The sequence below is a fragment of the Comamonas sp. Z3 genome (assembly GCF_008121565.1).
Classification (GTDB): domain Bacteria; phylum Pseudomonadota; class Gammaproteobacteria; order Burkholderiales; family Burkholderiaceae_C; genus Comamonas; species Comamonas brasiliensis.
Map to the genome: position 1 here is coordinate 169,064 of NZ_VOQU01000003.1, position 228,224 is coordinate 397,287.

General features: G+C 63.3%; 196 protein-coding genes, 1 tRNA gene, 1 pseudogene and 1 riboswitch (2 of these 199 running past the window's edge). Of the genes and pseudogenes, 89 read left to right on the forward strand and 109 right to left on the reverse strand.

All coding sequences use genetic code 11. From position 1 onward, the window contains the following. A protein-coding gene (locus FSY59_RS09355; RefSeq protein ID WP_003060181.1) for an adenine phosphoribosyltransferase crosses the window boundary here: on the forward strand, positions 1-207 show its end. It extends 351 nt beyond the left edge of the window; 207 of the gene's 558 nt are visible here — the last part of the coding sequence; its start codon lies beyond the left edge, outside the window; the stop codon is at positions 205-207. 21 nt (positions 208-228) lie between these two features. On the opposite strand, the gene FSY59_RS09360 is transcribed toward FSY59_RS09355, so the two are convergent. The 8 genes from FSY59_RS09360 to def all read right to left on the reverse strand — a co-directional run bounded on the left by FSY59_RS09360 (position 229) and on the right by def (position 6,362). Next, positions 229-903, reverse strand: a complete 675-nt coding sequence (locus tag FSY59_RS09360) for a hypothetical protein (protein ID WP_003060179.1) — start codon at positions 901-903, stop codon at positions 229-231. A 143-nt stretch (positions 904-1,046) separates the two neighbouring features. Then, positions 1,047-1,526, reverse strand: a complete 480-nt coding sequence (locus tag FSY59_RS09365) for a Crp/Fnr family transcriptional regulator (RefSeq protein WP_003060177.1) — start codon at positions 1,524-1,526, stop codon at positions 1,047-1,049. A 294-nt stretch (positions 1,527-1,820) separates the two neighbouring features. Then, positions 1,821-3,014, reverse strand: a complete 1,194-nt coding sequence (locus FSY59_RS09370) for a phosphoglycerate kinase (protein ID WP_003060174.1) — start codon at positions 3,012-3,014, stop codon at positions 1,821-1,823. 222 nt (positions 3,015-3,236) lie between these two features. After that, positions 3,237-3,569, reverse strand: a complete 333-nt coding sequence (locus tag FSY59_RS09375; protein ID WP_003060173.1) for an AzlD domain-containing protein — start codon at positions 3,567-3,569, stop codon at positions 3,237-3,239. Then, a complete protein-coding gene (locus FSY59_RS09380; protein WP_019042407.1) occupies positions 3,566-4,336 on the reverse strand; it encodes an AzlC family ABC transporter permease in 771 nt (256 codons plus the stop codon). Before FSY59_RS09380 ends, FSY59_RS09375 begins: the two co-directional genes overlap by 4 nt. Further along, positions 4,333-5,298 carry a methionyl-tRNA formyltransferase gene (fmt, locus tag FSY59_RS09385; protein ID WP_148728859.1) on the reverse strand — a complete coding sequence of 322 codons (966 nt, stop codon included), beginning with the start codon at positions 5,296-5,298 and terminating at the stop codon, positions 4,333-4,335. The genes FSY59_RS09380 and fmt overlap by 4 nt, the downstream gene beginning before the upstream one ends. A 42-nt stretch (positions 5,299-5,340) precedes the next feature. Next, a complete protein-coding gene (locus FSY59_RS09390; RefSeq protein ID WP_050873177.1) occupies positions 5,341-5,838 on the reverse strand; it encodes a hypothetical protein in 498 nt (165 codons plus the stop codon). 11 nt (positions 5,839-5,849) lie between these two features. Beyond that, positions 5,850-6,362: a peptide deformylase gene (def, locus tag FSY59_RS09395; RefSeq protein WP_003060164.1), complete on the reverse strand. Its 513-nt coding sequence runs from the start codon at positions 6,360-6,362 to the stop codon at positions 5,850-5,852. Positions 6,363-6,565: 203 nt separating this feature from the next. Between def and FSY59_RS09400 the strand changes: the two genes are divergently transcribed. Both FSY59_RS09400 and dprA read left to right on the forward strand, forming a co-directional pair. After that, positions 6,566-7,753, forward strand: coding sequence for a LysM peptidoglycan-binding domain-containing protein (locus FSY59_RS09400; RefSeq protein WP_148728860.1), 1,188 nt, complete (start codon positions 6,566-6,568; stop codon positions 7,751-7,753). A 14-nt stretch (positions 7,754-7,767) separates the two neighbouring features. After that, complete coding sequence (gene dprA / locus FSY59_RS09405) at positions 7,768-8,961, forward strand: DNA-processing protein DprA (RefSeq protein ID WP_148728861.1); 1,194 nt, start codon at positions 7,768-7,770, stop codon at positions 8,959-8,961. Positions 8,962-9,023: 62 nt separating this feature from the next. Here dprA and FSY59_RS09410 read toward each other — a convergent pair whose 3' ends face one another. From FSY59_RS09410 to yajC, 4 genes are all read right to left on the reverse strand, one after another. After that, positions 9,024-11,414, reverse strand: coding sequence for a DUF1631 domain-containing protein (locus FSY59_RS09410; protein WP_148728862.1), 2,391 nt, complete (start codon positions 11,412-11,414; stop codon positions 9,024-9,026). Between the two features lie 55 nt (positions 11,415-11,469). Beyond that, positions 11,470-12,426 carry a protein translocase subunit SecF gene (gene secF, locus FSY59_RS09415; RefSeq protein ID WP_003060159.1) on the reverse strand — a complete coding sequence of 319 codons (957 nt, stop codon included), beginning with the start codon at positions 12,424-12,426 and terminating at the stop codon, positions 11,470-11,472. 11 nt (positions 12,427-12,437) lie between these two features. Continuing rightward, complete coding sequence (secD, locus tag FSY59_RS09420; RefSeq protein WP_148728863.1) at positions 12,438-14,336, reverse strand: protein translocase subunit SecD; 1,899 nt, start codon at positions 14,334-14,336, stop codon at positions 12,438-12,440. 88 nt (positions 14,337-14,424) lie between these two features. Next, a complete protein-coding gene (yajC, locus tag FSY59_RS09425) occupies positions 14,425-14,757 on the reverse strand; it encodes a preprotein translocase subunit YajC (RefSeq protein WP_003066810.1) in 333 nt (110 codons plus the stop codon). A 115-nt stretch (positions 14,758-14,872) separates the two neighbouring features. Between yajC and FSY59_RS27525 the strand changes: the two genes are divergently transcribed. Further along, entirely contained in the window at positions 14,873-15,040 is a 168-nt protein-coding gene (locus tag FSY59_RS27525) for a hypothetical protein (RefSeq protein ID WP_155496344.1), read from the forward strand. An 83-nt stretch (positions 15,041-15,123) separates the two neighbouring features. Here the strand turns inward: FSY59_RS27525 and FSY59_RS09430 are convergent, their stop codons facing one another. Beyond that, positions 15,124-18,702 carry an indolepyruvate ferredoxin oxidoreductase family protein gene (locus tag FSY59_RS09430; RefSeq protein WP_148728864.1) on the reverse strand — a complete coding sequence of 1,193 codons (3,579 nt, stop codon included), beginning with the start codon at positions 18,700-18,702 and terminating at the stop codon, positions 15,124-15,126. Between the two features lie 198 nt (positions 18,703-18,900). On the opposite strand from FSY59_RS09430, the gene FSY59_RS09435 reads away from it, so the two are divergent. Further along, positions 18,901-19,383, forward strand: coding sequence for an Lrp/AsnC family transcriptional regulator (locus FSY59_RS09435; protein ID WP_003060152.1), 483 nt, complete (start codon positions 18,901-18,903; stop codon positions 19,381-19,383). Positions 19,384-19,594: 211 nt separating this feature from the next. Beyond that, positions 19,595-21,304 carry an MFS transporter gene (locus FSY59_RS09440; RefSeq protein ID WP_043375850.1) on the forward strand — a complete coding sequence of 570 codons (1,710 nt, stop codon included), beginning with the start codon at positions 19,595-19,597 and terminating at the stop codon, positions 21,302-21,304. Positions 21,305-21,398: 94 nt separating this feature from the next. Here FSY59_RS09440 and FSY59_RS09445 read toward each other — a convergent pair whose 3' ends face one another. Continuing rightward, the gene (locus tag FSY59_RS09445) at positions 21,399-22,574 is read right to left on the reverse strand and encodes a murein transglycosylase A (protein WP_003060148.1); all 1,176 of its coding nucleotides are present in this window, start codon (positions 22,572-22,574) and stop codon (positions 21,399-21,401) included. A 353-nt stretch (positions 22,575-22,927) separates the two neighbouring features. Between FSY59_RS09445 and FSY59_RS09450 the strand changes: the two genes are divergently transcribed. Further along, complete coding sequence (locus FSY59_RS09450; RefSeq protein ID WP_003060146.1) at positions 22,928-23,587, forward strand: OmpA family protein; 660 nt, start codon at positions 22,928-22,930, stop codon at positions 23,585-23,587. 76 nt (positions 23,588-23,663) lie between these two features. On the opposite strand, the gene FSY59_RS09455 is transcribed toward FSY59_RS09450, so the two are convergent. From FSY59_RS09455 to FSY59_RS09470, 4 genes are read right to left on the reverse strand one after another with little or no spacing between them, the layout of a single operon-like run. Then, on the reverse strand, positions 23,664-24,293 hold the full coding sequence (locus tag FSY59_RS09455) for a response regulator transcription factor (RefSeq protein ID WP_003060144.1): 630 nt from the start codon (positions 24,291-24,293) through the stop codon (positions 23,664-23,666). Between the two features lie 5 nt (positions 24,294-24,298). Next, the gene (locus FSY59_RS09460; protein WP_148728865.1) at positions 24,299-26,371 is read right to left on the reverse strand and encodes a nitrogen regulation protein NR(II); all 2,073 of its coding nucleotides are present in this window, start codon (positions 26,369-26,371) and stop codon (positions 24,299-24,301) included. Continuing rightward, positions 26,368-27,183, reverse strand: coding sequence for a carbon-nitrogen hydrolase family protein (locus FSY59_RS09465; protein WP_148728866.1), 816 nt, complete (start codon positions 27,181-27,183; stop codon positions 26,368-26,370). The genes FSY59_RS09460 and FSY59_RS09465 overlap by 4 nt, the downstream gene beginning before the upstream one ends. Further along, positions 27,180-31,241: a YhdP family protein gene (locus FSY59_RS09470; protein ID WP_148728867.1), complete on the reverse strand. Its 4,062-nt coding sequence runs from the start codon at positions 31,239-31,241 to the stop codon at positions 27,180-27,182. The genes FSY59_RS09465 and FSY59_RS09470 overlap by 4 nt, the downstream gene beginning before the upstream one ends. A 183-nt stretch (positions 31,242-31,424) precedes the next feature. On the opposite strand from FSY59_RS09470, the gene glnE reads away from it, so the two are divergent. Next, complete coding sequence (gene glnE, locus FSY59_RS09475) at positions 31,425-34,208, forward strand: bifunctional [glutamate--ammonia ligase]-adenylyl-L-tyrosine phosphorylase/[glutamate--ammonia-ligase] adenylyltransferase (protein ID WP_148728868.1); 2,784 nt, start codon at positions 31,425-31,427, stop codon at positions 34,206-34,208. Positions 34,209-34,601: 393 nt separating this feature from the next. Continuing rightward, positions 34,602-35,826 (forward strand): annotated as a pseudogene (locus FSY59_RS09480) (IS3 family transposase). Positions 35,827-35,855: 29 nt separating this feature from the next. Here the strand turns inward: FSY59_RS09480 and FSY59_RS09485 are convergent. Then, positions 35,856-36,473, reverse strand: a complete 618-nt coding sequence (locus tag FSY59_RS09485) for a glutathione S-transferase C-terminal domain-containing protein (protein WP_003060124.1) — start codon at positions 36,471-36,473, stop codon at positions 35,856-35,858. A gap of 170 nt (positions 36,474-36,643) precedes the next feature. Here FSY59_RS09485 and purB point away from each other — a divergent pair, with 170 nt between their 5' ends. Further along, the gene (gene purB / locus FSY59_RS09490) at positions 36,644-38,023 is read left to right on the forward strand and encodes an adenylosuccinate lyase (protein WP_148728869.1); all 1,380 of its coding nucleotides are present in this window, start codon (positions 36,644-36,646) and stop codon (positions 38,021-38,023) included. 150 nt (positions 38,024-38,173) lie between these two features. Then, positions 38,174-38,734, forward strand: a complete 561-nt coding sequence (locus FSY59_RS09495) for a YaeQ family protein (RefSeq protein ID WP_003060119.1) — start codon at positions 38,174-38,176, stop codon at positions 38,732-38,734. A 3-nt stretch (positions 38,735-38,737) separates the two neighbouring features. On the opposite strand, the gene FSY59_RS09500 is transcribed toward FSY59_RS09495, so the two are convergent. Continuing rightward, positions 38,738-39,187 carry a DUF3717 domain-containing protein gene (locus FSY59_RS09500; RefSeq protein WP_003060116.1) on the reverse strand — a complete coding sequence of 150 codons (450 nt, stop codon included), beginning with the start codon at positions 39,185-39,187 and terminating at the stop codon, positions 38,738-38,740. Between the two features lie 424 nt (positions 39,188-39,611). Here FSY59_RS09500 and FSY59_RS09505 point away from each other — a divergent pair, with 424 nt between their 5' ends. From FSY59_RS09505 to FSY59_RS09515, 3 genes are all read left to right on the forward strand, one after another. Next, positions 39,612-40,367 carry a TerC family protein gene (locus tag FSY59_RS09505; RefSeq protein WP_003060114.1) on the forward strand — a complete coding sequence of 252 codons (756 nt, stop codon included), beginning with the start codon at positions 39,612-39,614 and terminating at the stop codon, positions 40,365-40,367. Between the two features lie 133 nt (positions 40,368-40,500). Then, the gene (locus FSY59_RS09510; RefSeq protein ID WP_003060111.1) at positions 40,501-40,968 is read left to right on the forward strand and encodes a hypothetical protein; all 468 of its coding nucleotides are present in this window, start codon (positions 40,501-40,503) and stop codon (positions 40,966-40,968) included. A 111-nt stretch (positions 40,969-41,079) separates the two neighbouring features. After that, on the forward strand, positions 41,080-41,430 hold the full coding sequence (locus FSY59_RS09515) for a phage holin family protein (RefSeq protein ID WP_029158475.1): 351 nt from the start codon (positions 41,080-41,082) through the stop codon (positions 41,428-41,430). On the opposite strand, the gene FSY59_RS09520 is transcribed toward FSY59_RS09515, so the two are convergent. Continuing rightward, entirely contained in the window at positions 41,389-43,035 is a 1,647-nt protein-coding gene (locus FSY59_RS09520; protein WP_148728870.1) for a M48 family metalloprotease, read from the reverse strand. The two genes, FSY59_RS09515 and FSY59_RS09520, sit on opposite strands and share 42 nt — an antisense overlap. A 200-nt stretch (positions 43,036-43,235) precedes the next feature. On the opposite strand from FSY59_RS09520, the gene moaC reads away from it, so the two are divergent. Further along, positions 43,236-43,697 (forward strand): cyclic pyranopterin monophosphate synthase MoaC, encoded by a 462-nt coding sequence (gene moaC / locus FSY59_RS09525; RefSeq protein ID WP_148728871.1) that lies wholly within the window; start codon positions 43,236-43,238, stop codon positions 43,695-43,697. 37 nt (positions 43,698-43,734) lie between these two features. Here moaC and FSY59_RS09530 read toward each other — a convergent pair whose 3' ends face one another. From FSY59_RS09530 to FSY59_RS09550, 5 genes are all read right to left on the reverse strand, one after another. Beyond that, positions 43,735-45,450, reverse strand: a complete 1,716-nt coding sequence (locus FSY59_RS09530) for a PglL family O-oligosaccharyltransferase (RefSeq protein WP_148728872.1) — start codon at positions 45,448-45,450, stop codon at positions 43,735-43,737. A gap of 10 nt (positions 45,451-45,460) precedes the next feature. Continuing rightward, positions 45,461-45,895 (reverse strand): pilin, encoded by a 435-nt coding sequence (locus tag FSY59_RS09535; RefSeq protein ID WP_148728873.1) that lies wholly within the window; start codon positions 45,893-45,895, stop codon positions 45,461-45,463. Positions 45,896-46,083: 188 nt separating this feature from the next. Further along, positions 46,084-46,803 (reverse strand): FHA domain-containing protein, encoded by a 720-nt coding sequence (locus FSY59_RS09540; RefSeq protein ID WP_148728874.1) that lies wholly within the window; start codon positions 46,801-46,803, stop codon positions 46,084-46,086. A 312-nt stretch (positions 46,804-47,115) separates the two neighbouring features. After that, positions 47,116-47,664 (reverse strand): single-stranded DNA-binding protein, encoded by a 549-nt coding sequence (ssb, locus tag FSY59_RS09545; RefSeq protein WP_003060089.1) that lies wholly within the window; start codon positions 47,662-47,664, stop codon positions 47,116-47,118. A gap of 190 nt (positions 47,665-47,854) precedes the next feature. Next, positions 47,855-49,027, reverse strand: coding sequence for an MFS transporter (locus FSY59_RS09550; RefSeq protein WP_043377121.1), 1,173 nt, complete (start codon positions 49,025-49,027; stop codon positions 47,855-47,857). Positions 49,028-49,518: 491 nt separating this feature from the next. On the opposite strand from FSY59_RS09550, the gene uvrA reads away from it, so the two are divergent. Continuing rightward, on the forward strand, positions 49,519-52,587 hold the full coding sequence (uvrA, locus tag FSY59_RS09555; protein ID WP_003060085.1) for an excinuclease ABC subunit UvrA: 3,069 nt from the start codon (positions 49,519-49,521) through the stop codon (positions 52,585-52,587). 53 nt (positions 52,588-52,640) lie between these two features. Continuing rightward, entirely contained in the window at positions 52,641-53,813 is a 1,173-nt protein-coding gene (locus FSY59_RS09560; protein ID WP_148728875.1) for an FAD-binding oxidoreductase, read from the forward strand. 558 nt (positions 53,814-54,371) lie between these two features. Here the strand turns inward: FSY59_RS09560 and FSY59_RS09565 are convergent. The 3 genes from FSY59_RS09565 to pyrF form a co-directional block, all read right to left on the reverse strand. After that, a complete protein-coding gene (locus FSY59_RS09565) occupies positions 54,372-55,355 on the reverse strand; it encodes a tripartite tricarboxylate transporter substrate binding protein (protein ID WP_003060082.1) in 984 nt (327 codons plus the stop codon). Positions 55,356-55,559: 204 nt separating this feature from the next. Next, the gene (locus tag FSY59_RS09570; RefSeq protein ID WP_003060079.1) at positions 55,560-56,468 is read right to left on the reverse strand and encodes a LysR family transcriptional regulator; all 909 of its coding nucleotides are present in this window, start codon (positions 56,466-56,468) and stop codon (positions 55,560-55,562) included. Positions 56,469-56,485: 17 nt separating this feature from the next. Next, a complete protein-coding gene (gene pyrF / locus FSY59_RS09575; RefSeq protein ID WP_003060077.1) occupies positions 56,486-57,313 on the reverse strand; it encodes an orotidine-5'-phosphate decarboxylase in 828 nt (275 codons plus the stop codon). Between the two features lie 218 nt (positions 57,314-57,531). On the opposite strand from pyrF, the gene FSY59_RS09580 reads away from it, so the two are divergent. Continuing rightward, positions 57,532-58,416 carry a DMT family transporter gene (locus FSY59_RS09580; protein ID WP_003060075.1) on the forward strand — a complete coding sequence of 295 codons (885 nt, stop codon included), beginning with the start codon at positions 57,532-57,534 and terminating at the stop codon, positions 58,414-58,416. Here the strand turns inward: FSY59_RS09580 and FSY59_RS09585 are convergent. From FSY59_RS09585 to sucC, 6 genes are all read right to left on the reverse strand, one after another. Continuing rightward, positions 58,413-58,982 carry a dihydrofolate reductase family protein gene (locus FSY59_RS09585; RefSeq protein WP_003060073.1) on the reverse strand — a complete coding sequence of 190 codons (570 nt, stop codon included), beginning with the start codon at positions 58,980-58,982 and terminating at the stop codon, positions 58,413-58,415. The genes FSY59_RS09580 and FSY59_RS09585 overlap by 4 nt on opposite strands. Positions 58,983-59,071: 89 nt before the next feature. Next, positions 59,072-59,512, reverse strand: a complete 441-nt coding sequence (locus FSY59_RS09590) for a PaaI family thioesterase (protein WP_003060072.1) — start codon at positions 59,510-59,512, stop codon at positions 59,072-59,074. Next, complete coding sequence (locus FSY59_RS09595; RefSeq protein WP_003060070.1) at positions 59,512-59,946, reverse strand: MerR family transcriptional regulator; 435 nt, start codon at positions 59,944-59,946, stop codon at positions 59,512-59,514. The genes FSY59_RS09590 and FSY59_RS09595 overlap by 1 nt, the downstream gene beginning before the upstream one ends. 137 nt (positions 59,947-60,083) lie before the next feature. Continuing rightward, complete coding sequence (locus FSY59_RS09600) at positions 60,084-60,776, reverse strand: TerC family protein (RefSeq protein ID WP_148728876.1); 693 nt, start codon at positions 60,774-60,776, stop codon at positions 60,084-60,086. A 146-nt stretch (positions 60,777-60,922) separates the two neighbouring features. Next, positions 60,923-61,822 (reverse strand): succinate--CoA ligase subunit alpha, encoded by a 900-nt coding sequence (sucD, locus tag FSY59_RS09605; RefSeq protein ID WP_003060065.1) that lies wholly within the window; start codon positions 61,820-61,822, stop codon positions 60,923-60,925. A gap of 20 nt (positions 61,823-61,842) precedes the next feature. Next, positions 61,843-63,003: an ADP-forming succinate--CoA ligase subunit beta gene (gene sucC / locus FSY59_RS09610; RefSeq protein WP_003060063.1), complete on the reverse strand. Its 1,161-nt coding sequence runs from the start codon at positions 63,001-63,003 to the stop codon at positions 61,843-61,845. 472 nt (positions 63,004-63,475) lie between these two features. Between sucC and argC the strand changes: the two genes are divergently transcribed. The 3 genes from argC (at position 63,476) to yddG (ending at position 67,598) form a co-directional block, all read left to right on the forward strand. After that, a complete protein-coding gene (argC, locus tag FSY59_RS09615) occupies positions 63,476-64,408 on the forward strand; it encodes an N-acetyl-gamma-glutamyl-phosphate reductase (protein ID WP_003060061.1) in 933 nt (310 codons plus the stop codon). A 719-nt stretch (positions 64,409-65,127) separates the two neighbouring features. After that, positions 65,128-66,540 (forward strand): D-serine/D-alanine/glycine transporter, encoded by a 1,413-nt coding sequence (gene cycA / locus FSY59_RS09620; protein WP_003060059.1) that lies wholly within the window; start codon positions 65,128-65,130, stop codon positions 66,538-66,540. 137 nt (positions 66,541-66,677) lie between these two features. Then, on the forward strand, positions 66,678-67,598 hold the full coding sequence (gene yddG / locus FSY59_RS09625; RefSeq protein ID WP_148728877.1) for an aromatic amino acid DMT transporter YddG: 921 nt from the start codon (positions 66,678-66,680) through the stop codon (positions 67,596-67,598). 25 nt (positions 67,599-67,623) lie between these two features. On the opposite strand, the gene FSY59_RS09630 is transcribed toward yddG, so the two are convergent. The 3 genes from FSY59_RS09630 to recA all read right to left on the reverse strand — a co-directional run bounded on the left by FSY59_RS09630 (position 67,624) and on the right by recA (position 70,188). Further along, positions 67,624-68,358: a hypothetical protein gene (locus FSY59_RS09630; RefSeq protein ID WP_043375942.1), complete on the reverse strand. Its 735-nt coding sequence runs from the start codon at positions 68,356-68,358 to the stop codon at positions 67,624-67,626. Positions 68,359-68,417: 59 nt separating this feature from the next. Beyond that, entirely contained in the window at positions 68,418-68,888 is a 471-nt protein-coding gene (gene recX / locus FSY59_RS09635) for a recombination regulator RecX (RefSeq protein WP_148728878.1), read from the reverse strand. Between the two features lie 190 nt (positions 68,889-69,078). Then, positions 69,079-70,188, reverse strand: a complete 1,110-nt coding sequence (gene recA / locus FSY59_RS09640) for a recombinase RecA (protein WP_003060050.1) — start codon at positions 70,186-70,188, stop codon at positions 69,079-69,081. A gap of 138 nt (positions 70,189-70,326) precedes the next feature. On the opposite strand from recA, the gene FSY59_RS09645 reads away from it, so the two are divergent. The 4 genes from FSY59_RS09645 to FSY59_RS09660 all read left to right on the forward strand — a co-directional run bounded on the left by FSY59_RS09645 (position 70,327) and on the right by FSY59_RS09660 (position 74,351). After that, on the forward strand, positions 70,327-70,818 hold the full coding sequence (locus FSY59_RS09645; RefSeq protein ID WP_003060049.1) for a MarR family winged helix-turn-helix transcriptional regulator: 492 nt from the start codon (positions 70,327-70,329) through the stop codon (positions 70,816-70,818). Between the two features lie 109 nt (positions 70,819-70,927). Continuing rightward, entirely contained in the window at positions 70,928-71,605 is a 678-nt protein-coding gene (locus FSY59_RS09650; RefSeq protein WP_003060046.1) for a response regulator transcription factor, read from the forward strand. 105 nt (positions 71,606-71,710) lie between these two features. Continuing rightward, positions 71,711-73,153, forward strand: a complete 1,443-nt coding sequence (locus FSY59_RS09655) for a sensor histidine kinase (protein WP_043375945.1) — start codon at positions 71,711-71,713, stop codon at positions 73,151-73,153. Positions 73,154-73,373: 220 nt separating this feature from the next. Continuing rightward, positions 73,374-74,351 carry a tripartite tricarboxylate transporter substrate-binding protein gene (locus FSY59_RS09660; RefSeq protein WP_003060043.1) on the forward strand — a complete coding sequence of 326 codons (978 nt, stop codon included), beginning with the start codon at positions 73,374-73,376 and terminating at the stop codon, positions 74,349-74,351. Positions 74,352-74,441: 90 nt separating this feature from the next. On the opposite strand, the gene FSY59_RS09665 is transcribed toward FSY59_RS09660, so the two are convergent. The 3 genes from FSY59_RS09665 to FSY59_RS09675 form a co-directional block, all read right to left on the reverse strand. Continuing rightward, positions 74,442-75,221: an SPOR domain-containing protein gene (locus tag FSY59_RS09665; RefSeq protein WP_148728879.1), complete on the reverse strand. Its 780-nt coding sequence runs from the start codon at positions 75,219-75,221 to the stop codon at positions 74,442-74,444. A gap of 183 nt (positions 75,222-75,404) precedes the next feature. Continuing rightward, positions 75,405-76,238, reverse strand: coding sequence for a biotin--[acetyl-CoA-carboxylase] ligase (locus FSY59_RS09670; protein ID WP_050873138.1), 834 nt, complete (start codon positions 76,236-76,238; stop codon positions 75,405-75,407). A 151-nt stretch (positions 76,239-76,389) separates the two neighbouring features. Continuing rightward, positions 76,390-76,896 carry an SET domain-containing protein gene (locus FSY59_RS09675; protein WP_003060037.1) on the reverse strand — a complete coding sequence of 169 codons (507 nt, stop codon included), beginning with the start codon at positions 76,894-76,896 and terminating at the stop codon, positions 76,390-76,392. A gap of 117 nt (positions 76,897-77,013) precedes the next feature. Between FSY59_RS09675 and FSY59_RS09680 the strand changes: the two genes are divergently transcribed. Beyond that, entirely contained in the window at positions 77,014-79,950 is a 2,937-nt protein-coding gene (locus FSY59_RS09680) for a DNA topoisomerase III (protein ID WP_148728880.1), read from the forward strand. Between the two features lie 65 nt (positions 79,951-80,015). Here the strand turns inward: FSY59_RS09680 and FSY59_RS09685 are convergent, their stop codons facing one another. Then, entirely contained in the window at positions 80,016-80,666 is a 651-nt protein-coding gene (locus FSY59_RS09685; protein ID WP_255439309.1) for a TetR/AcrR family transcriptional regulator, read from the reverse strand. 110 nt (positions 80,667-80,776) lie between these two features. On the opposite strand from FSY59_RS09685, the gene FSY59_RS09690 reads away from it, so the two are divergent. The 5 genes from FSY59_RS09690 (at position 80,777) to FSY59_RS27350 (ending at position 86,540) form a co-directional block, all read left to right on the forward strand. Next, complete coding sequence (locus FSY59_RS09690; protein WP_148728882.1) at positions 80,777-82,021, forward strand: branched-chain amino acid ABC transporter substrate-binding protein; 1,245 nt, start codon at positions 80,777-80,779, stop codon at positions 82,019-82,021. A gap of 103 nt (positions 82,022-82,124) precedes the next feature. After that, a complete protein-coding gene (locus FSY59_RS09695) occupies positions 82,125-83,774 on the forward strand; it encodes an acyl-CoA dehydrogenase family protein (protein ID WP_003060029.1) in 1,650 nt (549 codons plus the stop codon). Positions 83,775-83,788: 14 nt separating this feature from the next. Beyond that, a complete protein-coding gene (locus tag FSY59_RS09700) occupies positions 83,789-85,330 on the forward strand; it encodes a class I adenylate-forming enzyme family protein (RefSeq protein ID WP_148728883.1) in 1,542 nt (513 codons plus the stop codon). Between the two features lie 155 nt (positions 85,331-85,485). Continuing rightward, entirely contained in the window at positions 85,486-86,253 is a 768-nt protein-coding gene (locus tag FSY59_RS09705) for a tyrosine-protein phosphatase (protein ID WP_019042633.1), read from the forward strand. Positions 86,254-86,366: 113 nt separating this feature from the next. Further along, positions 86,367-86,540: a hypothetical protein gene (locus FSY59_RS27350; protein WP_003060024.1), complete on the forward strand. Its 174-nt coding sequence runs from the start codon at positions 86,367-86,369 to the stop codon at positions 86,538-86,540. 69 nt (positions 86,541-86,609) lie between these two features. Here the strand turns inward: FSY59_RS27350 and FSY59_RS09710 are convergent, their stop codons facing one another. Next, positions 86,610-88,919 carry an NADP-dependent malic enzyme gene (locus tag FSY59_RS09710; RefSeq protein ID WP_003060022.1) on the reverse strand — a complete coding sequence of 770 codons (2,310 nt, stop codon included), beginning with the start codon at positions 88,917-88,919 and terminating at the stop codon, positions 86,610-86,612. Between the two features lie 281 nt (positions 88,920-89,200). On the opposite strand from FSY59_RS09710, the gene mnmE reads away from it, so the two are divergent. After that, on the forward strand, positions 89,201-90,628 hold the full coding sequence (mnmE, locus tag FSY59_RS09715) for a tRNA uridine-5-carboxymethylaminomethyl(34) synthesis GTPase MnmE (protein WP_019042632.1): 1,428 nt from the start codon (positions 89,201-89,203) through the stop codon (positions 90,626-90,628). 88 nt (positions 90,629-90,716) lie between these two features. On the opposite strand, the gene yidC is transcribed toward mnmE, so the two are convergent. From yidC to rpmH, 4 genes are all read right to left on the reverse strand, one after another. After that, positions 90,717-92,429: a membrane protein insertase YidC gene (yidC, locus tag FSY59_RS09720; protein WP_148728884.1), complete on the reverse strand. Its 1,713-nt coding sequence runs from the start codon at positions 92,427-92,429 to the stop codon at positions 90,717-90,719. Further along, positions 92,426-92,725, reverse strand: a complete 300-nt coding sequence (yidD, locus tag FSY59_RS09725; protein ID WP_003060017.1) for a membrane protein insertion efficiency factor YidD — start codon at positions 92,723-92,725, stop codon at positions 92,426-92,428. Before yidD ends, yidC begins: the two co-directional genes overlap by 4 nt. Continuing rightward, complete coding sequence (locus tag FSY59_RS09730) at positions 92,722-93,279, reverse strand: ribonuclease P protein component (protein ID WP_019042630.1); 558 nt, start codon at positions 93,277-93,279, stop codon at positions 92,722-92,724. The genes yidD and FSY59_RS09730 overlap by 4 nt, the downstream gene beginning before the upstream one ends. Before the next feature lie 64 nt (positions 93,280-93,343). Further along, positions 93,344-93,478: a 50S ribosomal protein L34 gene (rpmH, locus tag FSY59_RS09735; RefSeq protein WP_003060014.1), complete on the reverse strand. Its 135-nt coding sequence runs from the start codon at positions 93,476-93,478 to the stop codon at positions 93,344-93,346. A gap of 516 nt (positions 93,479-93,994) precedes the next feature. On the opposite strand from rpmH, the gene dnaA reads away from it, so the two are divergent. From dnaA to gyrB, 3 genes are all read left to right on the forward strand, one after another. Then, a complete protein-coding gene (dnaA, locus tag FSY59_RS09740; protein WP_003060009.1) occupies positions 93,995-95,401 on the forward strand; it encodes a chromosomal replication initiator protein DnaA in 1,407 nt (468 codons plus the stop codon). A 182-nt stretch (positions 95,402-95,583) separates the two neighbouring features. Continuing rightward, a complete protein-coding gene (gene dnaN / locus FSY59_RS09745; RefSeq protein ID WP_003060007.1) occupies positions 95,584-96,705 on the forward strand; it encodes a DNA polymerase III subunit beta in 1,122 nt (373 codons plus the stop codon). A 148-nt stretch (positions 96,706-96,853) separates the two neighbouring features. Continuing rightward, positions 96,854-99,421 (forward strand): DNA topoisomerase (ATP-hydrolyzing) subunit B, encoded by a 2,568-nt coding sequence (gyrB, locus tag FSY59_RS09750; protein WP_003060005.1) that lies wholly within the window; start codon positions 96,854-96,856, stop codon positions 99,419-99,421. A 57-nt stretch (positions 99,422-99,478) separates the two neighbouring features. On the opposite strand, the gene FSY59_RS09755 is transcribed toward gyrB, so the two are convergent. After that, the gene (locus FSY59_RS09755; protein ID WP_148728885.1) at positions 99,479-100,096 is read right to left on the reverse strand and encodes a glutathione S-transferase family protein; all 618 of its coding nucleotides are present in this window, start codon (positions 100,094-100,096) and stop codon (positions 99,479-99,481) included. A 156-nt stretch (positions 100,097-100,252) separates the two neighbouring features. Between FSY59_RS09755 and FSY59_RS09760 the strand changes: the two genes are divergently transcribed. Continuing rightward, the gene (locus tag FSY59_RS09760) at positions 100,253-100,654 is read left to right on the forward strand and encodes a YkgJ family cysteine cluster protein (RefSeq protein WP_003072116.1); all 402 of its coding nucleotides are present in this window, start codon (positions 100,253-100,255) and stop codon (positions 100,652-100,654) included. A 38-nt stretch (positions 100,655-100,692) separates the two neighbouring features. After that, complete coding sequence (locus FSY59_RS09765) at positions 100,693-101,550, forward strand: DUF3883 domain-containing protein (protein WP_253279278.1); 858 nt, start codon at positions 100,693-100,695, stop codon at positions 101,548-101,550. 22 nt (positions 101,551-101,572) lie between these two features. Here the strand turns inward: FSY59_RS09765 and FSY59_RS09770 are convergent, their stop codons facing one another. The 6 genes from FSY59_RS09770 to FSY59_RS09795 form a co-directional block, all read right to left on the reverse strand. Continuing rightward, complete coding sequence (locus FSY59_RS09770; RefSeq protein ID WP_148728886.1) at positions 101,573-102,964, reverse strand: HAMP domain-containing sensor histidine kinase; 1,392 nt, start codon at positions 102,962-102,964, stop codon at positions 101,573-101,575. Beyond that, positions 102,964-103,668, reverse strand: a complete 705-nt coding sequence (locus FSY59_RS09775) for a response regulator transcription factor (RefSeq protein WP_019042907.1) — start codon at positions 103,666-103,668, stop codon at positions 102,964-102,966. Before FSY59_RS09775 ends, FSY59_RS09770 begins: the two co-directional genes overlap by 1 nt. 122 nt (positions 103,669-103,790) lie before the next feature. Then, complete coding sequence (locus tag FSY59_RS09780) at positions 103,791-105,086, reverse strand: TolC family protein (RefSeq protein WP_148728887.1); 1,296 nt, start codon at positions 105,084-105,086, stop codon at positions 103,791-103,793. Next, positions 105,064-108,177 carry an efflux RND transporter permease subunit gene (locus tag FSY59_RS09785; protein ID WP_003059994.1) on the reverse strand — a complete coding sequence of 1,038 codons (3,114 nt, stop codon included), beginning with the start codon at positions 108,175-108,177 and terminating at the stop codon, positions 105,064-105,066. Before FSY59_RS09785 ends, FSY59_RS09780 begins: the two co-directional genes overlap by 23 nt. Before the next feature lie 19 nt (positions 108,178-108,196). Continuing rightward, positions 108,197-109,360, reverse strand: a complete 1,164-nt coding sequence (locus tag FSY59_RS09790; protein WP_255439311.1) for an efflux RND transporter periplasmic adaptor subunit — start codon at positions 109,358-109,360, stop codon at positions 108,197-108,199. 406 nt (positions 109,361-109,766) lie between these two features. After that, the gene (locus FSY59_RS09795) at positions 109,767-110,108 is read right to left on the reverse strand and encodes a hypothetical protein (protein ID WP_148728888.1); all 342 of its coding nucleotides are present in this window, start codon (positions 110,106-110,108) and stop codon (positions 109,767-109,769) included. A gap of 283 nt (positions 110,109-110,391) precedes the next feature. Between FSY59_RS09795 and dinG the strand changes: the two genes are divergently transcribed. Both dinG and FSY59_RS09805 read left to right on the forward strand, forming a co-directional pair. Next, positions 110,392-112,563, forward strand: a complete 2,172-nt coding sequence (gene dinG, locus FSY59_RS09800; protein WP_148728889.1) for an ATP-dependent DNA helicase DinG — start codon at positions 110,392-110,394, stop codon at positions 112,561-112,563. Next, positions 112,560-113,006, forward strand: a complete 447-nt coding sequence (locus FSY59_RS09805) for a hypothetical protein (protein WP_148728890.1) — start codon at positions 112,560-112,562, stop codon at positions 113,004-113,006. Before dinG ends, FSY59_RS09805 begins: the two co-directional genes overlap by 4 nt. Positions 113,007-114,031: 1,025 nt before the next feature. Here FSY59_RS09805 and FSY59_RS09810 read toward each other — a convergent pair. Then, positions 114,032-114,595 (reverse strand): acyloxyacyl hydrolase, encoded by a 564-nt coding sequence (locus FSY59_RS09810; protein WP_003059988.1) that lies wholly within the window; start codon positions 114,593-114,595, stop codon positions 114,032-114,034. 216 nt (positions 114,596-114,811) lie between these two features. Further along, entirely contained in the window at positions 114,812-115,363 is a 552-nt protein-coding gene (locus tag FSY59_RS09815; protein ID WP_043375967.1) for a Spy/CpxP family protein refolding chaperone, read from the reverse strand. Between the two features lie 262 nt (positions 115,364-115,625). Between FSY59_RS09815 and FSY59_RS09820 the strand changes: the two genes are divergently transcribed. Beyond that, the gene (locus tag FSY59_RS09820) at positions 115,626-116,663 is read left to right on the forward strand and encodes a recombination-associated protein RdgC (RefSeq protein WP_043370372.1); all 1,038 of its coding nucleotides are present in this window, start codon (positions 115,626-115,628) and stop codon (positions 116,661-116,663) included. Positions 116,664-116,826: 163 nt separating this feature from the next. Here the strand turns inward: FSY59_RS09820 and FSY59_RS09825 are convergent, their stop codons facing one another. The 3 genes from FSY59_RS09825 to FSY59_RS09835 all read right to left on the reverse strand — a co-directional run bounded on the left by FSY59_RS09825 (position 116,827) and on the right by FSY59_RS09835 (position 118,957). Further along, complete coding sequence (locus FSY59_RS09825; RefSeq protein WP_003059983.1) at positions 116,827-118,014, reverse strand: acetyl-CoA C-acyltransferase family protein; 1,188 nt, start codon at positions 118,012-118,014, stop codon at positions 116,827-116,829. A 178-nt stretch (positions 118,015-118,192) separates the two neighbouring features. Further along, positions 118,193-118,687, reverse strand: coding sequence for a Cu(I)-responsive transcriptional regulator (gene cueR, locus FSY59_RS09830; protein ID WP_043370373.1), 495 nt, complete (start codon positions 118,685-118,687; stop codon positions 118,193-118,195). Positions 118,688-118,762: 75 nt separating this feature from the next. Further along, positions 118,763-118,957 (reverse strand): heavy-metal-associated domain-containing protein, encoded by a 195-nt coding sequence (locus FSY59_RS09835; protein WP_003059978.1) that lies wholly within the window; start codon positions 118,955-118,957, stop codon positions 118,763-118,765. A 272-nt stretch (positions 118,958-119,229) separates the two neighbouring features. Here FSY59_RS09835 and FSY59_RS09840 point away from each other — a divergent pair, with 272 nt between their 5' ends. Beyond that, positions 119,230-120,918, forward strand: coding sequence for a methyl-accepting chemotaxis protein (locus FSY59_RS09840; RefSeq protein WP_050873117.1), 1,689 nt, complete (start codon positions 119,230-119,232; stop codon positions 120,916-120,918). 136 nt (positions 120,919-121,054) lie between these two features. Here FSY59_RS09840 and FSY59_RS09845 read toward each other — a convergent pair whose 3' ends face one another. The 3 genes from FSY59_RS09845 to FSY59_RS09855 form a co-directional block, all read right to left on the reverse strand. After that, positions 121,055-122,173, reverse strand: coding sequence for an alkene reductase (locus tag FSY59_RS09845; protein WP_043370376.1), 1,119 nt, complete (start codon positions 122,171-122,173; stop codon positions 121,055-121,057). Between the two features lie 334 nt (positions 122,174-122,507). Next, positions 122,508-123,116 (reverse strand): glutathione transferase GstA, encoded by a 609-nt coding sequence (gene gstA / locus FSY59_RS09850; RefSeq protein ID WP_148728891.1) that lies wholly within the window; start codon positions 123,114-123,116, stop codon positions 122,508-122,510. Positions 123,117-123,224: 108 nt separating this feature from the next. Then, positions 123,225-123,800, reverse strand: coding sequence for an NADPH-dependent FMN reductase (locus FSY59_RS09855; protein ID WP_034400823.1), 576 nt, complete (start codon positions 123,798-123,800; stop codon positions 123,225-123,227). A 256-nt stretch (positions 123,801-124,056) separates the two neighbouring features. Between FSY59_RS09855 and mnmG the strand changes: the two genes are divergently transcribed. From mnmG to FSY59_RS09885, 6 genes are all read left to right on the forward strand, one after another. Then, positions 124,057-126,021, forward strand: a complete 1,965-nt coding sequence (gene mnmG, locus FSY59_RS09860) for a tRNA uridine-5-carboxymethylaminomethyl(34) synthesis enzyme MnmG (RefSeq protein ID WP_043370378.1) — start codon at positions 124,057-124,059, stop codon at positions 126,019-126,021. Then, entirely contained in the window at positions 126,018-126,677 is a 660-nt protein-coding gene (gene rsmG, locus FSY59_RS09865) for a 16S rRNA (guanine(527)-N(7))-methyltransferase RsmG (RefSeq protein ID WP_043370379.1), read from the forward strand. Before mnmG ends, rsmG begins: the two co-directional genes overlap by 4 nt. A gap of 240 nt (positions 126,678-126,917) precedes the next feature. Next, complete coding sequence (locus tag FSY59_RS09870; RefSeq protein WP_148728892.1) at positions 126,918-127,529, forward strand: LysE family translocator; 612 nt, start codon at positions 126,918-126,920, stop codon at positions 127,527-127,529. Positions 127,530-127,541: 12 nt separating this feature from the next. Continuing rightward, positions 127,542-128,312: a ParA family protein gene (locus FSY59_RS09875; RefSeq protein ID WP_003059963.1), complete on the forward strand. Its 771-nt coding sequence runs from the start codon at positions 127,542-127,544 to the stop codon at positions 128,310-128,312. 52 nt (positions 128,313-128,364) lie between these two features. Then, complete coding sequence (locus tag FSY59_RS09880; protein ID WP_003059961.1) at positions 128,365-128,913, forward strand: alpha/beta hydrolase; 549 nt, start codon at positions 128,365-128,367, stop codon at positions 128,911-128,913. A gap of 15 nt (positions 128,914-128,928) precedes the next feature. Next, on the forward strand, positions 128,929-129,858 hold the full coding sequence (locus tag FSY59_RS09885) for a ParB/RepB/Spo0J family partition protein (RefSeq protein ID WP_003059960.1): 930 nt from the start codon (positions 128,929-128,931) through the stop codon (positions 129,856-129,858). A gap of 66 nt (positions 129,859-129,924) precedes the next feature. Here FSY59_RS09885 and FSY59_RS09890 read toward each other — a convergent pair whose 3' ends face one another. From FSY59_RS09890 to FSY59_RS09900, 3 genes are all read right to left on the reverse strand, one after another. Further along, positions 129,925-130,698, reverse strand: a complete 774-nt coding sequence (locus tag FSY59_RS09890; protein ID WP_003059958.1) for a class II aldolase/adducin family protein — start codon at positions 130,696-130,698, stop codon at positions 129,925-129,927. A 242-nt stretch (positions 130,699-130,940) separates the two neighbouring features. Next, the gene (locus FSY59_RS09895) at positions 130,941-132,227 is read right to left on the reverse strand and encodes a M20/M25/M40 family metallo-hydrolase (RefSeq protein ID WP_003059957.1); all 1,287 of its coding nucleotides are present in this window, start codon (positions 132,225-132,227) and stop codon (positions 130,941-130,943) included. Positions 132,228-132,442: 215 nt separating this feature from the next. Further along, positions 132,443-133,720 (reverse strand): MFS transporter, encoded by a 1,278-nt coding sequence (locus FSY59_RS09900; RefSeq protein WP_148728893.1) that lies wholly within the window; start codon positions 133,718-133,720, stop codon positions 132,443-132,445. A 78-nt stretch (positions 133,721-133,798) separates the two neighbouring features. Here FSY59_RS09900 and FSY59_RS09905 point away from each other — a divergent pair, with 78 nt between their 5' ends. From FSY59_RS09905 to FSY59_RS09925, 5 genes are all read left to right on the forward strand, one after another. After that, complete coding sequence (locus FSY59_RS09905; protein ID WP_043370383.1) at positions 133,799-134,692, forward strand: helix-turn-helix domain-containing protein; 894 nt, start codon at positions 133,799-133,801, stop codon at positions 134,690-134,692. 101 nt (positions 134,693-134,793) lie between these two features. Next, positions 134,794-135,354, forward strand: a complete 561-nt coding sequence (locus FSY59_RS09910) for an RNA polymerase sigma factor (protein WP_003059952.1) — start codon at positions 134,794-134,796, stop codon at positions 135,352-135,354. Then, the gene (locus FSY59_RS09915) at positions 135,351-135,938 is read left to right on the forward strand and encodes a hypothetical protein (protein ID WP_148728894.1); all 588 of its coding nucleotides are present in this window, start codon (positions 135,351-135,353) and stop codon (positions 135,936-135,938) included. The genes FSY59_RS09910 and FSY59_RS09915 overlap by 4 nt, the downstream gene beginning before the upstream one ends. A 48-nt stretch (positions 135,939-135,986) precedes the next feature. Continuing rightward, positions 135,987-137,198, forward strand: a complete 1,212-nt coding sequence (locus FSY59_RS09920) for a sulfite oxidase (RefSeq protein WP_003059949.1) — start codon at positions 135,987-135,989, stop codon at positions 137,196-137,198. Between the two features lie 91 nt (positions 137,199-137,289). Further along, entirely contained in the window at positions 137,290-137,625 is a 336-nt protein-coding gene (locus tag FSY59_RS09925) for a cytochrome c (protein WP_019042914.1), read from the forward strand. 6 nt (positions 137,626-137,631) lie between these two features. Here the strand turns inward: FSY59_RS09925 and FSY59_RS09930 are convergent, their stop codons facing one another. Further along, positions 137,632-138,384 (reverse strand): hypothetical protein, encoded by a 753-nt coding sequence (locus tag FSY59_RS09930; protein ID WP_003059945.1) that lies wholly within the window; start codon positions 138,382-138,384, stop codon positions 137,632-137,634. Positions 138,385-138,589: 205 nt separating this feature from the next. Here FSY59_RS09930 and FSY59_RS09935 point away from each other — a divergent pair, with 205 nt between their 5' ends. Both FSY59_RS09935 and FSY59_RS09940 read left to right on the forward strand, forming a co-directional pair. Next, positions 138,590-139,213 (forward strand): tetratricopeptide repeat protein, encoded by a 624-nt coding sequence (locus tag FSY59_RS09935; RefSeq protein ID WP_003059943.1) that lies wholly within the window; start codon positions 138,590-138,592, stop codon positions 139,211-139,213. A gap of 46 nt (positions 139,214-139,259) precedes the next feature. After that, entirely contained in the window at positions 139,260-140,087 is an 828-nt protein-coding gene (locus tag FSY59_RS09940) for a hypothetical protein (protein WP_003059942.1), read from the forward strand. Positions 140,088-140,171: 84 nt separating this feature from the next. Here the strand turns inward: FSY59_RS09940 and FSY59_RS09945 are convergent, their stop codons facing one another. Then, positions 140,172-141,599 (reverse strand): FAD-binding oxidoreductase, encoded by a 1,428-nt coding sequence (locus FSY59_RS09945; protein WP_003059940.1) that lies wholly within the window; start codon positions 141,597-141,599, stop codon positions 140,172-140,174. A gap of 291 nt (positions 141,600-141,890) precedes the next feature. Between FSY59_RS09945 and FSY59_RS09950 the strand changes: the two genes are divergently transcribed. Together FSY59_RS09950 and FSY59_RS09955 are read left to right on the forward strand one after the other, a co-directional pair. Further along, on the forward strand, positions 141,891-142,889 hold the full coding sequence (locus FSY59_RS09950; protein ID WP_050873103.1) for a tripartite tricarboxylate transporter substrate binding protein: 999 nt from the start codon (positions 141,891-141,893) through the stop codon (positions 142,887-142,889). 15 nt (positions 142,890-142,904) lie between these two features. Continuing rightward, positions 142,905-143,876 carry a BMP family protein gene (locus FSY59_RS09955; protein ID WP_148728895.1) on the forward strand — a complete coding sequence of 324 codons (972 nt, stop codon included), beginning with the start codon at positions 142,905-142,907 and terminating at the stop codon, positions 143,874-143,876. A gap of 24 nt (positions 143,877-143,900) precedes the next feature. On the opposite strand, the gene FSY59_RS09960 is transcribed toward FSY59_RS09955, so the two are convergent. After that, complete coding sequence (locus tag FSY59_RS09960) at positions 143,901-144,269, reverse strand: EF-hand domain-containing protein (RefSeq protein WP_148728896.1); 369 nt, start codon at positions 144,267-144,269, stop codon at positions 143,901-143,903. Positions 144,270-144,453: 184 nt separating this feature from the next. Between FSY59_RS09960 and FSY59_RS09965 the strand changes: the two genes are divergently transcribed. Continuing rightward, entirely contained in the window at positions 144,454-145,020 is a 567-nt protein-coding gene (locus FSY59_RS09965) for a cob(I)yrinic acid a,c-diamide adenosyltransferase (RefSeq protein ID WP_050873099.1), read from the forward strand. A gap of 21 nt (positions 145,021-145,041) precedes the next feature. Continuing rightward, entirely contained in the window at positions 145,042-145,950 is a 909-nt protein-coding gene (locus tag FSY59_RS09970; protein ID WP_043370397.1) for a LysR substrate-binding domain-containing protein, read from the forward strand. Positions 145,951-145,962: 12 nt separating this feature from the next. Here the strand turns inward: FSY59_RS09970 and FSY59_RS09975 are convergent, their stop codons facing one another. Continuing rightward, entirely contained in the window at positions 145,963-147,201 is a 1,239-nt protein-coding gene (locus FSY59_RS09975) for a D-amino acid dehydrogenase (protein WP_367379838.1), read from the reverse strand. 255 nt (positions 147,202-147,456) lie between these two features. On the opposite strand from FSY59_RS09975, the gene FSY59_RS09980 reads away from it, so the two are divergent. Next, positions 147,457-148,338: an amino acid ABC transporter substrate-binding protein gene (locus FSY59_RS09980; protein ID WP_003059928.1), complete on the forward strand. Its 882-nt coding sequence runs from the start codon at positions 147,457-147,459 to the stop codon at positions 148,336-148,338. Between the two features lies 1 nt (position 148,339). Beyond that, entirely contained in the window at positions 148,340-149,068 is a 729-nt protein-coding gene (locus FSY59_RS09985; protein WP_003059925.1) for an aspartate/glutamate racemase family protein, read from the forward strand. A gap of 166 nt (positions 149,069-149,234) precedes the next feature. Here the strand turns inward: FSY59_RS09985 and FSY59_RS09990 are convergent, their stop codons facing one another. The 4 genes from FSY59_RS09990 to boxC form a co-directional block, all read right to left on the reverse strand. Further along, complete coding sequence (locus tag FSY59_RS09990) at positions 149,235-149,837, reverse strand: HD domain-containing protein (protein ID WP_019042917.1); 603 nt, start codon at positions 149,835-149,837, stop codon at positions 149,235-149,237. A 136-nt stretch (positions 149,838-149,973) separates the two neighbouring features. Next, positions 149,974-151,275, reverse strand: coding sequence for a benzoyl-CoA 2,3-epoxidase subunit BoxA (gene boxA / locus FSY59_RS09995; RefSeq protein WP_003059922.1), 1,302 nt, complete (start codon positions 151,273-151,275; stop codon positions 149,974-149,976). A 120-nt stretch (positions 151,276-151,395) separates the two neighbouring features. Further along, positions 151,396-152,823, reverse strand: coding sequence for a benzoyl-CoA 2,3-epoxidase subunit BoxB (gene boxB, locus FSY59_RS10000; RefSeq protein WP_003059920.1), 1,428 nt, complete (start codon positions 152,821-152,823; stop codon positions 151,396-151,398). A gap of 174 nt (positions 152,824-152,997) precedes the next feature. Continuing rightward, on the reverse strand, positions 152,998-154,656 hold the full coding sequence (gene boxC, locus FSY59_RS10005; RefSeq protein WP_043370404.1) for a 2,3-epoxybenzoyl-CoA dihydrolase: 1,659 nt from the start codon (positions 154,654-154,656) through the stop codon (positions 152,998-153,000). 304 nt (positions 154,657-154,960) lie between these two features. On the opposite strand from boxC, the gene FSY59_RS10010 reads away from it, so the two are divergent. Continuing rightward, positions 154,961-156,160, forward strand: a complete 1,200-nt coding sequence (locus tag FSY59_RS10010) for a threonine ammonia-lyase (protein WP_029158482.1) — start codon at positions 154,961-154,963, stop codon at positions 156,158-156,160. 19 nt (positions 156,161-156,179) lie between these two features. Here FSY59_RS10010 and FSY59_RS10015 read toward each other — a convergent pair whose 3' ends face one another. Further along, positions 156,180-156,950, reverse strand: coding sequence for a slipin family protein (locus FSY59_RS10015; RefSeq protein WP_003059914.1), 771 nt, complete (start codon positions 156,948-156,950; stop codon positions 156,180-156,182). Positions 156,951-157,254: 304 nt separating this feature from the next. Here FSY59_RS10015 and FSY59_RS27355 point away from each other — a divergent pair, with 304 nt between their 5' ends. Together FSY59_RS27355 and FSY59_RS10020 are read left to right on the forward strand one after the other, a co-directional pair. Then, complete coding sequence (locus FSY59_RS27355) at positions 157,255-157,392, forward strand: hypothetical protein (protein WP_003059912.1); 138 nt, start codon at positions 157,255-157,257, stop codon at positions 157,390-157,392. Between the two features lie 320 nt (positions 157,393-157,712). Beyond that, complete coding sequence (locus FSY59_RS10020; RefSeq protein WP_003059910.1) at positions 157,713-159,569, forward strand: phosphoenolpyruvate carboxykinase (GTP); 1,857 nt, start codon at positions 157,713-157,715, stop codon at positions 159,567-159,569. Positions 159,570-159,878: 309 nt separating this feature from the next. On the opposite strand, the gene FSY59_RS10025 is transcribed toward FSY59_RS10020, so the two are convergent. Beyond that, entirely contained in the window at positions 159,879-160,307 is a 429-nt protein-coding gene (locus FSY59_RS10025) for a hypothetical protein (protein WP_003059907.1), read from the reverse strand. A 135-nt stretch (positions 160,308-160,442) separates the two neighbouring features. Between FSY59_RS10025 and FSY59_RS10030 the strand changes: the two genes are divergently transcribed. The 3 genes from FSY59_RS10030 to FSY59_RS10040 are packed head-to-tail and all read left to right on the forward strand — an operon-like array spanning position 160,443 to position 162,767. Beyond that, positions 160,443-161,423 (forward strand): LysR family transcriptional regulator, encoded by a 981-nt coding sequence (locus tag FSY59_RS10030; RefSeq protein ID WP_003059905.1) that lies wholly within the window; start codon positions 160,443-160,445, stop codon positions 161,421-161,423. A 13-nt stretch (positions 161,424-161,436) separates the two neighbouring features. Then, positions 161,437-162,315: a metallophosphoesterase gene (locus FSY59_RS10035; RefSeq protein WP_043370408.1), complete on the forward strand. Its 879-nt coding sequence runs from the start codon at positions 161,437-161,439 to the stop codon at positions 162,313-162,315. Between the two features lie 29 nt (positions 162,316-162,344). Next, the gene (locus FSY59_RS10040) at positions 162,345-162,767 is read left to right on the forward strand and encodes a universal stress protein (RefSeq protein ID WP_003059902.1); all 423 of its coding nucleotides are present in this window, start codon (positions 162,345-162,347) and stop codon (positions 162,765-162,767) included. 164 nt (positions 162,768-162,931) lie between these two features. Here FSY59_RS10040 and FSY59_RS10045 read toward each other — a convergent pair whose 3' ends face one another. Further along, positions 162,932-163,843, reverse strand: coding sequence for a LysR family transcriptional regulator ArgP (locus FSY59_RS10045; RefSeq protein WP_003059900.1), 912 nt, complete (start codon positions 163,841-163,843; stop codon positions 162,932-162,934). A 42-nt stretch (positions 163,844-163,885) separates the two neighbouring features. Between FSY59_RS10045 and FSY59_RS10050 the strand changes: the two genes are divergently transcribed. The 6 genes from FSY59_RS10050 to gorA all read left to right on the forward strand — a co-directional run bounded on the left by FSY59_RS10050 (position 163,886) and on the right by gorA (position 169,794). Further along, positions 163,886-165,262 carry a D-amino acid dehydrogenase gene (locus FSY59_RS10050; RefSeq protein WP_148728897.1) on the forward strand — a complete coding sequence of 459 codons (1,377 nt, stop codon included), beginning with the start codon at positions 163,886-163,888 and terminating at the stop codon, positions 165,260-165,262. Positions 165,263-165,375: 113 nt separating this feature from the next. Continuing rightward, the gene (gene hpaR, locus FSY59_RS10055) at positions 165,376-165,867 is read left to right on the forward strand and encodes a homoprotocatechuate degradation operon regulator HpaR (protein ID WP_034401205.1); all 492 of its coding nucleotides are present in this window, start codon (positions 165,376-165,378) and stop codon (positions 165,865-165,867) included. 26 nt (positions 165,868-165,893) lie between these two features. Beyond that, on the forward strand, positions 165,894-166,535 hold the full coding sequence (locus FSY59_RS10060; RefSeq protein WP_148728898.1) for a PolC-type DNA polymerase III: 642 nt from the start codon (positions 165,894-165,896) through the stop codon (positions 166,533-166,535). 198 nt (positions 166,536-166,733) lie between these two features. Beyond that, the gene (locus FSY59_RS10065) at positions 166,734-167,258 is read left to right on the forward strand and encodes a flavin reductase family protein (protein WP_148728899.1); all 525 of its coding nucleotides are present in this window, start codon (positions 166,734-166,736) and stop codon (positions 167,256-167,258) included. A 130-nt stretch (positions 167,259-167,388) separates the two neighbouring features. Continuing rightward, complete coding sequence (locus tag FSY59_RS10070) at positions 167,389-168,300, forward strand: TauD/TfdA family dioxygenase (protein WP_050873090.1); 912 nt, start codon at positions 167,389-167,391, stop codon at positions 168,298-168,300. A gap of 129 nt (positions 168,301-168,429) precedes the next feature. Further along, entirely contained in the window at positions 168,430-169,794 is a 1,365-nt protein-coding gene (gene gorA, locus FSY59_RS10075) for a glutathione-disulfide reductase (RefSeq protein ID WP_003059889.1), read from the forward strand. Between the two features lie 98 nt (positions 169,795-169,892). On the opposite strand, the gene minE is transcribed toward gorA, so the two are convergent. Genes minE through minC form a run of 3 tightly spaced genes read right to left on the reverse strand, consistent with a single transcriptional unit; the run spans position 169,893 to position 171,768 of the window. Next, the gene (minE, locus tag FSY59_RS10080) at positions 169,893-170,159 is read right to left on the reverse strand and encodes a cell division topological specificity factor MinE (protein ID WP_003059887.1); all 267 of its coding nucleotides are present in this window, start codon (positions 170,157-170,159) and stop codon (positions 169,893-169,895) included. A gap of 5 nt (positions 170,160-170,164) precedes the next feature. Beyond that, complete coding sequence (gene minD / locus FSY59_RS10085; RefSeq protein WP_003059885.1) at positions 170,165-170,977, reverse strand: septum site-determining protein MinD; 813 nt, start codon at positions 170,975-170,977, stop codon at positions 170,165-170,167. A 56-nt stretch (positions 170,978-171,033) separates the two neighbouring features. Continuing rightward, entirely contained in the window at positions 171,034-171,768 is a 735-nt protein-coding gene (gene minC / locus FSY59_RS10090) for a septum site-determining protein MinC (protein WP_003059884.1), read from the reverse strand. Positions 171,769-171,916: 148 nt separating this feature from the next. On the opposite strand from minC, the gene FSY59_RS10095 reads away from it, so the two are divergent. Beyond that, complete coding sequence (locus FSY59_RS10095) at positions 171,917-172,666, forward strand: enoyl-CoA hydratase/isomerase family protein (RefSeq protein ID WP_003059882.1); 750 nt, start codon at positions 171,917-171,919, stop codon at positions 172,664-172,666. On the opposite strand, the gene FSY59_RS10100 is transcribed toward FSY59_RS10095, so the two are convergent. After that, positions 172,663-174,885, reverse strand: coding sequence for an acetoacetate--CoA ligase (locus tag FSY59_RS10100; protein WP_148728900.1), 2,223 nt, complete (start codon positions 174,883-174,885; stop codon positions 172,663-172,665). The genes FSY59_RS10095 and FSY59_RS10100 overlap by 4 nt on opposite strands. A 229-nt stretch (positions 174,886-175,114) precedes the next feature. Between FSY59_RS10100 and FSY59_RS10105 the strand changes: the two genes are divergently transcribed. The 4 genes from FSY59_RS10105 to FSY59_RS10120 all read left to right on the forward strand — a co-directional run bounded on the left by FSY59_RS10105 (position 175,115) and on the right by FSY59_RS10120 (position 180,940). Further along, on the forward strand, positions 175,115-177,025 hold the full coding sequence (locus FSY59_RS10105) for a radical SAM protein (RefSeq protein WP_148728901.1): 1,911 nt from the start codon (positions 175,115-175,117) through the stop codon (positions 177,023-177,025). A 232-nt stretch (positions 177,026-177,257) separates the two neighbouring features. After that, a complete protein-coding gene (locus FSY59_RS10110; protein ID WP_003059874.1) occupies positions 177,258-178,580 on the forward strand; it encodes a solute carrier family 23 protein in 1,323 nt (440 codons plus the stop codon). 147 nt (positions 178,581-178,727) lie between these two features. Next, entirely contained in the window at positions 178,728-180,254 is a 1,527-nt protein-coding gene (locus tag FSY59_RS10115) for an acetyl-CoA hydrolase/transferase family protein (RefSeq protein WP_003059872.1), read from the forward strand. A 212-nt stretch (positions 180,255-180,466) separates the two neighbouring features. Further along, positions 180,467-180,940: a PaaI family thioesterase gene (locus FSY59_RS10120; RefSeq protein WP_043370419.1), complete on the forward strand. Its 474-nt coding sequence runs from the start codon at positions 180,467-180,469 to the stop codon at positions 180,938-180,940. A 598-nt stretch (positions 180,941-181,538) separates the two neighbouring features. Here FSY59_RS10120 and FSY59_RS10125 read toward each other — a convergent pair. The 7 genes from FSY59_RS10125 to FSY59_RS10155 all read right to left on the reverse strand — a co-directional run bounded on the left by FSY59_RS10125 (position 181,539) and on the right by FSY59_RS10155 (position 189,895). Then, the gene (locus FSY59_RS10125; RefSeq protein ID WP_019044021.1) at positions 181,539-182,240 is read right to left on the reverse strand and encodes an ABC transporter ATP-binding protein; all 702 of its coding nucleotides are present in this window, start codon (positions 182,238-182,240) and stop codon (positions 181,539-181,541) included. Positions 182,241-182,382: 142 nt separating this feature from the next. After that, entirely contained in the window at positions 182,383-183,153 is a 771-nt protein-coding gene (locus FSY59_RS10130; protein ID WP_003059864.1) for an ABC transporter ATP-binding protein, read from the reverse strand. Further along, positions 183,146-184,240, reverse strand: coding sequence for a branched-chain amino acid ABC transporter permease (locus tag FSY59_RS10135; RefSeq protein WP_003059860.1), 1,095 nt, complete (start codon positions 184,238-184,240; stop codon positions 183,146-183,148). Before FSY59_RS10135 ends, FSY59_RS10130 begins: the two co-directional genes overlap by 8 nt. Positions 184,241-184,384: 144 nt before the next feature. Then, a complete protein-coding gene (locus tag FSY59_RS10140; protein ID WP_148728902.1) occupies positions 184,385-185,254 on the reverse strand; it encodes a branched-chain amino acid ABC transporter permease in 870 nt (289 codons plus the stop codon). Between the two features lie 158 nt (positions 185,255-185,412). Beyond that, on the reverse strand, positions 185,413-186,576 hold the full coding sequence (locus FSY59_RS10145; protein ID WP_003059855.1) for an ABC transporter substrate-binding protein: 1,164 nt from the start codon (positions 186,574-186,576) through the stop codon (positions 185,413-185,415). 190 nt (positions 186,577-186,766) lie between these two features. Next, entirely contained in the window at positions 186,767-188,329 is a 1,563-nt protein-coding gene (locus FSY59_RS10150; protein ID WP_148728903.1) for a benzoate-CoA ligase family protein, read from the reverse strand. A gap of 3 nt (positions 188,330-188,332) precedes the next feature. Next, the gene (locus tag FSY59_RS10155) at positions 188,333-189,895 is read right to left on the reverse strand and encodes a 3,4-dehydroadipyl-CoA semialdehyde dehydrogenase (RefSeq protein ID WP_148728904.1); all 1,563 of its coding nucleotides are present in this window, start codon (positions 189,893-189,895) and stop codon (positions 188,333-188,335) included. A gap of 167 nt (positions 189,896-190,062) precedes the next feature. Here FSY59_RS10155 and FSY59_RS10160 point away from each other — a divergent pair, with 167 nt between their 5' ends. Next, a complete protein-coding gene (locus FSY59_RS10160; RefSeq protein ID WP_003059848.1) occupies positions 190,063-190,965 on the forward strand; it encodes a helix-turn-helix transcriptional regulator in 903 nt (300 codons plus the stop codon). 6 nt (positions 190,966-190,971) lie between these two features. On the opposite strand, the gene FSY59_RS10165 is transcribed toward FSY59_RS10160, so the two are convergent. The 4 genes from FSY59_RS10165 to FSY59_RS10180 all read right to left on the reverse strand — a co-directional run bounded on the left by FSY59_RS10165 (position 190,972) and on the right by FSY59_RS10180 (position 195,285). Then, on the reverse strand, positions 190,972-192,648 hold the full coding sequence (locus tag FSY59_RS10165) for an acyl-CoA dehydrogenase family protein (protein ID WP_003059845.1): 1,677 nt from the start codon (positions 192,646-192,648) through the stop codon (positions 190,972-190,974). A gap of 94 nt (positions 192,649-192,742) precedes the next feature. Continuing rightward, positions 192,743-193,570 (reverse strand): M48 family metallopeptidase, encoded by an 828-nt coding sequence (locus tag FSY59_RS10170; protein ID WP_003059843.1) that lies wholly within the window; start codon positions 193,568-193,570, stop codon positions 192,743-192,745. A gap of 37 nt (positions 193,571-193,607) precedes the next feature. After that, positions 193,608-194,480, reverse strand: coding sequence for a DMT family transporter (locus tag FSY59_RS10175; protein ID WP_019043212.1), 873 nt, complete (start codon positions 194,478-194,480; stop codon positions 193,608-193,610). Positions 194,481-194,589: 109 nt separating this feature from the next. Beyond that, complete coding sequence (locus FSY59_RS10180; RefSeq protein ID WP_003059836.1) at positions 194,590-195,285, reverse strand: AraC family transcriptional regulator; 696 nt, start codon at positions 195,283-195,285, stop codon at positions 194,590-194,592. Between the two features lie 103 nt (positions 195,286-195,388). Between FSY59_RS10180 and FSY59_RS10185 the strand changes: the two genes are divergently transcribed. From FSY59_RS10185 to FSY59_RS10195, 3 genes are all read left to right on the forward strand, one after another. Next, positions 195,389-196,747 carry an MFS transporter gene (locus tag FSY59_RS10185; RefSeq protein WP_182312189.1) on the forward strand — a complete coding sequence of 453 codons (1,359 nt, stop codon included), beginning with the start codon at positions 195,389-195,391 and terminating at the stop codon, positions 196,745-196,747. 125 nt (positions 196,748-196,872) lie between these two features. Continuing rightward, the gene (locus FSY59_RS10190; RefSeq protein ID WP_003059830.1) at positions 196,873-197,622 is read left to right on the forward strand and encodes a response regulator; all 750 of its coding nucleotides are present in this window, start codon (positions 196,873-196,875) and stop codon (positions 197,620-197,622) included. Beyond that, positions 197,622-198,842: an ATP-binding protein gene (locus FSY59_RS10195; RefSeq protein ID WP_148728905.1), complete on the forward strand. Its 1,221-nt coding sequence runs from the start codon at positions 197,622-197,624 to the stop codon at positions 198,840-198,842. The genes FSY59_RS10190 and FSY59_RS10195 overlap by 1 nt, the downstream gene beginning before the upstream one ends. Positions 198,843-198,896: 54 nt before the next feature. Here the strand turns inward: FSY59_RS10195 and FSY59_RS10200 are convergent, their stop codons facing one another. The 3 genes from FSY59_RS10200 to FSY59_RS10210 are packed head-to-tail and all read right to left on the reverse strand — an operon-like array spanning position 198,897 to position 202,617. Continuing rightward, the gene (locus FSY59_RS10200) at positions 198,897-200,234 is read right to left on the reverse strand and encodes a UDP-glucose/GDP-mannose dehydrogenase family protein (protein WP_148728906.1); all 1,338 of its coding nucleotides are present in this window, start codon (positions 200,232-200,234) and stop codon (positions 198,897-198,899) included. Further along, the gene (locus tag FSY59_RS10205) at positions 200,231-201,241 is read right to left on the reverse strand and encodes an NAD-dependent epimerase (RefSeq protein WP_003059821.1); all 1,011 of its coding nucleotides are present in this window, start codon (positions 201,239-201,241) and stop codon (positions 200,231-200,233) included. The genes FSY59_RS10200 and FSY59_RS10205 overlap by 4 nt, the downstream gene beginning before the upstream one ends. Next, entirely contained in the window at positions 201,238-202,617 is a 1,380-nt protein-coding gene (locus FSY59_RS10210; protein ID WP_148728907.1) for a glycosyltransferase family 39 protein, read from the reverse strand. The genes FSY59_RS10205 and FSY59_RS10210 overlap by 4 nt, the downstream gene beginning before the upstream one ends. Before the next feature lie 265 nt (positions 202,618-202,882). Here FSY59_RS10210 and FSY59_RS10215 point away from each other — a divergent pair, with 265 nt between their 5' ends. Together FSY59_RS10215 and FSY59_RS10220 are read left to right on the forward strand one after the other, a co-directional pair. Beyond that, positions 202,883-203,899 carry a glycosyltransferase family 2 protein gene (locus FSY59_RS10215; RefSeq protein WP_050873070.1) on the forward strand — a complete coding sequence of 339 codons (1,017 nt, stop codon included), beginning with the start codon at positions 202,883-202,885 and terminating at the stop codon, positions 203,897-203,899. A gap of 32 nt (positions 203,900-203,931) precedes the next feature. Beyond that, positions 203,932-204,831, forward strand: a complete 900-nt coding sequence (locus FSY59_RS10220; RefSeq protein ID WP_172671674.1) for a lysylphosphatidylglycerol synthase transmembrane domain-containing protein — start codon at positions 203,932-203,934, stop codon at positions 204,829-204,831. Here FSY59_RS10220 and FSY59_RS10225 read toward each other — a convergent pair. Continuing rightward, positions 204,822-206,126, reverse strand: coding sequence for an O-antigen ligase (locus FSY59_RS10225; protein WP_003059808.1), 1,305 nt, complete (start codon positions 206,124-206,126; stop codon positions 204,822-204,824). The genes FSY59_RS10220 and FSY59_RS10225 overlap by 10 nt on opposite strands. Positions 206,127-206,201: 75 nt before the next feature. On the opposite strand from FSY59_RS10225, the gene FSY59_RS10230 reads away from it, so the two are divergent. Continuing rightward, the gene (locus FSY59_RS10230) at positions 206,202-206,966 is read left to right on the forward strand and encodes a glycosyltransferase family 25 protein (protein WP_050873068.1); all 765 of its coding nucleotides are present in this window, start codon (positions 206,202-206,204) and stop codon (positions 206,964-206,966) included. On the opposite strand, the gene FSY59_RS10235 is transcribed toward FSY59_RS10230, so the two are convergent. The 5 genes from FSY59_RS10235 to radA all read right to left on the reverse strand — a co-directional run bounded on the left by FSY59_RS10235 (position 206,956) and on the right by radA (position 211,512). After that, entirely contained in the window at positions 206,956-208,041 is a 1,086-nt protein-coding gene (locus FSY59_RS10235) for a glycosyltransferase (RefSeq protein ID WP_148728908.1), read from the reverse strand. The two genes, FSY59_RS10230 and FSY59_RS10235, sit on opposite strands and share 11 nt — an antisense overlap. An 80-nt stretch (positions 208,042-208,121) precedes the next feature. After that, positions 208,122-208,331 carry a zinc-finger domain-containing protein gene (locus FSY59_RS10240; RefSeq protein ID WP_003059801.1) on the reverse strand — a complete coding sequence of 70 codons (210 nt, stop codon included), beginning with the start codon at positions 208,329-208,331 and terminating at the stop codon, positions 208,122-208,124. A gap of 139 nt (positions 208,332-208,470) precedes the next feature. Continuing rightward, positions 208,471-209,409: a branched-chain amino acid transaminase gene (locus tag FSY59_RS10245; RefSeq protein ID WP_003059799.1), complete on the reverse strand. Its 939-nt coding sequence runs from the start codon at positions 209,407-209,409 to the stop codon at positions 208,471-208,473. Positions 209,410-209,490: 81 nt separating this feature from the next. After that, positions 209,491-209,946, reverse strand: a complete 456-nt coding sequence (locus tag FSY59_RS10250; RefSeq protein ID WP_148728909.1) for a glycerate kinase — start codon at positions 209,944-209,946, stop codon at positions 209,491-209,493. A gap of 180 nt (positions 209,947-210,126) precedes the next feature. Then, a complete protein-coding gene (gene radA, locus FSY59_RS10255; RefSeq protein ID WP_003059793.1) occupies positions 210,127-211,512 on the reverse strand; it encodes a DNA repair protein RadA in 1,386 nt (461 codons plus the stop codon). A gap of 181 nt (positions 211,513-211,693) precedes the next feature. Between radA and FSY59_RS10260 the strand changes: the two genes are divergently transcribed. Next, a tRNA-Met gene (locus tag FSY59_RS10260) sits at positions 211,694-211,770 on the forward strand. 214 nt (positions 211,771-211,984) lie between these two features. On the opposite strand, the gene FSY59_RS10265 is transcribed toward FSY59_RS10260, so the two are convergent. Then, complete coding sequence (locus FSY59_RS10265; protein ID WP_003059791.1) at positions 211,985-213,292, reverse strand: Glu/Leu/Phe/Val dehydrogenase; 1,308 nt, start codon at positions 213,290-213,292, stop codon at positions 211,985-211,987. A gap of 209 nt (positions 213,293-213,501) precedes the next feature. Between FSY59_RS10265 and FSY59_RS10270 the strand changes: the two genes are divergently transcribed. Then, complete coding sequence (locus tag FSY59_RS10270; protein ID WP_029158564.1) at positions 213,502-214,425, forward strand: fumarylacetoacetate hydrolase family protein; 924 nt, start codon at positions 213,502-213,504, stop codon at positions 214,423-214,425. Positions 214,426-214,590: 165 nt separating this feature from the next. Here FSY59_RS10270 and FSY59_RS10275 read toward each other — a convergent pair whose 3' ends face one another. From FSY59_RS10275 to FSY59_RS10285, 3 genes are all read right to left on the reverse strand, one after another. Further along, positions 214,591-215,454 carry a PPK2 family polyphosphate kinase gene (locus FSY59_RS10275; RefSeq protein WP_003059787.1) on the reverse strand — a complete coding sequence of 288 codons (864 nt, stop codon included), beginning with the start codon at positions 215,452-215,454 and terminating at the stop codon, positions 214,591-214,593. 93 nt (positions 215,455-215,547) lie between these two features. Continuing rightward, positions 215,548-216,543: a tripartite tricarboxylate transporter substrate binding protein gene (locus FSY59_RS10280; protein ID WP_148728910.1), complete on the reverse strand. Its 996-nt coding sequence runs from the start codon at positions 216,541-216,543 to the stop codon at positions 215,548-215,550. Positions 216,544-216,585: 42 nt separating this feature from the next. Further along, entirely contained in the window at positions 216,586-217,800 is a 1,215-nt protein-coding gene (locus FSY59_RS10285; protein ID WP_148728911.1) for a muconate cycloisomerase family protein, read from the reverse strand. A gap of 150 nt (positions 217,801-217,950) precedes the next feature. Here FSY59_RS10285 and cynR point away from each other — a divergent pair, with 150 nt between their 5' ends. Next, positions 217,951-218,847 carry a transcriptional regulator CynR gene (gene cynR, locus FSY59_RS10290; RefSeq protein ID WP_003059779.1) on the forward strand — a complete coding sequence of 299 codons (897 nt, stop codon included), beginning with the start codon at positions 217,951-217,953 and terminating at the stop codon, positions 218,845-218,847. A 15-nt stretch (positions 218,848-218,862) separates the two neighbouring features. Here the strand turns inward: cynR and FSY59_RS10295 are convergent, their stop codons facing one another. Beyond that, positions 218,863-219,786, reverse strand: a complete 924-nt coding sequence (locus tag FSY59_RS10295; protein ID WP_003059776.1) for a LysR family transcriptional regulator — start codon at positions 219,784-219,786, stop codon at positions 218,863-218,865. Positions 219,787-219,879: 93 nt separating this feature from the next. Between FSY59_RS10295 and FSY59_RS10300 the strand changes: the two genes are divergently transcribed. Further along, positions 219,880-220,383 carry a PACE efflux transporter gene (locus tag FSY59_RS10300; RefSeq protein ID WP_003059773.1) on the forward strand — a complete coding sequence of 168 codons (504 nt, stop codon included), beginning with the start codon at positions 219,880-219,882 and terminating at the stop codon, positions 220,381-220,383. Positions 220,384-220,490: 107 nt separating this feature from the next. Here the strand turns inward: FSY59_RS10300 and gltS are convergent, their stop codons facing one another. Beyond that, positions 220,491-221,729, reverse strand: coding sequence for a sodium/glutamate symporter (gene gltS, locus FSY59_RS10305; RefSeq protein WP_003059770.1), 1,239 nt, complete (start codon positions 221,727-221,729; stop codon positions 220,491-220,493). Positions 221,730-222,146: 417 nt separating this feature from the next. Next, a riboswitch (S-adenosyl-L-homocysteine riboswitch) is annotated at positions 222,147-222,256 on the forward strand. Between the two features lie 36 nt (positions 222,257-222,292). Between gltS and metH the strand changes: the two genes are divergently transcribed. Continuing rightward, a complete protein-coding gene (gene metH / locus FSY59_RS10310) occupies positions 222,293-225,052 on the forward strand; it encodes a methionine synthase (RefSeq protein WP_003059767.1) in 2,760 nt (919 codons plus the stop codon). Positions 225,053-225,127: 75 nt separating this feature from the next. Here the strand turns inward: metH and FSY59_RS10315 are convergent, their stop codons facing one another. From FSY59_RS10315 to cls, 3 genes are all read right to left on the reverse strand, one after another. Next, positions 225,128-225,820: a GntR family transcriptional regulator gene (locus FSY59_RS10315; RefSeq protein ID WP_148728912.1), complete on the reverse strand. Its 693-nt coding sequence runs from the start codon at positions 225,818-225,820 to the stop codon at positions 225,128-225,130. Between the two features lie 8 nt (positions 225,821-225,828). Further along, entirely contained in the window at positions 225,829-227,169 is a 1,341-nt protein-coding gene (locus tag FSY59_RS10320) for a C4-dicarboxylate transporter DctA (RefSeq protein ID WP_003059761.1), read from the reverse strand. Positions 227,170-227,414: 245 nt separating this feature from the next. Next, positions 227,415-228,224 carry the 3' portion of a cardiolipin synthase gene (gene cls / locus FSY59_RS10325; RefSeq protein ID WP_148728913.1) on the reverse strand. Its footprint extends 636 nt past the window's final position, so only the last 810 of its 1,446 coding nucleotides appear in the window; the start codon falls outside the window, past its right edge; its stop codon occupies positions 227,415-227,417.

A 228,224-nucleotide genomic window follows, 5' to 3' on the forward strand; every position in this document is an offset into this window, starting at 1 on the left:
GTCAAATCGGGAGACCGTGTGCTGCTGATTGACGATCTGATCGCCACCGGCGGCACCATGATGGCCGGCAAGAAGCTGCTGGAAAAGCTGGGGGCGACGGTGGTGGAAGGCGCGGCGATCGTGGACCTGCCGGAACTGGGCGGCTCCAAGCATCTCAAGGACAGCGGCCTGCCGCTGTTCACCCTGGTGGACTTCGCCGGACACTGACCGAGCGGTTGACCGCCCTGATCAGCGCAGCTCCCCATACTGCGTCGCCCCCAGAGAGCCCAGGCCGGAGACGGCAAATTCACCACCTTCCTCGTGGCCTGAGCCAGGACCCAGCAAGGGTGCCTGGCGGGAGTGGCGCGAGCCTGCCGCAGAGGAGGCAGCGGCCATGGCCACTGCCTGCTTGAAAGCATCCATCTCCTGCGCGTCGATGGGCTCGAAGGAGCGGCCCGGTTGTACCGCAGCGGCAAGCGGCGCCTGGCGCGGCGCGGTCATTGCTGGAGCAAAGCCGTCAAACTGCGTCTGCGCAAAGTCCGGGGTGGCGGCAGCCTGCAGCTGCCCATTCACGCGCCAGTACACGGCGTGAACCCCGGCATCCATGCGGGTTCTGGCGAGCTCTGCAATCAAGGCCTCGATACGTCTTTGCTGAGAGGCATCGGCCGCATACGCGGGTGCCAGATCCACCATCACGACAAAGCGCTGGCCGACGTTGTCCAGCGAGAGCACCTTGAACTTGTAGCCGGCAGAGAGAATGCCGACCCTGACCATGGCTTCGCGCACGATGACGTACAGCTGCTCGCGTCTGGCCGAGCGCTCCCGGCGCTGCGACTGACGCGCCCCCGGATCATCCTCGTGGCGCGATGCTGGCGTGCCATCGTCTTGGCGAGGCGCGCGAGAAAACCATCGAAACAGGGACATGAGCACACTCGATCAGGCTGTATTTACAATAGGACACATTCTGCCTCCTGGTCTGAAGCAGCTCGTGACATTGGCTGAAATATTAGCCTTTGTCCGACGTGGATCAAGCGCCCAGCCCGTGCCAGATACAAAAAAATCTTCGCTCAGGTGCTCGCCACCCGGCGGCGACTGTCTCCTGCACGGCGCGCCAGTACCTGACCTGCCATGGTCAGCAGCGCCAGGGCCAGCGCAGGCTGGCGATTTGCAATTTCCGAATAACGCAGCGCAGTCAGACACCATAGACGGCTGGGCGCTGCGGCCTGGACCGTGGCCTTGCGTGGCCTATGGGCGAAGAAGGCGCCCTCCCCCACAATCGCCCCCGGCCCCACCAAGGCCAGGCGGATTCTTTCCTTCGAATCCTGGTAATGCACGCTCAGCGAGCCGTACTCCACCATGTACAGATTGCGGTCCAGTGCCCCTTCGGCAAACAACACTTCGCTGGCCGCCAGGTTGATCGGCTGCAGATACGGCGCCAACAACTCCCATTGCGCGGCACTGAGCATGTTTTGGGCGGTATCGGTGGCAACCGAGGTTGTCATTGCCTGGACCAGCGCCGACAAATCCTGAGGTGTGGAAGCGAACATAAGCAGTGAGTAGTACGCGAACGCCGCATGCCATCCGGGTGGACAACTCCGGATTCACATCCCGGCCGCTCAGGGCAAAAGAAATTCATAGCGCGCCATGGTTCACCATCAACGCAGGCTGAATGCTAAGCGACTCCGACAGTCCCGCCAATCACTTGCGCCGCTGAGTTACTTTTGCACACTCCAGATGTCTGCATTCCGATCTGCTCCAACAAAAAAGGATCGACTAGTCGATCCTTTTTTGATAGCTAATATGCCTCTAGCCATATAGGTTAGCGACCTATTTCAATCAAATCAGCCGTTGGCGCGCTTTTCCAGGATTTCGAAGGCGGGCAGCTTCTTGCCTTCCAGCACTTCCAGGAAGGCACCGCCGCCGGTGGATATGTAGCCCACGTCCTTTTCGATGCCGTACTTGGCAATGGCGGCCAGGGTGTCGCCACCGCCGGCAATGCTGAAGGCAGGGGACTCGGCAATCGCCTGGGCGATGACCTTGGTGCCATTGGCAAACTGATCGAACTCGAACACGCCCACGGGGCCGTTCCAGACAATGGTGCCGGCCTTTTTGAGCTGCTCGGCCAGCAGGGCTGCGGTTTCCGGACCGATGTCCAGAATCATGTCGTCGTCCGCCACTTCGGAGGCTTTCTTGACGGTGGCCACGGCGTCGGCAGCAAAGGTCTTGGCAGTCACCACGTCAGTGGGCACGGGCACATTGGCGCCACGGGCAGCCATGGCGTCGATCACGGCCTTGGCATCGGCCACCAGATCGGGCTCGGCCAGCGACTTGCCGATCTTCAGGCCGGCAGCCAGCATGAAGGTGTTGGCAATGCCGCCGCCCACGATGAGCTGGTCCACCTTGTCGGCCAGGCTCTTGAGAATGGTCAGCTTGGTGGACACCTTGGAGCCGGCGACGATGGCGGCCAGGGGGCGTGCAGGCGCGGCCAGGGCCTTGTTCAGCGCGTCGATCTCGGCCGACAGCAGCGGGCCGGCGCAGGCGATGGGGGCGTATTCGGCGATGCCGTAGGTCGTGCCTTCGGCGCGGTGCGCGGTGCCGAAGGCATCGTTCACAAAGATGTCGCAGAGCTTGGCCAGCTTCTGGGCCAGCTCGGGCTTGTTCTTCTTCTCGCCCACGTTGACACGGCAGTTCTCCAGCAGCACGACCTGGCCGGGGGCAATCTGCACGCCGTCCACCCAGTCGGCCACCAGGGGCACATCGCGGCCCAGCAGCTCGGACAGACGCTTGGCCACGGGAGCCAGCGAATCCTGGGGTTTGAATTCACCTTCGGTGGGGCGGCCCAGGTGGCTGGTGACCATCACCGCAGCGCCAGCCTTCAGCGCCATCTCGATGGCCGGAACGGAAGCGCGCACACGCGTGTCTTCGGTGATTTCACCAGCGTCGTTCAGGGGCACGTTCAGGTCGGCACGGATGAAAACACGTTGACCCTGGGCCTTGCCCTGAGCGCACAGATCGGAGAAGCGGATGATGTTCATGCAGCAAAAAAGCGACTCCGAAAGTCGCCCATACAAAGGTTGGAAAACAAAAAATCTGTCTGCATTTTAGGTCGTTCACCCTTTGCAGCCATCGTTTTAAACTGCTTACTCGACTCAAAAACAGGAGCATCTTGCGTACGCTGTAACTGGATTTCAGGCCTTTTCAGCGGCAGATCATATGAAAACAGGAGCACGCAGCTCCTGTCTTATCTGGCCCTGGGGCTACCAGCCCATGCCGATATGCAGCGGCAGGTAGATCGCCATGCCCAGTGCGATGGTTCCAAGAATGCTGCGCTTGTAAAAAAAATACACCACAGAAGCGGCCAGCGCAGGCAGTCGTGCATCGGCCAAGCTGCCTATCAGCTGACCATTGCTCATCACGATCTCGGGCGCAATCACTGCAGCCAAGGCCGCCAGCGGCGCGTATTTGAGCCCGCGCTTGAGCCAGTTGGGCAGCGGCAGCTCACGCTCGGGAATCATGAAGAAGGCACGCGTGATCAGCGTGATGAGGGCCAGGCCGATACAGGCGACGATGACCCAGAAACTGCTCATCATGACCGCTGCTCCTCATCCCTGGCCGCCGGCAGCTGGCTGGCCTGCTTTTGCAGCTGCTCGGCCATCAGGCCTGCAGCCACGGCGGCGGCGATCGCCACCAGGATGTTGAGCTTGAGCGGCAGTGCAAAAGCCGCCACGGCAGCCGTGCAGGCCACGATGGACGCCACCCAGGTCGCGCGATCCTTGAGCATGGACAGCAGCACGCCCAGCAGTGCCAGCACGCCGGCAAAGCCCAGACCCCAGGACAGGGGAATCTGGTCGGCCAGAAAAATGCCCAGCGTGGACGGGATCTGCCAGGCCAGCCAGTTGGTCAGTGCTGCGCCCCAGAAATAGGGCAGTTGCTCGGGCTGCGGCCTGGCCTCGGGATAGCGGCGCATGAAGTTCACGAAAATCACATCGCCGCTGAAATAGGCGACCGCCAGGCGGTGACGCAGACTCAGATGGGCGAAATAGCTGCGCCACATGCTGGACAGGATCACGAAACGCAGGTTCACGCAGATGGCGGTGAACCAGACCACCCACAGCGGAGCTCCCACGGCCATCAGCGGCAGCACGGCCAGCTGGGCGCTGCCCGCATAGACGCTCAGGCCCATGAACAGCGCCAGGGGCACGGAAAGACCGCTCTTGACCATGGCCACGCCGGTCACCAGTCCCCAGGCGGCGATGCCCAGGGCCGTGCCCCCCATCTCTCTGGAGCCGACCCAGAAAAACGGATCCCTGACTATCGATTTCGCACGCTGACCCAGCGTGATCGCCATATCCGTCATACCTCGCCAGCGCCCTCTCCCAGCAGCGCCCCAGCCGGGAGCTCGAAACCGCGCAGAAAATCGCCGGCGGCCAGGCGCTTGCCACCCGCGCGCTGCAACAGCGTCATATTGAGCACGCCGCTGCCACAGGCCACACGCACCCCCTGAGCATCGGCCGACAGCACCATGCCGGGCGCACCGGAGCCTTCCTCGGCCCTGGCCTCCCAGACCTTGATGGCTTCGCCGCCCAGGCTGGTGGCGCCACCAGGGAAAGGGTTGAAAGCACGCAGGCGGCGCGCAATGACATCGGCGCTTTCGCTCCAGTCGATCAGGCTCTCCGCCTTCTCGATCTTGTGGGCATAGGTCACGCCAGCGGCAGGCTGGGGCGTGCGCGGCAGGCCGCCGCAGGCCGCCAGTTCCAGTGCTTCCACGATCAGGCGGCCACCCAGCGTGGCGAGCTTGTCGTGCAGGCTGGCCGTGGTGTCGTGCGCAGCAATCGGCAGACGCTCGATCACGCACATATCGCCGGTATCCAGACCGGCATCCATCTGCATGATGGTGACACCGGTCTCCGCGTCGCCGGCCTCGATGGCGCGATGAATCGGCGCTGCACCGCGCCAGCGCGGCAGCAGGCTGGCATGAATGTTCAGGCAACCCAGGCGCGGCGTGTCGAGCACCCATTGCGGCAGGATCAGGCCATAGGCAGCCACCACCATCACATCGGCCTGAGCGGCCTCGACCGCGGCCTTGGCGGCAGCGGCGTCTTCAGGATACTTGCCGTCCAGACGCAGGCTCAGCGGCTGGGCCACGGCAATGCCCTGTTCGAGCGCGCACTGCTTGACCGCAGAGGCTTGCAGCTTCATGCCGCGCCCGGCGGGACGATCAGGCTGGGTCAGCACCAGCGGAACTTCAAAACCTGCGGCCAGCAGACTCTCCAGGGCCACGCGCGCAAATTCGGGCGTACCCGCAAAAATGACTTTCATGGAACTCACAAATTAAAAAGGCAGCCGTCGGCTGCCAGGTCTTCAACGGTGCGGCTCTCTGAGGTACATGCTCTCATCGGTGAACATGACCTTCTGCACCACACCTTGCGGGTCTATATGCACATGGGCACGCCGACCAAAGGTATTGTCCAGAAAACGGTAGGTCCAGATGTCACCTTTGAAGCTGTAGACCCCCTCGACCATGGCGGGCGGGCCGAACATGCGATAGACATCGTCGCGGGTATCCACGCCATTGCGCAGCGCAAAAAAGTGCGCCGTATCCAGCACCTGCTCCACGCGCACCAGCTTGCGCTGGGTATCGAAATCCATGTGGTAGACCTGCTGACCGGCCGGCTGCTGGCTGTAGACCAGGCGCTGGCCGCCCTCGGGCAAGGCCACGACCAGAGTGGGCTTGCCCATGCCTTTTTCCACCTCGGCTTGCGGCATGCCGGGCTTTTGCCACTGGGGCACCATGCAGCCCGCCAGCCCCACTGCCAGCAGACTTGCAGTCAACAGTGTTTGCAGGCGAGGCAGGGACATGGAAGCTCCGATCAGGCCCGCAGGGCCTGCTTCTGGGCCTTGACCAGCTTGGTCTTGATGCGGTTGCGTTTCAGCGGCGAGAGGTATTCGACAAACACCTTGCCCAGCAGGTGATCCATCTCGTGCTGGATGCAGATGGCCAGCATGCCTTCTGCGTCGATCTCGCGGCTGTTGCCATTCTCGTCGAGGGCCTTGACCTTGACGGCAATGGAGCGCTCCACCCCGTCGTAGATGCCGGGCACGGACAGGCAGCCTTCTTCACCCAGCTGCGTTTCGTCGCTGGCCCAGAGGATCTCGGGATTGATCAGCGCCATGGGCTCGTTGCGCTCCTCGGACACGTCGATCACGATGACCCGCTCATGCACATCGATCTGCGTCGCGGCCAGGCCGATGCCCTGGGCGTCGTACATGGTCTCGAGCATGTCTTTCACCAGGGTCTGGATGCGCTCATCCACCTGCGCCACGGGCTTGGCAACCTTGTGAAGACGGGGATCGGGATAGCAGAGGATGGGAAGAATGGCCATGGTGTGTCGGTAAATCTGTCGTTATTGTCCCAACATTTGACGCCAAACGCTTGTCACGCCCTCAATAAACATTGATCTATCGAGGCCTTGCATCGAGAATTTCGACACATTTGTAAGACTTGTAGGCTGGCTATGCCAAGATCGGCCACAGTGCGGCGACGCGAGGGACGCTGCAGCAATCGAATCCCGCCAGAAGGAATTTCATGACCGCATTTGCCACTGCACGCGCCCTGAGCATCGGTGCCACATTGCTTGCAGCCCTGACTTCGGTCCACGCCCAGAGCTATCCTGTGACCGCCACCCAGCGCTCCACCGCACAGCAAGTCGCTCAGCAAGGCATCCCCGAACACGAACTGGCGCCCAACGCTCCCGCGCAATACACCGTCAAGCGCGGCGACACTCTGTGGGGCATTTCGGGCCTGTATCTGCGCCAGCCCTGGCGCTGGCCCGACCTCTGGGGTATGAACCTCTCCAGCATCGCCAACCCGCATCTGATCTACCCCGGCCAGGTGCTGTATCTGGTGCGCAGCAACGGCTATGCCCGTCTGTCGACCACGGCCCCCAACGGCGATCCCGAAGTGGTGCGCGTGTCACCGCAGACACGTGAATCCTCACTGAACGATCTGGCCCTGCCCACGCTGCCGCCGCACCTGATCGAGCCCTTCCTGACCGAGCCACTGGTCGTGGACAGCCAGGCACTGGCACAGGCGCCGCGCATCATCGCCACCCAGGACAAGCGCGTGCTCATGGCCAATGGCGATCGCGCCTATGTGCGCAACTCCGGTGGTGCGCTGATCACCACCGGCAAGGGACAGCCCCCGAGCTACCGCATCTTCCGCGATGCCACGCCTCTCAAGGACCCCGTCACCGGGGAAATCCTGGGCTACGAAGCCAAGTACCTGGGCAGTGCCACCGTCGCGCGTGGCGAGACCTTGCTGGCATCCGAGCCAGGCCAGCCCGCACAGACGGCGCCCGGCACGGTGGACATCATCCGCTCCAAGAACGAAATCCGCGCCGGCGACCGTCTGCTGCCCTCGCCCGAGCAGCAATACCTGAGCTATGTGCCCCATGCACCGCGCCAGGCGGTGGACGCCGCCGTGGTCTCCATCTACGGCGACTCGGTAGGCTATAACGCGGCCCAGAATCAGGTCATTGCCATCAACAAGGGGGCCCGGGACGGCATGGACATCGGCGCGGTGCTGGAACTCGTCAGCAAGGGCAATGTCATCGTGGACAAGACCAGCCCCAGTCGTGACCGCGTGAAGCTGCCCGACGAAGCCAATGGCTATGCCATGGTCTTCAAGGTGTTTGACCGGGTTTCCTACGCGCTCATCACCACGGCCCAACGCGGAGTGAATGTGGGCGACGGCCTGCAGTCGCCTCTGCCCTGACATGGAGCCAAAGCATGGTGCCCACCGCCTCCCAAGATGCGCACCATGCCTGGCCCGATGCCGAGACCCTGGCCTGGCTGCGCCTGCTCTTGACGCCCGGCCTGGGGCGCACCACGGCACGCCGGCTGCTGACCAGGGCCGGCAGTGCCGAGGCGGTCTGGCGGCTGCCGCCGTCCATCTGGGCGGAATGTGCCAGCCAGGCCCAGATCAAGGCCGGATCCGAACCTCCCGCCGACTGGGAACAGCATTGCAGCGCACTGGCCAGCTGGCTGGCCTCCCCCGCGCCGGGGCTGCTGCACACCGTGATCCATCTGGGCCACCCCCAATATCCTGACTGCCTGCTGCAGACCGAAGATCCGCCCCTGCTGCTGTTTGTCCAGGGATCGGCGACCTTGCTGGTATCTGCCCGGCCCTGGTTTCCCTATCCTTGCACCCTGGCCATGGTGGGCAGCCGCAATCCCTCGGCCCAGGGCCTCATCAATGCACGCAGCATGGCGCAGGCACTGGCCGAACAAGGCCTGTGCATTGTCTCGGGTCTGGCACGCGGCATCGATGCAGCCGCCCATGAGGGAGCGCTTCAAGCCCGTTCAGGCACACACCCCTGCACGATTGCCGTGGTCGGCACCGGGCTGGATCAGGTCTATCCGCGCGCTCACGCCAGACTGGCGCAGCAAATTGCGCTACACGGCTTGGTCATCAGCGAATACCCGCTGGGCAGCGGTCCCCTTCCCCAACATTTTCCGCAGCGCAACCGCATCATTTCGGGCCTGTCGCAAGGCACGCTGGTGGTGGAGGCCGCCCTGCAGTCGGGCTCGCTGATCACGGCCCGACTGGCCAGCGAACAGGGGCGTGAAGTCTTTGCCATTCCAGGCTCCATCCACGCACCGCAGTCCAAGGGCTGCCATGCGCTGATACGCCAGGGAGCCAAGCTGGTGGAAACTGCCGACAACGTGCTCGAAGAGCTTCAGGGGCTGGAACCCGCTCCAATCCAAGCTGAACAGGCGCAGGAAGCCACCGGAAATAAGACATCCATATCCGAGCACCCGCTGCTGCAGGCGCTGGGCCATGATCCCATGACGCTGGAGTCCTTGAGCGATCGCACGGGCTGGGATGCCGCCCATCTTCAGGCGCAGCTGATGGAGCTGGAGTTCGACGGCCTGGTCGCGCGCCTGCCGGGCGGCCTGTACCAGCGACTCACACAAGGCTGAAACGCCCCGGAACTCGCGCCCCTACGCAAAGAGACACCGGGAGGATACCTCGCGCCTGTGGGTCAGGCCAGCCTTTCCGGATTCGCCTGAATCTTCTGCAGCGCATCGCGTGTGGCGCGCACCGTCAGTGCCTCGGCGTCATGCACGGCCAGCAGGCTGGCCTGCAGATAGGTGGCCATGCGCTGCGCCTGCAGCAGATAGCAATGGCCATCCAGCGAGGCGAACAGGTGCAAATGCCGGCGACGGCTGTGCCAGACATATTGCACCTGTACGCGGCTGCCGTTGTGGTCCAGCGTGAACCAGCGGCCGCTTTCCAGCGATCGGGCCCACTCCAGCATCGCCGGCTCCACCGGGCTGTCCGTGTTGGGAATGACGTTCAGGTCGCCCGCATCCACGCCCAGCATCAGCTCTATGCTCTCGCTGGACAGCGGCATATCGTCGAGCTTGCCATCCTCGCTGATGTATTTTTCCAGCTCCGACAGACGCTTGGCCATGGCCTCGATACGCTCGGCCGGAATGGCCGCAGTCTTGGACATGAAGGCCTGCGCCAGCGTATCGGTCAATACCTTGATCGCGGTCGACTGCGCATCGCCCGTCACGCTCACCAGCTCCAGCCCTTCGCGCAAGGTCTGCAGCAAGGTCGGCAGGCCCTGGATGACGCGCGCACGCTCCTGACGCGACGGCTTGGCACTGGCCGACCAGACCAGCTCGCTGGCCGCCTGCTTGAAGCGCATGGCCCGCGCATCCTTGGCGCCATAGCGCACGGTGGCCATGGCCAGCACATCGGCCCAGGACTTGAAGAGAAAGTCGCGCACCTCTTCGCGCACCGGCATATCGGTGAGCATATTGCGCAGCTCGATGGTGTACTGGATGGCCAGCGTTTCCTTCTGCTCCACCTGCTGGGCCACGCTGGTGATCTTGGCCGTGGACCGGTTCTGGGCAAAGTGCTTGGTGAGAAAGGCCTCGAACTCGCGCAGCACCAGGGCGAAGACCTTCTGCCCGGTTTCAGGGTACTGCTCTATCACCTGTACCACGCGGCGAATCTCTGTCTCCAGCGCATTGCCATTGATGCTGCTGGCATCGAAGCCCATGACGCAGGAGCCCATGCGGTCGATCAACTTGCGCGCCGGGTGATTCAGGTCGCTGAAGAACTGTGGCTCGGCCAGGGCCACGCGCAACACCGGCACCTGCAGGCGCGCGAACCAGACACGAATGGACGGCGGCAGCCGGTCTTCCGAAAGAATGCTCTGGAACATCAGCGCCACCACCTCGATGGTCGCCTTCTCCCCCGTTGTCTGGGCCTTTTGCTTCCAGTCGGCCGAGCGCTCGCGCACCTGATTGACCAACTGGTCGATCGCTGCCGGGCTGTAGTCCATGGCAGGCATGGCCATGGCCGAACCGGTCGCAGCCGGATACTGTGCCCGGAGCTCGGCCACCATCAGCTGTTGCTGCTCCTGCAGCGCCTGCGCCAGGGCGGCAGAGGCCGGAGGCATGGGAACCAGCGGGGCACCGGGCATCAGGCCAGGAATGCCGACCGCCGGCTGGCTCAGCACCTGGCGCAGCTGATTCATGGCATCCAGCGCGCGATGGCGCGCCCGCGCCAGCATGCCGAGACCGGCGCTGGCGCCCGGCGGCAGGGCAATGCCCGGTTCGGTGCCGATGCCTGCCGCCATGCCTGCGGACATGAACTGCTGCATGGCGGAGCTGCTCCAGCCGGGCTCGGCAGCATGGCCAAAGCCGCTGGCGCCGCCCAGAGGCATGGCGCCGGTAGGCGGGCCGCCCTCCGTGCGCTTCACCCGCAGCGGGGCATCCTGGGCCTTGCTGACGCCTTTGGCATCCAGCAGCTTGTGCAAAATGCCGTATTCGGACTCCATCAACGGCGCCAGCGCATTCTGCAAAGGCTCCATGGCCCGCAGCAAATGCTTGCGCTCCATGCCGCAGCTCAGCCATTGCTCGACCAGATGCAGACAGATGGTCTCGGCCCGGAACATGTCCCGGGAGGGCAGCTCATGCCCCTCCAGCGCCTGCATGCGCAGGCGCATGGCCTCGAAACCGGGCTGCAGCGTCTCCCCCATGGCCAGGGCCATGCGGGAGGCCAGAATCTTGTTTTCGACGACATCGTCGCTGAGCAGCTCGAAGTTCAGCGGTGCCGATCCCGAAGCGCTGCTCTCCCCAGCTTGGGAAGGCGGCTTGCGCGCAGCCTGCTGCAGCGCCTGCGAACAAGCCTGTACCCAGGCGTCCTTGTGCTGCTGAAAGCCGACCCAGGCTTCGCGCCACTCCTGCATCTCCCTGGCCGTGGAGACAACGCCGGTCTGGTTGGCAAGAAATTCATCCAGCTGCTGGGCGACCTTGGGCAGGCCCTGGCAAATGCCATGGACCCAACGCAAACGCGCCTGCCAGCCCAGCTGTTGCTGGGCCGCAGGCGCGGTGGAGGAAGACGGCGATGGAGCCATTCCGTAAGTGTAAGTCGGCGGGAGCGGTTATGCGCCCGCCGCAATGCTCAAAGCGTCAGACCACGGCTCCCGCGTTGGGATCGTTGGGGTCTTGCGAGCCGGGCTTGGTCGGAGCCTTGACCAGATCCTCGCGCTTGACGCCCAGCCACATGGCAATGGCAGCCGCCACGAACACCGAGGAATAGATACCGAACAAGATGCCGATCGTCAGTGCCAGCGCAAAGTAGTGCAGGCTGGGGCCGCCGAAGAAGAACATGGACAGCACCATGGCTTCGGTCGAGGCGTGGGTGATGATGGTTCGGCTCATGGTCGACGTGATGGCGTGGTCGATCACCTCGTGCGTGCTGAGCTTGCGGAACTTGCGGAAGGCTTCGCGGATACGGTCGAAGATCACCACGGACTCATTGACCGAGTAACCCAGCACGGCCAGCACGCCTGCCAGCACGGAGAGCGAGAACTCCCACTGGAAGAAGGCGAAGAAGCCCAGGATGATGATCACATCGTGCAAGTTGGCAATGATGGCCGCCACACCGAACTTCCACTCGAAGCGGAAGGCCAGATAGATGATGATGCCCAGCACCACCATGCCCAGCGCCATCAGGCCGTTGTGCATCAGCTCGTCGCCCACCTGGGGGCCGACAAACTCGGTACGGCGCAGCGTGACCTCGGCATCCTCGGCCTTCAGCGCAGTGATCACCTGCTCGCTTTGCTGGGCAGTCGTCACGCCTTTTTGCACGGGCAGACGGATCATCACATCCTTGGATGTGCCGAAATTCTGCACGATCACATCGGCATAACCGAGCTTGGAAACGGTTTCACGCACCTTGCCGATATCGGCCGGCTGGGTGTAGGCCACTTCCATGACCGTACCGCCCGTGAACTCCACCGACAGATGCAGGCCGCGCGAGAACAGGAAGAAGACGGCCAGCGCAAAGGTGATGAAGGAGATCGCGTTGAAGACCAACGCGTATCTCATGAACGGAATGTCTTTTTTGATGCGGAAGAACTCCATGATCTTCCTCCTTAGTTGTTGCTGCCGCGACCGGCCACGGAACGAAGACCCTCACCCTCAGGCTTCCAGACCTGACCGATGGAGACGCTCTTGAGCTTCTTCTTGCCGCCATACCAGAGGTTGACCAGGCCGCGAGAGAAGAACACGGCCGAGAACATGCTGGTCAGAATGCCGATGCAGTGCACCACGGCAAAACCGCGCACCACGCCCGAACCGAAGGCCAGCAGGGCCAGGCCGGCGATCAGCGTGGTCACGTTGGAGTCCAGAATCGTGTGCCAGGCATTCTCGTAGCCGGCATGGATGGCCGCCTGGGGCGAGGCACCGGCACGCAGCTCTTCGCGGATGCGTTCGTTGATCAGCACGTTGGAGTCGATGGCAACGCCCAGCGCCAGCGCCATGGCAGCAATGCCGGGCAGGGTCAGCGTGGCTTGCAGCATGGACAAGATGGCCAACAGCAGCAGCACGTTCACCGACAGGGCAATCGTGGAGAACACGCCGAACAGCATGTAGTACATGCACATGAAGGCCGCAATCGCCACCATGCCCCAGACCACGGAGTGGATACCGCGGTTGATGTTGTCAGCACCCAGGCTCGGGCCGATGGTGTATTCCTCGATGATCTCCATGGGTGCGGCCAGCGAACCGGCGCGCAGCAGCAGCGAGGTGTCGTTGGCTTCCGCCGTGGTCATGCGTCCGGAGATCTGCACGCGGCCGCCGCCGATCTCGCCACGGATCACGGGAGCCGTCACCACCTCGCCCTTGCCCTTTTCGAACAGGATGATGGCCATGCGCTTGCCCACGTTCTCGCGCGTCACGTCCTTGAAGATACGCGCGCCCTTGGCGTCCAGTGTCAGGTTGACGGTGGGCTCCTGGGTCTGGCTGTCAAAGCCGGGCTGGGCGTCCGTCAGATTCTCGCCGGTCAGAGTCACCTGCTTTTGCACGATGATGCTCTGGCCGTTGCGGTCCAGATACTTCTCGGAGCCGAAGGGCACGGGGCCGGAACCCATCTCGGCAGCACGCGCTTCGGCGGACTCGTCCACCATGCGCACTTCCAGCGTGGCGGTACGGCCCAGAATGTCCTTGGCCTTGGCTGTGTCCTGCACGCCGGGCAGCTGCACCACGATGCGGTCCAGGCCCTGCTGCTGGATCACGGGCTCGGCCACGCCCAGCTCGTTGATACGGTTGTGCAGCGTGACGATGTTCTGCTTGAGCGCCTGCTCCTGCACCTTGCGCAGGGCCTCGGGCTTGATCGAGGCCACCAGCCTGAAGCCGGTGCCATCAGGCGAGGAAGTGGCCGCCAGATCGGGAAACTGGTCCGCGATCAGGTTGCGCGCCGCCGTCAGCGTGGCTTCGTCGCGCACGCGGATGGTGACGTTGTTGCCGTCGCGGCTGACACCGCCGTGGCGGATGTTCTTGTCGCGCATGGTGGAGCGCAGATCGCCTGCATAGCTCTCGGCCTTCTTGGTCAGGGCCGCTGCCATGTCCACCTGCAGCATGAAGTGCACGCCGCCGCGCAGGTCCAGACCCAGATACATGGGCTTGGCACCGATGGCCGTCAGCCAGTCGGGCGAGCGCGACACCAGGTTCAGCGCCACGATGTAGGCGGGATCGGAGGGGTCGGCAACCAGAGCCTTCTGGATGACGTCCTTGGCCTTGAGCTGCTCGTCGGGCGTATCGAAGCGGGCGCGCACCGAAGTGCCCTCCAGCGACAGCGAAGTGGCTTTGACGCTGGCCGCGCTCAAGGCAGATTCCACCTTTTGCAGCACTGCGTTGTCCACCTTCACGGTGGACTTGGCCGAAGACACCTGCACCGCAGGCGCTTCACCAAAGAAATTGGGCAGGGTGTAGAGCACCCCCACCAGCAGCGCGATCACGATGATCGCGTACTTCCAGACCGGGTATCGGTTCATGATCGCGCTCTTTTTTTTACAGCAACGCACAACGGGTACGCACACTCTGTTCGAGCGCCGTACCCCTCAAAATCCACAGCAGACAGGCTTACTTGGCCGTGCCCTTGGGCAGCACTTGCACCACAGCCGAGCGCTGGATCTGGACTTCCACGCCGGAAGCCACTTCGATGTAGATGAATTGCTCGGCCATGCGGGTCACGGTGCCGATGATGCCGCCGGCGGTAGCCACTTCGTCACCCTTGGCCAGCGCGTCGATCATGGAACGGTGTTCCTTCTGGCGCTTCATCTGGGGACGAATCATCACGAAGTACAGCACCACGAACATCAGCACCAGAGGCAGCATGCCGGTGAGCGAACCCATGAAGCCGCCTTCAGCAGCGGCGGCAGGAGCGGTCTGGGCGAAAGCAGAAGAAATGAACACGAAAAAGACTCCGAAAGAGTGAATTTGTCAGGAACAGGTCCCGGCAGATGCACGGTTGCGCGTCTAGCCAGGTCAGCGGGACATTGTATTCGGCTGGCTTGCGCCCGAGATTTGCATGGGCAGCCGCGCAGCACAGGCATTCCCTGATGCGATGGGGACCTCCCTTCCCACATCAACAAAGCCAACAAAAAGCATAGCTATAAGCGTATTACCTGCATTGTTTTCTGAATGTTTTATATTTGAATATCAATCAAAACAAGCGCTAGCAGCTATCAATTTTTGATAAACCACCGTCAGGACCACGCCTCTGGCCATGAATACAAAGGCCGGGTCGCCCCGGCCTTGTTCTGATGCGCTTCGGCGCAATTAGTTCACTGCCATCCGCAGGACTGCTGCAGCCGCGGGCGCCGCAACGCCGTTCCAGCGCGTCATCAGCGCCTGCCACTTGATGCGTGCCGCCGCCAGATGGTGCTCCTTCACATGGCCGTAGCCGCGAATGTCCTCGGGGATGGAGGCGATCTCCACGGCCAGCGCCAGCTTGTCGGCCGTCAGGCCCGTCAGCAGGGTGTCGATGCACTGGCGGTATTCGACGATCAGGGCGCGCTCGGTACGGCGCTCCTCGGTGCGGCCGAAGGGATCGAGCACCGTGCCGCGCAATCCCTTCATGCCGGCCAGCCAGCCCATGGCCTTGCGCATCCAGGGGCCATAGGACTTTTTCAGCAGATGGCCCTGCTCGTCCTTCCTGGCAAAGCCGGGGGGCGCGAGGTGATGCACGAGCTTGTAGTCGCCCTCGAACATGTCGCTGATCTTCTGGGTGAACGCCGCCTGCGTGTGCAGACGCGCCACCTCGTACTCGTCCTTGTACGCCATCAGCTTGAACAGATAGCGCGCCACGGCCTGGGACAGGCGCGTGCCCTGGGCCAGCGGCTCTTCCGCCGTGCGCACCTTGGCCACGAAGTCGCGGTACTGCTGGGCATAGGCCGCGTTCTGGTAGGCCGTGAGGAATTCCACACGCTTGTCCAGCATTTCCTCGAGCGACGGCTTCTTGACGAACTGGATCACCTGCGATGCCTGATACAGAGCGCGCACGGCCTCCAGATCGTGGGCGCAGCGGCGGCCCCATTCAAAGGCCTCCTGGTTGCGCGCCACCTGCACGCCATTGAGCTCCATGGCGCGCATCAGCGAGGCATGGCTCAGCGGCACCTTGCCCTTTTGCCAGGCGTAGCCCAGCATCATGGGGTTGGCGTAGATGCTGTCGCCCAGCAAGGCGGTGGAAGCCTTCTCGGCGTCGAAACTGCCCAGGGCGCCATGCCCCACGGCCTCGGCCAGTGCCGTGGCGCAGCGTGCGGCAGGCGACTGCCAGTCGGGGTTGCCCACAAAGCTGGCCGTGGGCGCGGCATGGCTGTTGAGCGCCACATAGGTGCGCCCCGGCTGCATCACCGACAAGGTGGTGGGCGTGGCCGCCACGATGGGGTCGCAGCCGATGACCAGATCGGCCTTGGCCATGTCCACCTTGGTGGTGTAGATGGCATCGGCGCGGTTGGCGATCTGGATATGGCTCCAGGTGGAGCCGCCTTTTTGCGCCAGACCGGCCGCATCCTGGGTGACCACGCCCTTGCCCTCCAGGTGCGCGGCCATGCCCAGCAGCGAGCCGATGGTGATCACGCCCGTGCCGCCGACACCGGCCACCACGATGCCCCAGGCCTGCTCGGCCACGGGCAGCACGGGCTCGGGAATACTGGGCAGGGCTTCCAGGCTGCCCTTCTTGTCCTGCTTGGGCTTCTTGAGCTGACCGCCCTCGACGGTGACGAAGCTGGGGCAGAAGCCCTTGACGCAGGAATAGTCCTTGTTGCAGCTGTTCTGGTTGATGCGGCGCTTGCGGCCGAACTCGGTCTCCACGGGCTCCACCGACAGACAGTTGGACTGCACCGAGCAATCGCCACAGCCCTCGCAGACCAGCTCGTTGATGACCACGGTCTTGTCGGGCGTGCTCAGCACGCCGCGTTTGCGGCGGCGGCGCTTTTCGGTGGCGCAGGTCTGGTCGTAGATGATGATCGTGCAGCCCTTGAGCTCGCGGAACTGGCGCTGGATCGCATCCAGCTCGTCGCGGTGGTGCACGGTCACGCCCTCGCCCAGCTTCACGCCATCGTATTTCTCGGGCTCGTCGGTGACGATGACCAGTTTGCGCACGCCTTCGGAGAGCAGGCTGTTCATGATCTGCAGCACCGAATGGCCTTCAGGCCGCTCGCCCACGCGCTGGCCGCCCGTCATGGCCACGGCGTCGTTGTAGAGCACCTTGTAGGTGATGTTGGTGCCGGCCGCGATGCTCTGGCGGATGGCCAGCAGCCCGCTGTGGAAATAGGTGCCGTCGCCCAGATTGGCGAAGACATGGGCCTCTGTGGTGAAAGGCGCCTGGCCCACCCAGGTCACGCCCTCGCCGCCCATTTGCGTGAAGGTGCTGGTGCGGCGGTCTGGCATCCAGGTGGTCATGTAGTGGCAGCCGATGCCGGCCACGGCGCGCGAGCCTTCGGGCACGCGTGTCGAGGTGTTGTGCGGGCAGCCGCTGCAGAACCAGGGCGTGCGGTCGCCCGTGGAGACTTCCTTGGCCGCCTTGATCGCCGCTTCGCGGGCGTCGAGCACGGCCAGACGCTGCTGCATGCGCGTTTGCACATGCTCGGGCACGCCCAGCTTATTCAGGCGCTGGGCAATGGCGCGCGCAATGATGGCGGGGGTCAGATCGGCCGTGGGGCGCAGCAGCCAGTCGGTGCTGGGGTTGGGCAGCGACCATTCGCCACCATGCTCGTCGCTGAACTTGCCCACCACATTGGGGCGCACGTCGTCGCGCCAGTTGTAGAGCTCTTCCTTGATCTGGTATTCGATGACCTGGCGCTTTTCCTCGACCACCAGAATCTCCTGCAGGCCGCGTGCGAAATCGCGCGTGATGGTGGCCTCCAGCGGCCAGACCACGTTGACCTTGTGCAGCCTGATGCCCAGTTGGTGGCAGGTGTCCTCGTCCAGCCCCAGATCGGCCATGGCCTGGCGCGTGTCGTTATAGGCCTTGCCGCTGGCGATGATGCCGAAGCGGTCGTTGGGCCCCTCGATCACGTTGTGATTGAGCTTGTTGGCGCGCACATAGGCCAGGGCCGCATACCACTTGTAGTTCATCAGCCGCGCTTCCTGCTCCAGCGGCGGATCGGGCCAGCGGATATGCAGGCCGCCGTCGGGCATCTGAAAGTCTTCGGGCAGGATGATGTTGACGCGATCCGGGTCCACCAGCACCGAGGAGGAGGACTCCACCACCTCCTGGATCGTCTTCATGCCCGACCACAGCCCCGAGAAGCGGCTCATGGCAAAGGCATGCAGGCCCATGTCCAGGATGTCCTGCACGTTGCTGGGGAAGAACACCGGCGTGCCGCAGGCCTTGAAGATGTGGTCGCTCTGGTGCGCGGCCGTGGAGGACTTGCTGATGTGATCGTCACCCGCGATCGCAATCACGCCGCCATGCCTGGCCGTGCCCGCCATATTGGCGTGCTTGAACACGTCGGAGCAGCGGTCCACGCCCGGCCCCTTGCCATACCAGATGCCGAAGACACCGTCGAACTTCTTGGTTTCGGGGTAGAGATCGAGCTGCTGCGTGCCCCAGACGGCCGTGGCGCCCAGCTCTTCGTTCACGCCGGGCTGAAAGACGATGTGATTCGCCTCCATATGCTTTTTGGCCGCCCACAGCGACTGGTCGTAGGTGCCCAGGGGCGAGCCGCGATAGCCGCTGATGAAGCCTGCGGTATTGAGCCCGGCCTGCGCATCGCGCAGCCGCTGCAGCATGGGCAGGCGGACCAGGGCCTGCACGCCGCTCATAAAGGCGCGGCCGCGGGCCAGGGAATATTTGTCGTCCAGAGTCACAGACTCCAGGGCACGACGGACTTCATCGGGCAAAGGGGCATTCATGGCTTGTCTCCATGTGGGTGACCACCCGTGGCAGCTGTTGGCTACCAGAGCAGCATATTGCTTTGGGCATTCCTGCGCCAGAGGCACGGAACGCAAGTTGTTTGAGCAAAGTTTACGGAAAATGCCCCGAATAGAGCTTTCTTTTTATTGCCGGGATTAACCTAGTTTTTGAAAGAATCTTGCTGTAAATTGCGAATCATGAATCAACTTGATCGCTTCGACTGGGCCATCCTGAATGAGCTGCAGATGGATGGCCGCCTCACCAATGCCGAGCTGGCCCAGCGCGTGGGCCTGTCCGCCGCGCCCTGCTGGCGGCGCGTGCGCGCGCTGGAGGAGTCGGGCTATATCACCGGCTATCACGCCACGCTGGACCGCCACAAGCTGGGCCTGGGCGTGCTGGCCTTTGTGCGCGTGGATGCCGCACAGAACACGGCCGACATCACGCTGCGCATGGAGGAAGCCATTCGCCTGCTGCCCGAGGTCACCTCCTGCCACTACATCAGCGGCGCGGGCACCTTCGAGCTGCAGGTCGTGGCCAGGGACCTGGAGAGCTTTTCCGGCTTTGTGCGCAATGTGCTGCTGCGCCTGCCCAACGTCAAAGACGTGCACACGATTTTTTCGCTGGGCGAGGTCAAGTCCAGCAGCGCGCTGCCGCTGCCCAGCACGCTGACGCATGCCTGAGCCCGTCCAGCGCACTTCAAAAGTGAAGCGCGTACCGCTTTATCCATAGGTAATACCTACCATATTTGTATTGAAATCATTGACTGTCATGCGCTACAAGCTCACTGATCAATAGCAATCGTCACCGCTGCGACAGGTGGCCGCCGCAGTCTGGCGTTGTGAGGAACTACGTATTTGTCAGCACAACTTTCCTGCTACAGAATCGTGCACCATGGCCCACGATGATTCCGCAGCACGCGCTTCCCAAAATCCAATAAATTCAGACTCCGGCCAGGTCCCTGCAGGCAAGCTGCTGGAAGATCCCTCGGCCATGCATGACGGCGGCGCGCCGCCGGCTGCGGCCCCGGGCGTCTGGACACCGCTGGCCACGCCCACCTTCCGCATGCTGTGGATGATCTGGATGACGGCCAATATCTGCATGTGGATGAACGATGTGGCGGCCGCCTGGCTGATGACATCGCTGACCACCTCGCCGGTGCTGGTGGCGCTGGTGCAGTCGGCCTCCACCCTGCCGGTGTTCTTTCTGGCCCTGCCCAGCGGGGCGCTGGCCGACATCCTGGACCGGCGCCGCTACTTCATCGTCACCCAGTTCTGGGTGGCGGCCGTGGCGCTGCTGCTGTGCCTGGCCGTGCTCTCCGGCCAGCTGACGCCCTATCTGCTGCTGGCCCTGGTGTTTGCCAACGGCATCGGCCTGGCCATGCGCTGGCCGGTGTTCTCGGCGCTGATCCCGGAGCTGGTGCCCAAGCACCATCTGCCTTTTGCGATGGCGCTCAACGGCGTGGCCATGAATGCCTCGCGCATCATCGGCCCGCTGGTGGCGGGCGCCCTGATTGCCAGCCTGGGCAGTGCCTGGGTGTTTGTGCTCAATGCCGTGCTGTCCATCGTCTCGGGCTTTGTGCTGCTGCGCTGGAAGCGCCAGCAGCCCGCCAACCCGCTGGGCCGCGAGCGCCTGGGCTCGGCCATGCGCGTGGGCCTGCAGTTCATCCAGGAGTCGCCGCGCATGCATGCCGTGCTGCTGCGCACCGTCTGCTACTTTCTGCAGGCCGCCGCCATCATGGCGCTGCTGCCGCTGACGGCCCAGCGCCTGGACCACGGCACGGCCAGCAGCGGCAGTGCCGGCACCTTCACGCTGCTGCTGGCATCCATGGGCGCGGGTGCCATCCTGGGTGCCATGCTGCTGCCGCGCATACGCCAGATGCTGTCGGGCGAGCGCACGGTGCTGGCCGGCGTCGCCGCGCAAAGCCTGGCCACGCTGACCGTGGCCTTCGCGCCCCATATCGCCGTGGCCGTGCCGGGCATGATGCTCTCGGGCCTGGCCCTGCTGGCCACGGCCAACACGCTGGGCGTGGCCGCGCAGATGGCCCTGCCCAACTGGGTGCGGGCACGCGGCATGTCCATCTACCAGATGTCCATCATGGGCAGCACGGCCATCGGCGCCGCCATCTGGGGCAAGATCGCCAGCCTGGGCTCGGTGCAGATCAGCATGGCGGTGGCCGCCGTCAGCGGGCTGACGGCCCTGCTGATCGTGCAGCGCCTGAACCCGGATCGCGACATCGAGGAAGACCTCAGCCCTTCGCGCGCCTTCACGCCGCCGACGGCCGCGCTGACGCCCGAAGCCGGCCGCGTGGTGGTGACTATCGAGTACCTGATCGATCCGGCCAGGGCCGGCGCCTTCCGCGATCTGATGCAGCTGAGCCGGCGCAGCCGCCTGCGCCAGGGCGCGCTGTCCTGGAGCCTGCTGCACAGCATGAGCCAGCCAGAGCGCTTCGTGGAGCAGATCACCGACGAATCCTGGACCGAGCATCTGCGCCGCTTCGAGCGCGTGACGACCGCCGATGTGGCGCTGCGCGACCGCAAGCTGAGCTTTCACAAGGGCAAGGAGCCGCCCGTGGTGCAGCGCTACTTCACCGACGCTCTTTAAAAGAGAGCTTGCCAGCGCTTTCAGTTAAATAATTTCAGATAGTTATTTACCGAAATCCATTGACTGACAATCACTGGCAGCTCCTGTTTCTGTATCAGCGCAGATGCGGCGCCGATCCGGCCAAGGCCTTGGGCCAGAAGGCCCAGAGCTTGAGCGGCTGCTTGATGCGGCCCGCCACATCACCGGCCTCAGCCCCCCAGCCCATGAAATAGTCGGCGCGCACGGCGCCCAGAATCGCGCTGCCCGTATCCTGCGCGAACACCAGGCGGTTGAGCGAGACCGTAGGGCCGGGCGTGGACAGCCAGACCGGCGTGCCGTAGGGGATGCTGTTGCGGTCCACGGCAATGGAGCGGCCCGGCGTCAGCGCCACGCCCTGCGCGCCCTTGGGGCCGAACTGGGCATCGAAGTCGTTGAGCGCCTCCTCGCGGAAGAACACATAGCGCGGATTGCTCCAGAGCATCTCGTTGACACGCGAGGGATTGGCGGCAATCCAGGCGCTGATGCCGGGCCAGGTGGCATCGCGCACCAGGTTCTGGTCGAGCAGCCAGCGGCCCACGCTCTTGTAGGGCTGATCGTTGGTGCCGGCATAGGCCACGCGGATCATGCGCTGGCGACCGTCTGCCTCGGTCAGCATCAGCCGGCCCGAGCCCTGGATATGCAGCACCAGCATGTCCACCGGGTCGCGCAGCCAGGCAATGGCGCGGCCGGCCAGGGCGGCCTGGGCCTCGGGGTTGGTGTCGATCTGCTGGCGCGTGAACCAGGGCTTGCGCTTGCCAAAGCCCTGCGGGACCTGATAGATGGGCACATTGAAGCCGTTGCCCTGCACCCGGCGCGCCTCGTACAAGGGCTCGTAATAGGCGGTCAGCATGCCGTCGGGGCTGCCCGTGGTCGCTTCGATGCGATAGGGCTGCAGCGTGTTCATCATCCAGCTGCGCTGCTCGTCTTCCGAGGCAATGCTCAGGCGGCGCACCTCGCCGCACAGATTGGCAAACACGGTGCTGGGACGCTCGCAGTTCTTGATCCAGGCATTCCAGGCCTCGTTCAGGGAATCCTGGGGCACGCCGGGCAGCTCGCCCCAGTCCACCGCCACCCAGCGGCTTTTTGTCGGTACATTGGCGGTGAACGGCGGCTTGGCCGTGGAGGCTGGCCCGCCATGCGGCGCCATCTCGGGCACCGGTGCCGGATCGTTTTGCTGCTTGGTGGTGGTGCAGGCCACCAGGGTTCCTACAATCAGCGCCAGTGAAAAACGGCGCAGGAGATGGAAATTCATGGGTCTGATTTTGCTTGAAGCACTGCTGGCATTGGCCATTCTGGTCGCTATTGTGTGGTGGACCATGTTCTCGGGTCGGAAAAAGGGTGAGTTGCCGGCCCCGGCCGAGCCGCCTGCGTCTCCGCAAGCGCCTGCAGACTCCGGGCGGGAGGGCCCCGATCGAGCTTAGCCGATGGCGCTTGCGCCATGGGTGCGCGGCCTGATTGTGACAATCTTTTGCATCAGAAACCGCGCGCTGGCACGCGTCCTACTTTTTTCGGTTTCTCTTGGCAGTACGCTCAAGGCCTTGCAGCTTTAACGCGAAGCTGGTTTGCAGGACCCTCCGGGTCGTTCATCAAACTAAGGAGTTTTCTATGCGCAAGCAATTGGCTGTGACGGCCGCTCTGGCCTCTGCTCTGTTGATCACCGGCTGTGCCAATACCGGCGGCATGTCGGACACCACACGCCGCACCGCCACCGGCGCAGGCGTGGGCGCACTGGGCGGCGCTGCCATCGGAGCCATCGCCGGTGGCCATGCCGGCAAGGGAGCACTGATCGGTGCCGGTGTCGGTGCACTGGGCTCCTATATCTGGTCGCAGAACCTCGAAAAGCAAAAGCGCGAAATGGAAGCCGCGACCCAGGGCACAGGCGTGGGCGTGACACAGACTGCGGACAACCAGCTCAAGCTGGACATCCCCAGCGACATCTCCTTTGATACCGGCCGCGCCGACATCAAGAGCAACTTCGCCCCCATCCTCGACCGCTTTGCCGAAGGTCTGCGCAACAATCCCAACGCAGAAGTGCGCATCATCGGTCACACCGACAGCACCGGCTCCGATGCCATCAACAATCCGCTGTCGCTGCAGCGTGCCGAGAGCACCCGCAACTATCTGACCTCACGTGGCGTCAACGGTGCCCGCATCCAGGTGCAGGGCATGGGCTCGCACCAGCCCGTGGCTTCCAATGCCACCAACGAAGGCCGTGCGCGCAATCGCCGCGTGGAAATCTTCGTCGGTGAGCGCGCTCCTCAGTAAGACAGGCACCAGCCAGCAAAAAGCCCCGCAAAGCGGGGCTTTCTTCATGGCGCTTGCGCAGTGCGCAGGCTGCGGCTCAGGCGTTGCGCAGCAGATTGGCCAGCTCCACGGCCGACTTGACCTGCATCTTGTCGAAGACCCGCGCCCGGTGCACTTCCACGGTGCGCACGCTGATGTCGAGCTGATCGGCGATGAGCTTGTTCGGTACGCCCTCGACGACCAGCTTCATCACGTCCTTTTCACGATCGGTCAGCTCGCCCAAGCGGCCGCGCACCTCCTCGCGCGCCTGCAAGGCGGCCAGATGCTCGGCAGACAGCGCCAGCGCCTGCTCCACGCGGTCCACCAGCGCATTGTCGGAAAACGGCTTTTCGCAGAAATCGAAGGCACCGCGCTTGACCGTATCCACGGCCGTGGGGACATCGGCATGGCCGGTCAGAAAGATCACGGGCATGGCCTCGATCTGGCCGCGCTCCAGCATGCGATTGAACAGCGACAGGCCGCTCATGCCCGTCATGCGCATATCGAGCAGCAGGCAGCAGGGGCGACGCGTCACGGGGCTGGTCTGCAGCACCGCCTGCTCGAATTCTTCGGCGTTGCGATAGCACTCGCTCAGCAATCTGCGCGAACGCAGCAGCCATGCCAATGCCTCTCGGACATCGGCATCGTCGTCCACCACGTAGACGGTAGCGTCGGTTACAGGTTCCATGAAGCCTAGTTCTCTCTGGGTTCCCAGTGGGCCGGCAGCGTGAAGACGAACTCCGTGCCCTGCGGGAGGTGCGGGCGGTAATCAAGATGACCACCATGTTGCTCCACCACCGTGCGGCACAGGCTCAGGCCCAGGCCCATGCCCTCGGTGCGCGTGGTGAAGAAGGGGGTGAACAGCTGCTCGGCGACTTCCGCAGAAATGCCGGCGCCGCAGTCCATGATGGAAAATTCTACCCAACGCGCGCCAAGACCGTCAGAACTGCGCCTGACCGTCAGGGTCAGCACCCTGTCCTTGAACGCAGGCTGGTCCATGGCCTGCATGCCGTTGCGCGCCAGATTGAGCAGCACCTGCTCGACCATGGTGGCATCGCAGAGCACCGCCGGCAGATCGGCCTCCAGATCCAGCTGCACCGTGGCATTGAGCTTGTGTGCCTGCAGATAGACCAGGGGCATGACGGCATCGATCAGCTCCGCGGGCTGCACGACCTCCCTGGATTTGTCGCGCCGGCGCACGAAGTCGCGCACGCTCTTGATGACCTTGCCCGCACGATCGGCCTGAAAGCTGATGCGCTCCAGGGCCATGCGCAAATCCTGCAGCTGCGGGTCCTCGGTATCAGGTTCCTGTGCCAGCAGATTGAGCGAGCCCGTGGCATAGCTGGAGATGGCGGCCAGCGGCTGCGTCAGCTCATGGCTGAGCATGGAGGCCATCTCGCCCACCGTCGCCAGGCGCGCCGTGGCCTGCAGACGCTCCAGCGAGGCGCGCGACATCTCCTCCATGCGGCGCTGCTCGCTGATGTCGATGAAGGCGCTCATCCAGCCCGTGTGCTGGCCCTGGGCGGTGATCAGAGGCGCCTCGAAAATCAGCACCGGAAAGCGCGAGCCGTCCTTGCGCATGAACACGCTCTCGTGGCCCTGGCGCGGCGTGGGCAGCAGGCCGGCAAGGCGCTGATCGCGCCGGCTCACATATTCCTGGGCCAGCTCGGGCGGCCAGTAAGGCGCCACATTGAGGCCCAGCAGCTCCTGCGCGCTGAAGCCCACCATATTGCAAAAGGCCGGGTTCACATAGGTGATGCGCCCCTGGAGATCGCGGGCACGCATCCCCGTGACCAGGGAATCTTCCATGGCCTTGCGAAAGGCCAGCGCATCGCCCAGATCGCGTTCCGCGCGCAGGCGACGGCGGTTGTCGCGCACCAGCACAACCAACACCGTCACCAGCGCGATCGACATGCCGGTCACCAGCGCCGTCATCACATTGGGAAAGACGCTGGGCGCATGATGCCAGCTGTCCATGCGCAGCACCAGGGTGTTGCCGGGCAGGTCCAGCAGCTGCTGGGCCGTGAACATGCGCGAGCCGCGCCAGGCCGCCCCCACCATGGCCAGACGCGTGCCGTCCGGCTCGGTGAACGACACCTCCTGGGTGCGCGGCAGGGACTTGCCCACCTGGGCCATCAGGATGCCCTGCAGGCTGTAGGTGCCCAGCACATAGCCCACCACATGGCCGTTCTCCGTCAGCGGCATGCAGACCTGCATGGTCTCGGTGCCCAGGCCTTCGCCCAGCAGCTGGAAACGGCTGGGCGAATACGACGGCCCGTTGACGCGCCTGGCCTGGGTACAGGTCAGTGCCTCGCCCGAATGCAGCTCGGGCAAATGGCTTTCGTCTTCGACCAGCAGGGTGCGATAAGGCGTCTCGGCATGCTCGATGAGGCGCATGTTTTCGCCCCGCCACTCGATACGCATCAGGTCACGGCGCTGCTGCAGCAGCTCGGTCGCGTGCTCGCGCCATGCCGAGTGCTTGCCACTGTAGGCGCTCAGCGCCAGCAGATCCTGCAGATTGCGGCCCAGCGCCGCACGGATATCGCCGATGGCATTGGCGGTATCGCGCTCCAGCTTTTCCTGCACCTGCGATGCTTCATAGCGTCCGGCCAGCCAGACCATGGTGACCAGCATGCTGACCACCAGTGCCACCAGCAAGGTCCATAGGGACCAGCGCTTCCAGGCCATGCGCCAGCGCCGCCAGGGCCAATGGGCAGGATGGTCCTCGGGCAGTTCGTCAAGAGCAGTATTCAGCGGTTCAGTCACAGCACACGATGGGTCAAGGCCGGCAATTGCTGGCGCACCTGCAGCAAGCGGTCACGGTTGAGCTCGCCCGCCACCACGCCGGTGCCGCTGGCCTGCAGGCCCTGCACCTCGCCCCAGGGGTCGATCAGCAGGCTGTGGCCCCAGGTACGGCGGCCGTTTTCATGCACGCCGCCCTGGCCGGGCGCCAGCACATAGGCCAGGTTCTCTATCGCCCGCGCCCGCAGCAGCACCTCCCAGTGCGCCTGGCCCGTGGTGTAGGTGAAGGCACTGGGCACCAGCAGCAGGTCGGCGCCCTGGGCACTGAGCGCGCGGTACAGCTCGGGAAAGCGAAGGTCGTAGCAGATGCTCAGGCCCAGGCGCCAACGGGTGCCGTCTCTGGCCTGTATGTCGCAGACCACGGGCTGGCTGCCCGCCTGCACCACAGCGGCCTCGGTATAGCTCTCGCGCCCATTGTCGAACTGAAAGAGGTGGATCTTGTCGTAGCGGGCCACGCACTCGCCGTCGGGGGAATAGACCAGACTGGTATTGAGCACCTGGCTGTCGTCAGCCGCCTGCAGCGGCAGCGTACCCGCCACCACCCACAGCTGGAGCTGCCTGGCGGCTCCGGCCATGAAGTCCTGGATCGGCCCCTGGCCGAAGGCCTCGCGGTAGGCCAGCTTGTCGGTGTCCCTGGCGCCCATGGCGCAGAAATACTCGGGCAGCACCACCAGCTCCGCACCCAGGGCGGCGGCCTGCTGCATCAGGCTGCGCGCCTGCGCCAGATTGGCGGCGACATCCTGACCCGAGACCATTTGTAGAGCGGCAATCTTCATGGCTTCTCCTGTGAGCCTGTAGCGCCAGCGGGCTGCTTGCCGGCATCGTCGGCACCGGTCTTGGGCACGCTGCGTCTGGGCAGCTCGGTCACTTGCGGATCTTCCCAGCTGCCGTGGATATGGAACTCCTTGGTCGTGGCCGCAATCAGCGGGCCACGCAGAATCATCTGGGCCAGAAAGCTGCTCAGCCCCACCACGGGGTTGATGGCCGTGGCGACCAGGGAGGCGGACAGGGCGTTGATCTCCGGCACCACCACCACATGCAGGTCCTGGGTTTCCTTGTCGATATCGGCAGAGCCCTCCATCAGCACGGCTGCGTTCACGCCCTTCATCTGCATGTTATTCGTCTTGGCAATGCCGCGCTCTATGGTGACATCGCCTCGCATGAAGTCGAACGAGAAGCCGTTGCGGAACACGTCGCGGAAATCCAGCGTCAATCGCCTGGGCAGGGACTGCAGGCTGAGCACGCCCAGCAGCTTGGCCAGGCCCGGCTCGGCCTTGAGAAACTGGCCTTTTTGCACCTCCAGGTGCACGGCGCCGGACATGGTCTTGAACCCCGGCGTCACGGGCGATCCGGTCCAGCCGATCTCCCCCTGCAGCTCGCCCTGGCCATTGGCGACCACGCCGGGCATGTCGAAGCGATTGAGCAGCTTGCCCACATCGCGCAGATGGAGCTGGAACTGCAGCTGGGTCTGGCCCGGGTGCTTCTGGTCGCCGGAGCGCAGCGCCCAGGAGCCCTGCGCCGTCAAGGTCGCCTCGGGTGTGCTGATATTGAAGCGCGACAGCTGCCATTCGCGCTTGCCCACGCCGAGGGACAGCCCGTGGTTGCGCGCCACCACATCCAGCTTGCCCAGCGAACGCTTGCCCAACTGAAAGTCGTCCACACTGACCTGCAGTGCCGGCAGCTCGCGCAAATCGCTGCTCTGGGCGGCCGCCGCCTCCATGCCCTCGTCCGGGCCGTCGGGAATGCTCAGACGCGAGAGCTTGGCGATGACCAGGCCGCCAGGCTCCTGCGCACTGGCCTCGCGATATTCAATGCGCCCGGCCAGCTCGCGCGCCTGGATCTGGTTGCTCCAGATCTTGTTGGCATGGCTGAGCTGCAGGGATACATCGTGCAGCGAGCGGCCATGGAGCTTGACCTCGCGTGCCTTGAGCGCCAGTTGCTGAGGCACAAACTGACGCCAGCTCTCTTCCTCGGCAACGGGGCCATCGGCAGCGCTCGCTTCGCCCTCGGGCCACAGCCTCCCCCAGGCATCCAGATCCAGCACCGGCAGCTGCACCCTGGCCTGCAGACCCGCAGGCGGCAATGCGGCTTCCGCCTTGCCAGACTCCACCAGCTCCAGGCTGCCGCGCGTGATGCGGGCCTGTGCCCCGCTGATATCGCGCTCCAGCAGGGCTGCGGCCTGATTGCCCCATTGCACGCTGAGCTGGTCGGTCAGCGGCTTGGCCACAGCGGGCACAGTGCGGTTGACGCGCAAGGCCAGGAAGCTGTCGGCCGCCTTGCCCAAGGGCGCCGGCAGCATGACCGCCATGCCCTGCAGCTCGGACTGCAGGCTGATTTCCGGCACGCTGTGCAACACCTTGATCTGCAGGCCATAGCGTGCCTGGCCCTGCAGATGCCTGCCCAGAGCCGCCAGCTCGCTCATCTCCTTGGCGTCACGCAGGCCCTGGGCCGTGGCCATGCCGTCCACGCGCAGCTGGACCGGAGCCGTGGCGGCATCGGCACCGGGCTTCATGCCGCCCTCGATGCGCACGTCACCGCCCAGCGCTCTGGCCTGCACGCCCGAGAGCTGAAAGCCGGTTTCCGAGAACTGAACATTGCCGCGCAACTGGCTGAGCGCGGGCACCTCGGGCATCAGCTGCAGCGTATTGCCCGACAGCGCCACTTCTCCCTGTACCTTGCTGCGCTCCATGTGCAGGGTGGGCAGATGCAGCTTGAGGCTGAGCTTGGCATTGCCCGTGGCCCGGCTGCTATCCAGCACATGAGCGGTCAGCGCAGACAGTGCGGAGCCTTGCACCAGGTTCAGCATATCGCCCAGGGCACCATGGGCCTTGGCGTTGACCTCCACCTCGGTCTGGTTCCAGTCGGCCACGCCGGCCTGCGCTTCATCGACAACGATGGCGGTATGACCCAGAAAGCCCTTGGCCTTGCGCACCTGCATGGAGTTGCGGTCGAACACCAGCTCGCCCGAAAGCCTGGTCAGCGGCGGCCAGGGCTTTTCGCCAGGACTGAGCAGATAGCCGGGCACAAACTGGTAGTTCACGTCCTGCACCTGGGCGCTGATGTGGAACTCGCCCTTGCCCGGCTTTTCAAACGGCACATGCTCGAGTTCGCCCTTGACACGGAAGTTCACCGCACTGGCCTGGCCCGTGGTGATGGCCTCGCGCACATAGCGCAGCGCATCGCTGCCCAGGTCCTGGGGCAGATAGCGATAAATGCGCTCACCCTTGGCACGGCTGAGCTGGCCCTGCAGATCCAGCAGCCCCGGAAAACGCGGCTGGTCCTTGGTCCCGGCCCCGGACTGCCAACTGGCCTGGGCCTGGCCGGCCGTGTCTTCATTGGCAAAGCGCAGCCGGGGCACCTGCACCTTGATGGTCTGGCCCTTGTCCAGCAGCTGCCAGCGCACCAGGCTGTCGAGCTGATCGAACGGGATATCAGGGTCTTCAAACACCCCGGGGAAGCTCAGCATGGCCTGATTGACTCCCGGCGTCTTGGTCAGCGTGGCCTCGCCGCTGTCCTGGTCCAGGGTGAACTTGCCGCTCAAGCCCCGTACGCCGGGAATGCCTATGCTGTGGGGGCCCTCCTCCGAGGCCTGGGAACGCAAGCCCAGCTGCTCGAACCGCCCCGAGGCCTTGTACTGCGCCAACTGCTGCAGAGGTCCGCGCCAGGACAGCTTGAGATCGCTCAGCTGTCCTGCCGGCGCCAGCGCCCTGAGCTGGCTCTGAGCGGTTGGCGGCAGGGGCAGGCGCTGCAGCATCTGCGCCGCAATGGCCAGGTCGATGCCATCGGCCTGAACATCACCATGTTCGCCCTGGCTACCTTGCTCGGAAGCGCCGGTCGGCACATAGCGCAGGCTGAAGTCTCCTCTTGGCCAGTTCAGCCCGTCGTCGGCCGTGAACTGCAGTCCCTGGACGGAAAACTGGTAGCCGTTCTGATTCTTGGCCCGCAAACGCCCTCTCAAGGCCTGCAGAGCCAGGGGCTCGGGTCGGTCCCGCCATTGCAGCTGCAGCGCCTGTACCGCGACATCGGCCACCGCGCCCACGGGCTGGCCGTGCTCCACATCCAGCCAGGCCCTGACCGAGCCCTTGCCCTGCTGCAGCTTCCAGTCCTGCGGGCCCAGATACTGGCCCAGATGCGACAGGTCGATATGCGTGAAGTCCAGATAGGCCTGTCCGCTCCAGCGCTCCAGACGCCCTTCATGGACCGACAGCAACGGCTCCTTGAAGTTGCCCATGACCGTGAAGCGCTGGCCCCAGCCCTGCGGCGGCGTGGCATCCAGCCGCAGGGAGTGATGCCAGCGCTTGTTGCGCAGCACCAGATCCACATCCTGCAGTTGCAAGGGCGCGGCATTGCGCAGCTCGTCCACCCACTGCAGCTTGCCGCCTCGGATGGCGATTTCGGGCTGGGAGAAGATCCAGTCGGAGTCGCCCCCCTGCCCCGGGTCGGATGACACGGCAATGCCGGCCACAAAGATCTGGCCGTCTGTATCGCGTCGAACCGTCAGATCCGGCCCTTCAAGGTATATCTGCTCCACGCCCAGGGTCATCAGCGAATGGGCAGAGACCGCCACCACCACCTTGGGCAGCAGCAAGGCCTCACTCTTGTTCGCAGGGTCATGCAGGACTACGTCGCCCAGCTCGAAAGTTGGTACCAGACCCGATCGGTACGCATGCAGCCGGCCTATGGAAACCGGTACACCCAGGCTGCGTGAGGCCAGGGATTCCAGCTCGGGGCGCCACTGTTCGATTCGCGGCACAATCCAGAAATGGAGCACCCCCCACACGGTGGCCAGCAGCAGCCACAGGCTCAGGACCAGTCCCAGAGACCACCGTGCCAAGCTGGCCAGCCTATGAATTTGGCGAGTTGGGAGTGGTTTCGGTTCGATCATCGGTGGCCTAGCAATGGCAGGAATTATGACCGGCGCCCCCGTGCGCGTTTCGGTAACCACACGTTGCCGAGCTGATTACCTGCCTGCCTGACACCATTTTTTACGGTCCGCATGCAGTCCCCAGAGCAAGCAATGGCAGAAAACGCCCTCAATGTTCCTTCCCCGGCCCAGTACTCGCGCTTTGTGCAGCGCCTTCACCGCCGTTACGAGAACTGGTTTGACGCCTTGCCGCCGGGAGCCCCCGACCGGGCCCTGATGGAGCAGGCCCTGGGCACGCTGCAGTCGCGTGGCCTGGACCTCTCTGCGGCACTGCGCGTGCTGCGCCAGCTGGTGATGGAGCGCATCATCGTTCTGGACTGCGAACAGCAGGCACCTCTCGCCGTGGTGACCAAGGCCGTCACCGAGCTGGCCGAGCTGGCCCTGGACCGCGCCTGCACCCAGGTGCGCGCCGAACTCGACAGCCGGCATGGTGCGCCTCAAGGCCCTGCCGGCCAGGAAGTCCAGTTCTGGGTCATAGGCATGGGCAAGCTCGGCGCCCGCGAGCTCAATGTCTCCAGCGACATCGACCTGATCTACGTCTACGAACATGACGGCGACACCCAGGGCAAGGCCGACGGGCGCGGCGTGATCTCCAACCACGAATACTTCGGCCGTGCCGTCAAAGGCATCTTCAGCCTGATCGGCGACACCACCGAACACGGCTTTGTCTTTCGCGTCGACCTGGCCCTGCGGCCCAACGGCAATTCAGGCGCCCCCGCCGTTTCGCTGTCCTCGCTGGAGGAATATCTGCAGATTCATGGCCGCGAGTGGGAGCGCTTTGCCTGGCTCAAGAGCCGCATCGTGGCGCCGCTGGCCGATATCCAGACCCCCAACGTCCAGGCTCTGCGCAGCGTGGTGCTGCCTTTTGTGTTCCGCCGCTATCTGGACTATGCGGTGTTCGACTCGCTGCGCAGCCTGCACCGTCAGATCCGCGACCATGCGTCCAAGCGCAGCGCGGGCCACCCCGAACGCGCCAACGACGTCAAGCTCTCGCGCGGCGGCATCCGCGAGATCGAATTCATCGTGCAGCTGCTGCAGGTGGTGCGCGGCGGCCAGTTCCCCGAGCTGCGGCGCCGCCCTACGCTAGAAGCCCTGCAGCGCCTGGTGCAGGCCAATTTGATGAGCGCCGAGATTGCCGACGCCCTGAGCCGCGCCTACATCTTCTTGCGCCAGGTGGAGCACCGCATCCAGTACCTGGACGACCAGCAGACCCATGTGCTGCCCACGCGCGACGATGATCTGCTGTGGATTGCCCGTACCCTGGGCTATGCCGATGCCTGCGGCTTTCTGCACCAGCTGGACGAGCACCGCGAACTGGTGGCGCAGGAGTTCGACACCTTGCTGGGCGGTGACTCCCAGCAGTGCAGCAACGGCCATTGCAATGCCGCCAAGGCGGCGGCAGGTGGTCCGCCCACGCCACGCGACATCGAGGAGCTGATCGAGGCCCTGCCGCCGTCACTGGCCGGCCAGGTCGCGGACTGGCGCAGCAACACCCGCATCAACGGCCTGCGTGACGAGGCCCGTGCGCGCTTGTTCAGGCTGGTGGAACGCACCGCGCAATGGGTGGAAAGCGGCCAGTCCGGCGAGGAAGCAGCCAAGCGTTTTCTGCAATGGCTGGAGCCTCTGCTGCGCCGCGAAAGCTACCTCGCGCTGCTGCTGGAACGGCCGGCGGTTCATGAAAGACTGCTGCATCTGCTCGGAGCGGCGCGTTGGCCTGCGCGCTATCTGCAGCAACACCCCGGCGTGATCGACGAGCTGGCCAGCGATGCCATTCTCAAGGAACGCTTTGTCGCAGCAGACTTCGAGCATGAGCTGGCCATGCGTCTGGCCGCCCTGCAATCCACGGGCGAAGACGACGACGAAACCCTGCTCAATCTGCTGCGCCGCGCCCACCATGCCGAGGTCTTCCGCACCCTGGCGCGCGATATCGAAGGCCGCATCAGCGTGGAGCAGGTGGCCGACGACCTGAGCGCGCTGGCCGACAGCGTGCTGCGCATCACGGCCCAATGGTGCTGGAGCCGGCTCAAGAGCCGCCATCGCGATACGCCGCGCTTCGGCATCGTGGGCTACGGCAAGCTGGGCGGCAAGGAGTTGGGCTACGGCAGCGATCTGGACATCGTCTTCGTCTTCGACGACGACGATGACCGCGCTCCCGAGATCTACGCGGCCTATGTGCGCAAGCTCATCAACTGGCTGACCGTCAAGACCGGCGAAGGCGATCTGTTCGAGATCGACACCGCGCTGCGACCCAACGGCAACTCGGGCCTGCTGGTGACCAGCTTCGAGTCCTATGCCAACTACCAGCAGCAACGCGGCAGCAATACCGCCTGGACCTGGGAGCACCAGGCCATGACGCGTGCCCGCTTTGTGCTGGGCAGCCGCGATTTTCCCTCGCCGGCAGGCATGCCCGCGACCGACCTGCACCTGCATCAGCGCTTTGATGCGGTGCGCGAAGCCGTCATCACCGCACCGCGCGATGCCGCTGCGCTGCGCAACGAGATTGAAACCATGCGTGAGCGGGTACGCGGCGCCCATCCGGTGCGCGGCGGCCTGTTCGACGTCAAGCACAGCCCCGGCGGCATGGTGGATGTGGAATTTGCCGTGCAGTACCTGGTGCTGGCCGAATCCGGTGCACACCGCGAGCTGATCGCCAACGTGGGCAATATTGCCTTGCTGCAGCGCGCCGAAGACGCGGGCCTGCTGCCCAAAGACGTGGGCTATGAAGCCGCCAAGGCCTACCGCGAGCTGCGTCGCCTGCAACACGTGGCGAGACTGGACGAGCGCTCCGGGCAACTGGAGCCGGAGCAGGCCCAAGTCCAGCGCGAAGCGGTACTCAAGCTCTGGACTGCGGTGTTCGTGCCCGGTACCGCAACCTAGGACAGGCAATCATGTCACGGGATTGAAGATTGGTGAGCGCCCGCTTTTCATGGCACTGGCAGCATCCATCAAGATTTGCCTACAGGCATTGCCAAACTGTTACAAAAATGAAACCCACTAGGGCTGGAACTTCTGCAACAGTGTCTTATCTGATAGTCAAGTGCAATGAACTGACAGGTCTGCATTCACCAATTTCCAGTTGCGAAGCCTGTGGGTACGCCCATTGAAAAATCCCCGGAGCGCTTCTCCTCCCTCCCTCTCTTAATTCGTTTCGGGATGCTTCGCAACTTTTTTATGCCCCAAGAAAAAGGCCACTTTCGAGTGGCCTTTTTCTTGGCTGTGACCCGTCCTGCCAGAGGTTGACACCTTTTCTTGAAGGAAAAGGCAGGTCTCATGGAATCAGGCTCCAAGCGAACCCACAGGGATTACACGCTGGCCTTTAAGCTGGCAGTGGTCGAGCAGGTGAAAAAAGGCGAGTTGACGTGCAGGCAAGCGCAGGCGCGCTACGGGATCCAGGGTCGATCGACGGTGCTGGTGTGGCTGCGCAAGCACGGTCGCCAAGGTTGGGGGCGTGGTGCATCCCATGCAGCCATGCCCTGACATGCCCCCCAGCACTGAGGCCCGAGCAGCAGATCAAAGCCTTGCAAGTGCAGCTCAGAGAGGCCAACGGGAAGGCCCAGCTGTTCGAAGCGATGCTGGCTGTTCTCAAGAAGGACTATGGAGTGCGCGTCGTAAGAAAGCCTTCGGGCAAGTCCTCGCCCAGCGGCTCGTCCAAGGGCTGAGCCGACAGGCGTACTACCAGGGCCAACGGCGCCACGCCCAGCGTGAGAGCCGGGCCGAGGCGGTGGTGCAGTTGGTGCACGATCGGCGGGTTCGCCAGCCCAGGCTGGGTACGCGCAAGTTGCACCATCTGCTGCGCCAGCCGCTGGGGCAGGCGGGTATCCGCCTGGGGCGCGATGCGCTGTTCGATGTGCTGCGCAACGCCCGGATGCCGGTGCCCGTATGGCGGGCGTATCACAAGACCACAGACAGCCATCACCGGTTTCGTCGTTATCCCAATCTGCTCAAGGCGGGCGATCAGCCGGTGTGCGCCAGGGCCAGCGAGCAGGTCTGGGTGGCCGACCTCACCTATCTGCCCACGGCCGACAAGTTCGTCGACCTGAGCCTGGTCACCGACGCCCACTCGCGCAAGATAGTGGGCTGGCGTGTACATGACAACCTGCAAACCGAGCCGAGGGCCCTGGCCCTGAAGATGGCCTTGCGTGCCCGCCAGAGCCACCAGCGCCTGGTGCACCATTCGGACCGGGGCATCCAGTACTGCTCGAGCTACTACCAGAGCGTCCACCAGCGCCACGGCCTGGACTGCTCAATGACCGATGGCTAGGACGGCTACCAGAATGCGCTGGCCGAGCGGGTCAACGGCATCCTCAAAGGCTAGTTGCTGCTGCAGCGGCCCGCCGACTTGGAGCAGGCCCGGCGCATGGTGGGTAAGTCGGTGAGGATCTACAACAGCGAGCGCCGCCATCAATCGTTGAAAATGCAAACCCCCGATGCGGTGCATCGGGCGTCCTTGGGCGGCATCCGCCGGCTTGAATTACCGTCCGAGGTGTCAACCTGATCCAGGACGGGTCACTGACATGCCGCCACTCAGTGGGGCACGGTATTCACAAAGCTGGGGCGCGCCGCCAGCTTGGTCAGCAAGGCGGCCAGATTCGGATGCTCGGCGCGCCAGTCCAGCTCGGGAAAGCGGAAATCCAGCCAGGCCAGGGCGCAGCCGACGCTGATATCGGCCAGCGTCAGATGCGTGCCGCCGCAGCAGAACGGCTTCTCGCCCAATCCCTGCGACATGACCTTGAGCGCGGCCCGGACCTTGCCCATCTGGCGATCCATCCAGGCCTGGCTACGCTGCTCTGCGCTGCGGCCTGGCCAGGTGGCCTCCAGCCGCACCAGAACGGCAGCATCCAGCATGCCGTCGGCCAGGGCCTCCCAGGTCTTGACCTCGGCGCGCTCGCGGCCCGTGCCCGGAATCAGCTTGCCGACCGGCGAAAGTGTGTCCAGATATTCGACGATGACGCGCGAATCGAACATTGCCTCCGTGCCATCCATCACCAGACGCGGCACCTTGCCCAGAGGATTGCCCGTACCCGGTGAAAGCGCTTCCTCCCAGGGATTTTCTTCGACAAATTGATAGTCCAGCTTCTTTTCGGCCAGCACGACGCGGACTTTGCGCACAAAGGGGCTGGTGGTGGAGCCTATTAGTTTCATAGCAGCGGTTCCATGACACGGGTCACCGGCGACGGGCCGGTGCAATGATTCTATGCGCTGCCATGGCGGCCCGGCGGCCGCCGCACCGGGTCTGCATGCGCGCCAGCCACGGCCGCCGAGCAACCCAGCGCTGCGTGCGACTGATGCAGCGCACCTACAATTGCGCCACCATGATCCTGTCCTCCCTCACCGCCATCTCTCCCTTGGACGGCCGCTACGCCGCCAAGCTGTCCGCACTGCGCCCCATCATGAGCGAATACGGCTATATGCACCGCCGTGTTCAGGTCGAGGTGACCTGGTTCATCGCCCTGTCCGATGCCGGCTTTGCCGAATTCCCCGCGCTGTCGGCCGAGTCGCGCGACTATCTGCACGCGCTGGTCGCCAACTTCTCCGAAGCCGATGCAGACGCCATCAAGGCCATCGAGAAGACCACCAACCACGACGTCAAGGCCGTGGAGTACTGGATCAAGTCCAAGTTCGACGGTCGCGCCGAGCTGCAGAAGGCCGCCGAGTTCGTGCACTTTGCCTGCACCAGCGAAGACATCAACAACACCAGCCACGCCCTGCAGATCCGCGTCGGCCGCGACACCGTGCTGATGCCCGCCATCGACGGCATCATCGCCAAGCTGCGCGAGATGGCCCACCTCTACGCCGAAGTGCCCATGCTCAGCCGCACCCACGGCCAGACCGCCTCTCCCACCACCGTGGGCAAGGAGCTGGCCAACGTGGTCGTGCGCCTGCAAAAGGCCGCTGCCAACATCGCCGGCGTCAAGATCCTGGGCAAGATGAACGGCGCCGTGGGCAACTACAACGCCCACCTGTCGGCCTGGCCCGAGTTCGACTGGGAAGCCTTCAGCCAGAACGTGGTGGAGTCCGCCGAGCCCAAGGGTCTGGGCATCAGCTTCCAGCCCTACTCCATCCAGATCGAGCCCCATGACTACATGGCCGAGCTGTTCGATGCGATGGCTCGCACCAACACCATCCTGATCGACCTGTCGCGCGACATCTGGGGCTATGTGTCCCTGGGCTTCTTCAAGCAGCGCCTGAAGGCCGGCGAGATCGGCTCGTCCACGATGCCCCACAAGGTCAACCCCATTGACTTCGAGAACTGCGAAGGCAATCTGGGCATGGCCAACGCCATGCTCAAGCATCTGGCCGAAAAGCTGCCCATCAGCCGCTGGCAGCGTGACCTGACCGACTCCACCGTGCTGCGCAACATCGGTGTCGCCTTTGGCTACACCACGCTGGCCTACGCTTCGCTGATGACCGGCCTGAACAAGCTGGAGCTCAACGAAGAGCGCCTTCAGGAAGACCTGAACAACGCCTGGGAAGTGCTGGCCGAGCCCATCCAGACCGTGATGCGCCGCTATGGCGTGCAGGGCGCCTACGAAAAGCTCAAGGAAGTCACGCGCGGCAAGACCGTGCTGGCCGAAGATCTGCACCGCCTGATCAACGGTCTGGAAATCCCCCAGGCCGACAAGGACCGTCTGCTGGCCATGACGCCTGCCTCCTATATCGGCAAGGCTGCCGAGCTGGCCAAGCGCGTTTGATTCGCAAGTTTGGTCCAAAAAAAAGATAGCTGCTAGCGCTTTATATTCAAGCTTTTCAGCATCAAAGAGCTGCCAAAGCCAATGTTTATTGGCGCTGGCAGCTCTTGTTTTTGATAGTTTTCAAAAGGACTGCCTGCGGGCAGCACCGCCATGGCCATCAAGTCCACCATCTTCAAAGCCAATCTGTCGATTGCCGACATTGACCACAACTACTACGCCGACCACAATCTGACGTTGGCGCGCCATCCCAGCGAAACAGATGACCGCATGATGGTGCGCCTGGTGGCCCTGGCGCTGAACGCCTGGAAGCTGCAAGACCTGTGCAACGGTGACGGCACTCTGGGCTTTGGCATTGGCTTGTCCGACCCTGATGATCCGGACGTGCACATCACCGATTACACCGGCCAGAAGCGTCTGTGGATCGAAGTCGGCCAGCCCGACGAAAAGCCCATCACCAAGGCCTGCAACAAGTCGGACCATATGCTGGTCTACCCCTTCAACCACGCCGCCCATGTCTGGTGGAAGGGTCTGGAAGGCAAGCTGGCCCGCCAGAGCAAGCTGGAAGTGCATTACATCGACTCGGAAGTGGCCCAGCAGCTGGGCTCTCTGGCCGAGCGCAGCATGCAGCTGCAGGCCACGATTCAGGAAGGCCAGCTCACGCTGTCCAGCAATCTGGGCACGGTGTTTGTCGAGCCCACGCGCTGGAAATAAGCTTCAGAAACTCTGGCCGCGCCGCTCCGCCGCGCGCTCCGCATAGCGGTTGAAGCGCCAGGAATCGCCCTCGACCGTGATGCGGCGCCATACGGCCCGCTTCTCGGCGGGCTCCATGGCCGTCCAGTACTGCACTTCGTCAAAGCTGCGGCCGCAGCCCTTGCATTTCTCATCGCCCTGGCTGGTGGAGCAGATGGCAATGCAGGGTGTATCGGGCATGGTGTCGAACCAGGCCAGCCAGGCCGCCATGGCATGTGACGGAAAGCCCTCCACGGCCACGTCGGGCTCGCATTCATAGATCATCAGCGCATACACCTCGGCCAGAGCCTTGACCTCGGGTGCCAGCAGCACGCCGTCGGGCGATGGGGCACGGCCTCGCCAGTAATTGATGGCCGCTTCGATGTCGGTGATGTGGATGGCAGTCATGGAGCAGGCATCATAAGCCGCTGCCATGAGGCCTGCGCCAGCAAGGTTGCTGCGTTTTTGGTAGCTACCCGCGCTTTGTGCAAAAGCGTCGCAAGACTGCTGCTCAATATAAAACCTGTGAACTAGATGGGTTTTGGAGCTTGAAATCCCATGCCTGCTGTGTTGAAATGCACAGCTTCGAAGGGGAGTAGCTTATCGGACGCATGTTGTGCGTCATGAGCGGATGGTCGTCAATACGAAGCGCAAGCTTCCGGCCATGCGGTTTGCAGACTGACTGCAATCGAGCAAGACCTTTGATAGGCCGATGACGGTCAATCAAAGTGACTTCCCCTGCACGATTCCTCGCGCGGGTTTGCGCTTCGACTTACGTCACCTTGGTCTTCACCCGCTGGCGTCAAGTGCCAAACCTATGCAGACTGCACCAGCGGCATTCCACAACGAGGAAAATCACATGGATCTGGACTTTCTGACCCACACGCCCTTCTGGATTGCGCTGGGCCAAATCATCATCATCGACATCCTGCTGGGCGGCGACAATGCGGTCGTGATCGCACTGGCCTGCCGCAAGCTGCCCCCCGAGCAACGCCGCAAGGGCATCATCTACGGCACGGCCGGCGCCATCATCCTGCGCATCATCCTGATCGCCTTTGCCATGGTGCTGCTGCAGCTGCCCTTCCTGAAGGTCGTGGGTGCCGTCCTGCTGATCTGGATCGGTATCAAGCTGATTGCTCCCGATGACGAAGGTCACGACAACATCGAAGGCAGCGACAAGCTGTTTGCCGCCATCAAGACCATCATCGTCGCCGACCTGGTGATGTCCGTGGACAACGTGATCGCCATCGCCGGCGCCGCCCAGAGCTCGGGCGACCACCAGATGCTGCTGATCGTGCTGGGTCTGCTGATTTCCGTGCCCATCATCGTCTGGGGCTCGCAGCTGGTCATCAAGCTGATGGAGCGCTTCCCCATGATCATCGTGGCCGGCGGCATGCTGCTGGGCTGGATCGCGGGCGGCATGTTCGTGACCGACCCCGTGTTCGTGAACACCGAGAAGTGGCTGTGGATGCCCAAGCTGGGCACCACCGATGCACAGGGTCTGGCCGAGATCTCCAAGACCCTGTACTGGGCAGCCCATATCGGCGGCGCGCTGCTGGTGCTGGCCCTGGGCAAGTTCATTGCCAGCCGCCGTCCCGCGGTTGCAGCCCACTAAGTCTGGAAAACCCGGCAATTCGTGAAGGAATGCGGGAACTGACCGCAGCCTTCACGACTCACAATAGAAACAAGTCGGCACATTCCTACAGAGGTGCCGCATTCTTCAACCTTCGTTCCCGTTAGGACGCACTTTGAACCCCATCATTGTTTACGTGGATGACGCCACATACGCCCAGCCTATGCTCGAGGCACTGGCGGGATCAAGCCAGGCGGCTTCCTCCCACTGGTTGCTGGTGGCCTGTGCTCCGCGCATGACCCACCGTGTGAGCAAATGGGTCAGCCATCGCGCTCGCGAGAACTGGCGCGGCAAATGGGCCGACAAGCTGTTTACGGCCTTGATGCCCGTCATGGCGACGAGCGGCGGCAAGGTCACGCCCGTCTTGGCCAAGGGCCCGCTGACCGAGCTGGTTACGGAGCTGCAGCAGGAACATGGCGCAGCACAGATCATCGACGCCCGCCGCCCCAAGCAGGAGGCTGTACAAGCCGCCCCCGTCAATGCCAAGACCAATGCCAACGGCGGCCGCTGGAATCTGCCTGGCACCATGGCCGCGATTGCCGCCATGATGGGCTTTGTAATCGACGACTCGCTCTCGATTTAAGAGCAGCTTCCAAACCTTGAAAGCCTTGTGCGGTGGCCGCTGCACAAGGCTTTTTTCATGGGCCGGCAGCGCGCCAGCGCGCAGGCAGCACCTACTGCTATGCTGGGCGGCATGAAAATCCTCGTCAAATGGCTTCTTTGCGCGGCGGCTCTGCTCGGGGTCGCCTATGTCTACAGCGGCGTCCAGGTGCAAAGCTTTGGCTCAGCCATGATTGCGGCCCTCGTCATCGGTCTGCTCAACACCATCATCCGGCCCATACTCGTAGTGCTGACCCTGCCCGTGACCATCGTCACCGTGGGTCTGTTCCTGCTGGTGGTCAACGGCCTGATGTTCTGGATGGCCTCGGGCCTGCTGGGCGGCTTCCACGTTGCCGGCTTCTGGGCCGCCATGCTGGGCGCGCTGATTTATTCGGTGCTGGGCCTACTTATTGACCGCCTTGTCGCGCAGCTGTTCCCGGAGTAGCTCTTCGACGGCACGCAGACGCGTGTCGATGATGGAGGCCTCGAAGTAATCCGCCCTGGCCCCGGCCTTGCGGGCCAGATCCTGGGCCGCCTTGAAGCGATCCACCGCTGCCGCATAGTCATAGTGGGCCACCTGGGCCTCGGCCTCGGCCCGCAGGGCGCGCATTTCCTGGCCCTGGCTGCGCCATACGCGCGCCAGCGTCTGCCAGGCCGAACCATCGCGGGGATGGTCCGTCACCCAGGTCTGCAAGGGACTGGCCATGGAGCCTGCCTGGTTGAGCCTGAGCAGGATCTCCGTCTTGAGCAGCAGCTCCGGCCTGCGCGGCGCAACCCGCTCCACCACGTCAATCGTGGCCAGACTGGGCCCGGCCTCACGTGGCCCGGCCAGATTGCCACTGGCCGTCGCCTTGGGGGCAGCCTGGGGAGCCAGCACCGACTGCAAGGGCAAGGCAACCAGGGCCGCCTGTGAATTGTCGGCCTTGAACTCGAGCTCGGCATTCAGCCATTTGGCTTGAATATTCGCTGGCGCATTGCCTGCCGTCGCCACGAGCAGCCGCTGCACCATCTCGCGCGCCAGCGGCCAGTCGCGCAGATACATGGCGCTGAGCGTGGCCGCATAGAGCTGAGCGACCTGCTCGAACTGGCTCAGACTGGAAAAACTGCCGGAACGCGGCAACGTGGCCCACTGGCGGCGCACCTCGACACCGGGGTTGGAAATCACACGGGCGCGGGCCGACATCATCACATGCTCCAGCGTAGGCACGGGGTCGGCCGCGCGCTTGCCGGGCGGAATGCGCGAATCCATGTCCGCGATACGCTGGGTAGTCAAGGGGTGGCTGCGCAGATAGGGCCAGCTGCCGTTGTCGTTGAGCCGGCTGGCCTGCTGCAGCTTGCCGAACATGCTCACAAAACCCTGGGGAGCAAAACCGGCAGGAGACATCAGGCTATAGCCCATGCGGTCCGCCTCGCTCTCCATGGCGCGCGAGAAATTCAGCTGGTTCTGCATCACGGCCGCCGGACCGCCCATCATGATGGCCATGGCCGCATCGGGGCTGCGCGTGGCCGCCAGGGCGCCCAGCAGCATGGAAGCCAGCATCAGCGGCGTCTGCTTGCCCTGCTGCGCCATCATGCGGGCAATGTGGCGCTGGGTGATGTGGCTGGTTTCATGGGCAATGACCGAGGCCAGCTCATCGCCGCTGCTGACCACGCCGATCAGTCCCAGATAAACGCCCATATAGCCGCCGGGCAACGCAAACGCATTGACCTGGCGATCCTTGCCCAGCAGCAGCGTCCAGGCAAAGCGCTCCTCCAGCTCGGGCGACAGCTCGCCATTCTTGCGCGCCGCATCCTGCAGATGCAGCCAGATGCCTTCCACATACTCCTGCAGCACCGGGTCATCCAGATAGTCCGGGTCGCGGTACAGCTCGCGGGCGATGGAGTCACCCAGGCGCCGCTCCTCGCCCGTGGTCAGCGACGAGGCACCGTCACCCAGAGTCGGCAAACCCGCCGCCCGGGCACCGGGTGCCAAAGGTGAGACTGCTTGAATAGCTATCAAAACAGAAGCTGTCAGGGCTTTTAAAATATGAACTTTACGCAGTTTTGGCATCAAAAATGGCATGGCAATCACAGCATTGCCGGCTTATGGATCTTCCATATGCCGACCGTTCAACACCCCACTATGATGCCTTGATTGATGGAGACGGCGACATGCCCGCCTGGGATGCCCAGGTAAAGCCGCCAGTCCGTCTCCGCTCAACCGTGATTGGGCGGCAGAACCCAAGCCGTCTGCCGCCGGAAAGAACCGCCATGTCCTCTCTTACCCACTTCGACGCCCAGGGCCAGGCCCATATGGTGGACGTCGGCGCCAAACCCAGCACCCATCGCATCGCCGTGGCCGAAGGCCGCATCACCATGAAGCCGGAAACCCTGGCCATTGTGCAGGCCGGCACGGCCAAAAAAGGCGACGTGCTGGGCGTGGCCCGCATCGCCGCCATCATGGCCGCCAAAAAAACCAGCGACCTCATTCCGCTCTGCCACCCCCTGGCCCTGACCCGCGTTGCCGTGGAGTTTGAGCTGGAGCCCAAATCCAGCTCCATTCTCTGCACCGCCACCGTCGAGCTAAAAGGCCAGACCGGTGTGGAAATGGAAGCCCTGACCGCCGTACAGGTTGGCCTGCTGACGATCTACGATATGTGCAAGGCGGTGGATAAGGGGATGGTGATGGGCGGGGTCCGGGTGCTGGAGAAAAAAGGAGGGAAATCAGATTAGTTCCGTTTTTTCAATCGCTCAGATTCCTTGTCGGAAATTAATTCCCCCATTGGGAATCATACGTCTTGATTTTTTTTTCGAGATGCATACAGCTATCTCTCCCAAAAAAAAGACAGTAATTTATTATTTCTTTTTTTACTCTAAAATAATCTTTTTCATTTATTGATATAAATATTGAAATTTCCATTATTTTTGGAGTTGGTAATGACCGAGACAAATCAATCAAATATTGATTTTCATCTCCTGTAACTTTATTCAGCGATGACATATCCGTAATAAGATGTGCATCCAAAAAATCACAGTACATTTTAAGAAAACACTTGCCAGATCCTGTAAATGGGGTACTTAGTTCGACATTTAAATTTTGCAGTCTTAATTTTTTGAAATTTTTTTCAATTGAATAAAAATCAAATATTGAATAGATAGTAAGAAAAGAAATAGTGACATACACAACATAAAAAACGACAGACTTTATTTTAGTAACCTGCGTATTATTTTTCAATGGATTTGCAAGCCCAACAAATAATGAAAGTGGAAGTAAAAAATAAGCATAGTTCTCAGGATACTCAAGCATTGAATGCGTAACAACTGGAATTATTGATAAATATGCGTACCCAGAAATTGATTCTTTGGCTTCATAAAATGCTTTAATTATTATTTTTATCAATACCAAGGAAAATATCAGTGCAAAAGGAACACCAAACATCAAGGCAACATCTACAACAATATTGTGACTACTACTTGGAACACTTCCCTCTGCAAAGCCCAAGTGACTTGGCAGCACTTCTTTATACATACCAATGATATTTCCAGGGCCATAACCGAGTAAATATTTTTCTTTTAAACCATCCCAAGCCATAGACCATAGGAGGTATCTGCCTGACTCAAGGCCACGGTCCCCCTGGGATACAAAAGATAAAGGTGATATATCCATCCACCAAGGAAATGTATGAGCAATTAAAAATAATGAAATTAACGGCAAAAAACCCAGAAAAATATATTTCCTCTCGAATTTCTTAATGCAGGCGTAATATACCCCAACAAGAAATAAAGATATATAAGATGTTCTCGAGTATGTCAGGTATATGCAAAAACTAGAAACCAATATAAACAATGAGACAATTGCAACATTTTTTGCGTTTCTCGAAAAATAAAGCGCTGCACAGATGCCCAGAGAAAGCAATGTAGCCAAATGATTGGGCTGAGCCAAATTAGCGGAGAATCTATCACCGGAAGCAGGATAAATCCAGATATTTGTTATTAACTCATTATTAGCATACCCCAGCCATTGATAAATGACGATGAAACTACTGATTGTTGAGGCGAAAATTATTGCAATCAATAGAAACTTAAAAAAATCTTCTTTACTTGTACCGCCTTCATTGGTAGAAGATGCGACCGTATAAAAAATCAGCGCATTTCCAGCATACAGAAAATATGTAAGATTTTTTGTCCCCCAATACCTTTCTCCTTGCGCATTAAAAAAACTTATTACTAAGCTTCCAACAAAAAGATAAAATATCAAGTCATACTTAAATATTAAGTCTTTTCTCAGAAATAGCAGCACCAATAAAGATATTGTGATATATGAAACCACCTCGTTATTTATTGACGAAATTAGTGGTGACTGTACACTCCATAAAAAACAGGTAGAAATTGCAAAAGAGATTAATAAATAACATATGGATCTGCTAAAGAAAAAGGCCCTGTCCAGGGCCTTTTTCTCGCCAAGCATTTTCAGCTTAAGCCACATATTAACTAGCTTAACGGCACTCAGAGGGAACGTACTTCTGCTTTGTAGTGTCAGAAAGACCGCACTTCCAAGAGATGTTGCCGTCGGGCACAGTACCAGAGGCAAGTGCAGCCCCTGCAACTGTAGGTGTCAATGTCAGTGTAATGTTCTTTGCCGCAGAGGAGGTAACAACAGTAATAACACCGTTATTAGATGCCACAGCCAAGCTTGCTACATTGCTGGTCGCGGAAATTCCTGTAAAACCCAGGCTCAGGTCACGACCAGTAGCTGCATTTTCAGAAACCAGTGTCTTAGCGGCAGCAGCTTGCACCAAACCTTCAGACACGCGTGCGCGCACGGTGTAATCCTGATAAGCAGGCAGAGCCACAGCAGCCAGAATACCGATGATCGCCACAACGATCATCAGTTCGATCAGGGTGAAACCCTTTTGAATGGAACGCTTCATTTCAAACTCCCTTGTTGGATGAGACCCAACGTATGAAGCAAGCTGCATGCCAACAATTTGACAGAGGCAGCGCCTGCAACAGACGACACGTTTGGCAACACGAACGCGAGTTTAAGTAACAATTTTGGCGTTCCCGTCACAAGCAATGACAAATTTGTCAGGCTCTTGGTGCAAGTCAAGCCGGCTTCTCACTCCACGACAAAGCGCATGGTGCTGCCTGCCAGGTCCACAGTGTCGCCATTGAGCAGGGGCACGGAGAGCGGCCCGACTACCTGACCATTGAGCTTGAGGTCTTCGCTGGCACCTTCCAGTTGGGTAAGCACAAAGCCATGGGGCTTCTGGGTGATGGAAGCAATGGCTACCCCGGGCTTGCCCAGGGTGGTGACGACCTTGAAAAGCGCTATTTCCTTGCCTGCCAGGCTGCCGGTGAGCATGCGAATCACGGCGTGACGCTCCGGCAGTGCGGCAAGCGAGCCCTGAATGGTGGAACTGAAGCTGGAGATTTCGCCAAACCCGGAAGGGCTGGCCAGTTTGGCATGGCCGCTGTCCGCCTCTTCCGAAATATGCGCCAGCGCTGCCTTTTTCCCGCCCTGGGCAGACGCAATATGGGTATCGGGGATCACGGTGTCGAGAAAGCGGATCTTGTAACGCCCAATGTCCAGCAGGTCGCCGTTGAGCAGATACTGCTTCTGGATGGCACGGCCATTGACATAGGTGCCGTTGGTGCTGCGCAAGTCCTCGATGCTGACCTTGCCGCCAGTGATGGTGAGCACGGCATGCTCGCCGCTGACCGCCAGATTCTCGATCACGATGTCGTTATAAGGACGACGACCCACGGTCGTGCGCTCCTTGGTGAGCTGCACTTCCTTGATGACTGCGCCGTCGATTGAGATGACCAAAGTCGGCATGCTCGAAGCTCCTGAGGAAACGCCAAGTCCCGCTTGGCTGCACTGGCAGAGATCCCTCACACTTGAGTGTGTGATTCAGCGCCCGGACATTAATCGTAACCGGATGAAACGCGCCTGGATGCAGCATCTTATTTCACTAATTCGATGAAGCCAGGGATCCGATTGAAATTTTCAACTCTGCTGCCATTCGCCTGCAACATCCATGGAATTGTTCCTGCAGCCTCTCAGTCACCGCAAAGAAAAAGCCCGCGCTGATGGAAGCGCGGGCTTTTGCAGATTCCTGGAAAGCGGCAACTTCCGCCAGTCCGTGAATTAGAAGGGAATGTCGTCGTCCATGTCGTCAAACCCCGACGCAGCGCGCTGGGGAGGAGGAGCCATGGGAGCGGGAGCAGAACGCTGCTGCATGGGTGCCGGTGCGGGGCGCTGCTGCATGGGCGCGGGAGCTGGACGGCTGGGCGCCTGATAGCTGCTTTCACCATAGCCATCGTCACCACCGTAGCCGCCTTGCTGCTGACCGCCGCCCTGGCGGCTACCCAGCATCTGCATGGTGTCGGCGCGGATTTCGGTAGCGTAACGCTCCTGGCCGGAGGCCTGATCGGTCCATTTGCGGGTGCGCAGGCTGCCTTCCACATAGACCTGGCTGCCCTTGCGCAGATACTGCCCCACGATTTCGGCCAGCTTGCCGTTGAAGACCACGCGGTGCCATTCGGTGGCTTCGCGGTTTTCACCGGTGTTCTTGTCGCGCCAGCGGTCCGTGGTGGCGATGGTCACATTGGCCACCTGATCGCCGCTGGGGAAGGTACGCATTTCGGGGTCACGACCCAGATTGCCGACGATGATGACTTTGTTGACGGATGCCATAGAGATACCTTTTCAAAAAGTGGCCCGGGCAGTCAAGAAAGGTCCCGAACCAATGAAGCTCGTATTCTGCCCCAAGCCCGACCTGAAGAGCACGGGATTTCCCGATATCCCACATCGGCCATGCCGGGCGCTCCGGCAACTGCGCGCAGGCAGCCGAGCAAGAGACTGAGCCTTCGCAGGCTACTGCATCTCAGTGGCGGCCTACCGGGCGCAGCGGCCAGGTCACGGCCAGCCACAGGGCAACCAGCACCGTCGTCATGATGAACAGGCCCGGCACACCCGCAAATTTGGCGACAGCACCGCCGACAGCACCGCCGGCAAACAGTCCCAACGACTGCAATGTGTTGTAGGCACCCAAGGCCGCACCGCGCAGCGGCGCCGGAGCCATGCGCGAGACCAGGCTTGGCTGGGTAGCCTCAAGCGCGTTGAAGCCGCAGAAGAACAGAAACATCAGCAGCGCCATGCACCAGACCGTAGGAATGGTGCCGCTGGCGGCCAGCATGCCCAGACCGATCTGCACGACCAGCACCAGGCCGATGGCCCCCAGCAAGGCGGTGCGCAGCCTGCCCTTGCGCTCCATGGAAAACAGCAGGCCCATGGCCACAAAAGACAGCAGCACGGCCGGCAGATAGATGTGCCAATGCTGCTCCTTGGCCAGACCGGCCTGTACCAGCATGGCCGGCACGGCAACCCACATGGACATCTGCACGGTATGCAGAATGAACACGCCGAAGTTCAGGCGCAGCAGATCGGACTGGCCCAGCAGCTCGCTGAACCGCCCCTTGGGCGCATCGGCATGCTGCCTGGGCTCGGGCGGCACTACCCACAGGACCACGGCAATACCGGCCAGCGCCAGCGCGCAGGTCAGGCCGAAGATGCCGGACAGTCCAATCCAGGCGTTGAGCAGCGGTGCCAGCACCAGCGCCAGCGCAAACATCAGGCCGATGCTGCCGCCCACCAGGGCCATGGCCTTGGTACGCACGCCATCGCGTGTCAGGTCTGCCAGCAAGGCCGTGACCGCGGCAGACACGGCGCCCGCGCCCTGAATGGCACGCCCCGCCATCAGGCCGGTCAGCGAATCGGCCATGGCCGCAATCAGGCTGCCCGCCGCAAAGACCAGCAAGCCAGCGACAATGACAGGCTTGCGGCCGATACGGTCGGAGGCCAGACCGATGGGCAGCTGGAACAGGGCCTGGGTCAGACCATACAGACCCATGGCCAGGCCGATCATGGCCGGGTCGTCACCACCCGGGTACTTGCGCGCCTCCAACATGAAGACGGGCAGCACCAGGAACAGGCCCAGCATGCGCAGCGCAAAGATCAGCGCCAGAGCGCCGCTGGAGCGGCGTTCCTGGGAGGTCATGGTGGAAGGGGATTTGTCCGTGCCCTGCGTGCCCGCGCTGGGGGTGGTATTGATTTTTTTCACGCTCAGATTTTGCCAAGAGTCAAACTCTTATGCCCAGGTTAACTAAATCACTGCCGGGCAAAAGAGAGGAAATAAAACCGTAGATTGTCCGTGAACCTGAATCCATTAGGGTCTATTGAGGTTTGCTCGGAGTCGCGAAGGTATATGGCCGATTGCCAATCCAGACGCGTGACGCAGTGCGGGGCCCATCCGCACAAGGAACGCAACGACGAGCGGCGGCCGGCCATACACCGTCCCTTCGGGTTGCAGCGACAAAAGCCTGTCTGCGTTATTGCCTGCCTTTGCAAGGCATCAGCCTTGCTGCGGTCCGGCGCCTAGCATCCAAGCCCTTGTCGCTGCAACGCGATCTTCGACCAAATATCAACAGACCCTAGTCACGCTCATTCCCGTCTGACTATCATGGAGAGTTTTCCCCGTCTGGAGCGCCCGTGTCCCTGAAGCCTGATTCGCCCTCTGAAGTCCATGATGACAGCCTCTATCTGGGCCGCTCTCTGGCTCAGACACGCATCGCCATTCGCGGCGCACGCACGCACAATCTCAAGAACATCGACCTGGACATTCCCCGCAACCAGCTGGTGGTAATCACCGGCCTGTCGGGCTCGGGCAAGTCCAGTCTGGCCTTCGACACCTTGTACGCCGAAGGCCAGCGTCGCTATGTGGAGAGCCTCTCGGCCTATGCACGCCAGTTTCTGGGCCGCCTGGACAAGCCCGATGTCGATCTGATCGAGGGCCTGTCACCGGCCATTTCCATCGAGCAGAAGGCCACCAGCCACAACCCGCGCTCCACCGTGGGCACGGTGACCGAGATCAACGACTACCTGCGCCTGCTCTACGCCCGTGCCGGCACCCCCTTCTGCCCCGACCACAATCTGCCGCTGCAGGCCCAGACCATCAGCCAGATGGTGGACAGCGTGCTGCAGCTGCCCGAAGACACCAGGCTGATGATCCTCGGCCCTCTGGCACGCGAGAAAAAGGGCGAGTTCGCCGAGCTTTTCGTGCAGCTCCAGGCCCAGGGCTATGTGCGCTTTCGCGTCGACGGGCAGATCTACGACGCCCAGTCCCTGCCCAAGCTGGAGAAGAACGAACGCCACAACATCGATGTGGTGATAGACCGCGTCAAGGTGCGCGAAGACATCAAGCAGCGCCTGGCCGAAAGCTTCGAGGCCGCCTTGCGCGCCGGCGGTGCCGATGCCGGCGGCCGTGTCATCGCGCTGGAGATGGACGGTGGCAAGGAACATCTGTTCAGCGCCAAGTTCGCCTGCCCCCTCTGCGACTACTCCCTGCCCGAGCTGGAGCCGCGCCTGTTCTCCTTCAACTCGCCCATGGGTGCCTGCCAGGCCTGCGATGGCCTGGGCAACAGCGAAGCCTTCGACCCCGACCGCGTCGTGCCCTTCCCGTCGCTGAGTCTGGCCAGCGGTGCCATCAAGGGCTGGGACAAGCGCAACAACTACTACTTCTCCATGCTGGAGAGCGTGGCCAAACACTATGGCGTGAGCACCGAGACGGCGTTCGAGGAGCTGCCTGAGAAGGTGCGCAACGTGATTCTCTTTGGCTCGGGCGACGAGTCCATGGAGTTCAACTATGTTTTCGAGAGCGGCGAACGCAAGGGCGAAGCCTTCATCAAGTCGCATCCGTTCGAAGGCATCATCCCCAATATTCAGCGCCGCTTTCGCGAGACCGAATCCCAGGTCGTGCGCGACGATCTGGCCAAGCTGCGCAGCGTTCGCAAATGCCCCGAGTGTGAAGGCACGCGCCTGCGCCGCGAAGCGCGCTTTGTGCGCGTGGGCGATGGCGAGCAGGCCCGCTCCATCTATGAAGTCAGCCATGCCACGCTGGCCGATGCACTGGGCTGGTTCAAGCAGCTGAGCATGGCCGGAGCCAAGGCCGAGATTGCGGACAAGATCGTGCGCGAGATCGCCTCGCGCCTGCTCTTCCTCAACGATGTGGGTCTCTCGTACCTGAGCCTGGACCGCAGCGCCGACACGCTCTCGGGTGGCGAAGCCCAGCGCATTCGCCTGGCGTCCCAGATCGGCTCCGGCCTGACGGGCGTGATGTATGTGCTGGACGAACCCTCCATCGGCCTGCACCAGCGCGACAACGACAAGCTGATTGCGACACTCGAGCACCTGCGTGATATCGGCAACAGCGTGATCGTGGTCGAACATGACGAAGACATGATGCGTGCTGCCGACCAGATCATCGACATGGGTCCGGGCGCCGGCGTGCATGGCGGCCGCATCATGGCCCAGGGCAGCTATGAGGACATCAAGGCCTGCCCCGATTCGCCCACTGGCCGCTATCTGAGCGGCGTACAAAGCATTCCCGTGCCGAGGCAGCGCACTGCCTGGCTGCCTGTGCTGCGCAAGGACAGTGAAGCCGAAGCCAGCCAAAGCGCATCGCGCTTTCCGGTCACGGCCGCGAAAAAGCGGGAGTCCGCGAGCAAGGTGCGCACCGACCTGCAGGCACTGACTGTGGAAGGCGCGCGCGGTCACAACCTCAGGAACGTGACCGTGGACTTCCCCGTCGGCCTGTTCACCTGCGTGACCGGCGTCTCGGGCTCGGGCAAATCCACCCTGGTCAACGATACGCTGTATGCCGAAGCAGCGCGCCAGATACACCGTGCAGGCACCGAGCCGGCTGCGCATGACGACATCGCAGGCATCGACTATTTCGACAAGGTCATCAACGTCGACCAGTCGCCCATCGGCCGCACGCCGCGCAGCAACCCGGCAACCTATACCGGCCTGTTCACGCCGATCCGCGAGCTGATGGCCGAAACCAATACCGCCAAGGAGCGCGGCTACGGCCCCGGGCGCTTCTCGTTCAATGTCTCGGGCGGCCGCTGCGAAGCCTGCCAGGGCGATGGCGTGGTCAAGGTGGAAATGCACTTTCTGCCCGATGTCTACGTGCCCTGCGACCTCTGCCACGGCCAGCGCTACAACCGCGAGACGCTGGAGGTGCAGTGGAAGGGCCGGAACATCTCGCAGATTCTGGAGATGACGGTCGAAGACGCACATGCCTTCTTCAAGGATGTGCCCAGCATTGCGCGCAAGCTGCAGACCCTGCTGGACGTGGGCCTGTCCTATATCCGGCTGGGCCAGAGCGCGACCACGCTGTCGGGCGGCGAGGCCCAGCGCGTCAAGCTCGCGCAGGAGCTGTCCAAGCGCGACACCGGCCGCACGCTTTACATACTCGACGAGCCCACCACCGGCCTGCACTTCGCCGATATTGCCCTGCTCCTGAAAGTGCTGCACCAGCTGCGCGATGCGGGCAACACCATCGTCGTGATCGAGCACAACCTCGACGTCATCAAGACCGCCGACTGGCTGATCGACATGGGCCCCGAGGGCGGCTCGGGCGGCGGCCAGGTCGTGGCCCAGGGCACGCCCGAAGACATCGCAGCCAACCCGGCCAGCGTGACGGGCCGCTACCTCAAGCCCTATCTGGACAAGGCCCCTGCCAGGTCCAAAGCCAAATCGTCCTCAAAACAAGACTGATCAAGCGCAACAAGCTATGCAAACCATAGCTTGTTGCACCGGGGAGAGAAACAATGCAGAAAGATATCTGGGATTTCGTCATCGTGGGCGCGGGCATGGCCGGAGCCTCCGCCGCCTGGCAGCTGGCGCAGTCGGGTGGCGAGAACCCGCCCTCGGTGCTGGTGCTGGAGCGCGAATCCCAGCCCGGCTATCACACCACCGGCCGCTCGGCAGCGCTGTTTGAAGAGCATTACGGTCCCGCCCAGGTTCAGGCCCTGACCCGTGCCAGCCGCGCCTTCTACGATGCGCCACCGGCCGGTTTTGCCGAAGCCCCCATCCTCACGCCGCGCGGCGTGCTCTATGTGGGCACGGCCGATCAGCGGGATCTGGTGGATGCTGCCTACGCCGAGGCCCAGGTTCACTCCCCCGATGCCCAGCGCCTGAGCGCCGCACAGCTCAAGACCCTGGTTCCCGTGCTCGACACCGAGGTGCTGGTGGACGGCTTTCTCGATACCGGTGCGCGTGACATCGATGTGCACGGCCTGCACCAGGGCTATATCCGCGGCCTGCGCCAGCGCGGCGGCGACCTGTGGTGCAACGCCGAGGTCCAGGCCATCACCCGGGTCAACGACTTCTGGCACATTGCCCTGCCCCAGGGCCGGAGCCTTCGTGCCAAGGTAATCGTCAACGCCGCCGGGGCCTGGGTAGATGTCGTGGCCGCCATGGTGGGAGCGGCTCCCATTGGCATCACCCCAAAACGCCGCAGCGCCTTCACCTTCCCTGTCCCCGAAGGCTTGGACGCCACGCTCTGGCCCGCCATCATCAGCGCCGATGAAAACTGGTACATCAAGCCCGACGCCGGCCAGCTGCTGGGCTCCCCCGCCAATGCAGATCCCGTGGCACCGCACGATGTCGTGCCCGAAGAGCTGGACATTGCCATCGGCATCCATCACATCGAGGAAGCCACCACGCTGCAAATCCGCCGCCCCTCGCATACCTGGGCCGGCCTGCGCAGCTTTGTCGCCGATGGCGAGCTGGTGATCGGCTGGGATGCCTCGCCCACGCCTGTGCCGGGCTTTTTCTGGGTCGCCGCCCAGGGCGGCTATGGCATCCAGAGCGCCGCCGGCTACAGCCTGCTGGCGCGCAATCTGCTGCTCGGGGAAACGCTGGATGCGGCGCTGGCCGCACAGAAGGTGAATGTGGGGGCAGTGTCGCCTGCGCGTTGTCAGCTGGCGACTCAGAATTGAGAGCTGGTTGCGCTTTGTGGGTCTGCGCCACAACCTGATTCTTGCTTTATTTCAGGACAGAGGCCGGGATTTCGCCCCGGCAGACGACCTACTTTCTTGTGCAAGAAAGTGGGCAAAGAGCTGCCCCCTGCTGCCCACATCCCCCCGGCTTCGCCTGCGGGATGTGGGCACGAGGGGCAATACCGGAGACAGGATAGCTCCGAGATAGATTTGATAGCTGCCACCGCAATTCATATAAGCGCTTGAGCCTGATTTCGCAACCAGTCTTGCAGGCTGTCCGCTCCCACCTGCCTGGCTGCGCCTGCGGCACGCGGTTTGCCCGAAGCAAAGCGCAGGGACGCAGACACTCGGGTCGCCTTTTCTTTGGGTATTTGCTTTCGGTCGGCGATCCGATGGCGAAGCAAAAGAAAGTACCTCGCCCGCCGGGGCGAGACCCGACCCTGTCAAAAAATCAGGCACGACACCGCAAAAGCCCAAACGCAAAAACGGCCTGCGCCCCGGAGGCACAAGCCGTTTTCCAACCTAGGCGACCTCAGGTCACCATCAGTCCAAGCAAGATCAGTTCTCGATATGCGCGAACTGAACAATCTTTGCGTACTTGGCAATTTCGGTGTTGATGTACTTGCCGGCATCCACCTTGGGATCGGCCACCACATTGCCGGTCTCTTCCATCTTCTTGCGGAACTCGGGCGATGCCATGGTTTCTTCCAGCGCCTTCTTCAGCTTGGCGGCGATAGGGGCGGGCAGGCCCTTGGGGGCCATCAGCGCAAACCAGCTGTTGATGTCCACGTTCTTGAACTGGGGCAGCTCGGACAGGGCAGGAATATCGGGGGTGATAGCCGAGCGCTTGGCTTCGGTCGTACCCAGGGCCACAACCTTGCCGGCCTTGATATGGGGCAGGCCCGAGGACAGCACGAACACGCCGAACTCGATGTTGTTGCCCACCAGGTCGGTGGTCAGCGGAGCCACGCCCTTGTAGGGCACATGGGTCATCTGCAGCTTGCCCTGCTCCTTGACCAGCTCGCCGGCCAGATGCAGCGCCGTGCCCACGCCGGAGCTGCCGTAGCTGAACTTGTCGGGGTTCTTGGACACCAGGCTCACGAACTCGGCCGCGTTCTTCACGCCGGCCTTGTGCGATGCGACCAGCACCATGGGCTGGGAACCCACCAGACCGATGGGAGTGAAGTCGCCAATGTTGTACTTCACGGCCTTGTTGATGAGCCTGGCAATGGCCAGCTCATTGTTGGCACCCACCATGATGGTGTAACCATCGGCGGGGGCCTTGGCCACTTTTTGCGCACCGATGGCGCCACCGGCGCCGCCCAGGTTTTCCACCACCACGGGCTGGCCCAGCTGCTTGGCCAGGCCGTCGGCCACCAGACGTCCCACCAGGTCGGTGCTGCCGCCGGCCGGGTAGCCCACGACCATGGTGATGGCCTTGCTGGGATAGTTGTCGGCGGCGATGGCAGGGACTGCCACGGCAGCGCCCAGCAGCAGGCCCGCAGCGATGGCGGTACGGCGGAGGATGTTTGTGTTCTGCATGAAACTATTCCGAATCTGTATGAGGCAATTGTCCGAATACGGAGAAAACCCTTCAGTGCCGATCTGGCACATTTCCGTGCCATTTCAGCACATCAAGGTGTTTTAGAGTAAATCGAGAGGTGCAACGCCGCCGAGAAGCCGATACCCGCTGTTGTTTTTCCAGCTTAAGCTGTGGCCGCAGGCAAAAAAGGAGTGACTGCTCAGTTACTGGCCGGTGATATCGGTCCAGAACTGCTCCGCAGCGGTGCTCAGCCGGCGTTTGGGCCGATAAAGCCGCACATCGAAATGCACGTCCAGACTGCCGTCGCCGGCCAGCGCCAGACGGCCGTCCTGGCAATCGCGCTGCACCATGGACCAGGGCATCCAGGCCACGCCCAGACCCTTGAGCACGTACTCGTAATTGGCATCCGCCGAATCGCATTCGATGCAGCGGCGCAGGCGCGGCCACAGAGGATGGCTGGCAAGATGGTCTTCGACCAGCCGCCCCAACGCCATGCTGTGCGAAAAAGCCAGATAAGGCATGGGGCTGGCACCGGGCAGCAGAGCCTGTGCCAGTGCGAACAAGGGCTTGCCTTCGGCATCGGCCCGGGCCACGGGCACCAGCTTGTCGCTCATCACCGTCAGATAGCTGAACTGGCGGCCATCCAGCCGCACGGCAATGGCGGCATGGTGGTAGAGCAGGGCAAAGCTGACCTCGCCGCGCTGCAATATGTGCACGGTTTCATCGAGTGTGCGGGTGACGATGCGCATCTCCGCCGTCTGCAGCACGCTGCCATAGCGCGCCAGCCAGTCGGCCACGATGGTGCGCGCCAGCGTGCGCCCCGTGGCCAGCGTGATTACATGGGCCTGCCGGCCGGCCACGGCCTGCAGCTCGTCATGCGACTGGGCCAGGGTGCGCACCATCTGCTCGGCGGTGTCGCGAAAGGCCTCGCCGGCCGCAGTGAGACGAACCGGCCCGCCGCCCGCCTCGATCAGCGGGGTTCCGGCCCACTCCTCCAGCGCACGGATGCGCCGGCCGAAAGCCGGATGGGTGACATGGCGCAGCTCCGCCGCGCGGGTGAAGCTGCGCTCCTGTGCCAGAAGCAGAAAGTCTTCCAGCCACTTGCTTTGCATGGCCAGAGCGCCCTGACTCAGCTCTGCGCTGCTGCCTGCAGCGTGGCGCGCGTGGCGATGGCTGCCGCGCGTGCGGCCTTGGCAAAGTCATCGCCCTGTCCCGCGTAGAGAATGGCGCGCGAGGAATTGATGATGATGGGCCCGCCGCCAATGCGGGCGGCCTTGACGGTAGCCACGGCATCGCCGCCCTGTGCACCCACGCCGGGAATCAGCAGCGGCAGTGTGGGAGCCACGGCACGCACGCGCTCGATCTCGCTGGGACGGGTTGCACCCACCACCAGTCCCAGCTGGCCATTGGTGTTCCACGGGCCCTGGGCCAGCTTGGCCACATGCTCGAACATATGTGGGTTGCCGGGCACATCGGCCAGGGTCTGGGCCTGCAGGTCGTCACCGCCGGGATTGGAGGTGCGGCACAGCAGGAAAGCGCCCTTGCCCTCGTACTTGAGATAGGGCGTGATGGAGTCGAAGCCCATGAAGGGCGAGAGGGTCACGGCATCGGCGCCATAGCGCTCGAAGGCTTCCTTGGCGTATTGCTCGGCGGTGGAGCCGATATCGCCACGCTTGGCGTCCAGAATCACGGGCACATGGGGCGCCACTCGGCGCATGTGCGCCATCAGCTTTTCGAGCTGGTCCTCGGCACGGTGGGCGGCGAAGTAAGCGATCTGGGGCTTGAAGCTGTTGACCAGATCATGGGTGGCATCGACGATAGCTGCGCAGAAGTCGTAGATCTTGGACGCATCGCCCTGCATGGCGCCAGGAAAGCGGCTGGGTTCAGGGTCCAGACCCACGCACAGCATGGAGTCATTGCGCGTGGACGCGTCGCGCAGCATGTCGATAAAAGTCATAAAGCGTGATTTTAATTGTTCGCCCCTTCCAAGCCTTGCCACAGGTTTTGCGCCAAGCCGCAAAACAGACGCACACACCAACTCAGTGACACCGAGGAAGCGCCGCCGCGCACCGACGGTGTCGTCCTCCTCCCCTAGCGCGCTGCGCGTACAGAGAGGGGGAAGGCGCGAAGCGCCACAGGGGGAGAAAATCATTCCGGGGGAGATAATCCAGCCCCATGCCTTCGTTCACGCCCAAACAGCTCATCCTCCTCGTCTTGCTCACCATCGTCTGGGGTCTGAACTGGCCGGTGATGAAGCTCGGCGTGCAGCATTTCCCGCCCCTGAGCTTCCGCATGGTCAGCATGTGGGTAGGGCTGCCCATTCTGGCCCTCTTCGTCGCCAGCAAGGGCTTGCCGCTGGCCATACCGCGCAGCTACTGGGGCCAGCTAGCCAAGCTCACGCTGTTCAACATGGTGCTCTGGCACTGCCTGATCATCATCGCCATCCCCACGCTGTCCAGCGGACGCGCGGCGATTCTGGGCTACACCATGCCCATCTTCTCGGCCGTGTTCGGCAGCCTGTTCTTCAGGGACAGGCTGGGCGTGCGCGCCTGGGCGGGCGTGGGTGCAGCCTTCGCCGGCGTACTGCTGCTGCTGTGGCATGAAGTCGGCGCTCTGGGCAGCAAGCCCCTGGGCGTGATGCTGATGCTGATTGCTGCCGCCGGCTGGGCCTGGGGAACGCAGTTGCTACGCCGCACCGAGGCGCCCGTACCGCTGATGACGCTGTCGCTGTGGATGGTGGCCATCACCACCGTGGTACTGACCGTGCTGGCCTTTGTTTTTGAGCGAAAACAATGGCATATGCCCGACCAGACTGCGCTGGCTGCTATCGCTTTCAATGGCATCCTGGTGCTGGGCTTCGCCCAGGCCGTGTGGTTCTATCTGGCCCGCAGCCTGCCGCCCGTGGCCTCCACGCTGAGCGTGATGATGATTCCGGTGCTTGGCGTGTTTGTGGGCGCCTGGTGGCTGGGCGAAGTCTTGCACTGGCAGGACTGGACTGCCGTCTGCCTGATGGTGGTGGCGATTGCCTCGGTGCTCTGGCCTGCCAAAAACAGTCGTTAATTCCCAGGCAGCTGCGTCTTGCACACGGTGTAGCGCAGCTCCGCCATGCCCGTGCCCATCTGCTGCACGGACTGCAGCTGCAGCACGGGACTCAGCAGCCGGCGCGGCAGCAGAGGCTTGCCCCGGCCCAGAGTGGCCGAACCGATCTGCACAATCACCTCGTCCAGCAGGCCCGCGTCATGGAACTGACCGGCCAGATCACCGCCGCCCACAATCCAGATGTTCCTGTCGCCGGCTGCAGCCCTCATGCTTGCCAGCACGGGCTGCACAGCGCCGCTGACAAAGCGCACATCGGCACCCTCTATCAACGGCAGCTGGCGGCTGGAGAACACCCAGGCAGGCTGCGCATAAGGCCAGGCTGCGCCAGTCTCCTGCTTCACTGCATCGGCGTTGCGGAGCATCCATTCATAGGTGGCCGAGCCCATGGCCAGCGCACCGACCTGCGCAATAAAGCCCGGATAGCTGGACTCCGTCAGGCTGCCCAGGGGAAACAGCCAGTCCAGGGAGTCGTCTTCGGTGGCGAGAAAGCCATCCAGGCTGGAAGCGGTGTAGTACTGGGTTTTCATGATGGTGCGTAGTTTGCCCCGGCGGCGCGGGCTCGGACCGCTGCAAACCTGCCGTCCGGGCAAAAAACCTCGGGCGCTGCCCCCAAAAGTCAGTCCTGGGATGCGGGAGCCAGATTCCGCGCCGTGGCCAGCATGGTTGCGCAAAGCAGCTCCCGGCCTTCGCGGCAGGAAAACACATCCGCCCGGGCCACTGTCAGCAGCTTGCTGGCCTGGATGACGCGGCCACGGGCCAGCAGGCTCGTGCCATCGGCCGCCGCCAGGTATTTGATGCTGCAGTCCACGGTGGCATTGAACCAGCCCGGCGGCAGCAGCGTCCCTGCGGCCGATACGGCAGCAAAGTCCGCGATGGCAAAGACGGGCGTGGCCTGCAACTGGCCGGGCCTGAAGCTCAGGCTTTCCTGATAGGGCAGGCAGAGATCGACCTCGCCTGGCCCTATGCGCTCGAAGCGCAGCTGCAGCATCTGCGCCACCGGCATGGAAAGCACCAGGGCCTGTACGTCACGGGCGAAATTCTCGTTCTGCGGTGTCATCACTCTCTCCTGCTCCTGCCGGATGAACCGGCCTCGTCACTGCCGCGCGCACGAACACGCGGAAATCCTGGCTTGACGGCTGGCTGCGGCTCACGCTCGCCAAACCATGCGATATGTGAAACCAAGTGCTTGCGCAGTGCGCGCCGCTGGGCAATCTCCGCATCCAGTTCGGCAATGCGCTCCTGCAGCCTGACAATCATCTGGGCCGCCGTCAGGGTCTTGCGACGATAGGCCGGCAGCACTTCGGCGATCTGCGCCAGGGAGAAACCACATTGCCGCGACATGGCGATGAATCGCAGCTCGCGGATCACGCTGTCATCGAACTCGCGGTAGCCGGAGGGGCGCCGGGCGGCGGCAATCAGGCCCAGACTCTCATAGTGACGAATGGCGTGCACGGACACACCCGACAGGCTGGCAAGTTCCGATATCTGCATGGCGACAAGGCTAACAAGCCTGGGGTTACACGAAGGTTGGAAGCCATGTTCACACAGTTTGTCGCCCACGCTGCGGCCATAAAAAAACGCACCGTGCTTCCACGGTGCGTTTTTTGGGGGTGAGCTTGTCGGGGCGATCAGGCCGCAGCGACTTCCTTCCTGGCAGAGCGTGCCTGCATGAACTTGCCCAGTCCGACCACCAGCACGGCGCCCGCTGCAGCGGCAGCATAGTGCAGCCAGGGGTGAGCCATGGAGTAGCCATGCAGCAGGTTGTCGTTGACGATGGTCTCGCCGCCCACCCAGCCAATCAGCGCCGCGCCCAGCGTGACGATGACGGGGAAACGCTCCATGAGCTTGATCATCAGCGTGGAGCCGAAAATCACCAGGGGAATGGAAATGGCCAGGCCCAGGATCAGCAGCACCATATTGCCCTGGGCAGTGGCGGCCACGGCAATCACGTTGTCCAGACTCATCACCAGGTCGGCGATCAGGATGGTGCGGATGGCAGTCATCATGGAGCCATGGCCCTTGGACTCGCCTTCGCCGTCTTCGTCGCCGGTCAGCAGCTGATAGCCGATCCACAGCAGCAGGCAGCCGCCCACGACTTGCAGGAAGGATAGTTCCAGCAGCTTGGCTGCCACCACGGTCAGCACGATACGCAGCACCACGGCGGCGCCGGAGCCGAACATGATGGCTTTCTTCTGCTGTTCAGGGGGAAGCGAGCGCGCGGCCAGTGCGATGACCACGGCGTTGTCGCCGGAGAGAATGATGTTGATCCAGATGATCTTCACCAGGCCGATCCAGAAATCGGCGCTATTGAGCATTTCCATGATGACTCCACTGTTTTGAATATGAAAGCGCCGCATTGCGCGGCGCTTTCTTTTAAGAGTGGAGCCAGTGTAGGACGCCAGGCCTATCCTTGTCAGTTCGTAATACTGCGTAAATTCAACGCCGCATCAGGAACTTTTGCAAGGACTTACTTCTTCAGCAGGCCTTGCAGCAGGCGGCCCATTTCGGAAGGGTTGCGGGTGATGGTGAAGCCGCACTCTTCCATGATGGCCAGCTTGGCGTCAGCCGTGTCGGCACCGCCGGAGATCAGGGCACCTGCGTGGCCCATGCGCTTGCCGGGAGGCGCAGTCACGCCGGCGATGAAGCCCACGATAGGCTTCTTCATGTTGGCCTTGCACCACTGGGCAGCTTCGGCTTCGTCGGGACCGCCGATTTCACCGATCATGATCACGGCATCGGTGTCGGGATCGTCGTTGAAAGCGCGCATCACGTCGATGTGCTTCAGGCCGTTGATGGGGTCGCCACCGATACCGACAGCGGAGGACTGGCCAATGCCCAGTTCGCTCAGCTGAGCCACGGCTTCGTAAGTCAGCGTACCGGAACGGGACACCACGCCCACGCGGCCCTTCTTGTGGATGTGACCGGGCATGATGCCGATCTTGATTTCGTCAGGCGTGATCAGACCGGGGCAGTTGGGGCCCAGCAGCAGAGTCTTCTTGCCGCCGGCAGCTTCCTTGGCCTTCATCTTGTTGCGCACTTCCAGCATGTCGCGAACGGGGATGCCTTCGGTGATGCAGATGGCCAGGTCCAGATCGGCTTCAACCGCTTCCCAGATGGCAGCAGCAGCGCCTGCGGGAGGCACGTAGATCACGGACACGGTAGCGCCGGTTTCCTTGGCAGCGTCCTTGACGGAACCAAAGATTGGGATGTCGAAAATCTTTTCGCCAGCCTTCTTGGGGTTCACGCCTGCCACGAAGCAGTTCTTGCCGTTCGCGTATTCCTGGCACTTTTCAGTGTGGAACTGACCGGTCTTGCCAGTAATGCCCTGGGTGATGACCTTGGTGTCTTTGTTGATAAAGATCGACATGTTTCTATCTCCGGGGCGTATTACTTAACGGCAGCAACGATCTTGGTCGCTGCTTCAGCCATGGTGTCAGCAGCGATGATGGGCAGACCGGAATCCTTGAGGATCTGCTTGCCCAGCTCTTCGTTGGTGCCCTTCATGCGCACGACCAGAGGCACGCTCAGGTTCACGGCCTTGCAGGCGGTGACCACGCCGTTGGCGATGGTGTCGCACTTCATGATGCCGCCGAAGATATTGACCAAAATACCCTTGACTTCAGGGTTCTTGAGCATGATCTTGAAGGCTTCCGTCACCTTCTCGGCCGTAGCGCCGCCGCCCACGTCCAGGAAGTTGGCAGGTTCGCCGCCGAACAGCTTGATGGTGTCCATGGTGGCCATGGCCAGACCGGCGCCGTTCACCAGGCAGCCGATGTTGCCGTCCAGGGAGATGTAGGCCAGATCGAACTTGGAGGCTTCGATTTCGGCAGCGTCTTCTTCGTCCAGATCGCGGAAGGCCACGATTTCGGGGTGGCGGAACAGCGCGTTGGGGTCGAAGTTGAACTTGGCGTCCAGGGCCATCAGGTCGCCCTTGGAGTCGCAGTTCAGGGGGTTGATTTCCACCAGCGACGCGTCGGTGTCCATGTAGCACTTGTAGATCTTGGCGAACAGATCCACGGCCTGATCCACGGACTTGCCTTCCAGACCGATGGCAGCTGCCACCTTGCGCGATTGCGCTTCGGTGATGCCGGTCAGGGGGTCGATCATCTCGGTGATGATCTTTTCGGGAGTGGAGTGAGCCACTTCCTCGATGTCCATGCCGCCTTCGCTGGAAGCGATCAAGGCAACCTTCTGTGTGGCACGGTCAGTCACCAGCGACACATACAGTTCGTTCTTGATGTCGGCGCCGTCTTCGATGTACAGGCGACGGACCTTCTGACCTTCGGGGCCGGTCTGGTGAGTCACCAGCTGCATGCCCAGGATCTGCTCGGACAGCTTCTGCACGTCCTCGATGGACTTGGCAACCTTCACGCCGCCGCCCTTGCCGCGGCCACCAGCGTGGATCTGGGCCTTCACCACCCACACGGGTCCACCCAGCTTCTGGGCTGCTTCAACAGCCTCTTGCACGGTAAACGCAGGAATGCCACGGGGAACGGGCACACCAAATTGGCGCAAGATTTCCTTGCCTTGGTATTCATGAATCTTCATGACTTTGTCTCTCTGAACTGAGGGGAAATACCCGCTTGCCACCGACTCGGGGGAGCCTGGCCATCGGGTTCATATGACATGGCGAGCAGGAATGTACCATGCTGCACCGCGCAAAACGACACCTGAACATGCGCAAAATCCACAATTTCACGCAACTTTGTCGTGTTCCGGAAACAGCTGCAATGCCTTGAATTTCTTAGGGAAATTATTCCTACACGATATCTTTTCTTCCCGCAACTTTCTTATGTCTTATATACGAGTCAAGGGCATTGAAGCAGCGGCTGGCAATGTGCTGACAACTGCGAATAGCTGCTACGTCTACTGGGCCATTCGCGCAAGACTTGCCTAAAAGACAGGCAGTGCGCATGCCTGACGAGATTCAAGGACAATCACCGCTCGGAAAGCGGCAATGGTGCCGCAGGCAGCGGCATATAAACCAAGAAATGCGCGCGCCGGTGCAGGAGAAAATGCAATGGCAAAAGTCTTTATTGACGGAGAAGCAGGAACCACAGGTCTGCAGATCCGTGATCGTCTGGTCGATTTTGCAGGTGTGGAGCTGGTCAGCATCGACCCCGCACTGCGCAAGGACCCGGCCGCCAAACGCTCTCTGATTGCCGGCGTGGACCTGGTCATCCTCTGCCTGCACGACGATGCCGCCCGTGAAACCGCTGCCATGGTGGACTCCATCACCGCAGAGACTGGCCGCGCCATCAAGATCATCGACGCCTCCACCGCCCATCGCACGGCCGCAGGCTGGGTCTACGGCTTCCCCGAACTGCGCGCCGGCCAGCTCGACGCCGTGAAGAACGCCACCCGCGTCTCCAACCCCGGCTGCTATGCCACGGGCGCCATCGCCCTGCTGGCACCGCTGGTGGCTGCCGGCCTGATTCCCGCCGACTACCCCGTGAGCCTGCCCTCCGTGTCCGGCTACACCGGCGGCGGCCGCACCATGATCGAAGCCTACGAAGGCGGCGATGCCGCACCTTACGAGGCCTACGCACTGGGTCTGTCGCACAAGCACATTCCCGAAATCCTGCACTACACCGGCATGACCCGCCGCCCCGTGTTCATCCCCGCCGTGAGCAACTTTGCCCAGGGGATGCTGGTGCAGCTGCCGTTGCACCTCGATCTGCTGCCCGGCGCGCCCAAGGCCGCCGACCTGCACGACGCTCTGGCCAGCCATTACGCCCAGACCAACACCAGCGCCAACTGGGTCAGCGTGCTGCCGCCCACGGACGACAACAAGCTGGCCGCCGATACCCTGGCCAATACCAACAAGCTGGAACTGCGCGTGTTTGCCAACGAGCAATATCGCCAGGCCGTGCTGATCGCACGTCTGGACAATCTGGGCAAGGGTGCCAGCGGCGCCGCCGTGCAGAACCTGCAGATCATGCTGGGCCTGTAAGCGTGGGCTCGGTCGGCGCTCCGACTCGCTACGGTTGCGATAGCTGCAGGCGCTTGCCCCGCGCGCACCAGCGCCTGCATGCGCTCCACATCGGCTGATGCCCGCCCCGGCGGGCATATCTAATACGCCTGCCCGGCACCGGCCCGCCGCCGAACTCCTGCGGCGCCAGGACGCCGGGCACTGCTTGCCAGACCGGACACGAAGACAAAGGGCCGGCACAGGGCGGTTGACACCGCCAGGTGCTGCTGCCCCAGCCCGGATGCCAGTACCCCGGATGCCATGGGCCGGCTTGGTTTATCCTTGCCGACTCTAAGAGCGTGTTTACGATCTCCTCGCGCCGCGACAGAGGCTTTGCGGGATGGGATGCAAGGGGGCGGCCCCCCGCGCGCGACACCGCAGCAATAGCCGCGCTATTGCGAGGATTCGCGCGGCCGGCGAGGCAACGTCGCAGACCGCCCCTGACCGGGCGTCCGCAAAGCCCCTGTCCCGAAGGGTTGGAGCGCAATCGGGCGATTTCTGTGCGCTAACTCTTGCTTGCACCCCGGTGCAAGCAGCGAGCCATCGCTTCGAACTCATCCCGATTGCGCTCCAACGCGGCTGCGTAGAGATCGTAAACACGCTCTAAGATTTCAGGTTTCCTGCCAGCCATTGCGGTCCGGCGCCGCAGCGGCGGCGTTGCCGTTCGTGGCGACGGCAGCTTTTGCAAAGGTTTCCCTCAGATGACTCGCAAGGCATCAGACGCGCCGGGCCAGGATGGCCATGACCACCTGCAACGCAATCTCACCAATCGCCACATACAGCTGATCGCCATCGGCGGCGCCATAGGTACGGGCCTGTTCATGGGCTCGGGCAAGACCATCAGCCTGGCCGGGCCGTCCATCGTCTTCGTGTACATGGCCATCGGCATCATGCTGTTCTTCGTGATGCGGGCCATGGGCGAGCTGCTGCTGTCCAATCTTCAGTACCGCTCCTTCATCGATTTCTCTGCCGATCTGCTGGGCCCCTGGGCAGGCTTTTTCACGGGCTGGACCTACTGGTTCTGCTGGATCGTCACCGGCATCGCGGATGTGATTGCCATCACCGGCTACGCACAGTTCTGGTTCCCCGACATCCCGCAGTGGCTGCCTGCCATTGCCTGCGTGCTGCTGCTGCTGGGCCTGAACCTGCTGACGGTGAAGCTGTTCGGCGAGACCGAGTTCTGGTTCGCCATGATCAAGATCGTGGCCATCGTGACGCTGATCGGCGTGGGCCTGTGGATGGTGTTCTCGGGCTTCGTATCGCCTGCGGGTCGCCAGGCTGCGCTGGCCAATCTCTGGAATGACGGCGGCATGTTCCCCAACGGTCTGATGGGCTTTTTCGCGGGCTTCCAGATTGCGGTGTTCGCCTTTGTCGGCATCGAACTGGTAGGCACCACCGCCGCCGAGGCCAAGGATCCGGAGCGCACGCTGCCGCGCGCCATCAACTCGATTCCCGTGCGCATCATCGTCTTTTACGTGCTGGCGCTGGTGGCCATCATGACCGTCACGCCCTGGCGCGACGTGGTGCCGGGCAAGAGCCCGTTCGTGGAACTGTTCGTGCTGGCCGGTCTGCCCGCCGCAGCCGGCGTGATCAACTTCGTGGTGCTGACCTCGGCCGCCTCCTCGGCCAACAGCGGAGTGTTCTCCACCAGCCGCATGCTCTACGGCCTGTCGCTCAAGGGCGATGCCCCCAAGTCCTTCGGCACCCTGTCATCGCGCAGCGTGCCCTCGCGCGGCCTCATGTTTTCGTGCATCTGCCTGCTGGCAGGCGCTTTCCTGATGTGGATGATTCCCGATCTGATGGAAGCCTTCACCCTGGTGACCACGGTATCGGCCATTCTGTTCATGTTTGTCTGGTCGCTGATTCTGCTGTCCTACATCGCCTACCGCCGCCAGCGTGCAGCGCTGCACCTGGCCTCCCGTTTCAGGATGCCCGGCGGCGTCCCCATGTGTGTGGCCTGCCTGGCCTTCTTCGCGGGTATTCTGGTGCTGCTCACGCTCAAGGACGATACGCGCCAGGCACTGATCGTCACCCCGTTGTGGTTTGTGCTGCTGGGCGTGGCCTACCAGTTCGTGCGCAAGCGCGCCGCGGTCGGTGTGGTGGCAATCCAGTAAGCTCGGCGCACAATGCGCGGCATTCTTGTTTTGGATAGCAGCTGGCACTTTCCCAGCATGGAATTTGAGGTGTTTTGCCTGAAATTCCTTATCTGAAAGGCGCAGGTAGCTATTGTTTTGATAATCCGGCCCGTCCCATGTCCCAGAATCCCAGCCTGCAGCACCGCGCCACCCTGATAGGCCTGCTGGCCGTGCTCTGCTGGAGCTGCACCGTGGGCCTGATGCGCGCCGTGGCCGAGCCGCTGGGTGCGGTCGGCGGCGCGGCCTGCCTCTACACCATGGCCGCCCTCTGCATTGCCGTGGCACGCGGGCGCAAAGGCTGGCGCGAGCTGGCCCGCTGGCGCAGCATGCATCCGGCCTATCTCTGGGGCTGCGGCCTGCTGTTCTTGGTCTACGAGATCTGCCTGTCCGTGGCCGTGGGCCTGGCTCACGACCGCAGCCAGGCCATGGAGATCGGGCTCATCAACTACCTCTGGCCCAGCCTCACCATCGTGCTGGCCGTGCTGTGCGGCCAGCAGGCGGCGCGCTGGTGGCTGTGGCCCGGGGTGCTGATCTGCCTGTGGGGCCTGGCGCGCGTGCTGGGCGGCGCAAGCTTCAGCCTGCCGGTCATGTGGAGCCATGTACAGAGCAACCCGCTGGCCTATGGCATGGGTTTTGCCGCCGCCCTGCTCTGGCCGGCCTATTCGCTGCTGGCGCGCCGCCATGGTGCGGGCTTCAACGCCGTGGGCCTGTTCGTGACCTGGACGGCCTTGGCGCTGTGGCTCAAATGGCTGATGCTGGACGCACCACAGCCCATGCACTGGACCTGGCTCACCGCCGGCCAGGTGGTTCTGGTCGGCGCACTCACGGCGCTGGGCTACAGCTGCTGGGAGCATGGCATCCAACATGGCAAGCTGGCCCTGCTGGCCGCGGCGTCCTACTTCACGCCCGTGCTCTCGGCGCTGATGGCCAGCGCCCTGCTGCAGGTGTTGCCGGGCTGGAGCTTCTGGCAGGGCGTGGCCCTGGTCACGCTGGGCTCGCTGATCTGCTGGTGGGCGACACGCAGCAGCCGGGACTAGGCCAGCACCGCGCCCACCCGGTCCCTCAGGCAGTCAGCCAGATGCCGAAGCCGAGCACGGCAGCATGCCCGGCCAGCAAGATCCACAGCAGCGTCCAGGGCGGCTCGGTCAGGCCCTGCAGCATCTCCTGGATGCGGGCGCCCAGAAAGGCGCGCAGCGCCGGATCGTCCTTGCCGCCTTCGCTGCCCCACTGGGCGCGCGTGTGGCCCCATTCCTCGAGCAGGTCGGCCAGCGGCAAGCGATTGAGCACGCTGCGCACCACGAACTGCACGGCACGCCCGTTGCCGACCCAGGGCTGCAGATGCTCCATCGCCGCGCCCACGGTGAGCAGATCGGCCGCCTTGTGCATGGCCTTGTGAGCGCTGGGCAGGGCCTCGATGCGCTGTGCCAGCATGGCCGCCAGACGCTCGGCCAGGCCCTGGCCGTAGCGCGCCACCAGCTTGCCTGCCGCGCGGGCGCGGCCCAACTGCAGACCGACCATGAGGTAGGCGGGAATGATGAAGATCAGGACCACGGCCACCAGCAGCGGCGGCGACATCAGCAGGCTGATCACGGCGCCGTAGATGCCGGTATGGGCCGAGGCATGAATGCCCTGGCCGGGATCGGCCATCAGGCGCGAAAAATAGAACACGGCCGCGCCGCAGCCCAGCACCAGGGCCAGCAAGGCACCGAGCATCAGGCCGCCCAGCAGCGATTTGCCGGCACTCAGGCCCACGCGCAGGGCGGATGGGGCGTCAGGGGGTTGCGAAGCAGTCAGCACGTGGGTCCCTCCGGTGTAAGAAGCGGTTCCTCGTCCAGCAGGAGGGAGCAGGCTGCAGCTCAGTCCTCGCTGTCGGGTGCTGCGCAGTATGGAGCATCGCGCAGCACGCGTGAAGCCACATCTGCCGAAAAGCCGCGCGAAGCCAGAAAGCGCAGCTGCCTGGCCTTTTCCTTGATGTCGACGGGAACGCTGCCAAAACGCTTGCACCACAGCTCGCGCGCACGCTGCAGCTCGCTGCAGCGCAGCTGCTCGCCCGCCTGGCGCACGGTCTCTTCATCCAGCCCCTTGCTGCGCAGGTCATGCACCAGACGCGCTGCGCCATAACGGCTGGCCTTGCTGCGCATGACAGACTCGACCACGCGCTCCACGCTGATGAAGCCACGCTGCTCCAGCTCGTCGAGAACGGCATTCAGATCATCGCCCTCCTCCACATGTGCAGCGAGCTTGCGCTGCAGCTCCAGCCGCGAATGCTCGCGCTGCGCCAGCAGCTTCAGGGCGCGGCCCTTGAGTGAGAGCTTGGCAAAGCTCATGCTCGGATCTCTCCCATAAAAAATGCGCAGGGACCGCCTGCGCAAAGATGGCTAACTTTTGGCCCCGCCAGGCTTTCACATCGATAGCAGCGAGCACCGGGCCAGGGCCCCGCTGCCCTGCAGCGGGAATCTCAGTCCCTGCCGATGCCAGGCATTCGGCAAGGGAAAGCGACCTGGTCGCTCAGGAGGCTCAGGCCTCGATCACACCGTCCTTGTCTACCTTGCCCTTGCCGCCCTTGGCAGGCTTGGCTTCGGCGGCGGCAGCCCCGTCCATGGGCAGCAGCTTGATGCCCAGGCTATCGCGCACCTTGTTCTCGATTTCGATGGCCAGCGCGGGGTTCTCGCGCAGAAACTCACGCGAGTTGTCGCGGCCCTGGCCGATTTTTTCGCCGTTGTAGGCATACCAGGCACCGCTTTTTTCCAGGATCTTGGCGTTCACGCCCATGTCCAGAATCTCGCCTTCGCGGCTGATGCCTTCGCCAAACAAGATGTCGAACTCGGCCGTCTTGAAGGGAGGCGAGACCTTGTTCTTCACGACCTTGACCTTGGTTTCGTTGCCGATGGCCTCATCGCCCTTCTTGATGGTGCCGGTGCGGCGGATATCCAGACGCACGGAGGCATAGAACTTCAGCGCATTGCCGCCGGTGGTGGTCTCGGGCGAGCCGAACATCACGCCGATCTTCATGCGGATCTGGTTGATGAAGATGACCATGCAGTTGGTCTTCTTGATGGTGGCCGTCAGCTTGCGCAGGGCCTGGCTCATCAGACGGGCCTGCAGGCCGGGCAGGGCGTCGCCCATCTCGCCTTCGATTTCGGCCTTGGGCGTCAATGCGGCCACCGAGTCGATGACGATCAGATCCACGGCACCCGAGCGCACCAGGCTGTCGCAGATTTCAAGGGCCTGCTCACCGGTGTCGGGCTGGCTGATCAACAGATCGTTGAGGTTCACGCCCAGCTTCTGGGCATAGCCGGTGTCGAGTGCGTGTTCGGCATCGATGAAGGCACAGGTGCCGGCCTGCTTTTGCATCTCGGCAATGACCTGCAGCGTCAGCGTGGTCTTGCCCGAGGATTCTGGACCGTAGATTTCAATCACGCGACCACGCGGCAGACCACCCACGCCCAGTGCGATATCCAGGCCCAGCGAGCCGGTGGAGACGACCTGGATGTCTTCAATGGCCTCACCTTCGCCGAGCTTCATGATGGTGCCCTTGCCGAACTGCTTTTCGATCTGGGCCAGGGCGGCTGCCAGGGCTTTGGCTTTTTCGCTGTTGGCGTCGTTGGTCTTGGCGATGGCGTTCATATCAGGCTCCGAAGTAGGTGAATGACTGTCTGTGGCCAGCCCTGTCTTTACATTCAGGCTGGATGCTTGAACAGTAGTTTATGAGCTTGTATCGGCTGTGCGTCCAAATATTTAGTCAGTTTGCCTTACTATTTACCCATGTCCGAAATTGCACCTGTCACCCCCGCCGAAGATGCCTGGCGCCAGACCCATCTGGGCCGCCTGCTCGGCCATGCCATGCGCCGCTTCGATGCACGCGTGCTGCAGCTCATGGCACGCGATGTGGAGGTGCCGCTGGCCCTGTCCAACCTGGCGGCGCGCGACAAGGTGGGGGCAGCCCACATCCACATCACGCGCCATCTGTCCCTGGCCGGCGACCGCCTCACCGATCTGGCCGACAAGGCAGGCATGAGCAAACAGGCCATGGCCGACCTGGTGACGCAGTGCGAGGCCTGGGGCCTGGTCACGCGCGCGATCGACCCGCACGATGGGCGCGCCAGGCGCGTGCGCTTCACCGATGCGGGCCTGGTCTGGCTGCGGGCTTTTCACGACGCCGTGAGCCAGGCCGAGGCCGAGTTCCGCGAGGCCGTGGGCGAGGATGTGGCCACCGTGGTGGCGCTGGGCCTGGAAGCCTATGCCGAAGGCTACTGAGGCCCGACGCCTGCGAGCGCCTGTCGACAATTGCGCCGGACGGCCTTGGCCCGTCCCTACAATGGCAGCAAAAGTGCAAACAGGCACACATAACAAGCAGGAGACTCCCATGCGCATACTGATTGCCGAAGACGACCAGGTGCTGGCAGACGGCCTGCTGCGCACACTGCGCAGCTCGGGCGCCGTCGTCAGCCATGTGGCCAACGGCAGCGAGGCCGATACCGCCTTGCTGACCAGCAGCGAATTCGATTTGCTGATTCTCGATCTGGGCCTGCCCAAGGTGCACGGCCTGGAAGTGCTCAAGCGCCTGCGCGGGCGCGGCGACGCGCTGCCGGTGCTGATTCTCACGGCAGCCGATTCCATCGAGGAGCGGGTGCAAGGCCTGGACTACGGTGCCGACGACTACATGGCCAAGCCGTTTGCGCTGTCCGAGCTGGAAGCGCGCGTACGCGCCCTCACGCGTCGCGGCATGGGCGGTGCCAGCTCCACCATCAAGCATGGCCCGCTGGTCTATGACCAGACCGGCCGGGTCGCCACCATCGACGGCAAGATGGTGGAGCTGTCGGCACGCGAGCTGGGTCTGCTCGAGGTGCTGCTGCAACGCGCAGGCCGCCTGGTCAGCAAGGACCAGCTGGTGGAGCGCCTGTGCGAATGGGGCGAGGAGGTGAGCAACAATGCCATCGAGGTCTATATCCACCGGCTGCGCAAGAAGATCGAGAAAGGGCCGATCCGCATCGCCACCGTGCGTGGCCTCGGCTACTGCCTGGAAAAAATCACCCCTCCCTGAGCGGCTTTGCCTAGGCTGCCCCGCCGCTTCCCCCCAGGGGGACGGCAGCCTTTGCTTCGGGGCGGCCCTCGCTGGCTGCCTCTTGGATGAGATAGCGCACCAGCCATGAAGATCTTTCAGCGTGAGCAGCGATCCCTCTTTGGCGAGATCCTCGACTGGATGCTCACGCCGCTGCTGCTGCTCTGGCCCGTGAGCCTGGCGCTGACCTGGCTGGTGGCCCAGGGCCTGGCCAACAAGCCCTTCGATCGCGCACTGGAGTACAACGCCCAGGCCCTGGCCCAGCTGGTCATCGTGCAGCGCGGCAAGGTGCAGTTCAATCTGCCGCAGTCCGCCAGCGAGATCCTGCGCGCCGATGAGTCGGACACGGTGTTCTTCCAGGTCCGCGGCACCAGGGGCGAATATCTGGCCGGCGAACGCGACCTGCCCCGCCCGCCTACCACCGATGAGGACCCGCCCACGGGCACGGTGCTGCTGCGCGACGAGGAATACAAGGGCATAGACCTGCGCGTGGCCTATATCTGGGTGCGCATGCCGCTGCCCGGCGAGCCCAGCGCCCTGGTGCAGGTCGCCGAAACGCGCGAAAAGCGCAGCGTGCTGGCCACGGAAATCATCAAGGGCGTGATGCTGCCGCAGTTCGTCATCCTGCCGCTGGCCGCGCTGCTGGTGTGGCTGGCGCTGGCGCGCGGCATCAAGCCGCTGCACCGGCTGGAGGAACGCATCCGCGCGCGCAAGCCCGAAGATCTCTCGCCCATCAACCACAAGGATGTGCCGCTGGAAGTGGTGCCGCTGGTCGACTCGGTCAACGATCTGCTGCAGCGTCTGCATGACTCCATCGCCACGCAAAAGCGCTTTCTGGCCGACGCCGCCCACCAGTTGAAGACCCCGCTGGCGGGGCTGCGCATGCAGGCCGACCTGGCCCAGCGCGAGGGCACGAATACCGAAGATCTGAAGCGCTCGCTGGCGCAGATCGGCCGCTCCAGCATGCGCGCCACGCATACCGTCAACCAGTTGCTGGCGCTGGCGCGGGCCGAGAGCGCCGTACCCGCCATGCAGGGCTGCAACCTCGTGCGCATCGTCACTGAGGTGGTGCAGGACTGCCTGCCGCGCGCCATGGACAAGCACATCGACCTGGGCTACGAGGGCGCCGGCGCCAGCACGCCCGGCGTCTGGCTCAACGGCAATGCCACGCTGCTGACCGAGCTGGTGCGCAATCTGGTGGACAACGCCATCAACTACACGCCATCGACCAGCAAACAGCCAGGCGTGGTCACCGTGCGCGTGCAGGCCGATCATTTCGGCCAGATCCTGCTGCTGCAGGTCGAGGACTCCGGCCCCGGCGTGCCGCTGGCCGAGCGCGAGCTGATCTTCCAGCCCTTTTACCGCGCACTGGGCTCCGAAGCCGACGGCTCCGGCCTGGGTCTGCCCATCGTCATGGAAATCGCACGCCAGCATGGCGCGCAAGTGCTGCTGCAAGACGCCAGGCCCGGCCATGTGCCGCCGGGAGCGCTGTTTACCGTGCGCTTCAAGGCCATGCCGGGACAGCAGTGAAATCGTTCCGCACGCGCACCAACTTGGTGCCCTTGCGGCCTGAAAAACCGCGCCAGACTTGGCTTTGCGCCCCTTTGCCCCGATTCGCATAACGGAAACTGCGTATCTGACAACCTCTCGCTTACCCTAGAATCAATTCGATCATGGGTTGTCTGAGGAGTCGCTTTTTGTGCCACCGCAAGACAGCAATTTGGAATCAACGGATCCAGGGAGCTTTTTGATGCAACGTCGTCAATTCATCTACACCGCCGCTGCTGCCGCAGCCGCTTCTTCCTTCTCCGGCATGAGCATGGCGCAGGACACCTCGCGTCCTCTGCGCATCGTCGTGCCCTTCCCTGCCGGCGGCCCCACCGACATGGTGCCCCGCAACATGCAGGACGTGCTGATCAAGCTGCTGGGCGGCCAGGCCGTGGTGATTGAAAACAAGGCCGGAGCCGGCGGCTCCATCGGCATGGCCGAAGTGGCCCGCGCCACCGACGGCGTGACCTTCGGTATCGCCACGCTGTCCACCCATGGCGTGAACCCCGCCGTGTTCAAGAAGCTGCCCTACGACGCGACCAACGACTTCGTGGGCGTGACCGAGATCGTGAAGGCTCCCGGCGTGCTGGTGATCAACCCCAAGCTGATCCCCGTGAAGACTTTTGCCGAGTTCGTAGCCTACCTCAAGGCCAACCCCGGCAAGGTGTCCTTTGCCACTCCCGGCAACGGCACCATCGGTCACATGTGGGGCGCCCAGTTCCTCAAGAGCACGGGCACCGAAATGCACCACATCCCCTACCGCGGCTCGGCTCCGGCCATCAACGACGTGCTGGGCAACCAGGTGCCGGTCTACTTCGACCAGGTGAACTCTTCGCTGCCCCATATCAAGTCGGGCAAGGTGCGCGCCCTGGCCGTGTCCTGGCACGAGCGCCTGGACGTGCTGCCCGATGTGCAGACCTATGCCCAGGCCGGTCACCCCGACCTGAACGAGCCTTCCTGGTTCGGCCTGGTGGCCCCCAAGAACACGCCTGCCGCGCAAGTGGAACGCGTGCAAAAGGCCATCGTTGCCGCGCTGAAGGACCCCGCCGTCAAGCAGCGCATGGCTGCTCAAGGCCTGTATCCCTCGGGCACATCGAGCGCTGACTTCACCAAGCAGATCTCCAGCGAAGTGGCCAAGATGAAGAAGCTGGCCGCAGCGGCCAATATTCATCTGGACTAAAAACAGGAGCTGGTTGCGCTTGTTGCAACTGGTTTTCCAATACAAAAGGCCTGCAAATGCAGGCCTTTCTTACGATAGAAGCTACAAAAATTACTTGGCGCAGGCTTGCAATGCCTTGGGCACCAGGTTCTTGCCAGCCAGCGCGGCCACTTCGTTGCGGAAGGTGGGTGTGGCCTTGGGCAGGCGCAGCGCATAGGTAGTCACATCGGGGCGCTCCTGCACCACGCGTGCGGTACGCACGCCCTGGCGCGCAAACGTGGCCAGCTGGCGCTGCGCAGCTTCTTCGGTAGAGAAACGGCCCAGAGACAAGCCCGGCTCCAGATTGCCACCCGCTCGGTCAAAGTCGATATTCATCAGACGCAGCTCGCCGCGCTTGCGGTCCAGGAATTCGGTATCGGGGAACTTGCCCATATAGACCATCCAGCGCCCGCCCTGGTGGCTGGCCACCAGCTCCCAGTCGCTCTTGGACTTGCCCGCCAGCGCACGGCGAATGCTGTCGGCCTGCGCCTCCTCGATGCCGCTGGCCTGATAGCAGGTCTCGGGCTCCTTGACCGCTGTTTTGGCGTCCTTTGCAGGCTTGGCGTCCTCGGCCTTGGCCTCGGGCTTGCTGTCCGCCTGCGCATCGGGCCTGGATGCGGGCGCACCATCGTCCACTGCGGGTGCCTCGGACGGCTCGGTCTTTGCGGGTTCGGGAGCCGGCGCGGCTTCAGGTTGCTGCAATACCAGCGCATCGGGCTTGATCTGCTCCTGCAGGCGCTGCGGCTCGGACTGTAGCTCCGGCGCCAGCCCCATGCCGGCCAGATAGCCGTGGCTCCACAGGTAGTAGCCGGCGTTGCCCAGCACCAGGAGCAGAAAAACGATTCTCAGCATGGCGTTCCCATATCAATGTTATCCGCCAGGTTACAGCCCCTGCATGGCCTGTGAACCCGGCGCATTCCAATCGCGGGCAGCCGAGCAAGGGCCGCCCCGCAGCGAGGGCTGCGTCCTTCTCCACTTGCGCGCAGCGCGTAGAGAGAGGAGGAAGGCGCAAAGCGCCTCAGGAGGTGCTTCATTTCAAGCCTGCAACGGGCTGCTGGCCGGACGCACGCTGATTTCCGAGCTGGTCACGGCCTGTAGCCCCGCAGCGGTGCGCACCAGAAAGCCGCCATCGGCCGCCACACCCTGGGCCATGCCGCTCGTGCCGTCGCTCAGACTCACTTCGCGCCCGGCCAGCAGATCGCGCTGGGCAAAGCGCTGCATCAGCGGCGCAAAACCGTGTCGGGCAAAGCTCTGCACCTCGGCCACCAGATTGGGCAATATGCAGGCCAGGGCCGTGGGCGCGTCCAGCGCGGCATCCAGCTCCTGCAGGCAGGCCGGAGCCGTGCGCATGCCGTCACCGGGGCGGGGACGGACATTGATGCCGATGCCTATCACCACGTAGCGCGGCGCCGTCATATCGTGCTGCTGCGTGCCGACGAAGCTTGCGGTCTCGATCAGAATGCCGGCCAGCTTGCGGTCGCCTTCCAGCCACAGATCGTTGGGCCATTTGATGCCGATGCGCGGCGTGGCGCTGCCGGCAACCGGCAGATGGGGCTGCAGGCTCTCAGCCACACTCACGCCCACCGCCAGCGACAGCCCCGACCAGTCGCGCGGCGCCAGCGGCAGGCCCAGCGAGAACATCAGCGAATCCCCGACGCCGCTGACCCAGTTGCGCCCCAGCCGGCCACGGCCCTGCGTCTGCTGCTCGGCAATCAGCAGCACCGGCTCCGTCAGCCCGTCGCGCGCGCGGCGCATGAGTTCGGTGTTGCTCGAGCCAATGGTCGGCAGCACCTCGACCGTGAAGCCCGGCAACTGCGGTGCAATGGCTTCCCACAGGGCTTCGGCATTCCAGTGAATCGGCTGAGTCATTTTCTTTATCCAAAATTTCTATGCAGCGAGCACGCCTTGAACAAGCATGTTCCAACTCAGAGACGCCGAGCAAGAGCCGCCTCGCGGCGATGGCGTCGTCCCCCTCCCGCATTGCGAAGCAACGCGAGAGAGGGGGAAGCGGCAAAGCCGCTCAGGGGGTGCCGTGAGGCATCGGCGGCTTCCAGCCCCTTTTCGGCGCCAGCATGGTGCCACGGCAGTTCGCCGCACCGCAGTAGCAGGCATATTCGGCCTTGAGCTTGGCCGTGTAGCGCTCCTCCACCATCAGGCCATAGTCGTAGTTCAGTTCCTCGCCTGCGGCAATATTGCGCAGTGCAATGATGTAGATGCGACCGTCGATCTCGTCGGTGTAGCAGTTGGGATCGCAGCTGTGATTGATCCAGCGCGAGGAATTGCCCTTGTGCGTGGCGTCGATCACACGCTCATCATCGACCTGAAAATAAAAAGTGTGATTGGGCTGGCTGGGATCATGCGGATGACGGTCCTGCGCCTCCTGCCAGTCGATCACCTCACCCACGTACTCAATAAGGGTTTCGCCTTGCGCAATATCCTGCGCGGCGAAAACGCCTTTGCCGTGCACGCCGGAGCGCCGGGTCTGGATACGGCGGCCTGTGGAAGAGGCCAGTGATGTGCGGGGCATGTTTTCTCTGATACTTTGAATATGCACACATGTGCGCATGCGCGCGCGTGAGAAGCGAATTGTATGGGCCTGAGTTTCGATTCGGGTTCAGGTGGTTAATGACGACGAGAACACACAATGACTAAAACCCTGGTGATTGCAGAAAAGCCTTCTGTCGCACAGGACATCGTCCGTGCGCTGACCCCGGTGGCAGGCAAGTTTGAAAAACACGATGACTATTTCGAATCCGACAGCTATGTGGTGACCAGTGCGGTCGGCCACCTGGTGGAAATTCAGGCGCCCGAAGAATTCGACGTCAAGCGCGGGAAATGGAGTTTTGCCAATCTGCCGGTCATCCCCCCGCGCTTTGACCTCAAGCCCGTGGACAAGACCAAGACCCGACTGAACGCCGTGGTCAAGCAGGCCAAGCGCAAGGATGTGACCGAGCTCATCAACGCCTGTGACGCGGGCCGCGAGGGTGAGCTGATCTTCCGCCTGATCGAGCAATACGCGGGCGGTGCCAAGGGCGGCCTGGGCAAGCCGGTCAAGCGACTGTGGTTGCAATCCATGACGCCGCAGGCGATTCGTGACGGCTTCAACAATCTGCGCAGCGATGCCCAGATGCAAGGCCTGGCCAGCGCCGCGCGCAGCCGCTCCGAAGCCGACTGGCTGGTGGGCATCAACGGCACGCGTGCCATGACGGCCTTCAACTCGCGCGACGGCGGTTTCTTCCTGACCACCGTGGGTCGCGTGCAGACGCCCACCCTGTCCCTGGTGGTGGAGCGCGAGGAAAAGATCCGCCAGTTCGTCAGCCGCGACTACTGGGAAGTGCACGGCACTTTCGACGCCCAGGCCGGCCAGTACCTGGGCAAGTGGTTCAACCCGCAGTGGAAGAAATCGGACGATGCCGAGGCCAAGGCCGACCGCCTGTGGAGCAAGGCCGAGGCCGAAGCGATTGCCGCCGCCGTCCAGGGCAAGCCGGCCACCGTCACCGAGGAAAGCAAGCCCACCACGCAGGCCTCGCCCCTGCTGTTCGACCTGACCAGCCTGCAGCGCGAAGCCAACGGCAAGTTCGGCTTCTCGGCCAAGACCACGCTGGCGCTGGCGCAAAGCCTGTACGAACGCCACAAGGCCCTGACCTATCCGCGTACCGACTCGCGCGCCCTGCCCGAAGACTATCTGCCCGTGGCGCGCCAGACCTTCGACATGCTGGCCACCAGCGGCATGCGCCATCTGGCGCCTTTTGCCCAGCAGGCCATCAACGACAACTACATCCGCCCCACCAAGCGCGTGTTCGACAACAGCAAGGTGTCGGATCACTTTGCCATCATTCCGACCACCCAGGCTCCTTCCGGCCTGTCGGAAGCCGAACAGAAGCTGTACGACCTGGTCGTGCGCCGCTTCATGGCCGTGTTCTTCCCCAGCGCCGAATACCAGGTCACCACGCGCATCAGCAAGGTCGAGCAGCACAGCTTCAAGACCGAGGGCAAGGTGCTGGTCAAGCCGGGCTGGCTGGCCATCTACGGCAAGGAAGCCGCCAACGAGGTGGAGGATGCCAAGGAAGGCGACAAGGGCCAGCCCCTGGTTGCCGTGAAGCCCGGCGAGCAGCCGCGCACCCACCACGCCGATGTCAAGGGCCTCAAGACCAAGCCGCCGGCACGCTACTCCGAAGCGACGCTGCTGGGTGCCATGGAAAGCGCCGGCAAGCAGATCGACGACGACGAGCTGCGCGAAGCCATGCAGGAAAAAGGCCTGGGCACGCCAGCCACGCGCGCGGCCATCATCGAAGGCCTGCTGACGGAAAAGTACATGCTGCGCGAAGGCCGCGAGCTGATCCCCACGGCCAAGGCCTTCCAGCTGATGACGCTGCTGCGCGGCCTGGAAGTCGAGGAACTGTGCCGCGCCGACCTGACCGGCGAATGGGAATTCAAGCTGTCGCAGATGGAAAAAGGCCAGCTCTCGCGCGAAGCCTTCATGCAGCAGATCCAGGCCATGACCGAGAAGCTGGTCAAGAAGGCCAAGGAATACGACCGCGACACCATTCCCGGTGACTACGCGACGCTTTCCACGCCCTGCCCCAACTGCGGCGGCGTGGTCAAGGAAAACTACCGCCGCTACGCCTGCACGGGCGCCAATGGAGCCAGCGAAGGCTGCGGCTTCTCGTTCACCAAGTCCCCTGCCGGCCGCACCTTCGAGACGGCCGAGGCCGAGCAGCTGCTGCGCGAGCGCCGTATCGGCCCGCTGGAAGGCTTCCGCTCCAAGGCCGGCTGGCCGTTTGTGGCCGAAGTCGCCATCGTGCGTGACGAGGAAAACAGCAACTTCAAGCTGGAATTCGACTTCGGTGACGACAAGGATTCCGAGGACACGGGCGAGATCGTGGACTTTGCCCACCAGCAAAGCCTGGGCCCCTGCCCCAAGTGCGGCTCGCCCGTCTTCGAGCATGGCGCCAACTATGTCTGCTCCAAGGCCGTGCCCACGCTGGCCCAGACCACGCCCAGCTGCGACTTCAAGAGCGGCCAGATCATCCTGCAGCAGCCCATCGAACGCGAGCAGATGAGCAAGCTGCTGCAGACCGGCAAGACCGACCTGCTGGAGAAGTTCGTCTCCAACCGCACGCGCCGCAACTTCAAGGCCTTCCTGGTCTGGGATGGTGCGGCAGGCAAGGTGAACTTCGAGTTCGAGCAGCGCGAAAGCAAGTACCCGGCACGCAAGACGGCTGGTGCAGCGGTGGCCAAGACCACGACCGCTGCCGCCAAGAAGACAGGCACGGCTGCCAAGAAGACCGCCGCCAAGACAGCGACCAGGGCGACGACCAAGACCGCTGCGGTGAAGAAGCCCCGCACCGTGAGCGCCACGCTCAAGCCCAGCGCCGATCTGGCCGCCGTGATCGGCAGCGAGCCCACCTCGCGCCCCGACGTGATCAAGAAGCTCTGGGACTACATCAAGGCCAACGGCCTGCAGGATGCCAAGGACAAGCGCGCCATCAACGCCGACGCCAAGCTCAAGCCGGTGTTCGGCAAGGAGCAGATCAGCATGTTCGAGCTGGCAGGCATTGTGGGCAAGCATGTGAGCTGATCGCCAGCCCTGCCCCGCCAACCCACAGAGACCGCCACGGCTTGCCGCTGGCGGTCTTTTTCATTTCAGGCAGCGCAGCGCAAGGCGTTCAGATAGCCGGATACGGCCGTGTTGGCGCGCTGGCACAGCAGATCCAGATCCGGGACGCTGTCCGTGGCCAGATAGCTGTGGTTGAGCAGACCGTACAGAATGCACTGGCTCACCCGTGCTGCATCGCGCACCGGGTAGTCCGGGGGCAGATCGGCGGCCTGCTCTATGGCAGCGGCCCAAGCGTCCACAAAGCGCTCGAACATCTTCCGGTAGGCCTGCGAAGTGGAGTAGTGACGCTCCAGCAGATAGTGGGCCCCCCATTCATCTGCCCGCTCGCGATGCGCCTGCAGCTGTGACTCGACCACTGCCTCGGCAATCTGCATCAGCGGCTGGCCCGCATGGCTGCTGGTCACGCCGCGAATGCCCAGCAGCAGTGACTTGGAGCGCAGATGCAGGCACACCTTGGCCAGGTCTTCCTTGCCCGAAAAATATTCGTAGAAACTGCCCAGCCCGGTGCCCGCCACCAGGACGATCTCGCGCACGGTGATTTGCGCGTAGCTGCGCTCAAGCAAAAGCCGAACAAAGGCGTCCTGCAAGGCCTGAAACGTATGCCGTGCACGAGACTGCAAAGGGCGGCGACGCCCTGCTGTCGCGGAGGAAGGGGTGTGTGGTTTCCTGCTGGCCAAATCCGAACACCTTTTTTGCACGGGTTTCTAGAATTTTCCACAGAGACCTCGATGCCGATGTGCACGGTAACCCGGTGGATAGGAAATTCTCATCGAAGACGGAGACAAGCATGCCCCCTCTCACTCCCATCTGCCTGGCGGCAGTGGCACTGGTCTGCATTTCGGCGGCTCACGCACAGCCTGCCACGGTAGTGAAGATTGCCTCGCTGGATGCCATGAGCGGCCCCATGGCGGGGCTGGGCCTGAATGTGCTCAAGAGCTTCCAGTACAGCGCCAAGCTTGCCAACGAGCAAGGCTGGGCGGGGGCCGTAAGGTTCGAGATCGTGCCCTTTGACAACCGCCTTTCCGCACAGGAGGCGCTGAGCCAGCTCAACTCCATCATCGGACAGAACATCCGCTATGTGGTGCAGGGCGCCAGCTCCTCGGCCGTGGGCCTGGCGCTGCAGGAGGCCATCGAAAAGCACAACAGCCGCAACCCCGGCAAGGAAATCATCTATCTGAACTATGCGGCCCAGGCGCCGCAGATGACCAACGCCAAGTGCAGCTACTGGCATTTCCGCACCGATGCAAATTCGGACATGAAGGTGGCCGCGCTGACCTCCTACCTGGCCGGGCAAAAGCAGGTCAAGCAGGTCTTTCTGCTCAACCCCAACTATGCCTACGGCCAGGAAGTCTCGCGTGCCGCACGCAGCATGCTGGAGGCCAAGCGCCCCGACCTGAAGATCGTGGGCGATGACTTCCACCCTCTCGGGCAGGTCAAGGATTACTCGCCCTATATCGCCAAGATCAAGCAATCCGGAGCCGATGCCGTCATCACTGCGGACTTCGGCGCCGACCTGGCGCTGATCGTGCGGGCCGCGCGCGAAGCGGGTCTGGACACGGACTTCTACACCCTCAACGGCAACAACTTCGGCGTGCCCAGCGCCATGGGGGCAGCAGGACAGGGGCGGGTCAAGCTGGTTTCGGCCTTCAGCCCCAACTCCCAGCCTCTGGTCGGCGATTCGCTGCTGCCGGGCTTCAAGCGCCAGTTCAACGAGGACTTCATCAACGGCCTGGGCCACAACGCCCTGCTGATGCTGGCCCAGGGCATACGCGAGGCCAAGTCCGTGGAACCTGCCGCGGTGGCGGCCAGGATGTCGGGCATGCGCTTCGACGGCATCAACGGCCCCGTGGAAATGCGCAAGAGCGATCACCAGGCCCAGCAACCCATCCATGTACTGAGCTGGGAACAGGTGGACGGCAGGGCCGTGGTGCATGACCAGGAAGGCACAGGCCTGGGATGGAAGCCCGTCAGCACGGTTTCTGCCCGGGCGGCCGCCCTGGACACCAGCTGCAAGATGAGGCGGCCCTCCTGACTCCGCCTTCTGGCGGGCCCTTCCCGCCTGCCGGACATCTCGTAGAAATCACAAAGCCCTGCGCCCTGCTGCAGGCAGGGTCACATAGAAAGGAAGAGACACCATGACCGGCATTCATCCTCATAACCAGGCCCCGGAGCTCAAGGACTACAACGTCTTCACCAGTGACCCGGTGCTGCAGCGTGCCGTGGCACGCGGCGGCGCGCAATGGCGCGAGCCGGAGCTGCAACGCCAGGGTGCGGAATATGGCGCCGAAGCCACGCTGCGCGCTGCCGAAGACGCCAACCATTTCGAGCCCGAGTTGCACACGCATTCCCCGACAGGCGACCGTATCGACCAGGTGCGCTTTCACCCCGCATGGCATCAGATGATGACGATTGCCCGGCGCAACGGCATCTGCAACCTGCCCTTCACCGACGCGCGGCAGACGGCCTGGCCGGCCTATGGCGCATCGCTGTTCATGCACAGCCAGATCGAGTCCGGCTCGGGCTGCCCGACCACCATGACCAAGGCCAGCATTCCGCTGGTGCGTCTCAACCCCCAGCTCCATGCGGTGCTGGGGCCGCTGCTTGCGTCCACCGATTACGACGCGCGTGACATCCCCGCCGAGGGCAAGCGTTCCATCACCGTGGGCATGGGCATGACGGAGCGCCAGGGCGGCAGCGATGTGCGCAGCAACACCACGCGTGCCGTGGCCCTGAACCCATCGGGCAGCCTCGGCCCCTGGGGCGAGGAATATCTGATCACCGGCCACAAATGGTTCTTCTCGGCCCCCATGTGCGATGGGCATCTGGTGCTGGCCAAGACCGAGGAGCGCGGTCCCACCTGCTTTTTCGTGCCACGCTGGCGACCCGACGGCCGCAAGAACGCCATCCATATCCAGCGCCTCAAGGACAAGGTGGGCAACCGCTCCAACAGCAGCAGCGAAGTGGAGTTCGACAACGCCTGGGGCGTACTCATAGGCCAGGAAGGCCGGGGTATATCCACCATCATCGAAATGGCTACCTACACCCGTCTGGACTGCGCGCTGACCAGTGCGGGCTTTATGCGTCAGGCCCTGGTGCAGGCCCTGCACTACACGCGCAACCGCCATGCCTTCGGCCTGCCACTGGCCGAGCAGCCGGTGATGACCGGCCTGCTGGCCGATATGGCATTGGAATCCGAAGCCGCCACCTGGCTGGCCATGGATCTGGCCGCACGCTTTGGCTCCGAAGACCCGCTGGATCAGGCCTGGCGCCGCATCGTCACGCCTGCAGCCAAGTTCTGGAACTGCAAGCGCGCCGTGGGCTATACCGGCGAAGCCATGGAAGTCTTCGGCGGCAACGGCTATGTGGAGACCGGCCCCATGGGGCGCTTGTTCCGCGAGGCCCCCGTCAACTCCATCTGGGAAGGTTCGGGCAACGTCATGTGCCTGGATGTGCTGCGCGCCATTGCCCGCAACCCCGACGACGCCCATCTGCTGCTGGACCATCTGCAGCAAGCGGGTGCAGAGGAAGCCGTGCTGCGCACGCAGGTGGACAAGCTGCGCCAGGCCATCATGCTGGCGCCTCAGGATCTGGAGCGCGAAGCGCGCCGCTTCACCCAGCGCCTGGCCATCACGGTGCAGGCCACGCTGATGCTGCAGCATGCAAGCAGCGACAGCGCTGCGGCCTTTCTCGGCAGTCGCTTCGACCCGGACTGGGGCCCGGTGGCCGGTGTTGCCTGCGGCAGCAGCGACCCGGCCGCCCTGCTGCGCAATGCCTGGACTGGTTGAGGAGGACGCCAGCCATGATGAATTTCATTTCCCTGCTCGACCAGCAGGCACGCACGCGCCCCGAAAAACTGGCGCTGCGCGCTGACGGCCAGGACTGGAGCTATGCCGCACTGGCCGAGGCCAGCCGCCGCGCCGCCACCGTGCTGCAGGCGCAAGGCCTGCGCCAGGGCGACAGGATCGGCCTGCTGTGCTTGAACACCCCGGGCTTTGTGTTCGCGCTATTCGGCGCTTGGCGGCTGGGTGCCGCCGTCGTGCCCATCAACCACAAGCTGCAGGCCCCGGAAGTCGCCTACATACTGCGCCACTGCGGCTCACGGCTGTGCATCGTGGATGGAACGCGCGCAGCGTTGATCGCAGCGGTCCAGGCCGAACTGCAGCCGGCGGCAGAACTGCGGTGGCTGAGCACGGCTTCTGCCGCCGAAGGCCTGGGCTTCTTCGATGAGTTGCTGACGCAGGCCCCCCCCTGCGGCGACCAGCATGGCCATCCGGCACCGGACGCGCTGGCCGAAATCCTCTATACCTCTGGCACCACGGGCCAGCCCAAGGGCTGCCTGCACAGTCATGCCAATGTCTTTCACGCAGCCCTGTGCACGGCCGCCGCCACCTCGCTGTCGCCCATGGAGCGCACGCTGATCGCCATGCCCATCTGGCACTCGTCGCCGCTGAACAACTGGTTTTTGGGCACCTTGCTCATGGGCGGCACCGCCGTGCTGATGCGCGAATACGCTCCCAGGGAGTTTCTGCAGACGCTGGAGCGCGAGCGCATCAGCTTCACTTTCGGCGCGCCGATTGCCTTTCTGGCCCCGCTTGCCGTGGTGCCGGATGTGGCCAGCTACGACTTCAGCGCCATTCGCCTATGGACCTATGGCGGCGGCCCGCTGGGCGCGGAGATGGTTCGCAAGCTGGCCCAGGCCTATCGCAGCGACCGCTTCATGCAGGTCTATGGCATGACCGAATCCGGCCCGCTGGGCAGCATGCTCTATCCAGAAGAAGCCTTGACCAAACCAGGCTCCATCGGCCGCAGTGCCATACCCGGCGTGGAACTGGAACTGCGCCGCCAGGATGGCAGCCCGTGCGGCCCCGGCGAGGTGGGCGAGATCTGCCTGCGCTCCGCCGCCATGATGCAGGGCTATCTGAACAGCCCCGAGGCCACGGCCGCCGTTCTGGACGACCAGGGCTGGTATCGCAGCGGCGATCTGGCGCGCAGGGATGAGGACGGCTATCTCTATATCGTGGACAGGCTCAAGGACATGATTGTTACGGGTGGCGAAAACGTCTATTCCAAGGAGGTGGAAGACGTGCTCTGCACCCACCCCGACGTGCAGGACGTTGCTGTCATCGGCCGGCCCCATCCCGAATGGGGCGAGACCGTGGTGGCCGTGCTGACCCTGAAGACCGGCAAGTTGCTGGACCAGGAGACCCTGCGCGAGTTCATGGCCCCGCAGCTGGCGCGCTACAAGATTCCGCGCCTCTTCGAGTTCCGTGACACACTGCCGCGCACCGCTACCGGCAAGCTGCTCAAGCATATGCTGCGGGGCAGTGCAAGCAGCCATTGAGCGCGAAGGCACTGTCGCAAGATGGCTCTCGGGCAGATTCGGCGCTGCAAGTCTTGGCCATGCGGCGCTTTCCGTTCGGGCCGGCGATCCTGGCACCGCGCCCGGGTAACACGGATGACATGGATGGGTCTTTGCAATCCGCTATAAGCATTGGTATGCAACTGAACCATGACCTGCTGACGGAGCGCCCCGCGCGCCAAGTCTCCCTTTCGGGAGCCTCCAACTTCCGTGATCTGGGCGGATATCAGGGCCTGGACGGCCGCCGCCTGCAATGGGGCAAGCTGTACCGCTCCGCGCATCTGGCGCACCTGACACAGCAAGACCTGGACCAGCTGCAAAAGCTGGGCATACACCGCAGCGCAGACTTTCGCGGCGAAGGCGAAAGTGCGCATCTCTCCTATGCCTGGCCTCTGATCGAGCGCCATGCCCTGGTGGTCGAGCCCACCGTGGTGCAGCGCGCCCAATCCCTGATGGAGCAGGGTCGCCACCTCAGCAGCCGCGATACCGAGGAGCTGATGCACGACACCTACCGCAGCTTTGTGAACGTGTACGGCAATCGCTTTGCGCAGTTCCTCGCACTGCTGCAGCTCAGCGATGCACCGCTGGTCTTTCACTGCACGGCCGGCAAGGACCGCACGGGCTGGGCTGCGGCCCTGCTGCTGACGGCGCTCGGCGTGGACGAGGAGCAGATCATGGAGGACTATCTGCTGACCAATCAGTACTTCGTACGCCCGACCCAGATGTATGGCCAGCTGTCCGAAGAGGCGCTGGATGCGCTGTGGCGCGTGCAGCCGTCCTATCTGATGGCCTCGGTCGACGTGGTGCGCGCCCAGCATGGCAGCGTGGACCGCTATCTGAGCCAGGTGCTGGGTGTGGATGGCACCGCGCGCGAGCGGCTGGCCGAGCTGTATCTGGAGACCTGATCAACTTTGATAGCTTTAAACGCTTACCCCGTTTAGGCTAAACCCATTTTCAGGCAAAACAAGCTGTTACGGCGGGGTATCTCCAGCCCGCTACCATGGGGCTACGAGCCGCAATGGATGCGGACAAGGAAATGCAGATGCGCAAATGGCTCTCCCTGGCCGCAGCAGCCGCCACGCTGGTGCTGACGGCCTGCTCCGGTACCATGCCGGCCTCCTCCAGTTCCAGCAGCTCCGGCGGCGTGGAAATCTTCGGCACGGTGGACGCAGGCGTCAGCCGTACCTGGTAAGCCCCGCCGCAAGGCACAAAAAAGCCCGCCGTGCTCCATGCACGGCGGGCTCTTGTTTTTGCCGCGCGCTTAACGGCTGACGTTGGCGTCGGCCACGGTCAACGCCGTCATGTTCACGATACGGCGCACCGTGGTGCTGGGCGTCAGCACATGCACGGGCTTGGCCGCACCCAGCAGCACCGGGCCCACGGCAATGCCGCCGCCGGCCGCCTGCTTGAGCAGGTTGTAGCTGATGTTGGCGGCGTCGATATTGGGCGAGACCAGCAGGTTGGCATCACCCAGCAGCGTGCTGTTGGGCATGAGCTTGGCGCGGGCCTTGCCGTCCAGAGCCACATCGCCGTGCATTTCGCCATCCACTTCCAGCCAGGGTGCCTGCTCGCGCAGCAGCTCCAGGGTCTGGCGCATCTTGACGGCGCTAGGCTGGTTGCTGGAGCCGAAGTTGGAGTGGCTCAGCAGCGCAGCCTTGGGCTTGATACCGAAGCGCATCATTTCCTCGGCGGCCATGATGGTGATCTCGGCCAACTGCTCGGCCGTGGGGTCGTAGTTGACGTGGGTGTCGACCAGGAATACCTGGCGCTCGGGCAGCAGCAGACCGTTCATGCAGGCATAGGTGGTCACGCCGCTGCGCTTGCCGATGACCTGATCGATGTAGTTCAGGTGCACATTGGTGTTGTTCCAGGTGCCGCAGATCAGGCCGTCGACCTCGCCCTTGTGCAGCAGCATGGAGCCGATCAGCGTAAGGCGGCGGCGCATTTCGATCTTGGCGATGGGCGCGGTGATGCCCTTGCGCTCCGTCATGCGGTGATAGCTCTGCCAGAAGTCGCGGTAGCGCTCGTCATGCTCGACGTTGACCACGTCGTAGTCGGCGCCTTCCTTCATGCGCAGGCCGAACTTCTCGATGCGCTGGGCAATGATGGCGGGGCGGCCGATCAGCGTCGGGCGCGCAATGCGCTCGTCCACCACGATCTGGGCCGCGCGCAGGATGCGCTCTTCCTCGCCCTCGGCATAGGCCACGCGCTTCTTGGAGGCCTTCTTGGCGGCATGCACGATGGGCTTCATCATGGTGCCGGAGGCGTAGACGAAGGTCTTCAGATGCTCGCGGTAGGCATCCATGTCCTGAATGGGGCGCTTGGCCACGCCGGCTTCGGCCGCAGCCTGGGCCACGGCAGGCGCCACAACCAGCATCAGGCGCGGATCGAAGGGCTTGGGAATCAGGTACTCGGGGCCGAAGCTCAGCACCTCGCCCACATAGGCGGCTGCCACTTCCTCGGACTGCTCGGCCTGGGCCAGCGCGGCAATCGCGTGCACGCAGGCGATCTCCATCGAGGTGGTGATGGTGGTCGCGCCGCAGTCCAGCGCACCACGGAAGATATAGGGGAAGCACAGGACGTTGTTGACCTGGTTGGGGTAGTCCGTGCGGCCCGTGGCGATGATGGCGTCGTCGCGCACCGCCTTCACATCTTCGGGAATGATTTCCGGGTTGGGGTTGGCCAGCGCGAAGATGATGGGCCTGGCCGCCATCTTCCTGACCATGTCCTGCTTGAGTACATTGCCGGCAGACAGCCCCAGGAAGGCGTCAGCGCCCTCGATCACCTCGCCCAGCGTGCGCAGCTCGGTCTTCTGGGCAAACAGCGCCTTGTCCGGGTCCATCAGCTCGGTGCGGCCCTCGTAGACCACGCCGGCGATATCGGTCACGAACACGTTCTCGCGCTTCAGACCCACTTCCAGCAGCAGGTTCAGGCAGGCCAGCGCCGCGGCGCCGGCACCCGACGCCACCAGCTTGACCTCTTCGATCTTCTTGCCGGCGACCTTGAGCGCATTGACCATGGCCGCTGCCACGGTGATGGCCGTGCCGTGCTGGTCGTCGTGGAAGACGGGAATGTTCATGCGCTTGCGCAGCTCGCGCTCCACGAAGAAGCACTCGGGCGCCTTGATGTCTTCGAGATTGATGGCGCCGAAGGTGGGCTCCAGCGCAGCAATCACGTCGACCAGCTTTTGCGGGTCCTTCTCGTCGATTTCGATATCGAACACATCGACGCCGGCGAACTTCTTGAACAGCACGCCCTTGCCCTCCATCACGGGCTTGGAGGCCAGCGCGCCGATGTCGCCCAGGCCCAGCACCGCCGTGCCGTTGGAGATCACGCCCACCAGGTTGCCGCGGCTGGTGTATTTGAAGGCCGCAGCCGGATCCTTGACGATTTCCTCGCAGGGCGCAGCCACGCCGGGCGAGTAAGCCAGGGCCAGATCATGCTGATTGGCCATGGGCTTGGTTGCCGCGATGGCCACCTTGCCGGGCTTGGGGAACTCGTGATATTCCAGTGCCGCCTGACGCAGCAACGCACGTTTATCAATCGAGGTAATGGGCTTGGTGTCGGACATCAGCGGTCTCCAGCTCGCAAAGTAAGTCATCCGCAGTAAGGACTCTCTATGGGCACATTACCCGGCCCCTGTGTTCCTGCGGACGATGAAATCGGATTTTGGATTGTAGGCCGAGCGCTATCAAAAAAAGAGGGGTTGCAGCTCGGCGTTTAAGGTCAAACAGCCATGACTGTTCAATAACAATGCAAACGAAATCATAGCATTATGCAAATAATGCATGAAGCACAGAGATATGATTCTTGTTGACCTTTGTTTGCCTGCCTCTCTGAAAGCTTCTGCCCATGCTGCCCCGCCACAACGACCCGATTGCCGCCATTGCCACCGCCCCCGGGCGCGGAGCCGTTGGCATTGTGCGAGTCTCCGGCAAAGGTCTTGCAGCCCTGGTGCGAACGCTTTGCGGCAGGGAGCTGAAACCGCGCGAAGCGACTTATCTGCCCTTCAGGGATGCAGGCGGCTCGCCCATAGACCACGGCCTGGCGATCTACTTTCCCGGCCCCCACAGCTACACAGGCGAGGACGTGCTGGAGCTGCAGGCCCACGGCGGCCCCGTGGTGCTGCAGCTGCTGCTGGCGCGCTGCCTGGAGGCGGCCCAGAGTGGCAGCGAGGACGGCAGGCCGGTGCTGACAGGGCTGCGTCTGGCCCAGCCCGGCGAGTTCACCGAGCGCGCGTTTCTCAACGACAAGATCGACCTGGCCCAGGCCGAGGCGATTGCCGACCTCATCGATGCCAGCACCGAAGCCGCCGCGCGCAGTGCCAGCCGTTCGCTGTCTGGCGCGTTCTCGCAGGAAATCCATGTGCTGCGCGACGCCCTGGTGCATCTGCGCATGCTGGTGGAAGCCACGCTGGACTTTCCCGAGGAGGAAATCGACTTTCTGCAGAAGGCCGATGCCTTTGGCCAACTCGAGCGACTGCGCGCCCAGGTCACTGCCGTGCTGGCACGCGCCCATCAGGGCGCGCTGTTGCGGGAAGGCATCAAGGTGGTGATTGCCGGTCAGCCCAATGCGGGCAAGAGCTCGCTGCTCAACGCACTGGCGGGGGCCGAGCTGGCCATCGTCACCCCGATTGCCGGAACCACGCGCGACAAGGTGCAGCAGACGATCCAGATCGAGGGCGTGCCCCTGCATGTGATCGACACCGCAGGCCTGCGTGACAGCGATGACGAGGTGGAGCGTATCGGCATTGCCCGTGCCTGGGACGAGATTGCAGCAGCCGATGCCGTGCTCTTTCTGCACGATCTGACCCGCGTGGAACAGGCCGACTATGCGACGGCCGATGCCGATATCGCCCGCACCCTGCAGGGCAGGCTGCCCGCTCAGGTGCCGGTCATCCATGTCTGGAACAAGACCGATATGGCGGCTGCCGATGTACAGGCCCGTCACACCGCCCAGCTGAATGCACAGCAGATCGCCTTGTCCGCCCGTACCGGCGACGGCCTGGACGCGCTGCGCAAGCGGCTGCTGGAAGTGGCGGGCTGGCAATCCGCGCCCGAGGGCCTGTACCTGGCCCGTGCCCGCCATGTGGAGGCCCTGCAGGCCGTGGATGTCCACCTGGAGATGGCCGACGCGCAGCTGGCGGCGCAATCCGCCCATCTGGATCTGCTGGCCGAGGAGCTGCGCCTGGCCCAGCTGTCGCTGAACTCGATCACCGGCGAATTCAGCTCCGACGACCTGCTGGGAGTGATCTTCTCCAGCTTCTGCATCGGCAAGTAAGGCAGCAGGCAGGCCGCCGCCTTGTTCGAGCGGGCATAAAAAAACGCCACCTTTTCAGGTGGCGTTCTTGTTGGCGCTGGCGCCGTGCTTACTTGCCTTCGGCAGCCTTGCCGAACTTGGGCAGGTTGAACTGAGGCGGCACGCCCATGCGCTTGTTGATGATCCACTGCTGAGCGATCGACAGAATGTTGTTCGTCAGCCAGTACAGCACCAGACCCGAGGGGAAGAAGAAGAACATCACGCTGAACATCAGCGGCATGATCCACATCATCTTGGCCTGCATGGGGTCAGGAGGAGCGGGGTTCAGGGCGGTCTGAAGCAGCGAGGACAGAGTCATCAGCAGCGGCAGGATGAAGAAGGGATCCGGCACCGAAAGGTCGTGAATCCAGCCGATCCAGGGCGCGTTGCGAATTTCCACGCTGGACTGCAGCACCCAGTACAGAGCCATGAAGACAGGGATCTGGATGATGATGGGCAGGCAGCCGCCCATGGGGTTGACCTTCTCCTCGCGGTAGATGCGCATCATCTCCTGCTGCATCTGCTGGGGCTTGTCCTTCAGACGCTCGCGCATTTCCTGAATGCGGGGGTTGATGGCCTTCATCTTGGCCATCGAGGAGTAGGCCTTGGCGTTGAGCCAGTAGAAGGCGATCTTCAGCAGCACCACCAGGGCCACGATGGACCAGCCCCAGTTGCCGATGAACTTGTGCAGCTCGGACAGCAGCCAGTACAGCGGCTTGGCCAGAATCGTCAGCCAGCCATAGTCCTTGACCAGTTCCAGACCGGGCGAGAGCTTTTCCAGCATGGGCTCGATCTGAGGGCCGGAGAACAGGCGCGAGCTCACGGTCTTGGTCTGGCCGGGTTCCACCGTGCCCACGGGCGTGATCATGCCCACGGCATAGAGGTTGTCGCCCACCTTGCGCACGAAGTTGTCGCGCTGGATGCCGTCGGCCAGCAGCCAGGCGCTGGCGAAGTAATGCTGCACCATGGCCACAAAGCCATTGGGAGAGGCCTTGTCGACCTCGGCCTTGCCGCTTTCGATGTCCTTGAACTCGACCTTGTGGTACTTCTTGGCGTCGGTATAGACGGCGGGACCGGTGAAGGTGGAATAGAAGCTGGACTCATGCTCGGGCTTGTTGCCGTCGCGCACCAGCTGCATGTACAGCTGGGGGTTCACGGCGGTCGAGCCGGTGTTGACCACATCGTGCTGCACATCGACGGCATAGGAGCCGCGCTTGAGCGTGAAGGTCTTGACCAGCTTCACGCCACCCTGGTCGGCGGACTCGAAGCGCACTTGCACGCTGTCCTGACCGTCCTTGAGCTCGCGCTCGCCGGGCATCACGGTCATGGGAGTCTTGTGCGTGGGGAAGTTGCCGCCGATCAGGCCGGTCTGTCCCAGGTAGACGCGCTTGGCGTTTTCCTCGAACACCTGCATGAGCTTCTTGTCATCCGCGGTGTCGGAGTACTTGAGCAGCTGGGAATGCTTGAGCGTGCCGCCTTCGCTGTCGAAGGTCAGACGCATGACATCGCTGCCCACGGTCACGTCCTGACGGGGCGTCACGGCTGCTGCGGGCTGGCCTGCGGCATTGGCAGCACCGGGCACATCGCCGGCAGAAGCGGCTGCGGCGGGCTGGGGAACGCTGACATCGGCAGGCTTGGCATCGGCCGCAGCAGGTGCACTGACCGTCTGCGGCGATGGGAAGAAGGTGGGCTTTTTGCCGTTATGGATTTGCCACTTGTCCCAGAGCAAAACCATGGAAAAGCCAAATATCACCCACAGTATGGTGCGGCGAATATCGTTCATGAAGACTTCTTAGGTGAGGAAGGTTGGGTGGTCGCGGAAGAATCCGAGGCATTGTCCAGAAAGGAAAACAGCCTGGGCTTTTGCTGTGGCACGGGATCATGCCCTCCGTCACACCACGGATGACAGCGCGCCAGCCGGCGCACCGTCAGATAAGAGCCTACCGCAGCGCCGTGTTGCTCCAGCGCTTGAAGGGAATAGGCCGAGCAGGTCGGCTCGAAGCGACAGGCCGACCCCAGCCAGGGACTGAGCAGCAGCCTGTAGCCACGCACCACAGCCATGAGCAGTCGCTGCATCATGGCTGGTTCTCCGGCTGATTAGCTATTGAATCAGTAGCTTCTTGCGTTTTTCCATCAAGGGCTTGAGGCGAATTTTCCTTCAACCCCACCTCCGCCGTGGTGGCCTGACGGGTCTGCGTCAGGCGGCGCGCCCCGGTCGCAAAAAGCTGTTGCAGTTCCTTGCGGACCGCTGCCTTGAGCTGGTCCGAGGTTGCACTGACGAATTGCTTACGGTCAAACCCCGAGCGCAGGCGCACCACATAGGAAGCACACAGCAGGGCATCCTCGTACTCCGAGGACACCGCATAGATCTGGCGCTTGATGGTGTGGCGCGTGACCGAGCGCCGTGCCCAGCGTTTGGGCACCATGGCACCCAGCCAGGCCTGCTTGCGCACGGCACCAATGCCAAACAGGGCCTGCGGATCGCTCGATCCGGGCCCTGTCCTGGGGTTGGCAACCATGTCGGCAACCTCGGCCACCAGCTCCATGCGGTGCAGGGCGAAGTGCGGGGTACGGGCAATGGTGCCCGCGGACATGGTGGCCTGGAATTGCGGACGCGTTTTCAGCCTTTGCATAGGAGAGCCTCCGTTCAGAGGCCTTCAGCGCAGCGAAGGAGCAGACCGCTAGCCAACGCCGGCCTTAGACGGCCAGACGCTTGCGGCCCTTGGCGCGACGTGCGTTGATCACGGCACGGCCACCCTTGGTCTTCATGCGGACCAGGAAACCGTGGGTACGGGCGCGGCGGATCTTGGAAGGTTGGTAAGTACGTTTCATGTTGGTTCCTTGAGAAGGTTCAGTATTTGCGTCGGCAAGGCGCCATGTTTGCGCCCGACCATTCCGGTTTTGCGCCGCACACTGTCACCGCCAAGCCCGATATTTTTTCACATGCCGAGCATGTCATCGGACCAGAAGGCAACAAACGGAACAAAGCACCCGCCACAGCGCCCGGGAACATGTTGTGCATGTTCTAAAGCAGCTGGGCGCGCGCGCACAAAAAAGGCGCCCGGCTCATATCACCCTGAACACATTCAGGGAAACCGGGGATTATCACAGCGTTGCGCCTTTGATGCAATGACCCTTGAATTTGCTATGGACTCATGAGGATACCGACAAGCCTGCGCAGAGGTCGGAGATTCTTTACAAGCCGCAGGCTGCCTAATCTATTAGGATGTGCAGCCTATAACGCACTGGAGCCGGGGACAGCCTTCTGATATTTTGTGGATAACTTCCGCAAAAGCTACAATACCAACCCCGCAACTGTTCCTCCTATCCACAATTAGACTTTTGACAATGACAGAGGAACCAACCAATGATGCAGGCCAGGCCCTGTGGCAGGTCTGCGTTGAGCAACTGGGTCAGGAGCTGCCGGAGCAGCAATTCAACACCTGGATCAAGCCGCTGACGGCACTCGTTGCAGAAGATTTTTCCAAGGTCACCGTCTATGTGGCCAACCGCTTCAAGCTGGACTGGATCCGTGCCCAGTATGCAGGCCGCATCTCGGCCATGCTGGAGTCGCTCTACGGCCAGCCGGTCACCCTTGAGTTAGCACTTGCTCAGCGCGAAAGCGTTGTGCGCACTTATGTGCGCCCGCCATCTGCAACGCAGCAGACAGCGGCGCAGACGCTCAATGTCGCCGTGCCCACCGTCACCAGCGAAGAGGCCAGTGCGCCGGTTTTCCGCACCCGCCTGAACCCGGCTCTCACCTTCGAGACCCTGGTCGAAGGTACGGCCAACCGCATGGCGCGCTCGGCCGCCATGCATGTGGCAGGCTCGCCCGGTCATCTCTACAACCCCCTGTTCATCTACGGCGGTGTCGGCCTCGGTAAGACCCACCTGGTGCATGCTGTGGGTAACCAGCTGCTCAAGGACAAGCCCGACGCCAAAATTCTCTACATCCACGCCGAGCAGTTCGTGTCGGATGTGGTCAAGGCCTACCAGCGCCGCACCTTTGACGAGTTCAAGGAGCGCTACCACTCGCTCGATCTGCTGCTGATCGACGATGTGCAGTTCTTCGCCAACAAGGACCGCACGCAGGAAGAGTTCTTCAACGCCTTCGAGGCCCTGCTGGCCAAGAAGAGCCATATCGTGATGACGTCCGACACCTATCCGAAGGGTCTGGCCAATATTCACGAGCGTCTGGTCTCGCGCTTCGACTCGGGCCTGACGGTGGCCATCGAGCCGCCCGAGCTGGAAATGCGCGTGGCGATTCTGATCAACAAGGCCCGCGCCGAGAACGCCGACATGCCCGAGGAAGTCGCCTTCTTCGTGGCCAAGAACGTGCGCTCCAACGTGCGTGAGCTCGAAGGCGCGCTGCGCAAGATCCTGGCCTATTCGCGCTTCAACCAGAAGGAAGTGTCGATCCAGCTGGCGCGCGAGGCGCTGCGCGACCTGCTCAGCATTCAGAACCGCCAGATCTCTGTGGAAAACATCCAGAAGACGGTGGCTGACTACTACAAGATCAAGGTGGCCGACATGTACAGCAAGAAGCGCCCGGCCAGCATTGCGCGGCCGCGCCAGATTGCCATGTACCTGGCCAAGGAGCTGACGCAGAAAAGCCTGCCCGAGATCGGCGAACTGTTCGGCGGCCGCGACCACACCACCGTGCTGCACGCCGTACGCAAGATCGCGGGCGAGCGCCAGACCAACACCGAGTTGAACCAGCAGCTGCATGTGCTGGAACAAACGCTCAAGGGTTAAGAGCGTGTTCACGATCTGCTCGCGCCGACGTAGAGATCATGACCACGCTCTAAAAAACTACCCCATGAATGTCACTCACACAGGGCAAAATGGGGAATTCACGCGGCATGAGGGAGCGTCCGCATCGCCCTGCGGGCGCCGCCGCGTCAAAACATATGCGCACTTAAATCACTGAGGTTGACATGATCGTCCTGAAAGCCACACAAGACAAAGTTCTCGCGGTCCTGCAATCGGTGGCCGGCATTGTCGAGCGCCGCCACACGCTGCCCATTCTGGCCAATGTGCTGATCAAGAAGACGGGCAATGCGCTGCAGCTGACAACCAGCGACCTGGAAATCCAGATCCGCACCACGGCCGAGCTGGGCGGCGACGCCGGCGACTTCACCACCACCATCGGTGCCCGCAAGCTGATCGACATCCTGAAGACCATGCCCGGCGACCAGACCGTGAGCCTGGAGACGCAGCAGGCCAAGATGATTCTCAAGGGCGGCAAGAGCCGCTTCACGCTGCAGACCCTGCCCGCCGAAGACTTCCCGCTGGTGCAGGAATCGGCCGCCTTCGGCCCTGCCTTCAGCGTGCCGCAGAAGGTGCTCAAGGACCTGCTGGGCCAGGTTTCCTTTGCCATGGCCGTGCAGGACATCCGTTACTACCTGAACGGCATTCTGTTCGTCGCCGAAGGCAACACCCTGAGCCTGGTGGCCACCGACGGCCACCGCCTGGCCTGGGCCAGCGCCACGCTGGACGTGGAAGTGCCCATCAAGCAGGAAGTGATTCTGCCGCGCAAGACCGTGCTGGAGCTGCAGCGCCTGCTGTCGGACGCCAGCGGCGAGAACCAGCCCGTCATCGAGATGCAGTTTGCCAACAACCAGGCCAAGTTCACCTTTGGCGGCATGGAGTTCGTGACCAAGCTGGTCGAGGGCAAGTTCCCCGACTACAACCGCGTCATCCCGCGCAACCACACCAACAGCGTGACCCTGGGCCGCGCCCCGCTGCTGGCATCGCTGCAGCGCACGGCCATCATGACCAGCGACAAGTTCAAGGGCGTGCGCCTGTCGGTCGAGCCTGGCACGCTGCGCGTGGCGTCCAACAACGCCGAGCAGGAAGAGGCCATGGACGAACTCGACATCGACTACGGTGGCGACACCATCGAGATCGGCTTCAACGTGACCTATCTGATCGACGTGCTCACCAATATGAGCCAGGACATGGTCAAGATCGATCTGCAGGACGGCAACAGCTCGGCACTGGTCACCATCCCCGAGAACGAAAGCTTCAAGTACGTCGTGATGCCCATGCGCATCTGAATGGACCGAACGCAGCCAGTCATTTCATTGCCTGAAATAACAGGAGCAGCTACCGCTCGTCCTGTAATGATTTCAGGCAAGTATTCATTTGAAAGTTATGCAGGTCAGGCGCCAACAGCTCCTGACCTTGTAGCAGCAAGGTAATTTCATGACCGAAGAGAACAAGCCAGACACCCAGAGCGCCGCAGATGCAGGCGGCTATGGCGAAGGCGCAATCCAGATCCTGGAAGGCCTGGAAGCCGTGCGCAAGCGCCCGGGCATGTACATCGGTGACACCTCGGACGGCACCGGTCTGCACCACCTGGTCTTCGAGGTCGTGGACAACTCCATCGACGAAGCGCTGGCCGGCTACTGCGACGACATTCTGGTCACCATCCACGCCGATGGCTCGCTGTCCGTGATCGACAACGGCCGAGGCATTCCCACGCGCGTGAAGATGGACGACAAGCACGAGCCCAAGCGCTCGGCGGCCGAAATCGCCCTGACCGAGCTGCACGCTGGCGGCAAGTTCAACCAGAACAGCTACAAGGTCTCGGGCGGTCTGCACGGCGTGGGTGTGTCCTGCGTGAACGCGCTGTCCATCTGGCTCAAGCTCACCGTCAGCCGCGACGGCGTGCGCCATGAAATCGACTTCTCGCGCGGCTTTGTGCAAAACCGCCTGATCGAAGTCGTGGACGGCACCGAAGTCTCGCCCATGCGCGTGCTCGGCCCCAGCGACAAGCGCGGCACCAAGGTGCACTTTCTGCCCGACCAGGAAATCTTCAAGGAGAACTTCGAGTTCCGCTACGAGATTCTGGCCAAGCGCCTGCGCGAGCTGTCCTTCCTGAACAACGGCGTGCGCATCCGCCTGAAGGACGAGCGCGACGGCAAGGAAGACGACTTCTCGGGCGCCGGCGGCGTCAAGGGCTTTGTGGAATTCATCAACGGCACCAAGAAGGTCCTGCACCCCACCACCTTCTACGCCGAAGGCACACGCCCGGCAGAGACCTATGGTGGCATTCCCGGCACCGAAATCGGCGTCGAAGTCGCCATGCAGTGGAACGACAGCTATGCCGAGCAGGTGCTGTGCTTCACCAACAACATTCCCCAGCGTGACGGCGGCACCCACCTGACCGGCCTGCGCGCCGCCATGACCCGCGTCATCGGCAAATACATCGCCGACAACGAACTGGCCAAGAAGGCCAAGGTCGAAGTCACCGGCGACGACATGCGCGAAGGCCTGTGCTGCGTGCTCAGCGTGAAGGTGCCCGAGCCCAAATTCTCCAGCCAGACCAAGGACAAGCTGGTCAGCTCCGAAGTCCGTGCGCCCGTGGAAGACATTGTCGGCAAGCTGCTCGCCGAATTCCTCGAAGAAAAGCCCAACGACGCCAAGATTCTCTGCAACAAGATTGTGGAAGCCGCCCGCGCCCGCGAAGCCGCCCGCAAGGCCCGCGAAATGACGCGCCGCAAGGGCGTGCTCGACGGCATGGGCCTGCCCGGCAAGCTGGCCGACTGCCAGGAAAAAGATCCTGCGCTGTGCGAAATCTACATCGTCGAGGGTGACTCCGCCGGCGGCTCCGCCAAGCAGGGTCGCGATCGCAAGTTCCAGGCCATCCTGCCGCTGCGCGGCAAGATCCTGAACGTGGAAAAGGCCCGCTACGAAAAGCTGCTGTCCAGCCAGGAAATCATCACCCTGATCACCGCCCTGGGCACCGGCATCGGCAAGGTCAGCGAAGACTCGGGCAAGAGCAGCAGCGACGACTACAACCCCGACAAGCTGCGCTACCACCGCATCATCATCATGACCGACGCGGACGTGGACGGCGCCCACATCCGTACCCTGCTGCTGACCTTCTTCTACCGCCAGATGCCCGACCTGGTCGAGCGCGGCCATATCTACATCGCCCAGCCGCCGCTGTACAAGGTCAAGAACGGCAAGGAAGAGCTCTACCTCAAGGACGGCCCGGCCCTCAACAAATACCTGCTCAAGATCGCGCTGAACCATGCCAGCGTGAACACCGGCGGCGACAATCCGCGCACCGTGGAAGGCGAAGAACTGGCCAAGCTGGCCAACATGCACCTGGCCGCCGAAACCGTCATCGAGCGCCTGTCCAACTTCATGGATGCCGAAGCCCTGCGCGCCATTGCCGACGGCGTGCAGATCAAGCTCGACACCATCGAGCAAGCGCAGGAGTGCGCCCCGATTCTCGAAGCCAAGCTGCGCGAGCTGACCACCACCGGCGTGCCGGCCGATGTGACGGCCGAGATCGACCCCAACAGCGAGCACCCCATCCTGCGCATCAGCCGCCATCACCACGGCAACATCAAGAGCTCCATCCTGACCCAGGAGTTCGTGCGCAGCCATGACTACGCGGCCCTGTCCGACGAAGCGCAGAACTTCGTCGGCCTGCTTGGCGAAGGCGCCAAGGTCACGCGCGGCGAAGGCGAAAAGGCCAAGACCGAGAAGGTCGGCGACTTCCGTCAGGCCATGGCCTGGCTGATCTCCGAAGCCGAGCGCACCACGGGCCGCCAGCGCTACAAGGGTCTGGGCGAAATGAACCCCGAGCAGCTCTGGGAAACCACCATGGACCCCAATGTCCGCAGCCTGCTGCAGGTCAAGATCGGCGACGCCATCGAGGCCGACCGCGTCTTCACCATGCTCATGGGCGACGAGGTCGAGCCGCGCCGCAACTTCATCGAAGACAACGCGCTGCGGGCGGGGAATATCGACGTTTGATCCCCCTGCAGGTGAATTCAAGAAACAAAGAGAAGGCCGGCGGAAGCTGGCCTTTTTTTATTTCAGCCTCTGCACCGAAGCCCTGGCCTTCACGCGCTCGAAATGGGCCGCCACGCGCGGGAACTCGGCGATGTCCACGCCGTCGCCCTTGAGCCAGCCCGCCACGGTGTAGAGATAGCCGTCGGCCACGGTGAACTGCTCACCCATCACCCAGGTCTTGTCACCCAGATAGTGCTGCTCGATCACGGCAAAGCAATCGCGCATGTTCTGCGGCACCTTGGCGCGCATGGCGGCCTGGGCAGCCTCGTCGTCGGCCCAGCGCGAGGCGCGCGGACGGTGGGCGTGGGCGATGTGCGCGGTCGATGCCAGATAGGCATTGAACTCCTGCATCTGCGCCAGCGCGAAGGGATCATGGAGCGGCGCCAGTCTTGCCTGCGGATGGGTCTGCGCCACGTACAGCAGCAGCGCCGGAGTCTCGGTCAGCACGCCGTGTTCCGTGGCCAGCGCGGGCACTCTGCCCTTGGGATTGATGCCCAGGTATTCGGGGCTGCGCTGCTCGTTGTCGGCAAAGCTCAGCGTCTTGAGCGTGAACTGGGCATCCGCCTCATAAAGCGCAATCAGTACGGCCTGCGCGCAGGTGCCAGCTGCGTAGTAAAGCGTGGTTTGACTTGCCAAAATCGTTCTCCCGTGGATGGTGATATGCCTGTGCAGTGTAGGCTGCCCTGCAGCCCGCTCAATCCCATGAACCGGGTCTGCTCATAGCAATGGCGCAAGGCAGACATCGACATCTCATGGCAGCATCGCGCTTCTGCCAGAAGTGCCCCACCCGAAATGAAATCCTCCATCCGCATTGTTGACGTCGACCGCCTGGAAACCTGGAGCAAGTACAAGGCCGGCATGTGTGACAGCTGCGCGGCCAATTGCTGCACCATGCCGCTGGAGGTGCGCCTGCCGGATCTGGTGCGCCTGGAGCTGGTGGACCCGTTCGAGGTCGAAAACATCGAGCCCAAGCTGATCGCCAAGCGGCTGCTGAAGATGCGCCTGATCGACCACTTCAACCCCAAGCACGAGATCTTCACCATGGCCCGCCGGGCGGGCGGCGACTGCAATTTCCTGGACAAGAACACGCGCCGCTGCACGGTCTATGAAAAGCGCCCGGAGACCTGCAGATTGCACCCCAAGAAAGGCCCCAAACCAGGGTTCTGTGCCTATGGCAACAAGGCGCTTTCATAGCAGCAAGCAGTGCGTTTAATCCCTGGCAAGATCGGGACATGGAGACATCACAAAAAGGCAAGCCTTGGAGCGCAACAGAAGTTCGGGCAACCATCCAAAGTTATCTGAACATGCTGCAGCAAGAACTGGCCGGGCAACGCTACAACAAGGCGGCTTGCCGACAGCTTCTATTCCAGCAACTGAACGGTATCCGATCGCCTGCATCCATTGAATTCAAGCACTGCAATATCAGTGCAGTCATGCGTCTTCTTGGCTACCCTCACATCAAGGGTTATCAGCCACGGTTCAACTTCCAGTCGCTGCTGATAGAGGAAGTCGAATCCCAGCTGCAGCAATGCCAGGCGTTGGAAGCCATCGTGCAATTTGCCGTGACTCAGCCGGCAGTTGAGTACCTCGCTCCGACATTCGACACTGTGCAGCAAGAGCCCCCGAAGCGCACGCCCAAAGCGGCTGAGCCCACCGCGACTTATGCCCTGCACAGTGCCGCTAAACGTGACTATCTGGCTCAGGAAGCACGCAATCGTTCACTGGGTTTGGCCGGCGAAAAATTTGTGCTGGCTTATGAGCAATGGCAGCTTGAAAAGCAAGGACTGCACAAGTTGGCAAGCAGGGTCGAGCATGTTGCCGAGTCGCTGGGGGATGGACTCGGTTTTGATGTGCGATCCTTCGACCTGCATGGCAAGGAAAAGCTGATCGAAGTAAAGACCACCAGCTTTGCCAAAGAAACGCCATTTTTTGTCACACGCAATGAGCTGCAGGTGTCACAGCAAGAATCTTCTCGCTTTCATCTATACCGACTTTACGACTTCAGAAAGCGCCCTCAGTTGTTTGATCTGCCAGGAGCGATCGACAGCCATTGCCAGTTGGATGCACAAAGCTATCGCGCCAGCTTCTAACGACGAGACTCCGATCTCGCCCCTACGCCACGGCAGGCAGCCAGATGCGCGCCACCAGGCCTGGATGGGCGTTGTGAAAACTGAGCTTGCCGCCATGCAGCTGGACAATGGCCAGCACACTGGCCAGACCCAGTCCATAGCCCGGGCGATCAGATTCCGCGCGGTAGAAACGGGTGGTCATTTTCTCCAGGGTCTGAGGATCTGCACCCGGCCCCTGGTCCTGCACGGTGATCTCCACACCCCAGACGCCATCGCTGCCATGCTCCTGCGCTGGCGCGGCACGCAGCAGCACGTCAGCCCCGTGGATATCGTCGGGTGACGCTCCGTATTTAATAGCATTATCGACAAGATTGGAGACAGCGCTGGCCAGCAGGTCGCCATCGCCCAGGGCCTGCACACCTTCCTGCACATCCAGCCTGAGAATGCCGCCGGCGTCTTCCACCAACGGTTCGTAGAAGTCCACCACGTCGACCAGCAAGGCCTGCAGATCAACCGATGCAAAGCTCTTGCGACTGGCTCCGCTTTCCACTTCGGCAATCTGCAGCAGCTTCTCGAACACCACGCCCAGCTCGGCCACTTCTTCGGCCACCAGCGCCAGCGTGGCGGACTGCATTTCGGGGCTGGCCTGCTGCGCGTTGCGCAGACGCAGCAGGATGCGCGTCAGCGGCGTTCTGAGGTTGTGCGCAATGCTGTTGGAGACGTGGCGTATACCTTCCATCAGCTGCTCGAGCCTGTCGAGCATGGTGTTGATATCGCGGTTGAGCAGCGTGAATTCATCCTCGCGCTGATCGACCGGTATGCGCTGGCGCAGCTCGCCTGCCGCCACACGCGACATGGTGCTGCGAATGGCGGCCGCGCGCTCGTCCACCACGCGTCGGAAGACCATGGCGCCTATCACGGCCATGATGCAGGCCGCCACGGCCGCCAGCAGGCTGGCCTGGCCAAACAGCTCTTCCATATCGCGCTGCAGCTGCATGTCGCTGCCCACGGCCAGCAGATTGCCATTGGGCATTTCCACGACGGCCACCCGGCCTACCATCAGCCGCCCGTTGCGCTTCACGGTCAGCTCGCGCACGCCCATGATGCTGAGCTTGCGCGGAGGATAGACCTCGGCATTGCTGACAATGGTCTCACCTTGCGGGTTCATGAGAATGACGATTTCCGTGTCGGTGTTCACACCGTCACGAATGGTCTGCAGAATCTCGTTTTCCAGCGCCCCCGGGCCGTATTTCGCCGAGTGCTCGGTCAGTCTGCGCACATGGTTTTCGGCCTGCTTGTCGAGCCGTACCCGCACCACGCCCACGGTCTGGACATAGAAGACAGCCAGCACAATGGCCATGGTCAGCACCATGAGGCCGCCATAGCTGAGAGCCAGCCTGAAGGCCAGCGAACTCCAGGGTCTGGAGCGCATCATCAGACCACCTCGGGCAGGTCTTGTGGCTGGTCCGAGAGGCTGTAGCCCACACCGCGCACGGTGTGGATCAGAGGCGTGGCAAAGCCTTTGTCCACCTTGCTGCGCAAGCGGCTGATGTGCACGTCGATCACATTGGTCTGCGGATCGAAGCGGTAATCCCAGACCGACTCCAGCAGCATGGTGCGCGTGACGATCTGGTGCGCGTGCTGCATGAGAAACGCCAGCAGACGGAATTCGCGCGGCTGCAGCGACAGCGGCTGGCCGGCACGCTCGGCGCTGCGCGAAATCAGGTTGACGCGCAGATCGGCCACCTGCATCTCGCGCGTGGGAGCCGGGATCTGGGCACGGCGCACCAGGGCTTCAAGCCTGGCCGATAGTTCGGAAAAGGCAAAGGGCTTGGTCAGATAGTCATCGCAGCCGGCCTTGAGCCCACGCACTCTCTCGTCCGTGGCAGACAGGGCGCTGAGCACCAGCACCGGCGTCTGCTTTCCCATGGAGCGCAACGCCTGCAGGATCTGCAGCCCGTCGAAGCCATTGGGCAGCATGCGGTCGAGGATGATGACATCCCAGTTCTCGCCCACGGCCTGCGCAATGCCTTGCACACCGTCAGCGCAGACGCTGACATGCGCGCCTTGCTGGCGCAACCCTTCAGCGATGTAACGCGCGTTGAGCGCATCGTCTTCGATGATGAGGTAGCGGTACATGCGAAGTCTGTCTCTGGCCGTTGGTGGACAGACACTATAAGCCGTCGCCTCGTCCTTCGCAGCGGGCAGCAGGGATGCATCAGGAGGTGGTACAGGGGTTTGTGCCATCTCCCTTGCCTCGCTCAAGGCTGCACCTGTGGCAGATCGCCGCTGGCCAGACGCACTTCCCATTCGGCGTCCAGCATGTCCTTGACCAGCTCCAGATGCTCCAGCCGATGCTCGGTGATCGAGCCCAGTGCATCGATCAGCTCAAGAATCGTGCCCTTGCCCAGCTTGTAGGCGTCCTGAGCCATCTGGTGCAGCGGCGCAATCTGGGCCAGCCCTTCCTTCTCGTAGTCGCGCACGGCCGTGCGGCGCAGCGACAGCTGCTGCAACGCGCGCTGCAGTTCGGACTGAGCGGCCAACAAGGCCGCATCGCGGCGCAGCTCAGCCTGGTCGGCCTCGACCTTGGCGCGCTCGATGGGGCCCTGGCGGCGGTCGAACAGCGGGATCTCCACGCTCACGCCCACCTGATTGAAACTTCCGTCCACGCTGTTGCGGATGCGGGCCAGACCAAAGGATGGCGTGGGCAGGGCCTCACGCTGCTCCAGCTGGATCTTCTGGCGCGCTCTGTCCAGCTCGGCCTGCGCGGCACGCAGGCTCGGCAACTGGATCTGCGCCTGGTTCCACAGCAGCTCGTAGCCAGGGGCCTTGCGCAGGTCGGAAGCCTGCAGGCTGCCTTCGACACGCACCTGCCATTGCGGCAGGGCCGCAATGGCAGCCACGCGCGATGCGGCATCCCGCAAGGCGGCCTGAGCCTTGCTGACCTGCATGCTCATCTGGGCCTGCTGCAGGTTCAGCCGCGCGCCGTCATAGCGGCTGCGCGTACCGGCTTCGATCTGGCCCTTGACGATGTTGCCCGCCCTCTCCAGCTCGTCGCGTGCAGCCAGCCACACCTGATAGCGCTGCTGCGCCACCAGCAGCTCGTTGAAGGCATGGGCGGCATCGCTCATGGTGACGGCGACCGCCACGTCTGCATTGGCCGCCGCGGCCTTCTCGCCCAGCCTGGCGTTCTCGATGCGCATGCCGCGCTGGCCGAAGATGGGAATGGCCTGCTCCACGCCCCATTCCTTTTCGCCGCGCTTGCTGGAGTAATGCATGGCGGGATTGGAGATGGTGGCCGCCGTCTTGCTGTCGGCCCTGGCCAGATCCAGCTGCATGCGATCGGCCGCCAGATTGGGCTGGTTCTGCACGACGATGCGCAGATATTCCTGCAGGGTCACAGGCTGCACAGGGGCCGCCATACGGCCCGCTGCTGCACTGTTCTGCGCAGGTGCGTCCATCGCATCGGCAGCATGAGCGAGGCCGCTGAAAGCACCGCAGCACAGTGCTACAGCCATGGCCAGCGAGTGCCATTTATTCATCTTGAGCGCTTTCATCACGTTCTTCCTGCGTCAACATGTTCTTGGGGCCCAGCAAGGCATACAGCACGGGCAGCAGCACCAGTGCCACCAGAGGCAGCACCACCATGCCGCCGACGATGACCGAGGCAAACGGGCGCTGGGTTTCGCTACCCACGCCAGTGGACAGTGCCATGGGCAGCAGGCCCAGCAGCGCCAGCAACGCCACCAGAATGATGGAGCGCATGCGCTCGGCCGCTCCTTCGATCAGGGCCTGCATCAAGGGCATGCCCTGACGGCGCAAGTCCTCGACCGCAGAGACCACCAGCAGCCCCGCCAGGGCCACCTGGCCCAGCAAGGCAATAAAACCGATGGCCGCGCTGATGGAGAGCTCGATATGCGCCAGATGCAGGGCCGCAATCCCGCCCACCATGGCAAACGGCGCACACAGCAGGATGATGCCGGCGCTGCGGGCCTGGCCCAGCGCACCGAACAGCAGGGCGTAGACGATGACCAGCGACAGCGGAACCACCACCTTCAGGCGCGCAGCCGCACGCTGCTGGTTCTCCCATTCACCGCCCCAGACGGCCTGGTAGCCTTCAGGCAGCTTCACGTTCTGCTTGAAGGTGGCCAGCGTGTCCTTCACCACCGATCCGATGTCACGGCCTTCCACGTTGAACTTGAGCGCCATGTAGCGCGCATTGCCTTCGCGGAAGATGGAGGAGTTGCCGACCTTCATGCTGACCGTACCGACCGAGCCCAGAGGCACCGAGCCACCATCGGGCAGCGGTATGGCGATGTTGCGAATACGCTCTTCGTCCATGCGGTCCACGTAGGGCAGGCGCACGCGCACCGGCACGGGGAATTCGCCTTCCCACAAAGTGGTGGCCACATTGCCGGCCAGGGCCACTTCCAGGGTCTTTTGCGCGTCCTCCATGGCAATGCCCTGGCGTGCCAGGGCCTGGCGGTCGAACTGCACATGCACCTGGGGTGCCGGGGCATCGCGGTACAGATCCAGATCGACCACGCCATCGATGTCCCTCACCAGCGATTTGGTCTGCTGAAGAATGCTGCGCAGCGTGGGAATATCAGGCCCGAACAGCTTGAGCACGACCTGGCCGCGCGCGCCCGAGGTGGACTCTTCCACGCTGTCGCGAATGGGCTGCGCGAAGTTGAAGGCCACGCCGGGAATCTCGCCCAGCGTCGCCCGCATTTCCTCGATCAGTGCGGGCTTGGTCAGGCCCTTGCGCCATTCGCCATGGGGCTTGAGGCGCACCAGCACCTTGGCCAGATTCAGCGTCTCGTTGTCGGTGCCCGATTCGGGGCGCCCCTGCTCCGTGGTGACGGTGATCACTTCGGGGAAGACCTTGAGACGCAGACGCACATCGCGCAGCACTTCCTGGCCTTTTTCCAGCGAGATGGAAGCCGGCATCTGCACCAGCACATAGGCATCGCCCTCATCGAGCTCCGGCAGGAACTCGGTGCCCAGCCATTTGGCAGAAACACCAGCCACCACCAGAACGCTCACGAACACGGCGATCACCGCAGTGCGGCGCTTGGCTGCGCCCAGCACCTTGGCGATCCAGTGCTGGTAGCCGTGGTGCGCACGGTCGAAGATCTTGGGCTCTTCCACCATCACATGCTTGGGCTTGAGCAGCAATGCGCACAGCGCCGGCACCAGACCCATGGCAAACACCAGCGCACCCAGCAGGGCAAAGCTGTAGGTCATGGCCAGCGGGCGGAAGATGCGACCTTCGATGCTCTGCAGCGAGAACACGGGAATCAGCGCCGCAATCACGATGGCCATGGCGAACAGCGTGGGCTTGGCCACGGCAACGGCCGAATCCACAATGATGTGGCGCATGTCGTTGGCCGTCTGCGGCTTGCGCTGCCGTGCGTTGCGGATGATGTTCTCGGCCAGCACCACGGCACCATCCACCATGATGCCGAAGTCGATGGCGCCCATGGAGATCAGATTGGCAGGCATGCCCAGCCAGTGCAGGCCGATGAAGGCCACCAGCAGCGACAGCGGAATCACCGTGGCCACGATCAGCGAGCCACGCAGGCTGCGCAGGAACAGCCACAGCACGGCAATGATCAGCGTGGCACCGAACAGCAGGTTGTGCTGCACGGTCTTGAGCGTGTGGCCCACCAGATCGGAGCGGTCATAGTTGGTGACCATGTGCATGCCTTCGGGCAGGCCGCCGCTGTTGAGCTCATCGACCTTGGCATGAATGTCATCGAGCACGATGGAGGGGTTGGCGCCGCGCTTGAGCAGCACAATGCCCTGCACCACATCGTTCTGGTCGTCCATGCCCACCGAGCCCTGGCGCGGCGTATGCGACTGCGCGACACGCGCCACGTCGCCGATGGTCACGGGAGCCTTGCCACGCATGGCAACGACCACATCCTGAATCTCCTGCGGATTGCGCAGCAGGCCGATACCGCGAATGATGAAGGACTGCTCGCCACGGCGCATCAGGCCGCCACCCACGTTGCGGTTGGACTTGGAGAGCGCATCGCTCACATCGTCCAGCGACAGGCCCAGGCTGTAGAGCTTTTCGGGGTCGACTTCAACGTGAAACTCCTTGACGAAGCCGCCAATGCTCACCACGTCGGCCACGCCCTGCACCTGCTTGAGCACGCGCACCACATGCCATTCCTGCTCGGTGCGCAGCTGCGCCAGATTGTGTCTGTCGCTCTGCAGGCGGTAGTAGAAGATCTTGCCCAGCGGCGTGTAATCAGGCGCCATTTCAGGCGTCACGCCATTGGGCAGATCCGCCTGCGGCAGACGCTGCGACACCTCGGCGCGCGCCGTAAAGCTTTTCGCGTCGTCGTTGAAGACCAGATTGATCATGGAGAGGCCGAAATAGCTCTCCGAGCGCAGCGATATCAGACCCGGCGTTCCGTTGAGCTCACGCTCCAGCGGCTGGGTGATCTGGCGCTCCACCTCTTCGGGAGCCAGGCCCGGTGCCTGGGTGATCACCCCGACCTGCACATTGGTCACGTCGGGATAGGCTTCGATGGCGGTCTGCAGATAGGCGTAGACGCCGTAGACGGCAATCGCCAGCGTGGCGCACACCGCCAGCAGCCGACGATGCACCACAAATGAAATAAATGAACTCAGCATGGTTCAGGCTCCTGCCGGACTAGAGCAGCTGACTGGCCGCGCCGTCGAGCAGCAGACCACCACGCACCACAATCTTCTCACCGACCTTGAGGCCGCTGATCACCGGGACCATGCCTCGCGATGGGCGCCCCAGCGTCACCACGCGCGCCTCGAACTGGTTGTTCTCATGCTGCACATAGACCACGCTGTGGCTTTCATCCTTGATGAGCACGGCGGTGACCGGAATCAGCATCTCCTGCTGATTCGACAGCTGCACGCCCACCTTGGCCTGCATGCCGGGACGCAGCACCGGGTTCTGTTCGCTCAGCTCCACCACCACGGCAGCGCGGCGCGACTCCTTGTCCAGCGTGGCTCCAAGATGGCGCACCGTACCCCTGATCGGCTTGGGCAACTGCGGCACCTCGACCTGCACGGCACTGCCCAGGCGAATGCCGGGCAGATCGGACTCGAACACCTCTGCGACCACATTCATGGCCTGGGGATCGCCAATCATGAACAGCGCGGCTCCCGGTTCAGCGGCAGTCCCCACCACGGCCTTGCGCTCGGCCACGATGCCGGCACGCGGTGCGCGCAGCTCGAGGCGATCGCCACCGCCCGAGCCCAGCAGCTGGGCCGTGCCCTGTGCGCGGCCCAGCTCCTGCGAGGTCTCGCGCAGCTTGGCCTGCGCGGCGCGCAGATCGACTTCCACACCCACGCCCTTGTCCACCATGGTCTGCTGGCGCTGGGCTTCTACCACGGCCACATCATGTGCGGTCTTGGCCGCAGCCACGTCATAGCGGGTGCGCAGCGCATCGGGACTGACCAGAGTCGCCAGCAGATCGCCGGCCTTGACCATATCGCCCACATGCGCATTGACGGACAGGACACGCGCCGAAACCGGTACCGAAACGGAGGCCACGCGATCCTCGACGAAGGCCACATGCGCAGGAGCCCAGGCCATCTGCAACCCCTGCGGATTGGCTACGGGCGCGATCTCCAGCATCTTCACGGAGGCTGGCTTGACCTGGATAAAGCCCTTGGGCAGTTGCGCAACCGGCTTCTGCGCCTCCTCGGTGGCTCTGGAGGCATCACAGCCGAGCAGCAGACCCGCCACGGCAATGGCCGCAGCCATCACCGGCAGTCTTGCCAATGTCCAGTTTGGTAAATGTGCCGCTCCCGGCTGTCTCACAAGGCTCTTGTACATGTTCACTCTTTCCCAAGTCCGGCAAGTGACGGGCGCGTCCACGACTTCACCTGCAGTGATGACGCCATGCTAGGAAGAGCACCCCGCGGCGTGGATGACACACGCATTACGGTTTGGTAAGGCCGATCACGGACTGACGGACTGAAACAGGGCCGCAGAGCAGGCCCTGCTCCGCTGGCGGTCTGAAACCAGGAAATCAGCCTTCAGACAGGCTGCATTGCCCATTTTTCAGGCAACTCACGCATACCCTCTGCCATTTGCTCAAAAAACAGGCATCTTTCATGTATTTTTTCATACATGAGTACCGAAAGTATCATTACTTCATGATCACAGGCCGAAGCATGCCTGGTCCCTGAACTTCAGGGAAAACAGGATCAATCCATTGATGGTCAATGGATATCTACTATCAAAAGATGAGCTTTGAAGTTATCCACGCGGTGGATAGATTTCGCACCATTCCTTCTCCGCATCCAGATTTCAACAGAAACCGGTGCTCTTGCATACAAAGCAGCGAGACGAGCATTGGCGATGGGTAATCTTCCGCCATCCGCTGCACGCTGCGGCCTTCACCAGACTTGTGGATAAATCTTCTGCTTTGCCATCTGCAAGAGTGAAGAAAGCCATGAACAACCTTACCCACAGCACTTGAAAACCATGCTGTTTCTGCAAATTTGCAGCAACACAAGAATCTAGAAAAATCTTTTTGTTCATAAAAATTTAACAGCCATATCCACAGGTATTTGTACATGGTTGTCTCCAGGATATGTACAGGCCATTCTTCAAGTCATTCTGTGGATAAGTTTCTTGGTAACTGCACCCGGCAAAATCCACAACTACAATGAACAAGTCATATACAAGCAGTGGAAAAGTTCTGCCTACGGACTCCCTCGGATACAGCTGTAGAACATACAGACTTCACCGATTTGTATGCCGTATTGCATAAGAAATTCAATCTTATTTAATACATATCTCTGTACGAATACTTATAAGTCGCAAGAGCACAGCGTCTTTGCGTCTCGAAAAACGCTGAAATGCATGAAAAAAAGTGGGCTGAAGAGGCCCTGAATTCCTTTGATGCCGTAGTCGGGGCCATGCCGGGATTTCGCAGTCGTGAAGGACAGCGAAAAATGGCGGCCCAGATCGCGCAAACGCTGAGCCAGGCGCAGCTCGGAAAAATCGATGAAGGCGAGCCGGAACCACGTCGCGCCATCGCCGTCGTACAGGCCGGCACCGGGGTCGGAAAATCGCTGGCCTACAGCATTCCGGCCATCCGCATGGCGCTGTCTCGCGGCACGCGGGTGCTGATCTCCACAGCCACGGTGGCCTTGCAGGAACAGCTGGTGAACAAGGATTTGCCGGCCCTGGCGCAAAAGCTGGACCAGCCTTTCAAATTCGCCCTGGCCAAGGGGCGTGGCCGCTTTGTCTGCAAGCTCAAGCTGGAGCGTCTGGCAAGCACGGGGGAAGCACAGGACGAAATGGACGATCTGTTTGGCGAGGAGCAGGGCCAGACCAAGTTCAGCCGCCCTCAGCACGAGCTGCAGGCCCGCATGCAGTTCTACAAATCCATGGCCGATGCACTGGCCACGGAGGCCTGGAACGGCGACCGTGACTCCCTGGAGACCCCGCCTGAGGCCGAGGCCTGGAGCCCCGTGGCAGCTGAGTCCTCTTCATGCACCGGAAAGCACTGCCCGGCCTTCGGCAGCTGCGTCTATTACGAGCGCCGAAAGGACCTGGTGGCGGCGCAAGTCATTGTCGCCAATCATGATTTACTGCTTTCCTCACTGGGCTCCAAGCTGCTGCCCGAGCTGGACAACTGTCTGCTGGTGCTCGATGAAGCCCACCACCTGCCCTCCACGGCTCTGGACCAGTTTGCCGGCGAGATGGATCTGAGCCGCCTGGGCTGGATCGACAAGCTGGCCAGCCGTGCGCTGCGCGTGAACCAGGTCGCTGAAGTCGAGGAACTGGCCGACGTGCCCAAGCATGCGGGTCAGCTGCGCCAGCAGATGCAGGAGCTGGCGCGACTGGTCATGGAGCACTATGGAGAGACGCTCAAATCGCAGAAAGACAGCTATGGGCCAGCCAGGGTACGGGCACCCCGCGGGGTGCTGCCAGAGGCGCTTCTGGAGCCTCTGGGACAGATTGCGCACCATGCCGACGGCTTTCTGGATGCGCTGCGCGCCGTCTCCAAGGCCCTGCGCGCCGAAATCAAGGAACAACCCGAGGAAGCACAGCGCCTGTCCACCGTCTATGCGCAGGTCGGCGCCCTGGCGCCCAGGCTGGAAGCCATTTTCAACACCACGCAATTGCTGCTGCAGAACAACGAGAGCGATGGCGACGGCAAGATGGTGCCCCATGCCAAATGGTTCACGCTGGAGATGGACGGCGAGTTCATCGTGGTCAAGGCCCATGCCAGCCCGATACAGCCCGGCTCCACCCTGCGCCAGCATCTGTGGTCGCAGGTGCGTGGCGCGGTGCTGACATCCGCCACGCTGACCAGTTGCGGCCATTTCGACTTCTTTCTGCGCGAAGCGGGACTGGCCAATGACGACTCCGTCACCACGCTGGAAGTGCCAAGTCCCTTCGACTATGCCCGCCAGGGCACGCTGGTGGCCCGTGAAACGGCCTCAGACCCGCGCGAAGCCGCACGCTTTACCGAGGAGATGGTCGAGGCCCTGTTGAACGATCTGAGCCGCATCCAGGCCGGCGCACTGGTGCTGTTCACATCCCGTGAGCAGATGCGGCAGGCCGTTGACGCGCTGTCCACCAGCATGCGCAACCAGGTGCTGGTGCAGACCGCCCTGCCCCGCCAGACCCTGCTGGCCCGCCACCGCGAGGCCGTGGCGATGGGCGAGCCCTCCATCATCTTCGGCATGCAGTCCTTTGGCGAAGGACTGGACCTGCCGGGAGCCCTCTGCGAGTCGCTGTTCATCACCAAGCTGCCTTTTGCGCCGCCCGACGACCCCGTTGGCGAAGCCAGAGCCGAATGGCTGCGCAGCAGCGGCCGCAACCCTTTCAACGAACTGGTGGTGCCGGCCACGGCCATCCGCCTGGCCCAGTGGGTAGGCCGTGCCATCCGGACCGAGGAAGACCAGGCCCATGTGTACTGCTATGACCGCCGTCTGACGGGCACCAGCTACGGCCAGCTGCTCATCAAGGGCCTGCCGCCTTTTACGCTGCAACGGCGCCCGGTCCGAGGGTCTTGAGTTCCGGTGCGAAACACGGCCTTGCCCAGGTGATTCAAGGCCGCATCCCGCTGTTTCGTGCCATTCCAGAGACCGTTTTTCGCTGTTCTCAAGTGCGCGGCAAGGTGGTTTTCTGCCCTGCCGCTGCACCCTCTTCGCGCCTCTCGAACCTGCTGCGGCGCACTCCGCGCATTTGTAATTTTTCTAACAGTTGCCTGGCACTGCGAGCAGCATCCAGCCTTTCCTGGCTGCCGACGCGCAAGGTCTTGCCCGAAGCAACACCGCCAGGCTTGTGCACCAGTGACCACCATGACTGGTGGGCAACTGCCGGCGTTCCTGGTTTCCGTTCCACCGACGGATGGCTGCAGTTTCCCAGAGCTTGCGCATCTGCTCCGGGTTCTGCTCCATGCAGAGGTGAAAAATTCTTTGAAAACAATGACCTATGGATCATTGAATTTTTTTGAATGAAGAAAGCGCAATGCTGGCTGATATCACTGGCCTACATTCCTCAAGAGTTTCCCCCAGCTGTTCATAACATTCTGTGGATAACAGGCACTTCAAAGACTCTTCGATGGGAATTTATCCCCACCTCCTGTCACTGAGGAGGCGCATCTTACGCCAATTTTTCGAGATCTGGCGCGTCAATCTTTCCAAAGCCGTTTTTTTCTGCACTTCCGTCTGAAGCAAAGGGATTGGCCCACCTGATCAGCCGCGATCGTGCGTGTTTCCGGATCTTGCTTGCGACTTCTGCTTCAGTTGTTCTTTAGAAGCTTTATAAAAATATAGTCGTAGTAGTAAGACTTGGCATCTGCTGTTGATAACTTACAAAAACCAAGGCAAATCAAGCATCTTCAGGGATGACAAACATGGAGACAAATGACGGTTGCTGCTGTCCTCGATTCATGAACAACTTTGCCTTCTTGCGCATTTTTGTGGAAAACATGGAAGTTGATATTGGCTTATCCACAGAAATTCATTTCCTCATTAATTCTTTATAAATTGCCTGTGTTCATTGATATATAAGCGTTATTTGCTATGTTTTTCATAGTGAATAACTGAGAAGAACATGATTGGGCACATTGGATTCCAAGGGTGTGATGTCGCAAGAACTGCTTGCCCGCTGATCTGATCGACATTTTTTTTATCCAGACCATCCCCGATTGCTGTGTAAACTTCGACCGCAGTTGTTATTTCTAGTCTTATCTTTTTAATTAGTAGTAATAGTAAGTGGCTCACTTAATTGTTGATAAGTAATTAATTTCATTAAGAATCAACAACTTGAACTTTGACAAAAGCTGTGCCCCTACATGGGCTGCCGATGTCCTGGATTTGGGAACAACTTTCCAGAAGCTTTCCTCTCTGTGGAAAACTGAAAAATTCACTTCGTTTTATCACCAGGTTTATTCACAGCTTGCGCGGTCGCTGAAAACCATGAAAAAAGCCGCCCGTTGGGCGGCCTGCTCGGTCCCGATATCGCGGGCTCAAAAATTCAGAAGTGGCGTGCGTATCGCAGCTGAAGAAAGTTCTCTCCCGGGTTGGGGCGTTTGATGCCTGCGTTGGACTGGTGCTCGAAGCGCAGACTGATTTCGTTTTTCAGTTGCTCGCCAAACAGGTAGCCGATGCCGATATGGCTGGCAAAGTTGTAGCGGGTCGAGAATTCCTTGTGGTCGCTGATGTAGCGGTGGTTGGTGGCATAGCTCAGGCCCAGTCCGGCTTGCAGGAACCAGGGCGACAGGCCTTGTGCGGGACGCCAGCGCAATGTGGGTTGTGCTCCCAGAACCCAGGTCGAGCGATTGCCGCCCTGGTAGTCGGAGGACCAGCGGCTGAGCGAGAGATCCCAGTAACCCGTCATCCGTCCCGGGCCCAGGGCGTAGCTCCAGTTCCAGGGGAGCATGATGCCGCCGGCCCAGCTGTCGGTGCCGTGCTCTGCCGAGCCGTATTGCAGATAGAGGGCAGTGGTCGAGGATTGCACAGGCTGTGCATGAAGCATGGGGCTTGCCAGGCTGATCAGTGTAGGGATTACAAGATTTGTTGCTAATTGCAGTTTTTTCATGTCAATTGCCCTCTAAATACTTGAAATCTGGTTGCGGTATCTATGCTCAGCCAATGCCTTGATTTCGCTCCCTCTGTGGATATGAATCTAGAAGCTTGTGAATAGATGCGCTGTCGGCAAGCGCTTGCGTTGGTAGTCAGCCAATTGACATCGAAATGTAAAAAAACCCCGGTCATGACGACCGGGGGCTTAGATGGGATGGTGATGGAAGCCGGCTTACTTGGCTGCCGGGGCAGGCGCTGCAGGGCGCTCCTGACCGGGTTTGCCGCCATGGTGGCCATGATGGTGGCCGCCACGCTGGTGATGCATGCGCAGGGTGGCCGTATCGAAGGTCTTTTTCTGCTCGGCATTGAGCTGGGCGTAGAAGGCCTTGGTGGCTTCGGCATGGCGGTCCATCTCGGCCATGCGCTTGCCGCGCATTTCACGCATCTTGTCGATGCGCTCGGGTGTGGTCAGCTTGGCAAAGGCTTCGCGGTCGCCGGGGGCAGGGCGTTCGCCGGGCTTCATGGCCTGGGTGTAGGTGGTCCAGGCAGTTTCCTGCGCAGGCGTCAGCTTCAGGTCGGCCTTGAGTTTCTCCATGCGCTGCTTCATATGCTCCATGCGGTCGCCGCGCTTGTCACCACGCTGGTGCTTGTGCGGCTCGGGCGCTTTCTGGGCGGCTGCAGGCTGCTCTGCGGGGGCTGTCTGGGCAAAGCTGGGCAGGCTCAGCGAGGCGAGCAGGGCGGTTGCAACAGCGGCTCCGGTCAGTGTCTGGCGAAAGCGGGTCATGTCTGTTTCCTTTTCTGTGGAAGTGGAAGAAGTGGCCGCCTGGTCTTGCTCCTGAATGGGCATTCGGTAGCGGATGACTGAAGTGTGGACCCCCCATGTTTCTAAGACGTGAGGTTTTGCAGCCGCTCTGTAAAGTATTGATAAGTTTGAGTGGCTGCGACTGCGCAACAATGGATGCATGGGCTGCGTTGGCGGCCGATTTTTTTCCGCGGGATCCAGCTGCAGGAGCTGGCGACGATTGAAGGTTTAGCAAAGGTTTTTGATGTTCAAGAACATGATTGTTTATCGCATTGCCGAGAGCTGGCAGGGTGATCTGCAGCTGCTGGAAGATGCGCTGCAAAAGACGGTGTTTGAGGAGTGCGGCGCGACCCAGGAGCGTTCCGTGGGCTGGGTGCCGCCGCGCGGCGAGCCCCATGGCCCGCTGGTGGAAAGCGTGGCCGGTCAATGGGTGATGCGCTTCATGAGCGAGTCCAAGATGCTGCCGGCCAGCGTGCTCAACCGCAAGGTCAACGAGAAGGCCGAGCACATCGAAAAGACCGAGGGCCGCAAGCCCGGCAAGAAGGAGAAGAAGGAGCTCAAGGACGAGGCCAAGCTGGACCTGCTGCCCATGGCCTTCACCAAGCAGGGCAGCATGTGGGTCTGGATCGATGCGCAGGCGCGCACGCTGGTGCTCGATACCAGTGCACAAGGCCGTGCCGACGAGATCGTGACGTTGCTGGTCGAAGGCCTGCCGGGCTTTGCGGTGGCGCTGCTGGATACGCAGACCAGTCCGCAGGCCGCCATGGCGCACTGGCTGATGACGCAGGAGCCGCCCGCCGGTTTTTCCATCGACCGCGAGTGCGAGCTCAAGGCCGCCGACGAGTCCAAGGCCGTGGTGCGTTATGCACGCCATCCGCTCGATATCGACGAGGTGCGCCAGCATATCGAGCATGGCAAGCTGCCGACCAAGCTGGCCATGACCTGGGATGACCGCGTGAGCTTTGTGCTCAGCGAAGGTCTGCAGATCAAGAAGATCGCGCTGCTCGATGCGGTGATGGATGGCCAATCCCAGGATGACGGCGGTTTCGATACCGATGTGACAATTGCCACGGGCGAGCTGTCGCGCCTGATTCCCGATCTGATCGAGGCACTTGGCGGGGAGGGGCGCACGGGTCTGGGCGACGGCCTGCCGGCATCGCTGTCGTCGGCGCCTGCGGCAGAGACTCTGCCCGTGCGTCTGGCACAGGGACGCGGCCAGGGCACGTTCACCGGCCCGGCCACAGCGCCCGCCGATAGCGCCCCGGAAGAGGCGCCCTTCTGACGCTATGGATGATGTAGCTGCTTGCGCTTTTCAATCAAGGATTTCAGTATTTATTGATGCTGAAATCAAGTGACAGCAAGCGCTAGGAGCTATCAAAAAAGGCCTGCCAGATCATTCCGGCAGGCCTTTTGCATGGGCGCTTCACGTGCCCGGAAACGCGGTATCAGACGCGCTCGAAAATCGCCGCGATACCCTGGCCGCCGCCGATGCACATGGTCACCAGCGCATAGCGGCCGCCGGTGCGCTGCAGCTCGTACAAGGCCTTGGTGGTGATGATGGCGCCGGTGGCACCCACGGGGTGGCCCAGGGAGATGCCGGAGCCGTTGGGGTTGACCTTGGCCGGGTCCAGAGCGAGCTCCTGAATCACGGCGCAGGCCTGGGCGGCAAAGGCTTCGTTGGCTTCGATCACGTCCATCTGCTCGATCTTCAGACCGGTGCGTGCCAGCACCTTCTGCGTGGCGGGGACCGGGCCGATGCCCATGTATGCGGGATCGACGCCGGCGTGGGCGTAGCCGACCAGGCGGGCAATGGGCTTGGCGCCCGAAGACTTCAGTGCCTGCTCGCTCATCATCAGCACGGCAGCCGCGCCGTCGTTGATGCCGGAGGCGTTGCCGGCGGTGACCGTGCCGCCTTCCTTCTTGAACGCGGGCTTCATGCCGGCCAGGGTGTCCAGCGTGGTGGCGGCGCGCACATGTTCGTCGGTGTCGAACAGCACCACGCCCTTGCGGCTGGCAATTTCCACGGGAACGATCTGTTCCTTGAAGCGGCCGGACTCGATGGCGGCAGCGGCACGCTGCTGGCTGATGACGGCCAGCTCGTCCTGCATCACGCGGCTGATCTTGTAGCGCTCGGCCACGTTTTCAGCGGTGATGCCCATATGCATTTTTTGCCAGGGATCGTGCAGGATGCCCAGCATGTAGTCGATGCTCTTGGCATCGCCCATGCGTGCGCCCCAGCGCGAGGCCATGTCGAAGTAGGGGCCGCGGCTCATGGATTCGGAGCCAGCACCGATTGCCACTTCGCAGTCGCCCAGCGCAATGGATTGCGCCGCCGAGACGATGGCCTGCAGGCCCGAGCCGCACAGGCGGTTGACGTTGTAGGCAGGGGTTTCGATGGAACAGCCAGCGTCCACGGCCGCCACGCGGGACAGGTAGGCGTCGCGCGTGTCGGTGGGGATGACGTTGCCCATCACCACATGGCCCACGGTGTCGGCGGCGATGCCGGCACGCGCAATGGCTGCCTTGACCACGGTGGTGGCCAGCTGGGCGTTGGGAACGTCCTTGAGGCTGCCGCCAAAAGTGCCGATGGCCGTGCGCGCGGCGCTGACCACGAAGATGTCTCTGGTGCTCATGGTTTGTCTCCTGCATTGATGGGCAATGCTTGTGCTTGAATGATTTGAAAGGATGAATGAGAGCAACCGCATTCATCGCACAGAGTATTCTGCAGTATTTGCTGCAGTGCAACATGTCTCGTTGTTGACGCCGCCCAGCGCGGGCCACGAGGGTTTCACGTGAAACCCGCAAGCCGTCTCAGGCCGCTGTCCTGCGCCGGGGCGCCGTGGGTTCATGGTGCGCCGGCGTCAGGTCGGTGTCGGCGCTGGCCAGGTCGTCGAGGATGGGGCAGTCCGGCCTGTCGTCGCCGTGGCAGCAATGCACCAGAGTCTGCAGCGTGCGCTGCATGGATTGCATGGCGGCAATGCGCTCTGTCAGCGTGGCGATGTGCTTTTGCGCAATGGCCTTGACCTGGCTGCTGGCGCGGCCCTGGTCCTGCCACAGGCCGAGCAGGGTGGCGATCTCGTCCATGGAAAAGCCCAGGTCGCGCCCGCGGCGAATGAAGCGAAGTGCGTGCACATCGGCTTCGGTGTATTGGCGATAGCCGCTGTCGGTGCGGTGCACGGGCGGCAGCAGGCCCAGCGCTTCGTAGTGACGCACCATGCGCGCAGAGACCCCGGCGCGGCGCGCGGCCTCGCTGATGACGACAGGCCAGTTCTGAGCGATTTTTGGTGTCGGTGGGTGCTTGGGCATGGCTAGTCCTGAAAAAACGCGCCAGCGGCCTTCTGATGCCTTGCGTGAGGTGCTGGCGCGGTGGGTGGGCAGCGTTCAGGCGACCTTGTAGCCTTCTTCGGCAATGGCCGCTGCCACGGCTTCGCGGCTGGCGCCGGTTTCGACTTCCACGCGGTTGGCGGCGCGGTCGATCTTGATCTGTGCCTGGGCATCGACGCCCTGGATGGCGTTGCTGACGGCACGCTCGCAGTGGCCGCAGGTCATGCCCTGAACTTCAAAAACTTGTTGCATGGATGGCTCCTTCAGAAAGTGAGTCGCCGGGCTGGCGGACTCGATGCCTTGAATGGTCAACCCTAACATCATGACAATGTCAAGCCTTTGACAAGACTTGGGTCCGGGCAGGGTTGATAAGCCGAAAAGTCTGCCGATAAGACGTTGTCATCTTGCAGATCGCCATGGCTTGGGCATCGCAGTCACGGGTTTTTCTCGGTGTCGGTGACAATCTGAAACAATTTGCAAGTTCTGGCCCGACAATGCCAGTCGTTCAAAGTGGAGAGAGATTCATGAGTCTGTTGGAAATGATGCGGGGCTTCACCATCCGCACGCGCATGATGGGCGCCATTGGTGTGGTGATGGTGTTGCTGGGCTTGCTGGGGGGCGCCGGGATGCTGGGCATGTTCCGCATCCAGGACATGAGCCAGGAGTTTCTGAGCAACGCCTTTGTCAAATCGGGCCATATGGCGCAGCTGCGCACCGAGCTGGGCGGCATCCGCTCCAGCGAGAAGGACATGGTCATCCAGTACGAAAAGCCTGAAGAGGTGCGCAAGGCCTATCAGCAATGGGTCATGTACATCGACAAGTCCAAGGCGACGCTGGGCAAGTTCGTGACCGACCAGAACGCGCAGGATGCGCAGCTGACCAAGAGCATCATTGGCCACCTCGACAGCTATCGCAAGCTGTTCGAGCCCGTTGCGCGGCAGCTGGAAGCCGGCGGCTATGACTCTGCGACGACGGCCAACCGCATGAGCGGCAAGGCCCTGGCCGAAGTCATGGAGGCCGACAAGCTGCTGGCGCAGCTGGACAAGCTGCTGCGCGAGCAGGCCGACGCGCTGGCTGCGGCCGAGCGCGACGTGGCCGACCAGACTCGCTGGATGTTTGTGGTGGCCGTGATCCTGGCGCTGGTGGTGGTGATTCCGCTGACCTTGCTCAATATGCTGTCCATCTGCCGCCCGCTTGAAGTGGCCCGCCAGATGGCACTGACGATTGCCGGTGGCGATCTGTCGCTCAAGGCCGAGGTCAGTGGCAAGGATGAGCTGACGGATCTGCAGCGCGCGCTGGACCAGATGCAGCAGTCGCTGGGCACCACGGTGGCCCAGGTGCGCGATGCCAGCGGCAATATCGCGACGGCCAGCCAGGAAATTGCCACGGGCAATCAGGATCTGTCGGCCCGCACCGAACAGACGGCCAGCAATCTGCAGGAAACCGTCGCCTCGCTGGCCCAGCTGACGGCCACGGTGCAGCAGACCGCATCGTCTTCGCAGCTGGCCAACCAGCTGGCTGCCTCGGCCTCTTCGACGGCTGTGCAGGGCGGCCAGATCGTCGGCCAGGCCGTCAACAGCATGCAGGAGATCTCGGCCTCCAGCCGCAAGATCGGCGACATCATCGGCCTGATCGATTCCATCGCTTTTCAGACCAATATCCTGGCGCTGAATGCGGCCGTGGAAGCCGCCCGTGCGGGCGAGCAGGGACGTGGTTTTGCCGTGGTGGCGGCCGAGGTGCGCAGCCTCGCCCAGCGCTCGGCCCAGGCCGCCAACGAGATCAAGTCACTGATCAGCACCAGCGTGCAGACCGTGGACGTGGGCGCGCGCCAGGTGGAGAGCGCCGGCAAGGCCATGCAGGAGACCGTGGACAGCGCTCAGCGCGTGGGCGACATCATTGGCGAGATCACGGCAGCGTCCAGCGAGCAGTCGCTGGGCATCAGCCAGGTCAACCAGGCCGTGGGCGATATCGACCGCATGACCCAGCAGAACGCGGCCCTGGTGGAAGAGTCGGCTGCCGCCGCAGAGTCGCTGCGCGAGCAGGCGGCGCGACTGGCCCAGTTGGTCAGCCAGTTCAAGCTGGCCGGCGGCGCGGTGCATGCCGCCCAGCGCAGCCCCAGAGCTGCGGCTCATCCCGGCATGGCGCCGGCGGCACTGGCTTCTGCCCAGGCGGCCTTGCCCGGCCAGAAGCAGCAGTTGCTCGAACAGGCCTGAGCCTTTAGAGCTCAAGCGCGTTCTAAGCGGCTTGCTCCGTCAAAAAGCCCGGTTGCAGCGATGCACCGGGCTTTTGTTTTTCACGCCATGGCTGCAGGCGCGATCGAAAAAAGGGTTGCAGCCGGATGGACGGTGCTTACTGGCTGGCGAGTGCAGGGTAGTCGGTATAGCCATCGGCGCCGCCCCCGTAGAAGCGTTCGCTGTTCCAGGCATTGAGCGGCAGGTCATCGTGCAGGCGGTGCACCAGGTCGGGGTTGGAGATATAGGCCTTGCCGAAGGCCACGACATCGGCATAGCCGCTTTCCACGGCGCGCATGGCCAGCTCGCGGTCATAGCCGTTGTTGACCATCCAGGCGCCCTTGCCGCCCGCAGAGCGATAGGCCTGCTTGAGTGCCTGATAGTCGAAGGGGCGATCTGCGAGCTCGCGCGGACCGCCTGTAGCGCCTTCGATCACGTGGATATAGGACAGGGCCAGCGGCGCGAGCTGGCGCACCAGATACTCGAACAGCGCCTGCGGCTGCGCGTCCACGATGTCGTTGGCCGGCGTGACCGGAGAGATGCGGATGCCGACCTTGCCGGCACCGATGGCATCGGCCACGGAGCGCACGCATTCCAGCACCAGGCGAGCCCGGTTTTCGATGCTGCCGCCGTAGTCGTCGCTGCGCTGGTTGGTGCCGGTCTTGAGGAACTGGTCGAGCAGATAGCCGTTGGCTGCATGCAGTTCCACGCCATCGAAGCCAGCCGACTGCACGGCCTCGCGTGCGGCGGTGGCGAAGCTGTGAACTATCTCCGGCAGCTCCTGCTGCTCGAGCGCACGTGGCGCCGAGGTGGCGACGAACTGGCCTTGTCCCGTCTCGCGGTCGATCACAAAGGTCTTGGAGCGGGCCGTCAGCGCCGAGGGCGCGACCGGCGCCTGCAGGTCGGGTTGCAGCACGGTATGGGAAATGCGGCCCACATGCCAGAGCTGGGTGACGATGCGCCCGCCCTTGGCATGCACAGCATCGGTGACTTTCTTCCAGGCCTGCAGCTGCTCCTGGCCATAGAGACCGGGTACATCGGCATAGCCCTGTCCCTGATGGCTGATGGCCGTGCCTTCGCTGATCAGCAGCCCGGCAGAGGCGCGCTGGACATAGTAGGTCTGCATCAGCGGCGTGGGGACTGCGTCGGGAGCGCGGTTGCGCGTCAGCGGGGCCATGGCAATGCGGTTGGGCAGATGCAGGCTGCCCGCTTCAATCGGGTCGAACAATGAGGTCATGCAGAACTCCAGATGAAAAAAAGCTCGGTGGGTACCGAGCTTAGAACGTGTTGACGATCTCCTCGCGCCGCGACAGAGGTTTTGCGGGATGGTATGCAAGGCGCGATACCGCAGCAATAGCCGTGCTATTGCGAGGATTCGCAACGCCGCAGACCGCCCGCAAAGCCCCTGTCCCGAAGGGTTGGAGCGCAATCGGGCGATTTCTGTGCGCTGACTCTTGCTTGCACCCCGGTGCAAGCAGCGAGCCATCGCTTCGAACTCATCCCGATTGCGCTCCAACGCGGCTGCGTAGAGATCGTCAACACGTTCTCAGTTTGCATGGGTGTCAAAAAACTTACTTCAGCAAGCCTTCTGCCTTCATGGCGGCCTGTACGGCGGGACGCGCCAGAATGCGTTCGCGGTAGGCCTGAATGTTCTCGAGCTCGGAGATGTCCAGGCCCACGAACTGGGCCCAGCCCGTGACCGTGAAAAAGTAGGCATCGGCCACGGTGAACTGATCGCCCATCAGATAGCTCTTGTTGGCGAGCTGCTCGTTGACCCAGGCCAGGCGCTTGAGCACGCTGGCGCGCGCCAGGGGCTTGTAGTCCTCTGGCGTTGCCGGATTGAACAAGGGGCCGAAGCCCTTGTGCACCTCGGTGCTGATGAAGTTCAGCCATTCCTGCAGGTGGTAGCGGGCCACGGTGCCGTTGGCGGGCGCCAGGTTTTTCTCGGGAGCCAGGTCGGCCAGGTACTGAACAATGGCCGGACCTTCGCGCAGGGTGTCGCCGCTGTCCAGCACCAGAAAGGGCACATAGCCCAGCGGATTGATGCCGTAGTAATCCGTTCCGTCCTGGAGCTTGTGGCTCTTGGTGCTGACCATCACGGTTTCATGCTGCAGCTCTGCTTCGTGCAGCACGATATGCGGAGACAGGGAGCAGGCGCCGGGGCTGTAGTAAAGCTTCATGGTGAGTGGCTCTCTATGCAAAGAAAAGACAAGCGCCCATGCTAAACCGGTTGCATGTCATATGCATATCCAGCCGACAGCAAGTAGTCCGTATCCGTGGGGGATTGCTCAGCCCAGGCGCCCCGCAGCCCACAGCACCTGCTGTACCAGTGCCTCCATGCCTTGCTGGTTCTGTGCGCGCAGCAGATGACCCTGCTCATCGAAGGCCTCGGCCGCCTGGCTCACGGCATGGCTGCGCGGTGCCACCCAGCATTCCAGATTCAATAGCAGCGCAGCGAGGTGAGACTGGGCTCTGAGGCCTCCAAGCCCTCCGGGCGAGGCGCTGGCCATGCCGACGACCTTGTTGCGAAACGGCAGGACGCCATCGGACCACTGTGCGTCGCCCTTGACCGGGCTGGAGGCCCAGTCGATCGCATTCTTGAGCAGGGCAGGGTAGCTGCCGTTGTATTCGGGGCTGCAGACAATCCAGGCCGCATGGCTGTGCATGGCCTGCTTGAGGCGAATGACATCGGCAGGTGTGCCCTGCGCTTCGAGGTCGGCGTTGTAGAGCGGAATGTCGTAGTCCGACAACTCCAGCAGGCTGGGCTCTGCACCTTGCTGCCGGGCGATGGAGGCGGCCACCTTGGCCAGCTTGCGGTTGTACGAGTCTTGGCGGGTACTGCCCGCAAAAATGAGGATTTGCATGCAGTCATTGCAGCACAGAGCGATTGCATTTTTCATGCGTAGGCAGGGCCATCAGGGCAAACATCTAGGCCGTGGCTCTGGTTGCCATGTTTCACGTGAAACCCCCCTGCCAAGGCATTGTTGCGCCAATGGTGGGAAAATTGCAGGTTCCCCGCAGGGCTGGACATGGCGCGAAAACATGTCCGCCTGCCATGAGAGCCGAGGCATGGTTGCCTCGTGCAGGGGGCAAGGGCCGGGCTTGGCCCGGAGCAGAAATATGTTGTACCCACAGGAATTTGACGTGATCGTGGTCGGTGGCGGCCACGCCGGCACCGAGGCCGCGTTGGCCGCTGCACGCATGGGCAGCAAGACATTGCTGCTGACCCACAATATCGAAACCCTGGGGCAGATGAGCTGCAATCCCAGCATCGGCGGCATCGGCAAGGGGCACCTGGTCAAGGAGGTCGATGCCCTGGGCGGTGCCATGGCCCTGGCGACCGACAAGGGCGGTATCCAGTTCCGCATCCTGAACAGCTCCAAGGGCCCGGCCGTGCGTGCCACGCGTGCCCAGGCCGACCGCATTCTGTACAAGGCGGCGATTCGCGAGATGCTGGAAAACCAGCCCAATCTCTGGCTCTTCCAGCAGGCCGTGGATGATCTGATGGTGGAGGGCGACCGCGTGGTCGGTGCCGTCACCCAGGTGGGCCTCAAGTTCCGCAGCCGCACCGTGGTGCTGACCGCGGGCACCTTCCTCGACGGCAAGATCCATGTGGGCCTGAACAACTATGCCGCAGGCCGTGCGGGCGATCCACCGGCCGTGAGCCTGTCGGCACGCCTGAAGGAGCTCCAACTGCCTCAGGGCCGCCTGAAGACCGGCACGCCGCCGCGCATCGACGGCCGCAGCATCGACTTCAGCCAGTGCGAGGAACAACCCGGCGACGGCATGCCTGGCGGCGTGAACGAGGGTGAAGTGCCCGTGTTCAGCTTCATGGGCAACCGTGCGATGCACCCCCGGCAAATGCCTTGCTGGATCACGCACACCAATGCGCGCACGCACGAGATCATCCGCAGCGGCTTTGATCGCAGCCCCATGTTCACAGGCAAGATCGAAGGCGTGGGTCCGCGTTACTGCCCCAGCGTGGAAGACAAGATCAACCGCTTCGCGGACAAGGAAAGCCACCAGATCTTTCTGGAGCCCGAAGGCCTGACCACGCACGAGTTCTACCCCAACGGGATCTCCACCAGCCTGCCGTTCGACATTCAGTACGAACTGGTGCGCAGCATGAAGGGGCTGGAGAACGCCCATATCCTGCGCCCAGGCTATGCCATCGAGTACGACTACTTCGATCCGCGCTCGCTCAAGAGCAGCTTCGAGACCAAGCAGATCCAGGGCCTGTTCTTTGCGGGTCAGATCAATGGCACGACCGGCTATGAAGAGGCGGCCGCCCAGGGTCTGTTCGCGGGCCTGAACGCAGCACTGCAGTGCCGTGGCGAAAGCCCCTGGATGCCGCGCCGTGACGAGGCCTATCTGGGCGTGCTGGTCGACGATCTGATCACCAAGGGCGTGACCGAGCCCTACCGAATGTTCACCAGCCGCGCCGAGTTCCGCCTGCAGCTGCGTGAAGACAATGCCGATATGCGCCTGACCGAAGCGGGTCGCCAGATGGGACTGGTCGATGATGTGCGCTGGGATTCCTTCAGCCGCAAGCGCGATGCTGTTTCACGTGAAACAGAGCGCCTCAAGTCGACCTGGGTGAACCCGCGTGTCGTTGCAGCAGAAGAGTCAGAGCGCGTGCTGGGCAAGGCCATGGAGCGCGAATACAACCTGTTCGACCTGCTGCGTCGCCCCGGTGTGGATTACGACAAGCTCATGGGCATGAACCAGGGCAAGTACGCCAGTGCTGATGTGCAGCCCGAGGCTCTGGGTGAGCTCAGTGACCCGGTGATCGAGCAGGTGGAGATCGCCGCCAAGTATTCTGGCTATATCGACCGCCAGAAGGATGAAGTCGAACGCGCTGCCCATTTCGAGCGTCTGCGTCTGCCGCTGGACTTCGACTATATGCAGGTGGCAGCGCTGTCCTTCGAGGTGCGCCAGAAGCTGCAAAAGCACAGGCCCGAAACCCTGGGTCAGGCTTCGCGTATTTCGGGGGTGACGCCGGCAGCGATCTCGTTGCTCATGGTGCATCTGAAAAAAGGCGGCTTCAAAGGCTTTGCCACTCAGAACGAAGAGGCTTCCGCATGAGCCAGGTTTTGCGTACCCAGCTGGAGCAGGGCGTTCAGGCACTGAAGCTGGATCTGGCCCCGGCCCAGATCGATCTGCTGATGTCCTTCATGGATCTGCTGCAGAAGTGGAACAAGGTCTACAACCTGACGTCGGTGCGTGATCCCCAGGAGATGCTGACGCATCACCTGCTCGACAGCCTGGCTGCCGTGCCCGCCTTGCTGCGACATGTGAGCAGCCTGCGGGTGGAGGAGGGCAAGCGTCTGCCGCTGCTGGACGTGGGCTCGGGCGGTGGTCTGCCTGGTGTGGTGTTTGCCATCTGCTGCCCGCAGATCGATGTGAACTGTGTGGATACCGTGGGCAAGAAAGCCGCTTTCATCCAGCAGGTGGCTGCATCCTTGCGCCTGCCCAATCTGCGCGGCATTCATGACCGGGTGGAAAACCTCAAGACCCAGTACCCGGTCATCAGCTGCCGCGCCTTTGCGTCCCTGGTGGATTTCACCACCTGGTCACGCAAGGCTCTGGCCGAGGACGGCATCTGGTTTGCCATGAAGGGCAAGCACCCCGATGAGGAAATTGCTGCGCTGCCTGCCGACGTGAAGGTGTTTCACGTGGAACCATTGCAGGTTCCCGGCCTGGATGCGGAGCGCTGCGTGATCTGGTTGAAAATTAAGTAACCGCCCTGAGCGGCGCGTTGCCGCTTCCCCCTGGAAGGGGGGCGACGCCTGCGCCGCAGGGCGGCGGAGTCGCCTAGGCCTTTGTTCGGCGTCTTCGACCTTGGCTGGCAAATGTCGAAGTCGCTGGCCACGGTGAAAACCGTTTTTTTTACACACCGTATCGGACAACATCTGCGCAATGCAGATGCGCCGGTCATGGCCCTCGCATAAACTTGCTGTTTTCCATCGCGCAGGGTTTGAATGTTTGGCATCTCTGATTACGGCGCTTTTGCAGCCGCCGTTACCGTTTTCTTGCTGATCCCTGGACCAGGCAATCTGGCCTTGATTACCTCTACGGGCAAGGGCGGATGGAGAGCGGGCCTTGCATGCTGCCTGGGTGTGATGGCTGCCGACCAGGTGCTGATGTGGCTGGCCGTGGCCGGTGTGGCGGCGGTGCTGGCCGCGTATCCGGCGGCCTTTCACGCCGTCCAATGGGTGGGTGCGGCCTATCTGGCCTGGCTGGGCTACAAGCTGCTTACGGCCAGGCCCGGCGATGCGCCGGCCATCGAAATCCAGCCGCGCCGGTATTTCCGCCAGGGTGCTCTGATCACCCTGATGAACCCCAAGGCCATTGTGTTCTACATGGCGTTCTTTCCCATGTTCGTGGACCCGGCCCGGCATCAGGGCGCCATCACCTTTGGCGTGATGGCTGCCACGGTGGCGGCAATTACCTTTATCTACAGCGTCATCGTGGTGACGCTGACCACGGTGCTGGCAGAGCGTCTGCGTGCCAGTCCGGCCGTGGTGAAGTGGCTGGAAAAAACAGCCGGTGTGTTTCTGATCGGTTTTGGCCTCAAGCTGGCCGCCAACTAAAAGAGAAGTTCAATGGCCAAAATTTTCTGCGTTGCCAATCAAAAGGGTGGAGTGGGCAAGACAACGACCACGGTCAATCTTGCCGCCGGTCTGGCCAAGGTCGGCCAGCGCGTGCTGCTGATCGACCTGGACCCACAGGGCAATGCCACCATGGGCTCCGGCGTGGACAAGCGCGCGCTGGAGTTGACGGTCTACGACGTGCTGCTGGAAAACGCCAGCGTCAAGGAAGTAGCCCAGAAGTCCGAGCAGGTCGGCTATGACGTGCTGGGTGCCAACCGCGAGCTGTCGGGTGCCGAGATCGAGCTGGTCTCGCTGGAGCGCCGCAACGAGCGCCTCAAGACGGCGCTGCAGGCCGTGGCTGCCGACTATGACTTCGTGCTGATCGACTGCCCGCCTTCGCTGTCCATGCTGACCCTGAACGGTCTGTGCTCGGCGCATGGCGTGATCGTGCCCATGCAGTGCGAGTACTTTGCACTGGAAGGCCTGACCGATCTGGTCAACACCATCAAGCAGGTGCATGCCAATATGAACCCCGACCTGCAGATCATCGGTCTGCTGCGCGTGATGTTCGATCCGCGCACCACGCTGCAGCAGCAGGTCAGCGACCAGCTCAAGGAGCATTTCGGCGACAAGGTGTTCGATACCGTGATCCCGCGCAATGTGCGCCTGGCCGAGGCCCCCAGCTACGGCCTGCCCGGCGTGGTGTTCGACGCCTCGGCCAAGGGCAGCAAGGCCTTTGTCGAGTTTGCCGAAGAGATGGTGCGACGCATCAAGAAAATGTGAGTGTTTCACGTGAAACAGCTCCCCGTCCCCCATCGAACCATCGCCAACGACCATGACCTCTGAAGCACTGAACCCGCAGCATGTCTGGCTGCTGCCCGGCTGGCAGAATTCCGACCCCGGCCACTGGCAGAGTCTGTGGCAGGACCGGTACGGCTACCAGCGGCTGGAGCAGCATAGCTGGCAGCATCCGCTGCGCGGTGACTGGAGCATTCGCCTGCAGGAAACCGTGCTCGACGCTCCCGCCCCCGTGACGCTGGTGGCGCACAGCCTGGGCTGTATTCTGGTGGCATGGTGGGCGGCGCATTCTCAGGTCGCGAAGACCAAGGTGCGCGGCGCTCTGCTGGTTGCCCCCGGCGATACGGAGCAGGAGAGTCTGCGCGGCGTGCTGCCGGGCTGGTCGCCTGTGCTGCTGCAAAAGCTGCCCTTCCCGTCGATACTGGTGGGCAGCGAGAACGACCCCAACTGCTCTGTGGCACGCGCACAGACCATGGCACAGGGCTGGGGCAGCCGTTTTGTGAGTGCGGGTGCCGCAGGCCATGTCAACACGGCCAGCGGACTGGGACTGTGGGAAGCCGGGCATGAGCTGCTGCTCTCCCTTTAAAGAAAGAATTCAGCAATGGTGACTAAGAAACCCAAGGGCCTGGGACGTGGTCTGGAAGCCCTGCTGGGCCCCAAGGTCAGCGAAGCAGAGCAGGTCGCAGCGAGCGGGTCTCAGGCCAATCTGCCGAGCACCCTGGCACTCAATGTGATGGTGGCCGGCCAGTACCAGCCGCGCACCCGCATGGACGAAGGCGCCTTGTACGAGCTGGCCGAGAGCATCAAGGCCCAGGGCATCATGCAGCCGATCCTGGTGCGCCAGCTCTCCCGGGGCGACAACGCCGGCAAGTACGAAATCATTGCCGGCGAACGGCGCTTCCGTGCCGCGCATATCGCGGGTCTGTCCGAGGTGCCAGTGCTGGTGCGCGAAGTGCCCGACGAGGCAGCGGCGGCCATGGCACTGATCGAGAACATTCAGCGCGAAGACCTCAATCCGCTGGAAGAGGCGCAGGGTCTGGCCCGCCTGGTCAAGGAGTTCGGCCTGACCCACGAGCAGACCGCGCAGGCCGTGGGCCGCTCGCGCAGTGCTGCCACCAATCTGCTGCGCCTGCTGAATCTGGCCGAGCCCGTGCAGACCATGCTGATGGCCGGCGATATCGACATGGGCCATGCGCGGGCGCTGCTGACGCTGGACCGTGCCACCCAGATCACGGCCGGCAACCAGATCGCGGCCAGGAAGATGTCGGTGCGCGAGGCCGAGTCGCTGGTCAAGAAGATCGGTGCCGAGTTCAATCTGACGCGCCAGAAGGCCAAGAAAGATGGCAAGTCGCGCGACGTGAAACGCATCGAGGAAGAGCTGTCCGACCTGCTCACCGCCGATGTCGAGGTGCGCATCAAGAAGACCGTGCGCCGCCACGGCAAGCAGCAGGAAATGGGCGAGATCGCCATCCAGTTCGGCTCGCTTGACGAACTCAACGGCCTCATCGAAAAGCTGCGCGGCGAAGTCTGATTCTTGGGCCCAAGCAAGCGAAAAGAGCATCCACAGGATGCTCTTTTTCTGTGCGCGCGCAGCAGCTCAGCTGCGGTAGCCGGGGTCGATTCGTTCGAGCTTGCGCAGCAGGGCAGGCCAGGCAAACTGGCCGCCCATTCCGCCGGTCTGCACCTTCATGGCCTGGGCGATGCCTTGCAGGATCTGCGGGTCGACCTCGGTCAGTTCGGTGCCGCCGGACTGGGCCGCGATCTGGATCTGGCAGGCGGACTCGAAGACGTACATGGACAGAAAGGCATCGGCAATCGTGGCGCCGCAGGTCAGCAGACCGTGGTTGCGCAGCATGAGAAAGTTGGCCTCGCCCATGTCGGCCAGCAGACGCGGCTTCTCGTCCTCGCGAAAGGCCACGCCCTCGTAGACGTGGTAGGCCAGGGACCCCAGGACAAAAGTGCTTTGCTGGCTGATGGGCAGCAGCCCCTGCTTCTGGGCCGCCACGGCCACTCCGGCGCGCGTGTGGGTATGGATCACGCATTGCGCATCGGCGCGGGCCTCATGCACGGCGCTGTGGATGACGAAGCCGGCCGGGTTCACGGGGAAGGGCGACTCCATGAGCTTGTTGCAGCCCAGATCCACCTTGATCAGCGAGGAGGCCGTGATCTCGTCAAACATCAGCCCGTAGGGGTTGATGAGAAAGTGATGCCCGGGGCCCGGCAACCGCGCGCTGATGTGGGTGAAGACCAGATCGCTCCAGCCGTACAGCGCCACCAGCCGGTAGCAGGCGGCCAGGTCCACGCGCAACTGCCATTCCTCGGGGCTGACCAGATGCCGGACGCTGGGGATGTTCAAAGGCTCTTGGCTCACGGCGACTCTCCTTCATCGTTGATCCGATGAATGTAGACACTCGTGCGCCGGCGGTCTGTTGGCTAGGCGACAGAACCTTGGAAACTCGGGTGAGGCTGGCGGTGGCAATGCCCGTGGCAGGTGCTGGCCCGAGCCCGGAAGAATAAAAAAACAGGAGCTTGCAACGCAAGCTCCTGTTGATTTTCAGATCGCTTCTATACTTAAACCGAAGCAGATGATACGAAAGCAGCTATCAAAAGCGCTTACTTGATCTGGCCGCGCGACAGGTCCTGGATCATGCGGGCGGCCAGATACAGGCGCGGTACGATGGTGTTGATCTGCACGTATTCGGCATCGTTGGAATGTGCGCCATAGCCCGACAGGCCGAAGCCCTCGATCACGCCGCCCTTGGCCTTGAGGGCCGCAAAAGCCGCATCCGTGCCGCCGCCCGTGGCCTTGTCCATGACCTTCATGGGCAGCTTCAGCTCCTGCTCATAAATGCCCTGGGCATGGGCCGCCAGCTTGCGTGCTGTGGCATTGGCTTCCAGCGGCGGGCGGCGCACCTCGAACTTCAGCTCCACCTTGCTGGCGGGGAGCAGCTTGCTGCCGATCTTGTCCTGCATGGCTTTTTCCAGCGCCGTGAAGTCGGCCACGCGCAGCGCGCGGGCATCGGCCTGGGCCGTTGCTTCGGCGGGAACCACATTGCGGTTGGTGCCGGCCTTGGACACCGTCCAGTTGAGCTTGAGGCCGTCCTGTGGCTGGGACAGATCCTTCATCTGCAGCAGCTGATGCGACAGCTCGTACAGCGCATTCACGCCGTCCTCGGGCTTGGCGCCCGCATGCGATGCCTTGCCCGTGACCTTGAGGTAGGCGGCGCCGATGCCGCTGGTGGCCAGGCGCAGGCTGCCGTCGGTGCCGCCGCCCTCAAAGCTGAAAACGGCGTCCTGCTCGGCCCCCAGGCGGGTGATGGTGCTGCGCGCGCCGGGCGAGCTGATTTCCTCGTCGCCGTTGATCAGCACCGTGAGCGTGCCGTAGTCCTCGATGCCCAGCTTCTTGAGCAGGGGCATGATATGCATGATCAGGGCCACGCCCTGTTTGTCGTCGGCAATGCCCAGGCCATAGGCCTTGTCGCCGTCGACGCGGAAGGGCTGGTCCTTGAGCATGCCGGGCAGATAGACGGTGTCCATATGCGCGATCATCATGATGCGGCTGCTGCCCTTGCCCTTGAATTCGGCATGCACCATGGGGCCGACCTTCTCGGGCGTGTCATCGAGGCGGTAGATGTCGCTGGGCTCGATGATCTCGACCTTGCCGCCCTGGGCGCGCAGCTTGCCGGCAATGTATTCGGCAATCTTCTTCACGCCCGCCACATCCTTGCTGCCGGACTCGATATGCACCAGATCGCGCAGCGTATCCAGGTAGGGCTGCTGCTCCTTTTTCGCATGCTCCAGCCATTCGGCCTGAGGGGCAGCCTGGGCAGAGCCGAAGGCCAGCACCAGGGCCAGGGGCAGGGCGCGCAGCAAAGGGGCAGAGGGCGTGTTCCAACGCATAGAAGTTCTCCTTGAGGGGGGGCGGGCCGCTCCCGGATAGGGCTACGGCAGGAAAGGCGGCGTGATGCACCGCTCAGGGAATTCAGCTTAGCAGCCGCGTTTGCGGCCTCAGCGCTGATGGACTAGGGATAAATACCAGGGTAACTTGATTTCTCGCGGCGACAAAAAAGCCCTGCTGCTTGCGCAGGCAGGGCTTGGTCGGTTGTGCCTGCTGCTCAGGCCGCGGCCAGATGGGCCTTGGTCTTCTTGCTCACACCGTCGCCGACGATGACGGCCGAAACCACGGACAGCACCAGCGCAATCGCCGAGCCGTAGAACACGGCATTTGTCATCTGGTGGTCCAGCATGTAGCCGAAGACCGGCGCGGCCAGGCAAAAGCCCAGATCCAGGCCGGAATACACCGTGCCGTAGACACGGCCCGTGGCGCCGGGGGGCGCTGCACGCTTGATCAGCATGTCGCGCGAGGGGCCGGCCAGGCCCGTGCCCAGACCGGCGATGGACGCCACGATCACGGCCGCCATGCCGGGCAGCCAGCCCGTGCCGACGACAAACAGCAGCAGGCCCGAGCCCAGCATGCAGATGGAGATCACCTTCTCCAGCCGCTGCACGCGGCCGACCAGAAAGCCGCCCACCACCATGCCTGCAGCGCCGCACAGCATATAGCCGGTGACGATCAGCGCCGTCACGGACAGCGGCAGGCCATACATGGATTGCAGGGCCGGGCTGGCAAAGCTCTGGATGGCGCTGAGCGCGCAGGTGCTCCAGAAGAAGAAGGAAAAGCACAGCCATACCGATGGCAGCTTCATGAAGGCCATAGGGTGTTCCTGCGGGGCGGCAACGGTACCGGCGGCGGGCTTGGCGGCCGCGCCGGCGGCTTCGGCACGGTCGTCGAGTGCGTCGCGGTTGAAGACCATGATGGCCAGCACCACGGCGGCACAGATGGCGCCGCACAGGCAGGCCAGACGCCAGGAGCCCGTGGCCGTGGTGATGCCGGCCATGAACAGCGGCGCCAGCGCCCAGCCGATATTGCCCGACAGGCCGTGCACCGAGAACGCATGGCCTATGCGCTGCTGCGACACGCGCTTGTTGAGGATGGTTAAGTCCACGGGGTGGAAAGGCGCATTGCCCAGGCCCGCAAAAAAGGCTGCGGCCAGCAGCATGCTGTAGCCCTGCGCGGTGCTCGCAATCAGGCCGGCCACGACAAAGCTGCCGAGGGCGGCAAACAGGATGGGACGGGCACCAAAGCGGTCTACGGCAAAGCCGGCCAGCGCCTGGCCGGTGCCGGAGACGATGAAGAACAGCGAGACCATGACGCTGAGCTCGGCATAGCTGTAGCCGAATTCCTGGATCAGCCAGGGGAACAGCGGCGGCAGCAGCAGGTGGAAGAAGTGCGACGAGCCATGGGCCAGGCCGATGAGGCCGATGGTGCGCGCATCACTGCGCAGTGTCTCTGGCGCCTGGTTTTGGGGTGTTGTGGAGGCAGGGCGGTTCATATATCGCATCTTAGGCAGAGCGGTCTCGTCTTGTATGCGATAGTCTGCCAATTGCTATCGCAAACCAGCCAATCCCGTATGCCCAGCCTCCAAGACCCCGGACCCCTGCGTGCAGGCAAGGCCTCCGCCTATGTGGAGACGCTGACGCCTCATCTCTACATACCCACGGCACAGCGCCCGGTACGCGCCAAATGTCGCTGGCTGGAGGCCGACACCCAGGTCAGGCCCCACCGTCATCCCTGGGGGCAGCTGGCGATCTCCACCACGGGCACCATTCGTCTGACGGTGGCGCAGGGCACCTATATCGTGCCGCCGTCGCGTGCGCTGTGGGTGCCGCCCGGCATGGAGCATGCGGTGACCATGGTGGAAAGCGCCGATCTGCGCACGCTTTACTTCTTCCAGTCCCATGGGCACTGCGGCCCCGATGTCGGGCCAGGGCAGGAGGCGATCTGGCGTCAATGTCGGGTGCTCAATGCTTCGGACCTGCTGCGTGCCGTGGTGCGCGAGCTGCCCACCCTGCCCGATGACAGCCTGCAGCTGTCCGAGCAGGACAGGGCGCGCGAGCACCATCTGAGCGAGCTGCTGCTTGACGAGCTGCGCCGCGCCAGCGCTGTGCAGCTCGGCGTGAACCTGCCCCAGGACAAGCGCCTGCGCCTGCTGTGCGAGGCCGTGCTGGCCGACCCCACGCGCAACGAGACGCTGGAGGACTGGGCGCGCGATACCGGGGCCAGCCCGCGCACCGTGGCGCGGCTGTTTCGCCAGCAGCTGGAATGCAGTTTTACCCAGTGGCGTCAGCAGGTGGTGCTGGCCCATGCCGTCAGTCTGGCGGCGCGCAACTGGCCGATTCAGCGCATTGCGGCCGAGCTGGACTACAGCCCCAGCGCCTTCAGCGCGATGGTGCGCCGCACCGTGGGCATGCCGCCGGCGCAGTTCTTCGGCATGCACACCAAGGTCACGGCTGCCAGCGATTGATTTGACAGCGCTGCAGGTCTTCTCTTCCCGTTTCCGGGGGCCTGCGGAAAATATTTGCGGCGGCATGGAATGAAAGCAGCAGGCCTGCGCTCTTTATCACCATGATCTTCTCTGCCGAGTCGCGCTACAACCAGTGGGTGCGCGAGCATTACCGCTTCCTGCTGCGCAGTGCCTGGGCACTGACGGGCTCGCGCGCCACGGCCGAGGATGTGGTGCAGGACTGCTTCACCAGCGCCTGGCGCTTTCGCCACCAATTGCGCGACCAGAGCATGGCCCGGGCATGGCTGTTCCAGATCATGCGCCGCCATGCCTTCAGGCATTTCGATCCCGGGCAGCTGCAGGCTCAGCCGCTGGACGAATCCTGCGAGCAGGGCGTGAATCACCATGAGGCACTCGATGCGCAACTGGACGTGGTCAAGGCGCTGAGCCGCATCGCCCCCATCCATCGCGAAGTGCTGGTGCTGTACTACTTTGACGACATGCCCACGGCCCAGATGGCCGAGGCGCTGGATATTGCACCGGGCACCGTGCTCTCGCGCCTGGCGCGGGCCCGTGAAGCGCTCAAGACGGTGCTGCAGGAGCCGGCGCGCCATCCCGCCGGGGCCGCCATCGAATCTTGCGCTGCTGCCAGCGTGATACCGCTGAGAAAGCGCGCACCATGAAACACCAAGACCGACCCGAAGACACCGATTTCGACCTGCGCGCCCGTGCCGAGCTGGCGCTGGCCTTCGAGCCCGGCGAGCCGCCGGCCCATTTGCTGCGCCACACGCCCTGGTATGCCCGCCGTGGGCTGCAGGCGTTGTGTGCGGCAGCGATCCTCGGCAGCGCTGCATGGGGCAGCGTGCTCGGCCTGCGCCCGCCGCAGATGGTGCGTTCGGCCATCGAGCATGAGTACTACGAACGAACGCTGCGCGGCCAGTTCATCGCCGAGGCCGAGATGGCCCGGCACATGGACTGGCCCGCCGACCGCAAGCTGCCCGGCTACACCCAGCTCATGCGGCCCTGCGACATCGACGGCAGCCGCGCCTATCACCTGACCACCTTTTTCGAGAAAAGCGGCATCGTCACCGTGCTGGCCTTCGAGCAGCCCCAGCGGATTGCCGACGGCCAGGGCTGGTGGGCCAACAGCTACTGGCAGGTGGTGCGCTCGCGCGAAGGCCGCCCGCTGGTGCTGATCGCGCAGAAGAAACAGGCTCTGGCCGTGGCATCACGCGTCCTCGGAGCCCCCGAGAAAGTCGATGGCTGAACCGGATCTCTCGCCCTGCTCATTCACCACAATCAACGAGGAGACATCATGCAACAACCCACATCCCTGCCGCGTCGTCGCCTGCTCGCCGGTAGCGCCAGTGCACTGGCGGCGGCCGGTCTGGCCAGCTTCCAGGGCCAGGCCATGGCACAGGCAGCTGCGCCCGCCGCCAAGCCTCTGCCCGGCTATGCCGGCTTCAAGAATGCCGATGCCGTGATCGTGCACAGTTCCACCACCATCGAGACCCGGCGCAGCGCGTTTGGCTCCAGCGTGGTCACTCCCACCAGCCAGCTCTATGTGCGCAACAACCTGCCGACGCCGCCTGAGAGCATTGTGGCCGACCGCGATGCTTGGGCGGTACAGATCGATGGCGTGAACCGGCCTCGTCAACTGAGCCTGCGTGAACTCAAGACCATGGGACTGGAGACAGTGACCATGGTGCTGCAATGCTCGGGCAACGGCCGTGGCTTCTTCCCCTCCAAGCCCAGCGGCACGCAATGGACCGTGGGCGCCGCAGGCTGCGTGGTCTGGAGCGGTGTGCCGGTGCGCGATGTGGTCAAGGCCCTGGGGGGCGTGGCCGGCGGCATGCTCTACATGACGGGTACGGGCGGCGAGGTACTGCCTGCAGGCCTGGACCCCAAGAGCGTGCTGGTGGAGCGCTCCGTGCCCCTGTCGGCCATGGAGGATGCGCTGCTGGCCTGGGAGATGAACGGTGAGCCCGTGCCCCTGGCCCACGGCGGACCGCTGCGCCTGATCGTGCCGGGCTACACCGGTGTGAACAACATCAAGTACATCAAGCAGCTGGCCTTTACCGCCAAGGAAAGCGAAGCGCACATCATGTCGCACGGCTACCGCATCTCGCCTCCGGGCAGCAAGGGCGATCCCAGCCAGCCCTCGGTGCAGGAGATGAGCGTCAAGTCCTGGATCAACAGCCCCATTCCCGAAGACGGCAACCGGGCCGCCGGCCTGGTGCAGATTCAGGGCGTGGCCTTCGGCGGCATGCATGCCATCAAGGGGGTGGAGGTCTCCATCGACGGCGGCAAGAGCTGGAAGCAGGCCCGTCTGGTGGGCCCCGATATGGGCCGCTATGCCTGGCGTCAGTTCGTGCTTGCGGCCCAGCTGCCCAAGGGCACCTACCAGCTGGCCAGTCGCGCAACCGACGTCAGGGGCAATGTGCAGCCCGAGACGCGCGGTGAAAACCAGAGCGGCTACAACAACACCAGCTGGGCTGACCACGCGGTCACCGTCACCGTGGCCTGAGCGCCGCACTCGCTGTCCATGCCGGGCGCCGAAGAAGGGGAGCCCGGCCATGGATATCCAAACCACGATGCATCGCATTTCCCCAAGAACAATGATGAAGACAAAACCCACCCTCGCCGCCCTCTTGCTGACCATCCTGGCAGGCACCGCCGCCCATGCCGATCAGGCCGCCCAGATGGCGCGCGGCAAAGAGCTGTTCACCACGGCTGCCGTTCCTGCCTGCGCGGTGTGCCATACCCTCAAGGATGCCGGAGCCGAAGGTGCCATCGGTCCCGTGCTGGACGAGCTGCAGCCCGATGCGGCCCGCGTGGCCCGTGCCCTGAAGGATGGCATCGGTGCCATGCCCTCCTTCAAGGCCACGATGAGCGAAGCCGACATCGCTGCTGTTGCTCTCTATGTGAGCAAGGCCAGCGGCGCAGCCAAATAAAGCGGATCAACCGCGTTCTGCGCCATCCAGCGGCATGGCGTAAATCCAGACCTTGTGGCGGCTATTGCCTTGCAGGCAGGCCGCTGCTTCCACGCCGGGCAGCTGGAAGTCCAGGCTGACCAGCCAGCTGCCGGGCTGCATCTCGGTGGCGGCCTTGACGGCGGCGCGGCCCATGCTCTCGGGCCGCTGGAACAGATAGACCAGCTGATAGCCGCTCCAGTCGGCCAGCCAGATATCGCCACGCCGCACGCGTGCCCAGGGGCAGCGCAGGGCACTGGCAATCACCAGCGGCCAGCTCCACTCCAGGCCCTGGAGACGGGCCTGCGGCAGCTCGCTGCGCAGCGCGCGCAGGCCGTCGCCCATGCCGCAGCCGGCATCCAGCACCGGTGCCTGGTCGGGCAGCTTCACGACCTCTGCCAATCCTTTGAGCGCATGCAATGGCGTCGGAAAGACGGGAGCATCGCGCCAGGCATTGAGCGGGTAGATCAGCAACAGCAAGGCCAGCGGCAGCAACCAGCCCCATGCGGGCAGCTGGCTGGCGCTGAGCACCAGAAACGACAGCGGAAAGCCTGCGGCAATCAGCAGGCGGCGCCACCAGCTGTTGCCCCAGAGACTGGCGGCCGAGCTGGCGGCACCCGCCAGCAGCAAGGCCAGCCACCAGACGACGATATGACCGAGCGCAAAGAAGGCGACCCAGGCCAGCAGCCAGGTCAGCAGCGCAGGCAGAGGCCATACCAGGAAAGACGATTTGTTTTCCATCAGATTGTTAATTTTGTGAAGGATCTTATGCAGGTGTGCTAGCGGGTGATGCAACGCAAGTACTCACTGCACAGCCACTTGTATATTGTGCAAATTACCCCCCCAAGGGGGGGTATGCGAGCGTTCATCTCGCCGTAAAAATTACCATTTTTTGCTTATGTATACTTTTCGGCTTTCACCGGCAGAAAATCAAGAGGAGTGATTCATGCGCCTGGCTCTACCAAGCCTTTCATTGGCAGCTCTTGCGCTGACGGCATGCGCGGCACAGACGCCGCAGGATCAGCTGGCACCTGCGTCGCCCACGGTGCGCCTGTGCGAAGGCAACAACTGCTCCGAGCTGCCGCGCAATGTCGCTACCTTCCGCGGCGAGCCGGTCAACCCGGAAGCCGAACGCCGCCAGGCAGCCCTGGTGCAAAGGGCCGAAGCCGATCTGCAGAAGACCCAGGCCGATCCTCGCGCCGCCTATGACCTGGGTCTGCGCTATCTGCGCGGCGACGGCGTGGAGCGCAACAGCTATCAGGCCATCGAGTGGATGCGCAAGGCCGGCGATGCCGGTCATGGCCCGGCCCAGTTCGCGCTCGGTCGCCTGTATCTGCTGGGTTTTGAAGAAATGGGTCCGGACCCCGCCGAAGCCGAGGCCTGGCTGTCGCGCGCCGCCGCCAAGGGCTTCAAGGAAGCCAAGTCTCTGCTGCCTCAGGCGCAGGCTGCCAAACAGAATGCTCATGCTCGCTATCAGGCCATCGAGGACGAACGCAAGTCCTGGAACCGCTGGTACGTGAGTGCGCCCTACTACCTGGTGTGGGGCTCGTCGGGCTGGTATTACCGCTGAAGCGCGTCGAGCGCCTCAACATTTTTCATTTGTAGAAAGCATCTCTATGTCCAAGAAGACAACGCTGCGTCTGGCAGCCATCGCATCGGCCCTGGCACTGGGCGGTTGCGTGACCCCCGGCGGCGGCACCATTTCCACCGGCACGGCTCCCACGGCGGCCACGGGCGCAGCGGGCGGCGCCACCAGCGTGAATGCCAATGCCTCTCTGGAGCGCTGCGATGCGCCTCTGGGCACGCTGGCCGTTGACGACGGTCGCGGCAAGGAGTGGTATGCGAGCTTTGGCGCGGCCACAAAGATCACCACCATCGAGCCTCTGATCCGTCTGGCCGTGCAGCAGTCCAACTGCTTTGTGATTACCTCCGTCGGCAACAACCGCACCGAAAGCAAGATGTCGGCGATCACCGACAAGCAGCGCAATTCCGGTGAGTTCCGTGCCGGCTCCAGGCAGCAAAAGGGCCAGCGCGTGGCCGCTGACTACTACATGGAGCCCTCCATCATCATCGACAACGATGCCACCGGCCAGCTGGCTGCCGGCGTGGGCGGTCTGTTCGGCAATGTGGGCACGCTGATCGGCGGCGCCATGCAGAGCAAGGCTTCGGTGGTGACGCTGAGCATGTTCGACATCCGTTCGGGCGTGCAGATCTCCATCTCCGAAGGCAACTCCACCGCGACCAACTTCGGCGCTGCGCTGGGTGCCTTCGGCGGCGGCGTGGGCGGCGGTCTGGGCGGCTTCTCGCGCACACCGGAAGGCAAGGCCACCGTGGCTGCCTTCATGGACGCCTACAACAATATGGTGATCTCGCTGCGCAACTACAAGGCGCAGGAAGTCAAGGGCGGCCTGGGTCGCGGCGGTCAGCTCAAGGTCGGCAAGTAAAGCGTCGATCCGAGAACAGAAAAGGGCCTGCAACTGCAGGCCCTTTTTCATGGCTGGCGCGTTTTCAGCCAGCGCGAGCGAGGCTCACTGTAGCTGAAAGATCTTGCCCGGGTTCAGGATGTTCTTGGGGTCCAGAGCCTGCTTGATGGCACGCATCATCTGCACCGCACCGGCTCCCGCCTCTTCGAGCAAAAAGCCCTGCTTGTGGATGCCGATGCCGTGCTCGCCCGTGCAGGTGCCGCCCAGCGCAATCGCGCGTGCCACCAGCGTGTGGTTGAGTTGCTCGGCCTGCTGGCGCTGGGCGTCGTTGTCGGGGTCGATCAGATAGCCGAAGTGGAAGTTGCCGTCGCCCACGTGGCCGACCAGGAAGTAGGGGATGCCGCTGGCATCGGCCTCGGTCACGCATTCCAGCAGCGCATCGGCCAGGCGGCTGATGGGCACGCAGGCATCGGTGGTGATGCAGCGGCAGCCGGGCACGCTGGAGACGGCCGCGAAATAGGCGTTGTGGCGTGCGGTGAACAGGCGCGTGCGGTCTTCGGGGCGCTCGGCCCATTCAAAGGCATTGCCACCGAATTCATGGGCAATGTCCTGAACCATCTCGGCCTGCTCCTTCACGCCCGTGGGTGAGCCGTGGAACTCCATCAGCAGCATGGGCTCCTCACGCAGGGACAGCTTGCTGTAGGCGTTGACCATGCGTACGGAATTCACATCGACCAGTTCCACGCGAGCAATGGGAATGCCCATCTGGATGGTCTGGATCACCGTGTGCACGGCGTTTTCGATGCTCGAAAAAGAGCAGATGGCTGCGCTCACCGCTTCGGGCAGCGGGTAGATGCGTAGCGTGATCTCCGTGAAGATGCCCAGCGTGCCTTCGCTGCCCACCAGCAGGCGGGTCAGATCGTAGCCGGCGGCGCTCTTCTTGGCACGGTTGCCGGTACGCACCACTTCGCCATTGGCCGTCACCACTTCCAGGGCCAGCACGTTCTCGCGCATGGTGCCGTAGCGCACGGCATTGGTGCCGCTGGCGCGGGTCGAGGTCATGCCGCCGATCGATGCGTCGGCACCGGGATCGATGGGGAAGAAGAAGCCGGTGTCCTTGATGGCTTCGTTCAGGGCCTTGCGCGTGATGCCGGGCTGCACGGTGATGGTCAGGTCTTCGGTGTTGACCGAGAGCACGCGGTTCATGCGGCTGACGTCGATGGTGATGCCGCCCTGCACGGCCAGCAGATGGCCTTCCAGCGACGAACCGGCGCCATAGGCAATCACGGGCACGCCGTACTGGTCGCAGAGCCTGACGGCGTCCTGCACGTCCAGGGTGGATTCGGCAAACACCACGGCTGCCGGCGGGGGCGCCGCAATCGCGCCTTCGTCGCGGCCATGCTGCTCGCGCACGGCCAAGGCCGTGGAGCACTGGCTGCCGAAACGTGTTTGCAGAGCCTGCAGAAATTCTTCGGGGATGGGGCGCTGCACGAAATCGGGCTGCAGCGAGGTATGGGCAACGGGTGCGTTCATCGGGGTCTCCAGAGGAGAAAAAGAATACCACCAGGTCCGATCCGGGCGTGTACGTATTGCGCACTAGGCCAGGGCGCAGGAGGCTGCGGCGGCCGGTTTTGCGCATGCCTTGCCAGGCATCGTGACTTTCGCGGCAGCGCAGCCGCCTTGCGCGAGCACATAGATAAGTTTCGCCCTAGCTAATGAGAATTCAGTGTTTAGGGTTTGTGCCGGGGGTGCCTATATTGGCAAGCCTCATGGCGTGCGCTGCAGAGCTCGCTTCAAACCAAAAGCAGTTCGGAGGGCGGAGCTATGCGCGATACGGGTCGCAGATCATTCATTCAGGGGCTGGCCGGGGTGTCGGCGGCAGGCATGCTGGGCGCGGCATGGCATGTGCGTGCCGCGCAGACGCAGGCCTGGCCGGTGCGGCCCATCAAACTGGTCGTGACCTTTCCGCCGGGCGGCTCCAGCGATATCGTGGCCCGGGTGCTGGCTCCCGCGCTGGCCGAGAAGCTGGGCCAGAGCGTGGTCATAGACAACAAGCCCGGTGCGGGCTCGTCGATTGGCGCGCAGATCGTGGCGCACAGCGCCAACGACGGCTACACGCTGCTGGTATCCAATTCGGCGGCGCTGTCGATAGCGCCATCGCTGCTGCAAAGCCCTGGCTACGACCCCTTGCGCAGCTTCGAACATCTGGCCTACATCGGTGCAGTGCCCACGGTGTTTGCCGTGCACCCTTCGGTGCCCGTCAACAGCCTGAGCGAGCTGGTGAGCTGGATCAAGGAGCAGCCTGCTCCCGTCGCCTTTGGCAGCGGCGGCGCCGCCTCGGTGGGCCATCTGGTGGGCGAGCAGTTTGCACAGACGCTCAAGCTGTCCATGGAGCATGTGCCTTACCGCGGCGCCGGCCCCATGCGTGCGGATCTGCTCAGCGGCCATATCAAGCTGGCCATCGATGCGCTGCCGCAGAACATCGCGCTGCACAAGCAGGGCCGGCTCAAGCTGCTGGCGCTGACATCCTCACGCCGCGTGGCGCAGGCACCGACGGTGCCCAGCGTGGCCGAACTGGGACTGGCACAGCTGGTCTCGGAGAACTTCGTCGGCATCTCGGCACCGGCTGGCCTGCCCAGGGCTCTGGCCGAAAAAATCGCCAGCGCGGTGCGGCAGATCAGCGCGCGTCCCGAGTTTGCGCAGACGCTGGAAGCCCAGGGATTCGTGACCCGGGACATGGAATCCAAGGCCTTCACCCAGCTGATTGCGGACCAGCATCTGGCCTGGGGAGATATCGCCAAGAAAACAGGTGCAAAACTTTAAGCAGAAGAGACAACGATGAGCAGCGAGACACTGTATTCACCCCGTAAGCCACGCTATGCCGTGGTGCTGTTTGGCCCCGAAGGCCAGGGCAGTTTCAACGAGTCGGGACTGCGCGGAGCGCACAAGGCCAGAGAGGCCGGCCACGAGGTCGATGTGCTCTGGGTGGCCGGCCAGTCGGCCCAGCAGCGTGCTGCCGAAATGTCCGCATTGTGCGGCGGTCGCTACGCGCTGATTCTGGCGCATGGCGGTCAGGGTGACGGTCCGGTGCAGATCCTGGCCGATCGCTGGCCCGAGCAGGCCTTTACGGTCACGCAGGGCAGCTGGACGGCAGCCAATGTGGCGCGTTACGAGGTGCTGCAGGAGCAGTCGGCCTTCCTCGCCGGCGTGCTGGCCAGCCAGTGGAGCAAGACGGGCAAGGTGGGGCATTTCTCGGGCGAGAAGGTGCCGCCGGGTCTGCGTGGCCGTGCGGCCTATGCGGACGGTCTCAGGCGCGCCGGTTTTGAGGGGCAACTCGTCACCCAGTTCTGTGGCCACCAGCATCGTCCGGGCTGGGCCCGCAGCTGTGTTTCGGCGATGGTCGAGCAGACGGGTCTGGACATTGTGTTTGCCATGCTCGATGGTGGCCGTCCCGGTGTGACGCAGGCCTGCCGCGCACAAGGCGTGGCGCAGATCGGCAATGTGCTGGACTGGGTGGCGCGCGACCCCGAGGTGTTTGTGGCCTCGGCGATCTGCGATTCCGGCGAGGCCTTGTTTCGCGCCGTCGAGGACCATGCCAGGGGCCTGCTGCCGCTGGGTGGCTATCGTGCCTTCGGCCTCGAGGAGCCGAGTCTGGTGCGGCTGGAAATGGGGGCCGGAGTGAGTGCTGCGCAGCGCAGCCTGGTCGAAGACTGGGCGCAGCGTCTGCTGCGCCGCGAGTTCGAGATTCACCTGGACTATGCCGGGGCCGAGTTCCCCTTGCCGCAGGAGGAACTCAGCGCTGCGGCGTGAGCAGGAAAGCGCCGCGGCAAGGCCTCAGTACTGCTGAGCGCCCTTGTCGAATTCGGCGCGTGACAGCTGGCCGTTGCGGTCGCTGTCAATCTCTTCGAAGCGCTGGGAAATGGCGGGCAGCTGGCGCGCTTCCTGCGCGCTGAGCTGACCGTCGCGATTGGCGTCGGCACGCTCGAAGGCCGCCTGCACGCTGTTCCTGGCGGTGGGGGCCTGCTGCACGCCGGTGGCCGCGCCTGATTGCACGATGCGCGCCGGCTCCTTGCTCTCGCCGACAGTGCCGCTGCCGGTTTGCGCAAAAGCCATGCCCCCGCCGAGGGTGAGTGCGGAGAACAGCACCACGCTGACGACTTCGAATGACGAGACCTTGCAATTGAGCAGATTCTTCTTGTTCATGGATGGCATTCCTTCTCTATGCGATAACAGGAGTGCATTGCACCCTGTGAGGCGGCAAAGGGCCAGCACTTTTGCCTGCTGTTGCCTCAGGCTACATTTGTCTGCGGGCTGTAACGCACAATGGCGGCCGTATCTGAGGGCCGTGCCGGCCCTGAAAACTCGCAGCTTTGACAAGGGATGACCCATGGGCAACCGCCTCACGCAAATCGCCACCCGCACCGGAGATGACGGAACCACCGGCCTCGGAGACAACACCCGCGTTTCCAAGAACAGCGGCCGCCCGCATGCCATGGGCGATGTGGATGAACTGAACTCGCATATCGGTCTGCTGCTGTGCGAGCCGATGCCCCAGGATATGCGCGACCTGCTGATCGACATCCAGCATCAGCTGTTCAACCTGGGCGGCGAGCTGTCCATGCCGGGCTATGAGCTGCTCAAGGATGATGCGCTGCTGCAGCTCGACAATGCGCTGGCCCACTACAACGCACAGTTGCCGCGCCTGCAGGAGTTCATCCTTCCTGCTGGCACACGCGCTGCCGCGCAGGCCCATGTATGTCGCACCGTGGCGCGCCGTGCAGAACGCCAGGTGGTGGCGCTGGAGCAGACCGAGGCCATGCGAGCCGCTGCGCGCCAGTATCTGAATCGCCTGTCCGATCTGCTGTTCGTGCTGGCCCGCGTGCTCAACCGCATCGACGGCGGCGACGATGTGTACTGGAAGAGCGAACGCCTGGCGCGCGCCCAGTCCGAGTGAGGCAGGGGTAGGAGGGCGGGCATGCGTCTGCGACATATCGAAGTCTTCAATGCCGTGATGCAGACCGGCAGCGTCAGCGCGGCTGCGCGCCTCATCAACGTCACGCAGCCCGCGGTCAGCCGCACGCTGCAGCATGCAGAGCTGCAGATGGGCTTTGCGCTGTTCCAGCGCGCGCGGGGGCGGCTGACGCCGACCAATGAAGCACTGGCCCTGTTTCCACATATCGAGAAGCTGTTCGAGCAGCTCGACGAGGTGCAGCGTCTGGCCGCCAACCTGCGCCACGGCCAGTCGGCCGACCGGCTCAATGTGCTGACGGTGTTTGCGCTCAGCCGCGAGGTGTTGCCGCGCGCCGTGGCGGGCTTCAGGCGCCGCCATCCACAGGTCCAGGTACATGTGCAGGCGCTGCACACGCCGCAGGTGGTGTCGGCCCTGCTGCTGCAGGAGGCCGATGTGGGTTTCGTGATCAGCTCCGCGGGCCAGCCCGCGCTGGAGCACGAACTGCTGGCCGAGGTCGACATGTTCTGCGTGTTGCCCAAGGGACTGCTGTCGCCTTCGCGCGTGCGCGCCGAAGGCATGGAACTCAAGGATCTGGCCGATCTGCCTGTGGTCGCGCTCGATGCGCGCGACCCGCTGGGCATGCGCCTGGGCCAGGCCTGCCGCGAGCATGGCGTGGGGCTGTCGCCGGTGGTGACTGTGCAGACCTACCATGCGGCGCTGTCCATGGCCGAATACGGGCTGGGCGCGGCCATCATGGACGGCTGCACGGCCCTGGCGGCCGACCGGCGCCGTGTGCACGTGGTGCCGCTGTTGCCGCGCATCACCGTGGGCGTGAACGCGCTGAGCCTGCCCCAGCGCCCGGGATCGGTGCTGGCGCGTGCCATGACCCAGGAAATGCACAAGGCTCTGCGGGAGCTTCTGAGCGCCTCCTGAGCAGGCCCGCGTTCAGGCTGCGCGCATCTGCGCAGCCAGCCGCTGTGCCGACCCGAAGGCCAGCGTCAGGCCCAGCGCACCATGGCCTGTCTGCAGCCACAGATTGCGTGGTCCGCCGCGCTGGCGGCCGGTGATGGGCAGGCCCGTGGGTGTGGCCGGGCGCATGCCGCTCCAGGGATGCAGCGAGCCCTGCAGCGGCAACTGGGCAAAGACCTGCTGCGTGGAGCGGCGCAGGCTGTTGATGCGGGCCGTATCGATGCGTGTGTCGCGGCCGATGATCTCCACCATGCCGGCCACGCGCAGGCGTTCGCCAAGGCGCGCGAACACCACCTTGCGCGCGGTGTCGGTCACGCTCACGCGCGGCGCGGCCTGGGTGTGGTCGGCCGGTATGTCCACGGTGATGCTGTAGCCCTTGAGCGGATAGACGGGAATGCGCAGGCCCAGCTGGCGCGCGTGGGCCGGGCTTTCCCAGCCGCTGGCCAGCACGTAGTGCTCGGCCTGAAGCAGTCCTGCGGCAGTGCGCAGGCCGGTGACGGCGTCGCCCTGGCGCTCGAAGCCCAGCACCTCGGTGTCGTAGCGCAGCTCGGCGCCGCGTGCGGCCAGCAGCGCCGCCAGCTGCTCACACAGCTGGCGGCAGTCGGCAGCGCTTTCACTGGGGGTGTGAACGGCGCCCGCCATGCGGCCCGCGTAGCCTGCCAGCGCGGGCTCCAGGCGCACGGCGACTGCCGCATCCACGACCTGCTGGCTGGCGCCGCCAAGGCGCGATTGCAGGGCGACCTGCCGGGCCGCGGCATCCAGGCCCTGCTGTGTGTGGTAGAGCACCAGCTTGCCCGGCGTGTGCAATGAGCAGCTCAGGGACTCCTGCGCCTGCAGGCTCTCGAAAGCCTGCCGGCTTTCGGCGGCCAGCCTCAGCAGCGCCTGCGTGCCGGCCATGGAGGCGCGTGCATTGCAGGCGCCCAGAAAGCGCAGGCCCCAGGCCCATTGGGCGGGATCGGCGCGCAGGCGCAGTGCCAGCGGCGAGTCCTTTTCCAGCAGCAGTTGCGGCAGCATCTTCCAGATGCCGGGATCGGCCAGCGGCTGCACATAGGAATAGCTGAGCTGCGCGCCATTGCCGCCGCTGGCGCCCGCTGCCGGGCCGGGCCCGCGCTCCAGGACCGTGACGCGGCAGCCCGCGCGCTGCAGCGCATAGGCAGTAGCCAGGCCGACGATGCCGGCGCCCACGATGCAGACATGCATTGATCGTTTCTCCATGCTGTCGCACTGTAGGCCCGTGCGGAGCCGGGCAGCCATGGCATTTGGCATGCAGGGTATGCACCCAGGTTATGGTCTGCCCGCGCGATGCGTGCCGCCGGGTGGCCCTCGGTTGCGGTGTTTACCCGGGGCATGGCGGTGCCTGCGCAGCTACCCATAAACCAGGGGCATGGACCAGCCCGATATTGTCATCCCCCGGAGCCGGGCACGCTTTCTACACTGGCGGCACATCCACCACCGAAGAGGAGACACCGCATGCAACTTCACTCCACCGTGCTTTGCGCGGCACTGGGCCTGGGTTTTCTGGGCGCTGCCCATGCCGATACCCTGGCCAAGGTGCGCGACAGCGGGCGCATCACGCTGGCCTACCGCGAGTCCTCCGTGCCCTTCAGCTACCTGGACAACGGCAAGCCCATCGGCATGACCGTAGAGCTTTCGCAGGCAGTCGCCGAAGCCGTGAAGAAGGTGCTGAACCTACCCGCGCTGGAGGTTCGCTGGCAGGCCGTGACCTCGCAGAACCGCATGCCGCTGCTGGCCAATGGCACCATAGACCTGGAGTGCGGATCGACCACCAACAACACGGTGCGAGCCAAGGAGGTGGGCTTTGCGATCAATCACTTCTACACCGGTACGCGGCTGCTGGTGAAGAAGAGCTCGGGCATCCAGAACTATGCCGATCTCAAGGGCAAGACCGCGTCCATCACCACCGGCACCACCAATCTGCAGGTGCTGCGCAAGGCCAATGCCGAGCAGGGCTGGGGCATGAACATCGTCATGGCCAAGGACCATGCCGACGGCTTTCTGCTGGTCGAGAACGACCGTGCCGCGGCCTTCGGCATGGACGACATCCTGCTCTACGGCCTGATCGCCAACGCCAAGAATCCCAAGGATTTCCACGTCGTGGCCGATGCGCTGCAGGTCGAGCCCTATGCCTGCATGCTGCGCAAGGACGACCCGCAGTTCAAGCAGCTGGTGGATGGCGTGATCGGCGACATGATGAAGTCGGGCGCCTTCGCCAGGCTCTACGACAAATGGTTCATGCAGCCCATACCGCCCAAGAACGCGGCCCTGGGCCTGCCCATGAGCGAGCAGCTGCAACGCAATGTGCAGGAGCGCGGCGACAAGCCGGCATTCTGAGATGCGGGCGGTGGGCATTCTCGGCGGCATGGGGCCTGCAGCGGGCGCGGATTTCGTACGCCTGTTCGTGCAGGCCTGCACCCGGCATCTGCAGGGCCAGGGCCTGCCCGTGCACGACCAGGCCTATCCCGAGCACTGGCTGGTGCAACTGCCCATGCCCGATCGCACACAGGCGCTGCGCAGCGATCCGCAGTCCCCTGCGGGCCCGGCCGCGCATCTGCTGCAGGGTGCGGGCCGGCTCGCGGCCCTGGGCGTGCGCAGCGTGGCTCTGGCCTGCAACACGGCCCATGCCTGGCATGGGCAGATACAGGCGCTTTTCCCGCAGCTGCGCGTGCTGCACATCGCGCAGCAGACGGCGCTGTATCTGAAGGCCGGCGGCGCGCGACAGGCCCTGGTGCTGGCCACGGACGGCACCTATGACAGCGGGCTCTACGACGCGGCGCTGGCCGATTGCGGGATTGCCGCACTGCGGCCCGGACCGGCGGGCCGGGCCCGGCTCATGCAAGGCATCTACGAGGGCGTGAAACAGGGCGATATGCCGCTGGCCGTGCAATGCTTCGGCGAGGCGCTGGCGCCGCTGCTGCAGCGCCATGGCGCTGTGCCCGTGATCATGGGCTGCACCGAAATCCCGCTGGCCCTGCCGCAGGCATCACAGGCCCGCGGCGCCGAGCTGGTGGACCCGGCCTGGATACTGGCCTGCGCGCTGGCGCAGGATGCCTACGCGCATTAGCTGCGACGGCAGCACGCTTGCGGAGCGGGCTAGGACGCATCGAAAAGATGAGCTGCAATCGCCCTCAGAAAAACAAACATGGACCGAATCATTGCCAGGTTTGTTGATGAGTAAGCGATAACAGCTCATCTTTTGATGATTGCTGCAGGCGCCATGCCGGCGTGTGCTACGACTTCCTGGCGTCCTGCACTTCCGAGTCCATGGCGGCCTTGTAGATGCTTTGCCGGGGCCGCTGCATCAGGCGGCGCAGCATGGGCTCGAATTCACTCAGGGGCAGGGTCTCGGCCCGGGGATCGAACGCAGGGTTGTCATAGAGTTCGCAGAACTCGGCCGTGCGCGTGTAGTACGGATGGTCCCGGAACTGCTCGCGCATGTCCCTGTCCAGGCCGATGTGATGGAAGAAATAGTGACCCTGGAAGATGCCGTGATGCTGGACCATCCAGTGGTTGGCCTCGCTTACAAAGGGCTGGAGCACCGCTGCGGCTATGTCGGGGTGGTTGAAGGACCCGAGGGTGTCGCCGATGTCGTGCAGCAGTGCGCACACCACATACTCCTCGTCGCGGCCGTCGCGCAGCGCACGCGTGGCGGTTTGCAGGGAGTGGGTGTAGCGGTCCACCGGAAAGCCACCATAGTCGCCTTCCAGCAGCTTCAGATGGGCCATCACCCGATCGGGCAGGCCGCTGGTGAAGTGTGCGAATTCACCGCCGATCAACTGCCAGTCTTCACGCGTGCTGTCTTGCATGCGCAGAAAGTTCGCCCGTGCATTCATGCCATGTCTTTCGTGGGTTATGGTCGTTGCACTGTAGGGCGCCGGCAGGGGCTGCGCTGTCAAGGGCATGACATGCCGCCACCGCCTTGATGCGCGGATCCTGTTTGCCGCAGACGGGGGGCGAGGGCTGCAGGCGTCAGTAGGTTTCCAGGTGCAGACGTCCTTCGCGCTTGAGCCTTGAGCCAAGTTCATCCCAGCCCAGTCCTGCTTGCTGGGCCACGTCACGCAGGGCCAGCACGACGCCGTCCTCCATGCTTTTGAGACCGCAGACATAGATATGCGTGTTGTCGTCGCGCAGCAGCTCCATGAGGTCGGCCGAGCGCTCACGCATGGCGTCCTGCACATAGCGCCTGGCCTGGCCGGCCACGCGCGAGAAGGCGAAGTTGATGTCGATGAAATCCTTGGGCAGGTTCTGCAAGGGGCCGAAATAGGGCAGCTCCTGAGGCGTGCGCGCACCGAAGAACAGCAGCAGTTTCCCGCTGTCGAACTTGCCGCTCTTGCGCAGGCGGCGGCGCCACTCCGTCATGGCGCGCATGGGCGCGCTGCCCGTGCCGGTGCAGATCATCACGATGTGCGAGCGCGGGTGGTTGGGCATGAGAAAGCTGCTGCCGAACGGACCTATGACCTGCACCTTGTCGCCCACCTGCAGATCGCAGAGATAGTTGCTGGCCACGCCGCGCACGGGCTGGCCCTGGTGATCCTCGACCACGCGTTTCACGGTCAATGCCAGATTGTTGTAGCCGGGGCGTTCGCCGTTGCGGGCGCTGGCAATCGAGTACTGGCGTGCCACATGGGGCTTGCCGCCGGCATCCACGCCGGGCGGGACAATGCCCAGCGACTGGCCTTCGAGCACCGGAAAAGGCATGGCGCCGAAGTCCAGCACGATATGGTGGGTCTCGTTGTCGAAGCCGGCTTCCGTGCAGTTCAGATTGCCCACCACCGTGGCCGTCACCGGAGCCTTGGGACCATGCAGATTGGTGTAGGCATGGGCGGCAGACCAGGGCGGCGTGGTGGCGCCATAGCTGGCGGCGCGAAAGACTTCCGCAGCGCCGTTATCGGCCAGACCGGCAGCGGCCGCGATCACGGCCTGGGCCTGGCTCAGGTCCTGCACATCGACGGCATTCTCGGTCGTCTGCGCGGCGGCCAGCACGTCGGCGCAAAGCTCTTCGGGCAGGCTCTCCCAGCCCAGTTGCTCGGTCACGCTGTAGGGCTTGCTTGCCGACACCAGGCGCCAGTTGTCGATGGAGCCCGTGGGGCAGGGCGAGATGCAGTCCATGCAGCCGTTGCACTTGTCCGCCATGACTACATAGTTGTTGTCGTCATGCGTGATGGCGTCCACGGGGCAGGTTGCCTCGCAGGTGTTGCAGCGGATGCAGATCTCCGGGTCGATCAGATGCTGCTTCAGGATGCCGTTTTCAATCAGCGTGATGGTGCTCATTTCTTTCTCCAAACTGGCATGGCCTCAAACTGGCACTGCACCAAGTGAGAGGTGCCGAGCAAGAGCCGCCTCGCGGCGAAGGCACCGTCCCCTTGGGGAAGCCGCGTAGCGGCTCAGGGGTCACCCAAACTTCACGTACTCGAAGTCCACGGGCTGGCGATTGATGCCCATGACGGGGGGCGCAATCCAGCCGGCGAACTTGCCCGGCTCCAGGCATGGCTTCATCAGCGATGCGACAAAGTTGCGGTCGTCGTCGCCGGCCAGCCACTCGCTCTTCCTGAGCAGCCATTCCTGCTCGCTCACGGGGCGGCCGTCGGGGCTGATGCGCACGCCTGCCAGCGCGCCGATCTGTCGGTTGAAGGCCTTGTGCGGCACCGTCAGGCGAAAGTCGATGCCGGCCTTTTCCATCACCTTGTTCCAGCGGCCTACACCGGCATTGCTGTCCTTGATGTAGTCGTCGCGCAGCACCTCGTTCAAGGCGTTGAGCATGGGCACTTCCTTCTCCTGCAATTTGCCGTCCACCACTTCCAGCACCTTGTAGTTCTGCTCGTGCAGCCTGTGGTCGTCCTCGCGCTTGCCCTCTTCGTAGCGGCCCTTGAGGCCCGAGCTGTAGAAGGTGGCGGCATTGCTCGACTGGTCGGCGCCGAACAGGTCGATGGTCACGCTGTAGTGGAAGTTCAGATAGCGCTGGATTGTGGGCAGATCGATGACGCCCGCATTGCGCAGCTTGTTCACATCGTCGGTCTTGAGCTCGTTCATGACCTGGCAGGTGCGGGCCAGCACGCGCGAGACGCCGGACTCGCCGACGAACATGTGGTGCGCCTCTTCGGTCAGCATGAACTTGGTGGTGCGCGCCAGCGGATCGAAGGCCGACTCGGCAAGCGCTGCGAGCTGGAATTTTCCGTCTCTGTCGGTGAAGTAGGTGAACATGAAGAACGCCAGCCAGTCCGGCGTTTTTTCATTGAACGCGCCCAGAATGCGCGGGTTGTTTTCATCGCCGCTCTGGCGCTCCAGCAGGGCCTCGGCCTCCTCGCGTCCGTCACGCCCGAAATGCTTGTGCAGCAGGTAGACCATGGCCCAGAGATGGCGGCCTTCTTCCACATTGACCTGGAACAGATTGCGCAGGTCGTACATGGACGGCGCGGTCAGGCCCAGGTGGCGCTGCTGCTCCACCGACGCGGGCTCGGTATCGCCTTGCGTGACGATGATGCGACGCAGGTTCGCGCGGTGCTCGCCGGGTACGTCCTGCCAGGCTTTCTCGCCCTTGTGATCGCCAAAATGAATGCTGCGTTCCTGATCCGCCGGGTTCAGGAAGATGCCCCAGCGGTAGTCACGCATCTTGACGTAGCCGAACTGCGCCCAGCCCTGCGGATCCACGCTCACCGCAGTACGCAGATAGACATCGTGGTTGGTCGATCCTTCGGGGCCCACATCGTCCCACCAGCGGATGAAGCTGGGCTGCCAGCTCTCCAGCGCACGCTGCAGCGTGCGGTCACCGCTGAGGTCCACGTTGTTGGGAATCTTCTGGCTGTAGTCGATGCTGCTCATGGGGAGTCTCCTGTGATGTTTTGCCGATTCATGAAGCCATGTGGTCGCTGCGAAACTGGCGCAGCCCAGGCGGGTAACGCCGAGCAAGGGCCGCCCCGCTGCGAGGGCGTTGTCCCCCTCCGGCACGCAGTGCCAGAGAGGGGGAAGCGGCGTAGCCGCTCAGGGGGAGTTTCCTCATACCCTGTTGAAATCGAAGCCGGCTTTCTGTCCGGTGCCGTAGAGCTTCAGCGCCCCTTTTTCGCCCACCGCGTTGGGGCGGTTGAAGATCCAGTTCTGCCACGCCGACAGACGCCCGAAGATGCGCGTGACCATGTTTTCCTGGCTGGCGAAACGCAGATTGGCTTCGAGGCCCGTGAGCGCGTCGGGCGACATCGCGGCACGCTCTTCCATGGCGATGCGGATCTCGTCTTCCCAGTCGATATCGTCAAGCGCGGCGGTGACCAGTCCCAGCTGTTGCGCGGCATCGCCGTTGAGCGGCTTTCCCACGGCAGCGCGCGCGGCCTCAAGCGGCCCGGACTCCTCATAGAAGCGGCGCTGCAGACGGCTTTGATCGTTGACCAGCGGCAGCAGGCCGAAGTTGAAGGCATCGAGCTCGATGACCGGCTCGCGCTCGGGTTCGTCGGGCAGCACCAGCATGTAGGCGCGATCGGCGCAGAAGACCAGCTCGGCCAGCATGCCGACAAAGCAGGAGCCGGGCTCGATCAAGGCGAACAGCGACCGCGACGACACATCGAGGCGTGCAAAGGTACGGCGCAGCAGGCCTGTGGTTTGCTGCACCAGCCAGTGATCGCGGTGCGTCACCAGGGTCTGGCCCGCCGCCAGCACGGCGCGCGCATCGCCCTCGGTCTTGAGAATCCAGGTGCCCACATCGAGCTCGTTGGTGCGCAGATGCAGGATGGCGTCGTCGAGCTCGCGGCCCATGGCCAGCGGCCACCAGGCGGCGCCTGCGCTTTCTATGGCTTCAGGGCTGGCGGGCTGTTCGCCACGGGGGGCCTTGACCGTGATGGTGGCACTGCGCTTGCTGCGATCGATCTGCACGCTGACGTGGCGATAGTGCAGGCCGTCCGGGCTTTGCTCGCGCTGCAGCCTGGCGAGCTGTACGCCCTGGGCGGAAGCCGGGCGCGGGCTGCTCTCGCCCAGTGCTGCGGCACGTTGCTGCACCACCTCGGAAAACTGCGCGGGCTTGGCGATCGCATCCACCAGTCGCCAGTCCACGGCACGCTGGCCGCGCACGCCTTCCACGCTGGTACAGAAGATGTCGGCCAGGTCGTGGCGCACATGGCGCTTGTCGGTCACGCGCGTCAGCCCGCCCGTGCCGGGCAGCACGCCCAGCAGAGGGACCTCGGGCAGCGATACGGAGGAAGATCGGTCGTCGATCAGCACGATGTCGTCGCAGGCCAGAGCCAGCTCGTAGCCGCCGCCTGCGCAGGCGCCGTTGATGGCGGCGACGAACTTGAGTCCGTCGTGCCGGGAGCTGTCCTCCATGCCGTTGCGCGTCTCGTTGGTGAACTTGCAGAAGTTCACCTTCCAGGCATGGGACGAGACGCCGAGCATGAAGATATTCGCGCCCGAGCAGAAGATGCGTTCCTTGCCGCTGGTGACGATGACGGAGCGCACCTGCGGGTGTTCGAAGCGGATGCGGTTGAGCGCATCGTGCAGTTCCACGTCCACGCCCAGGTCATAGCTGTTGAGCTTGAGCTTGTAGCCGGGGCGTATGCCGCCGTCCTCGGCAATGTCCAGCTTGAGCCGGGCGATATTGCCATCCACTTCAAGCGACCAGTGCCGGTACTGGCTGGGGTCGGTGCGGTAATCGACAACGGTTTGCTGCTGCATGCTCGGCTCCTGCTGAGATGAAAAATAGTGCAGTTATTGACTGGGTTTAGGCACAATTATGCAGATCGCGCAAAAAAATGCACGCTGTTTTAGGCACTATGTTGCATGTTTTGCGCTAACTAAGGGAAATCCTTAGCGGTTCGCTCATCGCAGCATGGCGCTGAAATTCAGCTCTTTTTGTCGACAGGCCTTTTCAAATAAAAGGATTGAAGCTATCAATTGGAGAGCGAGTGGGTCAGAAGCCGCTGATCTGCAAACCCAGCACCGGCGCGGGGTGATGGGCTGCTTGCAAAATGGCTTCACCATGCTGACCTTTGCAGATATCCAAGCCGCCGCTGCGCGCCTGAATGGCGCCGTCCTTCAAACTCCTTTTGTGGAATCACGCACGCTCTCGCAGATCACGGGGGCGCAGGTCTATCTCAAGTTCGAGAACCTGCAGTTCACGGCATCCTTCAAGGAGCGTGGCGCGCTGAACAAGCTGCTCATGCTCAGCGATGCCGAGCGCGCACGCGGCGTGGTCGCCATGAGTGCGGGCAACCACGCCCAGGGCGTGGCCTATCACGCGCAACGTCTGGGCCTGCGTGCCGTCATCGTCATGCCTCGCTTCACGCCTGGCGTGAAGGTGGAGCGCACGCGCGGCTTCGGTGCCGAGGTGGTGCTGCATGGCGATACCCTGGCCGAGGCGCGTGCCCATGCCTATCAGCTGGCGCAGGAGCAGCAGCTGACCTTTGTCCATCCCTATGACGACGAGGCGATCGCCGCCGGCCAGGGCACGCTGGCGCTGGAGATTTTGCAGGCCCAGCCCGATCTGGATGTGCTGGTCATTGCCATTGGCGGTGGAGGCCTGATTGCGGGCATTGCCACGGCGGCCAAGGCCATCAAGCCCGAGATCGAAATCGTGGGCGTGCAAACTCAGCGCTTTCCTTCCATGGTCAACGCGCTGCGCCACACCGATCTGCCCATGGGTACATCGACGATTGCCGAGGGCATTGCCGTGACCCAGCCCGGCGTCATCACCCAGGAGGTGGTGCAGCGCTGCGTGGATGACTTGCTGCTGGTGGACGAAGGGGATATCGAGCAGGCCGTGCTCATGCTGCTGGAGATCGAGAAGACGCTGGTCGAAGGCGCGGGTGCGGCAGGCCTGGCGGCGCTGCTGCGCAATCCTGAGCGTTTCAAGGGCAAGAAGGTGGGGCTGGTGCTGTCGGGCGGCAACATCGATCCGCTGTTGCTGGCCGCCATCATCGAGCGCGGCATGGTGCGCTCCGGCCGTCTGGCGCGCATCCGCGTCAGCGCGCGCGACGTGCCCGGCGTGCTGGCTCAGATCACGGCCACCGTGGCCGGTGCCGGTGCCAATATCGAGGAAGTGCACCATCAGCGTGCCTTCACCATGTTGGCCGCACAGAACGTTGAAATCGAATTTGTGCTGCAGACCCGCAACCAGCCCCATGTGGAGCAGGTGCTGATGGCTTTGCGGGCCGCAGGCATGGAGGCCGCCCTGGTGTGAAGGTGGGCGGCGGCGGGGTTCAGGCCGGCAAGGATGCTGCTTTCTTCATGAGCGGCGCCACCAGATCCATGGGCAAGGGAAATACCACGGTCGTGTTCTTGTCTGCGCCGATCACGGTCAGCGTCTCCAGATAGCGCAGCAAGATGGCCTGAGGCTCCTGCGCCAGCACCTTGGCTGCCTGGAACAGTTTTTCAGAGGCCTGCAATTCACCCTCGGCATGAATCACCTTGGCGCGGCGTTCGCGCTCGGCCTCGGCCTGGCGCGCGATCGCCCGGATCATGGATTCGGTCAGATCGACCTGCTTGATCTCCACGTTCGAGACCTTGATGCCCCAGGTGTCGGTTTGCGCATCCAGCGCCTGCTGGATGTCCAGGTTCAGCGATTCGCGCTCTGCCAGCATTTCGTCGAGCTGATGCTTGCCCAGTACGGAGCGCAGCATGGTTTGCGCGAGCTGGCTGGTCGCTTCCAGATAGTTGACCACCTGGATCACCGCCTTTTCCGCATCCACCACGCGCAGATAGATCACGGCATTGACCTTGACCGAGACGTTGTCGCGCGAGATCACATCCTGCGCCGGGACCTCCAGGACCACGGTGCGCAGATCCACCCGTACCACCTGCTGAATGGCGGGAATGATGAAGATCAGTCCCGGCCCCTTGACCTTCCAGAAGCGCCCCAGCGTGAATACCACGCCGCGCTCATACTCGCGAAAAATCCGGATCGACGCCGTCCCCAGGCCAATCACCAGCATCAGCAGGATCAGCCAGAACAAGAAAGAAGCGCTAACCATAGAAGCCATCCTTTCAGCGAGGAACTTCGGCGCTGCGATCTGACGCGAAACGGTGCACATCGATTTCGCAATCGGCGCCGGGTCGTCCGCAAGCCCAGCATATGCTGTTGCACTCCGGGTGCGAACGTATCTGCGCATGGTCGACATCGAAGAAGTGCTGTTCGCCATTGGCGGCGCATGAGAGGCGGGTCTGAGCGCCAAGAGCTGCTATGGCTTTCCCTGACCCATGTCGCCAGGGCTGTGCCTAGAATGGCCGCAGAGCTTGCTTGTTTCACCGCCTGCTTTCAGGAGGAGCATTGATCACATGTCAGATGATTCCGCTGTGAACCACGAGGCACAGGATGCGGCCGAAGCCGTTGTGCCCTATATTCCCATCATCATTCCCGCCGCTGGCGCCGTGATGATGTTCCTGCTGGCCTTTATCGCCGTGAACATGGCCTAGGCATTCCAACCTTCTCGAGCCCAACCCCGCGACGCGGGGTTTTTTTACGTCTGTGCAGGGTACGAATGAATGTCGGATGCATATTGTGATGCGCAGAATGCATAGATATTGCCAGTGATTTGCTGACAAATTCAAGGCTCCTACCTAAAATCGATCTCCCGCTGCTATTCAAAACAAGGTTGTTTTGACTATTTCAGACGGATTTCAGGCGCCAACAAGCGCTAGGGAAAGCAAGCGAGACACCTTCAAAAGCCTTTTTTCAAAGACGCAGCCGAGGATGCTTCTTTGAAAAATTGGTTTTTAATTGAAGGACTTCCCCCATGAACGCCGCTGTGCAAAGCCTGAATATCCAGGCTCCCGATTACGTCAAGAACCCCAAGCTCATTGCCTGGGTCGCCGAAATGGCTGCGCTGTGCAAGCCCGCCCAGATCCATTGGTGCGACGGCTCGCAAGCCGAATATGACGCGCTGTGCCAGCAACTGGTGGATGCCGGTACCTTCAAGCCCCTGGCCAAGCGCCCCGGCTCCTTCCTGGCCTGGACCGATCCTTCGGACGTGGCCCGCGTGGAAGACCGCACCTATATCTGTTCCGCCAAGAAGGAAGACGCAGGTCCCACCAACAACTGGATGGACCCTGCCGAGATGCGCGCCACGCTGAACCCTCTGTTCGACGGCTGCATGGCTGGCCGCACCATGTACGTGGTGCCCTTCTCCATGGGCCCGCTGGGTTCGCCCATCGCCCACGTGGGCATCGAGTTGTCCGACAGCCCCTATGTGGCCGTCAACATGAAGATCATGACCCGCATGGGCAAGGCCGTGTATGACGTGATCGGCACCAGCGGCGAGTTCGTGCCCTGCGTGCACACCATCGGCGCACCTCTGGCCGCAGGCCAGAAGGACGAGACCACCTGGCCTTGCAGCAAGACCAAGTACATCGTTCACTATCCCGAAACCCGCGAAATCTGGTCCTACGGCTCGGGCTACGGCGGCAACGCGCTGCTGGGCAAGAAGTGCTTTGCGCTGCGCATCGCCTCCACCATGGGCCGCGACCAGGGCTGGCTGGCCGAGCACATGCTGATCCTGGGCGTCACCAACCCCGAAGGCAAGAAGTACCACGTGGCTGCCGCCTTCCCCTCGGCCTGCGGCAAGACCAATTTCTCCATGCTGGTGCCCCCCAAGGCCTTCGACGGCTGGAAGGTCACGACCATCGGCGACGACATCGCCTGGATCAAGCCCCAGGCCGACGGCTCGCTGCGCGCCATCAACCCCGAAGCCGGTTACTTCGGCGTGGCTCCCGGCACCAATATGCTGACCAACCCGAACTGCATGTTGAGCCTGGACAAGAACGTGATCTTCACCAATGTGGCCCTGACCGATGACGGCGACGTGTGGTGGGAAGGCATGGAAAAGGACCAGGGCAAGCTGCCCGATCACCTGATCGACTGGCAAGGCAAGGACTGGACGCCCCAGATCGCCAAGGAAACCGGCGCCAAGGCCGCTCACCCCAATGCCCGCTTCACCGTGGCTGCCACCAACAACCCCGCGCTGGATGAAGCCTGGGACGATCCTGCCGGCGTGAAGATCGATGCCATCATCTTCGGCGGTCGCCGCTCCACCACCGTGCCTCTGGTGACCGAAGCCCGTGACTGGACCGAAGGCGTGTACATGGCTGCGACCATGGGCTCCGAGACCACCGCCGCCGCCTTTGGCGCACAAGGCGTGGTGCGCCGCGACCCCTTCGCCATGCTGCCTTTTGCCGGCTACAACATGAGCGACTATTTCCAGCACTGGCTGGACCTGGGCGCCAAGATCGAAGGCCAGGGCGCAACCCTGCCCAAGATCTTCACCACCAACTGGTTCCGCAAGAACGCCGAAGGCAAGTTCGTCTGGCCCGGCTACGGTGAAAACATGCGCGTGCTGAAGTGGATGATCGACCGTCTGGAAGGCCAGGCCCAAGGTCAGGAAACCGCCTTCGGTATTGCGCCCCAGTACGCTGAAATCAACTGGAGCGGCCTGGACTTCGACGCCGCCCAGTTCGACAGCGTGACCAATATCGACAAGGCCGCCTGGGCCGAGGAAATGAAGCTGCATGGCGAGCATTTCGACAAGCTGGCTTACAACCTGCCCAAGGCCATGCTGGACACCAAGGCTGAGCTGGAAAAGCGCTTGAGCGCTTGATTCTCCCCCTGAGCCGCTGCGCGGCTTCCCCCTAGCCGGGCGCCCCTCTCTCTGCGCGCTTCGCGCTATGGGAGGGGGACGACGCCAGCGCGGCGGGGCGGCCCTTGCGCGGTGTCCCTGACTGAGACTGTGCACATCAAAAAAGCCCTGCTGAAAAAAATCAGCAGGGCTTTTTGTTTGCTTTTATTTTTGTAGCTGTAAGCGCTTTCTGAATCTTGGATAGAGGCTTGTTTGACTCAAAACTCTGTTCCCCATGAAAAAAGCCGCAGCCTTGTGGGCAGCGGCTTTTCGGGGCAGCGGTCCGGGCGCTTAGCGGCTCTGGCGATCCATGGCACGGGCCAGATCGGCCATCAGGCGTGCATCTTGCAGCGCGGCGTTCCAGACGCGTTCATCGGCAGCGGCTTGCTGGCGGCTCTTGACCCAGGCGCGGTAGCCGGTACGCACCAGATTGATGGCGCGGCGTGCGGGCTGGGAGAAGAGGGCGATGCTGGCAAAGGCCATGGCCCACAGGACCATCCAGGCAGCCATCATATGACCGTCGCTCCAGGTCTCGGTGGCCTGGAAGACGCCGGCGGCCAGAGCGGCCAGCACCACGGCCAGCACCATCCAGTGCGATCGGGACTGGGATTGCGCTTCATGCTCGGCGGCAATGGCGGCCATGCGTTCGTCGCTGGCCTGATAGATACGCACCACACCAGGGTGCTCGACACAGTAGGAGTTGTAAATAAAGTTGCTCATGGCAGTTAACCCTTTGACCCACGCTTTTGGCGAATTGCCCGGGGAATAGGTGTAACTATAGGGATTACCCTAGGTGTGTTCAAATTTATATTTTGAATCTGTAGCATTCACAGCAGTGATGTATCGGGTGATGCCATGTCTTTGAACTTTCGCTCTCTGGATCTGAATCTGCTGCGCGTCTTCGATGAGGTCATGTCCGAACGCAGCCTCACGCGCGCGGCGCACAAGCTCAGCATCACCCAGCCGGCGGTCAGCAATGCCATGCGCCGGCTGCGTGAGGTCCTGGGCGACGAGCTGCTGGTGCGCCAGGGGCAGGGCGTGGAGCCCACGCCGCGCGCCCAGGCCCTGTGGCCGGTGATACGCGAGGCCCTGCAGCATCTGGAGGGCGCACTCGCGCCCGACGAGTTCGACCCCGAGACGGCCAGCACCACGTTCGTGATCGCCATGGCCGATGCCACGGCCGCCACGCTGATTCCGCCGCTGTACCCGATCCTGGCGCGCGAGGCACCGGGCCTGGGCATACGCCTGCTGCCGCTGACCACGCGTGATCCCAGATCCTTGCTCGACGATGGCGAGGCAGACATGGCCGTGGGCTATTTTCCCGCCGTGCTGGCCGATCTGACGGCGCGTGCACAGGCCGGCGGTCTGGTGGCGTTTGACAGCCGCCGCCTGTACGAGGGCGAGTACCTGTGCGTGATGCGCAAGGACCATCCGCTGGCGCATGTGCCGCTGACGCTGGACAACTACTGCGCGGCCCGCCATATGCTGGTCAGCTTCTCGGGCCGCTCCTTCGGCTTCATCGACGAGGCCCTGGCCTCGCTGGGGCGTTCGCGCGAAGTGGTGCTCACCGTCAACCAGTTCTTCACCGCGGCGCGCGTGGTGATCAACTCCGATCTGCTGACCATACTGCCGCGCCATTTCGTGCCCGTGACCGGCATGGGCGATCAGCTGGAGCTGCGCGATCTGCCCTTCGATGTCACGCCCGTGCATGTGGATGCGCTGTGGCGCCGGCGCGGCCCGCACCCGCAGGCCTATGACTGGCTGCTGAAAACGCTGACGCGCTCTGCCGAGATCACCTTTGCCAATGGTACGGCCCAGGTCACCCAGCATGGTTGACTAAACTAGCCGCATGAAGATCCAGCTGCTGTCCGACCTGCACCTTGAAGTCCACCCCCAATTCGTGGCCCAGCCGGCGGCCGGCGCCGATGTGCTGGTGCTGGCCGGCGATATCGGCTCCTACCAGAGCAGCAGCCAGGTCGATGGCGAGAACTTCGGGCTGGAGCGTTTCTCGCCGCTGCCGCAATACGCGGCCTGGCCCACGCCCGTGCTGTTCGTGCCCGGCAATCACGAGTACGACATGCAGGACTTCGACGAGGCGCGACTGCGCCTGCAGCGCGTGTGCGACAAGCTGGGTCTGATCTGGCTCGACCGTGAAACCGTGCTCATGGACGGCGTGCGCTTCATCGGCACCACGCTGTGGAGCGACTTCGACGCCATGGCCATGCATGAGGGCGTGAGCGATGCCACGCGCTTGCACAGGCTGCGCGAGAAGGCTTTTCGCGCCGCCAATTTCTATCTGCAAAAGACCGGCGGCAGCCGCCAGGGCGAGCCGTTTCTGGCCGCGCCCATGCGCGAGGAAAGCCTGCTCTGCCAGGACTGGCTGCGCGCCGCGCTGCAGCAGCCGTTTGACGGGCCCACGGTGGCCGTGACCCACTTTGCGCCCAGTCTGCGCAGCGCCGATCCGCGCTACGGGCTGGTGCCCGGCACGGCCGGTTTCTGCAATGTGATGGACGACTTTCTGCCCCACGCCCAGCTCTGGCTGCACGGTCATCTGCATTGCGCCAGCGACTACATCGCCAGCGGCCGGCGCGACGACGGCAGCGCCTGGCAATGCCGTGTGGTGGCCAACCCTCTCGGCTATGCCCGCAAGGGAGAGCAGGATGACTTTCTGCCGGCATCGACAATTGACTTGAGCCAAGTCAAGATGCTGACTGTCCCCAGCCCTTAGGCTTGAGACATCAACAAGGAGAAATTGGTATGAAGATCTTGCTCGCTGTGGACGGCAGTGCCTACACCCAGAAAATGCTGGCCTATCTGACCTCGCATCAGGAGATGCTGGGCACGGGCCACGAGTACACCATCATCACCGTGCAGCCGCTGCTGCCGCCTCGTGCACGCGCTGCGCTGGGCAAGGAAGTGGTGGAGCAGTACTACGACGAAGAATCCGCCAAGATCCTGCAGCCCGTGCTGGAGTTCCTGAAGGGGCGCGGCGTCGAGGCGCACAGCATCTCCAAGGTCGGCCCGATTGCCGACACCATCATCCATACTGCCCAGGACGGCAAGTTCGACCTGATCGCCATGGGCACGCATGGCCACGGCGCGCTGGGCCGCCTGGTCATGGGCTCGGTCAGCTCGCAGGTGCTGGCGGGCTGCACCATCCCCGTGCTGCTGATTCGCTGATTTTCATAGCTGCTTGCGCTTGATATGCATACACATCAGGCATAAAACAGCGTCAAATCAAGGATGGATGAGCGTCCACAGCTACAAAAACCAAAGTACCTCCGTTTGACTTCAAGCTCTCAAGGCCGCGCTGCAAAGCACGGCCTTTTTTTTGGCTGCATCATTCATGCTTGCAGCAGTTGCCGGGCCTTGCCAAGCAAGGCCTGGCTGACATGGGCCAGCACGCGTGACTCCAGATTCCAGCAATGCCAGAACAGCGCGATGGACAGCGCATGGCCGGGCGCAATCTCGACCAGATCGCCGGCCTCCAGCGCAGGCTGCACCAGCAACTGCGGCAGCACGCCCAGGCCCCAGCCGGCACGCACGGCGCGCACCTGCGCCTCGCAGCTGGGCAGCAGGATCTGGTGCTGCAGCGACACATTGCGCAGGCCCAGGCAGCGCGCCACGAACTCGGCCTGCATATCGTCCTTGCGGTTGAAGGACAGATAGGGCAGCTGGTTGAAGTTCTTGCGCGTCAGCCCCTGCGGCAGTCTTTGCCGGGCAAACTCGGCCGAGGCCACGGCCACATAGCGCATGGCACCCAGGGGCTGCACCGTGCAGCCGCGCAGGGCCCGACCCAGCGTGGTCACGCAGCCCATGACCTGGCCCGAGCGCAGCAGCTCCTGCGTGAAGTCCTGGTCGTCGACCACCACCTCCAGCGGCAGGCCGCTCCTCACCAGCTCGTCAAGGGCCGTCATGGCCCAGGTGGCAATGCTGTCGGCATTGATGGCGATGGAGACGATTTCGCCGGCCAGACTCTGCCCGGTCTGCGGTGCCAGTTCCTGCAGCTCATGCGCGAGATCGGCGCGCAGCAGGCGCAGCTGCTTGGCATGCTTGAGCAGCAGCCGACCGGCGCTGGTGGGTTTGACGGGGCGTGTGCGCTCCACCAGCACCGAACCCACCTGAGCCTCCAGCGCGCGCAGGCGCTGGGACACGGCCGACTGGGTGATGTGCAGCTTTTGCGCGGCGCGCTCGAAGCCGCCTTCCTCCACGATGGCGGCCAGGCATTCCAGCGCAACAGGGTCCCAGGAACTCATAGCAATTCCATTAGCATTTCTGATGAAACTGCTGAAAATTTAATGCTGCTTTTGTTTGCCTGCAAGAGTGCAGACACTGGCCGCATGAACATCATCGTCCTGGGCGCCGGCATCATCGGCATCAGCACCGCCTGGCATCTGCGCGAGCGCGGTCATCAAGTCACCGTGGTGGACCGCCAGAGCGGTCCGGCCCTGGAGACCAGCTATGCCAATGGCGGCCAGATCTCGGTCAGCTACTGTGAGCCCTGGGCCAATCGCCAGGCGCCCTGGAAGGCGCTGAAATGGATGTTCGACAAACAGGCTCCGCTGCTGCTGCGGCCCCGGCTCGACAGCGCGCAATGGGGCTGGTGCCTGCAGTTCCTGGCCCAGTGCAATGACCGGGCGTTCGCGCGCAATGTCCAGCAGATCGTGGCGCTGGGCGCCTACAGCCATCTGGCGCTCAAGGACATGGTCCAGAAGACCGGTATCGAGTTCGAGCGGCTGGAGCGCGGCATTGCCCATTTCTACAGCAGCCGGCAGGCGTTTGCCGAGGCCGCCGAAGGCGTGGAGCTGATGCGGCAATACGGCGTGCAGCGCCGTCTGGTCAGCCGCGAAGAGCTGCTTGCCATCGAGCCTGCATTCACGCCCTATGCCGCGCAGATTGCGGGTGGCACGTTCACCGCTACCGATGAGTCCGGTGATGCGCGTCTGTTCACCGAAAAGCTGGCCGATCTCTGTGCCCAGGCCGGTGTGCAGTTCCTCTACGGCCACGACATCCTGAGCCTGCAGCCGGCGCGCCGGGGCAAGCCAGCCCAGGTGCAGATTCGCGACGGCAGCGATGGCACCCGGCGCATGCTGGGCGCGGATGCCGTGGTGGTCGCCTGCGGCTCCTACACGCCGCTGTTGCTCAGGCCTCTGGGCGTGCATGTGCCCATCTACCCGGGCAAGGGCTATAGCGCCACCCTGCCGCTGCTGCGGCCCGAAAAAGCCCCCATGGTCTCCACCATCGACGACAGCCGCAAGGTCGCCATGAGCCGTTTGGGCAACCGCCTGCGCGTGGCCGGCACCATTGAGTTGGGCGGCTTCGATCTGAGCCTGGACACGCCCACGGCCAGGGCGCGTTGCGAGATGCTGGTCGCGCGCGTGGAGGAGCTGATGCCCGGCGTCTGCGACACGCGCCTGCCCGAGCAGGGCGGCGATCCGCAGTTCTGGTGCGGTCTGCGGCCCGCCACGCCCAGCAACATTCCCTGCATCGGTGCCACCCAGGCTGCTGGAATCTGGGTCAATGCCGGGCATGGCACCCTGGGCTGGACGCATGGTGCAGGGTCGGGCAAGGCCATGGCAGCCCTGATGAGCGGCGAGCGCCCGGCGCTGGATTTCCGGTTCTGGGATGAGCCGGTTCCCGAGATCGCTCGCGGCGCGCGGATTGCGTCGGCCTGAGACAGGGCATGGGACTGCAGGACGAGTACGGGCTGGCTGACTCTTTTGCCCGGATTGACGGTATCGCTGCGTGGGGCTCTTACATACAATCACGCCAGCAACTCGTCCATGCCATGACCCAGCACGACATCACTCCAGCCCTTGACACTTCACGTTCCTTCGCGCGCTCATTGCCCATGGCTTTGCTCAAGGCCCGCGAGGCGGTCATGGTGCGCTTTCGTCCTTCGCTGCGTGCGCACGGACTGACCGAGCAGCAATGGCGCGTGCTGCGCATCATGTCGGTGGCCGACAGGCGTCTGCGTCCCATGGAGCTGTCGCAGCTGACCTTCATCAGCATGCCCAGCCTCTCGCGCCTGCTCAAGACGCTGGAAGGGCGTTTGCTCATCAAGCGCGGCCGCCATGTGGCCGACCTGCGGGGCTCCGAGTTCGCCCTCACGCCCGCCGGCCAGGAAATGGTGGCGCAGATCGTGCCGCATTTCGAAACCATCTACACCGAGATCGAGGAGCAACTGGGCAGCGCCGAGAGCGAGCAGCTGTTCCGCATCCTCGAGCATGTGGTGCAAAGCCTGGGCCTGCCCGGAGAAGACGAGCTGGGCACGGACTGAGGCGTCGGCCACGGCACAATGCAGTCATGAGTGCTGCGATCGCCGTCATCGACTTTGAAACCACGGGCATGACGCCCGCCCAGGGCGCCAGGGCCACCGAGGTGGCCATCGTGCTGCTGGAGCAGGGCCGCGTCGTGGACCGCTTCCAGAGCCTGATGCAGACCGGAGCCTGGGTCTCGCCCTTCATCACCGAGCTCACCGGCATCACCAACGCGATGCTGCGCACGGCGCCGCCCGCCGCCGAGGTGATGCGCGATGCAGCCCGCTTTGTGGGCGGCGCACCCATGGTGGCCCACAACGCATCGTTCGACAGCAAGTTCTGGCAGGCCGAGCTGGCACTGGCGGGCGAAGCCGCCCCCCAGCTGTTTGCCTGCACCGTGCTGCTGTCGCGCCGCATCTATCCGCAGGCGCCCAGCCACAGCCTGGGCAATCTGGCGCGCTATCTGCACCTGCCTTCCACGGGCCGCGCCCACCGGGCGCTGGCCGATGCCGAGATGGCGGCGGCCTTGCTGGCCCGCATGCAGCAGGACCTGTGCGAGCGCCATGCCCTGCCCTGGCCCGAACATGGGCTGCTGATGCAGCTGCAGCGCTGCAGCAAGGCCAAGGTCGGCGGGTGGCTGGCGCAGCAGGCCGGTCAGGGGCTGCTGGCAGCACAGACCCAGGATTGATGAAGATTTTGGCCTGCAGGCATTTCCAGCCCTGCGTAAGATGCTATCAAAATTGATGATTCTGGCCTTAAGCCCTTACGGATTGTGACTGGCTAGGTTCAAGTTGATAATTGCTCAAGTCCTGCAGATGCCCCTTGGGATCTGCTGATCTTGAACCGTGGCGCACCGTTGTGGTCGCTGACCTGAGCTCTGAATTTCGTGAACTCCGCCTTGCCTACCTCCGTCTTGCGTTCGGCCTTGCCTTTCTCGCAGCGCGAATTTCGCGATGCGCTGGGGCAATTTGCCACCGGCGTGACCATTATCACGGCGCGCAGTGCAGAGGGCCATGCGGTGGGCTCCACGGTCAGCTCCTTCAACGCGCTGTCGCTGGCGCCCTCTCTGGTGCTCTGGAGCCTGGGTCTGAAGGCCAACTCCCTGCCCGTGTTCCGCCGCAGCACCCACTACGCGGTCCACGTGCTGGCGGCTTCGCAAAAGCCGCTGGCCGAGCTGTTTGCACGCAAGGGAGCGGACCGGTTCAGCCATACGCAACACCATGACTCCGAGCATGGCGTGCCGCTGCTCGAGGGCTGCAGCGCGGTCTTCGAGTGCCGCAATCTGCGCCAGCACGAGGAGGGCGACCATCTGCTCTTCATCGGCGAGGTGGAACGCTGCGAGCACCATGCCGACCGCGCGCCGCTGCTCTACCACTCGGGCCATATGCACGCCCACGGCTTCGTCAGGTAAGGCCGGCTGCCGACTGGGAACCCTACCTAGTCGGCTTGAACGATACCGATCTCCAAGGCCCGCCCTAGATTGCACCCAGGCCTGCAGCGTCATGCCGCAGGACATTGGTGCAACGCTTTGGAGACATATCATGATCGATTGCGGAGACAGGCCGGCCCATACCCAGCGCAAGGTGGCTGCGGCAAGCAGCACGGGGATCGAGCTCAGGCGCATCTCCCCTGCCATAGGCGTGGAGGTTTCGGGCATAGACCTGCGCCAGCCCATGAGCGAGGAGCAGACGCGCGAGCTGCGTCAGGCGCTGGTGGCGCACAAGGTGCTGGTGTTTCGCGAGCAGAACATCACGCCTGCCCAGCATGTGGCGTTTGCGCGCCGCTTCGGCGAGCTGGAGCTGCACCCGGTGTTCCCCCATCACCCAGACCATGCCGAGCTGGTGCTTCTCGGCGGCAACAGCAAGGTCCCGGGCACCGAGAACGTCTATCACACCGATGTCTCCTGGCGCGAGACCCCATCCATGGCCTCGGTGCTGCGCTGCGTGGAATGCCCCGAGGTCGGCGGCGACACGGTCTGGATCAATATGGAGCAGGCCTACGAGCAGTTGCCCGAGACGCGCAAGCAGCAGATCGCCGGCCTGTATGCCGTGCATGACATCCTGCCCTCGTTCGGCGCGCGCATGACGCCCGCGGAGCAGGCCCAGGCGCGCGGCAAATATCCGCCCGTGGTTCACCCGGTGGTGCGCACCCACCCCGAAAGCGGCCGGAAGATTCTCTACGTCAACGAAACCTTCGTCACGCATTTCGCCAATTTCAGCTCGAACTTCGACAGCTTCCGCTCGGCCAACGAAATTCATGCCCAGCAGCAGGATCTGATGGACTATCTGCTGCGCCAGCCCGCGATTCTGGAATACCAGATGCGCCTGCACTGGGAGCCCAACACCATTGCCATGTGGGACAACCGCTCCACCCAGCATTACGCGATTCAGGACTATTTCCCGGCCGTGCGCCGCATGCACCGCGCCACGGTCAAGGGCGACAAGCCGTTCTAGGCCGTGCGCCGGCCAAACTGGGTCGTGCAGGTGGTTTAACGCTGCGTTAAACCACCTGCGGCAGTCTTGTCTTGTAGAGTTCAAAGCAGCAAGCATCTGCTTTGAACCTCCCAACCAGCGAGACAGAACATGCAGCAACAAGACTTTGATTACGACTTCCTGGTCATAGGTGGCGGCTCGGGGGGCGTGCGCGCCAGCCGCGTGGCTGCCGGCCTGGGGGCCCGTGTGGCCGTGGTGGAAGCCGCCCAGCTGGGCGGTACCTGCGTCAACGTGGGCTGCATCCCCAAGAAGCTGCTCAGCCATGCAGCGCATTTCAGCCAGCTGGCCGAGGAGGCTCGGGGCTTTGGCTGGCAGCTGGAGCAGCCGCGCTTCGACTGGCCTGTGCTGATTGCCAACAAGGACCGCGAAATCGAGCGTCTGAACGGCGTCTACGGCCGCATGCTGGCCGGCGCAGGGGTTGCCGTCATCCACGGCCGTGCGGAGCTCTCAGGGCCGCATAGCGTGCAGGTGAACGGGCAGACCCTGCACGCCCGCCATATCCTGATCGCGACGGGTGGCACGCCCAGCCTGCCCGATATCCCGGGCATCGAGCATGCCATTACCTCCAACGAGGCTTTCCATCTGCCGCAGCTGCCCAGGCGCGTGGTGGTCGTGGGCGGTGGCTATATCGCCGTGGAGTTCGCCTCCATCTTCAACGGCCTGGGCGCCGAGACCACCCTGCTGCACCGCCGCCAGCAGCTGCTGCGCGGCTTTGATGCCGACCTCGGTCTTCACCTGGGCCAGGAGATGGCCCAGCTGGGCGTGAACTTCCGTTGGGAGGATGAGATTCAGGCCATAGACAAGCAGGCGGACGGCCTGCACCTGCAGCTCAGGAGTGGCGAGCAACTGGTGGTGGACTGCGTGATGTACGCCACGGGTCGCGTGCCCCTGATCGAAGGACTGGGTCTGGAGGCGGCGGGGGTCAAGGTCAGCGACCAGGGCGCCATCGAGGTGGACCCGCATTTCTGCAGCAATGTGCCATCCATCCATGCCGTGGGCGACGTGGTCGATCGCATGGCCCTGACGCCCGTGGCGCTGGCCGAGGGCTCGGTGGTCGCCCATCGTCTGTTCGGTGAGGGCGACAAGAGCGCCCCCGACTACGAACTGGTGCCGACGGCGGTGTTCTCCCATCCGCAGGTGGGCACGGTGGGACTGTCCGAGGAGGCGGCGCGCGTGCGCTTTGGCGCGGTGCAGGTCTTCCAGTCCAGCTTCAGGCCGCTGACCAACCGCATGGGGGCCGAGCCCGAGAACGTCTTCCTCAAGCTCATTGTCTCCAAGGCCGACCAGCGCGTGCGCGGCGTGCATATGGTGGGCGAGGGCGCGGGCGAGTTGATGCAGGGCTTTGCCGTGGCGCTGCAATGCGGCGCGACCAAGCAGCAGTTCGATGCAACCATAGGCATACACCCGACCGTTGCCGAGGAGCTGGTGACCATGCGGGAGCCGGTGCGGGAATGAGGCACGACCCCCGCGTTTTCGCACTGCGCGAGGCGCCGGGTGGATGCACCATGAAAAATGGGCCTCAGAGGCCCATTTTTTGAATAGATGAGTTGGTGTCAGCCGCGTGTGGCGTCCGGCAGCTCGATCTTGACTTCCAGAACCTCAAGGTTTTCCTGGCGCTCCAGCTGTACCTTGATGTCATTGGGGTTGATGTCCACATACTTGGAAATCACGGCCATCAGCTCTTTTTGCAGGGCCGGCAGATAGTCGGGCTTGCCGCTTTCGCCGCCCACGCGTTCACGGGCGAGAATGATCTGCAGACGCTCCTTGGCGACCGAGGCGGATTTTTTCTTCTCTCCGAGCAGAAACGACAACATGGACATATGGCTTACCTCCCGCCAAACATGCGTTTGAAGAAGCCGGGCTTGACGGCTTCGGTAAAGCGCATGGGTTTTTCTTCGCCCAGGAAGCGTGCCACCACGTCCTGATAGGCCTCGGCCACGTCGGTGCCTTGCATGTGCACGGCCGGAATGCCCTGGTTGGAAGCCTGGAGCACGGTTTCGGATTCGGGAATCACGCCGATCAGCTCGATGCGCAGAATGTCCTGGATGTCCTCCAGCGACAGCATCTGGCCGTCTTCCACGCGGTTGGGGTTGTAGCGCGTGATCAGCAGATGTTCCTTGATGCTCTCGCCCTTGACGGCACGTTCGGTCTTGGAGCTGAGCATGCCCAGAATGCGGTCCGAATCGCGCACCGACGAGACTTCGGGATTGGTCACCACCAGGGCCTCGTCGGCATAGTGCATGGCCATCAGTGCGCCGCTTTCAATGCCGGCGGGCGAGTCGCAGATGATGAACTCGAAGTCCATGGCGGACAGATCGTCCAGCACCTTCTTCACGCCTTCCTGCGTCAGGGCTTCCTTGTCGCGGGTCTGCGAAGCGGCCAGCACGAACAGGTTTTCGCACTGCTTGTCCTTGATCAGGGCCTGGTTCAGATTGGCTTCGCCCTGGATGACATTGATGAGGTCATAGACCACGCGGCGTTCGCAGCCCATGATCAGATCGAGATTGCGCAGACCCACATCGAAGTCAATCACTGCGGTCTTGTGGCCGCGCAGAGCGAGGCCGGATGCGAAGCTGGCGCTGGTGGTGGTCTTGCCGACACCGCCTTTGCCGGAGGTCACGACGACGATTTTGGCCATGTTTGCACGATTCCTTTAAGACAAATGGGGCAGGTTGATAGGGTGTCCGGTGTGTCTCATACCGGCTCGATAATGATTTTTTCTCCTTCAAGACGCACCTTGGCAGCTTTGCCGGCGACTTCTTTGGGGAGATCGGTTTCAATTGTGCGGTAGATACCTGCAATGGAAAGCAGTTGCGCCTCCATGCAAGTGCTAAAAATTCTGGCGCTGGTATTGCCGCTGGCCCCGGCCACGGCGCGGCCGCGCAGCGGCGCATAGACATGGACGTTGCCGTCGGCAATCACCTCGGCACCATAGCTGACCATGTCCAGAACCACAATGTCGGTGCCCTTGGCATAGACGCGCTGGCCCGAGCGCAGCGGCCGGTCCACGATGACGGCATCAGCCAGAGGTGCGGGCACCTCGACCTCCACCTCGCGAATGATCTCGTGGATTTCCGGCTCGGCGCGACGCGCCGGCATGGCATCGGGAGCTGCGCTCAGCCCCAGCGCCTTGGCCGCCTCCATCTGGGCCTCGCTGCCGCTGCGCACGGCAACCGGCACGGTGCGGTGGTTGCGCAGGGCCTCGAGCAGGGCCGGGAAGTCGATCTCCTGCTCGGCTTCACACACCTGGCTGAGGTCGATGAGCACGGGGTCGTTGTCGAAGAAGTCGGGGTCGTCGGCCAGACGACGTGCCAGATCCTGGGCCAGTGCCTGCATGTCGGTGCTGCGAAGCACCACGGAAAGCACCGGCAGTTGCGCGCTCTTGAGGTCAAAGCTGGGGCGCTCGGCGCCGGTCGGTTCAACAGACATGGATGGGATCAGCGCACATCAGGTGCTCTATGAGGACGACAAAGTGTACCTGTCAACCGGCAAAAGATAAGGTCACCGAGTGTTTGCACTGCAACACTTGATGCACCTCAGAGGCCCTATCTGCACAGGTCTGGATGAAAATACAGTCATGTCTCCAGAGCTTTCGATCCAGGGCGCCTGTGCCCGCATCACCTTGCGCCGCCCCGAAGTTGCCAACAAACTGCTGCCCGAAGACCTGAGCGTGCTGCGTCGCCAGATCGATGAGGTCAATGCCAACCCGGCCGTGCTGGTGCTGACGCTGCAGGCGGTGGGCAAGCATTTCTGCAGCGGCTACGACATTGGCGAGATTGCCAACAGCCAGAACGAGGGCAGCTCCTTCGGCGAAATGGTGGATGCCGTGGAAAACTGCCGCGCCGTGACGATTGCCGCGATCCAGGGCGGGGTGTTTGGCGGCGCCACCGATATGGCGCTGGCCTGCGATTTCCGCGTCGGCGGTGCCAACAGCCAGATGTTCATGCCCGCCGCGCGGCTGGGCCTGCATTTCTACGGCTCGGGCCTGGAGCGCTATGTGACCCGGCTGGGCCTGGATACGGCCAAGCGCCTGTTTCTGACCTGCGAGAAGCTGCAGGCCCAGGCGATGAAGGACTGCGGCTTTCTGACCGATCTGGCGGACGGCGCAGATATCGGCGAGCGCGTGGCGCAGCTGCAGGCCACGCTGTCCGGCATGGCGCCGCTGGCCTTGCTGGGCATGAAGAAGCACCTCAACGCCATTGCCCGCGGCGTGCATGACAAGGCCGGCATCGATGCTGCCGTGCAGGCCACCATCGAATCGGCCGATCTGAAGGAAGGCGGCGCGGCCTGGCGCGAGAAGCGCCAGCCTTTGTTTACCGGGCGTTAGGCCACCGTCTCTGCCTTGGCCAGGTATTCCCTGGCAAAGCCCTCGTACCAGTCCAGGCAGCCGGGGTTGGCCATGGCGTCCTTGTTGACCACCTTGGCCAGGGGCTGGCCCAGCAGCAGCTTCTTGATGGGCAGCTCCTGCTTCTTGCCGCTGAGCGTGCGCGGGATCTCGGCCACGGCAAAGATATCGTCGGGCACAAAGCGGGGCGACAGCGCCGAGCGGATGGCCTTGTTGATGCGCTCGCGCAGGGCCGCATCCAGCTCCACCCCGGGTCGCAGGGCGACAAACAGCGGCATGTAGCTGTCCTTGCCCAGATATTCCAGGTCCACCACCATGCTGTCCAGCACCTCGGGCAGGGCCTCTACGGCGCTGTAGATCTCGCTGGTGCCCATGCGCAGGCCGTGGCGGTTGATGGTGGCGTCGCTGCGGCCGTAGATGATGCAGCCGCCCTCGCCGAGCAGCTTGATCCAGTCGCCATGACGCCAGACCGGCCCCATCTCTGCCGGGCCGTCACCGCCGCCTGGTTGGCGACCATGACCGGCCGGATACATGTCGAAATAGCTGGACAGATAACGTTTCCCGAATGGATCGCCCCCACGCTCCCCCACTGGGTGTGGGTCGCTGCCCCTAAGCCGGGCGCCCCCCGAGGGGGCCTTCGCACCTTGAGGCGACTCGGCGGTGCTCACGTCCCCCCATAGAAACAGCGGCATGGATGGAATGGGCTGGGTGCAGACCAGCTCGCCGACCTCGTCCATCACGGGCTGGCCCTCTTCGTTCCAGGCCTCGACGGCCGCGCCCAGCTGGCGGCATTGCATGACGCCGGGCACCAGCGGCAGATCGCGGTTGCCACCGATGAAGGCCCCCGCGAAGTCGGTGCCGCCCGACAGGTTGTTCCACCAGATGTCGCCCCCACGCTCTCCCAAGGGGGCCGACGGCCCGGCGCCGCTCATCTGCCGGATCTTGCGGAACTGATCCGTGCCCCACTGCTGCACCTCGGCAGACAGCGGCGAGCCCGTGCTGCCCAGCCCGCGTATGCGTGACAGATCGCCGCAGGCCGACAGATCGACACCGGCCTTCATGCAGTTGGCGTAGAAGGCCGCCCCTGAGCCAAAGCTGGTCACGCCGGTCTCGGCCGCGAAGCGCCACAGCGTGCCCCAGTCGGGCTTGTCCTTGCTGCCGCCGGGGCTGCCGTCAAAGATCACGCAGGTTGTGCCCCCCAGCAGGCCCGAGACCTGGGCATTCCACATCACCCAGCCCGTGGAGCTGTACCAGTGGTAGCGCTCACCCCAGCTGTTGGACTCGTAGCTGCAGCCGATGTCGTTGTGCAGACCCTTGAGCTGCAGGGCCACCAGCACCATGCCGCCATGACCGTGGACTATGGGCTTGGGCAGGCCCGTAGTGCCGCTGGAGTAGACGATCCACAGCGGATGGTCGAACGCCAGCCATTCGGGCTCAAAGGCAGCGGTATCAGCATCATTTCTCGCGGTAACGCTTGTGTAGTCTGCGGTGTCAGCTATCTTTATCGAGGTATTCAGATTGGGCACCAGCACCACGTGCTGCACGCTGGGCAGGCCCTGGCGCAGCTCCTGCAGGACCTCGCGGCGGTCTATGTCCTTGCCTGCGTAATGCACGCCGTCCACGGCGATCAGCGCCTTGGGCGCTATCTGCTTGAAGCGGTCGAGCACGGCATGAGTGCCCATGTCGGGTGCGCAGATGCTCCAGATGGCGCCCAGGCTGGCACAGGCCAGAAAGGCGACCATGGCCTCGGGAATATTGGGCAGATAGGCCGCGACGCGGTCGCCCTTGGCGACGCCCTGGGCGCGCAGATGCAGGGCCAGCGACGCCACCTGACGCTGCAGCTCGGGCCAGCTCAGCTCGCGCTGCAGGCCCTGCTCGTTGCGGCTGATGACGGCCGGCATGCCGGCGGCATGGGCCGGCTGGACATGGCGCAACACCTGCTGCACATAGTTCACCTGCGCGCCCGGGAACCACTGCGCACCGGGCATGGTGTTGCTGGCCAGCACCGCGCTGTGTGCTGTGGGCGACTGCAGATCGAAGTAATCCCAGATGCTTTGCCAGAAGGCATCGAGATCGCTGGTCGACCAGCGCCACAGCGCGTCATAGTCGGCGAAGCTCAGGCCGCGCGTCTCACGCAGCCAGTTCTGGTACAGCCGGATCTGGGGAATATAGGGGGCGGTGTTGGGGGAGGCACAGGACATGGCCTCAGCCTAGCGCTGCAGTCCGTGCAAGTCATTGGTGGTGGCCCCCGCAGATGTCACCTGTGCAGCACGGATGCGCGGTCAAACCGACACGACTTGCGCAAATCAGGTTTGGGCAAGAACTTTGCATCAGGGTTGCGGCCTTGGTGCATCCTTGTTTGCGTAAGTCCTCACCGATAATCGGGGCCTGTCTACACCGTCAACGGCGCATGCCGGCGACCCGCACCCCATGTCCGCTTTGCCCACCCGCGTGCTGGCCGTCATTCCGCCGATGACGCAGCTCAACACTCCCTACCCCTCCACGGCCTATCTGACCGGCTTTCTGCGCTCGCGCGGCATCACCGCCATGCAGGAAGACCTGGCCCTGGCCCTGGTGCTGCAGCTGCTCTCGCCAGATGGCCTGCGCGCCGTGGCCGAGCGCATCCGGAGCCTGCCTGCCAGGCAGCACACGCCTGCCGTGCAGTCCTTTGTCGCACAGCAGGAGCGCTATCTGGCCACGATTGCGCCCACGATTGCGTTTTTGCAGGGGCGAGACTCCACGCTGGCCCACCGCATCGTGGGGCGCCACTTTCTGCCCGAAGGCCCGCGCTTTGCCACGCTCGATGTGTATGAGGACGAGGAAGGCGGCGATCCGCTGGGCTGGGCTTTCGGGGCCCTGGGACTGCACGACAAGGCCAAGCATCTGGCCACGCTTTACCTCAACGATCTGGCCGATGTGCTGCGCGATGCCGTGGACGAGCGCTTCGAGTTCGTGCGCTATGCCGAGTCGCTGGCCGGCAGCCAGCCCACTTTCGATCCGCTGGCCAATGCCCTTGCGGCAGAGCCCAATCTGGTGAACGAGGTGCTGGAGCGCCTGACGCTGGAGGCCGTGGAGCGTCACCAGCCCACGGTGGTTCTGCTGTCCGTGCCCTTTCCGGGCTCGGCCTATGCGGCGTTCCGCATTGCCCAGACCATCAAGCGGCGCTTCCCGCAGATTGCCACCGTGCTGGGCGGCGGCTTTGTCAACACCGAGCTGCGCGAGCTGGCAGAGCCGCGCGTGTTCGACTACTTCGACTTCGTGACGCTGGATGCGGGCGAACGCCCGCTGCTGGCGCTGCTCGAGCATCTGCGCGGCGAGCGCGGCAGATCGCGCCTGGTGCGCACCTTTGTGCGCGGCGACGACGGCAAGGTGCAGTACGTGAACATGATGGAGTCCGACATCGCGTTTGCCGAGGTCGGCACGCCCACCTGGGACGGCCTGCCGCTGGACCGATACCTGTCGCTGCTGGACATGCTCAACCCCATGCACCGTCTGTGGAGCGACGGGCGCTGGAACAAGCTCACCGTGGCCCATGGCTGCTACTGGAAGAAGTGCAGCTTCTGCGATGTCAGCCTGGACTATATCGGGCGCTACGAGGGCGCCAGCGCCGCCGTGCTGGCCGACCGCATCGAAGCCATCGTCGCCGAGACCGGCCAGACCGGCTTTCACTTTGTCGATGAGGCCGCACCGCCCAAGGCGCTCAAGGCGCTGTCGCAGGAGCTGATTGCGCGCAACGCCGGCATCTCCTGGTGGGGCAATGTGCGCTTCGAGAAAACCTTCACACCCGAGCTGGCCGAGCTGATGGCCGACAGCGGCTGTATCGCGATTTCGGGTGGTCTGGAAGTGGCATCCGACCGGCTGCTGGCGCTGATGAAAAAAGGCGTGACCGTGGACCAGGTGGCACGCGTGACCAAGGCGTTCTCGGAGGCCGGCATTCTGGTCCATGCCTATCTGATGTACGGCTTTCCGACGCAGACCGTGCAGGACACGGTGGACGCGCTCGAGTATGTGCGCCAGCTGTTTCTCAACGGTTGCATTCAAAGCGGCTTCTTTCACCGCTTCAGCTGCACCGTGCACTCGCCCGTAGGCCTCAACCCCGAGGAATACGGCATCGAGCTGCCGCCGCTGCCCGAGGGCAACTTTGCCAAGAATGACCGCCCCTTCATCGACCCCACGGGCGTCGATCACGATGCCCTGGGCGCGGCGCTCAAGAAGGCCATCTACAACTTCATGCACGGCATCGGGCTGGAGGAGGATGTGCGCATGTGGTTCCCGTTCAAGGTGCCCAAGCCCACGGTCAAGCGCGACCGCATTGCGCGTGCGCTGCAGCAGAAGCAGTGAATTTGATAGCTGCTAGCGCTTGCTGATAAACAACTTTAGATCTGTTTATTGATTAATTCATTGACGGTATTGCGCTGCAAGCTATGTATTTGATAGTTTGCCCTTGTACAGCCGTTTTCCCGCGTGTGCGAGAGACCACAGTCCCTGGTTTACCAGTGCTTGCACGGCCCCAGCGGGCAAGCACTGCTTGCCATAATCTGCTCCGTTTTTGATATCTCCAAGGAGCGATGGGATGGGAATGTTTCAATGGACGGAGCGATCGTCCGATGTCTTGCAGGGCGGTGGCGTCATCGGCCCCGATGAGCGACTGCCCTGGACGCAGACCGGTTTGATGGGTATCCAGCACGTGATCGCCATGTTCGGCTCCACGGTGCTGGCCCCCATCCTCATGGGGTTCGATCCCAATCTGGCGGTGTTGATGAGCGGTATCGGCACGCTGATCTTCTTTCTCATCACCGGCGGCAAGGTGCCCAGCTATCTGGGCTCTTCCTTTGCCTTCATCGGCGTGGTCAACATCGCCACCGGCTATGTGGCCAGCCAGGGACCTGCCAACGCCAATATCGGCGTGGCGCTGGGCGGCATCATTGCCTGCGGCTTTGTCTACATGCTGGTCGGCCTGCTGGTGCAGATGGTGGGCACGGCCTGGATCGAACGCTTCATGCCACCCGTGGTGACGGGCGCCGTGGTGGCCATCATCGGCCTGAACCTGGCCTCGATTCCCATCAAGAACATGGCGTCCAACAACTTCGAATCCTGGATGCAGGCGCTGACCTTTGTGTCCGTGGCGCTGGTGGCCGTGTTCACGCGCGGCATGCTGCAGCGCCTGCTGATTCTGATCGGCCTGATCATTGCCAGCGTGCTCTACGCCGTCTTCACCAACGGCCTGGGCTGGGGCAAGCCCGTGGATCTGAGCGGCGTGCTCAATGCCGCCTGGTTCGGCATTCCCAGCTTCCATGCGCCGGTATTCACCAGCAACGCCATGCTGCTGATCGTGCCCGTGGTCATCATTCTGGTGGCCGAGAACCTGGGCCATATCAAGGCCGTGACGGCCATGACGGGCAAGAACCTGGACCAGTACATGGGCCGGGCCTTCATCGGTGACGGTGTGGCCACCATGGTCTCCGGCGCAGCCGGCGGCACGGGCGTTACCACCTATGCCGAAAACATCGGCGTGATGGCGGCGACCCGCATCTACTCCACGGCCGTGTTCTTTGTGGCGGCCCTGCTGGCCGTGCTGCTGGGCTTTTCGCCCAAGTTCGGTGCACTGATCCAGGCCATTCCCCTGCCCGTCATGGGCGGTGTCTCCATCGTGGTGTTCGGCCTGATCGCCATTGCCGGTGCCAAGATCTGGGTGGACAACAAGGTCGACTTTTCCGACACCAAGAATCTGATCGTGGCTGCCATCACCCTGATTCTGGGTACCGGAGAATTCACGCTGAGGTTCGGCGAATTCGCGCTGGGCGGCATCGGCTGCGCCACTTTCGGCGCCATCATCCTGTACGCACTGCTGGCCATGGGCGAGCGCAAATCTGAAACCAAGGTACAGGCCAGGTGAGTGCCAACATGTAATCGAGGGAACATTCCCCTGACAGCAGCGCGGGGCCTTTGCCGAGAATCCCGGTATTAATGTTCCGCGCTGGTAACATTTCTCGCTGGAGATATGCCGCCCTACCCGGGCGGTTTTTTTTAGTTGGAGCATGCAATGTCCATCGCAGATCGCGTACGTTACCCAGAATTCCTCTCGCGCGTCATGACGGCCGAAGAGGCAGCCGCCCTGATTCCCCACGGTGTCAATGTCGGCATGAGCGGCTTCACCGGAGCCGGCTACCCCAAGGCATTGCCCCAGGCCATTGCGGCCCGCGCCCAGGCCGAGCATGCCCAGGGCAAGCCCTACAAGATCAATGTCTGGACCGGCGCGTCAACCGCCGCCGAGTGCGACGGCGTGATGGCCGAAGCCCATGCCCTGGGTCAGCGTCTGCCCTTCAACACCGACCCCATCGCGCGCAAGGCCGTCAACGCGGGCGAGATCGATTTCATCGACATGCATCTGTCCCACGTGGCGCAGCATGCCTGGTTCGGCTTTCTGGGCCACATGAACGTCGCCGTGATCGAGGTGCTGGGTGTGACCGCCGACGGCCTGCTGATCCCTTCGACGGCCGTGGGCAACAACAAGACCTGGCTGGAGATTGCCGACAAGGTGATTCTGGAGGTCAACACCAAGCCGCCTGCCCGGATGGAGGGCATGCACGACATCTACTACGGCACGGCCATCCCGCCGCGCCGCATGCCCATCAACATGACGCATGCCGACGACCGTATCGGCGATGCCTACCTGAAGGTGGACCCCGCCAAGGTCGTGGCCGTGGTCGAGACCCACAAGGGCGACCGCGACAATGTGTTTGCCACACCGGACGAAAACTCTCAAAGAATAGCTGGCTACATCATCGACTTCCTGGCCCACGAGATGAAGATGGGCCGCCTGCCCAAGGAAATGCTGCCCATCCAGTCGGGCGTGGGCAATGTGGCCAATGCCGTGCTGGCCGGACTGCTGACCGGCCCGTTCGAGAACCTGCTGGGCTTTACCGAAGTGCTGCAGGACGGCATGCTGGATCTGCTGCGCGCAGGCAAGATGAGCAAGGCCTCGGCTACCTCCATCTCGTTGTCTGCGGCAGCCTGCAAGGACTTCGAGGACAACATCGACTTCTACCGCGAGCGCATCATCCTGCGTCCGCAGGAAATCTCCAACCATCCCGAACTGGTGCGCCGCCTGGGCATCATCGCCATGAACTCGATGATCGAGGCCGACATCTACGGCAACATCAACTCCACGCATGTCATGGGCACGGGCATGATGAACGGCATCGGCGGCTCGGGCGACTTTGCCCGCAACGGCTATCTGTCCTTCTTCGTCACGCCTTCGGTGGCCAAGGACGGCAAGATCAGCTGCATCGTTCCCATGTGCTCGCATGTGGACCACACCGAGCATGACACCCAGATCATCGTCACCGAGCAAGGTCTGGCCGATCTGCGCGGCCTGTCGCCCAAGCAGCGTGCGCAAGTCATCATCGACCAATGCGTCCATCCGGACTACCGCGCCCAGCTGCAGGACTATTTCGACCGCTCGCGCCAGCAGGGTGCACAGCACACGCCCCATATCCTGACCGAGGCGCTGTCCTGGCATCAGCGCTTCATGGACAAGGGCGATATGCGTAGCTGCGCTACCCCCTGAGCCGCTGCGCCTGGGCGGCCCCGCGGCTTCCCCCAAGGGGGACGACACCCTCGCTGCGGGGCGGCCCTTGCTGGGTGTCTCTGGCTTGGGGCGGGGGTGGATTGGGAGCTGCTGCCTAGTCCGCTTGGTGCTGGCGTTGGCTGCTCCAAGTCCTTAGCATCGAAGGACGCTCTGCAAGGAGCGTCCTTTTTTCATGCACCACAAGGACTGGTATGGCGATCTGGACCCGAGAGCTCGATCTGAAAGCGCTGAACGCAGGCAGCGCAAACACTGCAATTTCCCATCTGGGCATTGAGTTCACCGAATACGGCGACGACTATGTGCGCGCCCGCATCCATGTGGATGAACGCACCTGCCAGCCCTATGGCATTTTGCACGGCGGTGTCAGCGTGGTGCTGGCCGAGACGCTGGGGTCGATGGCTGCGGCCTGCAGCATTCCCGAAGGCTACCGCTGCGTGGGCCTCGGCGTGACCGCCAGCCATGTGCGCGCAGGCCGCAAAGGCAGCTGGATCACCGCCACGGCGCGGCCCACGCACCTCGGGCGCACCACGCATGTCTGGGCGGTGGAGCTGCGCGATGAGGAAGGCAAGCTGACCTGCAACTGCAGCCTGACGATGGCTATCCTGCCGCCCGAGGCAGCGAAGAATGTGCGACTGGATGCGGCTTCGTTGGGTGGGGTGCAGTAGGCTTTTGTTTGCGAGACCGCTTTGTTTTTAGGGCAGAGGCCGGGACTCGCCCCGGCAGGCGAGTTACCTTTCTTGCTCGCACAAGAAACGTAACCCAAAGAATGCGACCCGGATGTCTGCGTCACTGCGCTTCGCTCCGGGCAAACCTGTGTCACGCAATTCAGACCGCGGTGCGGCAAAACTCGCTGTGTGCTGGCGCACTTCGCTCAAACACGTTGCCGCAAGTCAGATTGGCACTCTTCGGTGCCAATGCCCGCAGCCTGAGCTGCGTGCCGCAGGCGCAGCCAGACGGGTGAAAGCGGGATCGGACGGCCTGCGAGAGTTATGACGAAATTGGCTTCTAGCGCTTATACAGATTGCGGTAGCAGCTATCAGTTTGATAAAGAAGCTCTGCTATGCCCCATTTTGACGGCGCAGGTTGCCCGTAGCGCAGCGGAGGGACTTGGGCTGCAGGGGCTGTTCTTTGCTTACTTTCTTGGGAGCGGCCTTCCGTCACCAGCAAGAAAGTAAGCCGGCGAGGCGGGCCGAGACCCGCCCTCTGCCTCATATCAAAGAGAAGAACTCTGCCATGTAAGAAAGGCGCAAAACCTTTCCCCGCTCAAACCCCCAGCAACGCCGACAACCTCTCCGGCTGCTGCAGCAGATGCGCGGACTCCGCCTGCAAGGCCAGCCGGCCTTTTTCCATCACCACGGCCTTGTCGGTATGGGCCAGCACCTTCTTGTAGTCGCGGTCCACGATCAGCGTAGAGATGCCGGTCTCGCGGATCTGGGCAATCACGCGCCAGATTTCGGCCACCACCAGCGGCGCCAGCCCCTCGGTGGCTTCGTCAAGAATCATGAGGCGCGGGTTGGTCATCAGCGCGCGGCCGATGGAGACCATCTGCTGCTCACCGCCCGAGAGCTGATCGCCGCCGTTGGACAGTCGCTCCTTGAGGCGTGGAAAGGTTTCCAGTACACGCTCGTAGGTCCAGCCCCGGCTGCCGTCCAGGCCGGCTCTGGCACTCATCAAGAGGTTTTCCTTGACGGAGAGGTTGGGAAAAACGCCGCGCCCTTCGGGGACATAGCCAATGCCGAGACGCGCCATTCTTTCGGGGGCGGAATTCGTCACCTCCTTGCCATCGGCAAACACCTGGCCCGAACGCGCCGGCACATAACCCATCAGCGTACGGATCAGCGTGGTCTTGCCCATGCCGTTGCGGCCCAGCAGGCCCACGGCCTGGCCCTGAGGCAGATCCAGCGAGATGCCGTGCAGGATATGGCTGTCGCCGTAAAAGCTGTGCACCTCCTGCAGGCTGAACATGGCATGGTTCGAAGGCCCGGAAAGTGGGCGCGTGCCTGTGCCCGAGGCAGCAAGCAAGGGCCGCCCGGCAGCGATGGTGCCGTCCCCCTCCCGCGCAGCGAGAGAGGGGGAAGCGGCAGAGCCGCTCAGGGGGTGCCTAGTTTCAAGCATGCTCTTCCTCTCCGAGATAGGCGGTGCGCACGACCGGGTCGATACGAATCTGATCGGGCGTGCCCGTGGCCACCACGCTGCCGTTGACCATGACGGTGATGCGATCGGCAATGCGGAAAACGGCATCCATATCGTGCTCCACCAGCAGCACGGCATGCGCGGACTTGAGCTCCTGCAGCAGCTCCAGCATGCGTTCTGTTTCTTCGGCGCCCATGCCTGCCAGAGGTTCGTCCAGCAGCAGCACGCGTGGCGCCGTGGCAAGGCACATGGCGACTTCCAGCTGACGCTTGGCACCATGGCTCAGGCTGCCGGCGATGCGCCCGGCATGCTGGGCAAGACCGGCGCGCTGCAGCGCGGATTGCGCCCGTTGCATGCTGGCTGCGCAATGCTGGGCCGACTCCCAGATGCGCCAGGGCCTGGGCAGCGCCTGGGCCTGGGCCGTGAGCCGGCAGTTCTCCAGCACAGTGAACTCGGGGAAGATGGTGGTGCGCTGGTAGCTGCGGCCGATGCCGGCCTTGGCGCGCAGTGGCTGCGGCATCTGCGTGACGTCCTGGCCTTCAAGTGCAATGCTGCCGCTGCTGGCCGCTATCTCGCCCGAGAGCATGTTGATGAGCGTGGACTTGCCTGCGCCGTTGGTGCCGATGACGGCATGGACCTCGCCCTGATGCAGATCCAGATCCACATTGTTCACGGCCACCAGCCCGCCAAAGCGCCGCGTCAGGCCGCGCACGGACATCTTTGGAGCATTGCCTGCATCAGCCATGATCCCCTCCTTGCTCGACAGCTTCTGGCGACTGGCCGGTCCGCGCTGCTGCCTTCTTCTGCCATTTATCGTTGATGCCGACCAGGCCCTTGGGCAGCAGCGCGACCAGCGCGATGATGGCAAGGCCCAGCGTCAGCTGCCAGTGGTCCGCGGCATTGCCCACGATGGCATGGGTGCTCAGCAACTCCTTGAGCAGCACAAAGGTGATGGTGCCCAGCACCGCGCCGCGCAGAGAACCCACACCGCCCAGAATCAGCATCAGCAGGACCTCGCCGGAGTGGTGCCAGGCCAGCAGTTCGGGGTTGACCACGGCATCGCGTGCGGCCAGCAGAAAGCCCGCCAGCCCCGCCAGCGCGCCGGCGATCACAAAGCCGGCGAGCTTGTAGCCATAGGTGGCAAAGCCGGCAGCGCGCATGCGCTGCTCGTTGACCCGGATACCGGCCAGCGCATGGCCGAAGCGAGAGTGGCGCAGCATGGCGATGAAGGCATAGACCAGTACCAGTGCGGCCAGCACCACGAAGTACTGCGTGCTGCTACTTTCCATGTCCAGTGCTCCGATTGCCGGGCGCTGCATCAGGTAGATGCCGTCGCTGCCGCCAAAGTAGCCCACGTCGTGCACGACGAAGAAAGCCAGTTGCGCGAAGGCCAGCGTGACCATGATGAAGTACACGCCCTTGGTGCGCAGACTCAGGGCGCCCACCACCAGCGCATAAAGGCCCGAGACGCCGACGGCGGCGCCCAGCATGACGAGAAAGTTGCTGCCGTCCTGGCCGGCGGCCTTCACCGCCGCATAGGCACCCAGGCCGAAGTAGGCGGCATGGCCCAGGCTGACCAGCCCTGCGCCGCCCACCAGGATATGCAGGCTCAGCGCGAAGATGGACAGGATCATGATCTTGACCACCAGATCGGACAGATAGGCCGACCAGAAGGGCTGGGCGGCCGCCAGCAGCACTGCGGCGGCCAGCGGCAGCACCACCCCTACCCAGACGCTGTGCGCGCGAATCGGGCGGCTCTGGTTGGTGACGGCCGGAGCCTCTGCATAAGCCTGGTTGGATTGCGGCAGCGGCGTATAGGAGGTGTCGCTCATATCAATGATCCTTGACACTGCTTGTAAAACTGGCGTGAACCAAGCAGGGGGCACCGGGCAAGGTACATCCCGCAGCGAAGGTGTTGCCCCCCTCCCGCGAAGCGAAAGAGGGGGAAGGCGTGAGGGAGCTCAAGGGAAACTTCATCATCGCTTGCCCATCAGGCCTTCAGGGCGCCATACGAGGATCACGGCCATCAGCAGATAGATGCTCATGCCGCTGAGTTCCTGGAAGAACACCTTGCCGAAGGTATCCACAAAGCCCACCAGCAGCGAGGCAATCAGCGCTCCGGTAATCGATCCAATGCCGCCGATGACCACCACCACAAAGCAGATGATGAGCACGCTGGAGCCCATGTTCGGATAGACCGAACTCATGGGCGCCGCGATCATGCCGGCCAGGGCTGCCAGGGCCACGCCCACGGCGAACACGATGCGGTACAGGCGCTTGATGTTGATGCCCAGGCCACGCACCATGTCGCGGTTGCTGGCACCGGCGCGAATCATCATGCCCAGGCGCGTGCGGTTGACGGTGTAGTACATCAGCAGCGCCACCAGCAGGCAGGCGGCGGCGGCAAACACGTTGTACCAGGGGTACTGCATCATGCCCATGAGAGGAAAGCTGCCGGCCAGCCAGGCCGGCTTTTCCACGCCATGCACATCGTTGCCCGCAAGGATGGCGCGCAGGCCTTCAAACACCAGGATCAGGCCATAGGTCATCAGCACCTGCTGCAGGTGGTCGCGTTCGTAGAGAAAGCTGAAGAATGCCCATTCGAGAAAATAGCCCAGCACCACGGCCAGCGCCACGCCGACCAGCAGCATGGTGATGAAATGCTGGCCCAGATAAGGTGCCAGCGAGAACGCCACGTAGGCTCCGATCATGTAGAAGCTGCCATGGGCGAGGTTGATCACTCCCATGATGCCGAAGATCAGCGTCAGGCCGGAGGCCAGCAGAAACAGCAGCAGTCCGTACTGAATCGAGTTCAGACACTGCACCAGAAAAGTGGCGAGATCCACGGCAATCCTTGTTGAAGCGGGAGGGCTGAGGCAGCGGCAGCTACCGCCCCGCGAATCACGGATTCGCGTTGGAGACGAGGCGCTCTGCCGGGGGCCGGCACCAAAGGTGCGGCATGCGCAGAGCAGCGACGTATCCAGGGCGGTATGGCTTGCTTGCGTTACATGCGGCAGCCGCGGGCCGGGTCCGCCAGCGCCTTCACCGCCACGCTGATCTTCTTGTTTTCCTTGCCGTCGACCTTGCGCAGATAGATGTCCTGCACGGGGTTGTGGGCCTTGCTCAAGGTGAAGTCGCCGCGAGGGCTGGCAATCGTGGCTTTTTCGATGGCCGTGCGGAAGACATCCTTCTTGCCGATGTCGCCGCCGGCTGCCTTCAGGCCCACGGCCAGCATCTGCGCCGCGTCATAGCCTTGCACGGCATAGACATCGGGCTGCAGCTTGTAGTTCTTGGCGTAGTTGGTGCGGAAGGCCTGGTCGCGCGCCGTGCCCAGTTCGTCGGCATAGTGCAGCGTGGTCAGCATGCCCTGGGCGGCCTCGCCCTGGGCGTCCAGCGTGCCGTCGGTCAGAAAGCCAGGTCCGTAGAGCGGAATGGTCTTGGACAGGCCAGAGGCGTGATAGTCCTTGACGAATTTCACGGCACCTGCACCCGCAAAGAAGGAGAACACCGCATCGGGCTTGGCTGCTGCGATCTCGGTCAGCAGAGCCTGGAATTCGACGTTGGGAAACGGCAGGGTCAATTGCTTGCTGACCTTGCCGCCGCTTTTCTCGAAGCCTTCCTTGAAGCCGTTGACGGCCTCTTCACCGGCTGCGTACTTCCAGGTCAGGGTCATGGCATTTTTCTTGCCCTCCTTGGCTGCCACCACGCCCATGGGGTAGGCCGTCTGCCAGTTGGAGAAGGAGCTGCGGAAGATATTGGGAGCACACATGGGGCCGGTGACTGCATCGGCTCCCGCATTGGGAACGATGAGCACGGTGCCGCTTTCCTTGGCGGCCTTGGCCATGGCCATGGCCACGCCGGAGTGCACGGTGCCGATGATCACGTCGACCTTGTCGCGCTTGATGAGACGATTGACATTGTCCGTGGCCTTGGCGGGGTCGGATTCGTCGTCGACCTTGAAGTATTCGATCTCGCGTCCGCCCAGCTTGCCGCCCTGTTCGGCGACCTGCATGCGAAAGCCGTTCTCGATCGCCACGCCCAGCGCTGCATAGGTGCCGCTGAAAGGCAGCATGAAGCCGACCTTGATCTTCTCCTGCGCCATGGCGCTGCTGCCGCTTGCGGCGGCAGCCAGTGCGATTGCGCTCCATAGTGCCCATTGCTTGCTCATGCTTGTCTCCTGCTGGTTGATGGATGAATGCCGGCTTGTTCTCAGATCAAGGGATATGACTGGCTGTGGTGCTGGGGGTCGCACTGGTGCAAGAGCGCACTCTAACAACTTTAGGTTTAAAGCAATACCAGCGATTGCCCTAGTTGGATGACGCTGTTGCTAACGCTTTTTGCGCGCTTGCAGCAGGCCGTCAGCGTGGTTTCGTGTCCAGTTCCCGCAAGCGAAAGCGCTGGATCTTTCCGGTTGCGGTCTTGGGCAGTTCGTCCACGAATTCAATGAAGCGCGGGTATTTGTAGGCAGCCAGCCGGTTCTTCACAAAGGCCTTGAGTTCGTCCTCGCTGGCGCTCTGCCCGGGCTTGCACACCACATAGGATTTGGTCTTGGTCAGGCCCTGCTCGTCGGTCACGCCGATCACGGCCGCCTCCAGCACGGCAGGGTGCTGCTGCAGCGTGGACTCGACCTCGAATGGCGAGACATAGATGCCGCTGACCTTGAGCATGTCGTCGCTGCGGCCCGCATAGGTGTAGTAGCCCTCGGCGTCGCGCACATATTTGTCGCCGCTCTTGAGCCAGGCACCCTGGAAGGTGTCGCGCGTCTTGTCGCGGTTGGCCCAGTACATCAGGGCCGCGCTCGGGCCCTTGATGTAGAGATCGCCGATCTCGCCATCGGCCACGGGCTGTCCATCCTCGCCGCGCAGCTCCACCGCATAGCCGGGCACAGGCTTTCCGGTGCTGCCGTAGCGGATATCGTCCGGGCGGTTGGAGAGGAAGATATGCAGCATTTCGGTGGAGCCGATGCCGTCCACGATATCGGCACCGAAGTGGTTCTTGAAGCGCTGGGCAATCTCGGCCGGCAGGGCTTCGCCGGCCGACGAGCACATGCGCAGGCTGACCCGTTCGCGTGCCGGCAAGGCGGGGTGGGCCAGCATGCCCGCAAAGCCCGTAGGCGCTCCGAAAAACACGGTGGGCCGGTGCTCGGTCCAGCGCCTGAAAGTGGCTTCCGGCGTGGGGCGCTCGGCCATCAGCACCACGCTGGCTCCCACGCTCAGAGGGAAGGTCAGGGCATTGCCAAGGCCGTAGGCGAAGTAGAGCTTGGCGGCGGAAAAGCAGACATCGTTTTCATTCAGGCCCAGCACCGGTTTGCCATACAGCTCGGCCGTCCAGTAGGGGTTGGCGTGGGTATGCACCGCCCCCTTGGGCTTGCCGGTGGAGCCTGAGGAATAGAGCCAGAAGCCGGGGTCGTCGCCCATGGTCCTGGCGGCGTGGGCCAGCGGCGTTTGCTGCTGCAGCCAGGGCTGCAGCGCCTCGAAGGCCGGTGGCAGGCCTGGCGATGCATCCTCGGGTCTGGCGACCCAGATATGGTTGACCTCATGGTGCGCCTGCTCCAGGGCCTGCTGCACCACGGGAACCAGCGCGCCATTCGTCAGAATCGCCTGCGCACGGCAATGCTCGAGCATGTAGGCGTAGTCAGCTGCGGTGAGCAAGGTATTCACCGCCACCGGCACCACACCAGCGTACATGGCTCCGAGAAAGGAGATCACCCACTCGCGCATATCGTGCATGACCAGCAGCACGCGCTCCTCGCGATGGATGCCGGCCGTGAGCAGGCCATGGGCCAGGCGGCGGGCCTGCTCCTGCAACTGTGCATAGCTGAGCGTGCCCTGGTCATCGGTGTAGGCGTTCTTGTCACCGCGCCCCTGGTTGAGGTCAAACAGATGCTGGGCAAAGTTGAAGGCTTGGCTGAAGTCGGCCATGGCTCATGCTCCCGTCGTTTCGGCCAGTGCCTGCAGAACCTGCGGTGCAGCCTGTATGGCGCTTTTGCGATGATAGAAATCCAGGGCCCGCAGGCCGCCGAGTTCGCAGCCGCCGCCGGCGCGGCCCGGACCTCCATGCTGGGACTGGGGCATGACATTGCCATGGCCCGTATGCAGCTTGGCGACAGCGGGCGTGACCACGTGCACGCGGCCGTGGCTGGCGGCGAGCTCGGTGGCGCTGGCGGCCAGGGCCTGGTCGTCATCACCGTAGATAGAGCAGACCAGCGAGCCCTGGCCGCGATGCGCAAGTGCCAGGCCATGGGCCAGGTCACGGTAGGGCAGGAGCGTGGCCACCGGGCCAAAGACCTCCATGTCGTGCACGAGTGCACTGCCATCGGGGTCTTGTGTGCCCAGCAGCACGGGTTGGGCGCAGGCGGCAATCGCCGGGTCGGCATCGATCAGCGCATTGCGCCGGCCGTCATGCAGGGCCGTGGTGTGTTCCAGCAGGCGGCCCAGGCCTTGCTGCACGCTGTCGTACTGCTCGCGGCTGACCAGAGATCCCATGCGCACGGCGTCGTTGCGCGGGTTGCCCACGGAGATCTTCGCCAGCTGCGCACTGATGGTCTGGGCCAGGCTGTCATACAGGGCCTGCGGCACCAGCACGCGGCGTATGGCCGTGCATTTCTGGCCGGACTTGACCGTCATTTCGCGCACCACTTCACGCGCCAGCAAGGCGGCGGCTTCGCTGTCCGGGCCATGGCCGGGCAGCAGCATCGCACAGTTCACGCTGTCGGCCTCGATATTGCTGCGCACCGAATGGCGGCTGATGGCCGCATGAGAGCGGATGGTCGACGCCGTGTCCGCAGACCCCGTGAAGGAGACCACATCCATGGGCTGCAGCTGATCCAGCAAGCCGGCGGCACTGCCGCAGACGATGGACAGCGCTCCCGGCGGCAGTATGCCGGCATCGATCACATCCTTGACCATGCGCTGGGTCAGCCAGGCGGTGGCCGTGGCCGGTTTGACGATGACGGGCACGCCCGAGAGCAGGGCCGGTGCCGCCTTTTCCCACAGCCCCCAGGCAGGAAAGTTGAAGGCGTTGATGAACAGCGCCACGCCGCGCGTCGGGACCTGGATATGGCGGGACAGAAAGGCTCCGTCCTTGGCCAGCGCCACGGCTTCGCCGTCGCTCAGATGTCTGGCGTCGCCCAGTGCTGCGCCCCATCTGGCGTATTGATTCAGGGTGTAGATGCCGCCGTCCACATCGACGGCGGTATCGTTTCTGACGGTGCCGCTGTTGGCGGTGGAGATCTCGTAGTACGCGTCACGCCGGCTTTGCAGCAAGGCGGCAATATCGGCCAGCAGGCTGGCGCGCCGGGCATAGCTCAGGGCGCGCAAGGCATTGCCTCCGGTGTCGCGGGCAAAGGCAAAGGCGGCAGCCAGATCAAGCCCGGTGGCGTCGACACGCACCAGCTCGGCCCCCAGTACCGGATCTCGTAACAAACTGCCCGGGCCGCTGCCGGTTTGCCAGCGGCCTGCCACATGGTTGGCCAGTAACTCAGTCATGGGGGTCTCCTGAAGTGCTGTTCTGATCAGCATCAAATCTTTGGTGCAACATGCAATATTGTGCGTGCAATCAAAAGATAAATACGAGACAATGCAGTGTCAAGCAATATATTGCATGATTCGCGTTAACCCCGACTGTTTATCATTCACGGCCTCTGAGGAGCTTTATGGATCAGTTAGACATGGCATCCGCGTCGGTTGCGGAAGGGGATGAGGCGGGCAAAAGCCCGTTGCTGCAGGCCTTGGGCGAGAGGGTGCGCAATCTGCGTGCGCGCCGCGGTCTCACGCGCCGCGGGCTGGCTTCTGCGGCTGTGGTGTCCGAGCGCCATCTGGCCAATCTCGAATACGGCACGGGCAATGTCTCCATCCTCGTGCTGCAGCAGATCGCACAGGCACTTCAGTGCAGCATGGCCGAGCTGCTGGGCGATGTGACGACGGCCAGCGCCGAATGGCTGCTTCTGCGCGAATTGCTCGAGGGCCGCAGCGAGGCCGATTTGCAGCGTGTGCGACTGGCGGCCGGAGAGATTCTCGGGACGGCGCCCAGTGGAGACCCGCACCGGGCTTCTCGCATTGCCCTGATAGGCCTGCGCGGCGCGGGCAAGTCCACGCTGGGCCGCATGCTGGCAGAGCAACTGAATGTGCCGTTTCTGGAGCTGAATCAGGAGATCGAACGGGTGGCCGGCTGCAGCGTGCGCGAGATCTATGACCTCTATGGCGCGGGAGCCTATCGCCGTTACGAGCGTCGTGCACTGGAAGAGGCCGTGCAGATCTACAGCGATGTGGTGATTGCCACGCCGGGCGGTATTGTCTCGGACCCCGCGACCTTCAATGAGTTGCTCAGCCACTGCACCACGGTCTGGCTGCAGGCCCAGCCCGACGAGCATATGGGCCGTGTCGTGGCTCAGGGCGACACGCGGCCCATGGCAGCCAACCCCGAGGCCATGGACGATCTGCGCCGGATTCTGGACGGCCGATCGGCCTTTTACTCCAAGGCCGACCATGTGCTGGACACCAGCGGCAAAAGCCTGGCACAAAGCTTCAGGCAGCTGAAGACACTTGTCGCTGCCTGAGCGGATTCAGGCGGGCAGGGCGCGCTCAAGTATGGCCGCAATGTCGAGCCCAGCAGGGTCGAACGCTCCGACCACCATGGCCCCGCCTTGTGCGCCAAGGCGAGTCTGGATGAAGCCATCGGCCATGGGGGCGGGCGCGTGCCTGTGCAGCAGGCAGGCCTGGGCCAGCAGACACAAGTCCTGCACCAGTCGGCGCGCTTGCGGCTCCAGTGCATCGGGTGCGGCAGACAAGCGCCTGGCCAGCGATTGCGTCATCGCCGTCAGCAGGGGGTGGTCGGCAGCCATATCGCTGAGATCCTGCAGCAGCAGGCGCGCAGCTTCTGGCTCGCGGCCCATGGCGCGCAGAACGTCGAGGCACATCACATTGCCCGAGCCCTCCCAGATGGAGTTGACCGGTGCTTCACGGAACAGGCGCGAGACGATGCTTTCCTGCACATAGCCGTTGCCGCCAAAGACCTCCATGGCTTCGCCCGTGATCTCCACCGAGCGCTTGCAGACCCAGAACTTGGCGGCCGGAGTCATGATGCGTTTCCAGGCACGAGCCAGCAGGTCGCCGTCGGCCTCCGACTCATAGGCTTGCGCCAGATGCATGGCGAGCTGCATGGAGGCTTCGCTTTCGAGGGCCAGGTCCGCGAGTACGGAGGCCATCAGCGGCTGATCCGAAAGATGCTTTCCAAAGGCCGAGCGCTGACGCGCATAGGCAATCGACTGCACGGTGGCGCTGCGCACAATGGCCGCGCTGCCCAGCACGCAGTTCAAGCGCGTGTAGCTGGCCATTTCGATGATGGTGGGAATGCCGCGCCCTTCCTCGCCCATGAGAATGCCCCAGGCGTCCTGCAGCTCCACTTCCGCGCTGGAGTTGCTGCGGTTGCCGACCTTGTCCTTGAGGCGCTGCACACGTAGCGGGTTCTTGCTGCCATCGGGGCGCCAGCGCGGCACGAAGAAGCAGGCATGGCCGCCGAGTTCGCCGCTTGCCGTGGCCATGCGCGCCACCACCAGATGGGCGTCGCACATGGGGGCCGAGAAAAACCATTTGTGGCCGCGCAGCAGATACTCGCCGCCGCGGCCGCCATCATGCACCGGGCGGGCCACCGTGGTGTTGGCGCGCACGTCCGAGCCGCCCTGTTTTTCCGTCATGCCCATGCCGATCCAGATGGATTTTTTCTGGGCCAGCGGCAGATCGCGTGGGTCGTACTCGTGGCTGAACAACTGAGCCTGCAACTGGCTCCAGAGCCGGGGCTCTTTTTGCAGCACGGGGATGGCCGCTGTGGTCATGGTGGCCGGGCATAGCGTGCCTTGCTCTACCTGACCGTGCAGGTAGAAGCCGGCGGCCCAGGCGCTCCAGCGACCGCGACCCTGGCTCTCGAAGGGCAGAGAGATCAGACCCTGCTCGCGATACAGCTGCATGAGGCGATGCCAGCTGGGGTGGAATTCCACGGCATCGAGCACACGCCCGCGCGCGTCGAAGCGCTGCAGCTCGGGAGTATGGCGGTTGGCGAGCTCGGCATGCTCCCAGTTCTGCTTCTCGCCAAGCTGTTGCGCAAAGCGGCTCAGGGCCGGAACAAAGCCCTGGGCCTGCTGGCGCAGCAGCACTTCCTGCAAGGCCGTGTCGGCCTGCAGCAGGTTGATGTCGGTCAACTCATCGAACTGGTTGAAGACGTCATGGGTGTCCAGGGCCTGCATGCGATCACTCCTGTGCTGTGCGCTTGTCACAGCCCAATATAGAGCGCCGCATGGCTGGCGCAAAGCGGGTTTTCAGCCGCCTTGTCGCCGGTGTTCAGCGCCTGCGTGCCTGCTCGTACAAGCCCGTGACGCGCGGCACGTTTCCTTCCAGCTGGCGGATGCGATCGGGGCCTGTCGGGTGCGTGGAGAGAAAGCCTATGCCGCCTTCGCCCGTGGCCTGGCCCATCTTGCGCCACAGGCTCACGGCGGCCTGCGGGTTGTAGCCGGCGCGGGCCGCCAGCTCCAGTCCGACCAGATCGGCATCGCTTTCGTCGTTGCGGCTGAACTTGAGGCTGAGCAACTGGCCGCCCAGGCGTGCAGCGGCATTGCCGATATCGCCCAGACCCAGCAGTTGCGCGCCCAGCGATATGCCTATGCTGGTGGCCTGGTTCTTGGCCAGCTGCTCGCGCGAATGCTCGCGCAGGGCATGGGCCATCTCGTGACCCATGATCATGGCAATCTCGTCGTCCGTGAGCTTGAGCTGGTCGATGATGCCGGTGTAGAAGGCGATCTTGCCGCCGGGCATGCAGAACGCGTTGATCTGCTTGCTGCCGATGAGGTTGACCTCCCAGCGCCATTGGCTGGCGCGCGGATTCCATTGCGCGGCATAAGGGATGAGGCGCTGGGCAATGGTGCGCAGGCGTTGCAGCTGCGGGTTACCGGCATCTGCCAGCGCACCCTGGGCCTTGGCTTTTTGCAGCAGCTCCTGGTATTGCTGGGTCGCAGAGTTCTCCAGCGTCTCGGCCGGCACCAGCTGACGCATGACGGATGCCTTGCCGACCTCCACCTGCGCCTGTGCAGGCATCAGCGGCGCGCAGGCCAGTGCAAGCAGCAGGCAACTGCGGGTGACGGGCAGGCGCAGGGATGAGGTGAGGGAGTGCATGGCTGCCAAGTCTATGCGAGCGCGAAGAGGACTCGGGTCAGACGGCTTCTGCAGTCTTTCGTTCTGCCTGTACCACCAGCCACAGACCGCCGATCACGCCGAGCAGACCGATTACGGACCACCAGGCCGGTCGCTCGCCCACCACCAGCAGCGACAGCGCAAAGGCGGTGATCGGCTCGGCCTTGCTCAGGGCCACGCCGGTCGCGGCAGACATGCCGCGCAGGCCCACTGAAAACAGCAGATAGGCAAAGCCCGTGGCGACCATGCCCAGATAGGTCACCACGGCCCAGCCTTCGGCGCTGATCTGCAGCGGCCCGCCCAGCCAGGCCGAAACGGGCAGCGACAGCAGGGCCGCGCAGGCAAAGACCCAGGCATTGACCGTGGCCACACGCGATTGCATCACCAGGGCCTGATTGACCAGGGCGTAGGCGGCGTAGGACAGACCGGCGAGCAGGCACAGGGCCATGCCCGCCCATGGCAGATGCTGTCTGTCGCTGGCGGCCAGCGCCATGACAATGCCTCCGCCCACGCCGGTGCAGGTGCCCAGCCACCATTGGGCGCTGGGCATGCGCTTTTGCACCACAGCCTGCATCAGACCGGCCCAGATGGGGCCGCTGCCTATGGCCAGCGCCGTACCCAGGGCCACGCCGCTGGCCTTGACGCCGGCAAAGAAGCTGAGGTTGTAGATGGCCATGCAGAGGCCGCAGAACACGATACGCGCCCAGCGCATGGGCTGGCGCGCATGGCCTCGGTCCAGCAGCAGCGCCAGCGCGCCAAAGAACAGTGCGGCCATGACCATGCGCAGGCCGCCCACCCAGTAGGGCGAGAGCTGTGCGGGCGCGAAATGCTGTGCCGTGCCCGTGGTACCCCAGAGCATGGCGGCGGCCAGCACCAGGCCGACAGGACCCAAGGCGTTTCGGGATGATGAGTAAGAGATAGCGGAAGTCACAGACATGAGTGAGCCATCATGCGCGGGCCCAGGTCGCCCATCTGTCGAGAAACGCTTGAAGTGCGCCAGCTCAGCGCGGCTCACGCAGTTGACGCGATGTCACGCCGCGCTCGCGCCGCAATGCATAGGCCAGGGCGCTTGCCGAGGCGTAGCCGCAGCGCAAGGCGGTCGCTTCGAGTGCAGTCCCCTGTTTGAGCTGCCGCACGGCAGCATCCAGACGCAGGCCGCGAAGCCAGTCCTGCGGGGTGCGGTCCGTCAGCTCCACAAAACGGGCATGGAACTGGGCCACGCTCAGGTGCATCAAGCCCGCCAGTCTGGCCGTGGGCCAGCTTTCGTGCAAGGCGGCCTGGATCTGCTGCTGCAGCCGCAGCAGATCCAGTCCACGCCGCTGCAGCAAGGTGGGAGCCTGCAGCACCAGCGCCATTTGCGCGGCGGCCGACAGGCTTGACTGAGGAAAGCGCAGCGCCGGTGGCACGGCAAAGCGGCGCAGCTTGTCCAGCCCCTCGGCCATGGGCGCATCGATCACCAGTACCTGGGTTTGCGGCGCGGCCAGATAACCATGGTCGGCCCCTGCGGGGATGACCATGCCGCAGGCGCTGTCTACAAAGCTGGGTCTGCCGGCCACCTCCAGCTCCATGCGGCCCTGCAGCGCAAACAGGATCTGGGCATAGTCGTGGGCATGGGCCTGATGCTCGCCGCTGTAGCTGCGCACCGATGCCTGTGCCTGGTCAAGCACAGGGTGCGGGGATGCGGTGTCACGGCTCATGGGTCAATCCTGCTTACAGAAAGAGACGGCGGTCGGGGCAATGGTAGCGCCCGGCGACTGGCGCGGGCAACCGATAATGCCCTCTGCCTCAGAGAACCAGACCATGACCGAGTCGTCCCAAACAAGCCGCAATCCCTCTTCCGCAGACGTCGCCATCAAGCCCAAGCGCAGCTGGAGCCAGGCCTTCAAGGTCTACGCCCAGCCCACCAGCCTGCGCATGCTGGCCCTGGGCTTTTCGGCCGGCCTGCCCTTGCTGCTTGTGCTCGGTACCCTGAGCTTCTGGCTGCGCGAGGCCGATATTGACCGCACGACGATCGGATTCCTGAGCTGGGTGGGTCTGGCCTATGCCTTCAAATGGGTTTGGTCCCCGCTTGTGGATCGTCTGCCACTGCCGGCGCTGACGCGGATGCTGGGCCGCCGCCGCAGCTGGCTGCTGTTTTCGCAGCTGCTGATCGTGGCCGGCCTGCTCGGCATGTCGTTCATGGACCCCAAGCAATCGCTGCAGCCCCTGGTGTGGTGCGCAGTGCTGGTGGCTTTCGGCTCGGCCACGCAGGATATTGCGCTTGATGCCTATCGCATAGAGTCCGCCAAGCTCGACGACCAGGCGGCCCTGGCGGCCACCTACCAGACCGGTTATCGCCTGGCCATGATCTGGGCCGGAGCCGGCGTTCTGTGGGTGGCGTCACAGGTGCAGGGGGATGTGCAGGGCTATATGGTGCAGGCTTGGCATGTGGCCTATACGGCCATGGCGGCAAGCATGCTGGTGGGCATGATCACGGTGCTGCTCTCGCCCGAGCCTGAAACCCGCCCCATGGCACCGGCACGCAATGCCGCCGAATGGATCAAGGGCGCGCTGATTGCGCCGTTTGCCGACTTCGTCGGCCGCTATCGGTGGCAGGCGCTGCTGCTGCTGGCGCTGATCGGGCTGTATCGCGTCAGCGACGTGGTCATGGGCATCATGGCCAACCCGTTCTATGTGGACATGGGCTACACCAAGGAAGAGGTGGCCGCCGTGACCAAGGTGTTCGGCGTCATCATGACGCTGCTGGGCGGCTTCGTGGGCGGCACCATGGCCGTGCGCTGGGGCGTGATGCGTGTGCTGATGCTGGGGGCCGTGCTGTCGGCCTGCACCAATATGCTGTTTGCCTGGCTGGCCACGCGCGGCCATGACGTCGCGGCGCTGGTCTGGGTGGTCAGTGCCGACAATCTCGCCGGGGGGATCGCCTCGGCAGCCTTTATTGCCTATCTCTCGGGCCTGACCAATGTGCAGTACTCGGCCACGCAATATGCGCTGTTCAGCTCCATGATGCTGCTGGCGCCCAAGTGGCTGGCGGGCTTCTCGGGGGTGTTTGTCGATACTTATGGTTACGAGGCATTCTTCCACACCACGGCGCTGATGGGCTTCCCGGTGCTGCTGCTGATTTTCCTGGCATCAAGAGTGAAAATGGGCTCTGGTACTTGATGGGAAAGCGCTGTTAGCTATTGTTTTTTGGTGCGTGTAGCGTTTACCGAACTTTACGCGCCAGACAAGAGCAGATCATCTGCGTGCTGCAGCATGGTGCCTTGAAGAAATATCGAGGCGCGAGCATGACTACACTGCCCCCTATGAGCACGCACCAACTTCTAATGATTGAGGACGACGTTCGCCTGGCGCAAATGGTGAGCGATTATCTGGGCAATAACGGCCTGGAAGTGACCCATATGGCCGATGGCAAGAGCGGCCTGGAACAGCTGCAGCCCAGCGATGGCGGCTCGGTCGAGCTGCCCGATCTGGTGATCCTGGACCTGATGCTGCCGGATATGGACGGCCTTGAAGTCTGCCGCCGCATACGTTCCATGCCTGGTGCCCCCGCACAGGTCCCGGTGCTGATGCTGACCGCCAAGGGCGATCCCATGGACCGCATCATCGGCCTGGAGCTGGGCGCCGACGACTATCTGCCCAAGCCTTTCGAGCCGCGCGAGCTGCTGGCCCGCATTCGCGCCATCCTGCGCCGCAAAGGTGGCGAGAGCCAGGCGGCGCCCGCGAATGCCGTCATGCGCTTCGGCAGCCTGGAAATCGATCGTGATGCCCGGACCGTGTCGGTGGGCGAGCAGCAGGCCGATCTCACTTCCTACCAGTTCGATCTGCTGGTGGCGCTGGCCGAGCGCGCCGGTCGCGTGCTGACGCGCGACCAGATCATGGAAGCCGTGAGAGGGCGCGAACTGGAGGCCTTCGATCGTTCGATCGACGTGCATATGGGCCGCATCCGCGCCGCGATCGAGGCCGACCCCAAGGCTCCCAAGCGCATTCTCACGGTGCGCGGTGTGGGCTATGTTTTTGCCAAGCAACAAGACTGATGAAGCTGCTGCATGTCTTCTCTCAGCGCCTGTATCTGCGCATCTGGCTGGCCGTGGTGGTCGGTGTGGCCGTGCTCACGCTTTGCGTGGCCTGGGCCTGGAATATTGCCGAGGAACAGCGCGCGCAGAACAGCACCACACCGCCTTCGCGCGAGATGGTGCTCAAAGGCCCCGAGGGCGAGGTGGTGGTGGAGGGGCGTGGCAACCGCGTCTCCGGCTCGCCCGTAGATGGCGTGCGTTTTGAAATTGCCGCCAGGGACGGGCAGGTCTATGAGCTGTGGATGGCGCCGCGCGAGTGGCGTGAGGGTCGCCCTCCACCGCGTGATGGTGCCGTGGCCTTCTGGCTGCGGCCACCGTTCGGCTTTCTGTGGATGCTGGGCCTGGTCGGCGTGGCGGTGGTTGTGGGCGTGTTCCCCATCATTCGCCGCCTGCTCAAGCGTCTGGAAAATCTGCAGCGCGGCGTCAAGCGCTTCGGCGAGGGCGATCTGTCGGTGCGCGTGCCCGAGCACGGCCATGACGAGGTGGCCGATCTGGCACACCAGTTCAACGCCGCTGCCGCGCGCATCGAGACCTTGATGACCTCTCACAAGTCTCTGCTGGCCAATGCCTCGCATGAGCTGCGTTCGCCGCTGACGCGCATCCGCATGGGCCTGGAGTTCATGGGCGACGATCCGGCCAGTGCACGTGCCAAGGCCGAGATCCAGCGCAATATTGGCGAGTTGGACCAACTGGTCGACGAGATCCTGCTGGCCAGCCGGCTGGACTCCAGCGAGGTCGATGTGGGCACGGTGGAGTCGGTCGATCTGATCGGTCTGGCGGCCGAGGAATGCGCGCGCATCGATGCCGATCTGGACATGCAGACCGATGGTCCGCTGGAGGTGCAAGGTATTGCGAAACTGCTGCGCCGCGCCGTGCGCAATCTGCTGGAGAACGCGCGCCGCTACAGCGAGGGCGAGATCACGCTGTCCCTGTCCAGGCAGGACGATATGGCCGTGATTCGCGTCGAGGACCATGGCCCTGGCGTTCCCCAGGCGCAGCGTGAGCGTATTTTCGAAAAGTTCTATCGCCTGCCTGGCGCCAGCGAGCGCTCCGGCGGTGTGGGTCTGGGTCTGTCGCTGGTGCGGTCGATCGCCGAGCGGCATGGAGGGACTGTGCACTGCGAGGCACGCCAGGATGGCCGTAGCGGTGCGAGCTTTGTGATCTGTCTGCCGCTGGTCTGATCCGGCTCCCCCAGAAAAAAGCCCCGCAGATCTCGTCCTGCGGGGCTTTTTGTTTCAGTGCGGTGGCTGGGCGGGTCGGCCTATGGAGACATAGCCCAGGCCATGGCTGGCAGGTAGGGAAGGCTCGTAGAGATTGCGGCCGTCGAAAATCATTCTGTCGCGCAGCGTTGAGGCCAGCAGGTCAAAGTCCGGAGCGCGGAAGATCTGCCATTCAGTCACGATGGCCAGGCAGTCTGCATCCTTTACGGCAGCCAGAGGGCTATCTGCCAACTGCAGGTCGGCACGCTCGCCGTAGATCCGGTGGGCTTCCTTCATGGCCACGGGATCGTAGGCCTTCACCTTGGCGCCGGCAGCCCAGAGCGACTCCAGCAGATTGCGGCTGGGCGCTTCGCGCATATCGTCGGTATTGGGCTTGAAGGCCAGGCCCCAGACGGCGATGGTCTTGCCCTCAAGCTGGCCGTTGTAGAAGGCGTTGATACGCTCGAACAGCACATTGCGCTGGGCATGGTTACGGTCTTCTACGGCGTTGAGCAGCAGAGGCTCGAAATCGACTTCCCTGGCGGTGTGGATCAGCGCCTTCACATCCTTCGGAAAGCAGCTGCCGCCATAGCCCACGCCCGGGTAGATGAAGTGATAGCCAATGCGCGGGTCGCTGCCAATGCCGCGGCGCACGGCCTCCACATTGGCACCCAACTTTTCCGCCAGATTGGCGATTTCGTTCATGAAGCTTATCTTGGTCGCCAGCATGGCATTGGCCGCGTATTTGGTCAGCTCTGCGCTTCGGACATCCATCACCACGATCTTGTCGCGGTTGCGGTTGAAAGGCGCGTACAGCTCGCGCAGCTTGGTTTCGGAAGCCGGGTTGCCGGTGCCGATGATGATGCGGTCCGGGCGCTGGCAATCGCCCACGGCAGCCCCCTCCTTGAGGAACTCGGGGTTGGATACCACGTCGAACGCATGCTGCAGATTGCGTTGTGCAAGGCCTTCGGCGATCACGGCCGAGACCTTGTCCGCCGTGCCCACGGGCACGGTCGATTTGTTGATGACGATGCGCGGACCGTCCATGTGCTGGGCGATGGTGCGGGCCACGGCCAGCACATATTGCAGGTCGGCGCTGCCGTCTTCGTCGGGCGGCGTGCCCACGGCCAGAAAGATCAGCTCGCTGTGCGCCACGCCTTCGGCGGCATTGGTGGTGAACTGCAAACGGCCCAGTTGCTGATTGTTGATGACGAGTGCATCGAGGCCAGGTTCATGGATGGGGATCTGGCCGGCCTTGAGTGCCGCGACCTTCTTCTCATCCACATCCACGCAAAGCACCTGGTGGCCTACGTCGGCCAGTACGGCGCCTTGCACAAGACCGACATAGCCGGTACCAAAGACAGTAACTTTCATACGCGATAAAAAGAGCGATACCAATCCACAAAATTCTGCACGCCAGTGGCCACGGGCATGGCTGGCGAGAAGCCGACCCAGGCTTGCAGGGCTCGTGTGTCCGCCGATGTGCTGTGCATGTCTCCGGGCTGTATGGGCAGCATTTGCTTGCGAGCGGTAATTTGCAGGGCTCCCTCCAAGGCGGCGATGTAGTCCATCAGCACGGTGGGTGTGTTGTTGCCGATGTTGAAGATGCGATAAGGTGCAGTGCTGGTGCCAGGGTTGGGGTTCCGGCTGTCATAGCTGGCGTCGGGTGTGGCGGGCTTGTCCAGCACGCGCATGATGCCTTCGACGATATCGTCGATATAGGTGAAGTCGCGCACCAGCTTGCCTTCGCCATAGACATCGATGCTCTCGCCCGCCAGCATGGCCTTGGTGAACTTGAACAAGGCCATGTCGGGGCGGCCCCAGGGGCCATATACCGTGAAGAAGCGCAGACCTGTGGTGGGAATGCCGTACAGGTGCGCATAGCTATGGGCCATCAGCTCATTGGCCTTCTTGGTGGCTGCGTAGTAGCTGATGGGGTGGTCCACCGCATCGCTTTCGGCAAACGGCATCTTGGTGTTGCCACCATAGACGCTGGAGCTGCTGGCATAGACCAGATGCTCGATCTGGTGCTTGCGGCAGCCTTGCAGGACATTGCCAAAGCCCAGCAGATTCGAGTCGGTGTAGTCGTCGGGCTGATCGATGGAGTAGCGCACCCCGGCTTGTGCGGCCAGGTGCAGAACTTTGCCGGGGGCTACCTTGGCAAACAGGTCGGCCATCCCTTGCCGCTCCGCCAGATCGAGTTCCACGAAGCGGAAGTGGGCATGTGGGCGCAACTCGGCGAGGCGGGCATGCTTGAGCGCCACGTCGTAGTAGTTGTTGAGGTTGTCGATACCAACCACGGGCACACCTTGCTCAAGCAGCCGCTTGGCGCAATGCATGCCGATAAAGCCGGCACAGCCGGTGATCAGAACGGGATTCATGGGGCAATCCAGAGATATTGGTATTGCGCAGGTGTTGCGCTGGCAGGCATTTTCTCGAAAGGCATGCTCAGTGTCTGCAGCGCGGTTTTTGCCTGGGTGGTGAAGATGCCGTCCCACCAGCCCGCGACGGGCTTGTCGGCACGTGTGATCAACAGCAGGCCGCCTGCGGTATCGGCGCCGGCCTGAGACAGGCACTGCCTCAGCTGTGCGCCATCGGAGCAGCCCAGGGCGTAGGTTTGCGGGAACTGCGAATGCAGCATGGCCGCCATCATATGGTCCGAGCCGACGATGACGCCCTTGCCGTCATAACCGGCCTTGCGCAGTTCCTGGGCCAGTGTCTTGACCGGATGGTTGAGCTCGTCGGGATCGTTCTTGCGGCCGCCCTGCCAGGGGCGCAGCGTGGCCATGATCAGAAAGATCAGGGCAAAGGCGATGACGAAGACGGTGAACATGCGGCCCACGCCCTGTTCCAGCAGTGCAGGGCGCCAGACATACAGGGCCAAGGGTGCAATGGCCGTCAGAGGCAGCATCCAGCGCTGCTTGAAGTCCGTGACATCAGCTGCCAGCACCATGCCCAGCAGGCAGACGGCAATGACGAGCAGGTAGTTGCGCAGCAAAGGCCTGGCCCATTCCTGGCCCTGCAAAAACGCGTCGGTGCCTGGCTTCCAGAGTCTGGAGCGATAGCTGAGCACGGCGGCAATCAGCCACAGGCCCAAGGTGGAAAGCAGGGCCTTGAGCAGATTGCCCAGACCTTTCAGGTGCGAAGCCTCGGTGGAGATGGACATCTTCTGTACGGTCTCTGTGGTTGCCATGCCCCAGTGCGAGGCCAGCCAGAAGGCATGGGGCGCAAACACCAGCAAGCCCACCAGCGGAGCCAGCCACCAACCCCTGGCGAAGATGGCGCGACGTACCTGCGTCACCGACATGGAGGCCACGAACAAGGCGCCAATGAGCATGGCATAGCTGTATTTGGACAGCATGCCCAGACCGCAGAAGAGGCCGATCCATACAAAATTGATGACTTGCGGCTTTTGCACCTGGCGCAGTACCGCCCACCACAAGCCCATGGTCATGGCCGTCACCATCACCGTATGGGTCTGGTCGCGCAGCGAGTCCCAGCCGAAAGGCGGCATCAGCAGCAGACCTGCGGCCACCCACCACGCGCCTTTGCGATCGAGCAACTCCCGGCCCGCCAGCCAGGCCAGGCAGTAGGTCAGGGCGATCAGCAGATGTTTGAGCAGGGCCAGAGCCAGCACCGAGGGGCCGAGAATCTGGCAGACCGCCCATTGCATCCAGGTATACAGAGGCGGCTGCGGGCCATAGCCCAGATGCAATTGCTGGGCCCAGAGAATCTGTTCGGACTCGTCCCATTTCATGCCCGCGGAAATGCTGATGCGGGAAACGATATGGGCACAAACTAAAAGAGCCAGCCATATCCATGGCTTGGTATATAGGGCTTGCTGCCAGTCGGGGCGAATAGAAGTCGAGGAGTTTGATGCCATAGGATTTGGCGAGTGCACATGTTTTGATAGTGCGCACTTACGATTGCGCTTGGCTTTGCAGGCCAAACAATGGGCCTGGCGCAAATGGCACCTGGGGTATTCAGTTAGTATAGGTGACTGTTATCCAAAATCATTGAGCATGACGTCCGTGCACGATTCCAATCCCGAAGTTTCCATCGTTGTTCCTGTTTATAACGAGTTCGATAATCTGCCCGACCTGGTGGCCCGTATTGACGAGGCCATGCGCACCCAGCCGCTGAGCTACGAACTGATTGCGGTGGACGATGGCTCGACGGATGGCAGTGCCAGGCGTCTGCGCGAGCTGGCCGAGCAGCATCCCTGGGTGCGTGCCGTCTGTCTGGTACGCAACTACGGGCAGTCCAGCGCCCTGCAGGCCGGTTTTGACCGCGTGCGCGGCCGTTATGTGGTCACGCTGGATGCCGACCTGCAAAACGAACCCGGCGATATTCCGCTGTTGCTGGAGCGTCTGGAAAACGACCCCGATGTGGACATGATCTCGGGCTGGCGCAAGAACCGCCAGGACAAGGCGCTGTCGCGCCGTCTTCCCTCGGTGCTGGCCAACCGCCTGATTTCCAAATTCACCAATGTGCAGCTGCATGACTACGGCTGCGCATTGAAGGCCTACCGCCGCGAGATCATCGACCGCATTCGCCTTTACGGCGAAATGCACCGCTTCATTCCCTCGCTGGCGCGTGATGCCGGCGCGCGTATCACGGAGATTCCGGTGCGTCACCATGCACGCACGCGCGGTGTCTCCAAGTACGGCATAGATCGCACTTTCCGGGTGATTCTGGATCTGATCTTCATTGTCTTCTTCATGCGCTTTCGCCAGCGCCCGCTGCATGCCTTTGGCGGCATGGGACTGTGGATGGCCACGCCTGGCGTGCTGATTCTGCTGTGGCTGCTGGCGCAGAAGATCATGGGCGAATCGATTGGAGGCCGTCCCCTGTTGATGGCTGGGGTCATGCTGGTGCTGATGGGCATGCAGTTCATCGCGGCGGGTCTGATCGGCGAGCTGCTGACGCGTATCTATTACGAGTCGGGCAGCGGTCTCCAGTACTACGCCAAGGATTACGGCTCCGCCGGGTACAGGGCCGAAGACAAGGCAGTGAAAACCGAGACCACGCTCCTGTGAGCAAGACGCGTAAGGCGTTTGTCCGGGCCCTGATGGGCATCGCTTTGCTGGCCGCCGTTGTCTATTTCGCCAACCCCGTTCAGCTCTGGGGCCGGCTGCAGCAGGCCAACCCCTGGTGGCTGCTGGGAGGCTTCGGGATTTCCATCGCCTCCAATGTCGTCTCGGCATGGCGCTGGCGTGCCATGGCGCGGTGGCTGGGGGCCCAGATGCCGGTAGCTTCGAGCATGCGCTGGTACTTTCAGGCCATCGGCCTGAATGTGTTGCTGCCCGGCGCTGTGGTGGGCGGTGATGTCTATCGCGCTATAGCGCTGCAGAAGACCGGGCAGGCCAAGGCGGCCAGCAATCTCTCGGTGATTCTCGATAGGGTCAGCGGCCTGTGGATGCTGTGCGCGATCGGAGGTCTGGGTGCGGTGGCTTGCGCTTCCACGCTGGCTCCCTGGGTGCGCCTGAATACCGCTCTCTTCATCACGCTGCTGCTTGCCATCACCGTGATCTGGCTGCTGCTGCCCTGGGCCTTGCTGCAGGGTCTGCGCAGCAACTGGTTCAAGCTGCCCGGCGCTTGGCTGGAGCCTGTGCGCATGGCGGCCGACAGCCCCGACTTTCTGTCCCAGCTTTGGCTGCAAGCCGCATCCTCGGCCCTGGTGCAGTTGCTGTCCGCCGCAGCGCTGGCCTGTGGTGCCATGGCTCTGGGCCTGCATTTGCCGCCGGCTGCCTGGGGCTTCGTCATCGCCCCCATATTCCTGATGGCGGCACTGCCTGTGAGTGTGGGCGGCTGGGGCACCCGTGAAGCCGCAGCCGTTGCAGCGCTGGCTCCGTTCGGCGTGCCTGCGGTTCTGGCCGTCGGGGTCGGCCTCTTGTATGGTGTCTTTGCGCTGGGCCAGGGGGCTCTGGGAGCCCTGGCCCTGGGCTTGCCGGGCAGGGCTCAGGACTGAGCCGATGCGGGAGCCCGGGCTTCCAGTCTGCAGATACCGCCCCAGAGCACGGCCAGGCTGAAGATGTAGAACATGTTGCCGCTGTTGTGCGCAAAGAATACCTGGGTCCAGCCAAAGCCGAAGTAGGCCAGTGGCAGCAGGGTGGCTGCTGCACGCAGAGCCAGCAGCCTGGGGCGATGAGCCGCATCGGCACGTGCCAGACGGCGCGGCGTGGGCCAGAAAATGGCGGCAGGCACGGCATAGAACGCCAGCAGCAGGATCAGACCTGGCAGCCCGCGCTTGACCCACATGTCCAGGATTTCGTTGTGCGCATGCCCATACTCCATGACCGAGGGATGGGCCAGGCCTTGATCGACCATCTGCTTCTTGGCCGCAGGGTAGCCGGCCAGTCCCCAGCCGCTGAAGGGACGCTGCTCGATCAGATGAATCGCAAGCCGCCATTGCTCCAGGCGCTGGCCGACCGAGGTCACCGCATATTTCTGGGGGTCCTGCAGATACTGTGAGACTTCCCGGGCGGCTTCGGTGCTGCGCTGTTCCAGCTTTTGGTAGGCAGGCACTGCCACGATCAGCCCCAGCATGAGCATTGCTGCCGCAGCCAGGCTGGCCAGACGCTTGTAGCCGTTGAGCCAGGCCATCAGCCAGATGGCCGCGATCAGCAGCGGTATCACGACCCAGGAGCCGCGGGAGTCGGAAAGAAAGGACGCAAAGACACCGCATGCACCCAGCAGGCCCAGGGCAGCGGCGCGGGACTTGCTCCAGCGGCCCAGCACGGCCAGCGACAAGGTGGCAAAACCCAGGTACATGGCGATGCCGCCATACTGGATGGCGTTGGTAAAGCCGGTTACACGCGGCATCTTGAGCACGCCGGCCTGGTACACGGCAATGGCCAGGGCGCCTGCGCAGCCCAGAGCCAGGCCCCAGACAATGGCCGGGAGCCGGACACCCGATTTGCTCAGATACCAGAGGCTGAGAGCGGCCAAGGCATATTTCGCGCCGTAGCCCCAGCCTGCCGCCGAGAACCAGCGATCAAAGGACAGGCTCCAGAGCAGTCCCAGCACCAGCATCAGCCCCACCAGCACCAAGGTTTCACGCCGAGCAGGGCCTTTGGGGCGAGCAGCGACGGAACCGGCCAGCGCCAGAAGAGCCAGGGCCGTGGATCCGTAGGAATAGCCCGAAGGCACGCAAAGGCTCAGTGCAAAGAATGCAAAGCAGGCGGCATCCAGGGCATGAGAAAGGGCAGCCGCCCGCTTGCCGGGCTGGCCGGGTTGAGGCGCGACGGATGTAGGCACATTCATAGTTGTAATCGGGTTCTTCTGCGAGGCAGCGGGCTTCAACCTACACTGCAGGTCTTGTGTTCGGTGCAGAAGTGTATGTCGTCATTACCCATTGTCTTTATCAATTTGTCCAAGGACGCGGAGCGTCGCGAGCGCATGACTGCGCAGTTCGCGCAAATGGGGCTGGCGGCATCGCGCTTGCCTGCCGTGTGGTGGGCGGATCTGTCGCCGGCCGAGCAAAGACATTACTTCTGTGCCCCTCAAAGCCATGGTCGCTACTTCAAACCCCTGAGCAACGGAGAGAAGGGCTGCTACGCCAGCCATCTGCGGTCATGGCAGCAGCTATTGGATGGCGATGCGCCTGCCATGGTGGTCTTCGAGGACGATGTGCGGCTTCTGCCGGATTTGCCCCAGGCGCTGGCGGCGATCGAAGCCCTGCCCGCCGATGGCAGCTGGGACATGATCAAGCTCTATGGGCGCGAGCCGGAAAAGATAGCCAACCAGGGGCCGCTGGTAGAAGGGTCTTTGCAGCTGATCTCCTATCAGCGGGTGCCTAGCTTTGCCGCTGGTTACGTCATCAGCCGCTCCGGTGCCCGCAAGATGCTGGAGGCGCGTGTTCCCTTCGACCGGCCGGTGGATGTGGATATCCGCTTCTGGTTTGAAAACGACCTGCGTGTTTACGGTGTCTATCCCTCGGTCATTGCCCTGGACGACACCAGTGAGGTCAGCAGCATCTGGGCCCAGCAGGCAGCACCGACGAGCCGCCTGCAGAAAATGCGCAAATTCAAGATGAAGCTGGCATTGAACTGGGGCAATCTCCGGGCCGCAAAACCTCAGGTCTCGGCGGTGCTCAAGCCTTGACCGGCAGCAGTCCTTGATATTGGCCCCACATCTGCTCGCGTCCATAGTGGCTGAGTGCATGAGCACGCGCCGCCGAGCCCAGGCGCTGGGCCAGGGCAGGGTCCTGGAGCAGTCTTTGCAGTGCGTCCGCCATGGAGCCGGGGTCTGACTCCTGCACCCGCAGGCCGTTCACCTCGGGGGTGACGACTTCCCGGGCTCCGATGACGTCGGAGACGACGCAGGCACAGCCTGCAGCCATGCCCTCCACCAGCGCCAGAGGCATGCCTTCCCAATGTGTCGCCAGAACAAAGATCTGCGTCCTGGACAGTCGCTGGGGCAGGTCCGAGACATTGCCCAGGAAGCGAACCTGCTGCTCAAGTCCGAGCTCGGCCACCAGCCGCTCGGCTCTGGCCCTGAGCGAACTCTTGCCTGCGCCGGCCAGATAGAGTGTTGGAGTCAGGCCGCGCTGCCTGAGAGCGGCCATGGCCCTGATCAGCGTGTCGTGATCCTTCTGGCGCGCAAAGCGTGAAGCCATGTAAATCGCCGGCTCGCGCTCCTGCCAGTGCTGGGGCATGGCCTCTTGGGCAAAGCGCGTCAGATCGATGCCGTTGCAGATGGCAATGCATTTTTCGGCCGGGAAACCCCGCTCGACCAGGCTGGTCCTGACGCCTTCGGAGACGCCGATATGGGCCTGGGTGAACGGCTCCAGCGCCAGGGCCTGGCGCAGACGACGCGGCGTGTAGCGCTCGCGCGAGTTGTGTTCCACATGAAAGATATGCGCCACGCCTTCGGCCGCGGCCGCGCGACGGCCCCAGATATGGTCGCTGAAACCATGCGCGAACATCGCATCGGGCTTGAACGCGCGAATGATCTTGCGCAGCTCCCAGACGGTGAGTGCATGCAGCCAGTTGGACACCACGACGACCTGAAGGCCTTGCTGGCGCAGGACCTCGATCTTGCGTTCATCCGTGCTGGGCTTGCGGCGCAGCACCAGCAGAACCTCATGGCCGGGCGTGCGCAGCGCGGCCAGGCTCAGGTCCACGGCGACCTGGGTGGCGCCGGAGAAGCCTCCGGTAACAAAGTGAAGAATGCGCATGGCTCGCTATCGTGGCTCGCAAATGAAAAAAGCATCTGGTCGTTCGCTGGAGCGACCAGATGCCTTGGGGCTCGGGGGAATCAATGCCCGCCGGCAAACACCTCGCCGGCCTTGAGGCGGTAGGTCGTGCCGCAATAAGGGCACTTGGCGTCGCCGGTCTTGGCCACATCCAGGTAGACCTTGGGGTGGCTGTTCCACAGCTTCATATCGGCCTTGGGGCTGGGGCAGAACACGCCACCCTGGGCATTCAGGTCTTTGGCGGCCAGTTCGACGACGGCGTTCGTGGTCATTTCTCGTGTCTTTCGTGTTTTCAACAATGAAGCATGGCCGGCAATGCGGGCGCAACTGAGGTCAGAAGCACCGAGCAGGGGCCATCCCTGAGCGACGATGCGCCTCCCAAGGGGGAAGCGGAAAGCCGCTCAGGGGAATTCACACTCTGGTGAGCCAGTGTGCGTATTTGGGGTTGCGGCCGTTGACGATGTCGAAATAGGCCGTCTGGATTTTCTCGGTAATCGGGCCGCGGCGGCCTTCGCCGATCTGTATGCGGTCCACTTCGCGGATGGGCGTGACTTCCGCGGCGGTGCCGGTGAAGAACAGCTCGTCCGAGATGTACAACTCGTCACGGGTGATGCGCTTTTGCACCACTTCCAGGCCGAGGTCCTTGCAGATGTGCAGCACGGTGTTGCGGGTGATGCCGTTGAGTGCGCCGGCGGACAGGTCGGGGGTGTAGATCACGCCATCCTTGATCACAAAGATGTTTTCGCCCGATCCTTCGGAGACAAAGCCCGATGCGTCCAGCAGGATGGCCTCGTCGTAGCCGTCGTCCAGAGCCTCGGTATTGGCCAGGATGGAGTTGGTGTAGTTGCTCACCGCCTTGGCCTGGCTCATGGTGATGTTCACATGGTGGCGGGTGAAGCTGGAAATCTTGGTGCGGATGCCGCGCTGCATGCCTTCCTCGCCCAGATAGGCGCCCCAGGCCCAGGCCGCCACCATCAGATGGATGGTATTGCCCTTGGGCGAGACACCCAGCTTGCGGTCGCCAATCCAGGTCAGCGGGCGCAGATAGCAGGATTTGAGGCCGTTGGCCCTGACCACCTCGACCTGGGCCTGATTGACCTGCTCCTGGCTGAACGGGATCTGCATGCGCAGGATCTTGGCACTGTTGAACAGGCGCTTGGTGTGCTCTTCAAGGCGGAAGATGGCCGTGCCTTGCTCGGTTTCGTAGGCGCGCACGCCTTCAAAGGCGCCGCAGCCATAGTGCAGCGTGTGGGTCAGCACATGGATCTTGGCATCGCGCCACTCCACCAGCTGGCCATCCATCCAGATCTTTCCGTCGCGGTCGGACATCGAGGGAACAACAGGGCTCATAAAACCATCCTCTATGGGTTGTGTGTTCGGCGGGCGCTGCTGCCGGATAGGCGGCAGCGCTTGTCTCCTGAAGCTGCCATTTTAGGGGGAGGTCGACTCCGATGTCCGGGCTGTTGCTTGCGCAGCAGTCGGGTTCAGTTCTTCCTTGGGCTCGGGACGCTGCAGCTCCCATTTCATGAGACGGCCGGCGATGAACTCGCAGGTCACATGGGACTGCGAGCCATCGGTCCAGCGGTAGATCTCGGGGCTCTGGCCTTCTTCGGACAGGCGCTGGCCCAGGGAGCGGGTCATGGCCACCACATGGACCAGCGGGACCTTGGGCTTGAGCTTGGCATTGAGCATCACGGCGCTGCCCACATAGCCGATAGGCCGGTCCGACGCCTTCTTCATGATGGTCATCAGGCGCGTGAAGTGCAGCAGCCCCCACATGAGGATGCCGCCTGCCACGGCCGCCACGCCAGGCCAGCCCGCAGAGTTGTAGGCCGCGATCATCAGCACGATCAAGCCCAGGGGAACCAAAATATTGCGCAAATTCATGGGCTTATTGTCTTACGAGGGTATGGGTTTGAGGTTGCGGACAGTGCGTATGCCCGCACAGGCCGCTGTGACCAAGGGGTTTTCAAAAACAGTAGCTGCATGCGTATTTCAATCAACGATTTCAGATCATTTATTAGCTGATATCGATGACTGAAAGGCGCAAGCAGCTATCAAAATACATCAGCCAATGCCGCGCACGATGTTGATGGCCTCATCCACGCGCTCCACGGCATGAATGGTCAGGCCGGCGATGGGCTTCTTGGGAGCATTGGCCTTGGGAACCACTGCGATAGTGAATCCCAACTTTGCCGCCTCCTTGAGTCGCTCCTGACCGCGCGGTGCGGGGCGCACCTCGCCGGCCAGACCGACCTCGCCAAACGCGATAAAGCCCTTGGGCAGCGACTTGCCGCGCAGGCTGGAAGTGATTGCCAACATCACCGCCAGGTCGGCTGCCGGCTCGTTGATGCGCACGCCGCCCACGGCGTTGACGAAGACATCCTGGTCGGCGCAGGCCACGCCCGCATGGCGGTTGAGCACGGCCAGCAGCATGGCCAGCCGGTCGCGGTCCAGGCCGACCGAGAGGCGACGCGCAGCCGGACCGCCCTGGTCCACCAGGGCCTGGATCTCCACCAGCATGGGGCGCGTGCCCTCCAGCGTCACCAGCACGCAGCTGCCGGGCACGGGCTCGCTGTGCTGGCTCAGAAAGATGGCGCTGGGGTTGGTCACGCCCTTGAGGCCTTTTTCCGTCATCGCGAAGACACCGATCTCGTTGACGGCACCGAAGCGGTTCTTGATGGCGCGCACCAGGCGGAAGTTGCTGTGCGTGTCGCCTTCGAAATAGAGCACCGTGTCCACCATGTGCTCGAGCACGCGCGGGCCTGCCAGCGCGCCGTCCTTGGTCACATGGCCTACCAGAATGATGGTGATGCCCGTGGTCTTGGCCGCACGCGTGAGATGGGCCGCGCATTCGCGCACCTGGGCCACGGAGCCTGGAGCCGAGGAGAGCTGGTCCGAATATACGGTCTGTATCGAGTCGATGACCACCACGGCGGGCTGGGTGGCCTCCACGGTGGCCAGGATTTTCTCGAGCTGGATCTCGGCCAGCACATTGACCTGGCTGTTGTCCAGCCCGAGCCGGCGCGAGCGCAGCGCCACCTGGGCACCGCTTTCCTCGCCCGTCACATAGAGCGTGGGCAGGCCGATACGGTGCAATGCATCCATTGCCTGCAAAAGAAGTGTGGACTTACCTATGCCAGGGTCGCCGCCGATCAGTACCACGCCGCCTTCGACCACGCCGCCGCCCAGCACCCGGTCCAGTTCCTCGATGCCGCTGGGCGTGCGTGCCACATCCTGGGCCTCGATGGCCGACAGCGGGGTGACGGGCTGGGCATTGGCCAGACCTGCATAGCCCTGGGGCTGGCTCAGGCGGTTCTTGCCGCCCGAGGCGGAGTCGGCCACGGTCTCGACCAGGCTGTTCCAGGCGCCGCAGCCCGGGCATTTGCCCAGCCAGCGCGGGCTGGTGCCGCCACAGGCGTTGCAGGTGAAAGTGGTTTTCTCTTTGGCCATGGGCGGCAACTATACCGACTGGCCCGGGCCGCAAATGCTGCCGCCCATGCGGAGCGGGCGACAAATTTCAGAGCCAGTAACCATGAAAAGCGCGCGTTTATATAACTGCTCCGCATGACAGGCCGATTTAGGCTACAATTGCGACTATCGACACAGCAGCTGCTGTTGAGAAACAAATTACCGCGCGATGGAGCAGTCTGGTAGCTCGTTGGGCTCATAACCCAAAGGTCGGAGGTTCAAATCCTTCTCGCGCAACCAACAAAAAAGCCTTCTGGAAACAGAAGGCTTTTTTCGTGGTGCTCGCACTCAAACAGGCACATCCCACAAAGAGATGCCGAGCAGGTGCCGCCTCGCGGCCCCGCCGCCCCGGCGAAGGCATCGCCCCCCTCCGTTGGCGCGAAGCCGGTGGAGAGAGGGGCGCCCGGCGAGGGGCGCCCGGCCAGGGGAAGGCGCGTAGCGCCTCAGGGGCTGCTTATGGATACAGGCCGCGTGCTTCGCGGGCGTGGAGAATGCGCTTGCAGGCCACGATGAAGGTGGCGGTGCGCAGCGTCACCTTGTGCTCCTGGGCCACGGCCCAGACGCCGGCAAAGGCTTCCTGCATGATGCGCACGAGGCGGGCGTTGATCTCGTCCTCGGTCCAGAAGAAGCTGGAGAAGTCCTGCACCCACTCGAAATAGCTCACGGTCACGCCGCCGGCATTGGCAATCACGTCGGGCAGAACCAGCACGCCTTTTTCGTTGAGGATGTCGTCGGCCTCGGGTGTGGTGGGGCCGTTGGCGCCTTCGATCACCAGCTTGGCCTTGATCTGGCCTGCGTTGTCCTTGGTGATCTGGCCTTCCAGCGCCGCGGGGATCAGGATGTCGCAATCCACGCCCCAGAAGTCGGCTGCATCCATGGCCTCGGCGCCGGCAAAGCCGCCCACGCCGCCGGTGTTGCCCACATGCTCCAGCAAGGCCGCCACATCCAGACCGTTGGCGTTGCGGATGGTGCCCGTATGGTCCTGCACGGCCACGACCTTGGCGCCGGCGTCGGCAAACAGCTTGCCTGCCGTGCCGCCCACATTGCCGAAGCCCTGCACGGCCACACGTGCGCCCTGCACATTGAGGCCAGTCAGTTTGGCCGCTTCCACACCCACGGTGAACACGCCGCGGCCCGTGGCCTCGACGCGACCCAGCGAACCGCCCAGGTCCACGGGCTTGCCCGTGACCACGCCGGTGGCCGTGGCACCCGTGTTCATGGAGTAGGTGTCCATCATCCAGGCCATGACCTGGCCGTTGGTGTTCACGTCAGGTGCCGGAATGTCCTTGGTGGGGCCGATCAGCAGACCGATCTCGCTGGTGTAGCGGCGGGTCAGGCGTTCAAGTTCTGCCTTGGACAGCTGGCGCGGATCGACGCGGATACCGCCCTTGGCGCCGCCGTAGGGCACGTTCACGGCTGCATTCTTGATGCTCATCCAGGCCGACAGGGCCATCACCTCGGACAGCGTCACATCCTGGTGGAAGCGCACACCGCCCTTGCCAGGACCGCGGCTCAGGTTGTGCTGCACGCGGTAGCCCTCGAAGTGAGCGATGCGGCCATCGTCCATCTCGATGGGCACGTCGACGATCAGGATGCGCTTGGGGCGCTTGAGCGTTTCCACCCAGCGGGCCAGCGAGCCCAGATAGGGGGTGACACGGTCGACCTGTTGCAGATAAATGCCCCAGGGACCGAGATGATCGGGGTTGAGGTAGGAAGGCAGAGCATGCGCTGTGGACAGCGCTGAAGAGTCTTTGGCTTGCATGATGAAGGCCTGGTTGACTGAGTGGAGCAAGGTCGTTGTAAGCCCTTGCTGTCCGGGATTCACAGTGTGCGCGCGCCGAATTTTCCTGTCCAAGGCTTCTTGTTTGAGATGCTATGCGTTTTGTGCATAACCATCGGAAAGCCGCTCTGGATGAGCGCCAGGTGCCCGATGAGTGGCGTGGGGACAGGAAATTTGCCATCATTGCCGCCATGTCTGAAAACCAAGATTGCCAAAGCGGCTGGTGCGGCCCTGCACCGTTTGCGAATACCCCGCCCATAGGCCTGGCGCCCGAGCTGCAGACGCAGGACGAGGTGCTGCCCGACTGGAAGACGCTGTGGCCCGGATTGCCCGAAGACAGCTATGCCACGGCCGATGCGCTGTGGTGGTCGCGCAAGCTGGGCGCGGCCCAGGCCCGGGGCGCCGACGTGGCAGCGCTGATGGGCGAGGCCGCCGATGCCCGTGCCGTGCAGAGCGCGCTGGCGCGCAGCTGGAACTGGTGGCCCGCCGATCGCGCGCCGCGCTACTGGAAGTCCGGTGGGCCGGGGCGCAATGCCGCGCTGCTGCATGTGCCGCTGCCCGAGGACGGCATTCGCCAGGGCTTGAATCCGGTGCCTGCACCCGCCACCGTCTTCAATCTGCGCAATGCCGAGGCCGAGATCGCCTTGCGCATAGGCCGGGAGGTCAGCGCAGAGCAGGCCGCAGCCCTCGATTACGACAGCGCGCTGGCGCTGGTGGACGCCGTGTGCGTGGCCGTGGAATGGGTGGATGTGCGCTGGCGCGACGGCACCAAGGCCCCGGCCCTGGCCCTGCTGGCCGACGGCCAGTGCCATGGCGGACTGGCGCTGGGCGAGTGGCAGAGCGCTTCCATCATCGCCGGCCGCGACTGGGCGCGGCAGCTGTGCACGGTGACCGTGAATGGCGGCTCGCCGCAGCGCTTTACCGGAACGCACAGCCTGGGCGATCCGGCCTGGCTGCTGGTGGACTGGCTGCAGCATGTGGTGCGCGAATACGGCAGCGTGCCTGCCGGCACCGTGGTGACGACGGGAACCTGGTGCGGCTGCATGCCGCTACAGGCTGGCGATCGCTTCGAGATGGAGTTCGAAGGCCTGGGCGGACTGGGCTGGCAGTTCTGATCTATTCAGGTGGAATAAAAAAGGAGCTGCTGCCGCTTGTAAATAAATGATTTCAGATGCTTTTCATTCTGAAAATCATTGAGCACATGCGGTAGCAGCTCTTTTTATGAGAGCGAAGCGCTAGCGCCGGTGGCCTATTGCCGATGGCTGCAGGCGCTGTCCGTGTCACCGGACCTGGATGTGATCCAGCCCCGGTGCGCCGGGCGGATATTTCAGTTCCAGATTGCCCAGCACCTCGCGCAGCACCGTGGCCACCATCAGATTGCGGTGGGTCTTGGAGTCGGCGGGGACAATGGTCCAGGGCGCCCATGGCGTGTGCGTGGCAGCCAGCAGCCGGCCATAGGCCTGCTGGTAGTCGTCCCACTGGGCGCGCACCTTGAGGTCGTTCTCGTCGAACTTCCAGTGCTTGCAGGGGTCGTCCAGCCGCTGCTGCAGCCGCTCGCGCTGTTCGTCCTTGCTGATGTGCAGCATGAACTTGACGATCACCGTGCCGGTCTCGCTGAGCATGCGCTCGAAGTCGTTGATCTGTGCATAGCGCTGGGTCTGCTGCTCGGGCGTGAGCCAGCCGTTGACCACGGGCACCAGCACATCCTCGTACTGGCTGCGGTTGAAGAGCACGATCTCGCCCGCCCCCGGCGTCTGCTGGTGGATGCGCCACAGGTAGTCGTGGGACTTCTCGACGTCGGTGGGCGCCTTCCAGCCCACGGAGCGCACGCCCAGCGGCGACATGCGACCGAAGACAGCGCGCAGCGTGCCGTCCTTGCCGGCAGCGTCCATGCCCTGCAGTATGACCAGCAGCTTGAAGCGCCGGTCGGCATAGAACAGGTTCTGCAGCGCGTCCAGCTCCTCGGCCAGGGCTTCGACGCTGGCCTTGTCCTGGGCCTTGCTGCCGCCCGAGAAGGGCTTGGCGCCGGGATCGAACCCGGCCAGCTCGCAGCGTCCGGCCTTGACGGCAGCGGCGCCCGGTTGCAGCGCCTTCCAGCGTTCGCGCAGCGCGGCATCGCTGCTGGTGAAGATCGATTGCGGCATGGGCGGCGTCCTCCCTGGTGTGACGAGGTGCCCAGCCTAGCGCATGGCCGGCGGCAGCTCAAGCGGCGGCAGGCCCGCACGGGCGTGGCGCATTCAGTCCATGTGGATGCCGCGCTCGTTGATCAGTCGTGTCCAGCGCTGGCTTTCGGTCTGCAGGTGACGCGCCGCTTCCTCGGGCGTGGAGCCCACGACCTCGGCGCCTATGGCCTGGAAGCGCTCGATCACGTCGGGCTGCTTCATGGCGGCCACAAAGGTCTGGTTGAGCTTCTTCACGATGGCCGGTGGCGTGCCGGCGGGCACGAAGGCGGCGAACCAGGGCGAGACTTCATAGCCCTTGATGCCGGCTTCCTCCATGGTGGGTACGTCGGGCATGCTGGTCGAGCGCCTGGCCGTGGTCACGGCCAGCGCGCGCAGCTTGCCCGACTGGATGTGGGGACGCGCCGAGGTGATGGAGTCGAACATGTAGTTGACCTGGCCGCCCAGCAGGTCGGAGACGGCGGGGCCAGATCCCTTGTAGGGGATGTGCAGCATGTCCACGCCCGCCAGCGAGGTGAAGACTTCGCCGGCCAGGTGGATGGAGGTGCCGTTGCCGGCCGAGGCATAGGTCAGCTTGCCCGGCACGGCCTTGGCCGCGGCCACCACGTCGGCCACGCTCTTGATCTGGGGCTGGGTGGCGTTGGTGACCAGGATGTTGGGCACCACGGCCAGCACGCCCACGGGTGCGAAGTCCTTGATCGGGTCATAGCTGAGCTTGCGGTACAGCGGCTTGTTGGTGGCCATGCCGATGGAGGTGATCATCAGCGTGTAGCCGTCGGCCGGGGACTTGGCCACGAAGTCGGCGCCGATGTTGCCGCCCGCGCCGGGGCGGTTCTCGATGACGAAGGGCTGGCCCAGCGTGCGTGCGGCCTTCTCGCCCAGGGTGCGGGCGATGGCATCCATGGCGCCGCCCGGCGGAAAGGGCACGATCCAGCGAATGGGTTTGCTGGGCCAGTTGGCCTCGGGCGTCTGGGCATGGGCGGCGGGTGCCAGGGCGCCCAGGCCGAGGACGGCGGGCAGGGCGGCGAGGGTGCAGAGAAGGCGGCGTTGCATGGTGGATGTCTCCTGAAGATGAATGTTGTAGTTGGTGCGGTGTCAGCGGGCTGGGGGGGCCGGCGCAGACAAGGGGGCGGATGAAGGTGCGGCGGCGAGGTCGATGTGTGTGGGTTGCAGGCCCTGGCGCGCGCGGTCGAAGCGGTCGAGCTGGGCCGGATCCACTTCCACGCCCAGCCCGGGGCCGTCGGGCAACTGCAGGGCGAAGTCGGCAATCGGCATGCGCTCGGCCACGATGTCGTCCACCAGCAGCTGGGGGCCGAACAGTTCGCAGTTGTGGTGGCGCCCGCCCAGCGTGGCGAACACATGGGCCGAGGCGGCCGAGCCTATCGAGGTCTCGAGCATGGTGCCGCCGTACCAGCCGATGTCGGCTGCCTGGGCGATGGCGGCGACCTGGCGCGTACGCAGCAGGCCGCCGTGCTTGGCGACCTTGAGCGAAAACACATGGCAGGCCTGCTCGCGCGCCAGGCGCATGGCGTCGTGCGGCGTGCAAACGCTCTCATCGGCCATGACCAGGGCCGTGGACGGCAGCGTGGCCGTGAGCTCGCGCAGCGCGGGCACATTCCACTGGGCCACGGGCTGCTCGATGAGGCTGACGCCGGCCTCGATCATGGGCGGCAGAAAGCGCCGCGCGGTGGCACCGTCCCAGGCCTGATTCACGTCCACGGTCAGCGTGGCGCGGCCCTGCAGGCCGCGCGCGATCTGGCTCACATGGGCCAGATCAGCCTCGGGCGTTCGGGCACCGATCTTGAGCTTGAAGATGCGGTGGCGGCCCTGGTCCAGACGCAGCTGGGCCTCGGCCAGGTCGCGTTCCACATCGCCGCTGGCCAGCGTCCAGGCCAGGGGCAGGCTGTCGTGCTGCTTGCCGCCCAGCAGTTGCCACACGGGAACCTGCAGGCTGCGCGCCACGGCGTCGAGCAAGGCCATTTCCACGGCGCTCTTGGCAAAGGCATTGCCGCGACAGGCCAGGTCCATGCGAGCTAGACAAGCCTCGATGCGCGCGCCGTCCTGGCCCGCGAGGGCCGGGGCCAGATGGTTGGTGATGGCGTGGTGGATGCTCTCGGGCGACTCCTCGTTCCACGACGGGCCGCCGATGGTGGCTGCCTCGCCGAAGCCCGTGGCGCCGTTGCGCAGCCACATCTGGACGATGACCGGGCTTTGGCGGTTGATGGCGCCGAACGACAGCTTGTGCGGGCGTATGGTGGGAATGTCCAGGATGCGCGCGGTAATGCGTTCGATGGGGAAGCTGGTGGTCATGGGCAAGAGGCCGCGAGGGCGGAAGGCGTTGAAGCGGGCAGCTGCATGGCTGCGATGGTCGCCAGCGTAAATCCATGAATGCCGTTGATCTACTGAATTATTTTTGAGGTATTGTTCGATAGCATCGATGTATCTACCTGGAAGTCGCCCATGGAACTGCGCCAGCTGCGCTACTTTGTCGACATTGCCAAGACCGAGCACCTGACGACCTCGGCGCGCAACCTGTTCGTGACCCAGTCCACGCTGTCGCACGGCCTGCGCCAGCTGGAGGAGGAGCTGGGCATGGTGCTGTTCGAGCGCATAGGCCGTGGGCTCAAGCTCTCGCAGGCCGGCGTGGTGTTCCGCAACTATGCCGAGCGCGCACTGCACGAGATCGAGGCCGGGCGCATGGCGCTGGCCGATCTCAGCGAGCTGCAGACCGGCGCCCTTACGCTGGGCGTGATCCCCACCTTTCTCAACACCCTGGTCGCACCGGCCGTGGCGGCCTTCACGCGAGCCTATCCCAAGGTCAACGTGGTGGTGCGCGAGCTGCTGGCGCCGCCCGTGGAGGCCGGCCTGCTCGATGGTAGCCTGGACCTGGGCGTGAGCTTTCATCCGCCGCAGCGCACCGAACTCGAGGCCCTGCCGCTGTTCGACGAACGCATGATGCTGCTGGTCAATCCCTCGCATGCGCTGGCCGGGCGGCGCACGCTGGCGGTCAAGTCGCTGGCCGACGTGCCGCTGGCGCTGCTGCCGCGCAGCTTCTACACGCGCGGTCTGATCGACAATGGCCTGCGCGACGCGGGCGTCACGCCCAGCCTGCGTGTGGAAATGGGCTCGGTGGAATCGCTGATCGCGCTGTGCCGCTGGGGCGACATGGCCACCATCGTGCCCGAGCGCGCGGCCCAGCAGGCCAGCGATATGGTGGCGATACACCTGGTGGGCCCGCAACTGGTGCGCACGGCCGGACTGCTGTGGCGTCGCGGCAGCCATTACAGCGCCGCGGCGCGCGAGTTCGCGGCGCTGCTGGCGCCCGCGGCGCGCGCCAGCCTGGGGCGAGAAGCCTAGTGCCGCGCGCCGGGCTCAGCGGCCCGCGGGCTGCCTGGCCATGAGTTCCACAAAGCGCCGCGTGGCCAGGCCCTGGGGGCGCTCCTTGGACCAGACCCAGTCCACAAACAAGGCCGTGCCGTTGCTGAGATTGAGCACGGGAATCTCCATCAGCGCGCCGCTGCCGATATGCGATTCCACCAGGCCCTTGGGCAGCCAGCCCCAGGCCAGGCCCGCAGCGATCAGCGACAGCGCTGCCTGGTGACTGTCCGTGCGCCAGAGCTGGCGCGCAAACACAAAGCGCGGATCGGTCTGCTGCGGGTCGCGGCTGGCCACCAGCACCTGGCGTGTGGCGGCCAGTTGCTCCACCGTGAGCTGCGGCGCTGCGGAGCGGCCCGGACCATGCTCGGCCAGCGCCTGCTGCCAGGGCTCGAACTGCGGCGACATCACGGCCACCAGTGTCTCGCGGCCCATTTCCTGGAAACCCTCGCGCCCGTCCATGGCTGGCCGTTCGAACACCAGGGCCAGATGGGCGCGGCCCGCATGCAAGAGCTCCAGCGCATCGACCTGGGGCGCTGCGAGCACCTCGATGGGCAGGGCCGGAAATTCATGCACCAGCTGGTGCAGCGGCTCGCTCCAGTGCGTGGCCAGCAGCTCGGGGGCGATGGCCAGCGTCAGCCGCTCTTCCAGCCCTGCGTGCAGGCTCTGGGCCTGCCAGTTCAGCAGCTGCAGCTGCTCGGCCAGCAGGCGCGCCTGGGGCTCTAGTGCGCGGGCCGCAGCGCTTGGCACGGGCTCGCGCCCGCTGCGGTCGAACAGCTGCAGATCCAGCTCGGCCTCCAGCTGGGCAATGGCCATGCTGACGGCCGAGGGCACACGCCCCAGCTTGCGTGCAGCTGCCGAAAAGGAGCCGGCATCGAGCACGGCAAGAAACAGCGGGACCTGGTCGGCGCTAAAGGGCATGGTGTCGATCTGTCAGAAAAATTGATAGGAACTGACTTTTATCTTCAATTTCCAGAACATACACTGCAGCCCATGTCTCAACAAGCCTCAGCGATGGCATCCGCTTCCTCCTCTGCCGCGTCTCTCAAAAATACCGCCGCCTTTGCGGCCCCCAGCAAAGCCACGGGTCTTCAAGGCCCCAAGCGCCGCATCCTCTACGTGGGCTTGTACGAAACCATTGCCATCATCGTCTCCAGCCTGATCTTCATGGCCATCGGCCAGAAGGCCAGCGATTCCGGCGTCATGGCCGTGGCCGCCTCGGTGATCGCGATCTGCTGGAATCTGAGCTTCAACTACCTGTTCGAGAAATGGGAAGCGCGCCAGAGCGTCAAGGGCCGTTCCCTGATGCGCCGTGTGGTGCATGCCATCGGTTTCGAAGGCGGCATCGCCGCCATGCTGATTCCCTTGATGGCCTGGTGGTTCGCCATCTCGCTGTGGGAAGCCGCTGTCATGGAAGCCGGCCTGCTGGTGTTCTTCATGGTCTACACCTTTGCCTTCAACTGGGCGTTCGACCGCATCTTCGGCCTGCCGGCTTCGGCGCAGGCGGTGGCGGCCTGACCCCGGCCTGACCTGCCTGTGACGCTTGCCCGGCAAGTGTGAGCAGCCATGAAAAAGCGTGTTCCCGCCTGGCAGGAACACGCTTTTTTTTTGGGCTGATGCAGCGATCAGCGAAGAATGCTGAGCATGGCCTGCAGCACAAAGGCGTTGATGATGTCGATGAAGAAGGCGCCGACCAGGGGCACGATCAGAAAGGCCTTGTGCGAAGGGCCGTACTGGTTGGTGATGGCCTGCATATTGGCCACGGCCGTGGGCGTGGCACCCATGCCGAAGCCGCAGTGGCCGGCGGCCAGCACGGCGGCGTCGTAGTTGCGGCCCATGATGCGGAAGGTCACGAAGGCCGCATACAGCGTCATGACGATGGCCTGTGCGGCCAGAATGACCATCAGCGGGCCGGCCAGATCGGTCAGCTCCCACAGCTTGAGCGACAGCAGCGCGATGGCCAGATACATGGACAACGAGGCATTGCCGAAGACGTCGATGGCGCGGTCGAAGACCTTGAAGCCGAACATGTAGTCCAGCACGTTGCGGATGATCACGCCGCCGCCCAGCGCCCAGACAAAGGTAGGCAGCTGGATGACCGTTCCCATGGTCAGGCCGGTCATGAATTCGGCAAAGGCCAGGCAACCCGCGAAGAGGGCCAGCGTCTCCACCGCCGCATCGGCCGTGATCAGGCGCGGAGCCTTGTTGGGCGACTCGAAGTTGGCGACCTCGCTGCCTTCGCTCACGGTGGGCGCATCGGCGCGCAACTGTTCGGACTCGGTCAGTGGCTGGGCCAGCTGATGGCGCGTGATCAGCCGCTTGGCCAGCGGGCCGCCCACCAGGCCGCCGATGATCAGGCCGAAAGTGGCGCAGGCAATGCCCAGGGTGGTGGCTCCCGTGAGGCCGTATTGGTTTTCGAGCACCGAGCCCCAGGCTCCGGCCGTACCGTGACCGCCCACCAGCGTGATGGAGCCCGCGACCAGGCCGATCAGCGGATCCAGTCCCAGCACGGACGCCAGACTCACGCCCACGATGTTCTGCATGATGATGAAGACGGCAATCACACCCAGGAAGAGGAACAGCGCCGAGCCACCCTCGCGCAGCTTGGCGAAGTTCGCGCTCAGGCCGATGGAGGAGAAGAACACCAGCATGAACGCCGACTGCAGGCTGCCTTCGAAGCTCAGCGCCAGTCCCGTGGTCTGATGCAGCATGAAGATGATGGCCGCCACGACCAGGCCACCGGATACCGGCTCGGGAATATTGAAGTCGCGCAGAAAGCGGATATGTCTTGTCATGAGCTTGCCAAGCATGAGCACAAGCACGGCCATGATGAGGGTGTAGTACGCGCCGAAGGTCACGTTCATGAAGATCTCCTGGGTGTTCCATGCGATGGCCGAACGGCCTGCCCGGTCAGGGCTGGCAATCGGCTGTGCATGGCTGAGCACATGGACCGGACATTTGCTGTCGATGGTGCCAAAGACTCAAAGATAGGGGCTGTAGGTGCTTGTCCACTCATGGCCGGCGGCCCGTCGGTGCGGGCTGGCTGAGAGCAGGAAAGCGATGTGCGCCATTCCTTGCGGATGCGCACCATGCCACGAATATGCTTGAAACGAGATGGCTGCATTCGTTTTTTGCGAAATTACCTTTTGCCGTGCTCCTGTTTTTGGGGTGCGGAAAGTCGAATCTGCTATAGCCATCCGCAAGCAGCGCGCTTCGGCCGTCAATGGGCAAAGTGCCTTGAAGCCCTGATTGCCCGGCCTCGCCGTAGAATGTCGGGCTTCACCCCCGAGGAGCGCTGCAGCCGGTCATCACAGAGATGTTTGACCCGTCAGGCTCGGGGTGGCAGATCCGGTTGGCGATCTGCCCGTACCCACAACGGCGCTCACCTGTTCTCGATTCTGTTTCTGGTTTTCACACAGGTGAGCTGATGTCCGCTGCTACCCCTTCCACCGCCATTCCTCCCATGCGCCTGTCGGGCCTGGAGCCCGTCTTCATCGGCGATGAGACGCTGTTCGTCAACGTGGGCGAGCGCACCAACGTCACCGGCTCCAAGGCCTTTGCGCGCCTGATCCTGAACGAGCAGTACGAGGAAGCGCTGGCCGTGGCGCGCCAGCAGGTGGAAAATGGCGCCCAGGTGATCGATGTGAACATGGACGAGGCCATGCTGGACAGCAAGGCCGCCATGGTGCGCTTTCTGAACCTGATCGCCTCCGAGCCCGATATCGCCAAGGTGCCGGTGATGGTGGACAGCTCCAAATGGGACGTGATCGAGGCCGGCCTGCGCTGCCTGCAGGGCAAGGGCATCGTCAACTCGATCTCCATGAAGGAGGGCGTCGAGGAGTTCAAGAAGCACGCCAAGCTGGTCAAGCGCTATGGCGCTGCCGCCGTGGTGATGGCGTTTGACGAAAAAGGCCAGGCCGACACCTTTGCGCGCAAGATCGAGATCTGCGAACGCGCCTACCGCATTCTGGTCGACGAAGTGGGCTTCCCGCCCGAGGACATCATCTTCGACCCCAATATCTTTGCGGTGGCCACCGGCATCGAAGAGCACAACAACTACGGCGTCGATTTCATCGAGGCCGTGCGCTGGATCAAGCAGAACCTGCCCGGTGCCAAGGTCTCGGGCGGCGTCTCCAACGTGAGCTTCTCCTTCCGCGGCAACGACCCCGTGCGCGAGGCCATCCACACCGTGTTCCTCTATCACGCGATCGGGGCTGGCATGGACATGGGCATCGTCAATGCCGGCATGGTCGGTGTGTATGACGACCTGGAGCCGCAGCTGCGCGAACGCGTGGAGGATGTGGTGCTCAACCGCCGCCCCGATGCGGCCGAGCGTCTGCTGGAGATCGCCGACAGCGCCAAGGGCGCGGCCAAGGACGACAGCAAGAAGCTCGAGTGGCGCGGCACGCCCGAGGCACCGAAGACCGTGGGCGAGCGTCTGTCGCATGCCTTGGTGCACGGCATCACCGACTTCATCACCGAAGACACCGAAGAGGCCTACCAGCAGATCGTGGTGCAGGGCGGCGGCCGCCCGCTGCACGTGATCGAAGGCCCGCTCATGGACGGCATGAATATCGTCGGCGACCTGTTCGGTGCCGGCAAGATGTTCCTGCCCCAGGTGGTCAAGTCCGCGCGCGTGATGAAGCAGGCCGTGGCCCACCTGGTGCCTTATATCGAGGAAGAGAAGCGCCAGCAGGAAGCGGCGGGCCTGGACGTGACCAGCAAGGGCAAGATCGTCATCGCCACCGTCAAGGGTGATGTGCACGACATCGGCAAGAACATCGTCACCGTGGTCCTGCAGTGCAATAACTTCGAGGTCATCAACATGGGCGTGATGGTGCCCTGCCACGAGATCCTGGCCAGGGCCAAGGCCGAGGGCGCGGACATCATCGGCCTGTCGGGCCTGATCACTCCCAGTCTCGAGGAGATGCAGTATGTGGCCGGCGAGATGGACAAGGACGACTACTTCCGCATCAAGAAGATTCCGCTGCTGATCGGCGGTGCGACCTGCTCGCGCGTGCATACGGCCGTGAAGATTGCGCCCAAGTACGACGGCCCCGTGGTCTATGTGCCCGACGCCTCGCGCTCGGTCAGCGTGGCGCAGAGCCTGCTGGGCGAAGGCAAGCAGGCCTATCTGGACGAGCTGAGCGCCGACTACGACAGGGTGCGCACCCAGCATGCCAACAAGAAGAAGACGCCGCTGTGGACGCTGGAGCAGGCCCGCGCCAATGCTGCCGTGGTGAACCATGCCCCCGTGGTGCCGCGCACCCTGGGCCGCCGCGTCTTCAAGAACTTCGACCTGGCCGAAATCGCCCAGTACATCGATTGGGGCCCGTTCTTCCAGACCTGGGATCTGGCGGGGCCCTACCCGGCCATCCTCGACGATGAGGTCGTGGGCGTGGAAGCGCGCAAAGTGCTGGCCGATGCCAAGCTCATGCTGCAGAAGATCATCGACGGCCGCTGGCTGCAGGCCAATGGCGTGATGGGCCTGTTCCCGGCCAATCGCGTGGGCGACGACATCGTGTTCTACACCGACGAATCACGCAGCCAGGTGCTGACCACCTGGTACGGGATGCGCCAGCAGACCGAAAAACAGGCCGTGGACGGCCCGGATGGACGGCCCGTGATGCGCCCCAGCCGCTGCCTGGCCGATTTTGTGGCCACCAAGGAGTCGGGCATTGCCGACTATGCCGGCCTGTTTGCCGTGACAGCCGGTATCGGCGCCGAAAAGAAGGACAAGGAATTCGAAGCTGCGCTGGACGACTACAGCGGCATCATGTTCAAGGCCCTGGCCGACCGCCTGGCCGAAGCCTTTGCCGAATGCCTGCACCAGCGCGTGCGCAAGGATCTCTGGGGCTATGCCGAAGACGAGGACCTGAGCAACGAGGAACTCATCAAGGAAGCCTACAAGGGCATTCGCCCCGCGCCCGGCTACCCTGCCTGCCCCGATCACACGGCCAAGATCGACCTGTTCAAGGCGCTGCAGGCCGATGAGATCGGCATGACGCTGACCGAGAGCCTGGCCATGAACCCGGCATCCAGCGTGAGCGGCTATTACATTGGCAACCCCGAAGCGGCCTACTTCAACGTGGGCCAGATCGGCGAAGACCAGCTCGCCGATATGGCCCGGCGACGTGCGATGGATATCGAGGAGCTGCGCCGCTATCTGGCGCCAAACCTGGGCTGAACCCGCTTCACGGGCATGCTTTGCGAATGAAAAAAGCCAGGGACGACCCTGGCTTTTTGGTTTGGAGTGCGCCGCTCAGAGGCGTTGCTTGAGCACAGGTGCGAGCGTGGCACGCAGCCGGTCGCCGGGCTCCTCGGCCTCGGTTGCACGGATTTCCAGCGAGCGCTCCACCATGCCTATATGTTCCAGCAGCAGTGCCTTGGCACCCTCGGTGTCGCCGCGTTCCAGGGCGGCCACGATGCGCTCGTGCTCGGCGCAGGACTGGCTGGCGCTGTGCGTGGACTGATAGAGCGTGGCAGCCAGGGTGGTGCGTGCCGTCAGATCGCGCAGCGTGTCGGCCAGCAGCCGGTGTCCCATCTGTTCGGCCAGGCAGACATGGAAATCCGCAAGCAGGAAGGCGCGTGTGGCGCTGTCCGCCCCGGCGATGGCTTTCTGCTCCTGGGCGATATGGCGGCGCAGTCTGGTGATGACGCGCTGCAGCGGCTTGCCGGCCTCCTGCAATATGCCGGTCTCGATGATCCGCCGGGCTGAGAACGCGTCCATGGCCTCGGCAGCCGAGGGCTGGACCACGTACCAGCCCCTGCGGGCCTGGACCTGGACAAAGCCGCGAGCCTGCAGCTGCATCAGCGCCTCGCGCACCACGGTGCGGCTGACGTCGAAGTTGTTGGCCAGCTGCTGCTCTCCCAGCCGTTCGCCGGGTGCCAGTTTCTGGGCCAGGATGGCTTCGACGACGCGTTCCGCGATGTGCTGTGGAGAGGCAGGAGTCATTGCTTGGTTCAGTGGCTGGAGTGAGGGATGGGGACGATGACAGGCGGCACCATAGCAGATGCAGGCTCTTCGTCCTCGGTTCGTGGCTCAGCTCTGCCGTCAAGTACCGCATGGGCACGTTCGCGGTCGATGTCGCCTTCCCAGGCGGCGATGGCCACGGTGGCCACGCAGTTGCCGATCAGATTGCCCAGAGCGCGTGCAATGCCCATGAACCAGTCCACCGACAGCACCAGCACCAGGCCGATCGCAGGGATGGCGGGGATGGCATGCAGGGTGGCGGCCAGCACCACGATGGCCGAGCCCGGTACGCCGTGCGCGCCCTTGGAGGTCACCAGCGCGATGGCCAGAATGGTCAGCAGGTCGGACATGCTGATGGGGGTGTTGGTGGCCTGGGCGATGAAGACCGCTGCCAGCGTGATGTAGATGGAGAACGCGTCCAGGTTGAACGAGTAGCCGGTGGGAATCACCAGGCCCACGGTGGAGTCGCGCACACCCATGTTGCGCAGCTTGGCCATGATCTGTGGCAGCACGCTGTCGGACGAGGTGGTCGCGAAGACGATGGTCAGTTCCTCGCGCAGATAGCGCAGCAGCTTGATCAGGCTGAAGCCCGACAGGCGCATCACCAGGCCCAGCACCACGAACACGAAGATCAGCACCGAGACGTAGAACAGCGCCACCAGCATGCCCAGCTGCTTGAGCGAGCCTATGCCGTACTGGCCCACGGTAAAGGCGATGGCGCCCAGCACGCCCAGCGGTGCCAGCTTGATGATGATGCCCATGACCTTGAACAGGGCCATGGACAAGGCGTCCACCAGATCGGAGACGGGCTTGCCGCGCTCGCCCAGCATGGTCAGCGCGCAGCCGAACAGCACGGCGAACAGCAGCACCTGCAGCACGTCGCCCTTGGCGAAGGCTTCCACCACGGTGGTGGGAATGAGCTTCATCAGGAAATCCACCGTGCCGCCGCTGGTCAGCTTGTCGGCATTGCTGGCGTAGGCCGCCATGGCCGAGGCGTCGAGCTTGCTGGTGTCCACGTTCATGCCCACGCCGGGCTCGAAGACAAAGGCCAGCACCAGGCCCATGCCCAGGGCGATGGTGGTCAGCACCTCGAAATAGATCAGGGCCTTGACGCCCACGCGACCGACGCGCTTGAGGTCGCCCGCGCCGGCAATGCCGTGCACGACCACGCAGAACACCAGTATGGGAATGATCATCTTGATGAGCTTGATGAAGCCATCGCCCAGGGGTTTGAGTTTCACGGCCCATTCAGGGGCCAGCAGTCCGGCGAGCACACCCAGTATGAGTGCGATCACCACCTGTCCGAACAGTGATCTGACAAAGCGGCGCATAGTCGTCTTTCGCAAGTTGTGGAATCTTGTATGCAAGTTGGAGAAAACTTGCATGCAAGAATGTAGGCAAGCGAAAGGCGTGCCAGCAGAGGGTATTCCTGAAGATTTGTGTCAATTCGGAGAGGATCAGCCCTGACTTTCATGCATGAAATAAAGGGGCGAACCGGCTTGGTGCGAGATTGGCGGGCTGTGTGCACGCGCGTGGTGCGCGGATGCGGCTCATGCCCAAAGCCAGGGCATGAGGCTTACAGCAGCGGGCTCAAGGCGCCCAGCAAGTTGTCCCAGATGCGTTTCCACCAGCGAGTGGCACGCACCTGTTCCAGCGTCACCGCATCGGAATCGCGCAGATAGCTTTGCTGGCGCTGACGGATGGCCTGGGTAGTGGCTTCGTCGTGCAGCAACACATTGTTCTCGAAGTTCAGGTCAAAGCTGCGCAGGTCCAGATTCGTGGAGCCGATCAGGCTGACCGAGCCGTCCAGGCACAGGGTCTTGGCATGCAGCAGGCCGGGGCGGAATTCGTGGATATGGACGCCAGCGCTCAGCAGCCGCCAGTAGTGGCTGCGGCTGACGGCGCCGACGATCCAGGAGTCATTGCGGGCGGGCAGTATCAGGGTGACCTGCACCTGGCGCAGCGCGGCGGCGCACAAGGCATCGAGCACCGTGCTGTCGGGTACGAAGTAGGGGGTGGAGATCACGACTTCGCGCTGCGCACAGGCCAGCAGGCAGGCAACCAGCTGGGGGGTCGAGCGTGCTCTTTCCGTCGGCCCTTCGGCAATCGCAACGGCATGGAAGCCGTCGTCAGCGGCAGCGCCGGCCTCGGCCTCGATGGCCGGTGGTGAAAGGCTGGCATCGGACTGCGCCCAGTCGCTGGCAAAAGCCTGCTGCATCTGCGTGACCACGGGGCCCTGCAGGCGCAGCATGATGTCCACCCAGGGGGCATAGCGAGCCTTGATGTGAAAGCCTTCGTCGGCGCAGTTCTGGCTGCCGCAATAGTTGATCCTGCCGTCTATGAGCGTGATCTTGCGGTGGTTGCGCAGGTCGATGCGGCTGGTCAG

Excerpts from the sequence above, each read along its gene's own strand:
- FSY59_RS09360 (WP_003060179.1), bottom strand. The coding sequence starts at position 903 with ATGTCCCTGTTTCGATGGTTTTCTCGCGCGCCTCGCCAAGACGATGGC.
- FSY59_RS09365 (WP_003060177.1), bottom strand. The coding sequence starts at position 1,526 with ATGTTCGCTTCCACACCTCAGGATTTGTCGGCGCTGGTCCAGGCAATG.
- FSY59_RS09370 (WP_003060174.1), bottom strand. The coding sequence starts at position 3,014 with ATGAACATCATCCGCTTCTCCGATCTGTGCGCTCAGGGCAAGGCCCAG.
- FSY59_RS09375 (WP_003060173.1), bottom strand. The coding sequence starts at position 3,569 with ATGATGAGCAGTTTCTGGGTCATCGTCGCCTGTATCGGCCTGGCCCTC.
- FSY59_RS09380 (WP_019042407.1), bottom strand. The coding sequence starts at position 4,336 with ATGACGGATATGGCGATCACGCTGGGTCAGCGTGCGAAATCGATAGTC.
- fmt (WP_148728859.1), bottom strand. The coding sequence starts at position 5,298 with ATGAAAGTCATTTTTGCGGGTACGCCCGAATTTGCGCGCGTGGCCCTG.
- FSY59_RS09390 (WP_050873177.1), bottom strand. The coding sequence starts at position 5,838 with ATGTCCCTGCCTCGCCTGCAAACACTGTTGACTGCAAGTCTGCTGGCA.
- def (WP_003060164.1), bottom strand. The coding sequence starts at position 6,362 with ATGGCCATTCTTCCCATCCTCTGCTATCCCGATCCCCGTCTTCACAAG.
- FSY59_RS09400 (WP_148728860.1), top strand. The coding sequence starts at position 6,566 with ATGACCGCATTTGCCACTGCACGCGCCCTGAGCATCGGTGCCACATTG.
- dprA (WP_148728861.1), top strand. The coding sequence starts at position 7,768 with ATGGTGCCCACCGCCTCCCAAGATGCGCACCATGCCTGGCCCGATGCC.
- FSY59_RS09410 (WP_148728862.1), bottom strand. The coding sequence starts at position 11,414 with ATGGCTCCATCGCCGTCTTCCTCCACCGCGCCTGCGGCCCAGCAACAG.
- secF (WP_003060159.1), bottom strand. The coding sequence starts at position 12,426 with ATGGAGTTCTTCCGCATCAAAAAAGACATTCCGTTCATGAGATACGCG.
- secD (WP_148728863.1), bottom strand. The coding sequence starts at position 14,336 with ATGAACCGATACCCGGTCTGGAAGTACGCGATCATCGTGATCGCGCTG.
- FSY59_RS27525 (WP_155496344.1), top strand. The coding sequence starts at position 14,873 with ATGGGCAGCCGCGCAGCACAGGCATTCCCTGATGCGATGGGGACCTCC.
- FSY59_RS09430 (WP_148728864.1), bottom strand. The coding sequence starts at position 18,702 with ATGAATGCCCCTTTGCCCGATGAAGTCCGTCGTGCCCTGGAGTCTGTG.
- FSY59_RS09435 (WP_003060152.1), top strand. The coding sequence starts at position 18,901 with ATGAATCAACTTGATCGCTTCGACTGGGCCATCCTGAATGAGCTGCAG.
- FSY59_RS09440 (WP_043375850.1), top strand. The coding sequence starts at position 19,595 with ATGGCCCACGATGATTCCGCAGCACGCGCTTCCCAAAATCCAATAAAT.
- FSY59_RS09445 (WP_003060148.1), bottom strand. The coding sequence starts at position 22,574 with ATGAATTTCCATCTCCTGCGCCGTTTTTCACTGGCGCTGATTGTAGGA.
- FSY59_RS09450 (WP_003060146.1), top strand. The coding sequence starts at position 22,928 with ATGCGCAAGCAATTGGCTGTGACGGCCGCTCTGGCCTCTGCTCTGTTG.
- FSY59_RS09455 (WP_003060144.1), bottom strand. The coding sequence starts at position 24,293 with ATGGAACCTGTAACCGACGCTACCGTCTACGTGGTGGACGACGATGCC.
- FSY59_RS09465 (WP_148728866.1), bottom strand. The coding sequence starts at position 27,183 with ATGAAGATTGCCGCTCTACAAATGGTCTCGGGTCAGGATGTCGCCGCC.
- glnE (WP_148728868.1), top strand. The coding sequence starts at position 31,425 with ATGGCAGAAAACGCCCTCAATGTTCCTTCCCCGGCCCAGTACTCGCGC.
- FSY59_RS09485 (WP_003060124.1), bottom strand. The coding sequence starts at position 36,473 with ATGAAACTAATAGGCTCCACCACCAGCCCCTTTGTGCGCAAAGTCCGC.
- purB (WP_148728869.1), top strand. The coding sequence starts at position 36,644 with ATGATCCTGTCCTCCCTCACCGCCATCTCTCCCTTGGACGGCCGCTAC.
- FSY59_RS09495 (WP_003060119.1), top strand. The coding sequence starts at position 38,174 with ATGGCCATCAAGTCCACCATCTTCAAAGCCAATCTGTCGATTGCCGAC.
- FSY59_RS09500 (WP_003060116.1), bottom strand. The coding sequence starts at position 39,187 with ATGGCAGCGGCTTATGATGCCTGCTCCATGACTGCCATCCACATCACC.
- FSY59_RS09505 (WP_003060114.1), top strand. The coding sequence starts at position 39,612 with ATGGATCTGGACTTTCTGACCCACACGCCCTTCTGGATTGCGCTGGGC.
- FSY59_RS09515 (WP_029158475.1), top strand. The coding sequence starts at position 41,080 with ATGAAAATCCTCGTCAAATGGCTTCTTTGCGCGGCGGCTCTGCTCGGG.
- FSY59_RS09520 (WP_148728870.1), bottom strand. The coding sequence starts at position 43,035 with ATGCCAAAACTGCGTAAAGTTCATATTTTAAAAGCCCTGACAGCTTCT.
- moaC (WP_148728871.1), top strand. The coding sequence starts at position 43,236 with ATGTCCTCTCTTACCCACTTCGACGCCCAGGGCCAGGCCCATATGGTG.
- FSY59_RS09530 (WP_148728872.1), bottom strand. The coding sequence starts at position 45,450 with ATGTGGCTTAAGCTGAAAATGCTTGGCGAGAAAAAGGCCCTGGACAGG.
- FSY59_RS09535 (WP_148728873.1), bottom strand. The coding sequence starts at position 45,895 with ATGAAGCGTTCCATTCAAAAGGGTTTCACCCTGATCGAACTGATGATC.
- FSY59_RS09540 (WP_148728874.1), bottom strand. The coding sequence starts at position 46,803 with ATGCCGACTTTGGTCATCTCAATCGACGGCGCAGTCATCAAGGAAGTG.
- ssb (WP_003060089.1), bottom strand. The coding sequence starts at position 47,664 with ATGGCATCCGTCAACAAAGTCATCATCGTCGGCAATCTGGGTCGTGAC.
- FSY59_RS09550 (WP_043377121.1), bottom strand. The coding sequence starts at position 49,027 with ATGACCTCCCAGGAACGCCGCTCCAGCGGCGCTCTGGCGCTGATCTTT.
- FSY59_RS09560 (WP_148728875.1), top strand. The coding sequence starts at position 52,641 with ATGCAGAAAGATATCTGGGATTTCGTCATCGTGGGCGCGGGCATGGCC.
- FSY59_RS09565 (WP_003060082.1), bottom strand. The coding sequence starts at position 55,355 with ATGCAGAACACAAACATCCTCCGCCGTACCGCCATCGCTGCGGGCCTG.
- FSY59_RS09570 (WP_003060079.1), bottom strand. The coding sequence starts at position 56,468 with ATGCAAAGCAAGTGGCTGGAAGACTTTCTGCTTCTGGCACAGGAGCGC.
- pyrF (WP_003060077.1), bottom strand. The coding sequence starts at position 57,313 with ATGACTTTTATCGACATGCTGCGCGACGCGTCCACGCGCAATGACTCC.
- FSY59_RS09580 (WP_003060075.1), top strand. The coding sequence starts at position 57,532 with ATGCCTTCGTTCACGCCCAAACAGCTCATCCTCCTCGTCTTGCTCACC.
- FSY59_RS09585 (WP_003060073.1), bottom strand. The coding sequence starts at position 58,982 with ATGAAAACCCAGTACTACACCGCTTCCAGCCTGGATGGCTTTCTCGCC.
- FSY59_RS09590 (WP_003060072.1), bottom strand. The coding sequence starts at position 59,512 with ATGACACCGCAGAACGAGAATTTCGCCCGTGACGTACAGGCCCTGGTG.
- FSY59_RS09595 (WP_003060070.1), bottom strand. The coding sequence starts at position 59,946 with ATGCAGATATCGGAACTTGCCAGCCTGTCGGGTGTGTCCGTGCACGCC.
- FSY59_RS09600 (WP_148728876.1), bottom strand. The coding sequence starts at position 60,776 with ATGGAAATGCTCAATAGCGCCGATTTCTGGATCGGCCTGGTGAAGATC.
- sucD (WP_003060065.1), bottom strand. The coding sequence starts at position 61,822 with ATGTCGATCTTTATCAACAAAGACACCAAGGTCATCACCCAGGGCATT.
- sucC (WP_003060063.1), bottom strand. The coding sequence starts at position 63,003 with ATGAAGATTCATGAATACCAAGGCAAGGAAATCTTGCGCCAATTTGGT.
- argC (WP_003060061.1), top strand. The coding sequence starts at position 63,476 with ATGGCAAAAGTCTTTATTGACGGAGAAGCAGGAACCACAGGTCTGCAG.
- cycA (WP_003060059.1), top strand. The coding sequence starts at position 65,128 with ATGACTCGCAAGGCATCAGACGCGCCGGGCCAGGATGGCCATGACCAC.
- yddG (WP_148728877.1), top strand. The coding sequence starts at position 66,678 with ATGTCCCAGAATCCCAGCCTGCAGCACCGCGCCACCCTGATAGGCCTG.
- recX (WP_148728878.1), bottom strand. The coding sequence starts at position 68,888 with ATGAGCTTTGCCAAGCTCTCACTCAAGGGCCGCGCCCTGAAGCTGCTG.
- recA (WP_003060050.1), bottom strand. The coding sequence starts at position 70,188 with ATGAACGCCATCGCCAAGACCAACGACGCCAACAGCGAAAAAGCCAAA.
- FSY59_RS09645 (WP_003060049.1), top strand. The coding sequence starts at position 70,327 with ATGTCCGAAATTGCACCTGTCACCCCCGCCGAAGATGCCTGGCGCCAG.
- FSY59_RS09650 (WP_003060046.1), top strand. The coding sequence starts at position 70,928 with ATGCGCATACTGATTGCCGAAGACGACCAGGTGCTGGCAGACGGCCTG.
- FSY59_RS09655 (WP_043375945.1), top strand. The coding sequence starts at position 71,711 with ATGAAGATCTTTCAGCGTGAGCAGCGATCCCTCTTTGGCGAGATCCTC.
- FSY59_RS09660 (WP_003060043.1), top strand. The coding sequence starts at position 73,374 with ATGCAACGTCGTCAATTCATCTACACCGCCGCTGCTGCCGCAGCCGCT.
- FSY59_RS09665 (WP_148728879.1), bottom strand. The coding sequence starts at position 75,221 with ATGCTGAGAATCGTTTTTCTGCTCCTGGTGCTGGGCAACGCCGGCTAC.
- FSY59_RS09670 (WP_050873138.1), bottom strand. The coding sequence starts at position 76,238 with ATGACTCAGCCGATTCACTGGAATGCCGAAGCCCTGTGGGAAGCCATT.
- FSY59_RS09675 (WP_003060037.1), bottom strand. The coding sequence starts at position 76,896 with ATGCCCCGCACATCACTGGCCTCTTCCACAGGCCGCCGTATCCAGACC.
- FSY59_RS09680 (WP_148728880.1), top strand. The coding sequence starts at position 77,014 with ATGACTAAAACCCTGGTGATTGCAGAAAAGCCTTCTGTCGCACAGGAC.
- FSY59_RS09690 (WP_148728882.1), top strand. The coding sequence starts at position 80,777 with ATGCCCCCTCTCACTCCCATCTGCCTGGCGGCAGTGGCACTGGTCTGC.
- FSY59_RS09695 (WP_003060029.1), top strand. The coding sequence starts at position 82,125 with ATGACCGGCATTCATCCTCATAACCAGGCCCCGGAGCTCAAGGACTAC.
- FSY59_RS09700 (WP_148728883.1), top strand. The coding sequence starts at position 83,789 with ATGATGAATTTCATTTCCCTGCTCGACCAGCAGGCACGCACGCGCCCC.
- FSY59_RS09705 (WP_019042633.1), top strand. The coding sequence starts at position 85,486 with ATGCAACTGAACCATGACCTGCTGACGGAGCGCCCCGCGCGCCAAGTC.
- FSY59_RS27350 (WP_003060024.1), top strand. The coding sequence starts at position 86,367 with ATGGATGCGGACAAGGAAATGCAGATGCGCAAATGGCTCTCCCTGGCC.
- FSY59_RS09710 (WP_003060022.1), bottom strand. The coding sequence starts at position 88,919 with ATGTCCGACACCAAGCCCATTACCTCGATTGATAAACGTGCGTTGCTG.
- mnmE (WP_019042632.1), top strand. The coding sequence starts at position 89,201 with ATGCTGCCCCGCCACAACGACCCGATTGCCGCCATTGCCACCGCCCCC.
- yidC (WP_148728884.1), bottom strand. The coding sequence starts at position 92,429 with ATGAACGATATTCGCCGCACCATACTGTGGGTGATATTTGGCTTTTCC.
- yidD (WP_003060017.1), bottom strand. The coding sequence starts at position 92,725 with ATGATGCAGCGACTGCTCATGGCTGTGGTGCGTGGCTACAGGCTGCTG.
- FSY59_RS09730 (WP_019042630.1), bottom strand. The coding sequence starts at position 93,279 with ATGCAAAGGCTGAAAACGCGTCCGCAATTCCAGGCCACCATGTCCGCG.
- rpmH (WP_003060014.1), bottom strand. The coding sequence starts at position 93,478 with ATGAAACGTACTTACCAACCTTCCAAGATCCGCCGCGCCCGTACCCAC.
- dnaA (WP_003060009.1), top strand. The coding sequence starts at position 93,995 with ATGACAGAGGAACCAACCAATGATGCAGGCCAGGCCCTGTGGCAGGTC.
- dnaN (WP_003060007.1), top strand. The coding sequence starts at position 95,584 with ATGATCGTCCTGAAAGCCACACAAGACAAAGTTCTCGCGGTCCTGCAA.
- gyrB (WP_003060005.1), top strand. The coding sequence starts at position 96,854 with ATGACCGAAGAGAACAAGCCAGACACCCAGAGCGCCGCAGATGCAGGC.
- FSY59_RS09760 (WP_003072116.1), top strand. The coding sequence starts at position 100,253 with ATGAAATCCTCCATCCGCATTGTTGACGTCGACCGCCTGGAAACCTGG.
- FSY59_RS09765 (WP_253279278.1), top strand. The coding sequence starts at position 100,693 with ATGGAGACATCACAAAAAGGCAAGCCTTGGAGCGCAACAGAAGTTCGG.
- FSY59_RS09770 (WP_148728886.1), bottom strand. The coding sequence starts at position 102,964 with ATGATGCGCTCCAGACCCTGGAGTTCGCTGGCCTTCAGGCTGGCTCTC.
- FSY59_RS09775 (WP_019042907.1), bottom strand. The coding sequence starts at position 103,668 with ATGTACCGCTACCTCATCATCGAAGACGATGCGCTCAACGCGCGTTAC.
- FSY59_RS09780 (WP_148728887.1), bottom strand. The coding sequence starts at position 105,086 with ATGAAAGCGCTCAAGATGAATAAATGGCACTCGCTGGCCATGGCTGTA.
- FSY59_RS09785 (WP_003059994.1), bottom strand. The coding sequence starts at position 108,177 with ATGCTGAGTTCATTTATTTCATTTGTGGTGCATCGTCGGCTGCTGGCG.
- FSY59_RS09790 (WP_255439311.1), bottom strand. The coding sequence starts at position 109,360 with ATGTACAAGAGCCTTGTGAGACAGCCGGGAGCGGCACATTTACCAAAC.
- FSY59_RS09795 (WP_148728888.1), bottom strand. The coding sequence starts at position 110,108 with ATGTACAAATACCTGTGGATATGGCTGTTAAATTTTTATGAACAAAAA.
- dinG (WP_148728889.1), top strand. The coding sequence starts at position 110,392 with ATGCATGAAAAAAAGTGGGCTGAAGAGGCCCTGAATTCCTTTGATGCC.
- FSY59_RS09810 (WP_003059988.1), bottom strand. The coding sequence starts at position 114,595 with ATGAAAAAACTGCAATTAGCAACAAATCTTGTAATCCCTACACTGATC.
- FSY59_RS09815 (WP_043375967.1), bottom strand. The coding sequence starts at position 115,363 with ATGACCCGCTTTCGCCAGACACTGACCGGAGCCGCTGTTGCAACCGCC.
- FSY59_RS09820 (WP_043370372.1), top strand. The coding sequence starts at position 115,626 with ATGTTCAAGAACATGATTGTTTATCGCATTGCCGAGAGCTGGCAGGGT.
- FSY59_RS09825 (WP_003059983.1), bottom strand. The coding sequence starts at position 118,014 with ATGAGCACCAGAGACATCTTCGTGGTCAGCGCCGCGCGCACGGCCATC.
- cueR (WP_043370373.1), bottom strand. The coding sequence starts at position 118,687 with ATGCCCAAGCACCCACCGACACCAAAAATCGCTCAGAACTGGCCTGTC.
- FSY59_RS09835 (WP_003059978.1), bottom strand. The coding sequence starts at position 118,957 with ATGCAACAAGTTTTTGAAGTTCAGGGCATGACCTGCGGCCACTGCGAG.
- FSY59_RS09840 (WP_050873117.1), top strand. The coding sequence starts at position 119,230 with ATGAGTCTGTTGGAAATGATGCGGGGCTTCACCATCCGCACGCGCATG.
- FSY59_RS09845 (WP_043370376.1), bottom strand. The coding sequence starts at position 122,173 with ATGACCTCATTGTTCGACCCGATTGAAGCGGGCAGCCTGCATCTGCCC.
- gstA (WP_148728891.1), bottom strand. The coding sequence starts at position 123,116 with ATGAAGCTTTACTACAGCCCCGGCGCCTGCTCCCTGTCTCCGCATATC.
- FSY59_RS09855 (WP_034400823.1), bottom strand. The coding sequence starts at position 123,800 with ATGCAAATCCTCATTTTTGCGGGCAGTACCCGCCAAGACTCGTACAAC.
- mnmG (WP_043370378.1), top strand. The coding sequence starts at position 124,057 with ATGTTGTACCCACAGGAATTTGACGTGATCGTGGTCGGTGGCGGCCAC.
- rsmG (WP_043370379.1), top strand. The coding sequence starts at position 126,018 with ATGAGCCAGGTTTTGCGTACCCAGCTGGAGCAGGGCGTTCAGGCACTG.
- FSY59_RS09870 (WP_148728892.1), top strand. The coding sequence starts at position 126,918 with ATGTTTGGCATCTCTGATTACGGCGCTTTTGCAGCCGCCGTTACCGTT.
- FSY59_RS09875 (WP_003059963.1), top strand. The coding sequence starts at position 127,542 with ATGGCCAAAATTTTCTGCGTTGCCAATCAAAAGGGTGGAGTGGGCAAG.
- FSY59_RS09880 (WP_003059961.1), top strand. The coding sequence starts at position 128,365 with ATGACCTCTGAAGCACTGAACCCGCAGCATGTCTGGCTGCTGCCCGGC.
- FSY59_RS09885 (WP_003059960.1), top strand. The coding sequence starts at position 128,929 with ATGGTGACTAAGAAACCCAAGGGCCTGGGACGTGGTCTGGAAGCCCTG.
- FSY59_RS09895 (WP_003059957.1), bottom strand. The coding sequence starts at position 132,227 with ATGCGTTGGAACACGCCCTCTGCCCCTTTGCTGCGCGCCCTGCCCCTG.
- FSY59_RS09900 (WP_148728893.1), bottom strand. The coding sequence starts at position 133,720 with ATGAACCGCCCTGCCTCCACAACACCCCAAAACCAGGCGCCAGAGACA.
- FSY59_RS09905 (WP_043370383.1), top strand. The coding sequence starts at position 133,799 with ATGCCCAGCCTCCAAGACCCCGGACCCCTGCGTGCAGGCAAGGCCTCC.
- FSY59_RS09910 (WP_003059952.1), top strand. The coding sequence starts at position 134,794 with ATGATCTTCTCTGCCGAGTCGCGCTACAACCAGTGGGTGCGCGAGCAT.
- FSY59_RS09915 (WP_148728894.1), top strand. The coding sequence starts at position 135,351 with ATGAAACACCAAGACCGACCCGAAGACACCGATTTCGACCTGCGCGCC.
- FSY59_RS09920 (WP_003059949.1), top strand. The coding sequence starts at position 135,987 with ATGCAACAACCCACATCCCTGCCGCGTCGTCGCCTGCTCGCCGGTAGC.
- FSY59_RS09925 (WP_019042914.1), top strand. The coding sequence starts at position 137,290 with ATGATGAAGACAAAACCCACCCTCGCCGCCCTCTTGCTGACCATCCTG.
- FSY59_RS09930 (WP_003059945.1), bottom strand. The coding sequence starts at position 138,384 with ATGGAAAACAAATCGTCTTTCCTGGTATGGCCTCTGCCTGCGCTGCTG.
- FSY59_RS09935 (WP_003059943.1), top strand. The coding sequence starts at position 138,590 with ATGCGCCTGGCTCTACCAAGCCTTTCATTGGCAGCTCTTGCGCTGACG.
- FSY59_RS09940 (WP_003059942.1), top strand. The coding sequence starts at position 139,260 with ATGTCCAAGAAGACAACGCTGCGTCTGGCAGCCATCGCATCGGCCCTG.
- FSY59_RS09945 (WP_003059940.1), bottom strand. The coding sequence starts at position 141,599 with ATGAACGCACCCGTTGCCCATACCTCGCTGCAGCCCGATTTCGTGCAG.
- FSY59_RS09950 (WP_050873103.1), top strand. The coding sequence starts at position 141,891 with ATGCGCGATACGGGTCGCAGATCATTCATTCAGGGGCTGGCCGGGGTG.
- FSY59_RS09955 (WP_148728895.1), top strand. The coding sequence starts at position 142,905 with ATGAGCAGCGAGACACTGTATTCACCCCGTAAGCCACGCTATGCCGTG.
- FSY59_RS09960 (WP_148728896.1), bottom strand. The coding sequence starts at position 144,269 with ATGAACAAGAAGAATCTGCTCAATTGCAAGGTCTCGTCATTCGAAGTC.
- FSY59_RS09965 (WP_050873099.1), top strand. The coding sequence starts at position 144,454 with ATGGGCAACCGCCTCACGCAAATCGCCACCCGCACCGGAGATGACGGA.
- FSY59_RS09970 (WP_043370397.1), top strand. The coding sequence starts at position 145,042 with ATGCGTCTGCGACATATCGAAGTCTTCAATGCCGTGATGCAGACCGGC.
- FSY59_RS09975 (WP_367379838.1), bottom strand. The coding sequence starts at position 147,201 with ATGGAGAAACGATCAATGCATGTCTGCATCGTGGGCGCCGGCATCGTC.
- FSY59_RS09980 (WP_003059928.1), top strand. The coding sequence starts at position 147,457 with ATGCAACTTCACTCCACCGTGCTTTGCGCGGCACTGGGCCTGGGTTTT.
- FSY59_RS09985 (WP_003059925.1), top strand. The coding sequence starts at position 148,340 with ATGCGGGCGGTGGGCATTCTCGGCGGCATGGGGCCTGCAGCGGGCGCG.
- FSY59_RS09990 (WP_019042917.1), bottom strand. The coding sequence starts at position 149,837 with ATGAATGCACGGGCGAACTTTCTGCGCATGCAAGACAGCACGCGTGAA.
- boxA (WP_003059922.1), bottom strand. The coding sequence starts at position 151,275 with ATGAGCACCATCACGCTGATTGAAAACGGCATCCTGAAGCAGCATCTG.
- boxB (WP_003059920.1), bottom strand. The coding sequence starts at position 152,823 with ATGAGCAGCATCGACTACAGCCAGAAGATTCCCAACAACGTGGACCTC.
- boxC (WP_043370404.1), bottom strand. The coding sequence starts at position 154,656 with ATGCAGCAGCAAACCGTTGTCGATTACCGCACCGACCCCAGCCAGTAC.
- FSY59_RS10010 (WP_029158482.1), top strand. The coding sequence starts at position 154,961 with ATGCTGACCTTTGCAGATATCCAAGCCGCCGCTGCGCGCCTGAATGGC.
- FSY59_RS10015 (WP_003059914.1), bottom strand. The coding sequence starts at position 156,950 with ATGGTTAGCGCTTCTTTCTTGTTCTGGCTGATCCTGCTGATGCTGGTG.
- FSY59_RS27355 (WP_003059912.1), top strand. The coding sequence starts at position 157,255 with ATGTCAGATGATTCCGCTGTGAACCACGAGGCACAGGATGCGGCCGAA.
- FSY59_RS10020 (WP_003059910.1), top strand. The coding sequence starts at position 157,713 with ATGAACGCCGCTGTGCAAAGCCTGAATATCCAGGCTCCCGATTACGTC.
- FSY59_RS10025 (WP_003059907.1), bottom strand. The coding sequence starts at position 160,307 with ATGAGCAACTTTATTTACAACTCCTACTGTGTCGAGCACCCTGGTGTG.
- FSY59_RS10030 (WP_003059905.1), top strand. The coding sequence starts at position 160,443 with ATGTCTTTGAACTTTCGCTCTCTGGATCTGAATCTGCTGCGCGTCTTC.
- FSY59_RS10035 (WP_043370408.1), top strand. The coding sequence starts at position 161,437 with ATGAAGATCCAGCTGCTGTCCGACCTGCACCTTGAAGTCCACCCCCAA.
- FSY59_RS10040 (WP_003059902.1), top strand. The coding sequence starts at position 162,345 with ATGAAGATCTTGCTCGCTGTGGACGGCAGTGCCTACACCCAGAAAATG.
- FSY59_RS10045 (WP_003059900.1), bottom strand. The coding sequence starts at position 163,843 with ATGAGTTCCTGGGACCCTGTTGCGCTGGAATGCCTGGCCGCCATCGTG.
- FSY59_RS10050 (WP_148728897.1), top strand. The coding sequence starts at position 163,886 with ATGCTGCTTTTGTTTGCCTGCAAGAGTGCAGACACTGGCCGCATGAAC.
- hpaR (WP_034401205.1), top strand. The coding sequence starts at position 165,376 with ATGACCCAGCACGACATCACTCCAGCCCTTGACACTTCACGTTCCTTC.
- FSY59_RS10060 (WP_148728898.1), top strand. The coding sequence starts at position 165,894 with ATGAGTGCTGCGATCGCCGTCATCGACTTTGAAACCACGGGCATGACG.
- FSY59_RS10070 (WP_050873090.1), top strand. The coding sequence starts at position 167,389 with ATGATCGATTGCGGAGACAGGCCGGCCCATACCCAGCGCAAGGTGGCT.
- gorA (WP_003059889.1), top strand. The coding sequence starts at position 168,430 with ATGCAGCAACAAGACTTTGATTACGACTTCCTGGTCATAGGTGGCGGC.
- minE (WP_003059887.1), bottom strand. The coding sequence starts at position 170,159 with ATGTCCATGTTGTCGTTTCTGCTCGGAGAGAAGAAAAAATCCGCCTCG.
- minD (WP_003059885.1), bottom strand. The coding sequence starts at position 170,977 with ATGGCCAAAATCGTCGTCGTGACCTCCGGCAAAGGCGGTGTCGGCAAG.
- minC (WP_003059884.1), bottom strand. The coding sequence starts at position 171,768 with ATGTCTGTTGAACCGACCGGCGCCGAGCGCCCCAGCTTTGACCTCAAG.
- FSY59_RS10095 (WP_003059882.1), top strand. The coding sequence starts at position 171,917 with ATGTCTCCAGAGCTTTCGATCCAGGGCGCCTGTGCCCGCATCACCTTG.
- FSY59_RS10100 (WP_148728900.1), bottom strand. The coding sequence starts at position 174,885 with ATGTCCTGTGCCTCCCCCAACACCGCCCCCTATATTCCCCAGATCCGG.
- FSY59_RS10105 (WP_148728901.1), top strand. The coding sequence starts at position 175,115 with ATGTCCGCTTTGCCCACCCGCGTGCTGGCCGTCATTCCGCCGATGACG.
- FSY59_RS10110 (WP_003059874.1), top strand. The coding sequence starts at position 177,258 with ATGGGAATGTTTCAATGGACGGAGCGATCGTCCGATGTCTTGCAGGGC.
- FSY59_RS10115 (WP_003059872.1), top strand. The coding sequence starts at position 178,728 with ATGTCCATCGCAGATCGCGTACGTTACCCAGAATTCCTCTCGCGCGTC.
- FSY59_RS10120 (WP_043370419.1), top strand. The coding sequence starts at position 180,467 with ATGGCGATCTGGACCCGAGAGCTCGATCTGAAAGCGCTGAACGCAGGC.
- FSY59_RS10125 (WP_019044021.1), bottom strand. The coding sequence starts at position 182,240 with ATGTTCAGCCTGCAGGAGGTGCACAGCTTTTACGGCGACAGCCATATC.
- FSY59_RS10130 (WP_003059864.1), bottom strand. The coding sequence starts at position 183,153 with ATGGCTGATGCAGGCAATGCTCCAAAGATGTCCGTGCGCGGCCTGACG.
- FSY59_RS10135 (WP_003059860.1), bottom strand. The coding sequence starts at position 184,240 with ATGAGCGACACCTCCTATACGCCGCTGCCGCAATCCAACCAGGCTTAT.
- FSY59_RS10145 (WP_003059855.1), bottom strand. The coding sequence starts at position 186,576 with ATGAGCAAGCAATGGGCACTATGGAGCGCAATCGCACTGGCTGCCGCC.
- FSY59_RS10150 (WP_148728903.1), bottom strand. The coding sequence starts at position 188,329 with ATGGCCGACTTCAGCCAAGCCTTCAACTTTGCCCAGCATCTGTTTGAC.
- FSY59_RS10155 (WP_148728904.1), bottom strand. The coding sequence starts at position 189,895 with ATGACTGAGTTACTGGCCAACCATGTGGCAGGCCGCTGGCAAACCGGC.
- FSY59_RS10160 (WP_003059848.1), top strand. The coding sequence starts at position 190,063 with ATGGATCAGTTAGACATGGCATCCGCGTCGGTTGCGGAAGGGGATGAG.
- FSY59_RS10165 (WP_003059845.1), bottom strand. The coding sequence starts at position 192,648 with ATGCAGGCCCTGGACACCCATGACGTCTTCAACCAGTTCGATGAGTTG.
- FSY59_RS10170 (WP_003059843.1), bottom strand. The coding sequence starts at position 193,570 with ATGCACTCCCTCACCTCATCCCTGCGCCTGCCCGTCACCCGCAGTTGC.
- FSY59_RS10180 (WP_003059836.1), bottom strand. The coding sequence starts at position 195,285 with ATGAGCCGTGACACCGCATCCCCGCACCCTGTGCTTGACCAGGCACAG.
- FSY59_RS10185 (WP_182312189.1), top strand. The coding sequence starts at position 195,389 with ATGACCGAGTCGTCCCAAACAAGCCGCAATCCCTCTTCCGCAGACGTC.
- FSY59_RS10190 (WP_003059830.1), top strand. The coding sequence starts at position 196,873 with ATGACTACACTGCCCCCTATGAGCACGCACCAACTTCTAATGATTGAG.
- FSY59_RS10195 (WP_148728905.1), top strand. The coding sequence starts at position 197,622 with ATGAAGCTGCTGCATGTCTTCTCTCAGCGCCTGTATCTGCGCATCTGG.
- FSY59_RS10200 (WP_148728906.1), bottom strand. The coding sequence starts at position 200,234 with ATGAAAGTTACTGTCTTTGGTACCGGCTATGTCGGTCTTGTGCAAGGC.
- FSY59_RS10205 (WP_003059821.1), bottom strand. The coding sequence starts at position 201,241 with ATGAATCCCGTTCTGATCACCGGCTGTGCCGGCTTTATCGGCATGCAT.
- FSY59_RS10210 (WP_148728907.1), bottom strand. The coding sequence starts at position 202,617 with ATGAAATGGGACGAGTCCGAACAGATTCTCTGGGCCCAGCAATTGCAT.
- FSY59_RS10215 (WP_050873070.1), top strand. The coding sequence starts at position 202,883 with ATGACGTCCGTGCACGATTCCAATCCCGAAGTTTCCATCGTTGTTCCT.
- FSY59_RS10220 (WP_172671674.1), top strand. The coding sequence starts at position 203,932 with ATGGGCATCGCTTTGCTGGCCGCCGTTGTCTATTTCGCCAACCCCGTT.
- FSY59_RS10225 (WP_003059808.1), bottom strand. The coding sequence starts at position 206,126 with ATGAATGTGCCTACATCCGTCGCGCCTCAACCCGGCCAGCCCGGCAAG.
- FSY59_RS10230 (WP_050873068.1), top strand. The coding sequence starts at position 206,202 with ATGTCGTCATTACCCATTGTCTTTATCAATTTGTCCAAGGACGCGGAG.
- FSY59_RS10235 (WP_148728908.1), bottom strand. The coding sequence starts at position 208,041 with ATGCGCATTCTTCACTTTGTTACCGGAGGCTTCTCCGGCGCCACCCAG.
- FSY59_RS10240 (WP_003059801.1), bottom strand. The coding sequence starts at position 208,331 with ATGACCACGAACGCCGTCGTCGAACTGGCCGCCAAAGACCTGAATGCC.
- FSY59_RS10245 (WP_003059799.1), bottom strand. The coding sequence starts at position 209,409 with ATGAGCCCTGTTGTTCCCTCGATGTCCGACCGCGACGGAAAGATCTGG.
- FSY59_RS10250 (WP_148728909.1), bottom strand. The coding sequence starts at position 209,946 with ATGAATTTGCGCAATATTTTGGTTCCCCTGGGCTTGATCGTGCTGATG.
- radA (WP_003059793.1), bottom strand. The coding sequence starts at position 211,512 with ATGGCCAAAGAGAAAACCACTTTCACCTGCAACGCCTGTGGCGGCACC.
- FSY59_RS10265 (WP_003059791.1), bottom strand. The coding sequence starts at position 213,292 with ATGCAAGCCAAAGACTCTTCAGCGCTGTCCACAGCGCATGCTCTGCCT.
- FSY59_RS10270 (WP_029158564.1), top strand. The coding sequence starts at position 213,502 with ATGTCTGAAAACCAAGATTGCCAAAGCGGCTGGTGCGGCCCTGCACCG.
- FSY59_RS10275 (WP_003059787.1), bottom strand. The coding sequence starts at position 215,454 with ATGCCGCAATCGATCTTCACCAGCAGCGATGCCGCGCTGCGCGAACGC.
- FSY59_RS10280 (WP_148728910.1), bottom strand. The coding sequence starts at position 216,543 with ATGCAACGCCGCCTTCTCTGCACCCTCGCCGCCCTGCCCGCCGTCCTC.
- FSY59_RS10285 (WP_148728911.1), bottom strand. The coding sequence starts at position 217,800 with ATGACCACCAGCTTCCCCATCGAACGCATTACCGCGCGCATCCTGGAC.
- cynR (WP_003059779.1), top strand. The coding sequence starts at position 217,951 with ATGGAACTGCGCCAGCTGCGCTACTTTGTCGACATTGCCAAGACCGAG.
- FSY59_RS10295 (WP_003059776.1), bottom strand. The coding sequence starts at position 219,786 with ATGCCCTTTAGCGCCGACCAGGTCCCGCTGTTTCTTGCCGTGCTCGAT.
- FSY59_RS10300 (WP_003059773.1), top strand. The coding sequence starts at position 219,880 with ATGGCATCCGCTTCCTCCTCTGCCGCGTCTCTCAAAAATACCGCCGCC.
- gltS (WP_003059770.1), bottom strand. The coding sequence starts at position 221,729 with ATGAACGTGACCTTCGGCGCGTACTACACCCTCATCATGGCCGTGCTT.
- metH (WP_003059767.1), top strand. The coding sequence starts at position 222,293 with ATGTCCGCTGCTACCCCTTCCACCGCCATTCCTCCCATGCGCCTGTCG.
- FSY59_RS10315 (WP_148728912.1), bottom strand. The coding sequence starts at position 225,820 with ATGACTCCTGCCTCTCCACAGCACATCGCGGAACGCGTCGTCGAAGCC.
- FSY59_RS10320 (WP_003059761.1), bottom strand. The coding sequence starts at position 227,169 with ATGCGCCGCTTTGTCAGATCACTGTTCGGACAGGTGGTGATCGCACTC.